Source organism: Halomonas sp. MCCC 1A11062, from assembly GCF_021404355.1.
In the GTDB taxonomy this organism is placed as follows: domain Bacteria; phylum Pseudomonadota; class Gammaproteobacteria; order Pseudomonadales; family Halomonadaceae; genus Halomonas; species Halomonas aerodenitrificans.
This window is the reverse complement of the sequence record NZ_JABFTW010000009.1, coordinates 1-219203: the sequence shown is the minus strand read 5'-3', so window position 1 is coordinate 219203 and position 219203 is coordinate 1. Positions and strand designations below refer to the sequence as shown.

General features: G+C 64.0%; 204 protein-coding genes and 2 tRNA genes. 120 read left to right on the top strand and 86 right to left on the bottom strand.

Translation table 11 applies throughout. The features are described 5' to 3' along the window. Window positions 1–168: 168 nt before the first annotated feature. The 8 genes from HOP58_RS12440 to HOP58_RS12405 all read left to right on the top strand — a co-directional run bounded on the left by HOP58_RS12440 (window position 169) and on the right by HOP58_RS12405 (window position 8896). On the top strand, window positions 169–1071 hold the full coding sequence (locus HOP58_RS12440) for a hypothetical protein (protein ID WP_234260441.1): 903 nt from the start codon (window positions 169–171) through the stop codon (window positions 1069–1071). 138 nt (window positions 1072–1209) lie between these two features. Continuing rightward, entirely contained in the window at window positions 1210–2409 is a 1200-nt protein-coding gene (locus HOP58_RS12435; RefSeq protein ID WP_234260440.1) for a hypothetical protein, read from the top strand. Between the two features lie 968 nt (window positions 2410–3377). Next, window positions 3378–3839, top strand: a complete 462-nt coding sequence (locus tag HOP58_RS12430; protein WP_234260439.1) for a hypothetical protein — start codon at window positions 3378–3380, stop codon at window positions 3837–3839. Between the two features lie 156 nt (window positions 3840–3995). Beyond that, window positions 3996–4274: a hypothetical protein gene (locus tag HOP58_RS12425; protein WP_234260438.1), complete on the top strand. Its 279-nt coding sequence runs from the start codon at window positions 3996–3998 to the stop codon at window positions 4272–4274. A gap of 945 nt (window positions 4275–5219) precedes the next feature. Beyond that, on the top strand, window positions 5220–6110 hold the full coding sequence (locus tag HOP58_RS12420) for a tetratricopeptide repeat protein (RefSeq protein WP_234260437.1): 891 nt from the start codon (window positions 5220–5222) through the stop codon (window positions 6108–6110). A 260-nt stretch (window positions 6111–6370) separates the two neighbouring features. Further along, the gene (locus tag HOP58_RS12415; RefSeq protein WP_234260436.1) at window positions 6371–7039 is read left to right on the top strand and encodes a hypothetical protein; all 669 of its coding nucleotides are present in this window, start codon (window positions 6371–6373) and stop codon (window positions 7037–7039) included. A gap of 491 nt (window positions 7040–7530) precedes the next feature. Further along, entirely contained in the window at window positions 7531–8214 is a 684-nt protein-coding gene (locus tag HOP58_RS12410; protein ID WP_234260435.1) for a hypothetical protein, read from the top strand. A 124-nt stretch (window positions 8215–8338) separates the two neighbouring features. Beyond that, complete coding sequence (locus HOP58_RS12405) at window positions 8339–8896, top strand: hypothetical protein (protein ID WP_234260434.1); 558 nt, start codon at window positions 8339–8341, stop codon at window positions 8894–8896. A gap of 81 nt (window positions 8897–8977) precedes the next feature. On the opposite strand, the gene HOP58_RS12400 is transcribed toward HOP58_RS12405, so the two are convergent. From HOP58_RS12400 to HOP58_RS12375, 6 genes are all read right to left on the bottom strand, one after another. Continuing rightward, the gene (locus HOP58_RS12400; RefSeq protein ID WP_234260433.1) at window positions 8978–9877 is read right to left on the bottom strand and encodes a hydroxymethylglutaryl-CoA lyase; all 900 of its coding nucleotides are present in this window, start codon (window positions 9875–9877) and stop codon (window positions 8978–8980) included. A 180-nt stretch (window positions 9878–10057) separates the two neighbouring features. Beyond that, window positions 10058–12109 (bottom strand): acetyl/propionyl/methylcrotonyl-CoA carboxylase subunit alpha, encoded by a 2052-nt coding sequence (locus HOP58_RS12395; RefSeq protein ID WP_234260432.1) that lies wholly within the window; start codon window positions 12107–12109, stop codon window positions 10058–10060. After that, entirely contained in the window at window positions 12106–12933 is an 828-nt protein-coding gene (locus tag HOP58_RS12390) for an enoyl-CoA hydratase/isomerase family protein (protein WP_234260431.1), read from the bottom strand. Before HOP58_RS12390 ends, HOP58_RS12395 begins: the two co-directional genes overlap by 4 nt. Before the next feature lie 7 nt (window positions 12934–12940). Next, the gene (locus HOP58_RS12385; protein ID WP_234260430.1) at window positions 12941–14548 is read right to left on the bottom strand and encodes a carboxyl transferase domain-containing protein; all 1608 of its coding nucleotides are present in this window, start codon (window positions 14546–14548) and stop codon (window positions 12941–12943) included. Window positions 14549–14605: 57 nt separating this feature from the next. Further along, window positions 14606–15775, bottom strand: a complete 1170-nt coding sequence (locus HOP58_RS12380; RefSeq protein WP_234260429.1) for an isovaleryl-CoA dehydrogenase — start codon at window positions 15773–15775, stop codon at window positions 14606–14608. Between the two features lie 273 nt (window positions 15776–16048). Next, on the bottom strand, window positions 16049–16990 hold the full coding sequence (locus HOP58_RS12375; protein ID WP_234260428.1) for a sodium-dependent bicarbonate transport family permease: 942 nt from the start codon (window positions 16988–16990) through the stop codon (window positions 16049–16051). A gap of 134 nt (window positions 16991–17124) precedes the next feature. On the opposite strand from HOP58_RS12375, the gene HOP58_RS12370 reads away from it, so the two are divergent. The 5 genes from HOP58_RS12370 (at window position 17125) to HOP58_RS12350 (ending at window position 22270) form a co-directional block, all read left to right on the top strand. After that, window positions 17125–18078 carry a LysR family transcriptional regulator gene (locus HOP58_RS12370; RefSeq protein WP_010628199.1) on the top strand — a complete coding sequence of 318 codons (954 nt, stop codon included), beginning with the start codon at window positions 17125–17127 and terminating at the stop codon, window positions 18076–18078. A 171-nt stretch (window positions 18079–18249) separates the two neighbouring features. Further along, window positions 18250–19218 (top strand): tripartite tricarboxylate transporter substrate binding protein, encoded by a 969-nt coding sequence (locus tag HOP58_RS12365; RefSeq protein WP_234254643.1) that lies wholly within the window; start codon window positions 18250–18252, stop codon window positions 19216–19218. A 58-nt stretch (window positions 19219–19276) separates the two neighbouring features. Continuing rightward, window positions 19277–19732 carry a tripartite tricarboxylate transporter TctB family protein gene (locus HOP58_RS12360; RefSeq protein WP_086510410.1) on the top strand — a complete coding sequence of 152 codons (456 nt, stop codon included), beginning with the start codon at window positions 19277–19279 and terminating at the stop codon, window positions 19730–19732. A gap of 12 nt (window positions 19733–19744) precedes the next feature. Continuing rightward, entirely contained in the window at window positions 19745–21253 is a 1509-nt protein-coding gene (locus tag HOP58_RS12355; RefSeq protein ID WP_234260427.1) for a tripartite tricarboxylate transporter permease, read from the top strand. Window positions 21254–21256: 3 nt separating this feature from the next. Further along, a complete protein-coding gene (locus HOP58_RS12350) occupies window positions 21257–22270 on the top strand; it encodes an AbrB family transcriptional regulator (protein ID WP_234260426.1) in 1014 nt (337 codons plus the stop codon). Here the strand turns inward: HOP58_RS12350 and HOP58_RS12345 are convergent. The 6 genes from HOP58_RS12345 to HOP58_RS12320 are packed head-to-tail and all read right to left on the bottom strand — an operon-like array spanning window position 22267 to window position 28137. Next, window positions 22267–23637 (bottom strand): sensor histidine kinase, encoded by a 1371-nt coding sequence (locus HOP58_RS12345; RefSeq protein ID WP_234260425.1) that lies wholly within the window; start codon window positions 23635–23637, stop codon window positions 22267–22269. The two genes, HOP58_RS12350 and HOP58_RS12345, sit on opposite strands and share 4 nt — an antisense overlap. Window position 23638: 1 nt before the next feature. After that, entirely contained in the window at window positions 23639–24307 is a 669-nt protein-coding gene (locus HOP58_RS12340) for a response regulator transcription factor (RefSeq protein ID WP_234260424.1), read from the bottom strand. A 42-nt stretch (window positions 24308–24349) separates the two neighbouring features. Then, complete coding sequence (locus HOP58_RS12335) at window positions 24350–25852, bottom strand: tripartite tricarboxylate transporter permease (protein WP_234260423.1); 1503 nt, start codon at window positions 25850–25852, stop codon at window positions 24350–24352. Between the two features lie 13 nt (window positions 25853–25865). Then, complete coding sequence (locus HOP58_RS12330; RefSeq protein ID WP_234260422.1) at window positions 25866–26336, bottom strand: tripartite tricarboxylate transporter TctB family protein; 471 nt, start codon at window positions 26334–26336, stop codon at window positions 25866–25868. A gap of 23 nt (window positions 26337–26359) precedes the next feature. Continuing rightward, entirely contained in the window at window positions 26360–27322 is a 963-nt protein-coding gene (locus tag HOP58_RS12325) for a tripartite tricarboxylate transporter substrate binding protein (RefSeq protein ID WP_234260421.1), read from the bottom strand. Window positions 27323–27378: 56 nt separating this feature from the next. Continuing rightward, window positions 27379–28137: a GntR family transcriptional regulator gene (locus tag HOP58_RS12320; RefSeq protein WP_010628209.1), complete on the bottom strand. Its 759-nt coding sequence runs from the start codon at window positions 28135–28137 to the stop codon at window positions 27379–27381. A 149-nt stretch (window positions 28138–28286) separates the two neighbouring features. Between HOP58_RS12320 and HOP58_RS12315 the strand changes: the two genes are divergently transcribed. Further along, entirely contained in the window at window positions 28287–29084 is a 798-nt protein-coding gene (locus tag HOP58_RS12315; RefSeq protein ID WP_010628210.1) for an amidohydrolase family protein, read from the top strand. 97 nt (window positions 29085–29181) lie between these two features. On the opposite strand, the gene HOP58_RS12310 is transcribed toward HOP58_RS12315, so the two are convergent. From HOP58_RS12310 to HOP58_RS12295, 4 genes are all read right to left on the bottom strand, one after another. Then, complete coding sequence (locus tag HOP58_RS12310) at window positions 29182–30441, bottom strand: NAD(P)/FAD-dependent oxidoreductase (RefSeq protein WP_234260420.1); 1260 nt, start codon at window positions 30439–30441, stop codon at window positions 29182–29184. After that, on the bottom strand, window positions 30438–30998 hold the full coding sequence (locus tag HOP58_RS12305; protein WP_234260419.1) for an OsmC family protein: 561 nt from the start codon (window positions 30996–30998) through the stop codon (window positions 30438–30440). Before HOP58_RS12305 ends, HOP58_RS12310 begins: the two co-directional genes overlap by 4 nt. 103 nt (window positions 30999–31101) lie before the next feature. Then, window positions 31102–31650: a DUF4242 domain-containing protein gene (locus tag HOP58_RS12300; protein WP_234260418.1), complete on the bottom strand. Its 549-nt coding sequence runs from the start codon at window positions 31648–31650 to the stop codon at window positions 31102–31104. Then, window positions 31647–33962 carry a hypothetical protein gene (locus HOP58_RS12295; RefSeq protein WP_234260417.1) on the bottom strand — a complete coding sequence of 772 codons (2316 nt, stop codon included), beginning with the start codon at window positions 33960–33962 and terminating at the stop codon, window positions 31647–31649. The genes HOP58_RS12300 and HOP58_RS12295 overlap by 4 nt, the downstream gene beginning before the upstream one ends. A 108-nt stretch (window positions 33963–34070) precedes the next feature. Here HOP58_RS12295 and cysK point away from each other — a divergent pair, with 108 nt between their 5' ends. Genes cysK through HOP58_RS12280 form a run of 3 tightly spaced genes read left to right on the top strand, consistent with a single transcriptional unit; the run spans window position 34071 to window position 36556 of the window. Further along, window positions 34071–35561: a cysteine synthase A gene (cysK, locus tag HOP58_RS12290; protein WP_234260416.1), complete on the top strand. Its 1491-nt coding sequence runs from the start codon at window positions 34071–34073 to the stop codon at window positions 35559–35561. A 14-nt stretch (window positions 35562–35575) separates the two neighbouring features. After that, a complete protein-coding gene (locus HOP58_RS12285; RefSeq protein WP_234260415.1) occupies window positions 35576–36160 on the top strand; it encodes a peroxidase in 585 nt (194 codons plus the stop codon). A gap of 51 nt (window positions 36161–36211) precedes the next feature. Beyond that, the gene (locus tag HOP58_RS12280; protein WP_234260414.1) at window positions 36212–36556 is read left to right on the top strand and encodes a TfoX/Sxy family protein; all 345 of its coding nucleotides are present in this window, start codon (window positions 36212–36214) and stop codon (window positions 36554–36556) included. Between the two features lie 17 nt (window positions 36557–36573). Here HOP58_RS12280 and HOP58_RS12275 read toward each other — a convergent pair whose 3' ends face one another. Together HOP58_RS12275 and HOP58_RS12270 are read right to left on the bottom strand one after the other, a co-directional pair. Then, window positions 36574–36981, bottom strand: coding sequence for a VOC family protein (locus HOP58_RS12275; protein WP_234254629.1), 408 nt, complete (start codon window positions 36979–36981; stop codon window positions 36574–36576). Between the two features lie 70 nt (window positions 36982–37051). Beyond that, complete coding sequence (locus HOP58_RS12270) at window positions 37052–38515, bottom strand: sodium/glutamate symporter (protein ID WP_234254628.1); 1464 nt, start codon at window positions 38513–38515, stop codon at window positions 37052–37054. Between the two features lie 170 nt (window positions 38516–38685). Here HOP58_RS12270 and corA point away from each other — a divergent pair, with 170 nt between their 5' ends. Genes corA through HOP58_RS12255 form a run of 3 tightly spaced genes read left to right on the top strand, consistent with a single transcriptional unit; the run spans window position 38686 to window position 41502 of the window. After that, window positions 38686–39771: a magnesium/cobalt transporter CorA gene (gene corA, locus HOP58_RS12265; protein ID WP_234254627.1), complete on the top strand. Its 1086-nt coding sequence runs from the start codon at window positions 38686–38688 to the stop codon at window positions 39769–39771. Window positions 39772–39790: 19 nt separating this feature from the next. Next, on the top strand, window positions 39791–40564 hold the full coding sequence (locus HOP58_RS12260) for an AraC family transcriptional regulator (protein WP_234260413.1): 774 nt from the start codon (window positions 39791–39793) through the stop codon (window positions 40562–40564). 41 nt (window positions 40565–40605) lie between these two features. Next, a complete protein-coding gene (locus HOP58_RS12255; RefSeq protein WP_234260412.1) occupies window positions 40606–41502 on the top strand; it encodes a DMT family transporter in 897 nt (298 codons plus the stop codon). A 57-nt stretch (window positions 41503–41559) separates the two neighbouring features. On the opposite strand, the gene HOP58_RS12250 is transcribed toward HOP58_RS12255, so the two are convergent. After that, complete coding sequence (locus HOP58_RS12250; protein ID WP_234260411.1) at window positions 41560–43005, bottom strand: GntP family permease; 1446 nt, start codon at window positions 43003–43005, stop codon at window positions 41560–41562. Continuing rightward, entirely contained in the window at window positions 43002–44231 is a 1230-nt protein-coding gene (locus HOP58_RS12245; RefSeq protein ID WP_346657458.1) for a patatin-like phospholipase family protein, read from the bottom strand. The genes HOP58_RS12250 and HOP58_RS12245 overlap by 4 nt, the downstream gene beginning before the upstream one ends. 173 nt (window positions 44232–44404) lie before the next feature. Between HOP58_RS12245 and HOP58_RS12240 the strand changes: the two genes are divergently transcribed. Then, complete coding sequence (locus HOP58_RS12240; protein WP_010628224.1) at window positions 44405–44590, top strand: hypothetical protein; 186 nt, start codon at window positions 44405–44407, stop codon at window positions 44588–44590. Between the two features lie 77 nt (window positions 44591–44667). On the opposite strand, the gene HOP58_RS12235 is transcribed toward HOP58_RS12240, so the two are convergent. From HOP58_RS12235 to HOP58_RS12215, 5 genes are all read right to left on the bottom strand, one after another. Continuing rightward, window positions 44668–45276, bottom strand: coding sequence for an NAD(P)H-dependent oxidoreductase (locus HOP58_RS12235; RefSeq protein WP_234260410.1), 609 nt, complete (start codon window positions 45274–45276; stop codon window positions 44668–44670). Between the two features lie 40 nt (window positions 45277–45316). Next, window positions 45317–46258, bottom strand: a complete 942-nt coding sequence (locus HOP58_RS12230; RefSeq protein WP_234260409.1) for a pirin family protein — start codon at window positions 46256–46258, stop codon at window positions 45317–45319. Window positions 46259–46357: 99 nt separating this feature from the next. Next, on the bottom strand, window positions 46358–46933 hold the full coding sequence (locus HOP58_RS12225; RefSeq protein ID WP_234260408.1) for an antibiotic biosynthesis monooxygenase: 576 nt from the start codon (window positions 46931–46933) through the stop codon (window positions 46358–46360). A 76-nt stretch (window positions 46934–47009) separates the two neighbouring features. Beyond that, window positions 47010–47630, bottom strand: coding sequence for an isochorismate family cysteine hydrolase YcaC (gene ycaC / locus HOP58_RS12220; RefSeq protein ID WP_234260407.1), 621 nt, complete (start codon window positions 47628–47630; stop codon window positions 47010–47012). A gap of 80 nt (window positions 47631–47710) precedes the next feature. Beyond that, a complete protein-coding gene (locus HOP58_RS12215; RefSeq protein ID WP_010628229.1) occupies window positions 47711–48580 on the bottom strand; it encodes a pirin family protein in 870 nt (289 codons plus the stop codon). Between the two features lie 126 nt (window positions 48581–48706). Between HOP58_RS12215 and HOP58_RS12210 the strand changes: the two genes are divergently transcribed. Next, window positions 48707–49654, top strand: a complete 948-nt coding sequence (locus HOP58_RS12210) for a LysR substrate-binding domain-containing protein (protein ID WP_234260406.1) — start codon at window positions 48707–48709, stop codon at window positions 49652–49654. 63 nt (window positions 49655–49717) lie between these two features. On the opposite strand, the gene HOP58_RS23045 is transcribed toward HOP58_RS12210, so the two are convergent. Next, a complete protein-coding gene (locus HOP58_RS23045; RefSeq protein ID WP_267963416.1) occupies window positions 49718–49843 on the bottom strand; it encodes a hypothetical protein in 126 nt (41 codons plus the stop codon). Next, entirely contained in the window at window positions 49840–51048 is a 1209-nt protein-coding gene (locus tag HOP58_RS12205; RefSeq protein ID WP_010628231.1) for an MFS transporter, read from the bottom strand. The genes HOP58_RS23045 and HOP58_RS12205 overlap by 4 nt, the downstream gene beginning before the upstream one ends. A 160-nt stretch (window positions 51049–51208) precedes the next feature. Here HOP58_RS12205 and HOP58_RS12200 point away from each other — a divergent pair, with 160 nt between their 5' ends. The 8 genes from HOP58_RS12200 (at window position 51209) to HOP58_RS12165 (ending at window position 57485) form a co-directional block, all read left to right on the top strand. Next, window positions 51209–51397 (top strand): hypothetical protein, encoded by a 189-nt coding sequence (locus HOP58_RS12200; RefSeq protein ID WP_010628232.1) that lies wholly within the window; start codon window positions 51209–51211, stop codon window positions 51395–51397. A 123-nt stretch (window positions 51398–51520) separates the two neighbouring features. After that, window positions 51521–51787, top strand: coding sequence for a hypothetical protein (locus HOP58_RS12195; RefSeq protein ID WP_234260405.1), 267 nt, complete (start codon window positions 51521–51523; stop codon window positions 51785–51787). A 79-nt stretch (window positions 51788–51866) separates the two neighbouring features. Beyond that, a complete protein-coding gene (locus HOP58_RS12190; protein WP_234260404.1) occupies window positions 51867–52901 on the top strand; it encodes a histone deacetylase family protein in 1035 nt (344 codons plus the stop codon). Between the two features lie 66 nt (window positions 52902–52967). Then, window positions 52968–53324, top strand: coding sequence for a RidA family protein (locus tag HOP58_RS12185; protein WP_086511986.1), 357 nt, complete (start codon window positions 52968–52970; stop codon window positions 53322–53324). A gap of 1 nt (window position 53325) precedes the next feature. Continuing rightward, on the top strand, window positions 53326–54267 hold the full coding sequence (locus HOP58_RS12180) for an ornithine cyclodeaminase family protein (RefSeq protein WP_234260403.1): 942 nt from the start codon (window positions 53326–53328) through the stop codon (window positions 54265–54267). Further along, the gene (locus tag HOP58_RS12175; protein ID WP_234260402.1) at window positions 54264–55391 is read left to right on the top strand and encodes a class II histone deacetylase; all 1128 of its coding nucleotides are present in this window, start codon (window positions 54264–54266) and stop codon (window positions 55389–55391) included. The genes HOP58_RS12180 and HOP58_RS12175 overlap by 4 nt, the downstream gene beginning before the upstream one ends. Further along, on the top strand, window positions 55388–56356 hold the full coding sequence (locus tag HOP58_RS12170; protein ID WP_234260401.1) for a branched-chain amino acid transaminase: 969 nt from the start codon (window positions 55388–55390) through the stop codon (window positions 56354–56356). Before HOP58_RS12175 ends, HOP58_RS12170 begins: the two co-directional genes overlap by 4 nt. Window positions 56357–56447: 91 nt before the next feature. Next, window positions 56448–57485 (top strand): DUF4105 domain-containing protein, encoded by a 1038-nt coding sequence (locus HOP58_RS12165; protein ID WP_234260400.1) that lies wholly within the window; start codon window positions 56448–56450, stop codon window positions 57483–57485. A 233-nt stretch (window positions 57486–57718) separates the two neighbouring features. Here the strand turns inward: HOP58_RS12165 and HOP58_RS12160 are convergent, their stop codons facing one another. The 4 genes from HOP58_RS12160 to HOP58_RS12145 form a co-directional block, all read right to left on the bottom strand. Beyond that, a complete protein-coding gene (locus HOP58_RS12160) occupies window positions 57719–58453 on the bottom strand; it encodes an RNA methyltransferase (RefSeq protein ID WP_234260399.1) in 735 nt (244 codons plus the stop codon). Between the two features lie 98 nt (window positions 58454–58551). Beyond that, the gene (gene groL, locus HOP58_RS12155) at window positions 58552–60195 is read right to left on the bottom strand and encodes a chaperonin GroEL (RefSeq protein WP_010628242.1); all 1644 of its coding nucleotides are present in this window, start codon (window positions 60193–60195) and stop codon (window positions 58552–58554) included. 60 nt (window positions 60196–60255) lie between these two features. Further along, on the bottom strand, window positions 60256–60549 hold the full coding sequence (locus HOP58_RS12150) for a co-chaperone GroES (RefSeq protein ID WP_010628243.1): 294 nt from the start codon (window positions 60547–60549) through the stop codon (window positions 60256–60258). 216 nt (window positions 60550–60765) lie between these two features. Then, the gene (locus HOP58_RS12145; RefSeq protein WP_010628244.1) at window positions 60766–61287 is read right to left on the bottom strand and encodes an FxsA family protein; all 522 of its coding nucleotides are present in this window, start codon (window positions 61285–61287) and stop codon (window positions 60766–60768) included. A 252-nt stretch (window positions 61288–61539) separates the two neighbouring features. Here HOP58_RS12145 and HOP58_RS12140 point away from each other — a divergent pair, with 252 nt between their 5' ends. Continuing rightward, entirely contained in the window at window positions 61540–62301 is a 762-nt protein-coding gene (locus tag HOP58_RS12140) for an SDR family oxidoreductase (protein WP_234254612.1), read from the top strand. Window positions 62302–62391: 90 nt separating this feature from the next. Here HOP58_RS12140 and HOP58_RS12135 read toward each other — a convergent pair whose 3' ends face one another. From HOP58_RS12135 to phhA, 3 genes are all read right to left on the bottom strand, one after another. After that, entirely contained in the window at window positions 62392–62658 is a 267-nt protein-coding gene (locus HOP58_RS12135; RefSeq protein ID WP_010628246.1) for a ComEA family DNA-binding protein, read from the bottom strand. A 194-nt stretch (window positions 62659–62852) separates the two neighbouring features. After that, on the bottom strand, window positions 62853–63197 hold the full coding sequence (locus HOP58_RS12130) for a 4a-hydroxytetrahydrobiopterin dehydratase (RefSeq protein ID WP_010628247.1): 345 nt from the start codon (window positions 63195–63197) through the stop codon (window positions 62853–62855). Window positions 63198–63250: 53 nt separating this feature from the next. Continuing rightward, on the bottom strand, window positions 63251–64081 hold the full coding sequence (gene phhA / locus HOP58_RS12125; RefSeq protein WP_010628248.1) for a phenylalanine 4-monooxygenase: 831 nt from the start codon (window positions 64079–64081) through the stop codon (window positions 63251–63253). A gap of 276 nt (window positions 64082–64357) precedes the next feature. Between phhA and HOP58_RS12120 the strand changes: the two genes are divergently transcribed. After that, entirely contained in the window at window positions 64358–65920 is a 1563-nt protein-coding gene (locus tag HOP58_RS12120) for a sigma-54-dependent transcriptional regulator (protein ID WP_234260398.1), read from the top strand. Here the strand turns inward: HOP58_RS12120 and HOP58_RS12115 are convergent. Further along, the gene (locus tag HOP58_RS12115; protein WP_234254610.1) at window positions 65893–67893 is read right to left on the bottom strand and encodes an ATP-dependent DNA helicase RecQ; all 2001 of its coding nucleotides are present in this window, start codon (window positions 67891–67893) and stop codon (window positions 65893–65895) included. The two genes, HOP58_RS12120 and HOP58_RS12115, sit on opposite strands and share 28 nt — an antisense overlap. 210 nt (window positions 67894–68103) lie before the next feature. Here HOP58_RS12115 and HOP58_RS12110 point away from each other — a divergent pair, with 210 nt between their 5' ends. The 6 genes from HOP58_RS12110 to HOP58_RS12085 all read left to right on the top strand — a co-directional run bounded on the left by HOP58_RS12110 (window position 68104) and on the right by HOP58_RS12085 (window position 77168). Continuing rightward, on the top strand, window positions 68104–69501 hold the full coding sequence (locus tag HOP58_RS12110) for a hypothetical protein (protein ID WP_234254609.1): 1398 nt from the start codon (window positions 68104–68106) through the stop codon (window positions 69499–69501). Beyond that, the gene (locus HOP58_RS12105) at window positions 69498–70334 is read left to right on the top strand and encodes a hypothetical protein (protein ID WP_234254608.1); all 837 of its coding nucleotides are present in this window, start codon (window positions 69498–69500) and stop codon (window positions 70332–70334) included. The genes HOP58_RS12110 and HOP58_RS12105 overlap by 4 nt, the downstream gene beginning before the upstream one ends. Continuing rightward, the gene (locus HOP58_RS12100; protein WP_234254607.1) at window positions 70331–75244 is read left to right on the top strand and encodes a hypothetical protein; all 4914 of its coding nucleotides are present in this window, start codon (window positions 70331–70333) and stop codon (window positions 75242–75244) included. Before HOP58_RS12105 ends, HOP58_RS12100 begins: the two co-directional genes overlap by 4 nt. Window positions 75245–75382: 138 nt before the next feature. Continuing rightward, on the top strand, window positions 75383–75931 hold the full coding sequence (locus tag HOP58_RS12095) for a L,D-transpeptidase family protein (RefSeq protein ID WP_234254606.1): 549 nt from the start codon (window positions 75383–75385) through the stop codon (window positions 75929–75931). Between the two features lie 61 nt (window positions 75932–75992). Beyond that, window positions 75993–76775, top strand: a complete 783-nt coding sequence (locus HOP58_RS12090) for a hypothetical protein (RefSeq protein ID WP_141638589.1) — start codon at window positions 75993–75995, stop codon at window positions 76773–76775. Window positions 76776–76862: 87 nt separating this feature from the next. After that, window positions 76863–77168 (top strand): MTH1187 family thiamine-binding protein, encoded by a 306-nt coding sequence (locus tag HOP58_RS12085; RefSeq protein WP_010628258.1) that lies wholly within the window; start codon window positions 76863–76865, stop codon window positions 77166–77168. A gap of 33 nt (window positions 77169–77201) precedes the next feature. Here the strand turns inward: HOP58_RS12085 and HOP58_RS12080 are convergent, their stop codons facing one another. Then, complete coding sequence (locus tag HOP58_RS12080) at window positions 77202–78137, bottom strand: LysR family transcriptional regulator ArgP (protein WP_010628259.1); 936 nt, start codon at window positions 78135–78137, stop codon at window positions 77202–77204. A gap of 94 nt (window positions 78138–78231) precedes the next feature. Between HOP58_RS12080 and HOP58_RS12075 the strand changes: the two genes are divergently transcribed. From HOP58_RS12075 to HOP58_RS11965, 23 genes are all read left to right on the top strand, one after another. Then, entirely contained in the window at window positions 78232–78840 is a 609-nt protein-coding gene (locus HOP58_RS12075) for a LysE family transporter (protein WP_010628260.1), read from the top strand. A gap of 266 nt (window positions 78841–79106) precedes the next feature. Further along, window positions 79107–80207 (top strand): 4-hydroxyphenylpyruvate dioxygenase, encoded by a 1101-nt coding sequence (hppD, locus tag HOP58_RS12070; RefSeq protein WP_010628261.1) that lies wholly within the window; start codon window positions 79107–79109, stop codon window positions 80205–80207. A gap of 164 nt (window positions 80208–80371) precedes the next feature. Next, window positions 80372–81832, top strand: coding sequence for a sodium-dependent transporter (locus HOP58_RS12065; RefSeq protein WP_234260397.1), 1461 nt, complete (start codon window positions 80372–80374; stop codon window positions 81830–81832). Window positions 81833–81904: 72 nt separating this feature from the next. After that, window positions 81905–82294: a septal ring lytic transglycosylase RlpA family protein gene (locus HOP58_RS12060; protein ID WP_234260396.1), complete on the top strand. Its 390-nt coding sequence runs from the start codon at window positions 81905–81907 to the stop codon at window positions 82292–82294. Window positions 82295–82369: 75 nt separating this feature from the next. Then, window positions 82370–84067, top strand: a complete 1698-nt coding sequence (locus tag HOP58_RS12055; protein WP_234260395.1) for a sensor histidine kinase — start codon at window positions 82370–82372, stop codon at window positions 84065–84067. Between the two features lie 23 nt (window positions 84068–84090). Further along, complete coding sequence (locus HOP58_RS12050) at window positions 84091–84837, top strand: response regulator (protein WP_234254600.1); 747 nt, start codon at window positions 84091–84093, stop codon at window positions 84835–84837. Between the two features lie 164 nt (window positions 84838–85001). Further along, on the top strand, window positions 85002–86003 hold the full coding sequence (locus HOP58_RS12045; RefSeq protein WP_234260394.1) for a tripartite tricarboxylate transporter substrate-binding protein: 1002 nt from the start codon (window positions 85002–85004) through the stop codon (window positions 86001–86003). 121 nt (window positions 86004–86124) lie between these two features. Further along, entirely contained in the window at window positions 86125–86607 is a 483-nt protein-coding gene (locus tag HOP58_RS12040; protein WP_234260393.1) for a tripartite tricarboxylate transporter TctB family protein, read from the top strand. A 19-nt stretch (window positions 86608–86626) separates the two neighbouring features. Beyond that, entirely contained in the window at window positions 86627–88117 is a 1491-nt protein-coding gene (locus tag HOP58_RS12035) for a tripartite tricarboxylate transporter permease (RefSeq protein WP_234260392.1), read from the top strand. 363 nt (window positions 88118–88480) lie between these two features. Next, on the top strand, window positions 88481–89806 hold the full coding sequence (gene urtA / locus HOP58_RS12030; protein WP_234260446.1) for an urea ABC transporter substrate-binding protein: 1326 nt from the start codon (window positions 88481–88483) through the stop codon (window positions 89804–89806). A gap of 74 nt (window positions 89807–89880) precedes the next feature. After that, window positions 89881–91584 carry an urea ABC transporter permease subunit UrtB gene (gene urtB / locus HOP58_RS12025; protein ID WP_234260391.1) on the top strand — a complete coding sequence of 568 codons (1704 nt, stop codon included), beginning with the start codon at window positions 89881–89883 and terminating at the stop codon, window positions 91582–91584. Between the two features lie 3 nt (window positions 91585–91587). After that, a complete protein-coding gene (gene urtC / locus HOP58_RS12020) occupies window positions 91588–92730 on the top strand; it encodes an urea ABC transporter permease subunit UrtC (RefSeq protein ID WP_010628271.1) in 1143 nt (380 codons plus the stop codon). Further along, window positions 92727–93566 carry an urea ABC transporter ATP-binding protein UrtD gene (gene urtD / locus HOP58_RS12015; RefSeq protein ID WP_010628272.1) on the top strand — a complete coding sequence of 280 codons (840 nt, stop codon included), beginning with the start codon at window positions 92727–92729 and terminating at the stop codon, window positions 93564–93566. Before urtC ends, urtD begins: the two co-directional genes overlap by 4 nt. After that, window positions 93566–94264 (top strand): urea ABC transporter ATP-binding subunit UrtE, encoded by a 699-nt coding sequence (gene urtE / locus HOP58_RS12010; protein WP_234254596.1) that lies wholly within the window; start codon window positions 93566–93568, stop codon window positions 94262–94264. Before urtD ends, urtE begins: the two co-directional genes overlap by 1 nt. A gap of 225 nt (window positions 94265–94489) precedes the next feature. Beyond that, complete coding sequence (locus HOP58_RS12005) at window positions 94490–95383, top strand: urease accessory protein UreD (protein ID WP_010628274.1); 894 nt, start codon at window positions 94490–94492, stop codon at window positions 95381–95383. A gap of 17 nt (window positions 95384–95400) precedes the next feature. Beyond that, the gene (locus tag HOP58_RS12000) at window positions 95401–95703 is read left to right on the top strand and encodes an urease subunit gamma (RefSeq protein ID WP_010628275.1); all 303 of its coding nucleotides are present in this window, start codon (window positions 95401–95403) and stop codon (window positions 95701–95703) included. A 10-nt stretch (window positions 95704–95713) separates the two neighbouring features. Continuing rightward, window positions 95714–96034, top strand: a complete 321-nt coding sequence (locus HOP58_RS11995; protein WP_234260390.1) for an urease subunit beta — start codon at window positions 95714–95716, stop codon at window positions 96032–96034. Next, window positions 96031–97752 carry an urease subunit alpha gene (ureC, locus tag HOP58_RS11990; RefSeq protein WP_234260389.1) on the top strand — a complete coding sequence of 574 codons (1722 nt, stop codon included), beginning with the start codon at window positions 96031–96033 and terminating at the stop codon, window positions 97750–97752. The genes HOP58_RS11995 and ureC overlap by 4 nt, the downstream gene beginning before the upstream one ends. A 249-nt stretch (window positions 97753–98001) precedes the next feature. Beyond that, window positions 98002–98556: an urease accessory protein UreE gene (gene ureE / locus HOP58_RS11985; RefSeq protein WP_234260388.1), complete on the top strand. Its 555-nt coding sequence runs from the start codon at window positions 98002–98004 to the stop codon at window positions 98554–98556. Further along, entirely contained in the window at window positions 98534–99268 is a 735-nt protein-coding gene (locus HOP58_RS11980) for an urease accessory UreF family protein (RefSeq protein ID WP_234260445.1), read from the top strand. The genes ureE and HOP58_RS11980 overlap by 23 nt, the downstream gene beginning before the upstream one ends. Before the next feature lie 298 nt (window positions 99269–99566). After that, the gene (gene ureG / locus HOP58_RS11975; protein WP_234260387.1) at window positions 99567–100205 is read left to right on the top strand and encodes an urease accessory protein UreG; all 639 of its coding nucleotides are present in this window, start codon (window positions 99567–99569) and stop codon (window positions 100203–100205) included. Window positions 100206–100242: 37 nt separating this feature from the next. Continuing rightward, window positions 100243–100845: a HupE/UreJ family protein gene (locus tag HOP58_RS11970; protein WP_234260386.1), complete on the top strand. Its 603-nt coding sequence runs from the start codon at window positions 100243–100245 to the stop codon at window positions 100843–100845. 122 nt (window positions 100846–100967) lie between these two features. After that, window positions 100968–101195 carry a lipopolysaccharide assembly protein LapA domain-containing protein gene (locus HOP58_RS11965; protein WP_086509581.1) on the top strand — a complete coding sequence of 76 codons (228 nt, stop codon included), beginning with the start codon at window positions 100968–100970 and terminating at the stop codon, window positions 101193–101195. An 8-nt stretch (window positions 101196–101203) separates the two neighbouring features. On the opposite strand, the gene HOP58_RS11960 is transcribed toward HOP58_RS11965, so the two are convergent. Continuing rightward, the gene (locus tag HOP58_RS11960; RefSeq protein WP_234260385.1) at window positions 101204–102127 is read right to left on the bottom strand and encodes a YihY/virulence factor BrkB family protein; all 924 of its coding nucleotides are present in this window, start codon (window positions 102125–102127) and stop codon (window positions 101204–101206) included. Between the two features lie 311 nt (window positions 102128–102438). Beyond that, window positions 102439–103497, bottom strand: a complete 1059-nt coding sequence (locus HOP58_RS11955; RefSeq protein WP_234260384.1) for a serine hydrolase — start codon at window positions 103495–103497, stop codon at window positions 102439–102441. Window positions 103498–103561: 64 nt separating this feature from the next. Between HOP58_RS11955 and HOP58_RS11950 the strand changes: the two genes are divergently transcribed. From HOP58_RS11950 to dcd, 4 genes are all read left to right on the top strand, one after another. After that, complete coding sequence (locus tag HOP58_RS11950) at window positions 103562–104203, top strand: hypothetical protein (protein WP_234260383.1); 642 nt, start codon at window positions 103562–103564, stop codon at window positions 104201–104203. Window positions 104204–104356: 153 nt separating this feature from the next. Beyond that, window positions 104357–105478: a hypothetical protein gene (locus tag HOP58_RS11945; RefSeq protein WP_234260382.1), complete on the top strand. Its 1122-nt coding sequence runs from the start codon at window positions 104357–104359 to the stop codon at window positions 105476–105478. A gap of 142 nt (window positions 105479–105620) precedes the next feature. Continuing rightward, window positions 105621–106451, top strand: coding sequence for an iron-sulfur cluster carrier protein ApbC (gene apbC / locus HOP58_RS11940; RefSeq protein ID WP_346657459.1), 831 nt, complete (start codon window positions 105621–105623; stop codon window positions 106449–106451). A 126-nt stretch (window positions 106452–106577) separates the two neighbouring features. Continuing rightward, window positions 106578–107144, top strand: coding sequence for a dCTP deaminase (gene dcd / locus HOP58_RS11935; RefSeq protein WP_010628292.1), 567 nt, complete (start codon window positions 106578–106580; stop codon window positions 107142–107144). Window positions 107145–107313: 169 nt separating this feature from the next. Here dcd and purN read toward each other — a convergent pair whose 3' ends face one another. Further along, a complete protein-coding gene (gene purN, locus HOP58_RS11930) occupies window positions 107314–108054 on the bottom strand; it encodes a phosphoribosylglycinamide formyltransferase (RefSeq protein WP_234260381.1) in 741 nt (246 codons plus the stop codon). Further along, window positions 108051–109127 (bottom strand): phosphoribosylformylglycinamidine cyclo-ligase, encoded by a 1077-nt coding sequence (gene purM / locus HOP58_RS11925; protein ID WP_234260380.1) that lies wholly within the window; start codon window positions 109125–109127, stop codon window positions 108051–108053. The genes purN and purM overlap by 4 nt, the downstream gene beginning before the upstream one ends. Window positions 109128–109286: 159 nt before the next feature. Between purM and HOP58_RS11920 the strand changes: the two genes are divergently transcribed. Together HOP58_RS11920 and hda are read left to right on the top strand one after the other, a co-directional pair. Next, on the top strand, window positions 109287–110363 hold the full coding sequence (locus HOP58_RS11920; RefSeq protein WP_234260379.1) for an AI-2E family transporter: 1077 nt from the start codon (window positions 109287–109289) through the stop codon (window positions 110361–110363). Then, a complete protein-coding gene (gene hda, locus HOP58_RS11915) occupies window positions 110360–111061 on the top strand; it encodes a DnaA regulatory inactivator Hda (protein ID WP_010628296.1) in 702 nt (233 codons plus the stop codon). The genes HOP58_RS11920 and hda overlap by 4 nt, the downstream gene beginning before the upstream one ends. Window positions 111062–111070: 9 nt before the next feature. On the opposite strand, the gene HOP58_RS11910 is transcribed toward hda, so the two are convergent. The 3 genes from HOP58_RS11910 to HOP58_RS11900 form a co-directional block, all read right to left on the bottom strand. After that, window positions 111071–111625: a carboxypeptidase-like regulatory domain-containing protein gene (locus HOP58_RS11910; protein WP_010628297.1), complete on the bottom strand. Its 555-nt coding sequence runs from the start codon at window positions 111623–111625 to the stop codon at window positions 111071–111073. 162 nt (window positions 111626–111787) lie between these two features. Continuing rightward, on the bottom strand, window positions 111788–112159 hold the full coding sequence (locus HOP58_RS11905) for a phasin family protein (protein ID WP_010628298.1): 372 nt from the start codon (window positions 112157–112159) through the stop codon (window positions 111788–111790). Window positions 112160–112279: 120 nt separating this feature from the next. Beyond that, the gene (locus HOP58_RS11900; RefSeq protein WP_010628299.1) at window positions 112280–113281 is read right to left on the bottom strand and encodes a sensor domain-containing diguanylate cyclase; all 1002 of its coding nucleotides are present in this window, start codon (window positions 113279–113281) and stop codon (window positions 112280–112282) included. A 230-nt stretch (window positions 113282–113511) separates the two neighbouring features. Here HOP58_RS11900 and HOP58_RS11895 point away from each other — a divergent pair, with 230 nt between their 5' ends. Next, window positions 113512–114264, top strand: coding sequence for a helix-turn-helix domain-containing protein (locus HOP58_RS11895; protein ID WP_234254582.1), 753 nt, complete (start codon window positions 113512–113514; stop codon window positions 114262–114264). Between the two features lie 11 nt (window positions 114265–114275). Here the strand turns inward: HOP58_RS11895 and HOP58_RS11890 are convergent, their stop codons facing one another. Next, window positions 114276–114767, bottom strand: coding sequence for a hypothetical protein (locus HOP58_RS11890; RefSeq protein ID WP_234260378.1), 492 nt, complete (start codon window positions 114765–114767; stop codon window positions 114276–114278). Between the two features lie 269 nt (window positions 114768–115036). Between HOP58_RS11890 and HOP58_RS11885 the strand changes: the two genes are divergently transcribed. Beyond that, window positions 115037–116416 carry a class II fumarate hydratase gene (locus tag HOP58_RS11885; RefSeq protein ID WP_234260377.1) on the top strand — a complete coding sequence of 460 codons (1380 nt, stop codon included), beginning with the start codon at window positions 115037–115039 and terminating at the stop codon, window positions 116414–116416. Window position 116417: 1 nt separating this feature from the next. On the opposite strand, the gene glpD is transcribed toward HOP58_RS11885, so the two are convergent. Both glpD and HOP58_RS11875 read right to left on the bottom strand, forming a co-directional pair. Continuing rightward, window positions 116418–117920: a glycerol-3-phosphate dehydrogenase gene (gene glpD, locus HOP58_RS11880; protein WP_234260376.1), complete on the bottom strand. Its 1503-nt coding sequence runs from the start codon at window positions 117918–117920 to the stop codon at window positions 116418–116420. Window positions 117921–118113: 193 nt separating this feature from the next. After that, window positions 118114–118872: a DeoR/GlpR family transcriptional regulator gene (locus tag HOP58_RS11875; protein ID WP_010628304.1), complete on the bottom strand. Its 759-nt coding sequence runs from the start codon at window positions 118870–118872 to the stop codon at window positions 118114–118116. 149 nt (window positions 118873–119021) lie between these two features. Between HOP58_RS11875 and glpK the strand changes: the two genes are divergently transcribed. The 3 genes from glpK (at window position 119022) to HOP58_RS11860 (ending at window position 120810) form a co-directional block, all read left to right on the top strand. Further along, entirely contained in the window at window positions 119022–120503 is a 1482-nt protein-coding gene (glpK, locus tag HOP58_RS11870) for a glycerol kinase GlpK (protein ID WP_234260375.1), read from the top strand. A gap of 111 nt (window positions 120504–120614) precedes the next feature. Then, window positions 120615–120691: transfer RNA gene (locus tag HOP58_RS11865), tRNA-Val, on the top strand. Window positions 120692–120733: 42 nt separating this feature from the next. Next, window positions 120734–120810, top strand: a tRNA-Val gene (locus tag HOP58_RS11860). Window positions 120811–120898: 88 nt separating this feature from the next. On the opposite strand, the gene HOP58_RS11855 is transcribed toward HOP58_RS11860, so the two are convergent. Continuing rightward, window positions 120899–121381 carry a GAF domain-containing protein gene (locus HOP58_RS11855; RefSeq protein WP_234260374.1) on the bottom strand — a complete coding sequence of 161 codons (483 nt, stop codon included), beginning with the start codon at window positions 121379–121381 and terminating at the stop codon, window positions 120899–120901. A 106-nt stretch (window positions 121382–121487) separates the two neighbouring features. Here HOP58_RS11855 and HOP58_RS11850 point away from each other — a divergent pair, with 106 nt between their 5' ends. Further along, window positions 121488–121787, top strand: coding sequence for an MTH1187 family thiamine-binding protein (locus HOP58_RS11850; protein WP_234260373.1), 300 nt, complete (start codon window positions 121488–121490; stop codon window positions 121785–121787). Window positions 121788–121862: 75 nt separating this feature from the next. Here the strand turns inward: HOP58_RS11850 and HOP58_RS11845 are convergent, their stop codons facing one another. Genes HOP58_RS11845 through HOP58_RS11835 form a run of 3 tightly spaced genes read right to left on the bottom strand, consistent with a single transcriptional unit; the run spans window position 121863 to window position 124429 of the window. Next, the gene (locus tag HOP58_RS11845) at window positions 121863–122678 is read right to left on the bottom strand and encodes a MetQ/NlpA family ABC transporter substrate-binding protein (protein WP_234260372.1); all 816 of its coding nucleotides are present in this window, start codon (window positions 122676–122678) and stop codon (window positions 121863–121865) included. Between the two features lie 25 nt (window positions 122679–122703). Further along, entirely contained in the window at window positions 122704–123357 is a 654-nt protein-coding gene (locus HOP58_RS11840) for a methionine ABC transporter permease (protein ID WP_086509601.1), read from the bottom strand. After that, a complete protein-coding gene (locus HOP58_RS11835) occupies window positions 123338–124429 on the bottom strand; it encodes a methionine ABC transporter ATP-binding protein (RefSeq protein WP_026038112.1) in 1092 nt (363 codons plus the stop codon). Before HOP58_RS11835 ends, HOP58_RS11840 begins: the two co-directional genes overlap by 20 nt. A gap of 446 nt (window positions 124430–124875) precedes the next feature. Here HOP58_RS11835 and HOP58_RS11830 point away from each other — a divergent pair, with 446 nt between their 5' ends. The 7 genes from HOP58_RS11830 (at window position 124876) to HOP58_RS11800 (ending at window position 130994) form a co-directional block, all read left to right on the top strand. Further along, entirely contained in the window at window positions 124876–125505 is a 630-nt protein-coding gene (locus HOP58_RS11830; protein ID WP_010628311.1) for a riboflavin synthase, read from the top strand. A gap of 202 nt (window positions 125506–125707) precedes the next feature. Then, entirely contained in the window at window positions 125708–127009 is a 1302-nt protein-coding gene (locus HOP58_RS11825; protein ID WP_010628312.1) for an NCS2 family permease, read from the top strand. Between the two features lie 22 nt (window positions 127010–127031). After that, window positions 127032–127577, top strand: coding sequence for an adenine phosphoribosyltransferase (locus HOP58_RS11820; RefSeq protein ID WP_086509607.1), 546 nt, complete (start codon window positions 127032–127034; stop codon window positions 127575–127577). A gap of 4 nt (window positions 127578–127581) precedes the next feature. Continuing rightward, complete coding sequence (gpt, locus tag HOP58_RS11815) at window positions 127582–128061, top strand: xanthine phosphoribosyltransferase (protein WP_234260371.1); 480 nt, start codon at window positions 127582–127584, stop codon at window positions 128059–128061. Between the two features lie 19 nt (window positions 128062–128080). Continuing rightward, entirely contained in the window at window positions 128081–128764 is a 684-nt protein-coding gene (ung, locus tag HOP58_RS11810) for a uracil-DNA glycosylase (RefSeq protein ID WP_234260370.1), read from the top strand. Between the two features lie 109 nt (window positions 128765–128873). Continuing rightward, complete coding sequence (gene upp, locus HOP58_RS11805) at window positions 128874–129503, top strand: uracil phosphoribosyltransferase (protein WP_010628316.1); 630 nt, start codon at window positions 128874–128876, stop codon at window positions 129501–129503. Window positions 129504–129752: 249 nt separating this feature from the next. Next, window positions 129753–130994: a uracil-xanthine permease family protein gene (locus HOP58_RS11800; protein ID WP_234260369.1), complete on the top strand. Its 1242-nt coding sequence runs from the start codon at window positions 129753–129755 to the stop codon at window positions 130992–130994. A 3-nt stretch (window positions 130995–130997) separates the two neighbouring features. Here the strand turns inward: HOP58_RS11800 and HOP58_RS11795 are convergent, their stop codons facing one another. Beyond that, window positions 130998–131579 (bottom strand): cupin domain-containing protein, encoded by a 582-nt coding sequence (locus HOP58_RS11795; RefSeq protein WP_010628318.1) that lies wholly within the window; start codon window positions 131577–131579, stop codon window positions 130998–131000. A 139-nt stretch (window positions 131580–131718) separates the two neighbouring features. On the opposite strand from HOP58_RS11795, the gene mobA reads away from it, so the two are divergent. The 6 genes from mobA to HOP58_RS11765 all read left to right on the top strand — a co-directional run bounded on the left by mobA (window position 131719) and on the right by HOP58_RS11765 (window position 135704). Continuing rightward, entirely contained in the window at window positions 131719–132342 is a 624-nt protein-coding gene (mobA, locus tag HOP58_RS11790) for a molybdenum cofactor guanylyltransferase MobA (RefSeq protein ID WP_234260368.1), read from the top strand. 5 nt (window positions 132343–132347) lie between these two features. After that, complete coding sequence (gene mobB / locus HOP58_RS11785; protein ID WP_010628320.1) at window positions 132348–132929, top strand: molybdopterin-guanine dinucleotide biosynthesis protein B; 582 nt, start codon at window positions 132348–132350, stop codon at window positions 132927–132929. A 52-nt stretch (window positions 132930–132981) separates the two neighbouring features. Continuing rightward, the gene (gene moaC / locus HOP58_RS11780) at window positions 132982–133791 is read left to right on the top strand and encodes a cyclic pyranopterin monophosphate synthase MoaC (RefSeq protein ID WP_234260367.1); all 810 of its coding nucleotides are present in this window, start codon (window positions 132982–132984) and stop codon (window positions 133789–133791) included. A 4-nt stretch (window positions 133792–133795) separates the two neighbouring features. Then, window positions 133796–134263 (top strand): molybdopterin synthase catalytic subunit MoaE, encoded by a 468-nt coding sequence (gene moaE, locus HOP58_RS11775; protein ID WP_010628322.1) that lies wholly within the window; start codon window positions 133796–133798, stop codon window positions 134261–134263. After that, window positions 134247–135260, top strand: a complete 1014-nt coding sequence (moaA, locus tag HOP58_RS11770; protein ID WP_234260366.1) for a GTP 3',8-cyclase MoaA — start codon at window positions 134247–134249, stop codon at window positions 135258–135260. The genes moaE and moaA overlap by 17 nt, the downstream gene beginning before the upstream one ends. 153 nt (window positions 135261–135413) lie before the next feature. Continuing rightward, complete coding sequence (locus HOP58_RS11765) at window positions 135414–135704, top strand: H-NS family nucleoid-associated regulatory protein (RefSeq protein WP_010628324.1); 291 nt, start codon at window positions 135414–135416, stop codon at window positions 135702–135704. 116 nt (window positions 135705–135820) lie between these two features. On the opposite strand, the gene HOP58_RS11760 is transcribed toward HOP58_RS11765, so the two are convergent. Beyond that, window positions 135821–137404, bottom strand: a complete 1584-nt coding sequence (locus tag HOP58_RS11760; protein ID WP_234260443.1) for a ribonuclease J — start codon at window positions 137402–137404, stop codon at window positions 135821–135823. A 242-nt stretch (window positions 137405–137646) separates the two neighbouring features. On the opposite strand from HOP58_RS11760, the gene purU reads away from it, so the two are divergent. Together purU and HOP58_RS11750 are read left to right on the top strand one after the other, a co-directional pair. Next, window positions 137647–138501, top strand: a complete 855-nt coding sequence (purU, locus tag HOP58_RS11755; RefSeq protein ID WP_026038114.1) for a formyltetrahydrofolate deformylase — start codon at window positions 137647–137649, stop codon at window positions 138499–138501. An 18-nt stretch (window positions 138502–138519) separates the two neighbouring features. Then, window positions 138520–139191, top strand: coding sequence for an energy-coupling factor ABC transporter permease (locus HOP58_RS11750; RefSeq protein ID WP_010628327.1), 672 nt, complete (start codon window positions 138520–138522; stop codon window positions 139189–139191). Window positions 139192–139227: 36 nt separating this feature from the next. On the opposite strand, the gene dinB is transcribed toward HOP58_RS11750, so the two are convergent. Both dinB and lexA read right to left on the bottom strand, forming a co-directional pair. Continuing rightward, the gene (gene dinB / locus HOP58_RS11745) at window positions 139228–140277 is read right to left on the bottom strand and encodes a DNA polymerase IV (RefSeq protein ID WP_010628328.1); all 1050 of its coding nucleotides are present in this window, start codon (window positions 140275–140277) and stop codon (window positions 139228–139230) included. A gap of 136 nt (window positions 140278–140413) precedes the next feature. Continuing rightward, entirely contained in the window at window positions 140414–141061 is a 648-nt protein-coding gene (lexA, locus tag HOP58_RS11740; protein WP_010628329.1) for a transcriptional repressor LexA, read from the bottom strand. A 197-nt stretch (window positions 141062–141258) separates the two neighbouring features. Between lexA and HOP58_RS11735 the strand changes: the two genes are divergently transcribed. The 5 genes from HOP58_RS11735 to HOP58_RS11715 all read left to right on the top strand — a co-directional run bounded on the left by HOP58_RS11735 (window position 141259) and on the right by HOP58_RS11715 (window position 145756). Beyond that, on the top strand, window positions 141259–141927 hold the full coding sequence (locus HOP58_RS11735; RefSeq protein ID WP_010628330.1) for a TetR/AcrR family transcriptional regulator: 669 nt from the start codon (window positions 141259–141261) through the stop codon (window positions 141925–141927). 1 nt (window position 141928) lies between these two features. Then, entirely contained in the window at window positions 141929–142447 is a 519-nt protein-coding gene (locus HOP58_RS11730) for a L,D-transpeptidase (protein ID WP_234260365.1), read from the top strand. A gap of 101 nt (window positions 142448–142548) precedes the next feature. Then, window positions 142549–143562 carry a beta-N-acetylhexosaminidase gene (gene nagZ, locus HOP58_RS11725; RefSeq protein ID WP_234260364.1) on the top strand — a complete coding sequence of 338 codons (1014 nt, stop codon included), beginning with the start codon at window positions 142549–142551 and terminating at the stop codon, window positions 143560–143562. Window positions 143563–143603: 41 nt separating this feature from the next. Then, window positions 143604–144182, top strand: a complete 579-nt coding sequence (locus HOP58_RS11720) for a hypoxanthine-guanine phosphoribosyltransferase (RefSeq protein ID WP_086509624.1) — start codon at window positions 143604–143606, stop codon at window positions 144180–144182. Between the two features lie 197 nt (window positions 144183–144379). Then, window positions 144380–145756, top strand: coding sequence for a VOC family protein (locus tag HOP58_RS11715; RefSeq protein WP_234260363.1), 1377 nt, complete (start codon window positions 144380–144382; stop codon window positions 145754–145756). 64 nt (window positions 145757–145820) lie between these two features. On the opposite strand, the gene HOP58_RS11710 is transcribed toward HOP58_RS11715, so the two are convergent. Next, the gene (locus HOP58_RS11710; RefSeq protein WP_234260362.1) at window positions 145821–147161 is read right to left on the bottom strand and encodes an aspartate aminotransferase family protein; all 1341 of its coding nucleotides are present in this window, start codon (window positions 147159–147161) and stop codon (window positions 145821–145823) included. Between the two features lie 172 nt (window positions 147162–147333). On the opposite strand from HOP58_RS11710, the gene HOP58_RS11705 reads away from it, so the two are divergent. Then, window positions 147334–148263 (top strand): LysR family transcriptional regulator, encoded by a 930-nt coding sequence (locus HOP58_RS11705; protein WP_234260361.1) that lies wholly within the window; start codon window positions 147334–147336, stop codon window positions 148261–148263. Window positions 148264–148356: 93 nt separating this feature from the next. On the opposite strand, the gene HOP58_RS11700 is transcribed toward HOP58_RS11705, so the two are convergent. After that, entirely contained in the window at window positions 148357–149637 is a 1281-nt protein-coding gene (locus HOP58_RS11700; RefSeq protein ID WP_234260360.1) for an FAD-binding oxidoreductase, read from the bottom strand. A 73-nt stretch (window positions 149638–149710) separates the two neighbouring features. Beyond that, window positions 149711–151204: an aldehyde dehydrogenase family protein gene (locus tag HOP58_RS11695; RefSeq protein ID WP_234260359.1), complete on the bottom strand. Its 1494-nt coding sequence runs from the start codon at window positions 151202–151204 to the stop codon at window positions 149711–149713. Between the two features lie 120 nt (window positions 151205–151324). Here HOP58_RS11695 and gcvA point away from each other — a divergent pair, with 120 nt between their 5' ends. Next, window positions 151325–152212, top strand: a complete 888-nt coding sequence (gene gcvA / locus HOP58_RS11690; RefSeq protein WP_234260358.1) for a transcriptional regulator GcvA — start codon at window positions 151325–151327, stop codon at window positions 152210–152212. Window positions 152213–152291: 79 nt separating this feature from the next. On the opposite strand, the gene HOP58_RS11685 is transcribed toward gcvA, so the two are convergent. Further along, on the bottom strand, window positions 152292–153995 hold the full coding sequence (locus HOP58_RS11685; protein ID WP_234254569.1) for an AMP-binding protein: 1704 nt from the start codon (window positions 153993–153995) through the stop codon (window positions 152292–152294). 112 nt (window positions 153996–154107) lie between these two features. After that, window positions 154108–154548 (bottom strand): MerR family DNA-binding transcriptional regulator, encoded by a 441-nt coding sequence (locus HOP58_RS11680; protein ID WP_267963412.1) that lies wholly within the window; start codon window positions 154546–154548, stop codon window positions 154108–154110. Window positions 154549–154768: 220 nt separating this feature from the next. Between HOP58_RS11680 and HOP58_RS11675 the strand changes: the two genes are divergently transcribed. The 6 genes from HOP58_RS11675 (at window position 154769) to HOP58_RS11650 (ending at window position 162065) form a co-directional block, all read left to right on the top strand. Beyond that, window positions 154769–155938 carry an acyl-CoA dehydrogenase family protein gene (locus HOP58_RS11675; protein ID WP_234260357.1) on the top strand — a complete coding sequence of 390 codons (1170 nt, stop codon included), beginning with the start codon at window positions 154769–154771 and terminating at the stop codon, window positions 155936–155938. Between the two features lie 16 nt (window positions 155939–155954). Beyond that, the gene (locus HOP58_RS11670) at window positions 155955–157109 is read left to right on the top strand and encodes an enoyl-CoA hydratase/isomerase family protein (RefSeq protein WP_234260356.1); all 1155 of its coding nucleotides are present in this window, start codon (window positions 155955–155957) and stop codon (window positions 157107–157109) included. Window positions 157110–157175: 66 nt separating this feature from the next. Further along, window positions 157176–158072: a 3-hydroxyisobutyrate dehydrogenase gene (mmsB, locus tag HOP58_RS11665; RefSeq protein WP_010628347.1), complete on the top strand. Its 897-nt coding sequence runs from the start codon at window positions 157176–157178 to the stop codon at window positions 158070–158072. Window positions 158073–158158: 86 nt separating this feature from the next. Continuing rightward, window positions 158159–159571, top strand: a complete 1413-nt coding sequence (locus HOP58_RS11660; RefSeq protein WP_234260355.1) for an MATE family efflux transporter — start codon at window positions 158159–158161, stop codon at window positions 159569–159571. 84 nt (window positions 159572–159655) lie between these two features. Further along, a complete protein-coding gene (locus HOP58_RS11655; RefSeq protein WP_010628349.1) occupies window positions 159656–160837 on the top strand; it encodes an acyl-CoA dehydrogenase in 1182 nt (393 codons plus the stop codon). A gap of 22 nt (window positions 160838–160859) precedes the next feature. After that, a complete protein-coding gene (locus HOP58_RS11650; protein WP_234260354.1) occupies window positions 160860–162065 on the top strand; it encodes a CaiB/BaiF CoA-transferase family protein in 1206 nt (401 codons plus the stop codon). A gap of 26 nt (window positions 162066–162091) precedes the next feature. Here HOP58_RS11650 and HOP58_RS11645 read toward each other — a convergent pair whose 3' ends face one another. Further along, window positions 162092–162874: a DUF3750 domain-containing protein gene (locus tag HOP58_RS11645; protein ID WP_234260353.1), complete on the bottom strand. Its 783-nt coding sequence runs from the start codon at window positions 162872–162874 to the stop codon at window positions 162092–162094. A gap of 13 nt (window positions 162875–162887) precedes the next feature. Next, window positions 162888–163721, bottom strand: a complete 834-nt coding sequence (locus HOP58_RS11640) for a pyruvate, water dikinase regulatory protein (RefSeq protein WP_010628352.1) — start codon at window positions 163719–163721, stop codon at window positions 162888–162890. Window positions 163722–163980: 259 nt separating this feature from the next. On the opposite strand from HOP58_RS11640, the gene ppsA reads away from it, so the two are divergent. Together ppsA and ggt are read left to right on the top strand one after the other, a co-directional pair. Beyond that, window positions 163981–166353 (top strand): phosphoenolpyruvate synthase, encoded by a 2373-nt coding sequence (gene ppsA / locus HOP58_RS11635; protein ID WP_234254568.1) that lies wholly within the window; start codon window positions 163981–163983, stop codon window positions 166351–166353. A gap of 105 nt (window positions 166354–166458) precedes the next feature. Next, on the top strand, window positions 166459–168288 hold the full coding sequence (ggt, locus tag HOP58_RS11630; RefSeq protein WP_234260352.1) for a gamma-glutamyltransferase: 1830 nt from the start codon (window positions 166459–166461) through the stop codon (window positions 168286–168288). A 44-nt stretch (window positions 168289–168332) separates the two neighbouring features. Here the strand turns inward: ggt and HOP58_RS11625 are convergent, their stop codons facing one another. From HOP58_RS11625 to acnB, 4 genes are all read right to left on the bottom strand, one after another. Continuing rightward, window positions 168333–170204: a glycerophosphodiester phosphodiesterase family protein gene (locus tag HOP58_RS11625; RefSeq protein ID WP_234260351.1), complete on the bottom strand. Its 1872-nt coding sequence runs from the start codon at window positions 170202–170204 to the stop codon at window positions 168333–168335. Window positions 170205–170292: 88 nt separating this feature from the next. Beyond that, window positions 170293–170781 carry a ribonuclease E activity regulator RraA gene (rraA, locus tag HOP58_RS11620; protein ID WP_010628356.1) on the bottom strand — a complete coding sequence of 163 codons (489 nt, stop codon included), beginning with the start codon at window positions 170779–170781 and terminating at the stop codon, window positions 170293–170295. 121 nt (window positions 170782–170902) lie between these two features. Next, window positions 170903–171514, bottom strand: coding sequence for a porin family protein (locus tag HOP58_RS11615; protein WP_010628357.1), 612 nt, complete (start codon window positions 171512–171514; stop codon window positions 170903–170905). Window positions 171515–171818: 304 nt separating this feature from the next. Beyond that, the gene (acnB, locus tag HOP58_RS11610; protein ID WP_010628358.1) at window positions 171819–174422 is read right to left on the bottom strand and encodes a bifunctional aconitate hydratase 2/2-methylisocitrate dehydratase; all 2604 of its coding nucleotides are present in this window, start codon (window positions 174420–174422) and stop codon (window positions 171819–171821) included. A 251-nt stretch (window positions 174423–174673) separates the two neighbouring features. Between acnB and HOP58_RS11605 the strand changes: the two genes are divergently transcribed. Genes HOP58_RS11605 through HOP58_RS11595 form a run of 3 tightly spaced genes read left to right on the top strand, consistent with a single transcriptional unit; the run spans window position 174674 to window position 179755 of the window. Further along, window positions 174674–175153 (top strand): DUF1289 domain-containing protein, encoded by a 480-nt coding sequence (locus tag HOP58_RS11605; RefSeq protein WP_234260350.1) that lies wholly within the window; start codon window positions 174674–174676, stop codon window positions 175151–175153. A gap of 3 nt (window positions 175154–175156) precedes the next feature. Next, complete coding sequence (locus HOP58_RS11600; RefSeq protein WP_010628360.1) at window positions 175157–175789, top strand: tRNA-(ms[2]io[6]A)-hydroxylase; 633 nt, start codon at window positions 175157–175159, stop codon at window positions 175787–175789. 30 nt (window positions 175790–175819) lie between these two features. Continuing rightward, on the top strand, window positions 175820–179755 hold the full coding sequence (locus HOP58_RS11595) for an AAA family ATPase (protein WP_234260349.1): 3936 nt from the start codon (window positions 175820–175822) through the stop codon (window positions 179753–179755). On the opposite strand, the gene HOP58_RS11590 is transcribed toward HOP58_RS11595, so the two are convergent. The 4 genes from HOP58_RS11590 to queC are packed head-to-tail and all read right to left on the bottom strand — an operon-like array spanning window position 179752 to window position 182241. Further along, window positions 179752–180045, bottom strand: coding sequence for a YkgJ family cysteine cluster protein (locus HOP58_RS11590; RefSeq protein ID WP_234260348.1), 294 nt, complete (start codon window positions 180043–180045; stop codon window positions 179752–179754). The genes HOP58_RS11595 and HOP58_RS11590 overlap by 4 nt on opposite strands. Then, on the bottom strand, window positions 180042–180887 hold the full coding sequence (locus HOP58_RS11585) for a 6-carboxytetrahydropterin synthase (protein WP_010628363.1): 846 nt from the start codon (window positions 180885–180887) through the stop codon (window positions 180042–180044). The genes HOP58_RS11590 and HOP58_RS11585 overlap by 4 nt, the downstream gene beginning before the upstream one ends. Beyond that, a complete protein-coding gene (gene queE, locus HOP58_RS11580; protein ID WP_234260347.1) occupies window positions 180887–181531 on the bottom strand; it encodes a 7-carboxy-7-deazaguanine synthase in 645 nt (214 codons plus the stop codon). Before queE ends, HOP58_RS11585 begins: the two co-directional genes overlap by 1 nt. Then, the gene (gene queC, locus HOP58_RS11575) at window positions 181531–182241 is read right to left on the bottom strand and encodes a 7-cyano-7-deazaguanine synthase QueC (protein ID WP_234260346.1); all 711 of its coding nucleotides are present in this window, start codon (window positions 182239–182241) and stop codon (window positions 181531–181533) included. Before queC ends, queE begins: the two co-directional genes overlap by 1 nt. 227 nt (window positions 182242–182468) lie before the next feature. Between queC and yegQ the strand changes: the two genes are divergently transcribed. After that, window positions 182469–183884 (top strand): tRNA 5-hydroxyuridine modification protein YegQ, encoded by a 1416-nt coding sequence (gene yegQ, locus HOP58_RS11570; RefSeq protein ID WP_010628366.1) that lies wholly within the window; start codon window positions 182469–182471, stop codon window positions 183882–183884. Window positions 183885–184000: 116 nt separating this feature from the next. On the opposite strand, the gene HOP58_RS11565 is transcribed toward yegQ, so the two are convergent. The 6 genes from HOP58_RS11565 to HOP58_RS11540 all read right to left on the bottom strand — a co-directional run bounded on the left by HOP58_RS11565 (window position 184001) and on the right by HOP58_RS11540 (window position 191462). After that, window positions 184001–185563, bottom strand: a complete 1563-nt coding sequence (locus HOP58_RS11565) for a GGDEF domain-containing protein (RefSeq protein ID WP_010628367.1) — start codon at window positions 185561–185563, stop codon at window positions 184001–184003. A gap of 79 nt (window positions 185564–185642) precedes the next feature. Continuing rightward, the gene (locus tag HOP58_RS11560; protein WP_010628368.1) at window positions 185643–185879 is read right to left on the bottom strand and encodes a DUF2789 domain-containing protein; all 237 of its coding nucleotides are present in this window, start codon (window positions 185877–185879) and stop codon (window positions 185643–185645) included. A 99-nt stretch (window positions 185880–185978) separates the two neighbouring features. Then, window positions 185979–187031 carry an asparaginase gene (locus tag HOP58_RS11555; protein WP_234260345.1) on the bottom strand — a complete coding sequence of 351 codons (1053 nt, stop codon included), beginning with the start codon at window positions 187029–187031 and terminating at the stop codon, window positions 185979–185981. A 79-nt stretch (window positions 187032–187110) separates the two neighbouring features. After that, window positions 187111–188304, bottom strand: coding sequence for an efflux RND transporter periplasmic adaptor subunit (locus HOP58_RS11550; RefSeq protein WP_234260344.1), 1194 nt, complete (start codon window positions 188302–188304; stop codon window positions 187111–187113). A gap of 30 nt (window positions 188305–188334) precedes the next feature. After that, window positions 188335–190698 carry an FtsX-like permease family protein gene (locus tag HOP58_RS11545; RefSeq protein ID WP_234260343.1) on the bottom strand — a complete coding sequence of 788 codons (2364 nt, stop codon included), beginning with the start codon at window positions 190696–190698 and terminating at the stop codon, window positions 188335–188337. Window positions 190699–190712: 14 nt separating this feature from the next. Further along, window positions 190713–191462 (bottom strand): ABC transporter ATP-binding protein, encoded by a 750-nt coding sequence (locus HOP58_RS11540; RefSeq protein ID WP_234254557.1) that lies wholly within the window; start codon window positions 191460–191462, stop codon window positions 190713–190715. A gap of 100 nt (window positions 191463–191562) precedes the next feature. Between HOP58_RS11540 and HOP58_RS11535 the strand changes: the two genes are divergently transcribed. Beyond that, window positions 191563–192453 carry a DMT family transporter gene (locus tag HOP58_RS11535; RefSeq protein ID WP_234260342.1) on the top strand — a complete coding sequence of 297 codons (891 nt, stop codon included), beginning with the start codon at window positions 191563–191565 and terminating at the stop codon, window positions 192451–192453. Between the two features lie 9 nt (window positions 192454–192462). Here the strand turns inward: HOP58_RS11535 and HOP58_RS11530 are convergent, their stop codons facing one another. The 7 genes from HOP58_RS11530 to HOP58_RS11500 all read right to left on the bottom strand — a co-directional run bounded on the left by HOP58_RS11530 (window position 192463) and on the right by HOP58_RS11500 (window position 200089). Then, a complete protein-coding gene (locus tag HOP58_RS11530) occupies window positions 192463–193677 on the bottom strand; it encodes an MFS transporter (protein ID WP_234260341.1) in 1215 nt (404 codons plus the stop codon). After that, window positions 193667–194215 carry a hypothetical protein gene (locus HOP58_RS11525; protein WP_234260340.1) on the bottom strand — a complete coding sequence of 183 codons (549 nt, stop codon included), beginning with the start codon at window positions 194213–194215 and terminating at the stop codon, window positions 193667–193669. The genes HOP58_RS11530 and HOP58_RS11525 overlap by 11 nt, the downstream gene beginning before the upstream one ends. Window positions 194216–194341: 126 nt before the next feature. Beyond that, the gene (locus HOP58_RS11520; RefSeq protein WP_234260339.1) at window positions 194342–195661 is read right to left on the bottom strand and encodes a DEAD/DEAH box helicase; all 1320 of its coding nucleotides are present in this window, start codon (window positions 195659–195661) and stop codon (window positions 194342–194344) included. 154 nt (window positions 195662–195815) lie between these two features. Then, on the bottom strand, window positions 195816–196343 hold the full coding sequence (locus HOP58_RS11515; RefSeq protein ID WP_010628377.1) for a helix-hairpin-helix domain-containing protein: 528 nt from the start codon (window positions 196341–196343) through the stop codon (window positions 195816–195818). Window positions 196344–196423: 80 nt separating this feature from the next. After that, complete coding sequence (locus HOP58_RS11510; protein WP_234260338.1) at window positions 196424–197011, bottom strand: ABC-type transport auxiliary lipoprotein family protein; 588 nt, start codon at window positions 197009–197011, stop codon at window positions 196424–196426. Between the two features lie 58 nt (window positions 197012–197069). After that, window positions 197070–198746: an intermembrane transport protein PqiB gene (gene pqiB / locus HOP58_RS11505; RefSeq protein WP_234260337.1), complete on the bottom strand. Its 1677-nt coding sequence runs from the start codon at window positions 198744–198746 to the stop codon at window positions 197070–197072. Beyond that, window positions 198743–200089, bottom strand: coding sequence for a paraquat-inducible protein A (locus HOP58_RS11500; protein ID WP_010628380.1), 1347 nt, complete (start codon window positions 200087–200089; stop codon window positions 198743–198745). Before HOP58_RS11500 ends, pqiB begins: the two co-directional genes overlap by 4 nt. Window positions 200090–200230: 141 nt before the next feature. On the opposite strand from HOP58_RS11500, the gene HOP58_RS11495 reads away from it, so the two are divergent. From HOP58_RS11495 to HOP58_RS11470, 6 genes are all read left to right on the top strand, one after another. After that, the gene (locus HOP58_RS11495; RefSeq protein ID WP_026038120.1) at window positions 200231–201211 is read left to right on the top strand and encodes a calcium/sodium antiporter; all 981 of its coding nucleotides are present in this window, start codon (window positions 200231–200233) and stop codon (window positions 201209–201211) included. A 294-nt stretch (window positions 201212–201505) separates the two neighbouring features. Further along, entirely contained in the window at window positions 201506–202918 is a 1413-nt protein-coding gene (locus HOP58_RS11490) for a cytochrome ubiquinol oxidase subunit I (RefSeq protein ID WP_234260336.1), read from the top strand. A gap of 3 nt (window positions 202919–202921) precedes the next feature. Next, on the top strand, window positions 202922–203932 hold the full coding sequence (gene cydB / locus HOP58_RS11485) for a cytochrome d ubiquinol oxidase subunit II (RefSeq protein ID WP_010628383.1): 1011 nt from the start codon (window positions 202922–202924) through the stop codon (window positions 203930–203932). Between the two features lie 4 nt (window positions 203933–203936). Further along, window positions 203937–205610, top strand: coding sequence for a thiol reductant ABC exporter subunit CydD (cydD, locus tag HOP58_RS11480; RefSeq protein ID WP_234260335.1), 1674 nt, complete (start codon window positions 203937–203939; stop codon window positions 205608–205610). 2 nt (window positions 205611–205612) lie between these two features. Further along, a complete protein-coding gene (gene cydC / locus HOP58_RS11475; RefSeq protein ID WP_234260334.1) occupies window positions 205613–207316 on the top strand; it encodes a thiol reductant ABC exporter subunit CydC in 1704 nt (567 codons plus the stop codon). A gap of 106 nt (window positions 207317–207422) precedes the next feature. Beyond that, a complete protein-coding gene (locus HOP58_RS11470; protein WP_234260333.1) occupies window positions 207423–208418 on the top strand; it encodes an adenosine deaminase in 996 nt (331 codons plus the stop codon). A 79-nt stretch (window positions 208419–208497) separates the two neighbouring features. On the opposite strand, the gene HOP58_RS11465 is transcribed toward HOP58_RS11470, so the two are convergent. Next, window positions 208498–209499: a cytochrome c peroxidase gene (locus tag HOP58_RS11465; RefSeq protein WP_234260332.1), complete on the bottom strand. Its 1002-nt coding sequence runs from the start codon at window positions 209497–209499 to the stop codon at window positions 208498–208500. A 219-nt stretch (window positions 209500–209718) separates the two neighbouring features. Between HOP58_RS11465 and msrP the strand changes: the two genes are divergently transcribed. Further along, complete coding sequence (gene msrP, locus HOP58_RS11460; RefSeq protein ID WP_234260331.1) at window positions 209719–210684, top strand: protein-methionine-sulfoxide reductase catalytic subunit MsrP; 966 nt, start codon at window positions 209719–209721, stop codon at window positions 210682–210684. Between the two features lie 33 nt (window positions 210685–210717). Further along, window positions 210718–211314 (top strand): ferric reductase-like transmembrane domain-containing protein, encoded by a 597-nt coding sequence (locus tag HOP58_RS11455; RefSeq protein ID WP_234260330.1) that lies wholly within the window; start codon window positions 210718–210720, stop codon window positions 211312–211314. Between the two features lie 31 nt (window positions 211315–211345). Here the strand turns inward: HOP58_RS11455 and HOP58_RS11450 are convergent, their stop codons facing one another. Then, window positions 211346–212725, bottom strand: a complete 1380-nt coding sequence (locus HOP58_RS11450) for an NCS2 family permease (RefSeq protein WP_234260329.1) — start codon at window positions 212723–212725, stop codon at window positions 211346–211348. 506 nt (window positions 212726–213231) lie between these two features. On the opposite strand from HOP58_RS11450, the gene HOP58_RS11445 reads away from it, so the two are divergent. The 3 genes from HOP58_RS11445 to HOP58_RS11435 all read left to right on the top strand — a co-directional run bounded on the left by HOP58_RS11445 (window position 213232) and on the right by HOP58_RS11435 (window position 214832). Beyond that, a complete protein-coding gene (locus HOP58_RS11445) occupies window positions 213232–213648 on the top strand; it encodes an Imm50 family immunity protein (protein ID WP_234254545.1) in 417 nt (138 codons plus the stop codon). 42 nt (window positions 213649–213690) lie between these two features. Further along, the gene (locus HOP58_RS11440; RefSeq protein WP_234254544.1) at window positions 213691–214122 is read left to right on the top strand and encodes a hypothetical protein; all 432 of its coding nucleotides are present in this window, start codon (window positions 213691–213693) and stop codon (window positions 214120–214122) included. Window positions 214123–214205: 83 nt separating this feature from the next. Then, on the top strand, window positions 214206–214832 hold the full coding sequence (locus HOP58_RS11435) for a LysE family translocator (protein ID WP_234254543.1): 627 nt from the start codon (window positions 214206–214208) through the stop codon (window positions 214830–214832). A gap of 55 nt (window positions 214833–214887) precedes the next feature. Here the strand turns inward: HOP58_RS11435 and HOP58_RS11430 are convergent, their stop codons facing one another. Next, window positions 214888–217035, bottom strand: a complete 2148-nt coding sequence (locus tag HOP58_RS11430; protein WP_234260328.1) for a GGDEF domain-containing phosphodiesterase — start codon at window positions 217033–217035, stop codon at window positions 214888–214890. Between the two features lie 8 nt (window positions 217036–217043). Beyond that, on the bottom strand, window positions 217044–217706 hold the full coding sequence (locus tag HOP58_RS11425) for a hypothetical protein (RefSeq protein ID WP_234260327.1): 663 nt from the start codon (window positions 217704–217706) through the stop codon (window positions 217044–217046). A 702-nt stretch (window positions 217707–218408) separates the two neighbouring features. Between HOP58_RS11425 and HOP58_RS11420 the strand changes: the two genes are divergently transcribed. Next, on the top strand, window positions 218409–219059 hold the full coding sequence (locus HOP58_RS11420; RefSeq protein WP_234260326.1) for a hypothetical protein: 651 nt from the start codon (window positions 218409–218411) through the stop codon (window positions 219057–219059). The last annotated feature ends 144 nt before the right edge of the window (window positions 219060–219203 follow it).

Here is a 219203-nt window from a genome sequence, read left to right as displayed (position 1 = left end):
AAGGACAAGCGCAAGGCCGGCACACCTTCAACAACCATGAAATAACCCAGCGGGCCTAGGGGGTCACTTTTATTTCGGCGTTCTACGCCCAAAGGGGGTCACTTTTCAGTCGGCGTTGACAACTATGCGGGTATCGACCCCTATCAGCAACTCTGTGAGGATGCTGAGTTGGTTCAGCATCTGGATTCTCAGGACAAAAAATTCTACGAAACGAATGACTGGTGGTGGGATCACCAAAGGATACGCTTCCTGAGAAGTCAGTTAGGGCTCTCTGTGCTGTTGTTGGCTGTGCCAGTGCTGTATTTTTTCTTCTTGTTGGCTTTTCCGTTTTATTTGTCGATTTTAGTGGTGGAGCCGATCTTCGATTATAATGAGTTTCTTGGTATGCTAGCCATACTGCTAGTTTCAGGTGGTGGGTTTGTAGGTGCGATGATAATAGGTGCATATACCTGCCAGTCGGTAATGAATGGGATTGTCCGGTTAGTTGCTTTCTTGCTGACGCCTTTTCATAAAATCATCGTTCGCCGCGCTGATCGCTATATGGAAAAGCGATGCAGCGAATTCAATCGCCAGACGGGTATGATCAGCTTTGTTATGAAGGAGCACCATCAGCCCTTGGTAGTTCCCTTCGTCGAGCTTGATGGCTATGTGGAGCGTGTGGTGCAGCGTGGCGGTATCTTCTATCGGTTGATGTTCGTGCACCGCTATACCGGCAAGCAGTTCAACCAGACCTCACTCAGCACCATCGTCGATCACAAGCATGAGGTGCACGCCCTATGGGACATGCTGCAACGCTACATGGACGTGAGCCAGCCCATGCCCGATTTACCTCGCCTGGAGCCCTTCCGTCATCTCGACCCCACCACTGCCGAGCATGACCGCCAAACCGGCCGAAATCCACGCTACTGGCGAGATCTGGATCTGGAGGCCTGGAAGGCAGGCGAGGGCGCAGATCACCTCAAGGCGCAAATCGACTACCCCTGGTCCCGCCAGCGCTGCCAGCTCACCCCGCAGCTTGGCAAGGTGGAGATGTCGACCTACAAGGAACAGCTGAAGGCCGCGGTGGCATGAGGGGAGCCAGCTCCTTCTGCTATGGCCCCGGTGCTTACCGGCTTGGGGCCGTGACTTCTATACAGCTGCAAAAATGCTTGGTGGACTTCATGACGCCCAGCGATAGGGTTCGTCAACCCTGCTACCAGGGGATGTGAAATGGCCCGGCGATGGGTTGTCATTTCGTTGTTGCTTCTTCTGGCTGTTGGCTATGTTGTTGGCGGCAGCGGAATGTGGGATAGGGTTAGCAATGACTTCATGAAGGAAGATAAGCCCTATGGACCGGGCGATTTTCGTATACGTGACGGTCAGGTGCTTTCCATGAAGCTGACCAACCCTGAAATCACATTTAAGCCACGAGAGGAGCGAAGCGACCCAAACCGGGCTGAACCAAGCGAGCCTTGGATGATGGATGTAGGCGAGTTTGTCAATCGACGCTCAGTGCGTATCTTGGGCGGCAACCTGGAGGGCGAAATCACTAGGCGCTTCGAGGAACCTGCTCAGCGGGCCGATTGGTGGTTGGCGCCGGATTGGAGCACTCTCTATCTGACCACAGGCTGGTCAGATCGGGCTGCGGAATTACCACCTGGCCAAAGCTACCGTCCTGAGCTCACTCAGCTTTTCAAGTCCACTGACCAAGGCCAGGAATGGGAAAAGCTCCGCTGGCCTGAGGACCAGAACATTACCTTCCTGCGCTTTATCGATGCTCAGTGCGGCTATCTGATCGGCTGGGGGCCCAGAGTATGGCGCACGAGAGATGGCGGTGATCATTGGGATGAGCTGCCGGTGCCCGAAGGCTCCCGCAATCCGGAGAACCCTCGCCAGCAGTTCGACTTGGTAGCGCTTGGCCAGGACCACGTGCTGCGCATGGCGTTCTATGATCACGCCGCCGATGTCAGCCGCATCCACGCGCTGCCTTGGGGAGAGGATATTTCCGAGCAAGTTTTCACTATCCCCGGTCACGTCGTAATGGATATCGCTGCCAATACGGAAGGCAATGTCTACGTGCTGGCTACTCAAGGTGCTCCATACTTCTCGCTTCCCTCAGATGAGCGAGGCGCGCCTCGACCAAGCGTCGTATGGAGCTGGAATGGCGACACCTTGGATAAGCTGCACGAGTTTCCGCCCGAACTGAAGGGCTATGCACTGTATCTCACCCCTAGTGGGGGGCTCTTGTTCGACGGCGTCAATGAATCCACTCTGCTGGGTAATGATGTTGTCGCAGTGAGTTACGACGGGGGAGGCAGCTGGAAAATTCAAGATGAGGGGCGCAGTGCCCAGGGGGGGTATTACGACGTCCAAACCGGCACCCGTTGGCGAGTGACAGGATACTCGCTCTACCAACGAGAGATTCCCTGAGCGTGTGATAGCTATCTCACGGGCGACTTCCTCATTCTTGGCGAGCTTTGCGTTATTTCCTTTGGCTCGGGAAGACACCTGTTGTCTTCCTTGGCGGTAGCGTGGACAAGCCAGCCACTACGGTGATCTGCTTGAGCTCGCCTGGCATGCCTACGGCAGCGGCCTCGCCCATAAGCTAATGGAGAGTAGCTTAGCCTTAGCTACGACGGCACCAACCGTCTGGTACGGCTGACCCGCACCTGTGCCATGGAGCGACCGAAGGAGCCCGCTATCGCTAGGGCGCCCTCGGCCGGCTCAGCTTTGCACGGGATAATCCTATTCGGGTTGATATACAAATCATAAGGCACTTGTTCCATAACAGATTGTATAATGATTTTTGAAGTTTTGGAGGATGAGGACGGCACGGTACTGTCTACTGTGGAAAATATAGTCGAATTAAAAAATAAAGGGCTGCTTTCAAAGGTTATGAGGTGGCAATGATTAAACCCCATCATAAAATGGGGTGGGAGCCATATGAGCCCGAAAAGCTATGATTGTAAATGGGGTGGCTTGTCCGATGAGCCCCGTTAGATTGAGATATGCACCCCACAGGATAGGTAAATGAGGTCAAGTAAAGAGTATTGGGAAAGTCACTGGGTCGAAGCTCTTGCGATGCTTCCCTCTTATCTGTTTCTTGCGATTCTCATTTCCAAGCTCAATCTTCTATTATGGATTGCGGTGATATTTTTTGCACAATATGTTCTTAGAGGAGCTTACAGGTATGTCGTTATAGAGCGAATTTTTCTAGAGGGGATGGCAACTCGAATGCAAAGATCAATAATTTTTTTCTGCTCTCAGTTGCTTGTGTTAGGTGTTGGAGTTTTTATAGTCGGTTTTAGGTTTTGAGCCTTGGAGTCACAGATGGACACAGCGCTAAAAAATAGCAGCAACGCCATCGACGACCCCCTATCAAGGGTAGGTGTGTACAGATGAGAAAAATGCTAAGAATCACGATGGTTGTTGTGGGGCTTGTTGCTGGCGCTATATTTATTTCAGGGTTTTTGGTCTTTCAGCATCTATTTGATTTTAGCGCGCGTATAGTTGGAGATGTATGCATTGATCAAGTTTTTATGAGGGATGAATACAATTTTATAGGTTGCGGTAATGATAGACTTCTTGTGCCGAATGTTTCTGAGTGGATAGTTGGAGATGCTCTTCTCTATGGTATTGCTATGGACGCCGACAGAAATCGATATTTTATAATAAGCGTCGAAGATAGCTCGGTGATACTGTTCGAGTCCCGCCTGGAGTTTAGTCGTCGACTGGATAAGTTAGAGTTGCCATCCTACAGTATAAGTGATTCTGAAAATATGGCTCATTTGCTCTATGGGGCTGGAAGAAACAGAATTTTCCCTACAGAAGAAGGTTGTTGCGTTCCTTGGCGTCGTTAGGAAGGTAATATGCAGGTAGCATTCACTTGGAGTCAACCGCATGACGTTTCCAATGGAACGCCTTGGATAGGTTTACAGCCCCGCGCTATTATACTTTCTACAGATTGGTGCATTGCGTGATTTTTTAAAGATATTTGAATATTGGGTGATGGGGATATGAAATTCGACAGTTATTTTGATCTTTTGCTATTGCATCGGGTTTTTCTAGAAATAAAATTCACTGAAAACCCGCATGATCGTGATGTCACTGTGAGCCCCCAGGTGGCAAAAATATCTAATCAGATAGTTGATGAGATCATTGAGCTTTTGGAGAAAAGTGAGAATAAAAAAGAAGCAAATGGTTGGAGAGTGTGGAGAAGTTCTTTAAAAGATCGTGCGCGAGAGAAAGAAGTTATAAATAATAATATTGAGGCCCTCAGGGAGAGCAATGTTTGATATTCTATTTCTGAGGTGGAGAAACGAGAAATAATTAAAGAGCTTGCGGCTCCATTTCAAATATCTGACGACGAGGTTGATGAATTTTTAGCATGTCAGAGTCCCGGCTGATCAATTGTCCCGGTAAAACTCCGGGTGATTTTCCTTCATTTTTTATCTCTTGCAAAATTTGTAAATAAGGCGTTTGTTCGGGTGTGGTCGTATATAAAGGGGGCGGGCGTGTCAGCGGGTGAAGAAAATTGAGCGGTGGTAGGTATTCGGCTATATTTATTATGGTGGCGATTGTATCAACTCCGATAAATATATATATTTTTAATCATTGGCTGGCTGTTTTTCTAGCTATTTTGATTTTTGTCCCTATGCTTGGGGGTAGGCCGGGGTTGGAAAAAAGTTTAATAAATGCTATGTTTTTTGGTTTTTATACATCGGCCTTCATATCGCTCATCATATCGCTGCAGTATTACCACCCCTAGTTCGGTGCTATGGTTCAATGCGCAACATTTAAATGTGAGAGGGAGTGCCGGATGTGGGTGAGCTAAAGAAATTGGGCTGGTTTTACAGACTGCTTTGTGGTCTGATTTCTTCTTTTTGTCTTATAGCTCTTCTGGGATTCTTGCATTTGGACGTGATGAAGGGGTTCATGCTCATGTGTTGATCTTTGTTGCGGTTGTAGGGCTGTTGTCGTATATATCACTAGTTATTTTTTTGAAAGGTTATCCGCCAAGTTTCTTGAGGTGGACGGCGGGGAGAAAGTGAACTGTGTTGTAGAGGAGCGTAGAGGCAGTGGGATGCCGTGTGGGTGTGATGGTAATAATGCTAAGGGGGACTTTACATATCTCGTGCTTTTTATATGTGAATTTGAATGGTCTCGCGAGGAAGAAGTTAAGCCCGGTTTGTTTTTGATCAATTGGGTGGCCTGATGAAAGATAGATGTGGGAGTGCTACGTGAAGGCAAAGGTGCTTATTTTGATAATATTTTCTTTCTCTGTTGGTTGTATTGTTTCTCCACAAGTCTTTTCTGAAACCTTGGAGGAGGGAAAGGCAGCATACGAAGATGAGAAGTTTTCTACTGCGTTTCAGATTTTCCTCACCCTCGCTGAGGAAGGGAACAGTGAGGCTCAGAGCTTGCTGGGGGGAATGTATTTAAGAGGGCAGGGAGTAACCCAAGACTTTTTACGGGCAGCAGAGTGGTTTAGACGCTCCGCTGAGCTTGGAAATCCAGTTGCTCAGAATAATCTGGCATGGATGTACGAGGTAGGCAGGGGAGTAGAGAAAGATTACCAAGAGGCTATGAGATGGTACCGCCTTGCTGCTGGAGAAGGAATGGCTGGAGCACAGCAAAATTTAGGGCTGATGTTATTTTACGGTAGAGGGGTTGATGTTAATTATTCAGAAGCGGCGCAATGGTTTAGTTTGTCAGCAGAGCAAGGGCTGGCTAAATCAAAAGAATATCTTGGTAATATGTACTATTACGGTGCAGGAGTTGCGGCTGACTATGAAGAATCAGCTAGATGGTTTAGGTTAGCTGCAGAGCAGGGGGAAGTAATCTCACAATATCAGCTAGGTGTGCTGCATACGAATGGAGAGGGGGTGCCACAAGATGATGTCATTGCTGCAGAATGGTTTTACAAAGCTGCTGAGCAAGGTGATTATCATGCCCAGTACAACCTGGGCGCAATGTATGAGAATGGCCGGGGGGTGAGCCAGAATTACGAGGAGGCAGTCAAGTGGTACGCTTTGGCTGCTCAACAAGGTCTAAAAGAGGCTCAGGAAGTCTTATTTGAACTAGCGGAGAATGATATTGAGGCAGCTATAGGTGTTGTCAGTGAGAAATGAAAGAAATGGAAGTAACCATCAAAACCAACCGACTTGGTCCCATAGGCAGCCGCTATGGAGATCTTCCTGAACTCGCTTGGCATGCCTACGATAGCGTCTACTTGTATTGCTTCATCGCCCTCGGCCTAGGCATTGAGCTCACCTTGTCAACGTCAGTGAAGGTTGTCCGCTTTTGATCAGTGTCTTTTAGCGGAATAGATCCAGCTTGATACGCGTCCGAGACCCCGGATGCCTGATATACTAACTTGCAGGTGTGAATGATGAAAGATCTTTACCATGATCCGGTTTTTTATTTGAGAACACACAGTTGGGATCGGGGTCTCAGGGATCTAGATGCGTTTGAGAAGATTAAATCGTACGCAATGTCTGGTGAGCCGGAATTTATAGTGCTGGAAAGTTGGTACAAAGCCCTAGGGAAGGGGTGTGAGAAAGATGCGAGTTCATCTGTCGAAATGCTGAAGAACCCAGACGTGCAAGAAAATGCAAGATCATTATGTGCGGCCGGCCTGGGTTTTTTACGCGGATATTATGGTGTGGTGAGTGAAGAAGAGGCCTTGCTGTTTTTTAATAGGGCGGCGAGAATATGTCCTCGGAAGGGTAATTATTTAAAAGGTGTTTTGTATTACGATAATTTTTTGAAAGATAGAAGTGATGTGGTGTCTTTTGATAAAGCGGGTGCGTTTTTTAAAAAGGCTGCAAAGAGTGGGCATGCGACAAGTTTGAAAATGTATTTGTTTTGCTCCTCAAGACATCGCTCACTTAGGCTTATAAAATATATTTTTGTTTTTTTTAGTTATATAGCAAGTCGGCGAGATTTGGGTGGTCCAGAAAGGTGGTGGTGTTATCGCGACTTGGAAAGGTTTAGGCCTTCCACCGTTGAGTTTGCTGAAAACTGCGGCCATGCATTGGGTTATTACTCAAAAAGATAAAATTTATTGGATGTGGTTATGGTGGCATGTTTTCGCGAATAAAGCGTTGGTGCTTCGTAAATTAACTGCTAACGAGTTTTTCGGAAGTTGCCGTTTCGAGTGTTTAATATGGAGACAATGCATGGATGGGGTGATTGAGGGGCTTGTAAAGGCCTTCGTGCGAGCGGCTGTTTATGTCGTAGGGCAAATAATGTTTGAGGTGGTTTTTTATTATGTTGGTTGGCCATTTGTTAAGATAATGTCCTTGGGACGATACCCGAAAGGCCATACTCGGAATGGTTGGAAAATCGAGAGTCATGAGGGAGTATGGACCAGCTGCGTGGGAATAATGGTAATAGCGATCGGGATCGTGCTTTTCCTGTCACTGTAAGTTAAATGTGCGGACCAGTGTGTCGCACGTATCTGAAAAACATAGATGTTAAGGAAATGATGTGTTTATAAGTTTTTTCTTTGGCTCGCTGTGTCTTATTGGGCAGCATAGGTACGCTCTGTTGAAAGGCGCTGCCATGCCGTCAATTATCTATCTGATCCTTGAGTCCGTGGATTATGCCCTATCCATCGCTGGACCCTCATTCAGGGATGTCAAAACGCTGTTATATGTCCCTTTCTTGCTTGCCGAAATTGCAATTGTGGCAGTTGTTTCCATAAGCGCAATACGAATTGTGTTGCTGGATGAAAGGCCTAGATTTTTTCGATTCTCCAAGCGAGAGCTCAAGTATATTCTCTACTATATAGGTTTCTTACTTGCTTGGATAATACCAGGTTTACTTATTGGGGTGTCAACATCCCTTGTTTTCCACAGTCTATGGTTGGCTCCGATTCCTTTGGCTTTTTTTCTGGTGGCAATATTTTTCACGTTAAGATTGTCGTTAGTGCTTGTGGGTGTGGCGATTGACAGAAAAATTTCTTTGAGAGATTCCTATGCCATGACTCTTGGGCCCCAGTGGGCGCTATTTATTTCGCTTGCAATGTTCGGTGTTTTGTTTGTTGCTTTTTATTTTTTCTGGGGGCTTGCTATCGGCATGTTAGAGTCTGAATACTTTAATTCAATATCGTTTTTCCTGTTGTGGCCTCTTGGAGATATATTTACCTATGTGCTTATATCTGTTGTTCTGGCTAGCTTGTACTCTGCGGCTTATCAGTCAGGCGAAGGTGAAGCACATGAATTGCTGTAACTACGGACTGGGTGATGTAAATTACAATGTATAATTGAAGAATTTTCTGTGCACCCTCTATGGTTATAGTTTCAGGTTTTAGTTGTTCTGACGAGTTTGAGAGAATATAACGGGAGGCGGCGTGATGGAACTTCCAAAGTTTGCTACTCACTACTATTTACCTGAAATCGGCCCGTTTCGAAGCCTCTCGGAGCTATCGGCTGGCTCCGAAGATCCTGTTTTCCTGGATCTTCTGACTCGTCATGAACGCGATCCCGGCTATCGTCGGCGCTATGGCAGAAACTACATTGCAGTACGGCGCGAGGTTGAAGCTCGGCTACGTGAGCTATTCATTGCGCGAGGGGGAAAGCCGCGACGACGCCATCCCTTTTATCTGGTATTGGGTGAGTCGCCGTGGTTTCGTGATCTGAACGCTGATCACAGGGAGCTGAGAATTTCTTTCTCAGAGCTTGATCCAGAAGTGACCTCATTAACCTTCCCGGATAGCTTTGTTGCGCTAACCCGAGACGACAAACCGTACTACAACCAAGTATTTCTTCTCAGCGAAATCGACGAGCTCGTTGCTCGGTTCGGAGTCCCTGAAAATGATCAGCTGGTCCCTTATGAACGATATTGGGAAACCGAATTTGAGCTCTATATTGAAGTGCAGCTTTGGGATGTACCACCCATGAACGACGTCTAATTGTATAGTTACGGCACTCACCTGACACAAAGCCCCTGAGCCACCCACTTGGCTCAGGGGCTTTTCGTTTCTATCACCTGATCACTTCGCCGCCAGCGCCACGCCCACCTTGGAGCGGTTCGGTCGGCCGATGGTCTGGGTGATCCAGGTGCCGGTTTCGGCGAGTTTGTCGAGGTCGATGCCGGTTTCGATACCTAGGCCGTTGAGCAGGTAGACCACGTCTTCACTGGCCACGTTGCCGGAGGCACCCTTGGCGTAGGGGCAGCCGCCGAGGCCGGCGACGGAGCTGTCCACCACACTGATGCCTTCTTCCAGTACGGCGTAGAGGTTGGCCAGCGCCTGGCCGTAGGTGTCGTGGAAGTGGGCGGCGAGCTTTTCCATGGGGATGTCGCGGCTCACGGCTTCGATCATGCGCTTGGCGGCGAGCGGGGTGCCGACGCCGATGGTGTCGCCGAGCGAGACTTCGTAGCAGCCCATATCGAACAGCGCCTTGCTCACCTCGGCCACCTTGGCCGGGGCGATCTCGCCTTCGTAGGGGCAACCGAGCACGCAGGAGACGTAGCCGCGCACGCGCACGTTGGCCTCTCTGGCTCGCTCCAGCACGGGGGCGAAGCGCTCCAGAGATTCGGCGACGGAGCAGTTGATGTTCTTCTGCGAGAAGGCTTCACTGGCTGCGCCGAATACCGCTACTTCTTCCACGCCACACTCAAGCGCTGCTTCTAGTCCCTTGAGGTTGGGGGTGAGGGCGGCGTAGGTCACGCCTTGGCGGCGCTTGAGGCCGGTCATCACTTCACGATGGTCGGCCATCTGCGGCACCCACTTGGGCGAGACGAAGCTGGCCGCTTCGATGTAGCCGATGCCGGCAGCGCCCAGGCGGTCGATCAGTTCCAGCTTGGTGGCCGTGTCGATCGGGTTGGGCTCGTTTTGCAGCCCATCGCGGGGGCCGACCTCGACCAGGCGCACGCGCTTGGGAAATGCCATTTGTAAACTCCTTCCTGTTCACGGCCATGGTCATGATCCGCGGCTGATCCGTGGACAGGGCTATGCGGAGGCGCTGTAAATCCTTCCCTGGACGCTACATTTGCCATCCATGGCAAATGACCTCCGCTTCGCCCTGTCCCCGGCGCCGCTTAGCTTGGCGCTTCCGATATCTTTCTTAGCTTACTCGACCGGGGCGAATTCCAGCAGCACGTCTCCCTGGCCCACCGTATCGCCGGCGTTGAAGTGGAAGCTCTCCACGTGGCCGTCGGCGGGGGCGGTCATGGTGTGTTCCATCTTCATGGCTTCCATCACCATCAGCGGCATGCCTTTCTCCACCTTCTGACCGGCTTCCACCAGCAGCGCGACCACGGTGCCGTGCATCGGCGCGGTGAGGGTCGATTCGGCTTCGTGGTGGCCGTGGTCGATGGCGTCGATGCGGCGCCAGAACAGGCGAGTTTCGCCGCGCGGGTCGACCATCACGACGACGTTACCGTCGCGCCGTGCCTGCAGGCGGCGGCGGTGCCCGTTGAGGGTGACGGCCACGGCGTCGCCTTCCAGGTGCTGCAGGCGGGCGGTAAGGGTCTCGCCGCCGATGGTCAGATCCCACGGGTCGGCGCCGCTGGCACGGGTGCCTTCCACGACAACAACGCTCTCTTCATCCTGCACGTGGGCAGGGTCGCACAGCGAGATACGGATAGTGTGCGGTGCGTTGAGACGGAAGCCGTCGTGGCGGTCCCAGGGGGAGTCGCTCTCGCACTCACGGGCCAGTTGGTTGAGGCCGATCAGCGCGGCGCCGGCGTACTCTTCGATGCTGTACTGCTTGGGGGCAAAGAGGGTAGCTTCGTTCTTCTCGATGAAGCGGGTATCCAGCTCCACGTTGCGAAACGCCGGGTGGGTGGCCAGGCGCTGCAGGAAGGCGCGGTTGGTCACTACGCCCTGTACGTCGAGCGCCGCCAGTGCGCGGTTGAGGGTGGATAGGGCCTGGTCGCGGTCGTCGCCGTGAACGATCAGCTTGGCCAGCATGGGATCGTAGTGCATGGAGACTACGTCGCCGGTTTCCACGCCGCTGTCCAGGCGCACCTGGCGCGGGTCGAGGCCGGCACCCTTGAGGTCCATGGCGAAGCGCTCGAGCTTGCCGGTGGCGGGCAGGAAGTCCTGCTCCGGGTCTTCGGCGTAGAGGCGCGCCTCGAAGCTGTGGCCGGTGATGGTCAGCTCGTCCTGCTGGAGCGGAAGGGCTTCGCCCATGGCCACGCGCAGCTGCCACTCGACCAGGTCCTGGCCGGTGATCATCTCGGTGACGGGGTGCTCCACCTGCAGGCGGGTGTTCATCTCCATGAAGTAGAACGAGCCGTCCTGACCTTGTGAAAAGTCGAGTAGGAACTCGACGGTGCCGGCGCCTACGTAGCCGATCTCCTTGGCGGCGCGCACGGCGGCTTCGCCCATCTCGCGGCGCAGCTCGGCGGTCATGCCGGGGGCAGGGGCTTCTTCGAGCACCTTCTGGTGGCGGCGCTGCACCGAGCAGTCGCGCTCGAACAGGTAGACGCCATTGCCGTGGCTATCGCAGAACACCTGCACTTCGACGTGACGCGGCTGGGTCAGGTACTTCTCGATCAGCATGCGGGTGTCGCCGAAGGCGGCCTGGGACTCACGCCGGCAGCCGTCCAGCGCGGCCTGGAACTGCTCAGGGGCTTCGACCACGCGCATCCCTTTGCCGCCACCGCCGGCGCTGGCCTTGAGCAGCACCGGGTAGCCGATCTTGTCGGCTTCGGACTTGAGCAGGGCGTCGTCCTGGTCGTCGCCGTGGTAGCCCGGTACCAGCGGCACGCCGGCGTTGGCCATGCGCGCCTTGGCGGCGGACTTGTCGCCCATGGCGGCGATCGCCGAGGCGGGCGGGCCGACGAAGGTGATGCCGGCGGCGTCCAGTGCTTGAACGAAGGCGCCGTTCTCGGAGAGGAAGCCGTAGCCGGGGTGAATGGCGCCGGCGCCGGTGAGCTTGGCGGCTTCGACGACCGCTTCCACCTTGAGGTAGCTCTCGCGGGCGGCGGCCGGGCCCAGGCGCACGGCCTCGTCGGCCTCGCGCACGTGGCGGGCGTTGGCGTCGGCGTCGGAGTACACCGCTACGGTGCGCAGGCCCATGGCGCGGGCGGTGCGCATCACGCGACAGGCAATCTCGCCGCGGTTGGCCACCAACAGGGTGTCGAAGGGCGTGGTGCGGGAATCGTTCTGGCTCATGAGCTGCGCTCCGAGGAATTCGTGTTGTCGTCGGCCCAGGCGGGGCGGCGCTTCTCGAAGAAGCTGGTCAGGCCTTCCTGACCTTCAGCGCTCACGCGCAGCTCACTGATCACGCGGCAGGTGTGCTCGCGGGTGGCCTTGCTGTCGGAGTCGCGGGCCACTTCGGCCAGCAGCGCCTTGGTGGCACGCTGGGCCTGGGGCGAGCCGGCCAGCAGGGTGGCGATCATCTCTTCGACAGCCTCGTCGATGTGGTCGTGGCCGACGATCTGGTGGGCCAGGCCCAGCTCCAGCGCCTGGTCGGCGTCGATCACCTCGGCGGTGAGGGCGTAGCGGCGCATCTGGCGCGAGCCCAGGGCGCGCTGCACGTAGGGGCTGATCACCGCCGGGGAGAGGCCGATCTTGACCTCGGAGAGGCAGAACTTGGCCTTCTCGCTGGCGATCACCACGTCGCAGCAGGCGGCCAGACCCACGGCACCACCGAAGGCGGCGCCCTGCACGCTGCATACGGTGGGGCAAGGGAGGGTATCCAGGCCGTGCATCAGCTGCGAGAGCTTGCGCGAATCGGCCAGGTTGCCCTCGAAGTCGTACTCCACCATGCGCTTCATCCAGTTCAGGTCAGCACCGGCGGAGAAGCTCTTACCCTCGGAGCCCAGCACCACCACGCGCACCTCGCCGTGGCGGGCGGCATCGTGGAGCTTGGCGAGGTGTTCGTTGAGCTCGGCGATCAGGCTGTCGTCGAAGGCGTTGTGCACCTCGGGGCGATTCAGCGTCAGCCGCGCGACGCCACGCTCGTCTATCTGCAGTTCGGTATAAGTCTGTGTCATGGCGACCTCACATCCGGAATACGCCGAACTTGGTGTCTTCCACCTCGGCGTTCATGGCCGCGGCAAGCGAGAGTCCCAGCACGTCGCGGGTCTGGGCCGGGTCGATCACGCCGTCGTCCCACAGCCGGGCGCTGGCGTAGTAGGGGTGGCCCTGGTGCTCGTACTGCTCGCGAGTAGGCTGCTTGAAGGCCTCTTCCTCCTCCTTGCTCCACTCGCGGCCTTCACGCTCGTACTGCTCGCGCTTGACCTGGGCCAGCACGCCGGCGGCCTGTTCGCCGCCCATCACCGAGATGCGCGCGTTGGGCCACATGAACAGCAGGTTGGGGTCATAGGCGCGGCCGCACATGCCGTAGTTGCCGGCGCCAAAGCTGCCGCCGATCAGCACGGTAAATTTGGGGACCTTGGCGCAGGCCACGGCGGTGACGAGCTTGGCGCCGTGCTTGGCGATGCCTTCGTGCTCATACTTGGAGCCGACCATGAAGCCGGTGATGTTCTGCAGGAACACCAGCGGAATCTTGCGCTGGGCGCACAGCTCGATGAAGTGGGCTCCCTTCACCGCGGATTCGGAGAACAGCACGCCGTTGTTGGCGACGATGCCCACCGGGTAGCCGTGAATATGGGCGAAGCCGGTGACCAGGGTGTCGCCGTAGTAGCGCTTGAACTCGTCGAAGTCAGAGTCGTCGACGATGCGGCCGATCACTTCGCGCACGTCGAACGGCTTCTTGAGATCGGTGCCGACGATGCCGTAGATCTCGCTGGGATCGAGCCGCGGGGGCCTCGGCTCCTGCATCTTGAGCTGGCCGCGCTTCTGCCAGTTCAGGCGCGACACGCAGGCGCGGGCGAGCTGCAGGGCATGGGCGTCGTTCTCGGCGTAGTGGTCGGCCACGCCGCTCTTCTTGGCGTGCACGTCGGCGCCGCCCAGGTCCTCGGCGCTGATGGTCTCGCCGGTGGCGGCCTTCACCAGCGGCGGGCCGCCGAGGAAGATGGTGCCCTGCTGCTTGACGATGATCGACTCGTCGGCCATGGCCGGCACGTAGGCGCCGCCGGCGGTGCAGGAGCCCATCACCACGGCGATCTGCGGGATGCCCTCGGCGGAGAGGGTGGCCTGATTGTAGAAGATGCGCCCGAAGTGCTCGCGGTCGGGGAACACTTCGTCCTGACGGGGCAGGAAGGCGCCGCCGGAGTCGACCAGGTAGATGCACGGAAGGCGATGCTTGCGGGCGATCTCCTGGGCGCGGATGTGCTTCTTCACCGTCAGCGGGTAGTAGGTGCCGCCCTTGACGGTGGCGTCGTTGGCGACGATCACGCACTCAACGCCACTCACGCGACCGATACCGGTGACCACGCCGGCGGCGGGCACCTCGCTCTCGTACACCTCATGGGCGGCCAGCGCTGAGAACTCGAGGAACGGCGAGCCTTCGTCGATCAGGTGGTCGATGCGGTCGCGCACGAACAGCTTGCCGCGGCTCTCGTGGCGGGTGCGGGCCTTCTCGCCGCCGCCCTGGCTGATCGCCGCGGTCAGCTCACGCAGCTTCATGACCTCGTGGCGCATGGCCTTGTCGTTGGCCTGGAAGCCGTCGCTGCGCGGATTGACTTGGGTGTTCAGGATGGCCATCTATCGGCTCCCTTGCTCAATGTGTGTTCACGAAGGTGCGAGCTAGCGCAGCCATTTTCATTTTGATTCGTTGAACAACTCACGGCCGATCAGCATACGACGGATCTCACTGGTTCCGGCGCCGATCTCGTAGAGCTTGGCGTCGCGCAGCAGGCGCCCGGTGGGGTACTCGTTGATGTAGCCGTTTCCGCCCAGCAGCTGAATGGCGTCCAGCGCCACCTGGGTGGCCTTCTCGGCACAGTAGAGGATCACGCCCGCGGCGTCCTTACGGGAAGTCTGGCCGCGGTCGCAGGCGGCCGCCACCGCATAGAGGTAGGCGCGACAGGCGTTCAGCGTGGTGTACATGTCGGCGATCTTGCCCTGCACCAGCTGGAACTCGCCGATCGACTGGTCGAACTGCTTACGCTCGTGGACGTAGGGCACCACGATGTCCATGGCCGCCTGCATGATGCCGATGGGGCCGGCGGCGAGCACGGTGCGCTCGTAGTCCAGGCCGCTCATCAGCACGCGCACACCCTTGCCTTCCTCGCCCAGGATATTCTCGGTAGGCACTTCACAGTCCTGGAACACCAGCTCGCAGGTGTTGGAGCCGCGCATGCCCAGCTTGTCGAGCTTCTGGGCGGTGGAGAAGCCGGGCATGCCTTTCTCGATGATGAAGGCGGTGATGCCCTTGGAGCCGGCGTCCGGGTCGGTCTTGGCGTAGACCACCAGCACGTCGGCGTCGGGGCCGTTGGTGATCCACATCTTGTTGCCGTTGAGGACGTACTTGTCACCCTCCTGGCGCGCGCGCAGCTTCATCGAGACCACATCGGAACCGGCGCCCGGCTCGGACATGGCCAGTGCGCCGATGTGCTCGCCGCTGATCAGCTTGGGCAGGTACTTGGCCTTCTGCTCGGCGTTGGCGTTGATCTTGAGCTGGTTCACACACAGGTTGGAGTGCGCGCCGTAGGAGAGACCCACCGAGGCGCTGGCGCGGGAGATCTCTTCCATGGCGATGCAGTGCGCCAGGTAGCCCATGCCGGTGCCGCCATCCTCTTCCGGCACGGTGATGCCGAGCAGGCCCATGTCGCCGAACTTCTGCCACAGGTCGTTGGGGAACTCGTTCTTCTCGTCGATCTCGGCGGCGCGCGGGGCGATCTCGTCACGGGCGAAGGCGTTCACCTGATCGCGCAGCATGTTGAGTTCGTCGTCGAGGCCGAAGTCGAGGGGCTTGTAGGCGGTCAGCATGGCGGAACTCCCTGATGGTTGTGTCGTAGCTGGTGTTTCTGTCGCTAGCGCAGCTGTGCGTCAGGTGCGAAGCTGTCGGGTTGTGCGAACCGCGCAGGCGCAGCTCGCATGGCTATTCACGAATGTTACTAGACTAGGCGAGGTTTACGTTAACGTAAAGTGCAGCTTTGGGGCGTTCTACGAATGTCGAAGAGGCGAGGACATGGAAGAAGAAGGTAGGGAGAACAGCGAACGCCACCGGGGCTGCCGGTGGCGTAGAGGCTGAGGGGTAACTCAGTTACCCAACCACATGGCCAACTGATAGTAGATGGGGATACCCACGATCACGTTGAGCGGGAAGGTGAAGCCGAGCGCCGCGAGCATGGCCAGGCCGATGTTGGCCTGGGGTATCGCCGTTCGCATGGCCGCCGGAGCGGCAATGTACGAGGCACTGGCGGCTAGCGCCGTGAGAATCATCAGCGAGCCCATGGGCAGGCCCAGCATCAGGCCGACGCCAAGGCCGGCCATGGCCAGAACGAACGGGGCCACCAGGGCGAAGGTGAGCAAACGCCAGTGGTACCAGGGAATGGGACGCAGGGTTTCCGCCGCGGTGAGGCCCATCTGCAGCAGGAACAGGGCGAGCACGGCGTGGAAGGCGCCCATGAACAGCTCGGTCACGGCCGCACCTTCCCGCGGACCGTACATGGCGCCGATTACCGCGCCGCCCGCCAGCAGAATGACGCCGCGGTTGGTCAGGGTCTCGTGCCAGATGCCCTGGAACGCCTCACCCGCTTCCTTGCCGGCATGGCGCCGGTAAAGCGCGATGGCCACCATGATCGCCGGCAGCTCCATCATCACCAGGTAGAGGGTGACTTCGGCGCCGATGGGCAGGGCGCGGCTTTCGGCAAAGGCTAGTGCCACGGCGAAGGTACCGGCACTCACCGAGCCGTAGTGAGCGGCGATACTGGCGCTGTCGGCGGGAGAGAGACGTACGAAGCGGCGCAGGATGGGCATCAGCGCCAGCGGAATCAGGGCGCCGAGGGCGGCGACCGAGAGCAGCTCGGGGATCAGCGACCAGCGCAGGTTGCCGTACAGTGCCATGCCGCCCTTGAGGCCGATGGTCAGCATCAGCAGCAGGCTCAGCGTGTCGTAGGCGGCCTTGGGAATGTTCAGGTCCGATTTGACCACCCCGGCGAGCAGGCCGAGCAGGAAGAACATGACGACGATGTCAGGCATATCTCTCTCTTCTTCTGTAACCGCAAATGGCAGAGTAGTCGCGGATTGTGCGCAGCGCCTGATATTGATTCCAATAGAATCTTGGTGAGATTACTATAGGTAATTATCTATAGGACGCGCTGCGGGGCCGCGCCATGAACGTTCGTCACCTTACCTTCCGCCTGCTTCAGGTTTATGTCGTGGTGGTGCGAAGCGGCTCGGTCAGCGAGGCGGCGCGTCAGCTCCACCTGACTCAGCCCACCGTTTCCCAGCAGCTCAAGCGCTTGAGCGAAGCGGTAGGGGAGCCGTTGCTGCATATGCGCCGCGGGCGCCTGTTGCCCACCGAGGCAGGGCGGGAGCTCTACCGCGCCAGTCGTGAGGTGCTCGGCCGCTTCGACGATTATCAGGACTACCTCGAGGCGCTGCGAGGCGGGGAGCGGGGCCGCTTCAGCATCGCCCTGGTCAACACCGCCCAGTACGTGCTGCCACGTTTGCTTGGCCCCTATAGCCAGGCATTTCCCGACGTCGACGTTACCCTGCACATCGGCAACCGCCGTCAGGTGCTCACACGCTTCGAGCGCCAGGACGACGATCTCTACGTGTTCAGCCACCCTCCTTCCCTGGTGCATGCCCTGGCCGGTCGCTTTCTGCGTAATCCGCTGGTGGTGGTGGCACCACAGGGGCACCCCCTGGCAAAGCGGGAGGCAATCGCCATGAACGAGCTGCTGGGAGAGCGCTTCCTGTTGCGCGAACCGGGCTCGGCCACGCGCATGATGTTCGAGAGCTGGCTGCAGGAGCACGGACTGTCGCTGGGGCCGACTTTGCAGATGGCCAGTAACGAGGCGATTCGTGTGGGAGTTGCCGCCGGCATGGGCCTGGCCGTGCTATCCGAGCACGTGCTGCCGCCGGAGCACCCGGACATCGCGATCCTGCCGGTCACCGATTTTCCCATCGAGAGCCACTGGCAGTTCATCGTACGCCGCGACCGCCGTCTGCCCCACGCTGCGCAGGGCTTTCTGCGCTTTGCCTCGGGACATCTCGGCGAGTGCGTGCAGCCGCGTTTCCTGGCCAATGAGCTGGCAAGGCTCCTGGCGGATCTCGAACAATAAGTGTTGGTGAAAAGGAGATTAGACATTGGTCGAGTCTGGTTGCCATGCAAGGTTGGTGACAGGTTGGCCCTCTAGAGTTGGCGATGCCGGGGCGAGGCTCCGCAATAAACCAACAATGAGGATGTACACGCCATGTTTGAAGGAATTTCACAGACCGGTCGGAAGGTGCTCATGACCGGCACTCTGGCAGCCGTGCTGGCTTCACTGACGATGACGGCCCCCGTCGCGGCGGACGATTACCCGGATCGCCCCCTCGATATGGTGGTGGGCTTCGGTACCGGCGGCAGCGCCGACCGCATGGCGCGCGCCATGTCCAACTTCCTGGCCGAGGAACTCGAGACGCCCGTGCGCGTGACCAACCGCCCGGGAGCGGGCACTCAGGTTTCCGCCAACTACATTCTGTCGCGGCCGGACGACGGCTACACCCTCTACGCTTCCACCTTTGCGCCGTACCTGACCAACACCATCCTGACCGGTGGGGCGTCCTACGCCATCGACGACTTCTCTTTCGTCAACTTCCAGTGGTTCGATCTCGACCTGATCGCCGCCAACAAGGACAGCGGCTTCGAGGACCTGCCTTCGCTGCTGGAGGAAATCCGCGATAACCCCGGCCAGGTGCGCGGCTCGGTGGTGCAGGGCTCGGCGGGCCATCTGATGGTTCGGCTGCTGCTCGATGAAGCGGGCATTCCCCAGGACAACCTCAATCTGGTCACCTACAACAGCGGTGGTGAGGCGCGTTCCGCGGTGGCCGGCGGCCAGGTGCATTTCACCTCCATCAGTGCCGAGGGTAGCGAGGGCATCCGTGAGTTCCTCACGCCGCTGGCCGTCGTCAACGACGAGCGCATCGACCAGTGGGACGCTCCGCCCATCAACGAGGCGCTCGAGCCGATGGGCCTCGAAGTGCCGGTGCTGCAGGGCTCGATGCGCGGCTTCGCCGTCAGCAGCGAAATGGAGCGCCAGTATCCCGAGCGCTTCGAGGCTCTCTCCGAGGCGATCCAGAACACCCTGGCGCGCAAGGATGTCCAGGATCATCTCTCCGCCAACGACATCGGCGGTGTCTGGGTCGGCCCCGAGCGCGCCAACGAGCTGATGCAGACCAACTACGAAGTCTTCGAGAAGTACGCTCATCTGCTGAAGTGATCCCTGCCGCATGACGCGGCCCCGGCCAACCATGGTCGGGGCCGCCTGGAGTCGTCTCATGACCACCCATAAACGCGACTATGGGGACCTGCTGGTCCTCATGGCTCTGGCCGGCTTTACCCTGTGGTACCTGATGGATGCCATTCGGGTCTCGTCGGCCATACAGAATCTCTTGCTGATCCTGCCCTTGTCTCTCGTGGTGCTGGCCATCGTGCTGCTGGAGGTCGCCATTCGCCTGAAGCAGGGCACCCTGCTCACCCGTCCGGATGACGGCGGGGAGCCGCTGCATCGCACGCTGCCGGTGGTGGGGCTGTTCGCCGCCTATGTCATTTCGCTGGAAACCCTGGGCTTCGATGTGGCCACGGTGCTGTTCGTTGCCCTGTTCCTGCTGCTCAAGGGCGAGCGCAACTGGCTGCTGCTGGGTGGCTACAGCCTGGCCTTCGGCTTCGGCACGGCGTTCTTCTTCGCCGAGATGCTGCCTTATCCCATGCACATGCTGGTCCTGCCGGACTGAGGGGGCGACACCATGATCGATTTAGCTGCGGTAGAGCAGGCGCTGGCGCTGCTCTTCACCAATTTCAGCCCCTGGATGGTGGTCGTTCCAGGCATCATCATCGGCCTGATCTTCGGGGCCACGCCGGGCCTGCAGATCTCCATGGCCATGGCGATCTTCCTGCCCATGACGCTGTACATGGATTTCGTGCAGGCCATGCTCTTCCTCACGGCCATCTTCACCGGTGGCTCCTTCGGCAGTGGCATTCCGGCCATTCTGATGAACATACCCGGGACCTCCTCGGCCATTGCCACCGCCTTCGACGGTTATCCCATGGCGCGCCAGGGCAAGCACAACCAGGCGCTGGGCGTGGCGCTGGCCTCGTCGGTCATCGGCGTGCTGATGGGCTACCTGATCCTGTTCCTGATGATCCAGCCCCTTTCCTTCATGGTGCTGAAGCTGGGGCCGGCGGAGATGTTCGCCGTCATCCTGTGGGGCATGACGCTGATCGCCACCCTGCGGGGCGAGCATATGCTGAAGGGGTTGATGGCCGGTTTCGTCGGCATGCTGGTGGGCACCATCGGCTTCAACGAGCTGGGCATGGCCAGGGGTACCATGGGGCAGACCTTCCTGCTCGACGGGGTGCCGGTCATCCCCGCGATGATGGGCATGTTCGCGGCCTCGGAGCTGTTCAAGCTCGCCAACAAGGGCTATATCGTCGAGTCGGAAGCCTCGCGCAAGGTCAAGATCTCGGAAATCTTCCAGGGCTTCAAGATGGCCGTGACGTACCCCTGGGTATTGATCCGGGGTGGCTTCATCGGCGTGTTCGTCGGCGCCGTGCCAGGGGTGGGGTCGTCGGTGTCCAACCTGCTCTCCTATGTGGAGACCCAGCGCCGCGACAAGGACCCGAGCTCGTTCGGCAAGGGCAATCCCAAGGGCGTGGTGGCCTCCGAGTCGGCCAACAGCACCTCCGAGGCGGGGTCCATGGCGACTCTGCTGGCGCTGGGCATTCCCGGCGGGGGCGCCACGGCGGTGATGCTGGCGGCCTTCGCCATGCACAACATCACCGGCGGGCCGCAGTTCATCCGCCAGCAGACGGATGTGGTCTACGCCATCATCTTCGCCAACTTCGCTCAGGTGTTCCTGCTGATGGTGATCGGGCTGATGTTCATCCCGCTGCTGGCCAACATCGTCAAGGTGCCGATGCGCTACCTGATTCCCTCGGTGCTGGTGCTGGCGGTGATGGGCTCCTTCGGTCTGACCGGCAACATGACCGGGCCCGCCACGGTACTGATCTTCGCGGTGGTCGGCTGGCTGCTGCGCCATTACGGCTATTCGGTGCCTGCCGCCGTGATCGGCATGCTGCTGGGGGCCATGGCCGAGAAGTCCCTGCTGCACTCCTACCAGATCAGCGGTGGCAACCTGGCCTACGTGCTGGAGAGGCCGGTGACACTGGTCATTCTGGCCTTGCTGCTCATCTCGCTGTTCGGTCAGCACCTGGTGAACTGGTTCCGGCGGCGCCGCCAGCCGCTCGGCGCCTGAGCGATGGTGCTGCGTACCGTTTCGACATTGTCGATCGGGGCTCTGGGTGGCGCTATCGCCACCCTGGTCTCGTTGCCCATGGCCTGGATGCTGGGGCCGCTGTTCGCGGTGCTGATCGCTTCATTGGCCGGCGTAAGGGCGGGCATCGACAAGCGGCTGCATCGCGGTTCCATCGCCATGCTGGGGCTGTTCATCGGTAACCGCATCGAGCTGGGCGAGCTGTCGCACCTGCTGGAGTGGTATCCCAGCGTGCTGGCCATGCTGGCGTACATGGGCTTGATGCTGGCCGGGGGGGCCTGGTTGTTCTCCACCAGCGGAATGAGCCGGCTGAGCGCGGTGTTCTGCTCCTTCCCGGGCAGCATGAATGCCACGGTGATCCTGGCCGAGCGGCTGGGCGTGGACATCCGCTGGATTGCCATCACCCACGCCATGCGCCTGGTCATCGTGGTGGCGTCGGCGGCCTTCATGGCCAGCTACCTGGCCGGTGGCATTGCACTGGGCGAGGGCAACGGCGTGAGTTGGGCGGGCGTCTCGCTGCTGTTGCTGGCACCCGCTTCCTGGTGGCTCGGCCGGCTGCTGCGCTTTCCGCTGCCGGAGTTCCTGGGGCCCATGGCCGTGGGGGTGGTGCTGGCGACGTTGGGACATGGGGTGGCGCTACCCGATGTGCTGCTGGTGGCGACCTTTCTGGTGCTGGGCAGCTCGGTGGGGGCGCGTTTCGCCGGCACGCCTTGGCAGCGGGTCGTCCAGGTCGGGCGCTACGGGCTGCTGTTCGGACTCTATGCCGTGCTGATGGCAGTGGCCACCGCCTGGCTGCTGGCGAGCTTCACGGCGCACTCCTTCACGGCGGCGCTGCTGGCGCTGTTGCCGGGCGGAGTCGGGGAGATGGCGGTGATCGCGGTGGCGCTGGACGTCGACCCGCTCTACGTGGTGTCGCACCACGTGCTGCGCCTGCTGCTGTTGATTCTGGCCACGCCGGCAATCATTTCGCTGGGCCGGCGGCTGTCCAACAAGGCCTAGGCTGAGGGAAAGGTCACCGTCACCGTTAACCCTTGCCCCGCTGGGCTGTCGAGTTCCAGCGTGGCGCCGTGGGCGCGGGCGATCTCGTCGACGATGGCGAGACCAAGCCCACTGCCTGGCGTTTCGGGGCTGGCACGGTAGAAGCGCTCGGTCAGTCTGGCCAGCTGCTCCGGACTCACGCCGACCCCATCGTCGCTGACTCGCAGCTGCACCGTTTCCTCGCTGCGGGAAACCCGTACATAGATGGTGCCGCGATAAGGCTGGGCGCCGCCGGCATGCTGGCTGGCGTTCTCGACCAGGTTCTGGATCAGCCAGCGCAGCATTACGCTGTCCGCCATGACCAGGCAGTCGCTCTCCCGTTCGCAGAACTCGAGCTCCTGACCGCGCTGGTAGATCCGTGAAATCGACTCGGCGCATGCTACCCGGCTCAGTTCGGCGAGGTCGGCAATGGCCATGGCGGAAGTGTCCACCAGTTCGTGGCGCGCCTTGGCCAGGGTGAGCAGCTGCTGAACCGTGTAGCCGGCGCTCTCGGCGATACGCCCGATCTCCTCCAGGCTGCTCCTGGCTCGTGGGTCGATGGACTGGCGGGAGGTGAGCTCCGCCAGGGCGCGAATCTCCGAAATGGGCGTGCGCAACTGGTGAGATACATCGGCATTGAACTGCTGGGTGTTGTGAATGCTCTGGCGCATTCGCATCATCAGGCCATTGATACTGGCGACGAGCGTCGAGACTTCCCTCGGCACTTCGGCTTCGATCGGCTCGAGGTCGTTCTGCGAACGGCGGCGCAGCGAGCGGCTGATCGAGCGCAGCGGGGCCAGGCCGCGATGAATGGCCAGCAGGGCGATGGTCACGGCCAGCAGGCCGCCGATGGCGATCAGTACCGAGAGCGTGAGCAGAAACTCGTTGATCATGTTCTGCCTGGCTTCGGTCGATTCGGCCACGATCACTTCGATCTGGCCGCTGTGGGTGGAGCGCACCACGGGGAAGGTAGTGGCCACGGCACGCAGCGTATTGCCGGCGTAGCGGGTGTCGTAGAACAGCGGCTCGTCGAGGTCGCCGGGCGGGTCTTCCAGACCGTCGAAGCCCGCCAACATGCGGCCCTCGGCATCGCGTATCCGATAGAAGATCTTGCCGTCGCCGCGGCTGCCCAGGGTGCTGATGCTGAAGTAATGCATGTTGATGCGCAGCTCGCCGTCCACCGAATAGATACGCCGCTCCAGACGCTCCGCGGCATTGAGCAGCATGTCGTCGAAGGTCTCGGTGATCTGGTGGGAGAGCACGTAATAGCTGGTGGCGATGGTCAGCAGGCCGACCAGGGTAAAGGGCAGGCCGATCCACAGCAGCAGGCGGGAGCGAATGGAAGTCATGTCAGTTGGACTTGGTGTCGAGCAGGTAGCCGAGGCCGCGCACGGTACGCAGTTGGATGCCGTCGCCCAGCTTCTTGCGCAGGCGCGAGATGTAGGTCTCGATGGCGCTGGGGGAGACGGCATCGTCCAGGTCCGATAGCCGGTCGATCAACTGCGCCTTGCTCACCAGGCGCCCCTGATTGATCAGCAGGTACTCGAGCACCTCACGCTCACGCCGGTGCAGCGTGACCGGCTGACCAGCGACCAGCACGGCCGGGCTGCCGGAAGGCAGCTCGATGTCGCCGCACTGCAGGCTGTTCTCGCCGAACTGCTTGGCCCGGCGCACCAGCGCCTTCGCCCGAGCCACGACTTCCACCAGCGAGAAGGGCTTGGCCAGGTAATCATCGGCGCCTTCTTCCAGACCGAGCACGCGTTGATCCAGGGCGTCCCGCGCCGAGATGATCAGCACGGGCGTATTGTCATGCCGGCTGCGCAGGCGGCGCAGTAGATGGATGCCGTCCAGCTCAGGTAGGCCCAGGTCCAGCAGGATCAAGTCGAAGGAGAGCGTCTGCAGCAGATGCTCGGCGCTGCGACCGTCGCCGCAGGTCTCCACCTGAAAGCCCGCCTCGCCGAGGAAGGTGGCGATGGAGGTGGCCAGGTTAGGGTTGTCTTCGATGACCAGGGCTTTCACATGGCATTCCGCTTCGGCTTGATGAACGTCAATGATAAGGCATCAATGCTGCTCTGATGGTCGTGCCCGCTGGCGTAGCGTTTTCCACAGTTGGGAAAGCAGGACGGCAGCCAGCAGCGCCACGATACCCAGCGAGATGGGGCGGGTGAACAGCACCGTCCAGTCGTTCTGGGCGATCAGCATGGTCAGGCGGAAGTTCTGCTCCGCCATCGGGCCCAACAGCACCCCCAGCACCACCGGTGCCAGCGGGAAGCCGAGCCGGTTGAGCAGGTAACCGAGCAGGCCGAAGCCCAGCATCACATAGAGATCCATGACGTTGCCGTTGACGGTGTAAACCCCCACCGCCATCAGTACCAGGGTGGTGGGAACCAGCAGGGCAGAGGGCATGCGCAGCACCTGTGCGAACAGGCGTGTGGCGACCATGCCGCCGAGCAGCAGCAACAGCATGGCGGTGAGCAGCATCTGCCACATGAAGCCGAACACCACGTCGGGAGCGCGGGTGAACAGCTGAGGGCCGGGCTGAAGGCCATGGATCATCAGCGCGCCCAGCACCAGCGCCGCGATCAGGTTGCCGGGTATGCCAAGCGTCAGCGAGGGAATCATGGCCGCGGCGTTGTCGGCGCTGTTGCCGGACTCTGCTGCGGCGATGCCGACCGGATTGCCGGTACCGAAGGACTCGGGCTCGGATGACTTGCGCTTGGCTTCGTTGTAGCTGAGCAGCGCGGCCAGATTGCCGCCAGCGCCGGGCAGGATACCCACGGCGACGCCGATCAATGACGAGCGGCTCCAGGTACGCCAGTGGCGGCGCAGCAAGCCGAGCGCGCCGCCACCGGGCGAGACGCGGAAGCTTTCGGCATTGAAGTAGGATTCGTTGCGCTTCTCGGCCATCTCCAGCACCGGGGGTACGGCGTAGAGCCCGATCAGCACGACGAGAAGTTCGAAGCCGCCCACCAGGTAGAGCGTATCGAAGGTGAAACGCTCTGCGCCACTGATGGTGTCGACGCCCACCAGACCGATGATGACACCGAGCAGGGCGCAGAGCATGCCCTTGCTGGCATCCTTGCCCACCAGCAAGGCAATGCTGACAAGGCCGAATACGGCCACCCAGAAGTACTCCGCAGGACCGAATGCCAGCGTCACCTTGGCCAGCATGGGCGCCAGGGTCATCAGGGCCAGCGCGCTGACGATACCGCCGATGGCGGACGACCAGCAGGCCGTCTTCAGGGCCAGGCCGCCCTCGCCCTTGCGCGTCATCGGGTAGCCGTCGAAGGTGGTGGCGATGGCGGCGGGCGTGCCCGGGATGTTGAGCAGAATGGCCGGAATGGAGCCGCCGTACATGGAGCCGTTGTAGATGCCGGCCACCAGCCCCAGGGCAATGATAGGGTCGAAGCCATAGGTCAGCGGCAGCATCAGGGCGATGGCCATGACCGGATTCAGGCCCGGCAGCGCACCGATCAGAATGCCGATCAGCGTGCCGACGAACAGGCTGATCAGCGATTCGAACTGCAGGGCTACCGGGAGCGCGTTCAGGAGAGATTCGAACATGAGGTAGAGCCCTCTAGGTGGCGAAGAAGAACTCGACGGGCAAGGGACGCTTGAGCACCACCGCGAATAGGGCATACAGCAGCGTGATGAAGCCCAGGGTGATGCCTGCTACCACGGCGGGCCGCCGCTCACCCAGCAGTACCGCCAGTAAACTGATGAACAGAGCGCTGGTGGTATAGAAGCCGACGATGGGCAAGGCCGCGTAATACACCAGGCAGCAGCCCAGCGTGGTGGCGAAGCGCGCCGGGTGATCGACCAGGGCCGGGACGGAATGGGCCTGGGTTCGATGGGCCTGGGTTCGATGGGCGCCGGTAGAGACGCTCCTCACGCCGCGCCAGATCAGGGGCAGGGAGAACGCCCCCATCAGGGCGCCAGCCCCGATGGGAACGTAAGCGGCATCGGCAAAGAAGTCCTTCCCCATCCAGACGGTGCTGGCGCCGATGATGAGGAAGGCAATGCCAGAGAAGAGGTCTCTGTAGTTCATGGTCTTATCGGTGCCTTTGCGCGTCACTGTTGCTTGAGGCCGAGGTTTTCCAGGGTCTCGCCGATGGCCTGGGTTTCCTGCCGCAGGCGTTCACGCAGTTCTTCGCCACGCACCAGGTTGAGGGTTTCGCCCTGGGCGGCGAGGAACGCCTGGAACTCCGGATGCTCCACGGCACGGGCCACGGCGTCGGCGACCGCTTCCGCACGTTCTTCCGCCATGCCTTCGGGGCCCAGCATCATGCGCCACAGCACGGTTTCCAGCTCGGGATGACCCAGAGCGGCGAGACCGGATGCCTGGGGCAGAGCCTCGTTGTCGTCGGCGGAGGTCACCAGCAGACACTTGGCCTGGCCTTCCTCTACATAGGGCAGTACGGGTGTGATAGAGCCGCCATAGATGTCCACGTGGCCACCGAGGAAGTTCTGCAGGGTTTCGCCGGCACCGCCGAAGGGGATCGGGCGAGCGGTGATGTCGAAGGCTTCGAAAATCCGCTCCGCCGCCAGGCGCATGGTGCCACCGACACCATCGTTGCCATAGGTGTACCTACCGGGGTTGGCTTGCAGCTCGGCAAGGAACTCCTCGCCGCTCTCGGCCGGGAAGTCGGGCGACACGCAGAGGGTGTAGGCGCTCTGTGAGGTGCTGGTGATGGGCGTCAGCGTCTCGTAGGAGTACTGCACGCGCTGCATGTGCGGCACCGTGGTGATGGGGCTGTTCCAGGTGGAGAGCAGGGTATAGCCATCAGAGCGCGCCCGGGAGAACTGGTTGACGCCGATGGCGCCGCCACCGCCTGCCACGTTGAGTACGGCTACGGGCTGGCCCAGTTCCGCCTCGAGATACTGGTTGAGCATGCGAGCGACGTTGTCGGTACCACCACCGGCCGGGGCCGGCACGATCAGCTCGATGGGGCGGTTGGGGTAATCGCTGGCCAGGGCCGGGGTGAGGGCGAGAGCTGACGCAGTGGCGGTGGTGAGGAGCAGCGTGAGTTTCATTGTTGGTACCTGTTGTTGGAATCGTAAGGACATGGGGGTGAGTTTCGAGACTCGCTTCAGGGGTGTTGCTCGCCGAGGTTGACGCGATAGCGGAAACGTTCGGGGCGACCATGCACGCGGCGATATTCGATGATGCGACCTACGGGGTTACGCGCGATGCGCTCGATGACGGCAACCGGCGAATTGGCAGGTAGCTCCAGATATCTGGCGCTTGCCTTGGTGGCGGTGCCGAACGAAAGCTCATCCGTCGCCGACGTGATGAGAATCCCGAACTCCTGCAGGAAGACGGGGTAGAGCAGGGGTCCCATGTCCTTGGGGTTGAGCGTCTGCAGACCTTCGAAATCGGGCAGGCGCAGATAGATCTCCTCGAACAGCATCGGTTCGCCGGACCACAGGCGAACGCGCTCGAGCTTGATGCAGTGCGTTGTGTCCGGCTCGCCGAAGGCCAACCGGACCTCGGCCGGCATCTTGACCACCTCACGACTGAGAATGCGGCTTTCGGGTATGACGGAGCCGTCGGGGTCATCGGCATCGTGAACGTGGAAGAAGCGGAACAGGTCGGCGCGAAACGCCGGCTGCTTGACGAAGGTGCCGGTGCCACGGCGACGCTCAAGCAAGCCTTCGTCCACGAGCTGCTTGAGTGCCATGCGCATGGTGGCTAGCGCCACGCCGTACTCCTCGGCCAGGCGATTCTCGGACGGGATCGTGTCGCCTGGCGACCATTCGCCATTGGCGATCCGCGAAGCCAACTGGTCGCGAAGCCTGGCGTATAGAGGGAGGCGTCCATCGGTCTTGGGCATGTGCAGTGCACACATGGGTGCATTCTCCTGGCGATTCCGCTGTCTTGTTGCTGTCACTAAAGACCAGTGTATACTTCTAGTCAACCAGTTCTCTAGAGAACTAGACTTAAGTATAAACTCAAGAGTCGGGACGCAAAGAGAAAGCCAAGAGTGAGGACGCCAGAGTGAAACAAGGATTCGACTGTCACGCCCACGTCTATGCGCAGGTGGAGGAGAACGAAGGCTCCAACTACCGGCCTTCACGGCCGGCGCCCCTGGATGAGTGGCAGCAGCACCTGATGACCTGCGAGCTTCGCGGTGGCGTGCTGGTGCAGCCAAGTTTCCTCGGCCATGACAATCGTGAGCTGCTGCGGATTCTCGGTCAGTTGGGCGAGGACTACCGCGGAGTGGTGCAGCTTCCCGCGGATACGAGCCTGACCGAGATGCGCCAGCTTGGCGCAGCCGGCATCGTCGGCGTGCGCTGGAATCTGATCGAGCGACGCCGTGAACTCCCCGACCTCAGCGATCCTCGATGGATCGATTTTCTCGACCGACTGAAGATTCTGGATTGGCACCTGGAGCTGCATCTCGAGGGAGACCGTCTGCCCGAACTCTTCCCAGCCTTGCACGAGCACGGCGTCAGCTTGGTGATCGATCACCTGGGTCTGCCCGTCGAGGCCGATCCCCGTGCCGATGCCGGGTTTCGTTTGCTGCTGGAAGCCGGGCGCTACGGGCGCACCTGGGTCAAGCTGTCGGCACCTTATCGTTCCCCCGTGCGAGACCTGCAGCCCCATGTGTGTGAGCTGCTGAACGAGCTGGGGCGTGAGCGCCTGGTATGGGGCAGCGACTGGCCCTGGACCCGCCATGAAGGCAAGCATGGCTACCGGGACACCCTCGACTGGCTGACCGACTGGGTCCGCGATGAGGACGACCGACGCGTTATCCTGAATGATTCTCCGCGCAGGCTGTTTCATCTCGACTGAGGATGGGTGGAGGGCGAAATCCAGAGCGAATGAAGACCCAGCCGCTCACACAGAGCGGCTGAGTCTTGGCGTTTTCAGGCCTAAACCAAGGGGAAGGTCAGGGCAATGCTGCCCTGGTGCGTTTTTTCGCCTTGGCCAACCAGGCGGCCAGGTGGGCGCTGAGTTCGGCGGCGTCGTCATCGGCGCCATGGATAGCGCCCGACTTGCGCCTTCGCATGAAGGGCAGGCCCATGGCGTAGAGGCCGGGGGCCACCACGCCGCCTTCGTGGCGCAGGCGTCCACGGGTATCGAACACCGGTACCTGGAGCCAGCGGAAGTCGGGACGAAAGCCGGTGGCCCAGAGCACCGTCTTGATCTCACCGGTAGCCAGGTCGAGGCCCAGGCAAGGCCGCGGTGGCACCCGGGTGGGCGCCGGGCGCTTCGGGGCGGGCAAAACGTCGTGCCAGCCATGGGCAATGGCCCAGGCGTCCAGGTTGTCGAGCAGCCGCGACAGCTTGAGATCCGCCGCGGTGCAGTGAACGGCCAGCGAGCCCGAGAACTGCAGCCGGGTGCCGACCAAGCCGGCCAGCCGCCCCACCAGGCGCACGCCACGCCCGCTCAGTGTATTGAGGTCCAAATCTTGAGGCGCGGCACTGCCCAGCAACTGCGGCGAGGGCTGACGCCGGGTGCGGGCGAGATCTTCCACCTCATCGAAGCGTTGGTTGAGCAAGCCGGCATGCTCCAGCCACCATTGAATGTCACGGTCGCGATAGCGTCGCGGCAGGCGCAGGTGCTGCCCCACGGCCAGCGTGACGGGTCGACCGCTGCGCTGAAGCTCGTCGGCCAGCTGTACGCCGGTGGCCGAGGCGCCTACCACCAGCACGCCGCCTTCTGGCAGCTGCCCCGGCTGACGATAGGCATGTGGCGTCAGGCTCACGATCCATGGCGGCAGGGCTGCCGCCATGGCAGGCACGACGGGAAGCTGGCAGGCACCAGTGGCGATTATCGCCGCGCGGCAGCGCCATTCGCCCCGGTTGGTGACGATCCGGTAGCCGCCCTCCACCTGGCGTAGAGCGAGCACTTCGGTCGCGGTATGCAGCGGGGCCGAAAGGCCCCGTGCATAGTCATCGAGAAAGGCGATCAGCTCCGGCATGCTCATGAAGCCTTCTGGCTCCGGCCCGGTGTAGGCCTGCCCGGGCAGGCGGCACTGCCAGTTGGGCGTGAGTAGGCGCAGCGACTCCCAGCGCTCGTGGCGCCAGGCATTGGCTACCTCGCCGCGTTCCAGAGTCACGTGATCGATGCCGCGCCGGGCCAGGTGATGGCTCATGGCGAGCCCGGCGTGCCCGGCGCCGATGACCACGGCGGTGACGCTTTTCATTTCAGCTCGACCTTCACGTAGGTGGGGTTGGTCAGCAGGTCGTACACGGCCGAACGCTTCTGCGATTGGGCAAGCAGCGCCTCGATATCCGCACGGCTGGCATCGGCGTCGATCTCGAACGTCACGCGGATGTCGTCGAAGCCGTTGCGCACCTCAGGGTCCATGCCGAGGATGCCCTGGATGTCCATGTCGCCCTCCACCATGGCCTTGACCGAGCGCAGCTGGATGCCACGATGCTGAGCCACTGCTGCGACACCGGCGGTGAGACAGGCGGCCAGCCCGACGAGTACGTATTCCACCGGAGTGGGGCCGTGGTCTTGGGCAGCGAACACTTCGGGGTGGTCCGCCTGGTAGGTGAAGCGTGAGCGATGCCGCTGTGTTTCGCCGAGACCGTGGAAATCCTCGACGGCGATCTGGCTATGAGTGCCGCGAATCCAGTCGCAGTGAGCGCGCCAGGTGAAGCGGGCGGCCTCCGGTGCCTGGGCCAGCGCTTCGCGGGCGCCCAGCAGAGCAGTGACGTTGACGCCGTTGTCGATCTGTTGAGTGGCAGTGTGCATGGAGCTCTCCTTCTTTATTTTCTCGTCAGGGATTGACCATCAGCGGTCAGCTGCGAGATTCGCTGGGGCACGTGAGACCCAGCGTGGGAGAGGGCGTGGTTTTTCAGAGCTGCGCCGTGGTATCGGCCGGTGCGATACGTTGAAAGGCCCAGATGCGGCTGACCGGCATGCCGGCCTGATGCTGGGCCAGGCGTACCGATTCGGCATCGGGCGCTTGGTAGAGGCAGTGCATGCGCTGCCGGTCGAGGGAGAAGTGGCTGCGCAGGAAACGCACGTGATGGTTGGACAGGCATGCGGCCCCGGCATTTTCCAGCGCCTGGATCGCCTCGAAGGTGACGGGGGCGGCGAAGTGGCGCTCGACCAGAACGTTGGCGGCCGCCAGGCCCGTGACTTTCAGGCCCGGCGCAGCATGTACGCTGCCGCCCCACAGTGAGCTGACGTCGGCACCTGCCTGGCGCAGGCCGATACGCGCCGATTCCACGTCGGGCGCCTGGAAATGACAGACCAGGCGTTGCCCATCTCGTGCCAGCAGGCTTTCCTGCCATTGGAGCCGATACAGATCGAAGCACGGCTGTCCTTCCAGAGTCAGGGCACGCACTACCTTCGGTCCGAGAGGGTGCGGGAGGCGGCGCTCCAGAAACACGTCGATCATGCTTCGTCCTCGGCAGCAGGTTGCTCCAGCAGCGTGTGACAGCGGCGCCTGACCCAGGCGGCAATGGGTTCCTGCAGCAGGGCTTCGGCGGTGCGGGCATGCTCGCGCCGATCATCCTCGTCACCCAGGCGACGGGCGCATTCGGCCAGCAGGGCGTGGGCCAGCAGCTGCTCGCTGAGACGTTCGAGCACACAGGCATGCTCCAGGGCCTCGCCAGCTCGCTGCCGGGCCGTTTCGGTTCGAGCGCGGGCGAGATCGAGCCGTGCCGCCTGCAGCAGCAGCGTGGCCAGGCGATGGCGGGCATCGGCGTGGCGCAGGGTGACGAGTGCGACGCCGAAAGGGGCGGAGTCATCCTCGAGAGCATACGTACACAGGGCCGCGGCGGCATCTGCGTATGGCGCCTCGCTGCCGTCGCGCAGCCGCTTGCCGAGTTCCTGCAGCTGGACGCAGCGCTCTTGGGCCTGCTGGTAATCGTCCCGCTCCAGGTCGATCAGCAGCAACGACTCCTGGGCCTGGAACTCGCCCAGTCGGTCGCCCATGGCCTTGCACAGGGTACGCGCCTCCCGAAAGTAGCCTGCCGCTTTGTCGAAGCGGTCCTCATGCAGGCTGAGCAGGCCTTGGGCCAGGGGAATGGCGGGATAACCGATGTGCTGCCGAGTGGCCAGTTCGCGTGCCTGCTCGAGCAGATCGGCCGCCTGGCCAAGGTCGCGCTCCAGCATGGCCAGACAGCGCGCGGTTTCCGCCATGGCGATGACCTGCTCGCGGTCGTCTCCGCAGCGGGTTGCGCGCTCCGCCTGGAGAGTCTGCTCATGGGCGTCGCTCCACTGGCCATGAGCCCAGCGGATATGGCTGGCCAGCTGATAGCCGAGCCGGGCGTGGGCGAGGGCGCCGTGTTCCAGCGCCTGCTCGGCAAGCGCCACCACCGCGCCGGCGCCGGCCTCCCAGTCTGCCAGGGGAGCGGCGCTGTAGAGGATGTCGTGCAGTTCGATGGCGAGGCAGACACGCCGGGTGCCGGTCATGCCATCGCTCAGTGCCAGGCCCTGCTGGGCAAAGCGCTGGGCTTCCTCGTTAGCGCAATTGCGCAGACAGAAGCGTCCGGCTTCGATCATGGCCCGGGTTGCCAGGTCGAGGTCGCCGCTGGCCTGGGCGTGATGTACCAGGCAATTGGCCTGTTGCATGTCGTTGAGGGGGCCAGCGGCCAGCCATTCGGCGATGCGTCGATGCATGGTCTGGCGGCGTACCGGGGAAATGGCATCGTACAGCTCGGCGGCCATGGCGCTGTGCGTGAAGCGCAGGCCTCGAGCATCGATGGAGAGCCACTGGTGGCGCTCGGCCACTTCCAGGGCGATACCGAGACGATTGGTATCGAGCCCCGAGACCTGGCTCAGGGTCGTGAAATCAGGGGTCGGCGCAAACAGTGCGGCCCAGCGCATCACTTCCAGGGTGTCGCCTGTCAGGTCCGGGTGGTTTCCCACCGCTAGCGGGGCGTGGGGAGTCGCGGTATCGACACTCTCGGACGTCGCAGTCGGCGAGGGCTTCGCCCGCCAGGCACGCAGCAACTGACCGTTGAGCGGCAGGCCCGCCTCGCGGATGAGCCGCACACCCAGTTGCAGCTGTTGTTCGGCCTCGCGCGGACGGTGCAGTGCCAGCAGCAGACGCACCAACTGCGCACGCGCCGTTTCATTGAAGGGAGCCAAGCGTACCCAGGCATGAGCATGAGGCAGGGCGTGCTGCGGAGAGTTGGCGAGACGCTCGACCAGGGTCGTCAGCAGGGTCGTCTGGGCGCGTATGGCAGCTTCGCGTTCGGCCAGGCACCAGCCGTGGAAGTCGTGAAAACGGTCCAGCTCCAGCCCTTCCAGAAAGGGGCCACGGTAGCGAGTGGCAGTATGCTCGAGCGCTTCGATATCGGCCTCTGCCAAGCCACCGTTGCATAGTGCATGCAGGCCGGCTACATCGATGTCGATGTCGGAGGTATCCAGGCACACGCCAAGCCGGTCGGCTCGCAGTCGTAGTCGACCCGGCGTGTCCACCAGACGGCGTAACTTCGACAGGCTCCATCGCAGCGAACCACGAGGATCGTCGGGAAGCTCCCACAGCAGGTCGCACAGGTGCTCACGGCTAAGGGGGCGGGGATGACGGGCCAGGTAGGCGAGCAGGGCACGGGTCTTGCGCGAGGGCGGCAGCGACAATACCTGCCCGTCCCGAATGACTTCGAGATCGCCAAGCAGGTTGAGGGTCAGCGCGTTCATGTCCGGACCCGGTGATGTCACGCTAGCAGTATAGTCGCCGATCGCGCTGGGCTGGCCTGTCATTTACAGGTTCGTCTTCAAGCACGTCGCCAGAAAAACCACGCTGGCTCACACGCCGGCTTCCTCGGCATGGGGCGAAGCTGTCGGCATGCCCACCCGAGGAGACTCACCATGACCCGCTACGCCAGCATTCTGGAAACCATCGGCCGCACCCCGCTGGTGCGACTCGCCCGGCTTGCGCCGCCGACGGTGAACGTGCACGTGAAGGTGGAGGCCTTCAATCCCATGGGCTCGGTCAAGGACCGCATGGCGCTGGCGGTGATCGAAGCGGCCGAGCGCAGCGGCGACCTGCGCCCGGGCCAGACGGTGATCGAGGCCACCAGCGGCAACACCGGCATCGGCCTGGCCATGGTCTGCGCCCGCAAGGGCTACCCGCTGGTGGTGACCATGGCGGAAAGCTTCAGCCTTGAGCGGCGCCGGCTGCTGCGTTTCCTCGGTGCCCGCGTGGTGCTCACGCCGGCAGCCGAGAAGGGCAGCGGCATGCTGGCCAAGGCAATCGAACTGGCAGAGAAGCACGGCTACTTCCTGTGCCGCCAGTTCGAGAACGAAGCCAACGCCGAGGTGCACAGCCGCACCACGGCAAGGGAGATTCTCGACGACATGCAGGGCGAGCCGATTCATGCCTGGGTCAGCGGCTTCGGCACCGGCGGCACGCTCAAGGGGGTGTCTCGGGTGCTCAAGGCAGCCGATCCGCGTATTCGCGTCGTCGTTGCCGAGCCCGACAACGCCCCGCTGCTGGGCAGCGGCGAGGCGCAGCCGGCTGGCGCCAGCCATCCTCGCTTCCGTCCTCACCTGATGCAGGGCTGGAGCCCCGATTTCATTTCGCCGCTGACCCAGCAGGCGGTGGCCGCCGGCATGGTGGACGAGGTCGTGCCGGTGGCCGGGGAGGAAGCGCTGAGGCTGGCCCGTGAGCTGGCCCGCAAGGAGGGCATCTTCGTCGGCATTTCCGCCGGCGCGACTCTGGCCGCGGCCCTTGAGGTGGCTCGGCGAGCGCCGGCCGGCAGCCATATCGTCTGCATGCTGCCCGACACCGGTGAGCGCTACCAGTCCACTCAGCTGTTCGAGGGCATCGAGGACGAGATGAACGAGGAGGAGCTGGCGCTGTCGCGCTCCACGCCCGGCTGTCGCTTCGATTTGCCCGCGCCACGTCCGGCCGCTGTTGCCGCACCCCGGGCCGTACAGCCGGTGGATACGGCGCGCGATGTCGAGGCCGAGCGATGCCTGGATGAGTGTCTGGCCCAGGCGCCGGTAGTGATGTTCTCTCTTGCCTGGTGCGAGTTCTGCTGGGCGGCGCGCAAGCTGTTGGCCAGGCTTGGGGTCGATTACCTGAGCGTGGACCTCGATTCGCCTGCCTATCAGGTCGGCGACATGGGGGTGCGCCTGCGCCCGGTGCTGGCGCGGCGTTGCGGAGGGCCGACCATCCCGCAGATCTTCATCGACGGTCAATCCATCGGTGGCTGCAGCGAACTGTTCGAGGCATGGCACGACGGCAGCCTGGGCCGTCACCTCGCCGCGTGCGGTGTCGCATATAACGCCGAGGCCATCATCGACACCCAACTGCTGCTGCCGGCCTGGCTGCATCCACGTTCCGTCACGGCCTGAGAGGAGACACGCACATGAGCTATATCGAGACGATTGCCCCCGAGCAGGCCGAAGGCGAGGTGCAGGCCATGTATCAGCGCCAGCGGGCACACTTCGGCTACCTGCCCAACTATGCCCGGCTGTTCTGTCATCGCCCCGAAGTGATGAAGGCCTGGGCGACGCTTATCGCCACCATCCGCCGCCCCATGGAGTCGCGCCGCTACGAGTTGGTGACCGTTGCCGCCGCCCGGGCCCTGGGCAATTCCTACTGCTCGTTGGCCCATGCCAAGTTCCTGGCGGAGCTGGTGGGTATGGAGGCCACCCAGGCCATGCTACTCGGTGAGGAAGGCTCGCCCGACCCGGTCGAGCGCGACATCATGGCCTTTGCCGCCAAGGTGGCCTGTCGCGCTCAGGAGGTCGGCGCCGAGGATATCGAAACACTGCGCGTCCATGGGCTTGCCGACGACGAAATATTCGACATCGTCGCCGTGGTCGCCGGGCGCGCTTTCTTCACGCGCATTCTCGACGGTCTGGGGGCCGAGCCGGATACCGCCTACCGCGAGCTGCCATCCAAGCTGGCCACGGCGCTCTGCGTGGGCAGGCCGATTGCTTTGAGCTGAGCTGGTCGTAAGCCAGAATGACGGAGAACCCATAGGCATGGAGGAGATGCCGTGAGCGAATATACGGATTCGCTGCGCGACGTGTTCGAGCTGTTCGGTCCCATCACCGCGCGGCGCATGTTCGGCGGGCACGGCATCTATCACGATGGCCTGATGTTCGCACTGGTGGCCGACGAGACGCTCTATCTCAAGGTCGATGCGCACAACCTTGACGACTTCGAGCGCGAGGGGCTCGAGCCGTTCGAGTACGACAAGGGTGGCAGGGTGGTGCAGATGTCCTATTACCAGGCGCCGGAGGAGTTGTTCGAGGACCGCGAGCTGGCCGCAGTCTGGGCACGCCGCTCCTTCGAGGCCTCCCTGCGCGCTCAGGCGGGTAAGCGCAAGACGAAACCCTGAGGCCCGGCTGTTGATGCTCAGATGGTGGGCGGCCCCTTGAGCTCGACGGTGTTGCCTTCAGGGTCTTCGAGGTAGAGCGAGGGGCCGGTGCCCTCAGCGCCATAACGCTGCTGAAGTTCGCCAGCCTCGATGCCGTGCGTGGTCAGGTGTCGGCGAATCGTCACCTCGTCGAAGGGCTCCAGGCGCAGGCAGAAGTGATCGAGATTGCGCCCCTCGCGGCCCGGGGCGACGCCACCACGCTGCCCAAGCGGGCCTGCCACGGGTACCAGGTCGATCAGGCTGCGTCCGGCGCGCAGTTGAATCAGGCCGATCTCTTCCTGACGCTTCTCCACCGTGCAGCCCAACACGTCGCAGTAGAAGGCGAGCATGGCGTCGGTGTCGCGGATGCGCAGCACCAGATGATCGATCCCTTGGATTGGCAGCATGCTTTTCCGCTTCTCATGAGGAGTCCATCGACACTATGGCTCAGGTGACTGACACGCTCCAGGTCTTCATTCATCCCCATCGTCCCCGCCCGCGCTCCGGTACCATGCGGCCGAAGTAGAGTAGGCCGAAGATCAGCCAGGCCACGGTGAGTATCAGCGTGAAGCCAAGCACGGTGGGCGCGCCGAACTGGGCAATGAGCGGCAGCGACGCCGCCGTGAACAGCCCGCCGCCGACCACCGGTTCGAACATCAGCTGCTTGTAGCCGAAGCTTTCGAACGCGCCGGAGCGGTTCTTGGGGTCGGCCATGCGCATCAGCAGCAGGCCGGTGACGGTCACGCCCATGGACTGGCCGAAGTCGCCGATGCCGCGCTCGAACCAGTTCTCGGGGATTACCCGCGGGGCGATCACGATCAGTACGAACAGCGACCAGCCGATGCCCGCCAGTGCCAGCAGCAGGAACGGGATGAAGTGCTCGCCCAGGGCGGTGAGCGACAGTGTGGCCAGTGCCGCGACGATGGTGAAGTCGAGGGCGGTGCCGGCGATGCGTGCCATGGTGCGGCTGGATACGTGGGGCTCGAGGCCGAAACGCGTAACGCACAGCTGCACGATCACGCCACCGATCATGGCGATGGGGAACAGCGGCACGTGGGCGAGAATCTCCAGGCCGTCGTTACGCGCCCAGGTCTGCTGTTCGATCCATTGCAGGGCGGAAAGGATCAGCCAGCCGATGGCGATGGCGATGCCGACCAGGCCGATATGCAGGCTCAGCGGATCGGCGGTTTCCTCTTCCTGGGCCAGGTCCTTCTTGAACTCGCTGTACTCCTCGGTGGGCGGCAGCTCGTTTTCCTCGCCCTGGGACATGGATTGGGCTTCGTCCAGCGCCTCCGAGGTCTTGCGCGTCTTCTCCAGGCTGATGACCCCGCGCCGGGCCGCGATGTTGATCATCAGCGTACCGATCAGCACGCCCGAGACGATGCCCACGGTGGCCAACCCCAATGCCAGGTCGGCGCCCTCCTCGAAGCCGAGCTCGGCGAAGGTGTCAGCCATGCCGGCAGCGGTGCCGTGGCCGCCTTCGAAGCCGATCTCGATCAGGGCGCCGGCCATGGGGTTCATGCCGAACACGGGCGCGAGAATGAGAATGGCCAGGGTCAGGCCGACCACGTACTGGCCCCAGGCCATGGTTTGGCCCACTACCACCTGCGGCCCGGCGCGCATCCAGATGGTGCGCAGCCCGGGGATCGGTCGGCCGATGAAGAGCGCGGCAAACACCACGTTGATCAGCAGGCCGGGCAGGGCGGCCCAGCTTTCGAAGACGTATTCGGGAAACAGGCCGGCGGCTTCCTCGAAGGGCGCCGTTACCGCGCGGCCCGCCACCTCCGGGCCGAGCAGCAGCAGGATCGCACCGCCGATCACCGAGCTAGGCAGAAACAGACGCCGTAGCCAGGGCGAAACGTTGCGAATGGCATTGCTGGCCAGCAGCACCAGCGAGATGAGCACCAGGGCAATGAAAAGCTCGCCCACCGTCATGGTCATGTCGTTCTCCTTCCTTGGGCTGGCTTCCTTTTACCTCACGCCACGTTACAGATTAGCTGAATTTCGTTGCTTCGCTGAACCGGCGGACGTGCCCATACCGTCCAGGATTCGTGGCGACGTCAAAGCGTGTCAATATGGGTAGGGCCGAATCGCCTAGGATCGATACCCACATGACCCGACTGTTCAAGAAGCACTACCACCCGGCCGGCACCGCCCCGGGCACGCTGCGCGAGCTGACCCTGGAGCAGGCGGCGCTGCTGGCGCCGGCCACCTATACGCTGGCCCGTCGTGAAGCGGGGCGCTGGGGCGAGCCCCTTGAGGTCTCGCCTGAGGCCACCCCCGGCGTCGATGCGCAAGAGCCGCTGTGCTGGTTGCACGTGCAGGGTGTGCCGACGGCAGAAGAACTGGAGCTGTTGGGCGACCGGGTGGGGCTGCATCCGCTGGCGCAGGAAGACATTCTCAACGGCGGGCAGCGGCCCAAGGTGGAGCGCTTTGATGAGTCGCTGGTAGTGTTTCTCGGCATTCCGGAACTGGACGATGAAGGCGACCTGCATCTCTACCAGTTGGCGCTGTTCATGGGTGGCAACGTCATCATCAGCTTCATGGGCGGGGCGCTGGATCCTTTCGTCGTCTTTCGGCGGCGGCTCAAGGAGCGTGGCGGCCGGGCGCTGGGCGAGGCGGATGACTTGCTCTATGGCCTGCTCGACGCCGCCGTCGACCACGCCTTTCCGGTGCTCGACAGCGTGGGCGAGCGCATCGAGGAGCTCGAGGTGGAGATTCTCGACCGCCCCGACAGCTCGACCCTGGAGCACCTGCATGGGCTGAAGCGCGAACTGATCATGCTGCGCCGCTATCTATGGCCCACCCGCGAAGTGATCAACCAGCTGCTGCGCGATCACGACGATCTCTTCACCCCCGATACGCGGCTCTGGATGCGTGACATCTATGACCATACCGTGCAGGTCATCGACCTGGTGGAGAGCTATCGCGACATGACGGCCAGCCTGCTCGACGTCTATCTCTCCAGCATGAGCAATCGGCTCAACGAGAGCATGCGTACCCTGACCATCATCGCCACCGTGTTCATGCCGCTGACCTTCATCGTCGGCGTGTACGGCATGAACTTCGAGAATCCCGACAGCCCCTTCGCCATGCCCGAGCTGGGCTGGTACTGGGGCTATCCTATGGTGTGGGGTGTGATGATTGCCGTCGGAATAGGAATGGTGGTGTGGTTCAAGCGCAAGCGCTGGTTCTAGGTGCCGGGATGGATATGTCATGGACAGCCCCCTCGTCGAAACTCGTAGCTATCCCGATCGTGAACTGAGCGACCGTCACGGCTTTCACCAGCTGCTGCTGGGGCTCGACGGTGCCCTGGAGCTCGAAGCGGCGGGGCGGCTCATTCACGTGACCCGCGGCGTGCTGGCTCCGGTGGCCAGCGGTGACCTGCATCATTATCTGGCGCCGGGAGACAACCGTGTGCTGGTGCTCGACCTGCCCGAGGCTTGGTGCGAGGCGCTGGTCCTGGATGGCCTGTTCGAGGGCCCGGCCCGGCGCCTGCCTGAGGCACTGATGGCACGGGGCGAGTGCCTGCGTAAAGCGAAGATGGGGGAGTCCGGCCAGGCCCTGGCCCTCTGGCTCGAGCTGGCGCTTGAAGCCGGCGGCCGTAGGCTGGTACCGCCGCGGCTCAAGCTGCTCGATCTGTTACCCGCCATGCGCGCCGACCTGGCACACACCTGGCGTGTGGCCGAGATGGCCCGCCGCTGCCACCTGGCCGAGGCCGTCTTCGCCCGCCAGTTTCGTGCGCTGACCGGCCTCTCGCCCCACGAATGGCTGGTACGACAGCGCCTGTCGCGTGCCTGTGAGCTGCTCCAGGTCGGTGGTGCCTCGCTCACCGAGGTGGCTCTGGCCTGTGGCTTTGCCGACAGCGCACACTTCTCGCGCAGCTTCCGCCGCCAGCACGATGTCTCGCCGAGTGAGTGGCGGCGCCTAGTGGCTTCGGGCGGCACCTCGAAAAGAGGTCAGGATTCGACAAGCCGCGTCTCGATCTGAAGCCCATGCTGTGGCCTCGACAACACTGACGAGGTCTCATCATGTCCGCTTTGACCCGACGACAGGCTACGGCCATCGGGGCCACCACCATTCTCAACTGGGCGTTGCTCGCCACCCTGACTCAGCTCTCGGGGCCGGTACCGCCGTTCCTGCTCACCGGGTTGGCCTTCGGCATCGCCTTTCTCTGTTTTCTCGCCTGGAGCCTGTGGCGACGTGAGTCGTTCACGGCACCGCTGCGTCAGGCGCCTTCGGTGTGGGTGCTAGGCGTGGGTGGGCTGTTCGGCTATCACGCGCTCTACTTCGTCGCCCAGCAGAATGCGCCGCCGGCCAATGCGGGGCTGATCAGCTATCTGTGGCCGCTGCTGATCGTGCTGCTCGTCGGCCTGCTGCCGGGAGAGCGCCTGCTGCCCAGGCACGTGGTGGGTGGGCTGATGGGCTTTGCCGGGGCGGCGCTGTTGATCGGCGGCGATCTGGGCGCCGGCGGCAGCGCGCTGGGCTATGGGGCGGCCTTCGCCTGTGCCCTGGTGTGGAGCGGCTATTCGGTGCTGTCGCGAGCCAAGAAGGCGGTGCCGACCAGCGCTGTGGGTGGTTTCTGCCTGGTCACGGCGCTGCTGGCCTTCGCCTGTCACGGCCTGTTCGAGGTAGCGCGCTGGCCCCAGGGCATCGAGTGGCTGGGTGTGGTCGGGCTAGGCCTGGGGCCGGTGGGCAGTGCCTTCTTCACCTGGGACATTGGCGTCAAACACGGCGACCTGCATCTGCTTGGGCTATTGGCCTACGCCACGCCGCTGCTCTCCACGCTGGTGCTGATCGTGGCCGGTTACGCCGAGGCCACGCCGCTGCTGGCACTGGCGGCAGGCGTGATCACCCTGGGCATGCTGGTGGGTAGCGGCGCGCTGGTACGTCGCAAGAGGCGGGAAACCCCCGTGCGCTCCGCCTGAGATGGGCGCACGGGGGCTGGAAAGGACCGTTCAGAACGGGCCGTTAAAACGAGTCGCTCAAAAAGAGCCAACCAACGAGCCCACCAGGATCAGCAGTATCAGCGAGATGATCGGCCCCACCACGGCCACCGCTGCGATGTCCAGATAGGCCTGGCGGTGCGTCAGGCCGCAGATCGAGAGCAGTGTGATCACCGCGCCGTTGTGCGGCAGGGCATCGAGCCCGCCGGTGGCCACGGCGGTGACCCGGTGCAGCAGATCGGGCGAGATGCCGGCCGCCTGGCCCATGGCCAGGTAGGTGTCGCCGAGAGTGGAGAGCGCGATGCTCATGCCACCGGAGGCGGAGCCGGTCATGCCGGCCAGCAGATTCACCGCAATGGCCAGCGAAATGAGCGGGTTGTCGCCGCCGGCGGTTGTCACCCAGGCGCTGATGGCATCGAAGGCCGCCAGCGAGGCGATCACCGAGCCGAAGCCGACCAGGCTCGCGGTGTTGAAGATCGGCAGCAGCGAGGCATTGGCGCCGCTGTCCAGCGAGGCGGTAAGTTGCTGTAGGCGCGACCAATTGAGCGCGATCAGTACCAGAATTGAGAACACCAGCGCGGCGATGACCGACCACACGCCACGTACCGATTCGATGCTGGTGGCGCCGTAGACCGGATCCGCCAGGTAGCCGGTGTCCATGGCCGGGATGACCACGGTGGTGAACAGCAGGTTCAGCGCTATCACCAGCACGATGGGCAGCAGTGCCAGAGGCAGGCTGGGCAGCCCGCTGCGAGGCTGAGGCTGGACCTCGGCCAGGTCGAAGCCTTCGCCGGCCGCACGCTCGCGCAGGTGATCGTGCGGGGTGGGCTCGCTGTCATGCTCGCCGTAGCCTTCGCCCGCTGCTCGTGCCTGCCCGGCGCGGTAGGTGAGCCAGGCCTGGCCCAGGCCCAGCATGATCAATCCGGTCATGATGCCGAGCCCCGGGGCGGCGAAGGGCGAGGTGCCGAAGAAGGGCATCGGGATGGCATTCTGGATCGCCGGTGTGCCGGGCAGCGCCGTCATGGTGAAGGTGAAGGCACCCAGGGCGATGGTGCCGGGGATCAGTCGCTTGGGCAGGTCGGCCTTGCGAAACAGTGCTGCGGCGATGGGGAATACGGCGAAAGCCACCACGAACAGCGACACGCCGCCGTAGGTCATCACCGCACAGGAAATCACCACGGCGAGAATGGCACGGCTCTCGCCCAGACGCTCGACGATGGCACCGGCCAGCACCTCAGCGCTGCCGGAGTCTTCCATCAACTTGCCGAAGATGGCCCCCAGCAGGAACAGCGGGAAGAAGCTGACGATGAAGTTGCCTGCCGAGCCCATGAACACCTGGGTATAGCTGGCCAACAGCGGCGTATCCACCGACACCAGCGCCACCAGGGCGGCCAGCGCCGGGGCCAGAATCAGCAGGCTCAGGCCGCGATAGGCCAGGTACATCAGCAGGGCCAGCGCAACGATGATGGCAAGGATGCCGCTCATGACTCGTCTCCTTTGCCAGTCTTCGTGCTGGAGTTATTGCGGCTGGGCGCCTTGCCGGTGGATGCCTTGCTGGTGGTGGCCTTGCCGGTGGGCTGTTTGTCGGCAGGCATCCTGGCGCTGGGCTCTTCGGCGCTGGGCTTGGCCTGTTCGGCCTCGGCGACGTCCTGGCTCGTGCCACTGGGGCGGGCGAGCGGCCGGAAGGTATCGCTGAACACGGCATTGAGATCGAAGGTGGAGCATTGCCCCAGCTTGTCGAAGTTCTCCTTCAGCCACAGATCGGCCCAGCCGCGCCCTTGGCGGTAAAGGCGGGAGACGAAGTCCCACTGGGCGTTGAGTTTGCTCGAAGCACTCAACTGCTCCACTTCCTTCTCGGCATGAATCAGGTGCAGGCGCATGGAGCGGTAGCGCTCCACCTCGAGCCCTTCGGCATCGATCAGCTGCTGCAGCAACTGAATACTGCGCAGCTCCTTGATCAGGCTGGTATTGAAGGTGATCTCGTTGATGCGGTTGATGATGTCCCGGGCGCTGTCGGGCAGGCGCTGCCTGACCAGCGGGTTTACCTGGATCACTACCAGGTCCTGGCAGTCCATGTCGTCCACCAGCGGGAACAGCGCCGGATTACCGCTGTAGCCGCCGTCCCAGTAGGCTTCGCCGTCGATTTCCACCGCCGGGAACATGAATGGCAGGCAAGCCGAGGCCATGACGGTGTCCACGGTGATCTCGGGCTGGCTGAAGACCTTGGCGCGCCCGGTACGAACGTTGGTGGCGGTGACGTACACCTTGGCCTTGCGGCAGGCATTCACCCGTTCGAAGTCGACCAGCTTGCACACCAGGTCGCGCAAGGGGTTGAACTTCATCGGGTTGAGCTTGGACGGGGCGATGAGCTGGGTGAGGCTCTCGAACATCAGGTAGCTGGGGGAGTTGTCCAGGCTGCTGTTGCCCATCAACTGGTCCCATGGTGTCGGCTGGATGGGCGAGAAGCGTGCCGCGTCGCTGACGCCGCTCCAGAAATCGTGCAGCGCCTGGCGCGCTCCCTCACGCCCGCCGCGGTGCAGCCCATCGGCCAGCACCACGGCATTCATCGCTCCTGCACTGGTACCGCTGACGCCGTCGATCTCCAGCCGCTCCTCCTCCAGCAGCCGGTCCAACACTCCCCAGGTCAGGGCGCCGTGTGAGCCGCCGCCCTGCAGGGCGAGGTCTATGTGCTTGCGTTCTTCCTTGGCCATAACAACTCCTGCGTCATTTATGTTGCATTGCAGTATAACGACTCCATTAGCGATTGGCATGCCGAGTGAAGTGAAATTTCGGCGGAATGTTGAACTAAAGTCTAATGATGTGGATAATGTGAAAAATACTTCCACAAACGATGCGGAGGCGGTTCCGAGAACCGTAATTCATCATGAATACACTACGTTTCCCCACCATCTGGGATTTGCCGCTGCCGAGCCGCCGTGACCGGGGCCTTGCCGAGAGCGAAACGGCCCCCGTCACCGAACGGTTCCTGACCATCTGGGACGTTCCGCTGCGCGCCACTAAAGCCAAGCGCAAGCGTGCTGCACGCAAGCTGCCCAAGTTTTATCTGTAAGGACAAGTGGCTGCCAAAAAGGCGTCCATGCCGACCGGCATGGGCGCCTTTTTCGTCTGTGGTTGAGTGCTTGCCTATCACTCCTCTCTGCTGGGGTCGGTCGCTTGCAGCTTGGCCAGTGTCGTCACCAGGCGCCGGCACAGGGCGTCGAGGCGCTGCCGCTGGCTCTCGTCCACCAGCTCGCCGGCTTCGTTGAAGGCCTGGCCGGCGCGGGGAATCGCCAGCGGATTGGGCAGCACGGTCACGCCGAGGTTGCCCAGCAGCTGGCGGAGCAGGGCGAGGCTGCGCATGCCGCCGAATGCCCCCGGCGAGGCGGAAACCACCGCCGCCACCCGCTCGGCGAACAGTGCCAGGCCGCTGTTCTCACCGTCCGAGCGAGACATCCAGTCGAGCGTGTTCTTCATCAGTGGCGTGATGAAGCCGTTGTACTCCGGTGAGGCGAGCAGCAGCCCCTGATGTTCGGCGAGCAGGGCCTGGAGGCTGCGGGCATTGGCGGGCAGGCCTTCGCGACTTTCCAGATCGCCGTCGTAGAGCGGCATCGGGTAGTCGCGCAGGTCGATGAAGGTGGCCAGGCCGCCGACGTGCTCGACTCGCTCAGCCGCCAGGCGGGCGAGGCGCTTGTTGAAGGAGTGTTCTCTGGCGCTGCCGGCGAAGACCAGTATGCGCGGTGGCGTATAGGTGGTCATGAGTGCCTCTCATCAGGTGGCGGGAGATCGGTTGCTGGTTTCAGGCCTGCCAGGGCAGCGGCGGCGGCTCCAGGCGCTTGCCGTCGAACTGGGGAATGCTGCCGAAGCGCTCGCTGCCGGCTTCCCAGTCGCGCTGGGCCTCGATGATCTCGGCCTTGCTGTGACCGACGAAGTTCCACCAGATCAGGATTTCCTCGCCCAGCGGCTCACCGCCCACCAGAATGGCTCGCCCACCTGCCGGCAGCTCGAGTGTGACCTGGCTGCGCCCACGGCCCAGATAAGCCAGCTCGTTGGCGGCAAAGCGCTCGCCTTCGATTTCGAGTTCGCCTTCCAGCGGCAGCAGGCCGTACTCGAAATCCTCGCGCAACGGCAGTACCAGAGAGCCGCCCGAAGCGGCCGCCAGATCCACACCCACCAGCGGCGAAAAGGCCAGCGTCGGCGCGCGGTGTCCGCCGAACTCCCCGGTCAGCAGGGTCATCTCGACGTCGCCTTCGCGCCACTGTGGCAGTGTCGGGTAGTGGTCGAAGCGCGGATCGGTGCGACGATGAGCTTCGGGCAGGGCGATCCAGAGCTGAGCGGCATGCAGGTGCGACTCGCCGGGCACCGACTCCTCGGTATGGCTGATGCCGCGACCCGCCGTCATCAGGTTGACCTGGCCGGGGCGAATCACCTGCTCGTTGCCCAGGTTGTCACGATGCAGTACTTCGCCCTCGATCATCCAGGTGAAGGTCTGCAGGCCGATGTGCGGGTGGGGGCCGACACGCAGGCCGCGTGAGTCGCCCTTGAACACCGCCGGGCCGGCATGATCGAGGAAGCACCAGGCGCCGATCAGGCGTCGATGACGCGAAGGCAGCACACGGTTGACGGGGATGCCGCCCACGTCGGCGGTACGCGGTGCGACATGCTGCACCTGGCGTTTGCCGTCGACGATTGGGCAATCGAGGGATGAGGAGAGGGCGGCTTCGTTGACGAGATTGCTCATTATCGTTTTCCCGGGAAGGATGAAGTGGGCAGGAGGGGCGGCGCTTGTTTCAGCATAGGCTTTGGCCGTTCGCCCTGCCTGAGAGAGGATGCTCATGACTCAACGGAACAGCCAGGGCGCCACCAGTTTCACCACTCGGGGCATGACGAGGTAGACCACCAGCGCGACGATGGTGGCGGCGACCAGGCCGTGACGAATGCCCCAGGTGCCGAGCAGCGGCAGCAGGCCGAAGAGCGGTTGCCACAGCAGCGGTACGATGATGGTCAGCGGCCAGATCACCGATGTGGTCACCAGCCACTGTTTCCAGCGCGTTGGCTGCCTGCTGGCGGGTGTGGGCGGGGTGAACCAGTAGTCGATGCCGCTCACGATCTCCACCCGCTCGGCCTGTTGCAGTTCTCTCTGAATGGTCGCCATGAGCTCACAGCGTTCGGCTGACTCCCGCCAGCGTCGGGCGTCGTCGTCGCTGGCGAAGCGCACGGCGATCTCGTAGTCGTGATGACCTTCGGGAGGGCGCAAAATGTGTACCCCCTGATGGCCGGGGAAACGCCCAGCGGCCTCGATGATCTGGCGCAGCCAGGTCTCGTAGCGATCCGCGGCACCGGGCCGCACGCGGTGGTGGATCTTAATGGTTGCCCCGTCGCAGTGGTCGACGGGGTGGAGTTCGTTGCTGGACATGACACCTCCTGGGCTGGCCGAAATGCGCGGTGAGTGAGGCTGGGCCCGGCAGGTGCCGGGCCCGCGCCCGCGCCCGTCAGCGCTTCTGGGCGGTGTAGCTCTGGATCAGGTTGGCGTAGGCGGGCAGGTGGCCGGCCAGCAGGCCGCCGAAGCCTTCGATGTCGTTGCGCCAATCGCGGTGCAGTTCGCAACCCACTCCGAACCAGGTCATCAGCTGGGCACCTGCCTGGGACATGCGATTCCAGGAGGCGTCCCGGGTGGTCTGGTTGAAGGTGCCGGAAGCGTCGGTGACGACGAATACCTCATAGCCCTCTTCCAGGGCCGAGAGTACCGGGAAGGCCACGCACACCTCGGTCACCACGCCAGCGATCAGCAGCTGCTTCTTGCCGGTGGCCTTGATCGCCGCGACGAACTCTTCGTTGTCCCAGGCGTTGATCTGCCCGGGGCGGGCGAAGTAGGGAGCGTCGGGGAACATCTCCTTCAGTTCCGGCACCATCGGCCCGTTGGGGCCGTCCTCGAAGCTGGTGGTGAGGATGGTGGGGATCTCGAAGAACTTGGCGATGTCGGCCAGGGCCAGCACGTTGTTCTTGAAATCGTCGGGGCTGAAATCGCGCACCAGCGAGAGCAGGCCGGACTGATGATCGACCATCAGCAGGGCCACATCGTCCTTGTCGAGTCGGTTGTAGGTAAAGGACATGGGTCTTTCCTCTTGGGTTGAGAGAGCTAAGAGAGTACGCCCGGCCAGGGAGCCGGGCGCGGTTGGGCGCGGCGGTGCCGCTAACCCTCCAGGCGACCGAACTTGCCGGCCTGGAAATCGGCGAAGGCCTGATGGATCTCGGCTTCGCTGTTCATCACGAAGGGGCCGTACCCCACCACCGATTCGCCCAAGGGGGCGCCGGCGAGCAGCAGTAGCTTGGCGTCGTTGTTGGCTTCGAGCCGTATCTCGTCGCCCTGGCGCTCGAAGCACACCAGACCAGCATCACGCACCACGGCGTCGCCGTTGACCTGTACCGTCCCTTCGAGCACCACCAGCAGGGTGGTGTGCCCCTCGGTAACTTGCAGGCTCGTTTCGCCGCCTGCCGCCAACCGCAGATCCCACACCTCGATCGGGGTGAAGGTATGGGCCGGCCCTTCATGGCCGCGGTACTTGCCGGCAATCACCCGCAGCTCGCCGGCGCGGCCAGGCAGCGCGACGCGTGGAATGTCGGCGTCGAGCAGCGTCTGGTAGGCCGCCGGGGCCGACTTGTGCTCGGCCGGCAGATTGACCCACAGCTGCACCATTTCCAGGGTGCCGCCCTGCGCGGTGAAGTCGCCGGAGTGAAACTCCTCGTGGACGATGCCGGCTCCGGCGGTCATCCACTGCACGTCACCCTCGCCGATACGACCGCCGCTGCCGGTGGAGTCGCGATGCTCCAGTTCGCCTTTGTAGACCAGGGTCACGGTCTCGAAGCCGCGGTGCGGGTGAGCGCCGACGCCGCGCGGCCGGCTTGCCGGCGGGAAGTCATGCGGGCCGGCGTGGTCGAGCAGCAGGAAGGGGCTCAGGTGATCGGCGCCGTGGCGGTCATAGCTGAACAGCGAACGCACGGGGAAGCCGTCGCCGACCCAGTGGCCGCGGGGGGCGCCATAGATGCCTTGGATCTTCTTCATGGTCTGGCTCCTGCATGGATTGGGCCTTTGCCCGATACAGGAAGCTTATGAGGAGAACGGAAGCGGCAGTAGAGGGTATAATTCACACTCTGCGTTCCATGAATAGGACAATAAGGGCGGAACGATATGCAGGACCTCAACGACCTCTATTTCTTCGTGCAGGTGGTGGACCATGGTGGGTTTGCCCCGGCCGGGCGCGCCCTCGGCATTCCCAAGTCGAAGCTGAGCCGGCGCATCGCGCAGCTCGAGGAGCGGCTCGGCGCCCGGCTGATTCAGCGCTCCACGCGCCATCTCTCGGTCACCGAGCTGGGCCAGGCTTACTACCGCCACTGCGCGGCGATGCTGGTGGAGGCGGAGGCTGCCGAGGAGCTGATTCAGCGCAACCTGGCATTACCGCGGGGCACGGTGCGGCTGAGCTGTCCGCCAAGCCTGCTGCATTATCTGATCACCCCGCTGCTGGTGCGCTTCATGGCTCAGTGCCCGGACGTGGAGGTACAGGTGGAGGCCACCAGCCGCCGGGTGGACGTCATCAGGGAAGGCTTCGACATGGCCATCCGGGTGCGTTTCCCGCCGCTCGAGGACAGCGACCTCTCGATGAAGGTGCTGTCGCGCAGCCCACAGCGACTGGTGGCCGCTCCCGCCCTGTTCGAAGCATGGCCGAGGCCGCAAGCGCCGGGCGACCTGGCCGGGTTGCCCAGCCTCGACTTCGATCAGGTGGGCAGACAGCACGACTGGGTACTGGATGGCCCCGAGGGAGCGACGGCGCAGATTCGTCATCACCCGCGGCTGGTCACCGACAACGCCGAGACGCTGCATCAGGCCGCGCTGGCAGGGCTGGGAGTGGTCAAGCTGGCCTTGCTTGTCGCCGGTAGCGACTTGAAGGCGGGACGTCTCGTCGATGTGATGCCCGGCTGGGAGCCGAGGGGTGGCGTGCTGCATGCCGTCTTCCCCTCGCGGCGGGGCGTGCTTCCTGCCGTGCGTGCGCTGCTCGACTTCCTGGCCGAGCACATCAACGAGATCGACTTCACCAGCGATACCGCCTGGGCGCTGTCTCAGGCAACGAGCGAAGCGTGAGTCACGCCGTAAGCTAGGCCGGGAACGGGGTGGGCCGGGCCGTGGAGAACGGCAGCGGCAGGCTCAGCACAGCCGTACGCCGAGCAGCAGCAACGCAGCATCGGCGGTTTGCCAGCCCCACCAGACCAGTGCCAGGGCACCGGCCAGGACGATCAGAGCGGCAAGTTTCACCAATGGGTAGCGCTTCATGCCTGAGCCTCGCGAGGAGCGTTGCGCTCGATGGGTGCCTCGCTGATGAACCAGTGCAGCAGAGCAGCGATCACCGAGAGCAGAATGGCAAGCTTCCATACCACATCATAGTCGCCGTGCAGGTCGTAGAGCATGCCGCCCAGCCACACGCCGGTGAACGAGCCGACCTGGTGAAACAGGAAGACGATGCCACCCAGCATGGAGAGGTGACGCACGCCGAACACCGAGGCCACGATGCCGTTGGTCAGCGGTACGGTGGAGAGCCACAGCAGGCCGATGGCGATGCCGAACAGGTAGGCGCTGGCGGGGCTCAGCGGCATGAAGACGAAGAGCGCAATCACCGCACCGCGGGTCAGGTAGAGCCAGCTGAGCAGGCGCGGCTTGGAGTAGATTCCGCCCAGCCAGCCGGCGGCGTAGGTACCGAAGATGTTGAACAGCCCCACCAGGGCTAGCACCGTGCTGCCGACGTGCAGCGCCAGGCCGTTGTCGAACAGATAGCCGGGCAGATGCACGCCGATGAACACCACCTGAAAGCCGCACACGAAGAAGCCCAGGCACAGCAGCCAGAAGCCGCGATGGCCGGCGGCTTCATCCAGCGCTCCGCGCAGTGAGAGGTCCGTGGCCAGGCGCGCGGAGGGGCGGTCCTTCAGCATGGCGCCGAGCGGCACCATCATCGCCGCCAGGGCGCCCATGGCCAGCAGCGCGGCCGACCAGCCCAGCCAACCGAGCAGGCCCAGAGTGCCGGGCAGCATGGCGAACTGACCGAACGAGCCCGCCGCGCTGACGATGCCCATGGCCATGCTGCGCTTCTCCGGAGCCACGGCACGGCCCACGGCGCCCAGGATCACCGAGAAAGTGGTGCCCGAGAGCCCCAGGCCGATCAGCAGCCCGGCGGAGAGCGACATGCCCAGCGCCGACTCGGAAATTCCCATGAACAGCAGACCCAGGGCGTAGAGCGCACCGCCGATGACCACCACCCGAGCGGCTCCGTAGCGATCTGCCAGCGCGCCGGTGAAGGGCTGAGCGAAGCCCCAGATCAGGTTCTGCAGCGCCAGGGCGAAGGCGAATACCTCACGCCCCCATCCCAGATCGCTGCTCATGGGCTCCAGAAACAGACCGAATCCATGGCGTAGCCCCATGGCCAGTGAGATGACCAGGCTGCCGAGTAGGATCAGCAGCAGCGAGTGGCGGCGGAGGGCGTCCATGGTTTGTCCCGTTTGCAGGCTAACGAGCATGCACTATCGCGCGTTATCGAAGGGCTGGCAATGTCGCCGTTCGGCGACTTGTTTGTAGCCGCTGCGCCACATGTGTAAAGGCGTTACGCTCCGCTATTATGAACACTGTTCGTCAACTTGGAGATACGCCATGTCACGGCGTCTGGCATTCCCCTTCGTGATCGTACTGGCCGCCATGCTGGTGGCCGGCTGCAGCTACCAACCGGCGCGTATCAGCCCGCAGCCATTGGTCGTCATCGACGATGGCCGTGGGCACCATGGTGGCCCGCCGGGAGGCCGTTTCTGCCCGCCTGGTCTGGCCAAGCAAGGGCGTTGTTGAGGCTGCTTTCAGTTTGGCCTTGCCCAGAGAGTCGCACCAAGAAGAGAGGCGCTAGCTGATGGAAAGCCGACGCCTCCTTGAGGGAATCGAAGGGCATCCAACTTTACCAATGAGGTAAAAGTCATGAAACTGCTCCCGCGTCTGCTCACCCTGGCCGTTCTGCCCCTGATGCTGGCGCTGGCCGGCTGTAGCTACTCACCGGCTCGTGTCACGCCAGAACCGCTGATCGTGGTGGATGGCTCCGACCGCTACTATCACGGAGAAAAGCACCGGCACCGCCACCGTGACCGCTATGTGGAGCGGCACTACTACTACCACGACGGTCGTCGCCACCGTGATCATCGCGGCGGCTTCTGCCCACCCGGGCTGCGCATGCAGGGACGCTGCTGAGGGAGCCGGGAGGTTTCACGATGCCGCCCGGCAGGGTAGGGTAGAAGAACTATCGACTCGCTTCGCTTGAGGAACCGAGATGAAGCTCTTCTACCACCCCGATCAGGAGCTGCACGCACCGGGCTCCTTCCTGCTGCGCGGCAAGATCACCGCGTCTCCTGAGGGCCCGGTGCGTGCCGAGCTGCTGGCCAGGGGTATCGAGGCCACCGGTCTGGCACTGCACGAGCCGGAGGACCTCGACAGCCCGCGGCTGCGCAGCCGTCTGGAGAAGATCCATACGCCGCGCTATTTGAGCTTCCTCGAAACCATTCATGCCCGCTGGCGTGAGCTGCCCGGTGCTTCCGAACTGGTGATGCCCAACATTCATCCCTGCGGCGGTGGGCATCACTATCCACGTCACCCGGTGGGGCAGGCGGGCTGGCATCTGCACGACATGGCGTGCCCCATCGGCGCCGACAGTTTCCGCGGCATACTGGCCAGCGCGGCCACGGCCCAGGCGGCTGCCGAGGCGCTGCTGGAAGGCCATGGCACTACCTACGCACTGTGTCGTCCTCCCGGCCACCACGCCGGCCCCGACCGGGCTGGTGGATTCTGCTTCCTCAACAACTCAGCACTGGCGGCCACGGTGCTGCGCGAGCACTTCTCGCGGGTGGCGATACTGGATGTCGACCTGCATCACGGCAACGGCACCCAGGACATCTTCTACTACCGGGGCGATGTCTGGACAGGCTCGCTGCACGTGGATCCGAGCGATTTCTACCCTTTCTTCTGGGGCGGCGCCAACGAGGAGGGCATGGGCGAAGGACTGGGTGCCAACGTCAACCTGCCGCTGCCGTTGGGCAGCGACGGGGCGGCCTTCCTCGAGGCGCTGGAAACCCTGATCGCCAGGCTGGAAGCCTTCCGCCCCGAAGCCGTGGTCGTGGCTCTGGGGCTCGATGCGCACCGCGACGATCCGCTGGCCGGCATGACGCTCGAGACGCATGATTTCACTGCCGTGGGGCGTCGCCTGAGCCGAATGAAACTGCCTGTCGTCTTGGTTCAGGAGGGCGGCTACCCGACCGAGCACCTGGGCAATAACCTTGCCGCCTTCATGGATGGCTTCATGGGTGGCTGACGTCACCCCGTAGGCATGCCATGATCGGCTGCTTCATTCCCATCACCTTTTGCAAGAGAGAACGACATGTCCGTGCAATACCATGAAAGCAACGCCCGCATGAGCCAGATCGCCGTGCACAACGGTACCGTCTATCTGGCCGGCCAGGTGCCGAGCGATGCCACTGCCGACATGCGCGGCCAGACCGAACAGGTATTGGCGCGCATCGACGAGCTGCTGGCTCAGGCCGGCAGCTCCAAGGAGCATCTCATCTCGGCCCAGGTGTGGGTCACCGACATGGCCGAGTTCGACCAGATGAACGCCGCCTGGGAAGCCTGGGTGGTGCCGGGGCGTCCGCCGGTTCGCGCCGCGCTGGAGGCCAAGCTGGCCAAGCCCGAGTGGAAAGTCGAGATCATGGTGATCGCGGCTCTGCCGGAGGCCTGACATGCGCGTCGTCACCGCCGATGAGGTAGCCGCCGCGCTGCCCTGGGACGCGCTGATCGAGCGACTGGCGCTGACCTTCCGTGAAGGGGTCGAGGCGCCGCCGCGTCATCATCACGCCATGCATCGGCCGGATGGCGAAGCCACCATGCTGTTGATGCCGGCCTGGGAACGGGCCGGCTACATTGGCGTGAAGATGGTCAACGTTTTCCCGCAGAATGCCGAGCATGGCCTGCCGGCCATCGCCGGCGTCTATTTTCTCAGCGAGGGGGCCCATGGCCGCCCGCTGGCCTGCCTCGAGGGCAGTGAGCTGACCCGGCGGCGCACGGCGGCAGCCTCTGCGCTGGCGGCCCGCGAGCTGGCTCGGGAGGACGCCCAGTCGCTGCTGGTGGTGGGCACCGGCAAGCTGGCCCCCATGGTGATCGAGGCACACGCCGCGGTGCGCCCCATTCGGCGCGTGCGCGTGTGGGGGCGCAACCTGGAGAAGGCACGCCAGGTGGCGGCGGAGTACGCCGAGCGCTTCGACTGCGAGGCGGTGGAGGATCTTGCCGCCGCTGCTCGCGAGGCCGATGTGATCAGCTGCGTGACGCTCTCCACCGAGCCGTTGATACGCGGTGAGTGGCTCACTCCCGGTACGCACCTCGATCTGATCGGCGCCTTTCGCCCCAGCATGCGTGAGACCGACGCCGAGTGTCTGCGCCGTTCCCAGGTGTTCGTCGACACCTACGCCGGGGCCCGGGGCGAGGCAGGTGATCTGCACCAGGCCATCGCGGAAGGTGCGTTCTCCTTCGATGACATCGCCGCCGATCTGGCGGAGCTGCTCAAAGGGGAGAAGCCGGGGCGTACAAGTCCCGATGCGATCACGCTGTTCAAGTCGGTGGGCGCTTCTCTCGAGGATCTGGCAGCTGCCATCGAGGTCTGGGAGCAACTGGAGAAGCGGCCATGAGCGAAGGGCGCAGAACCGGCTTCTTCTGGCACGAGCGCTGTTTCTGGCATGACCCCGGTGCCATCGGCGTGTTCTCGGCGCCGGGGGAGTTCCTGCAGCCGCAGCCCGCTTCCGAGAGCCCCGAGAGCAAGCGCCGGCTGAAGAACCTGCTCGAAGTCTCGGGGCTGATCGACGAGCTCGAGGTGCGCAAGGCGCCGCCAGCCAGCCGCGAGGACCTGGCGCGATTCCACACCGGGCGCTATCTGGACGAACTCGAAGAGGGCGACAGGACTTACGGCGGTGATGCCGGTGAATGTGCCCCGTACACGCCGGGCAGCCTGGCGGCGGCCCGCCAGTCGGCCGGTCTGGCGATCGCGGCGGTGGAGGCGGTGGCCGGCGGTGAGTTGCCCAATGCCTATGCCCTGTGTCGCCCGCCGGGACATCACGCCGAGGCCGACCGCGGTCGCGGCTTCTGCCTGCTCGGCAACATTCCCGTGGCGGTGATGCACGCCAGGGCGCTGGGCCTGGTTCGGCGCGTGGCGATTCTCGACTGGGACGTTCATCACGGCAACGGCCAGCAGGCGGCGTTCTACGACGACCCCGACGTGCTGACGGTGTCGATTCACCAGGCCGGCAACTATCCGCTCGACACCGGCGACTTCGATGAGCTGGGCGAGGGCGCGGGCCTTGGTGCCAACCTCAACCTGCCGATGCCGCCCGGCAGTGGCATCGGTGCCTACCGCTATGCCATGCAGGAGCTGGTGTTGCCTGCCATCGGCGACTTCGCTCCCGATCTGATCGTGGTGGCCTGCGGCTACGACGCCTGCGGCAAGGATCCACTCGGCAAGATGATGCTCAACAGCTCTGCCTTCGCTGCCATGACGCAGCAACTTAAGGCCCTGGCCGAGCGTATCAGTGGCGGCAAGCTGGTGATGATTCATGAGGGCGGCTATTCCGAAGGCTACGTGCCGCTGTGCGGTCATGCGGTGCTGCAAGCCCTGTCGGGTAGCCGTATTGCGGTGCCCGATCCGCAGGACGACGAGATCGCCGCCTGGGCTTACCAGGCGCTGCAACCCCATCAGCGCGCGCTGATCGACAGCTGGCGAGAGGGGTGGCGGCGCGTTGGAACGACGAGGACGACATGACCCCGCTATACGATCGTGACGGCTGGATCTGGCTGGATGGCAAGTGGCTGCCCTGGCGCGACGCCAAGACGCACCTGCTCACCCACACCCTGCACTACGGCATGGGCTGCTTCGAGGGTGTGCGGGCTTATGCGGGAGCCCACGGAACCCACCTGTTTCGGGTCGCCGAGCATACCCGCCGGCTGCTCGACAGTGCCCACGCCCTGGACATCCCCGTGGCCTTCGACGAAGAAACGCTGATCGAGGCCCAGCGCCAGTGCCTGGTGCGCAACGAATTGCGCAATGCCTATCTCAAGCCGACCGTGTTCTTCGGCGCCGAAGGGCTGGGGCTGCGCGCCAAGGGGCTTTCGGTACACGTCATGATCGCCGCCTGGGATCTGGGCGATTACATTTCGGCCGAAGCCGCCACCCTGGGGCTGCGGGCGTTGACCTCCTCCTGGGCTCGGCATCACGTCAACATCAGCCTCTGCCGGGCCAAGACCAACGGCCATTATGTCAACTCCATGCTGGCGCTCAACACCGCCGTCAAGGCCGGTTTCGACGAGGCGATCATGCTCGACCCCGAGGGCTACGTGGCCGAGGCATCCGCCGCCAACGTCTTCCTGCTGCGCGACGGGGCGCTGCATACGCCGGAAGTGACTTCCTGCCTGCAGGGCATCACCCGCGACAGCGTGATTCGCCTGGCTCGCAACGTGCTCGGGCTCGAGGTGCGCGAGCGCCGCATTACCCGCGACGAGCTGTATACCGCTGACGAGGCCTTCGTCACCGGCACGGCGGCGGAGATCCTGCCGCTGCGTGAGCTCGACGGACGGCATATCGGCGCCCGAGCCGGCGCACCATTGCCCGAGCAGCCCATCGACCTCAACTCCGTGACGGCGCAGTTGCAGCGGCTCTATCGACAGGTCACCCGCGGCGAGTTGGAAGGCCGCCTGACGGACTATGCCGCCTGGCTGACGCCAGCCTGATTTCGACGTTCGTCACCTCATACCACTGCGAGACGGGCATGGCCTTCTACAGGCTGCTAATATGGCCGCATCTCGGAAGAAGTGGAATGAAATGGCTCAGCTGATAGTAGGTATTGTCGCCCATACCGTACTGGCGTTGGCGGCTATGTGGGGCGCAGCTGCGCTGTGGTTCCGACTGCCCGGTACGCCGAACCTGCGGCGCCTGGCGGTCACGGGATGGAGCCTGGTCGCCCTGGTGCTGGTCATGCTCGGCGCCCAGGGGATCTGGCCGGCAAGCGTTGTCTTGCTGCTGCTGTTGGCGGCGCTGCTTATCTGGTGGTTCCGTCTGCAGCCCACCCATGATCGTCCCTGGTCGGCGGACGTAGTCCATCTGGCCACGGGTGAGGTGCGCGGCGATCGCCTGACGCTGCATCACGTGCGTGACTTCGACTGGCACACCCGAGACGAGGCGGACGAGCACTGGGAAGAGCGCAGCTACGACCTCGAACGGCTCGACTCGGTGGACATGATCGTCTCCAGTTGGGGGCGCCCCGGTGTCGCTCACGTGATGATCTCGTTCGGCTTCGAAGGTGAGCGCTTCGTGCTTTTCTCCGTGGAGGTACGGCGCCTGAAGGGCGAGCGCTTCTCCGAGATCGGTGGTTTCTTCCGCCAGTACGAGCTTGCCATCGTTGCCGCCGACGAGCGCGATGCAGTGGGGCTGCGCACCAAGGTGCGCGGCGAGCGGGTCTCGATCTATCGCCTGCACATGTCGCGCAGGGCGATGCGTTCGCTGCTGCTGGCCTACGTCGACGAAGCCAATGCGCTGGTCGAATCACCGCGTTTCTACAACACCATCACGGCCAATTGCACTTCGCTGATCTTCGACATGGCGCGCGGCATCGGCGCACGCCTGCCGTTCGATTACCGGCTGCTGGTCACCGACCGGTTGCCGGGCTATGCCTTCAAGGTGGGCGGGCTGTGGCCCGGCCATTCGCTACCCGAGCTGGAAGCCGGCGGCCGGATCGACGAGCGGGCACGGCAGGTTCACCGCGCGCCCGATTTCTCGCAGCGAATCCGTGAGGGAGTGCCGGGCTGGGAGTCGCTGCACGTCGGCGAGTCGGAAGTCGTGGAAGAGCGTCGGGGGTCATAACAGCGCGTCAGGGCATGAAAGAAAGAGCGCCACGGGCAAGTAGCCTCGTGGCGCATGTCTCCCTGGGCATATTCGATGCCGCATCCCGTTCCGCTTCCTTGCTCGCGTCCGTGTCGTACCTTCGACAGTGTCCATTGCCCGATCCCCTCATGGGATCACGCCCTTTTTCTCACGGCGGCGATGACAGTGCCGTAACGATCAAAAGAAGGTTCCGTGACAGGGCATTTCGAAGCCTAGTCGCCCGTGGCGGATTCTTCCAGCGAGCGAAGCAGACCTCGCAGCAGCGACAGCTCCTTGCGGCTGGGCTGAGCCCGGGCGAACAGGGCTTGCAACTGGGCCTCGGTGCGGGCATGGGGCTGGGTCAGAAAGCCACTCACCTGCATCACCCGGCTCAAGTGCTCATGGAAGTGCGCCATCTGCTCGCGGGTCGGCTGACGCTCCTCGGCAGGGCGCGCATGGCGATAGCCGTTCTCTGGCCGCAGGCGCCAAGCCTTGAATACCTCGTAGGCGAGCACCTGTACCGCCTGGGAGAGATTGAGGATGCCGTAGTCCGGGTTGGCGGGGATGCTGACCTGATGGCTGCACAGCCGGATCTCGTCGTTGGTCAAACCGAAGCGCTCGCGGCCGAACACCAGGGCCACCGGATCGCCCGCGGCGTTTTCCACCAGCTCCCGGGCCATCGCCTCGGGCTCGTCGAAATGTGGCAGGGGCAGGCTGCGCAGCCGGGCGCTGGCGCCTACCACCTGGACGCAGTCGGCCACCGCCTCTGCCAGCGTGGCCACCACTCGGGCGCCGTCGACCACGTCCTCGGCGCCAGCTGCCAGCCGTGACGCCTCGCTATCGGGAAAACAGCGGGGGGTGACCAGCACCAGATTCGTCAGGCCCATGGTCTTCATGGCTCGCGCCGAGGCGCCGATGTTGCCGGGGTGATAAGTCTGGACGAGGACGATACGGATATTGGCGAGCATGGGGTCGGCTTGCTTGTTGGGAAAAGCGTGATGGTAGCCCAAAAAGCACAAGCCCCGCACGATGGCGGGGCTTGTAAAGGGCTTGGGAGTTGGCCGGCTTACATCATGCCGCCCATGCCACCCATTCCACCCATGCCGCCCATGTCCGGGCCGCCTTCTTTCTCTTCCGGATCGTCGGCGATCATGCACTCGGTGGTGATCATGAGGCCTGCCACGGAGCCGGCGGACTGCAGCGCGGTACGGGTCACCTTGGCCGGGTCCAGCACGCCCATTTCGAACAGGTCGCCGAACTCGCCGGTCTGGGCGTTGTAGCCGAAGTTGCCCTGGCCAGCCTTCACCTCGTTGAGGATCACGGAAGCTTCCTGACCGGCGTTGGTGACGATCTGACGCAGCGGAGACTCCATGGCGCGCAGCGCGATGGCGATACCGTGGGTCTGGTCCTCGTTCTCACCCTTGAGGTCCTTGATCTTGGTCAGCACGCGAACCAGAGCGGTACCACCGCCAGGCACTACGCCTTCCTCGACCGCAGCGCGAGTGGAGTGCAGGGCGTCTTCGACGCGGGCCTTCTTCTCCTTCATCTCGACTTCGGTGGCAGCACCGACGCGGATGACGGCAACACCGCCGGCCAGCTTGGCGACGCGCTCCTGCAGCTTCTCGCGGTCGTAGTCGGAAGAGGTGTCTTCGATCTGCGCGCGGATCTGGTTGACGCGGGCTTCGATGTCGCCCTCGTTACCGGCGCCGTCGATGATGGTGGTGTTCTCCTTGGACATGGTGATGCGCTTGGCGCTGCCCAGGTGATCCAGGTTGGCCTGCTCCAGAGTCAGACCCACTTCCTCGGAGATCACGGTGCCGTTGGTCAGGATGGCGATATCCTGCAGCATGGCCTTGCGACGGTCGCCGAAGCCGGGCGCCTTGGCAGCCGCAACCTTGACGATGCCGCGCATGTTGTTGACCACCAGGGTGGCCAGGGCCTCGCCTTCGATGTCCTCGGCGATGATCGCCAGCGGCTTGCCGGACTTGGCGACGGCTTCCAGCACCGGCAGCAGTTCGCGGATGTTGGAGATCTTCTTGTCGACCAGCAGCAGGTAGGGGTCTTCCAGCTCGACCGCCATGGTGTCCTGGTTGGTCACGAAGTAGGGCGACAGGTAGCCGCGGTCGAACTGCATGCCTTCGACCACTTCCAGCTCGTCCTCGAAGCCGCGACCTTCGTCGACGGTGATGACGCCTTCCTTGCCGACCTTCTCCATCGCTTCGGCGATGATCTCACCGATACGCTTGTCGCCGTTGGCGGAGATGGTGCCGACCTGAGCGATGGCCTTGGAATCGGTGCAGGGCACGGCCAGGGCTTCGATTTCCTTGACGGCGGCAATGACGGCCTGGTCGATGCCGCGCTTCAGGTCCATCGGGTTCATGCCGGCGGTCACGCCCTTCATGCCCTCGGTGACGATGGATTGAGCCAGCACGGTGGCGGTGGTGGTGCCGTCACCGGCGACGTCGGAGGTCTTGGAAGCGACTTCCTTGACCATCTGCGCGCCCATGTTCTCGAACTTGTCTTTCAGCTCGATTTCCTTGGCCACGGAGACGCCGTCCTTGGTCACGGTCGGTGCGCCGAAGGACTTCTCCAGCACCACGTTACGGCCCTTCGGACCCAGGGTGGCCTTGACGGCGTTGGCCAGAACGTCAACGCCACGGGCCATGCGCTTGCGTGCATCATCGGAGAATTTGACTTGTTTCGCTGCCATTTTTCGTTACTTCCTGTGAGTTCGTGAACGTCTTATGGGAACGGAGTAGGGTTCGTCGGCTCAGCCTTCGACCACGGCGAGAATGTCGGACTCGCTCATGATCAGGACTTCCTCGCCATCGATCTTCTGCTTCTCGACGCCAAAGCCATCCTTGAAAATCACGGTATCGCCGACTTTGACGTCCAGCGGGCGAACATCGCCGTTGTCGAGAATCCGGCCGTTACCGACGGCGAGCACTTCGCCACGAGTCGGCTTTTCCTGGGCGTTGCCCGGAAGCACGATGCCGCCAGCGGTTTTTTGCTCTTCTTCAACGCGACGGATGACGACGCGATCGTGCAAGGGACGGATGTTCATTGCTCACGTTCTCCTGATGGTCTGTGATGCCATGCCTGGACATGGCGGTTCGTCATTCACTTCCAGAGGGTCTGGAAGGGGAGGCGAGGACGCCTTCCTTGTCAAAGGCACCGAGCTCCGCTCGGCGCCGTAGCCTTGTGCTGACCGAGAAATGGGGCCGGGCAAATGCCTTTCAAGGGTCAGCAGTAAAAAAATTTCACGCTTCGCCGAATCCTCTCAACCCCGACGCCGTGGCTCGTCGCGGCTGATGAAGTCGCCTTCCAGCGGCGGCCCCTGCTCGTCGCTGCGCTGCCGTTCGGCTTCATGCCCGTGCTGCTGCCACCCGGCATCGTGTCGTGCTTCATCTTGTTGCGCTGCGCTCGAGTTCTGACGGGTGACCGTGGCAAGCCAGCGCAGATTGAGCAGCGCCAGCAGTCGGGCAAGCAGGCGCCGTGCGCCGGGCATCACACAGAGCAGACCGAGCGCATCGGACAGGAAGCCCGGAGCGAGCATCAGCGCGCCACCGAATATGAGAGCGGCGCCGGTAAGCAATTCGCTGGAGGGCAGCTCGCCCTGAGCCATGCGCTCGCGGGCGCGTAGCAGCGTGGCGGTACCCTGCTGCCGGATCAGGTAGAGACCGGTGAAGCCGGTGGCCAGTACCAGAAGCAGAGTGGGCAGCAGACCGATCTGGCTGCCGACGGAGAACAGGACGACGAAGTCGAGTAGGGTGAACAGCGAGAAGAAGAGCAGTAGCGGCATGTCGGCTCCGAGGGTGTCGTTCAGTGCTAAATGGGGATGCTCGACCGGAATTCAAGCGCATGCGTACGGCCCGCTTGGCATTCACGGTCCTCATCCTTTATGCTGCAATGCACAAAAGATCCTTTCAGCCTCAAGTCGGCGCCCTGAAGTGCCGAATAGAGGAGTAAGGCAAGAAGAATGGCTCGCTCGTCAGGCTCGGCCGCCTGGCAGGGCAATGAGCCCAAGACTCATACCTCTGACAAGGGACAACGAATGAAACTGGACAAGAGCGTAATTGCCATCACGGGCGGCGCCCGTGGCCTTGGTTTTGCCATGGCACAGCGTCTCGGACGTCAGGGCGCCCAACTGGCGTTGCTGGACATGGACACGGATGCCTTGGACAAGGCCGTCTCCGTGTTGCATGCAGAAGGCATCGAGGCGGGAGCGTTTCAGGTCAACGTGGCTGACGAAGCATCGGTGAAGCGCGCCTTCGGTGACGTGGCGGCTCGCCTGGGGCCGGTCAGCGGTCTCGTCAACAATGCCGGCATTCTGCGCGATGCGCTGCTGGTCAAGGCGAAGGACGGCAAGGTCGAGAAGACCATGTCGCTGGAGCAGTGGCAGTCGGTCATCGACGTCAATCTCACCGGTGTGTTCCTGTGCGGTCGCGAAGCCGCGGCGCAGATGGTCGAGGCGGGGCACGACGGGGTGATCGTCAACATTTCCAGCATCTCCCGGGCGGGCAACATGGGGCAGAGCAACTACGCCGCGGCCAAGGCCGCCGTGGTGGCGCTGACCACCACCTGGGCCAAGGAGCTGGCGCGCTATGGCATTCGTGTGGGCGCGGTGGCGCCGGGCTTCATCGAGACCGACATGACCGCCTCGATGCGCGAGGACATGCTGGAGAAGCTGACCGCAGGCGTGCCGCTCAAGCGTCTCGGCAACCCGGACCACATCGCCCAGAGCGTGGCGTTCATCATCGAGAACGACTACTTCACCGGGCGCGTGATCGAATGCGATGGCGGCCTGCGCTTGTAGTACGCCAGAACGTTACTCTGCGCCATACGACAGCGAGGCCGGCATCTGCCGGCCTCGCTGTGTATGGCCAATGCCTAGCGCAAGCTCGCCTCAGAACGTGACCTGATCGCGGAACTTGTCCACTGTGGCTTGGCCGATACCGCTGACCTGCGTGAGGTCGTCGGCACTCTCGAAGTTGCCGTTGGCTTCGCGATACTCGACGATCGCCTGGGCCCGGCTCGGGCCGACCCCCGGCAGTTCGGTGAGTAGCTCGGCATCGGCGGTGTTGACGTTGATCGGAGCGACGTCCTCAGCCGCAGCGAGCGAGGCGAAGCTCAGCAGGAGTGCCAGCAGTGCACCTTGAAGGATCCTTTTCATATTCTTCTCTCGTATGGTTTACGTAACGGCACCGTAACGGTGCCGCTTTTCAACCTAATCGAGATCGGGGCGGTAGCGAGAGAGGCATATCGCCATTTGCTACGTAAGACAATGCCGATAAATTTTGGGAGACATCGACCCAAAACGTTGTGAGCCGGGCAGCCAGGACGGCTGCGCCAGCCCGCATGAGCCGCTCAGTGCTGCTCGGCGACCTTGTCGGTGCGTGCCGCCAGGATGAAGTCGTTCTTGTGCAGCCCTTTCATTTCATGGGACCACCAGGTCACGGTGACCTTGCCCCATTCGGTGAGCAGGGCGGGGTGGTGGCCGGCTTCCTCGGCAATCTCGCCGACTCGGTTGGTGAAGGCCAGCGCCTGCTTGAAGTTGCGGAACTTGAAGACGCGTTCGAGCTGCTTGATGCCGTCGCGCTCCTCTACGCTCCACTCGGGAATGTCGCGCTTGAGCGTATCGAGCTCGTCGTCGGTGACATGGGGGGCGTCCCAGCTGCACGCTTCGCACTGCTGTTCGGAAAGTTGGCTCATGGTCACTCCTCGTCAGGGTTTGTTGGTATTGGTGTCGTCGCTGGCGTTCGGCTTTATGCCTTGGCTGCCTTCGGGGCCGGCTCGAAGCGCGGTTCGTGCAGGCCCAGCTCCATGGCCCGGTGCACCATGGCCATGATGTCCTGCTGGGAAAGGTCGTGCAGGGTCGTGAGATCGTCCAGTACGTAATAGAGCGGCTGCAGGATGTCGATGCGGTACGGGGTGCGCAGCGCCTCGATGGGATCGAACGGCAGATGCTCGGGAGTATCCGACAGTGCGTGCAGGGTCTCCTTGGGCGAGGAGATGATGCCGCCACCGTAGATGCGCCGGCCCGCCGGGGTGTCCACCAGACCGAACTCCACCGTCATCCAGTACAGGCGCGCCAGATAGACTCTCTGCTTAGGTTCGGCTTCAAGGCCCAGGCGGCCGTAGGTGGCGGTGAACTCGGCGAAGGCCGGATTGGTGAGCATCGGGCAGTGACCGAAGATCTCGTGGAAGATGTCCGGCTCCTTGAGGTAGTCGAGCTCTTCCGGGGTACGGATGAAGGTGGCCACCGGGAAGCGCCGGTTGGCCAGCAGCTTGAAGAAGGTGTCGAACGGGATCAGCGCCGGTACCTGGGCGGTTTGCCAGCCGGTGGCCGCTTGCAGCACGCGGTCGATGTCGGCGAGCTGGGGGATGCGGTCCTCGGGCAGGGCGAGGCGCTCCAGGCCGTCGAGATACTCCTGGCAGACGCGCCCTTCGAGCATGCCGAGCTGGCGCTGCATCAGGGTCTGCCAGGTGGCGTTGTCCTGTTCCGGCCAGTCGATGTAGCCATTCTCGTCGGGCAGACGGGCGCGGTAGCCGGTCTTGCTGGCGACATCGCTCAAATGCGGGTTGGATGACGTCATGGGGCACTCCGGTCGGCTGAAATCTTGTGTTTGTGTGGCGAACCTTTGACTCGAGTCTAGGGCCGGTGTGCGCGTTGTCTGTCAGTCTTCGGATGGCTTTTTCGAAGGGAAGTGAGGTTTGGGCGTAAAGAAATCGTGACGGCTGATGTCGGATCGTCTTTCCATATCGTCAACTTCAGCAGCGTCGAGGTTTGTACCGCTAGAGGTGTCACGTTATCTTTACAGGCGAGTCACGTCGGCTTGACGTACTTTTTCGCGCCCGGAGGCACCAGCGCCATGAGATTGAGGTTTCGCTGCCAGAACCGTATCGGCATCCTGCGCGATATCGTGTCGCACTTCGTCGACTACGGCCTCAACGTGGCGCGGGGCGAAGTGGGCGGTGAGCATGGCAACGCCATCTATCTGCACATTCCCAACCTGCTCAATGCGCAACTGGCCACGCTGAAACCGGTGCTCGAGGCGATACCGGGAGTGTTCGGCGTGCGCCGGGTCAGCCTGATGCCCAGCGAGCGGCGCCATCTCGAGCTCGATGCGCTGCTGTCGTCGCTCTCCGATCCGGTGATGTCGATCGACATGGAGGGGCACGTGGTGGCCGCCAACCGCGCGGCCGGGCAGCTGCTCGGGGTGCGCATCGACGAGGTGCCGGGGCTATCGCTCAACCGCTACCTGCCCGACGTGGATCTGCCGGCGCTGGTTCGGCGCAACAATGCGCGGGTCAACGGCCTGCGCATCAAGCTGCGCGATGCGACCTTCCTCGCCGACATCGCACCACTGCATCGTGAGCACCACGACGACGTGGCTTCCCTGGCCGGAGCCGTGGTGACCCTGCACAGCGCTGACCGGATCGGCGAGCGCATCTACCAGGTACAGCGCCAAGAGCTGCGTGGTTTCGATGCGCTGTTCCAGGCGAGTCCCCGACTTGCTGCGCTGATTCGCGAGGCGCGGCGCATGGCGCCGCTGGACGCGCCGCTGCTGATCCACGGTGAAACCGGTACCGGTAAAGAGCTGCTGGCGCGGGCCTGCCACCTGGCCAGCGCCCGTGGGCAGTCGCCGTTCATGGCGCTCAACTGCGCCGGCCTGCCGGAATCGATGGCCGAGACGGAGCTGTTCGGCTATGCGCCGGGTGCTTTCGAGGGGGCGCGCCCGGAGGGCAAGCTCGGCCTGCTGGAGATGACCGCGGGCGGCACCATCTTCCTCGACGAAGTGGGTGAGATGAGCCCGCGGCTGCAGGTCAAGCTGCTGCGCTTCCTGCAGGACGGGGGCTTTCGTCGGGTGGGCAGCGACGAGGAGACCTATCTCGACGTGCGGGTGATCTGTGCCACCCAGCAGGATCTGCCCCGGCTCTGCGCCGAAGGCCATTTCCGCCAGGATCTCTATCATCGGCTCAACGTGTTGTCGCTGGCGGTGCCGCCGTTGCGCGACTGTCTCGACGGTATCGAGGCCATGGCGCTGCACTTCATCGATCGCGCCGCGCGTCAGATCGGCTGCCGTATGCCGTCGCTGTCACCGGCGGCGCTGGCCAGGCTCTCCACCTACCACTGGCCCGGCAACGTGCGCCAGTTCGAGAACGTGCTGTTCCAGGCGGTGTCGCTGTGCGAGGGCGACGCCATCGAGCCCGCCCACCTGCGCTTGCCGGACGTGGGCGAGACGCCGGGGCTCTCGGGCATCGACCTCGACGGCTCGCTCGCCGACATCATGGGCGACGTGGAGCGCCGCATCCTGGCCTTGCTCTATCCGCAGTATCCCTCCAGCCGCCAGTTGGCCAAGCGGCTCGGGGTCTCGCATACCACCATTGCCAACAAGCTGCGCCATTACGGCATCGGTGCCGCCGACGCCTGACCATCGATCGATGTCGTGCGGGCGGCCAGCTCCCTGACCTCGGCGTAACGGTACGCTTCCAGCGCGCCGAAGCCCGCCAGGCGGCGCGCCTTGAGCCGGGTGAGCAGGGGAGACGTCAGGCCGCACAGGAAGCGGGCCAGTAGATCGGGGGTGACGGGATGAGGCTCGTCGCTGGCGGCCAGCTGTTGCACCAGCTCTCCCGTGAGGCGTGCGACGGCCTCGCTCGACAGCGGCTCGAGCGGCTCGGGCTCCGGCAGACGAGCGACGGCGCCGCGACACGCCGAGCAGTGGCCGCAGCGCTCCGGCGCCCGGGTGTCACCGAACCATTCGGCCAGTCGGCGGCTCAGGCACGCCTCGCTCTCGAACAACGCCAGCATGGCGTGCAGACGTTCGACCTCGGCCCGCTCTTTGTCGTGGAAATAGGCGTGCAGCTCTTCGCTCAGGGCCGCGGCGTCGATGTCGCCGCGCAGCACCTCATAGACCTCGGTCATCTGCTTGCTTTCGAGCACCATCCAGCCCTGGGCGACGAAATAGTCTAGCGCGGTGAGCACGCGGGCGCGCTCGACGTTGAGGCCGCGCTCCTCGCCTAGCCGTTCGAGGGCCGCGAAGTCGAGGTTGAACCAGGTGCGGGCACGCTGCGAGGCGTCGACAATCGCCTGAACGAAGGCGCTGCGTTCGCCCTGGAAGCGCGATACCAGCACTTCGGGCTCGTCGTGCAGGCGGAAGCGGTACTCGGCGAAGTAGCTGTAGCGCGGCGCGATATAGCCACGCAGTTCGAGTTGCACCAGCAGTGTCTTGAGCGGCAGCGGGCGAATGTTGCTGTGCTGGGAGAGCGAGTTGAGCACCAGCTCCCATTGGCGTGAGGTCCCGGCCGCCTCGATCAGCTCGTCGATCACCTTGCGGATGCCGTGGGGCTCCGGGGTGTCGCCGTAGACGAAGTTCTCCAGCACGTTGACGTGATCGCGCCCGGCCAGCATCAAGCAATCGGAGGGCTGGCCATCGCGGCCGGCACGGCCGATCTCCTGGCTGTAGTTCTCCACCGACTTGGGCAGGTCGAAGTGCACCACGTTACGGATGTCGGCCTTGTCGATGCCCATGCCGAAGGCGATGGTGGCGACGATGCAGGGCGTATGGCCTTCCATGAAGTTGCGCTGGATGCGCTCGCGGGTCTCGGCGTCGAGCCCGGCGTGGTAGGCGGTGGCAACGAAACCCGCCTTGCTCAGGTAGGCGGCCAAACGCTCGGCGGTCTGCTGCAGGGTGACGTAGACGATGGTGGGCTGGGGCGGCTCGCCGCCGAGACGGGGCCTGAGCCACTCGACCAGGCGACGCGGGCGCGTCTCGGCCGGCACCGGCGCCACTTCCAGGTTGAGATTGGGGCGGTAGAAGCCGGTGGCGGTGACGTCGGCCTCGGCGATGCCGAAGCGCTCGCGCATGTCGGCGATCACCCGCGGCGTGGCCGTGGCGGTCAGCAGCAGCACTTGGGGAATGCCGAACTCATGGCGGTAGTGGGGCAGCTTGAGGTAATCGGGGCGGAAGTTGTGACCCCACTCAGAGATGCAGTGGGCCTCGTCGACCACCAATAGCGATATCGGCACGCGGCGGATGAAAGCGCGAAAGCGCTCGTTCTTGAGTCGTTCCACCGAGACCATGAGGATGCGGATCTCGCCGCGCTTGACGCCTTCCATCACCGCCGCCGTTTCCTCGCGGCTCTGACCCGAGTCGATGCTGGCGGCGGCGATGCCGTGGCGGGCCAGGAACGACAGCTGATCCTGCATCAGCGCCAGCAGCGGCGAGATGACCAGCGTCAGGTGGGGCAGGTGCAGGGCGGGTAGCTGATAGCACAGCGACTTGCCGGAGCCGGTGGGAAAGATCGCCGCCGCCGAACGGCCGCTGGTTATCGCCTCGATGACCGGGCGCTGTCCGGAGCGGAAGTCGTCATAGCCGAAGACCTGCTTTAACGTCTGATCGATCACTTGGGCACTCCCTGCGCTGCTGTGGACTCCGAGGCGAGAAGGTGACGATCTCGCCAGACAGCGAGCATTCTCGCATATCGGCAAACCGGCCGTTTCCACGTGGCTGCGTGTAAAAGCAGAGACCGTGTGAAAATGGAGCCATCCGCGCCATGACCCGAGGTGCCGAGCTTGGCATAATGCTCCTTTTTCTTCGCCCGCAGGGAAGACCCCATGACCGCCTGGAGCAAGCTGCTGATCGCCACGACGCGGCTGATCGACCTGCACGACAGCGCCCACGAGCCCGGCTCGCCCTTCGTCCAGGTGAGCCAGGAGCAGCGTCGCGGGCTGCGCGACGGCTACTGGCTCGACCTCGGCTGCCTGCTGCTCGACTATCTGCTCGACGAGGACTTCGCCACCAACAGCGCCTTCGTCTCGCAGAGCCGCTGCCTCAATCACCTGCGCGAGAGCTACCCCGGACTGCCCCACGACGATCTGAGCTTCGTCATCAATCTGCTCTCCACCCCCAGCGAGATCCATTTTCGTCAGCCATCGCCATCGCCGACGACGAGCGACGACGCGACGGCAGAGGAGCGCAGCCGGCGCAGCACCAAGCGCACCGCGCTGATCGAGAAGCAGGGCCAGACCGGCCAGGTGCGCCTCACCCCGAGCGGCCGCCAGGCGGTGACCCTGGCCAGCCAGGTCGAGGACCTTCTCTACTCCGAATACGACGCGGCCAAGGTACTGGCGGCGCTGGCGCGGGGCGACTTCTCCCGCATTCCCGACATCACCAACCAGATCCTGCTGGCGATCCGTGCCCTGACCCAGGAACTGCGACGGGTGCGCGAGAATCCCACCCGCGAGGGCAAGCTCTCCGCTCTGCTCGACAACGAGCGCCACTACCATAACGCCCTGACCAACATTCAGCAGACGCTGCTCGACGCCCGTGCCCAGCTCGCCACGCCGCGCCTGATGGAGCGCTTCGAGAGCTGGCGCGAAGCGCAGTCCGACGACTGGGACCTGCGCGTGCTCTCCAGCGCCATCGGCCGTGTGCTCACCGCCATCGAGAACCTCTCGCGCCGGCTTTCCGAGCTGCTGGCCGATATCGCCGAGGGGCGCATCCAGGCCATGGGCGTGATCGACTTCCAGGACATGGCGCGCCAGCTATTGGAGGCGCCGCCCGCAGGCGCGCTGCGCGACGCCGTGGTGGCGCGCATGATGCCTCTGCACGTGCAGGCCACCTTCCCGCGCCTGGCGCCGCTGGTGCCGCTGCTCGAGAGTCGCCGCGCCGACGCCAGCCCGGTGGCGCTGGTGTTCGACGAGGCGCGTGACGCGGCGCCGGAGGACCCGCTGCTGGCACGCTTCCTCGAAGCGCGGGGGCCGGCACTTCGCCAGCGTCTCCGCCGTGCGCCGCTGTCGCTGCCCGAAGCGCTGACCGAGGGCTGGCACCGCTTCGAAGAGGGCGACTGCCTGGCCCAACTGCTCAACACCTTCGTTGATACCGAATTGCTGGCTCCGGGGCTGACGGTGGGTATCGACGCGACGCCGTTCGAGCTCGAACTCGACGACGGCCGCCGCATTGAGGGGGCCGTGACGCCCTCTCTCGGCTTCTTTCAGGAACAGCACGTATGAACATGACCGAGATGGGCGAAGTGGTCGCCTACCTGCTGCGCTACCGCAGCGCCGAACGCACCCCGGGCGGCGGCCGCAAGCGCCGTGCCGCCCGCGAGGGCCAGCTCTCCGAGCGCGACGTCTGCGCGCTGATCGACGACGCCAGCGAGGCCGAGCGCGAGGCGCTGCGGGACTTCCTCGCCGGCCAGGGCCTGCGGCTCAAAGCCTTTGAATCCGGCGACTACCCCGGCATCGCACCCGGCTCGCGCTACTACGCGCTGCTGCCCGACCCGGAGCTGGAACAGCCGCCGCTCTACACCCGCGAGCCGGTGTTCGAGGCGCTCAAGCTGCGCCAGGAGAGCCGCGCCGAGCTGGCCCAGTGGTACCTGCAGCTGTGGCTGCTGATGCATACGCTGCTCTACACCCGCTACAACCGCGCGCTCTCCGACGTCAGCCGCTATCAGGAGGCCACCTTCGCCGGGGCCGAGCTGGTCGAGTTGATGCGCGACCAGTTGGAGACGCTGCGCAGCCTGGGCGAAGAGGCCCCCGAGACCAGCCGCGTGTTGCTGGAGGAGCGCGGCGAGGACATCAGCCGCCGGGTTCGTGCCTTCATCGATCTGCAGGTGCGCGCCGGGCTGCTCGAAAGCCTGCGCGACGCCGAAGCGAGTGCCGGCACCGAGGAGAGCGTCGGCGAGGTGTGGCAGCAGACCCTGCTTGGAGCGCTGGAGAGCGAGCAGATCGGCATTCATCAGCTCGGCCATCTGCAAGCGCTGGCTCAGGGCCGCGCCCAGGGCCGCTATCGGGACGAAGAGTACGAGGCCGTCATCGACGAGCACGAGGAGACCCAGGCATGAGCGTGATCAACCGCATCGAGGTCGCCAACCTGCTCAACAAGCACGGCGACGTGGCCTCGCCCTGGGACGCCAAGATGCGTCACGTGCTGCTCGATCTGCGCGGCCAGTCGAGCGCCATCAGCATGGAGAACGGCTTCGGCAAGACCACGCTCTCCGAGGCGCTGATCGGCCTGCTGTCGCGGGACCGCACGCTGCTCTCGCGCACCCGGCGCAAGTGCTCGCCCTCGTCGGTGGGCGGCACGGCACGTAGCTGGAGCCACCTGCGCGTCGAGTTCCGTTCGCGCAGCGGGCTCGAGCGCCAGGACGACATGCTGGCCGCCGTCGGCGAGGAGGTGGCCGGCGAGACCTTCGTGTTCGGCTTCTACGGCTACAGCGACGGCAGCGGGCTCTCCTTCTACCACTATGCCGGGCGCCTCGAAGACGTGCCGGTGCACCACCAGACCCTCGACGGCAAGCTGGCGCTCTACGCCAACCGCGACGTCAAGGCGGCCATGGCCGAGCGCAACGTGCGCCTGACCCACAACCGCGAGGAGTGGCTGGAGGCGGTGGGGGCTCACGTCTCCCGTCGCGAGCTGGCCCAGCTCGCCGCCTTCCAGAAGGAGGGCGGCGCCGACAAGAGCCAGATCTTCAACGCCATCAAGCCCCGCGCCGGCGAGAAGGCCGACCAGGCGTTCTTCTTCGAGGTGCTGGCTCCCGAGATCCTCTCCGGCGCCACCCGCGGCGAGACCGACGAGAGCGAGGAGCTGATCGAGGAGGTGATCCTCAACTCCGGCACCAACATCACCGAGCTGCGCCATCGCCTGGAGGAAGCCGAGAGCGACCAGCGCCGCGCCAGCGACAAGGTGGTGCGCCTGGCCGAGCTGCGCGAGCAGGGCGAGTCGCTGCGAGACGCCCGCGCCCGCCTGATGGAGCTCGACCAGGACTTGGCGGCCAGCGAAGCCTTGCTGGGCGGCCAGGCGCTGCTGGGCCTGCCCGGCCTGCCGCGTGCCGCTTCTGAAGAGGGCACTGAGGACGCCGCCGACGAGCGCGGGGCCGCTCCGCTGGATGGCTTCGCCTGGATCGCCGGCGATACCTCGCGGCCGCGGGTCTCCACCTCGCTGCTGGCAACGCTCTCTGGTCTTTCCGAGCGGGCCGTGCGTCAGGCGCTCTCCGAGCGCGGCGCCCGGGTCGACGTGCACCGGCGGCTGATTCATCTGCCCCAGGCCGAGTGGCCGCTCAACCGCGACGTCGGCCACGTCAGCTTCAAGGCTGCCCGCGAGTGGCTGGCCGAAAGCCACGCCCTGGCCGACGACACGGCCCGCGACCGTGCCCTGAGTGCGCTGGACGAGGGCGCCGATGCCTTCGAGGCCGCCGATGGCAACCGCTTCCGCGAGGAAGTGATCGGCGACGGGGTCTATCTCGAGGAGCTGACCCGCGAGCTGGCCGAACTCGACGAGCGTCGCGACGACCTGGAGCACGAGCGCGAGCGGCTGGAGTCCCAACAGCGCGACTTCGTCGACAACCAGAGCTTCTACACCCAGGCGCTGGCCGAGGGGCTGTTCAGCGAGGCCGAGCTGGAAACCCCCGAAGCCAGCGCCGAAGCGGCCAAGGCCCAGGCCTCGAACGCTCGCCGTGCCCTCAACGCGCACCTGGGCCGTGTCGGCGAGCTCAAGCAGGTCGCCGCCTGGCACGATGCCTACCGCCGCGAGTGTCCCGATCTGGCACCGGCCGAGCGGCTCGAGGAGAAACAGGAGCGCGAGGCCGAGCTGGCCGAGTCCCTCGACGAGCTGACCCGGCGTCGCGATGAGGCGCTCGGAGCTTTCGAGATCGCCCGCGGCGAGCGTGAGCGGCTCAACGGCGAGCGTGAACGTCTGACCGGCGAGCAGGGCCTGCTGGCCCGCGGCCAGGCGCCCTGGCGCGCCTTCGTCGAGGGCTGGCCGGGCGAAGCGGTGAGCGGCTTCTGGACGCGGCGCAAGACGGCGCTGGCCGAGCTGGAGTCGAACTTCCGCGAGGCCGAGCAGCGCCGCCAGGAGGCCGAGCGCACCCTGGCCCGGCTGGCACCGCTGGCCGAGGCCGCCCGCCGTTACGGCGAGCTGCACGGCGACGACGAGCCGGTGCACCTGCGCGCGCGCCTGCGTGAACGCGAGCGAGAGCTGGGCGACGAGCGCAAGCGGCTGCTCGATGAAGAGACCCACCTGCGCACGCTGCACCGGGCGCGGCTCGACTTTGCCGAGCGCAGCGAGTTGGCCCCGGAGAAGTGGCTGGCCGACGCCCGCCGCCGCTATCCGCGGCTGCTGCGCGAAGCGGAGACGCTGGAAGCCGACATCGCCGCCCGCGAGCGCTACCTGGAGAGCCTCTCCGGCGATCCGCTGGAGCGGCGTGTGGTGGAGGCCGAGGCCCACCGCCAACTGGACGCCGCCGGCATCGCCTGGCAGCCGCTGCATGCGGTACTCAACGTCGAGACCCATACCCCCGAGCAGCGCCGCGAGTGGCTGGTGCAGGCCGCCGGGGTGCTGTTCGCCCCGGTGGTGGCCGGGCGCGAGGCGGCCGAGACGGCCGCCGCCGAGCTGATCGAGGCGGGCCTGGCGGTGCCGGTGTTCGAAGCCGAGGCGCTGACCGGCCTGCTGGGCCGGGGCGAGCCGCCCTTGGGCGCGGTGGCCGGCGTCGAGACCCTGGCGGTGAAGGCCGCACTGGACCCGAGCTACCTGGAAGCTCTGCGCGAGGCCACCGAGAAGCGGCTGGCCGCCGACCGCGAGCGGCAGAAGGCGCTGGCCGTGGAATGCGAACGGCTCGATCCCCACGGCGAGACCTTCGCCCTGGCGCTGCGTGCCCGCGAGGCCGATGAGTCCCAGGTCGAGGTGGCCCTGGAGGCCCTGGCCGAGCGGCAGACGGCCCTGGCCGAACGCGAGGCGGCGCTGGCGCCGCGGCTGACCGATGTCGCGCTCGCCTGTATCGACGACTACCAGCGCTACCTGCAGGAGGGCGGCGAGTTCGCCCAGCAGGAGGCCGCCGAGGCGCGGCTCGAAGCCGAGACGGCGCTGGCCGAGCTCGCACCGCGTCGCGAAGCGGCGGCCCGCGAGCTGGAGGCCCACGGCCAGACCTGGCTCGCCGCCGAGCAGTTCAGCGACGCCGGCGGCGTCGAGCGGCTGCAGGCGCTGGAGGCGCGCCTCGCCGAACTCGAGCGGCACCTGAGCGAGGCGAGTGAGCGACTGGCCGCCGCCGAGGAGCAGCGCGAGACGCTCAAGCGTCAGGTCGAAGAGAGCGAGGCCCAACTGCGCGGCATCTTCAGCGACGGCGAGCGCGACCGCCTGCGCGCCCTGGCGCGTTTCGAAGCCGAGGGCGGCGTCGATTTCATGGCCACTGCCGCCGAGATGCAGGAGGAACTGGAGGCCGCTCAGGCTCGGGCGACCCGCCGTGCCGACTTCGACTTCACCCGCATTCGCGCCTATCTGGAGGTGCGCGATGCCGCCGGCGGCAGCCAGAAGCTCGAGCGCGAGATCGCCCGGGTGCGGCGCGAGCTGGGTGAGCTGCGCGAGACGCGCAAGGCCCGTGGGGAAGAGCGCGACGCCCTGGAAGCACGCCTGGCCGAGCAGCGCCGGGCGCTGGCCTGCATCGATCAGCTGGCGGTGGAGTGGCTGCGGGTGCTGCGCGACCTGCCCGAGGGCTGGCCGCGGCGTCTGGCGGCACTGGTCGATCTCGCCGAAGCCAGCCGCTGGCCCGGAGAGGCGGACGAGCACGCGGCGCGCAATGCCGCCCTCGATGCCTGGCACGACATGGTCGCAAGCGAAAGGCAGGGCGAGCTCGACATCGAAGCGCTGGAAGCCTGTCAGCAGACCCTGGTCGATGCCTTGGGCGAACTCAACCTGGGCGAGCAGGCGCGCAACCGCGAACGCCAGGCGCGCCAGGTCGAGGGCGGCGAGCGCAAGCTGGCCGAGGCCCTGGCCGAAGCAGCACACAGCCGCATGTTCAGCGACACCGAGCGCGCCCGCCTGGCCGGGCTGACGCATGCCAACGCCGAGGCGCTGGACGATCTCTCGCGCCTGCACGACCAGCTTGCCGGTCAGCTCGACGACCACAAGATACGGGTCGAACGGTTGCATGCCTCTCGCGAGCAGATCGAAGGCACCCTGGTGGAGCGTCTCAGCTCGATCATCTCGGATGCCGCCGGCAACCTCGACATCCTCAAACGCGTGGCCAAGAGCAGCGGCGAGGGCGGCGCCTTCTTCGAGGTCAAGGCCTCGCTGATCGGCCCCGACCAGCTGCGCGAGCTGATCGCCACGCTGCTGGCCGACATCGACGAGCACCAGGCCGCCATGCGCCGCCGCGCCGAGCGCGACGGTGGCATGGTCGACGGTGAGGCACGCCGCCGCGACGACGACCTGCTGCGCCAGATCCGCCGGCGCATCTACCGCGGGTTGTTCCACGACGTGGCGATCCGCCTCAAGCACGACGCCATCCGTCCTCACGGGCGGCTGTTCTCGCTCAACGAGGAGATGTCGGAGGGCCAGCGTGAAGCGGTGTCGCTGATGTGGCTGGTCAAGCTCTCCGAGTTTGCCATCGAGCGCGAGCTGCGCGAACTGCCGGGGCACCACCGCCGCCGCGCCCGCACCAGCCGCGAAAGCGTGATCCTGCTCGACGGCCTGTTCTCCAAGCTCTCGCACCGCCGCCTGATCCAGGACTCGCTGGAGTCGCTGCGCAACACCCGTGGGCGTTTCCAGATGATCGGCCTGATCCACAACCCCAACTACGAGAACGACCCCGACATCTTCCCCACCTACCTGGTGGGCAGCGTGATCGGCGGCGCTCAGGGGCAGGGCGGCCACGTGATGGTGCGCGATGGCCGTATCGCCGCGCCGGAATCGCTGGGCCGCAGCGTCGGCGAGGCCAGCCTGTTCGGCATCCACGTCAGCGAGCCGGCGACCCAGGAGTAAAGCGAACCGGCTCTCTGCTGAACGAGCCAGGCCAGGAAAGCCCTGGCCTGGCTCGAACGGGAGCGACTAAGAACGACGCGAGTGGTGGTGAGGGAATGGTTCAGGCGAACTCCCTGGCCAATAAAAAAGGGGCATGTCATGTTGCGCACCTTGCTGTATATGGGCGGCTTGCTGGTCGTCCTGTTCTTAGGTTTCAGCCTCTACGGCAAGGCGGCGCCGCGATTTTTCCCGCCAACCGTGCCTGACATGGCGCCGCCCAGCCAGCGTGCGGACGCCGTCCAGGTCATCAAGTCCGAGCGTGTCATGCGGCTGCTGCGGGAAGGAGAGGTCATTGCGGAATACCGCATTGCGCTTGGTGCCAGCCCGGAAGGACACAAGCAACAAGAGGGCGATCAACGTACGCCCGAAGGTGAATACATCATCGACTGGCGTAACCCACGCTCGATTGCCCATCTCTCACTGCATGTCTCCTATCCCAACGAACATGATCAAGCGGTAGCGCATGAGCTCGGTGTCTCCCCGGGTGGCAACATCATGATCCACGGCATACTGAATGGTTGGGGCTGGCTTGGAAGGCTGCACCGCTACTGGGACTGGACGGATGGCTGCATAGCGGTTACCAATCGGGAGATGCGGGAAATATGGTCACTCGTCCCCAATGGTACTCCGATAAGCATAAATAAATAATACTATGAGGTGCAGTGCTGGGGGTGGGAATGCAGGCGTATGGAGAAGGGGAGGCTGGTGAGTGAATAATGCATATACTGCATTGCTCGATATGTTGAAGTGCCCACCGACGAAGGATAGCTACCGGTTTGAGCCTTCACAGTTTTCTGCGAGTTTGGCTAACCAAGTTGACTTCGATGGGCTTCTTCTCGATCCGTTTCGTCAACGCTCCCTTGGTTTCGCCGGTGCGGCTGGGGAAGATGATGAGTCGCCATTCGAGATTTTGCTGAATTACCCCTCGGTGGAGTGGTATGGGCTGCCGGAAAGCTGGCAGAAAATGGGGTTGTGGCTGCTGCATCTGCTCTTCAGTGGCAGGGAGTGGGCGGGGTTGAATTTGACCCACCCTCGAAATTCTCTAAAACAGTTATACGTGATATGCGACCGCATGGTTCATCATCGCCATTACTTTCTCAAGACTGAAGCTCCACCTCGCTATATCTCCTTCAAATACAGCCCCAAGGAGGTCGATCGCCACCCGTTGAGTCATGATTCGCGAGCACTGGAGGAAATCGACTTTCCCGGCTTCTATTTCGGTTGGTCGGACCAAGAGGCACGCCATCGGCGCAGGCGTGCCGAAGCCGATCAGCTCATCGTAGCGACAACGCCTGAGGGGTTATGTGAACTTGCCTCGTTGCTTCTTGATTTCGGACGCGAGGACCAAAGTCAGGGAGAAATCAATCTTGAGGCTCCTGTGCTAGCCCATGGCAGCGTGGAAGCTCGCTTCTGGCGGCCGGGAAGTTTTGCTTTCCCTGAGGAAAGCCTCGATCACGTTTACATCCGCCCACCAGATGACAAGACTGTATGACAGAGTGCCAGTGATGTCCTGTCGTGCTCATTGATGTGCCGGTTACGAATATCTTGATTTGGTGAATTGTAGAAGGAGCGTCTTGCCATGCACGTCATCATCGATCTCTGCGTCGTCCCGCTGGGAGTGGGCGTGTCGGTCTCGCCGCAGATCGCCGCCTGTCAGCGGGTGATCGAGGCCTCGGGCCTGGAACACAACATGCACGCCTACGGCACCAACATCGAGGGGCCGTGGGATGAGGTGATGGCGGTGGTCAAGCGCTGCCACGAGGTGGTGCACGAGATGGGTGCGCCGCGTATCACCACCACCATCAAGCTGGGTACCCGCACCGACCGCGAGCAGTCCATGGCCGACAAGGTTTCGAGTGTCGAGACCAAGCTGCGTAACGGTTGAGCGCTTCGTTCCTCGCCGTGCAGACCGTGGCGCTTATATCTTGGAGAGCGGCGTAAGCCAGGCATCGCCGAGGCGCAGCAGGTGGTCGGTGAGGGTGTCGAGCACCTTGCCGCCCTGGCGCCAGTGGTGCCAGTAGAGCGGCACGTCGATCACCTGGCCCGGCGAGAGATCGATCAGCCGGCCCTCGGCCAGGTGTGGTCCCGCGTCGATCTCCTGCAGCCGGCCCTCGCTCAGTTCGCGCTGGGCCTGACGCTCCGGCACCATGCCGTAGCCGAGTCCGGCCAGGGCCAGGCCGACGAAACCCTCCGAAGAAGGGCAGAGGTGATGGGGGAAGGGCGGCTCCACACCGTGCATGGCCAGGTAGCGATGTTGCAGGCGGTCGTCGGGGCCGAACACGATGGCCGGCGCCCGGCGCAGCGCCTCCGGGGTTACGCCATCGCCGAAATGGCGTGCCACGAAGCTGGGGCTGGCCAGGGCGCGATAGCGCATGCTGCCGAGTGGGTGGCTGCGTGCGCCTTGCACTGGCGTGGGCGAGTCGCAGATGCAGCCGGCCACGTCACCGTCGCGCATGCGCTTTAACGCCACCTCCTGATCCTCCACTACCAGATCGAACAGCACGGGATGACGCTCGCAGAAGCGTCCGATGGCCTCCGGCCACCAGGTGGCCAGGCTGTCGGCGTTGATCGCCAGGCGCAGGCGCTGCTCGCCGCTGCCGAGCGCCGGCACCTCGCCGAGCAGGTCGCCTTCCAGCAGCAGTACCTGCTGGGCATGGTTGAGCAGCTTCCGCCCCAGCGGGGTGGGCGCGAGGCGTGGGCTGCGCACCAGCACCGGCTGGCCCAGGCGCGCCTCGAGCAGCTTGATACGCTGCGACACCGCTGATTGCGTGAGCCCCAGATATCGCGCGCCGCGTTCGAAACCGCCTTGATCGATCACCGCCACCAGCGCCTCGAGCAGTTTGTAGTCGAGCATCAGTAATGCTTATTCCCTAGTTGTTTTATTCATTTCTCTAATTATGGCAGAGAGCTTAGCCTTGGCGGCATCGACTTGCCAGGGAGAAAAAACGATGTGGTTGTCATGGCTCAACGGGTTGCTGATCTGCGCCGGGCTGATCGTCGCCATCGGTGCCCAGAATGCCTTCGTGCTGCAGCAGAGCCTGCGCCGGCAGCATGCCTGGCTGGTGGCCGGGGTCTGTGCACTGTGCGACTGGCTGCTGGTCGGTGTCGGCGTGCTGGGCCTGGGCATATTGATCGCCCAGCAGGAGACGCTGATGGAAGTGGCGCGTTGGGCCGGTGCCGCCTTCCTGGCCTGGCAGGCATCGCTAGCGTTTCGTCGGGTCTTCATCGGCCAGGCGCTGGTAGCGGGTGGCGGCGGCATCCAGTCGTGGCAGGCCGCTCTGGCGGCAACGCTGGCGGTGACCCTGCTCAATCCGCAGGTCTATCTCGAAACGGTGGTACTGCTCGGCGCCATCGGCGCGGTGCAGCCGAGTCCGCTGGGTTTCTTCATCGGTGCGGCGATGGCTTCATTCGGCTGGTTCTTCGGTCTGGCCGCGGCAGCGGGTTGGCTGGCGCCACGGCTGGCCAGTCCGCGAGTGTGGCGCGCCATCGACCTGGTGATCGGGCTCATTCTGGCCTGGGTGGCGTGGAGGTTGGCGAGTGGCTCCATGATGCCTTAGTGGCTCCGGTGTAAAGAGGGCTTTACGCCCTGTCACGATATCGCACCGCCCGAAGTGCGCTGTCGCCGCACCTGGATCGGCTGTAAGGGTTCTTTTACATGGCGCAGGCGAGTTATCCCCAGCGGGCGCTGCCAAAGGCGCTCGCCGGGCGTTTCTCGGGGAGAGGGCGCGCACTAGTCTGGAGTCACCAGTCGGCACCTCGAGGGGTGCCGAACCCGACGCAGACACTGCGCTTGCACAACAATGTCCACCCCCTGGAGGAAACAATGAACGCACCCGCCAAGACCGTTTCACCGATTTCACAAGACAATCCGATCGGTACCAACGGCTTCGAGTTCGTCGAGTACAGCGCCCCCAGCGCCGAAGGTATCGAGGAACTGCGTGCGCTGTTCAATCGCATGGGCTTCACCGAGACGCGCAAGCACCGCTCCAAGCAGGTGTTCCTGTTCCAGCAGGAGAACGTCAACTTCGTGCTCAACGCCGAGCCCGACAGCCATGCTGCCGAGTTTGCCAAGGTGCACGGCCCCTGTGCCTGCGCCATGGCTTGGAAGGTGGCCGATGCCAAGCAGGCCTTCGAATACGCCCTGGCCCACGGTGCCGAGGCGGTGGAGAACCCGATCGGCCCCGGTGAGGTGGGCATTCCCGCGGTGCGCGGCATCGGTGGCTCGCTGCTCTACTTCGTCGACAACAAGGTCGACAGCGAAGGGCGCACCATCTACGACATCGACTTCGAGCCGATTCCCGGCCGTTCGCCCAACGACAACAGCGTGGGCCTGAAGGTGCTCGATCACCTAACCCACAACGTCGACCGCGGCCAGATGGACGTGTGGGCCGATTTCTACACCGAGATCGCCAACTTCCGCGAGAACCGCTACTTCGACATCAAGGGCAAGAAGACTGGCCTGCACTCCCGTGCCATGACCGCGCCCTGCGGCAAGATGCATATTCCGATCAACGAGTCCGCCGACGACACCTCGCAGATCGCCGAATTCCTGCGCGAGTACAACGGCGAGGGCATCCAGCACCTGGCCATGGCCACCGACGACATCTATGCCACGGTGCGCGGCCTGCGCGCCAACGGCGTGACCTTCCTCACCACCCCAGACACCTACTATGAGAAGGTCGATTCTCGCGTGCCCAACCACGAAGAGAACGTCGAGGACCTGCGCGAGCTGAGCCTGCTGATCGACGGCGGTCCGGACGAAGGCGTACTGCTGCAGATCTTCACCGAGACCGTGATCGGTCCGATCTTCTTCGAGATCATCCAGCGCAAGGGCAATGACGGTTTCGGCGAGGGCAACTTCAAAGCCCTGTTCGAATCCATCGAAGAGGATCAGATCCGGCGCGGCGTTCTCAAGGCCGACTGATCCACGCCACGGCTCCCGCCCCATCGGACGGGAGCCGTTTTTTTATCTGTCCTCAGGCAGATGTCATGGAATTACAATGCTAGACAATAAATGACGTTGCAAACCTGACAATATGGCGGGCATATTGCTGCGTCCGCGCGATAACAACTCCCCCTGGTGACACGATGACGACTACCCAACAACCTCGCGCTCAGTGGCTGGGCCGCTGGGGCTTCGTGCTGGCGGCGACCGGCTCTGCCGTCGGCCTGGGCAATATCTGGAAGTTTCCCTATATCACCGGCGAGCACGGCGGCGGCGCTTTCGTGCTGGTCTATCTGGCCTGCATCCTGGCGGTGGGTGTGCCGGTTATGATGACCGAAATCGCTTTCGGTCGGCGCGGCCGCGGCAGCCCCATCGATGCGGTACGCCGCGTGGTGACGGAGTCGGGGCGTTCGCCGCTGTGGTCGCTGCTGGGTTGGATGGCGATGCTGGCCGGCTTCATGATCCTCTCCTTCTACGTGGTGGTGGCCGGTTGGTCGTTCTCCTATCTGTGGAAGATGCTTACCGGCCAGCTCGCCGGTAGCGGCGTGGACGACATGGTGGCGATCTTCGTCGGCAACAACGAGAACCCCTTCAATCTTGGGTTCTGGAGCACCCTGGTAACGCTGCTGACCATGCTGATCGTGGGCAAGGGGGTGCAGGCGGGCATCGAGCGCAGCGTCAGTTGGATGATGCCCGGCATGGTCATCATGCTTCTGATACTGATCGGTTACGGCGTGTTCTCCGGCGGCTTCGGCGAGGCCTGGCGTTTCCTGTTCTCGTTCAACGCCGGTAGCCTGACCAGCGACGGCATGCTGGCCGCCCTGGGCCATGCGTTCTTCACCCTGTCGCTGGCCTCGGGTGCCATCCTCACTTATGGCAGCTACCTGCCGTCGCGTACCTCCATCGCGCGCACCACCTTCAGTGTGGCGATTGCCGATACCCTGGTGGCGCTGATGGCGGGGCTGGCGATCTTCCCCATCATCTTCGCCAACGGCATGAACCCCGGCGAGGGGCCGGGCCTGATCTTCATGAGCCTGCCGCTGGCGTTCCAGGCCATGCCGCTGGGCACGCTGTTCGGCATCCTGTTCTTCGTCATGCTCTCCATGGCGGCGCTGACCTCGTCGATCTCCATGGTCGAGGCCACCGTCTCCTGGCTGGTGGACAACAAGGGCATCAGCCGGCGTACGGCGGCCTGGGGCACCGGGCTCGTGCTGTGGCTGGTGAGCACCCTGGCGATGCTGTCGTTCAATCTGGGGGCGGACTGGGCCCTGGCCGGCCGCCACTTCTTCGACTGGCTGGACTACCTCACCTCGCGCTGGATGATGCCGCTGGGCGGCCTGGGCATGGCGCTGCTGGCCGGCTTCGTGCTGAAGAGCGAGAGCTTCCGCGAGGAACTGGGCCTCTCGGCCCACTGGCATGCACTGTGGCTGTTCATGGTGCGCTACGTCAGCCCGCTGGGCATTCTGGTGATCTTCGTCGATGCGTTGGGTATCGCGCGTCTGGAGTTCGGCATGCACTGGCCCTGGCTGCTGGGCGTGCTGGCGCTGGTCACCCTGCTCGGTGAGCTGGTGAGCCCAAGGCTGCGGCGCACCCTGGCCGGCTGAGTGCTTGCCTGTCGTCGAGCTTGGAGCTAATGTCGGGCCGGTTCGTTGGGAACGTCCTGCGAGGTGAGAGAGATGATGAGAGTCGCGCTCGTGTTGTTCATGTCCGTGCTGATCGCCGGCTGCGCCGGACGCGGTAGCGGGCACGCCGAGCGCGTCTCGGCACCATCCGGCTGGAACGGGGAGCAGGGCAAGGCATCGTTCTATGCCGACCGCTATCACGGCCGCAAGACCGCCAGCGGTGAACGTCACGACCGCAACGCACTGACGGCGGCCCACCGTAGCCTGCCGTTCGGCACCCACGTGCGCGTCACGCGACTGGACAACGGTCGTGAGACGGTGGTGCGCATCAACGACCGCGGTCCCTTCGTACGCGGCAGGGTCATCGACGTCTCGCGCCGTGCGGCGGAGGAGCTCGACATGATCGGCCCCGGTGTGGTGAACGTACGCCTGACCCCCGAATGAGCGAGGCCGGTTGGCGGGTGCCTCGGCCGGCCAGCCATGCGACAATGAAGCTTTCGTTCACGTCGAGCTTCGCTGATGTCCTCCCCGCGCAGTGAATCCATTGCCGAGCTTCAAAGTCTCCGCCGCGGGCGTGCGCGGCGCAACTGGCTGACGCGCAGCTTTCGCCTGCAGGTGATGCTGCTGGTAGGTGTGCTGCTCGCCGCCATGCTGCTGGCCCAGGGCGCCTATCTCAATCATCGCAAGGGCGAGATCATCAGCCACCAGATGGGCGAGCGCGCGTTGGCCGTGGCGCTCAGCGTGGCCAGCATCCCCGAATTGATCGCCGCTTTCGACGACCCCGATCCCAGCGCCACCATCCAGCCCATCGCCGAACGCATCCGCCGCGAAACCGGGGCCCGCTACGTGGTGGTGGGCAATACGGAGAGCCTACGCTACTCCCATCCCTTGCCGGAGCGCCTGGGCGAGTCCATGGTCGGCGGCGACAATGATCGGGCGCTGCTCCACGGCGAGTCTTACGTCTCCGAGGCGGTCGGCTCGCTGGGCAAGGCGATGCGCGGCAAGACCCCGGTGTTCGATGCCGAGGGCAACATCATCGGCATCGTCTCGGTAGGCTTCATGCTCGATCGCGTGGCCATGGACGTGGTCGAGCACACCAGCCTGGGCTGGTGGCTGGTGGCGCTGATGATCGTGTTCGGCTTCGCCGGTGCCTACCTGCTCTCGCGTCATCTGAAGAAGGTTATCCTCGGCCTGGAGCCCTACGAGATCGCGCGGCTGGCGATGGAGAAGGAGGCGATCCTGCAGTCGATTCACGAGGGGATCCTGGCGGTGAACCGCGAAGGGCAGATCACCCTGGTGAATCAGCAGGGCCGGCGCTTCCTCGGTCTGCCACCTGAGGAAGAGGTGCTGGGGCGGCCGATCCAGGAGCTGGTGCCCAACTCGCGTCTCTCCGAGGTGCTGGAGCGGGGCGAGCGGCAGTTCGATCAGGAGATGTGGCTGGGCGATCATCCCGTGGTGGTCAACCGGGTACCGATCGTCGACGCCGGCGAAGTGGAAGGGGCGGTGGCGACGTTCCGCAGTCGCCGCGAGATCGTCGAGCTCTCCGATGCGCTGAGCGCTGCCAGTCGCGACGTGGACATGCTGCGCGCTCAGGCCCATGAGTATTCCAACAAGCTCTACACCATCTCGGGCATGCTGCAGCTTGATCGAGTCGAAGACGCCCTCGCGCTGATTCACCAGGAGAGCGAGCGTCAGCAGGCCCAGATGACCTTCCTGATGAAACACGTGGCCGACCCGGTGGTCAGCGGCACGCTGCTGGGCAAGCTGACCCGGGCGCGGGAGCTCGACGTACATCTCGAGATCGACGAGCAGAGTTCGCTCTCCACCGCGCTGACCCTCACCGGCCAGGAAGTCGTCATGACGGTGATCGGCAACCTGATCGACAACGCCTTCCATGCGGTGCGTCAGGGTGGGGCAAAGGGGCAGGTGCGGCTGTTCTTCACCGATCTCGGTGAACAGGTGCTGATCGAAGTGGAGGACAACGGCCCCGGCGTGCCGCCCGAACACGTCGAGGCGATCTTCAAGGAAGGTTTTTCCACCAAGCCCGGCAAGCACCGCGGCATCGGTCTGGCGCTGGTCAATCGTCTGTGTCGCGAACATGGTGGAGCGATCACGCTGGAGGAAAGCGAACTGGGCGGTGCCTGTTTCACGGTGGTGCTCTCTCGCTCTCTGTGTCGCACCGTGCAGCCGGTGCAAGCCGACCACCCATTATCATAATGCCAATATTTATGGGGGAGAGAATGTACGAGGCAGGCTCGACGCCTGAAGAATACGGCATCCTGATCATCGAAGACGATTTCCGCATCGCCGAGATACATCGCGCCTTCATCGAGCAGAGCCAGGGCTTCCGAGTCGTGGGGATGGCTCGCAGTGGCGCCGAAGCGCGTGAGCTGATGGCGCAACACGCAGTAGAGGTCCATCTGGTGCTGCTGGATGCCTACCTGCCCGATGTGGAAGGGCTGGAACTGCTGTGGGCGCTGCGCCGGGATCATGTGCACGTGGATATCGTCATGATCACCGCGGCGAGGGAGGTCGATACCATTTCCGAGGCGCTGCGCGGGGGAATCTTCGACTACCTGATCAAGCCGGTCGAGGCGGCGCGCATGGCGCAGATGCTGGCTCGCTTTCGTCGTGAGCGCGAAGCCTTGGCGGCACGTCACGAGCTCAATCAAGAGGAACTCGACCGGGTACTGGCCAGGCTGCGACCGGAGGGGACGTCGGGCAGTGCCGCGCGTAGCCTGCCCAAGGGCATCGATCGTCTGACGTTGCGTGCCGTGGTGGCGGCGCTGGACAGCGCCGGCAAGCCTCTGGCGGCCATGGACGTGGCGCGTGCCATGGGGGCGAGCCGTTCCACTGCACGACGCTATCTGGAATTTCTGGTGTCGGTGCAGGTAGTTGGCGCAGATCTGGGCTACGGTGATGTAGGGAGACCTGAAAGACGCTACCGCCTGGTAGGTGATGCGGCGGCCTGGTGCGAAGAGGGCTGAGGGTGGTAAGGCGCCCCGTGAGCAAAATGAACAAAATGCTCACAACGAACAATTTATCGTTTATGCCCATAAACTTGCCGCTTCGTATCTGGTTCTTCTAACGTTCAACCTGTACGTGGGCATCAGACCCGCTGTCACAACAAGATCCTATCCAGGAGAACGCCATGACTGCCAAGCAACACCTCACCCGTTTCAGTGCCATCGTGCTGCCGCTCGCTGCGGTGGTGGGCATGAGCAGTGCGGCTCAGGCCGACGAGTGGACCCCGACCCGCAATATCGAGTTCATCGCCCCGGCCAACCCCGGCGGCGGCTGGGACACCCTGGTGCGCACCACCACCCGCGTCATCCAGGAAGAGGGGCTGGCCGAGCGCAGCTTCGGTGCCATCAACGTACCGGGCGGCGGCGGTGCGGTGGCCTGGGCCCAGATCGCCCGTGACAGCGGCAACCCGCACAAGCTGTTCGCCACCAGTCCGCCGATGATTCTGGTGCCGCTGGCCGGTGCGTCCCGCTACGACCACACCAACTTCACGCCTATTGCCAGGCTGATCACCGATTACTCCATCGTGCTGGTGCGCAACGACTCTCCCTACGAGGATCTGCCGTCGCTGATCGAAGCCATGGAACAGAATCCCCAGCTCAGCGTCGGTGGCGGCAGCGCCCCGGGCTCCATGGACCACATCTCCATGGCCGGTCTGGCGGCGGCGGCGGGTTTGAACGCTTCCGACGTCAACTACATCCCGTTCTCCGGCGGTGGCGAAGCCATGACCAGCCTGATGGGCGGCCACGTGCAAGCGGTGATCACCGGTGCCGGCGAAGCCTCCGGTCAGCTCGGCGAGAACAGCCAGATCCGCGCGCTGGGCGTATCCGCCCCCGAGCGTCTGAGTGGTGCTCTGGCGGAGGTGCCGACCTACCAGGAGCAGGATATCGATTACACCTTCGATATCTGGCGCGGCGTGATGGGCACCCCGGACATGCCGGCCGAGGCGGTCGCCTACTACGAAGATCTGTTCGCTCAGATGCTCGAGACTGACGGCTGGCAGCAGGCTCGCGACCAGTTGGGCTGGATCGATGCCTATCAGGACAGCGAAGAGTTCGGCACTTTCCTCGATGAGCAGAAAGAGCAGTTCAGCACCATTCTGGGCGACCTCGGCCTGCTGGGCGAATAACCCACCAACGCTTCGCGATTTTCGCTTCCCGGGTCCGGGCCTCGCCTAGCGAGGTCCGGGCATTCTCGAACGCCAAGAACTTGGGCGCTGCTCACGCGGTGGTAGCCCGGGACCGACTCCCATGACACGACTCAACTCCAACCAGGTCATTGCTCTCTTGCTGGCGCTGCTGTCGGTAGGTTATCTGGCCATGGCCTGGCAGATTCCCTCCTTTCCGCTGCCGCGCCCGATCGATTCCGACCTCTTCCCCAAGGTGCTTGGCTTCACGTTGCTGGGGCTTTCGGTGCTGCTGTTTCTCGAGAAACCCAAGGCCAAGGACGTGCCGGAAGCGCTGGATCCCAATGAACTTCAGCAGCCATTGCTGCTACGGCCCTGGGCGCGTGTGGTGGTCACGGCCATCGTTTTGGCGCTCTACGCATTGCTGCTGGTGCCGGTGGGCTTCGTGGTAACTTCCGTCGCCCTGGTCTTCGGGCTGGCGGCTTACTACGGCTACCGTCGCCACTGGGTCAATCTGGCCACGTCGCTGGGCGTGGTGCTGGGGCTCTATCTGACCATGACGCGCATCATGGGCGTTTATCTACCCACCGGCGTGCTGCCGATCTGACTGGCCGGAGAGTGAGCCCATGGAAGCCTTCAACAATCTGATGTACGGCTTCAGCATCGCGCTGGAGCCAGTCAATATCCTCTACGTCTTTGCCGGCGTCTTTGCCGGTACCATCATCGGCATGCTACCGGGTCTGGGGCCGATCAGCGCCCTGGCCCTGATGATTCCGCTGACCTTTGGCATGGAGCCGTCCTCGGGCCTGATCCTGATGGCGGGGGTTTACTACGGTGCGATCTTCGGCGGCTCGACCTCGTCGATCCTGCTCAATGCCCCTGGCGTGGCAGGTACGGTGGCGACCTCCTTCGACGGCTATCCCATGGCCAAGCAGGGCATGGCGGGCAAGGCGCTGGCCATTGCCGCCTACGCGTCGTTCATTGGCGGCACCGTTTCCATCATCTTCCTGATGCTGGTGGCGCCGTTGCTGGGTCGGGTAGCGGTAAGCTTCGGCCCCGCCGAATACTTCTCGTTGATGGTGCTGGGCCTTACCGCGGTGGTGTCGCTGTCCGACAAGTCGCTGATCAAGGGACTGATCGCTGCCGTGGTCGGGGTGATGATCTCGATCATGGGTATCGACCTGCAGACCGGTACCGAGCGTTTCACCTTCGGCACCGTGCATTTGCTGGATGGCATCGACTTCCTGGTCGTGGCGCTGGGTATATTCGCCCTGACCGAGGTATTCTTCATGCTGCTCAGAGGCGGTGGCGGCAAGGAGCAGCCGCGCAATGCCATCGGCTCGCTCAAGCTGTCGAAGTCGGAAGTGAAGGAGATTGCGGCACCGATCGGCCGCAGCTCGATCCTGGGTTTCTTCACCGGTGTGCTGCCGGGGGCTGGCGCCACCATCGGCTCCTTCCTGGGCTATAGCATGGAGAAGCGTCTGGCCAAGGATGGAGACACCTTCGGCAAGGGCAACATCAAGGGCGTGGCGGCACCCGAGTCGGCCAACAACGCGGCTTGTACCGGCTCCTTCGTGCCGCTGCTGACGCTGGGCGTGCCCGGCTCCGGCTCTACCGCGGTGCTGCTGGGTGCGCTGCTGGTGATGGGCGTGTCTCCCGGTCCGGCCATGCTGGTGGATCGTCCCGACGTCTTCTGGGGCGTGGTGGCGAGCATGTACCTGGGTAACATTTTCCTGTTGGTGCTCAACCTGCCGCTGATACCGCTGATCGCCAAGATCCTCGACATGCCTCGACCGTTGCTGCTGTCGCTGATCCTTATCTTCTGCATGCTTGGTGTCTACGGCATGAGCTTCAGCGTCTTCGATCTGCTGCTCCTGCTCGGCTTCGGCCTGTTGGGGCTGGGCATGCGCCTGTTCGGCTTCCCGGCCGCTCCGCTGATCTTGGCGCTGATTCTCGGCGACATCATGGAGGAGTCCATGCGCCGGGCGCTGCAGATCTCCGGCGGTGACTGGTCGATCTTCATCGACAAGCCGATTTCCATGTGGCTGCTGATCATTGCCGCGCTGTCGCTGACTCTGCCGCTGATCAAGCGCATGATGGCACGCCGCAGCGTCTGACAACCCGAACCTTCCTGCCTTTGAAACGGGGGTGCCGAGCGATCGGCGCCCCCGCTTTCGTTTCCGCTTCTTCCCACTGCACCGCCATGGTGCTTCGTGGTGGTGCAGTCGCTACGTCGTGGCGCGTTCATGGCGCCCAAAGCTGCACGTCTGAGGTGCGTAGGTGACGCATTTTTACTTGGCAGCTTTGTGCAACTAAATGTCACGCAAAGAATTTTTAGAGCTTGCCGCATCATGGCGCACGCTTTGCAACGACAGGATGCCTAGCGCTGTGTAGCCAATGCCGGCTGCACATGATCCCTCACAACAAGTCCCTCCCTCAGAGGGCGCAAGGAGGTTCGCTTGAACGCTTCTCGACGCATCATGCCTTTCCCGCTTCGTTCCACCACCCTGGCTCTGATGGCAGCGGTTTCCCTCGCGTCCGCCAGTCAGGCCCTGGCCGAGGAAGGCCCCATCAAGGTGGGCATCCTGCACTCGCTATCCGGCACCATGGCCATCAGCGAATCGACCCTGAAAGACACCGTGGAGATGCTGATCGCGCAGCAGAACGAGCAGGGCGGTCTGCTGGGACGTCAGCTCGAAGCTGTGGTGGTGGATCCGGCCTCGAACTGGCCGCTGTTCGCCGAGCGGGCGCGTGAGCTGCTCGAACAGCACCAAGTGGACGTGGTCTTCGGCAACTGGACCTCGGTATCGCGCAAGGCGGTGCTGCCGGTGTTCGAGGAGCTCAACGGTCTGCTGTTCTACCCCGTGCAGTACGAGGGTGAGGAGTCTTCCGAGAACGTCTTCTACACCGGGGCGGCCCCCAACCAGCAGGCCATTCCGGCCGTGGACTACCTGATCAACGAGATGGGAATCGAGCGCTTCGCGCTGCTCGGCACCGACTACGTCTATCCGCGTACCACCAACCGCATCCTCGAGGCCTACCTCAAGGAAGAGCACGGCGTGGCGGATGACGACATCATGATCAACTACACCCCCTTCGGGCACAGCGACTGGCAGAACATCGTCGCCGAGGTGCGTCGCTTCGGCAGCGAGGGCAAGCCCACCGCGGTGGTCTCCACCATCAACGGCGACGCCAACGTGCCGTTTTACCGTGAGCTGGGCAACCAGGGCGTGGACGCCGGCGACATCCCCGTCATCGCCTTCTCGGTGGGTGAGCAGGAACTGACCGGTGTCGACACTGCACCGCTGGTCGGCCATCTGGCCGCCTGGAACTACTTCATGAGCGTGGACACCGATGCCAACTACGACTTCATCGACGCCTGGATCGAGTGGACCGGCGACGAAGAGGCGGTGACCAACGATCCGATGGAGGCCCATTACATCGGCTTCAACATGTGGGCCGAGGCGGTACGCAAGGCAGGCACCACCGATCCCGATGCCATCAAGGACGCCATCATTGGCGTGGTGGTACCCAATCTCTCCGGCAGCTATGCGGCGATGATGCCCAACCACCACATCACCAAACCGGTGCTGATCGGTGAGATCCAGGACAACGGCCAGTTCGACATCGTATGGCAGACGCCCTCCACGGTTGCCGGCGATGCCTGGTCCGATTACCTGCCGGGCTCCCGCGATCTGATGGCCGATTGGCAGGCGCCGATGCGCTGCGGCAACTTCAATGTCGCTACCGGTCGCTGTGGTGGCAGCACGGCTGCCGAAGAGGCCGAAGCGGCGCTCGCCGAGTAAGCAGTACCCCGCCCCCCGCTGCCCAAGTGCAGCGGGGGAGCACGCCTTCTCCATCGTTTCCGAGGAACGCTCCGATGAGATACCCCCCCATGCTTGGGCCAGCGACGGCCGGGGCGAGGGCCGGCACCGATGCCGCCGAGGATGAACGTACCTCCCAGAGCCGGGGCTCATGGCTGCTGGCTCTCGCTCTGAGCCTCGTGCTGGTGCTCGGCCTCTCCATCACGACCCCCGCTGCGGCCCAGGAAGCCGCGCCGAACGACGATGCCGCCGCCATGACGCTGCTCGAGTCGCTGGATGTCGATTCGTTTCCCGCCAAGGGCGAGGCCATCGATGCCATCGTTCACAGCGACGATCCCCGCGCCCGCGACTGGCTGCAGGCACTGCTCGACGGCCGCCTGCAGCGCGCCGGTGACGGCCGCTTCGTGGTGGTGCTGGACAATACCGGACGTGACTGGCCGGTACAGGATGCGCTGAGCGGTGAGCCGCTGGGCCAGATGTCTCGCCGCGAGCTGGACCGCATCGGCATCAACAACGCGCTGCGTAACCAGCTGCGCAGTGCCATTGCCGTGGTCGATCTCTACGCCGCCGACGTCGGGCTGCGCCGCGCTTCCGCCGAACGTCTGCTGGGTGAAGTCGATGGCGATCTGGCCGGTCCGCTGGCCGAGGTAATTGAAGAGGAGCCTGATGCGCGGGTGCGCGGACGCCTGGTTCAGGCACTGGCAATTTACCGTCTCGAACAGGGTGAGCTCGCGGCCATAGACGACCTGCAGGGCAGCCTGCACTCCCGGGTACGTGTGGCCCTCAACCGTGCCGCCAACGGCGACGATCCGATCGTGGCCGACGCCGCCCGTGAGGCATTGAACGGCATCGAACAGATGCTCAAGGTCAACCGTGCCGCAGAGACGCTCTACTTCGGTCTTTCGCTCGGCTCGGTGCTGGTGCTCGCCGCCATCGGCCTGGCCATCACCTTCGGGGTGATGGGGGTGATCAACATGGCTCATGGCGAGCTGATCATGCTGGGCGCCTATACCACCTGGGCCATGCAGCAACTGCTACCCGGTCAGCCGGGGCTGGCCCTGATACTGGCGATTCCCGCCGGGTTCATGGTCGCGGCGCTGGCGGGTATCGCCATCGAGCGCGGCGTCATTCAGTTCTTGAAAGGGCGGCCGCTGGAAACGCTCCTGGCCACCTTCGGTATCAGTCTGATCCTGCAGCAACTGGTGCGCACCGGTATTTCACCGCTCAACCGTACCGTGATCACACCGGAGTGGATGAGCGGCTCCATCGCCGTCAACGATGCGCTCTCTCTGACGCTCAACCGTATGTATGTGCTCGGCTTCGCCCTGGTGGTGTTCGCTGCACTGATGCTGATCATGCGCCGTACCCGCCTGGGGCTCGAGGTGCGGGCGGTGACCCAGAACCGCGCCATGGCGCGCTCCATGGGCATCCGCGCCACCCGAGTCGACATTCTCACCTTTGCCCTGGGTTCCGGAGTGGCGGGGCTGGCCGGCGTTGCGCTCAGCCAGCTCACCAACGTGGGGCCCAACCTGGGCCAGAACTACATCATCGACTCCTTCATGGTGGTGGTGTTCGGCGGCGTCGGCAATCTGTGGGGCACCCTGGTGGCGGGCCTCTCGCTGGGCGTGATCAATCAGGTTCTCGAACCCTGGGCCGGGGCCGTGATGGCCAAGATCATCGTGCTGGTGTTCATCATCCTGTTCATTCAAAAGCGCCCCCGCGGACTCTTCCCGCAGAAGGGCCGGGCGGCGGAGGGCTGATCCATGGATTCTTCTCGACTCTGGTTGCTACGGCCGTTCGGTGAGCGCTCGACGCTGATCTTTCTCGGCGTGCTGCTGGCCGCCATGACGCTGGTGACGTTGCTGCATGTGGCGCTGCCACCGGGGCATCCCCTCTATGTCAATGCTTATACCGTTAACTTGTTCGGCAAGTATCTGAGCTATGCGCTGCTGGCGGTGGCGGTGGATCTGGTATGGGGCTATCTCGGTATCTTGAGCCTCGGGCACGGCGCCTTCTTCGCTCTGGGCGGCTACGCCATGGGCATGTACCTGATGCGTCAGATCGGCGACCGCGGCGTCTATGGCCACCCGGTGCTGCCCGATTTCATGGTGTTCCTCAACTGGGACAGTCTGCCGTGGTACTGGCTGGGCTTCGACATGGCCTGGTTCGCCTTTTTGATGGTGCTGCTGGTGCCGGGAGCGTTGGCGCTGGTGTTCGGATTCCTGGCATTCCGTTCGCGGGTCACCGGGGTCTACCTGTCGATCATCACCCAGGCGCTCACCTTCGCCCTGATGCTAGCCTTCTTCCGCAACGAGATGGGCTTCGGCGGTAGCGACGGTTTGACCGACTTCCGTGAGTTATTGGGCTTCAACCTGCGCAGCAGCGAGACCCGGCTGGGCCTGTTTCTGGCCTCAGGCGTGGCGCTGGCGCTGGGCTACGTGCTGTGTCGGGCCATCGTCACCAGCAAGCTGGGTCGGGTGTGTGTGGCGACCCGTGATGCCGAGGCTCGCACGCGCTTCCTCGGCTATCGGGTCGAGCGCTTCCAGCTGTTCGTGTTCGTGGTTTCGGCCATGCTGGCGGGGCTTGCCGGGGCGCTCTACGTGCCTCAGGTCGGCATCATCAACCCCAGCGAGTTCTCGCCGCTGTTCTCCATCGAGATCGTGCTGTGGGTGGCCCTCGGCGGACGGGCGACGCTCTACGGGGCAGTGATCGGGGCGATACTGGTCAACTACGCCAAGACGGTATTCACCGGGGCGATGCCGGACGCCTGGCTGTTCGCCCTGGGCGGACTCTTCGTGCTGGTCACGGTGTTCCTGCCCAAGGGCGTGGCAGGGCTGCTGGCGCTCAGGCTACGCCGCCGTCGCGACGCTGACGGTTCGTTTTCCGGCAAGGAGGCATCGGCATGAGCATTCTGCGTTCCCTGGCCAGCCGTGATCGGGTATTCGATTTTCTGGTGCCCGCGGAGTCGCCGGTAGACGTGCGGCACGGGCCGATCCTCTACCTGGAGGATGTGACGGTCAGCTTCGACGGCTTCAAGGCGATCAACGATCTCAACCTGACCATCGACGACGGCGAGCTACGCTGCATCATCGGACCCAACGGCGCCGGCAAGACCACCATGATGGACATCATCACCGGCAAGACCCGGCCCGACAGCGGCCAGGTGTGGTTCGGCAGCCGTCACGACCTGCTGAGCATGAACGAGCCGGATATCGCCAGTCTCGGCATCGGCCGCAAGTTCCAGAAACCGACGGTGTTCGAGGTGCTCACGGTGTTCGAGAACCTGGAGCTGGCGATGGCCGCCGACAAGCGCATCCTGCCCACGCTCACTGCGCGCATGAACGGTGAGATACGTGATCACATCGACGAGGTGCTGGAGATCATCGGCCTGAAGGCGCTGCACGCCCGCCCGGCGGGCATTCTTTCCCACGGCCAGAAGCAGTGGCTGGAGATCGGCATGCTGCTGATGCAACGACCGCGTCTGCTGCTGGTGGACGAACCGGTGGCCGGCATGACCGAGCAGGAGATGGAGCGTACCGCCGAACTGCTCACCGGGTTGGCGGGAAAACAATCTGTTGTCGTGGTCGAGCACGATATGGGTTTCGTGCGCTCCATCGCGCGCAAGGTGACGGTGCTGCATCAGGGCAGCGTACTGGCGGAGGGCAGCATGGATCAGGTCTCCAGTGACCCACGGGTGATCGAAGTCTACCTCGGTGCCGAAGTCGAGGAGGAGACGCTCTGATGCTGGCGATCGACAAGCTCAACCAGTTCTATGGCGAGAGCCACACCCTGTGGGATCTCGACCTGGCCGTGCCTGCGGGGCAGTGCACCTGCGTGATGGGCCGCAACGGGGTGGGCAAGACTACCCTGATGAAGGCCATCATGGGCGAGGTGAAGGTCTCCTCTGGCAGCATTCGCTATGCCGATGATGTGGAGCTGACCAAGCGTCGGGTGGAGGATCGCTCGCGTCTCGGGATCGGCTACGTGCCCCAAGGGCGGCAGATATTTCCCTTGCTGACCGTGGAGGAGAACCTGCGCACCGGTCTGGCGGCTCGCGGAGATGGTCGACGCACCATTCCGGAGCGCATCTATGAGCTCTTCCCGGTGCTCAAGGAGATGGAGCACCGCCGGGGCGGGGATCTCTCCGGCGGCCAGCAGCAGCAGTTGGCCATCGGTCGTGCCCTGGTGATCGAACCCCGCTTGTTGATCCTCGACGAACCGGGCGAGGGCATTCAGCCCAATATCGTCACCCTGATCGGCGAGGTGATTCGCAAGCTGATCGAGGAGGACGGTCTCACCGTGCTGCTGGTGGAGCAGAAGCTGCCCTTCGCCCGGAAGTACGCCGACCGTTTCGTGATCATGGATCGCGGCAGGCCGGTGGCCAAGGGTGAGATCGCTGAGCTCTCCGATGCGTTGATCAAGGAGCACCTGACGGTATAGGGCGGCAGTGGCGATGCCCGCACCAGAAGGGTGCTGCGGACGATATTGGTGCGTGAGGTTGGTGCAAAAGCGCTGATCTGGCGCACCAAAAGGAGTCGGCGGGTCGCGTTTGCGGCCCGCTGATTTTTTATAAGCTGTTGTTTATAAAGGCGAGTTGAAGCGATTCACCAAGCTGGTACGGCCCTTGCTGAAGGGTTGGTCAGATATGTATGACACGAGCCGCCAATGACCGCTTTCGCCACCTCCGCTTTCGCCAAGCCAGCGACGCACTCCGGCCATCGCTTCGATGCCGAGCGTCACTGGGCGGCGTCGCTGGCGCTCGGCTTTGACTGCCGCGATGGGCGCACGCGTATGGTCGAGGCGTGCCACCGCGGCCCGCTGCGGGTGCAGCGGCCTTTCTATCCGGAAGGGCGAGATGGCGCCTGCCACGTTTACCTGCTGCACCCGCCCGGCGGGTTGGTCAGCGGTGATGCCTTGAGCATCGCCGCGCGGGTCGAGGCGCAAGCCCATGCGCTGCTGACCACGCCGGCCGCCAACAAGCTCTACCGGGCCGACAGCCACGGCGTGGCGTGGGAACAGCGCACCAGCCTGAAGGTATCGCCGCACGGCATTCTCGAATGGCTGCCCCAGGAGACCATCGCCTTCGATGGCTCGCGGGGCATGCAGGAGACGCTCATCGAACTCGACGCGGGCGCACGCTGCCTGGGCTGGGAAGTGCTGGCGCTGGGCCGGCCGGCGAGCCGGCTGCCCTATGTATCGGGACGCATCGATCAGCGCTTCCGGCTGTTTCGCGATGGCAAGCCACTGTGGTTGGAGCGCCAACCGCTTGACCCGGCACATCCGCGCTTCGCCGGTCGCTGGGGCCAGGGGGGCGCCAGCGTGCAGGCCACCCTGTGGGCCGTGGGTCTCGCCGACGAACCCGCAGCCATCGAGGCGCTGCGCGATGCGATAACGGCGAGCCCGCGCTGGGCGGTGACCGTGCGCCACGGCGTGCTGTTGTTGCGTTACCTGGGTCATGAACGCAACGAAGCCTGGGAGATCTGCCGGCAAGCCTGGGCCTGCCTGAGGCCACTGCTGATCGGTGTGCCCGCTCATCCGCCCCGTATCTGGTTCACCTGACTCACCAGGAGAGACGCATGGAACTGACCCCGAGAGACAAGGACAAGCTGCTGCTGTTCTCCGCCGCCCAGTTGGCCGAACGACGCCGGGCACGCGGCCTCAAGCTCAACTATCCCGAGGCCGTGGCGCTGATCAGCTTCGAGATCATGGAAGGCGCGCGCGATGGGCGCAGCGTGGCCGAGCTGATGAGCTACGGACGCGAGATCCTCGGCCGTGACGATGTCATGGACGGGGTGGCCGAGATGGTGCACGAGGTGCAGGTCGAAGCCACGTTTCCTGACGGAACGAAACTTGTGACGGTGCATACACCGATTGTCTAAGGAGCCATCCATGATCCCCGGTGAGTATCAATTGAAGGACGGCGAGATCGAGCTCTGCGCCGGGCGCGAGCGGATCACGCTGGAGGTGGCCAATACCGGCGACCGGCCGATCCAGGTCGGCTCCCACTATCATTTCGCCGAGACCAACCCGGCACTGGTCTTCGACCGTGCCAGGGCGCGCGGTTTTCGCCTGGACGTGGCGGCGGGCACGGCGATTCGCTTCGAGCCGGGCCAGACCCGTGAAGTCACGCTGATCCCCTTTGCCGGCAGCCGCCACATCTACGGCTTCCGCGGCGACGTGATGGGTAAGCTGGATGGAGGTGGCGCATGAGCTCTCATTCCCCCAATCGCATCAGCCGGCAGGCCTATGCCGACATGTACGGCCCCACCGTAGGCGATCGCGTGCGCCTGGGCGACACCGAGCTGTGGATCGAGGTGGAGCGCGACGCCACCCACTATGGCGAAGAGGTTAAGTTCGGCGGCGGCAAGGTGATTCGCGACGGCATGGGCCAGAGCCAGCGCGCCGACGCCACGGTGATGGATACCGTGATCACCAACGCCCTGATCCTCGACTGGTGGGGCATCGTCAAGGCCGATGTGGGCATCCAGGCGGGCCGTATCGCGGCCATCGGCAAAGCGGGCAACCCCGACACCCAGCCCGATGTGGAGATCGTCATCGGCCCCGGCACCGAGGTGATCGCCGGTGAGGGCAAGATCCTCACTGCCGGCGGCATCGACGCGCACATCCATTTCATCTGCCCGCAGCAGGTGGAAGAGGCGTTGATGAGCGGCATCACTACCATGCTCGGCGGCGGCACCGGACCTGCCACCGGCAGCAATGCCACCACCTGTACGCCGGGCGCCTGGCACATCGGTAGGATGCTGCAGGCTGTGGACGAGCTGCCGATGAACGTCGGCCTGCTTGGCAAGGGCAATGCCAGCTTGCCTGAGGCACTCGAGGCGCAGATCGAGGCCGGGGTGATCGGCCTCAAGCTGCACGAGGACTGGGGCACCACCCCGGCTTCCATCGATACCTGCCTGGGTGTGGCCGAAAGGTACGACGTGCAGATTGCCATTCATACCGACACCCTCAACGAGTCGGGCTTCGTCGAGGATACCCTGGCCGCCTTCAAGGAGCGCGGCATCCACACCTATCACACCGAGGGCGCCGGTGGCGGCCATGCGCCGGACATCCTGATTGCCTGTTCCAAGCCCTACGTGCTGCCGTCGTCGACCAACCCGACGCGGCCCTACACGATCAACACCATCGACGAGCATCTCGACATGCTGATGGTGTGCCACCACCTCGACCCGAACATTCCCGAGGACGTGGCCTTCGCCGACTCGCGCATCCGTCGCGAGACCATTGCCGCCGAGGACATCCTGCAGGACATGGGGGTGATCTCGATGATCGCCTCGGACTCCCAGGCCATGGGGCGGGTGGGGGAGGTGGTGTGTCGTACCTGGCAGACCGCGCACAAGATGAAGGTGCAGCGCGGGCTGCTGCCGGAGGACGAGGCGCTCGGCGCCGATAACTTCCGCGCCCGGCGCTACATCGCCAAGTACACCATCAATCCGGCGATCACCCACGGCATCGCCCATGAGGTGGGCTCCATCGAGGTGGGTAAGCTGGCCGATCTGGTGCTGTGGAGCCCGGCCTTCTTCGGCGTCAAGCCGGCGCTGATCCTCAAGGCGGGCATGATCGCGGCGGCGCCGATGGGCGATCCCAATGCCTCGATCCCCACGCCGCAGCCGGTGCACTACCGCCCCATGTTCGGCGCCTTCGGCCGGGCGGCGAGCCAGAGCCGCGTGAGTTTCGTCAGCCAGGCGGCACTGGACGCCGGCATCGGGGAGAAGCTGGGGTTGCAGAGCCCGCTGGTGGCTTGCAAGAACGTGCGCGGGGTGCGCAAGAGCGACATGAAGCTCAACGACGCCTGCCCCGAGCTCAGCGTCGATCCGCAGACCTACGAGGTGCGCTGTGACGGCGAGCTACTGACCTGTGAGCCGGCCACCGAGTTGCCATTGGCGCAGCGCTACCACCTGTTCTGAAGCATTCGAGGATGACGCCATGCTCGCAACCCCGCGCTCACCACGCCACGCGCCCGAAACCCTGGCATCCCGGCCGGACTCCTGCGGTCGGAAAGACGGCACATCCCTGTGCCGGCTTTCCTCGATCTTCATCCATGAAGATCGCCCGCATCGTCTCGCCCGGACTGCCAGCGGTCGCGCGAGGTGGTTCGGCGGGGTGCGGCCTGGCGCCAGGCTGGCCCAGGACCTGAACTCAACGAGGCAATAGCAATGCTGAAACTGATCGAACGCCTGGGACCCGTCGAGGGGCGCCAGGCCAGCGACACCCTCACGCTGCCCTATGAGCTGCGCATTCGCGGTCGGCTCAAGGCGGTGAGCGACTCCGGTCGCGAACTTGGGCTGTTTCTCGACCGTGGCCCGGTACTGCGCCATGGCGAGGGGCTGCGCGCCGAGAGCGGCGAGATCGTGCGGGTCAGGGCTGCCGACGAGCCGGTGGTGACCGCCCGGGTCGAAGCGGGCTTGCCTCTGGCGCGGCTCGCCTACCACCTTGGCAATCGCCACGTGCAACTGGCGCTGGGCGAGGACTGGCGAGGTGGTTACGTGCGCTTCCCACCGGATCACGTGCTGGAAGAGCTGGCCGAGTTGCTGGGAGCGAGTCTGGAGCGGCACGAGGCGTCTTTCGATCCCGAGCCAGGCGCCTACAACCAACTCGGCCATTCACACGCTCATGGTCACGACCACGACGACCCCAGTCATGGCCATGACCACGACCATGACCACGACCATAGCCATAACCACGGCCATGGGCATCACCATGCCCTGTGAGGCGACGCCCGTGAATGTCACGGCCCAGAGCGACGACCTGGCGCTGCTGGGACTGCTGCAATTGGTCAGCCCGGCGCTGCCGATCGGGGCCTTTGCCTTCTCCCAGGGGCTCGAGAGCGCTTTCGAGCTGGGCTGGGTAGATGACGAAGAGAGCCTCGGTGACTGGCTGGAAGGCGTGCTCGATGATGGCCTGACCCGCTGCGAGCTGCCGGTACTGGCGCGCCTGCAGCACGCCTGGGGAGAGCAGGATGTCGAGGCGATAGCGCAGTGGGATTGTTGGCTTGCCGCCAACCGCGAAACTGCCGAGTTGGCCGCCGAGGACTCGCGCCTGGGTGCTTCGCTGGCGCGGCTGCTGGGCAGCCTGGAGCTGCTGCCCGCTGAGTTGCCGAATGGGACTCCCGCGCTGCCGGCAGGGGCAGGCTACGTGACCGTTTTTGCCTGGGCCGCCCGGGTGCGTGGGGTGGCGCCACGCCAGGCCATGCTCGGCTTCGCCTGGGCCTGGCTGGAGAACCAACTGGCGGTGGCCTGCAAGGCGTTGCCGCTGGGGCATACCGCTGCCCAGCGCCTGATCGAGCGGCTGCGCCCGGCGCTGGTGGCTGCGGTGGATGAAGCCCTCGCGCTCGGTGACGACGAACTTGGCCCGGTGCTGCCTGGGCTGGCCCTGGCCAGCGCGTTGCACGAAACGCAGTACTCGAGGCTGTTTCGGAGTTGATTGTGATGAGTACGTGGCGTCAGGTGAATTGGTACATGACGCACCGGGGGCATGGGGAGCGCTGGCGAATCCACCTCACGCGGCCGCTGGCATGACGGCCGAAGCGAAGCGGTCGATCTTCAGGGAAGAAGATCGAGGAAAGCCGGCACAGGGATGTGCCGTCTTTCCGACCGCTGAGACCGGCCGTCGGGCCAGGGTTTCGGTCGCGTGGTGTGGTGAGTCGGCGTGTTCCCATGTCCAGGCACGCTGCATTCAAGAATGAACACGTTGCGTTCAAGAATGAACGAGGAGTAACGACATGACACATTGCCTACGCGTCGGCGTCGGTGGCCCGGTGGGCTCCGGCAAGACGGCCCTGCTCAAGCAGCTGTGCCTGGCGCTGCGCGACCACTACGACATTGCCGTGGTGACCAACGACATCTACACCCGTGAGGATGCCGACTTCCTGCTGCGCCACGAGGCGCTGCCGGCCGACCGCATCCTCGGCGTGGAGACCGGAGGTTGCCCGCACACGGCGATCCGCGAGGATGCCTCGATGAACCTCGCCGCCATCGACGAACTGCAGGAGCGGCATTCAGGCCTGGAGCTGGTGCTGGTGGAGTCCGGTGGCGACAACCTCTCGGCCACCTTCAGCCCCGAGCTTTCCGACCTGACCCTCTACGTGATCGACGTCTCCGCCGGCGACAAGATCCCGCGCAAGGGCGGCCCCGGTATCACCAAGTCGGATCTGCTGATCATCAACAAGATCGACATCGCCGAGCAGGTTCACGCCTCGCTCGAGGTGATGGAGCGCGATTCGAAGAAGATGCGCGGCGAGCGCCCGTTCGTCTTCACCAATCTCTACGATGGCGTCGGCCTCGAGGAGATCATCCGTTTCATTCTTGACCGCGGCATGCTGCCGGAGCGCCGGCCCCAGGCTCAGCCGGCCAGTGCCTGACGACCATTCGACTACCTTCGGCTAGGAGATCGCCATCATGAAAACGACCTGTTCATCATCCACACAGCTGGCTCTGCTCGCGGCACCGATGCTTCTCCTCCTCGCCGGTCTGGCCGTGGCCCACCCGGGGCACGACCATGCCCACGGCGGTGGTTTTGCCGCCGGCCTGGCCCACCCGCTGCTGGGGCTCGACCACCTGCTGGCGATGCTGGCGGTGGGGCTGTGGAGCCTGCGTCAGAGCCGGGCCTTCAGCCTTGCTGCGCCGGCTCTGGCAGCGGGCGGCATGTTGTTGGGAGCGGGGCTGGCCTGGGCCGGCGTGGTATTGCCGGGCGTGGAGTTCGGCATCGCCATGTCGGTATTGCTGGCAGGGGTGCTGATCGCGGCGCTGGTCAAGGTGCCCACGCTGGTGGGGGCGGGTGTGGTCGTGCTGTTCATGCTCTTCCACGGCCATGCCCATGGCAGCGAGATGCCCCACGGTGCCTCCATGCTGACCTATCTGGCAGGCTTCACCCTGGCGACCCTTGCCATCACCTACGCAGGGCGTGCCGCGGGGGCGTTCCTGATGGCGCGTGAGAACCGTATCCTGCGGGCGCTGGGCGTTGCGATCGCCGCCGCGGGGGCGCTGTTCGCCCTGGGCTGATCCCCACTCGCAATCCTGGTTTTGTCGCGCCCGGCTTCGGCCGGGCGCGCCGTATTAGCAAAAGTTGACAGAAAACGCGCCGCCACCCAGCTTTAAGGGGATGCTTGGGGAAAGGAGAGCGCATGGATACGCTACTGCTGGCGATCAAGATCGTCGTGACTCTGCTGGTCGCGATTCTCTTCGTGCAGAACATCACCCTGGTCGAGGTGCGCTTCCTGACTTGGGGAATGCGGATGCCGTTGGCGCTACTGCTGCTGGTGATCTATGTGCTGGGCATGGTCAGTGGCAAGTCGCTGTTTCATCTGCTGAATCGGTTGCGTAGCCAGCGCAGCCGTGGCCCACGCCATTGAGCACTGCTTTAGTCCACGTGAGTGACTGGTTCGCGGCGAGGGTCCACGTACCACGGCAGGCCGCGGCGGGCGTTGTACTCGAGTTCGGCGATCACCTGAGCGCCGAGCAGCAGGATCATGGCACCCACTTCCAAGGTGAGCAGCACCACGACGATGGTGGCAAGCGAGCCATAGACCACATTGACCAGCGAGATGTTGAGAAAGTAGAACATCAATAGGAAACGTACTCCCTCCCACAGCAACGCCGCGACGAAGCCGCCCACCAAGGCTCGTTTCAGAGCGATTTTTACCACCGGTAGAACCTTGTAGATGGCACTGAAGAGCAAGAAGACGCCGAAAAAACTGAACAGGTTGAGCAGGGGGTTGGAGAGTCCGGCCAGTGGCATCTCGCGACCGGCGACCAGACGCCATAGGGTGCCGATCGCCTCGGCCAGAGCCACCATCAGAGTGAGTGCCAGCAATCCGGCACCCAGCACCAGCATGAACAGATAGGGCAGTAGTACCGAGACCCAGACGCTGCGCTTCGGGTGGGCTTCCGGCGTATGGAAGATGATCGCCAAGGCATCCTCCAGCATACGAAAGGCAAAGGAGCTGAAGACCAGCAGTACCAGGATGCCGAACAGCCCGATCATGTCACGCGATGCCAGCAGAGTGCGTACGGCTTCCATCAGGCCCTCGGCGTGGGCGGGGGCAAGATGAACCACTTGAACACTAAGCACCTCGAGCATCACGGCTTCATCGACGATCTGGGTCAGCAGCACGGCGAGCAGGGCAAAGAGGGGAACGATGGAGAGCAGGATGTTGTAACCGACGCCGCCGGCAAGCAGGATGCCGCGGTTGCGCAGGAAGTTCGTCAGCACGCGCCAGAGAAAGGCGCCCGTACGTGGCAACAGCACGAACATGACACGCTGCGACTTGCGTACCTGGGACATGGCGAGCGTCGCTCCTTGTGCCGTTATGCGGGATCCTGCCTCGTAAGGTATTCGCCTCGGTAGGCGACCACAAGTCGGTTGCTTCGCTGGCTGGATTTCATTGGTCCGCTACACTGGGGCTGACGGTGGCCTGGTTGTCACCACGTCGACTACTTTGAACCCGACGGCAAGGAGAGCTGTATGCGAAATATCATCTATATCATTGGCCTGATCGTGGTGGTGCTTTTCATCCTGTCGATGCTGGGGCTGCGCTAGGCTTGGCGTCATGACCGAGCGGGGCGGTCATGACGGGCGGGGTATGGAAGGCTGCCTCAGGCTTCTCTGAGCAGCCTTTCGATCAGCCCATGCAGGAGTTCCTGCCGAAACCGGGAGCCATCGGAGCTGGGTGCGGGGTCGGCCGTAATGGCGATAGTAAGAGCCCGCGAGGGAATTACGTACAGGCCTTGCCCACCGAAACCACGCCCGTAATAGACTTGCTCACCCGCCAGGGTGGTGATGAACCAACCGTATCCGTAACCGTCATTCGTCCAGCGCGACGTACCGCGCGACTGCCAAGAAGCTTCCACCCAGTCTTGCGGCAGCACGCGGGTACCGTCGATCTCGCCTTGCAGGCGATAGAGTTCGCCAATCCGAATCAGCGCCCTGGGCGAGAGCGACATGTCGTTGCCGCCGAAATAGATGCCCTGAGGGTCCTGGGGCCAGGCAGGGATCGCGATGTCCAGCGGTTCGCCAAGCAGACGGCGGGCGAGTGCCAGGGTGCTCTCGCCGGTCGCTTCGGTCAGTGCTGCCGAAAGCAGGTGAGAGCTGCCGGTAGAGTAGAGCATGGCACCGCCGGGACGGTCGGCGAACGGGCGGTTCAGCGCATCGGCCACCCAGTCGCGGCTGGCCACCCAGGCACCGTAGTTGTTGCCGGAAGTACGCTCGAGCCCCGCCTGCAGTGTCAGCAGATGTTCCACGGTGATCTCGCTGACGCGGGGATCGACCCCGGCGGGAACCCTGGGTCCCAGCAGCTCGACGATGGGCTGGTCGACGCTCTCGATCAGGCCCGCTTCGATGGCGGCACCCACCAAGGCGGCCAGAACGGTCTTGGACAACGACTTGATGTTGACCGGCTGATCGGTGTCGGGTCCTTGCAGGCGATGGTCGAGGACGATATCGCCATGCTCGGCAACGACCACGGCATGCAGGCGTGGGATCTCGCCTGCTTCGGCAGCGAGGCGGCTCAGCGCTCGTTCGCTCGTCGCCGTGTTCGCCTTTGCCATGCCTGGCTGCGTGAGTGGCCCGAGCAACAGGCAAAGCAGCGCCAGCAGCATGGCGGGAAGCCAGCGAGGACGAGCATGCCAGGCCAGAGAAGGTAGGGGCTTCGACATGCTTGCTCTCCGGTCGTGTGCCTGTTTCCCTATTCTAGACAGCATACCGTTGGAGGCCGTGAACATGTTTGGCTCGTTGGCAACCCCATCCTCCGGAAGACGGCATCAGGCGCGTTTCGAGCGGCTGCTACGCTGGCTGGGTATCGCACTGGCCGTGCTGCTGTTGACCGGCTGTGCCGGCCGCGTCGTGCCGCCCGAACCGCGCTTGCTCGAACAACCCGTCGATATCTATCTGCTGGATCATGGCCGGCACGCCAGCCTGGTACTACCACGTGAATCGGGGGGCGTGGTGCGCTACAGCTATGGCGACTGGCGCTGGTACGTCGAGGGGCGTCAGCACGCACTGAGCGGTGCCGCGGCCATGTTGTGGCCCACCGATGCGGGCATTGGCCGAGCCGTGCACCCCGACATCGACGCTCCCGAACAGTTTCACCGGCTGGCCCCGGAGGGCCTGACCGACGTCTATCCCCTGGAAGCCGACATGGGACGTGTGCAGGCCTTGAAACGGCGGCTCGATGCGCACTTCGAGCGGGCCGATGTGGAACCGGTGCCGAGCGAGCAGTACGGCCTGGAGTTCGTGCCCTATCCACGCGGTTATTCCGCCGCTCATCAATCGAATCTGGTGGTTGCCCAATGGCTGCGCGAACTCGACTTCGAGGTCCGCGGTTCGCCCTGGCTGTCGAATTGGCGGGTCACTCCGCGCTGACGGCACGCGATTTTTCATACGCTAAGCTTGACGAACGGTTTGCTGGCGGCTTCCTTTCGCTGCCTTGGCTGCCTATGTATGCTGAGGAAGGAACCTACGCGAGCGTCACGCCAAGCGTGACGATCAACATGGACCATCTGGAGGGTCTTGCCCATGTCGGAAACACCCGAAAGTCCACTCTACAAGGACAGACGCGTCATGGCCCTGGTGGCCATCGCCGTGCTGGCCATCCTCTGGGCGATTCTTGCTCATAACAGCGCCGGCAACCAGCGTGAACGCAGCGCCGCGCTCGAGGAGCAGCTGGCTGCGCTGGAAGGTGAGCACCAGGAGTTGGTCAGGGAACTCAATGAGCGCAATGAGGCCGGGGAGAACATCGAGGCGCTGGAGCGGCGGCTGGCCGAACTCGAGGAGGAGCGGCAGTCGGCGGAAGCCGCCCTGCACGATGAGCAGGAGGCCGCTCGCGGCGAGATCGAGCGTCTCGAAGCCGAGGCGGTAGAGGCTTCTGCCCGTGTCGACGAGTTGCAGGAGGAGCGCGAGGCGCTGGAGGGCGACCTCGAGGCACGCCGTGGCGAGCAGGCCGAAATGGAGGAGAGCCTGACGGCGCTGCGCGATGACTTCCAGGCGGTAGACGAAGCTCGTGCCGATGCCGATGAAGCCCGTCAGGATGCGGAAAGCGCACGCCAGGAAGCCGAGGCCGCGCGCCAGACCGCCGAAGAGGAGCGCCAGGAGGCAGAAGCAGCGCGCCGCCAGGCTGAAGAGGAACTCGAGCAGATATCCAGTGAGCTGGAGCGCATGCGAGAGGAGGCCGCAGCTGGCCAGGAGCAGCTCGATACGCTGAATCAGGCCATCGAGGAGCGCCAGCAGGCAGTCGAAGCGCTGGAGAACGACATCGAGGCGCTGGAGGCCTGGCGTAGCGAGGTCGAGGGCGAAGTGGGCGAAATCCGCGACGAGCGCGAGGCGGCCACGTCAGAACTCGAGGCGATTCGCCAGGAGCGCGATGAAACCAACGAAGAGATCGAATCGGCCCGTGGTGAACTCGAGGAGCTGGAGGCCCAGGTTCAGCGTCGTCAGCAGCAGCTCGAGCAGGTCGAGGAGCAGCTTGCCCAGTGGCGCGATGCGCTGGGGGATCTCGAGCTGCGCACTCAACAAGGGCAGCAGCAAGATCAACAGCAGGGCCAGCAACAGGGCCAGCAACAGGGCCAGCCTCAAGGCCAGCAGGCCACTCAGCAGACGCCGCAAGAAGAGGAAGAGGCCGAAGAGGCCGAGAGCAACTGAGCGCCGTGAGGGCGAAACGATGCGGCGGGCCTTGGCCCGCCGCATGTCTTTATGGAGACTTCGATGTCGCTCGGTCGCGCTCGTATCGGGAGCTGGCGCGTTATACTGAGCGTGTCAGACAATTGCCATTCGCAGGACACTCATCTGCAGGAATAAGGAGTCAGTCGTGATCGAAGGGGTCAAGCATATCGTGGCCGTGGCATCCGGCAAGGGTGGGGTGGGCAAATCCACCGTTACCGTCAATCTGGCGCTGGCCATGGTTGCCGAAGGGTATCGTGTCGGCATTCTCGATGCCGACATCCACGGCCCCAGTCAGGCGCAGATGCTGGGTGTTCCAGAAGGCGTGCGGCCCCAGCAGGCCGGCGAGAACAAGTTCCGGCCGTTGGAGACCCATGGCGTACAGGCCATGTCGATGGCTTTCATGGTCGACACCCGGGAGCCCATGGTGTGGCGCGGCCCGATGGTGGCGGGAGCCTTTCAGCAGCTGTTGACCCAAACGGCCTGGGACGACCTCGATGTACTGTTCATCGACATGCCGCCGGGCACCGGCGATATCCAGCTGACGCTGGCGCAGAAGGTTCCGGTGGATGGAGCGGTCATCGTGACCACGCCCCAGGACATCGCGTTGCTCGATGCCCGCAAGGGTATCGAGATGTTCCGCAAGGTCAACGTGCCGGTGCTGGGCGTGGTGGAGAACATGAGCCTCCACGTGTGTTCCCAGTGCGGTCATGCCGAACCGATCTTCGGCGAAGGCGGCGGTGAGCGTATCGCCGGTGAGTACGAGACCAAGGTGCTGGGCAGGCTGCCGCTTGCGCTGTCGATTCGCGAACAGGCGGACGGGGGCCGACCCACCGTTGTTGCCGAGCCGGAAGGCGAGGTGACGGCGACCTTCCGTGACATGGCACGGCAGATCGCCGCTGAGCTGGGCGGCCAGTCGCCGAGCGAAGGGCCGAGCATCTCGTTCAGTGATTGACAGTGTTCAGCCCGTTGGCGACGGGCCGTGACGAGTGCACCTAGGGCCGCTATGATAGCGGCCCTAGACGACTTTTCAGCCAAAGCCTACTTCTTCATTCTCGGCACAACTCATTCAGGACGTCCCATGAGCATCAAGCCCGACAGTTGGATCCGCCGCATGGCCGAGCGGGAAGGCATGATCGAACCCTTCGAAGCCGATCAGGTGCGTTACGTCAACGATCAGCGGGTGATCTCCTACGGTACCTCCAGCTATGGCTACGATGTCCGCTGTGCCGATGAATTCAAGGTGTTCACCAATATCCACTCGGCGGTGGTCGACCCCAAGAATTTCGATGAGAAGAGCTTCGTCGACATCAAGGGCGACGTCTGCATCATCCCACCCAACTCCTTCGCCCTGGCGCGCACCGTGGAATATTTCCGCATTCCGCGCAGCGTGCTGACCATCTGTCTGGGCAAGTCGACCTACGCTCGCTGCGGCATCATCGTCAACGTGACGCCGTTGGAGCCGGAGTGGGAAGGGCACGTGACCCTGGAGTTCTCAAACACCACCAACCTGCCGGCCAAGATCTACGCCAACGAGGGTGTGGCGCAGATGCTGTTCCTCGAGTCGGACGAGGTGTGCGCGACCTCCTACAAGGATCGCGGCGGCAAGTATATGGGGCAGAGGGGGGTCACTCTGCCCCGCACCTGAGAAAGCGTCGATTTATTGCTGCGCTCGACCTTCTGACCGCCGGCGGTGCTCAAAATCCTCATGTAGCAGGCTACACTCCGGTTTTTGCGCTCCGGCGGCGATCAGCATGTCATCGCTCGCGACATAAATCGCTGGCTTTCTGTACAAGCTCCTTATTGAGCTTCACCTATCATGTGTCGCCGAGGTCTTCGTCAAGTTCTTCGGCGGCGTCGGCGTGGGAGAGGCGTAGCCCCTGGGGCGGCAGCGGGGTGCCGTCGAGCAGGGCGCTCTCGCCTTCGAGGCGCAGGCGCCCCTCGAGGAACCACTTCACCGCGATGGGGTAGATCAGGTGCTCGCGGGCGTGCACCTTCTCCTTAAGGCTGGCTTCGGTCTCGCCCTCGTTAACCGCTACCACGGCCTGGATGGCGACCGGGCCGCCGTCCAGCTCCTCGGTGACGAAGTGCACGCTGCAGCCGTGTTCGGCCACGCCGTCGGCGAGTGCCTTGGCATGGGTGTTGAGGCCACGGTAAGCGGGCAAAAGGGAGGGGTGGATGTTGAGCATGCGGCCGTGGAAGCGCTGCACGAAGCGTGAGCTTAGAATGCGCATGAAGCCGGCCAGTACCACCAGATCGGGTTCGTGGCGCTCGATCACCTTGATCAGGGCACCATCGTAGGCTTCGCGATTCTCGTACTCGCCGTGGGGTAGCACTACGGCATCGATGCCGGCATCACGGGCACGCTGCAGGCCGTAGGCGTCGGCAACGTTGGAGATCACCGCCACGATCTCGCCGCCCAGGCGGTCGTGGGTCTGCTCGTCGATCAGCGCCTGCAGGTTGCTGCCGTTACCCGAGATCAGCACCACCACCCGGCGTGTGCCGGTGGGCTCGGGGGTGAAGTCCGTCATGGTGTCGCCGTCGTACGCTTCGCTCATGCTTCGAGGTTCTCCAGCAGAACCGCTTCTTCGCCTTCGCCGCGGGCGATGATCTCGCCGATGCGATAGACCGCCTCGCCCTGGGCCTGCAGGTGGGCGCGGGCCTGATCGGCCTTCTCGGCGGGTACGACCACGACCATGCCGATACCGCAGTTGAGCACGCGGTACATTTCGTGTTCCGCCACGTTGCCCTGCTGCTGCAACCAGTCGAACAGCGCCGGACGCGTCCAGCTCTTCACGTCGATGCGTGCCGCCAGGGAGTCGGGCAGTACCCTAGGAATGTTCTCCAGCAGCCCGCCGCCGGTGATGTGCGACAGGGCATGAACGGCGATACCGCTCTCCTTGATCAGCGACAGCAGCGGCTTGACGTAAATCCGTGTGGGAGCGAGCAGAGCGTCGCCCAGTGGCCGGCCGTCGATGGCGGTATCCAGCGATGCGCCGCTCACTTCGAGGATCTTGCGGATCAGCGAATAGCCGTTGGAGTGAGCGCCGCTGGAGGCGATGCCCAACAGTACGTCGCCTTCGCCGACCTTGCTGCCGTCGAGGATCTCGGATTTCTCCACCACGCCGACACAGAAGCCGGCCAGGTCGTAGTCGCTGCCTTCGTACATGCCGGGCATTTCGGCGGTTTCACCGCCTACCAGGGCGCAGCCGGCCTGTTCGCAACCCTCGCCGATGCCGGCGACGACGTCAGCGGCGATGTCCACATCCAGTTTGCCCGTGGCATAGTAGTCGAGGAAGAACAGCGGTTCGGCGCCGGCCACCACCAGGTCGTTGACGCACATGGCGACCAGATCGATACCGATGGAGTCGTGTCGACCCAGGTCCATGGCCAGACGCAGCTTGGTGCCTACGCCGTCGGTGCCCGAGACCAGCACCGGTTCGCGATAGCCGGAAGGCAACTGGCACAGGGCGCCGAAGCCGCCCAGTCCGCCCATCACCTCGGGGCGCATGGTGCGCTTGGCGACGCCCTTGATGCGGTCGACCAGGGCGTTGCCGGCATCGATGTCGACGCCGGCGTCCTTGTAGCTCAGGGATGCCTTGGCATTGTCGGGAGAGGTGGAATCGGTCATGGCCTGTCCTGTACGAAGTAGCGCGGTTATGTGGCCCGGCGCAAGGCGACGCAACGCCTGATGGCCGAAGCAGTGGGCAAGATCGGGCCGGAATTGTAGCATCACGACGCACGGCTCGCATCGCCGTGGATGGAGAACGCAGGGAGGTGTGGAGCTGTGATGCGTAAAGAATGGTGGGTGCTGATTGGCGCGGTCGCCTTGGTGTGGCTGCTGTTCCAACTGGAAACGATGCTGATGCCGTTCATCGCCGGGATGATCCTGGCGTACCTGAGCGATCCGCTGGCCAATCGATTGCAGCGCCTGGGGCTTTCGCGCGCCTTGGCGGTGTGCGGCGTGTTCTTCATCCTGACCTTGGTGCTGGGGGTAGCACTGCTGGTGCTGATCCCGCTGGCCGTGCAGCAGGTGCGCCAGTTCGGGCTGATGATTCCGGGAATCTTCGAGTGGGTGGAAACGGTGCTGGCGCCGCAGATCCGCGGTTGGACGGGACTGGACGTGGCGGCGGATCTCGATAACGTGCAGGAGACGCTGGCCGAACACTGGCAGGACGCCGGCGGTTACCTGGCCCAGTTCCTGGGACAGATCGGGCGCTCGGGGGCGGCGTTCCTGGCCTGGGTGACCTATTTCGCGCTGATTCCGGTGGTCACGTTCTATCTCCTGCTGGACTGGAACCGCCTGATCGTCAATCTGCGCAATCTCATCCCGCGGCGCCTGGAGCCGGATGCGGTGCGTCTCAGCCTGCGCTGCGACGAAGTGCTTTCGGCTTTCCTGCGTGGCCAACTGCTGGTCATGCTGACTTTGGGGGCCATCTACGCCATTGGGCTGACCGTCATGGGGCTTCGCTTCGGGCTGCTGATCGGTATGCTGGCGGGGCTGGCCAGCATCGTGCCGTTTCTCGGCTTCATCGTCGGTATCAGCGTGGCGCTGATCGTGGCGTTCTTCCAGTTCGGCAGTTGGGTGGCGCTGCTTGGCGTGGTCATCGTGTTCAGCATCGGTCAGATCATCGAAAGCGTGGTGCTGCAGCCCAAGCTGCTGGGAGACCGCATCGGTCTGCATCCGGTGGCGGTGATCTTCGCCGTACTGGCGGGCGGCAACCTGTTCGGTTTCACCGGGGTGCTGCTAGCGCTGCCGGCTGCGGCGGTGATCATGGTACTCTTGCGGGAACTCAACGAACGCTACAAGCGCAGCAGCCTTTACGACGCCGATAAAAAAGAGCGTAGCAGCGAGGATTCATCATGAGTCGAGCGCCTGCGCAGCTGCCTCTGGGGGTGGGGCTGCGTGACGATGCCACTTTCGAGAGTTTTCTACCGGCCGCCAATGCCACCTTGCTGGATCGCCTTTCGCGCCAGCTCGATGCCGACGGCGAGCCGTTCCTCTTCCTGTGGGGGGCGTCCGGCAGCGGTCGCAGTCATCTGTTGCAGGCGGCCTGCCATGCGGCTTCCGACCGGGACCTTCGCGCGCTCTATCTACCGCTGCACGACCTGGGGCACTTCCCGCCCTTGATGCTTGAGGACGTGGAGCGCCTCGACCTGGTGGCCATCGACGACGTGGACGTCGTCATCGGGCGACGTCGCTGGGAGGAGGGCTTGTTTCATGCCTTCAATCGCTTGCGCGATGCCGGCAAGCGTCTGGTGATGTCGGCGTCGGCTGCGCCCCGCCAGCTGCCCGTCGCACTGCCCGATCTGGCCTCGCGTCTTACCTGGGGCGTCACCTTTCAACTGCAGCGGCTGGATGACGGCGAAAGGTTGCAGGCTCTGCAGCTGCGTGCGCGCATACGTGGCATGCAGCTTTCCGAGGAGGTGGCCCGCTATATTCTTCATCGCGGACCGCGACGTCTGGACGAACTGTTCGACGAGCTGGCCGTGCTCGACCGTGCTTCGCTGTCGGCCCAGCGCAAGCTGACGATTCCCTTCGTCAAGCAGGCGCTGGGTTGGTAGCGCGTTGTGTCAGCGACTCAGATTGACCTCGAGGCGCTGGCCGTTGCGCAGTGACACCTGGCGCAGTATCACCTGGCGCTGGCCGTTGCTGGGGTTGACCACGCTTCCCGAGACATAGAACTCACCGGGGGGCAGGCCCTGCAGGGAAAAGTTGCCGTTGCCATCGGTGCGCGCGGTGTGGGTGTATTCACGCGCCCGCGGGTCGGCCGGCTCGACCGCACGTCCTGCCAGGGCATGCTCGGCGGCTTCGGCCGAATAGGTGGTGACCGGCGCCACGGAGATGGTCTCCCCGGTGCCGGGAGTGCCGTTCAGACTGAGCCTGCCTGAAATGGCGGCGGTGCCGCTCTTCGGCAGCGCCGCATATTCGCTCGCCGGAAAAGCCACCTGACGAGCGATTCTCCCTGGGGTGGGGGCAGGGCGCTCGGCGTCGGGGCGTTCGACGTCGGGGCGTTGCGGGTCGCCGATATCGATCACCTCGATACGCTCGGGTGGTGGCCCCGGCTCCATCATCTGGCAGCCGACAAGAGTGAGACTCACCAAGGCTACGGGTAACCAGGCTTTCATTCGATTGCTTCCTCATTGCGACATGCCCGTGCAGGACGAGCATAAACGATGGGAGCCGGCTGGCGACAGATGGAAAGATGAAACTGGCGAGAAAACTGGAGAGAAAAAACGAAGGCCCGCCGAACGTGGTTCGGCGGGCCTTGCGTTAGGACGGGTAGAGCATCAGGCCTTGGCGGTCTGGCTCTGGGCGACCTTTTGTGCTTCCTGCAGGCTGCTTTCAGCCAGTTTCTGGCTCTGCTGGAAGAAGTCCTGATGCAGGGTAACGGCCTTCTCGGCATCGCCCTTGAGACGCTCGGTCACGTCCTTGGCGAACTGCTGCTGACCTTCCAGGTAGCTACGCAGACCGTCGGCATCGCGGACTTCGAGCAGCTTGCGGGCTTGCGCCAGGCTGGTGTCGGTATAGGCCTTGACGGCCTCTAGCTGGGCGCCGACCAGCTTTTCGGAATAGTCGATGCTCAGGGCGGCATAGGCACGCGCCGGGCCCAGCAGCATGGTTTCGAAAGGCTTGGTGTCGAAGCTGAATGATTTCATCATGAGTAAGGTATCTCCGGATGTGTTGTGTAATTTCGAACGGATGTCCGCTCTATTGCAATGCAGCATAGCAAAGGTTCTTGCTGCATTGCAATATGTGCTTGATGAATTGGTGCTTGGCGATCAGGCCGCACATTCGATGCGATTTCGCCCGTTGCGCTTGGCCTGGAGCAACAGTGCGTCGGCACGATCGATCAGGTCGATCACGACGTCGTCGCCCGGCGCCCGGCTGGCGATCCCGATACTCAGCGTGAGACGGCTCGTCTGGGTGAGGGTGTTGCGCAGACGCTCGGCCAACTCCTGCGCGCCACTGGCCGTGGTCTCCGGCATCAGGATCAGGAATTCGTCCCCGCCGTATCGGCCCACCAGATCGCACTCGCGTACGGTCGCCAGTATCGTGCGTGCCACGCAGCGCAGGGCTTCGTCGCCCACTAGATGGCCGCGCGCGTCGTTGAGCGTCTTGAAATGATCGATATCGAGCATCAGCAGGCAAAGCGGCAGCTCGTAGCGGATGGCGCGCCTCAGCTCCTGTTCGGCCAGCTCCATCAGATAGCGCCGGTTGTAGGTGCCGGTCAGATGATCGTGAGTCGCCAGGTAGGCCAATTTCTCGTTGGCCGCGATCAGTTCGGCCGTGCGTTCGCAGACTCGGCGCTCCAGCTCGCCCGTGATCCCTGGGGTGAGCATGTGATGCTCGCGGGAGAAGGCCCGATCATGGGATATCCCGAACAGATGGGTCACAGTGCCCTCGGTGTTGGTGATGGGAACCAGCAGCGTCTGCCGATGGATATGCTGATAAATACCATCCCTGTCGAGATAGTCGCCATTCTCTTCATATCGCACCGGTGCCCCGGACTCTACGCAGCGACCCAGGTTGGCCAGCACACCGTGACAAAGCGGGGCGGGTAGCGACTGTTCGATACGCTTGCCGATGACGGCGTTCGTCTCTGCGCTCGTCGTCTCGTGAGTGGAGTTCATGGCCTCGATCACGAAATTGCCCGGTCCCTCGACGCGAACGATGAACATGTGTTCCGGGCAGTATTCCCACAGGCTGCGCACCAATAGCAGGCATGTATTGGCATTGAGCTGACTGAGGATGTCCGTCGTCAACCAGGATTTCTGTTGCATGTTTCTGCTCCCTTGGTGGTGTCCTCCCTGTACCGAGTGGTACACCGATCCTGTGCGATGCAGCATTAACACTAGGCGGCTGTAATTTTTCGTGCAGCATGGTTTTCGTCATGACAACGTGGGGTGGGTTATCACATTTCTCTGCCCAGGGTATGAAGTAAGTCAGACTACGGTGCGGCCCGGCAAACCTATAATTGCTAAGTGTGTGCCAAGGCAAGGAGAGTCGCATCATGACGAGCCGTGGCAAGTACGTATATGGCGGGCTTGAGAGCGGTACCGGTTGTCTCTCGTGTTATCTCAATGCGCTGTGCATTGCCGAGGAGCTGTTGCCCGAGGAGACATTGCTACTCAGCGAAATGGTCGTTCCTCCCATCCGTCTCGAAAAGCGGCAGGTGTTGTATCGCCAGGAGGCACCTTTCACCAGCCTGTATGTCGTGCGTACCGGCTGCCTCAAGCAGGAGACTGTCGTCGAAAGCGAACAGCTGCTGACGGCGATCTGGCTGCCCGGCAGCATCATCGGCTGTGATGCCATCGGCCTGGAGCGCTATCCTTCTACTGTCAGCGCTCTCGACACCGCGACCTTGTGCGAGTTGCCTTTCGAGCGGCTCGAGGCGGTGATGCAGAGATTGCCGAAATTGCGTCGACGCCTGCAGAGAACGATCAGCCGCAGCATGCAGCAGGAGCGCATGAGCCTGCATCGACTGTTGAGCCGTACTGCGGAGGCGCGTATGGCCAGTTTTCTGCTGGCTGTGTCGGATTGTTTTCATCGCCGTGGCTATTCTCCTACTCACTTTCGCTTGCCCGTATCGCGCAACGACATCGGCAGCTATCTGGGGCTGACCCAGGAGACGGTCGGTAGAACCCTGGCCACTTATCAGGCGCAGCGGCTGCTGCGTGTCACGGGACGTGACTATCAGCTGCTCGATCTTGCAAGACTCGAGCGCTTGGCCTCTTCCACCGGCAGGCGGCAGAAGAGGCCATGAAGGGTCGAGGGTCAGGCTCGCTGAGCCACCGCAGGCGGTCTGTGCTGTTCCCAGTACTCGAGCAGGACTCGACATTCGCCCTCCTTTTCGCTGACGAAATTGAGCAACGGCCGATGAAGTTCCGCCGTGGCGTTGGTATTCAACATCCAGTCGAAGAAGTGCTTCGATTCCATGGCCGCCCGGATGGCGTGCTCGATCATCTGTTCGCCCATGACCTCGTCGACGATGAAGAAGTGAGGTTCCGGAATCGGGAAGGGTGCAACGTTGCCTGGCGCTCTAACGATGCAGGCTTCGAGTTCCAGGCAGACGGCCACCTGATGAAGCTGGCCGAGGCGCTTCTCGCACTGCAGGCCCAGCGTTGCCATTAACCTGCTCGTCTGCGGAGCCCTGGGTAGAAACCGAAGGGTCAGGCGGCGGTAGCGCTGGAGCTCGGCGGCTTCGTGCTCGTAAGCGAGAGTGAGCTGTTCGTGCGGCAACAAGAGCAAGGTATGGGTCATGTCCATGAGTCGGTTCTTCCAGATTGTGCTGTTGTGATCGAGGCTTTTTTAGGTGCCCTGAGTGGTGGGCTAAGCGATCTTAGGGAAAGGCCTTTTGGCGTCGCAACGACAGTTATCATGTTGGCGTCCGATAACGAGCGAATAGGAAAGAAACCTGACAGTTGTCAATCCGCTCATTGGCAGCGCTATCTGGTGCCTCTCACGGTCTGAATGGCTTGCAAGCCTCGATTCCCGGCACCATGGTGAAGGGAGCGATCGTCTAGCGAGGGAGTGACATGAGCGATCATCGTATCGAACGAGACAGCATGGGTGAGCTGCGGGTGCCGGTCTCGGCGCTCTATGGCGCCCAGACCCAGCGTGCGGTGGAGAATTTTCCGGTGTCGGGCCAGCCGATGCCGGCTGGCTTCATCCATGCCATCGCCCGCATCAAACTGGCCGCTGCCAAGGTCAGCCGTGAACTGGGCCTGCTCGACGGCGAGCGAGCCGAAGCCATCGTCGCGGCGGCTCAGGAGATCGTCGACGGCAAGCACGACGACCAGTTCCCGGTGGACGTGTTCCAGACCGGTTCGGGCACCTCGAGCAACATGAACGTCAACGAGGTGATAGCCCACTTGGCCAGCCGCGAAGGGCTGAAGGTGGGGCCCAACGACCATGTCAACATGGGTCAGTCGAGCAACGACGTCATACCTACCGCCATCCATCTTTCCGCGGCGCTGGAGGTGACCGCGCAGCTGCGTCCCGCGCTGGTGGCATTGCGTGCCACCATCGACGAACGGGCGCTGGAACTGGATCGCGTGGTGAAGACCGGCCGTACCCATCTGATGGATGCCATGCCACTGCGCCTGGGGCAGGAGCTCGGCGGTTGGTCGAGCCAGGTCGGCCAGGCCATCGAGCGTATCGACAGCGCCATGGTGCGGCTGTCACGGCTGGCTCAGGGCGGTACAGCGGTAGGCACCGGGATCAACGCTCATCCCGAGTTCGCCGAGCGCATGGCACGTCAACTGAGTGAGCAGACAGGGCTCGCTCTGGCGCCCAACGACAGCTTTTTCGCCAGCCTCGGCTCGCAGGATGCGGCGGTGGAGCTTTCGGGGCAGCTCAAGGGGCTGGCCTGCGTGGTGATGAAGATCGCCAACGACCTGCGCTGGATGAACTCGGGGCCGTTGGCCGGCTTGGGCGAGATCGAGCTCGAGGCGCTGCAGCCGGGGAGTTCGATCATGCCGGGCAAGGTCAATCCGGTGATTCCTGAATCGGCGGCGCAGGCTGCTGCCCAGGTGATCGGTCTGGATGCGGCGATAACCGTGGCGGGGCAGAGCGGCAACTTTCAGCTCAACGTGATGCTGCCGCTGATCGGTTACAACCTGCTGACCTCGATTCGGCTGATGAGCAATACGGCGCGCCTGCTGGGCGAGCGCGCCATTGCCACTTTCCGGGTGCGCGAGGATCGGCTGGCGGAGCCGCTGGCGCGCAACCCGATCCTGGTCACGGCCCTGAACGGGGTCATTGGCTACGACGCCGCGGCAGCCATCGCCAAGCAGGCCTATCAGGCGGGGCGGCCGATCATCGACGTGGCCGAAGAGCAGACCGACCTTGATCGTGAGGAGCTCGAGCGGCTGCTCGATCCGGCCAGCCTGACCTACGGTGGTATTCCCGAATAGCTCAGGCGGCCAGGGCCTGTCGGTGGGCTTCCACGTGTGCCTGTAGTCGCTCAACTTGGCGCGGCGTCAGCCGCAGGCCCAGCTTGGTGCGCCGCCACAGGATGTCCTCGACGGTGGTGGCCCATTCATGGTCGACCAGATAGTCGGCTTCGGCGACGGTGAGGCCGGCGCCGAAATGTTCGCCCAGGTCCTCTTCGCATTGGGTGCCTGCGAGGAAGCGCAGGCACAGGCTGCCGTAACTACGCGCGAAGCGCCGTGTCCGCGCTTCCCCGAGCCAGGGGTAGTCGTGCCGCAGCCGCGCCATGAAATTCTCCTGATTGCCGATCTCGCCGCCGGGCAGGGCGGCTTCGGCGGTCCAGCTCGGCCCCATGGCTGGCAGAACAGGCTTGAGCTGCTTCAAGGCGGCTTCCGCCAGCTTGCGATAGGTGGTGATCTTGCCGCCGAATACGGAGAGCAGCGGGGCACCTTGATCGTCGAACGCCAGGGTGTAGTCCCGGGTCATGGCCGAAGGCTCGGCCGATTCGTCGTCGCACAGGGGGCGTACGCCGGAGAAGCTCGAGATGACGTCGCTGCGCTGGAGCTGACGGCGGAAGTGAGCATTGACCACGCCAAGCAGGTAATCGACTTCCTCTTCACTGATGGCAGCCTGGGCCGGGTCGCCCTGATAGCGGCGGTCCGTGGTGCCGATCAGGCTGAAGTCGTCCTCGTAAGGGAGGACGAACACGATGCGTCGGTCGCTGTTCTGCAGAATGTAGGCACGGTCGTCGCCGTTCAGCCGCGGCACGATCAGGTGGCTGCCCTGAATCATGCGGATGCTGTAGCGGGAGTTACGTGCCGCCTGCTCGCGGACCACCCGCTCGACCCATGGGCCGGCGGCATTGACCAGGGTGCGCGCCTGGCGCTCGAAGCGCTCGCCGCTGCGGACGTCCTCCAGCTCGATGCGCCAGATGCCGTTCTCCTCCTTCGCCCCGATGCAGCGGGTGCGCACCAGAATCTCCGCGCCACCTTCGCGTGCCTGTAGCGCGTTGAGCACCACCAGGCGAGCATCATCGACCCAACAATCGGAATATTCGAATCCGCGCTTGATGCCTTCCTGCAGGGGCGAATCCGCAGCGAAACGAACGCTGCGTGAACCGGGCAGCATCTTGCGCTTGCCCAGATGGTCGTAGAGGAACAGGCCGGCCCGAATCATCCAGGCGGGGCGCAGGTGAGAGCGGTGCGGGAGAATGAAACGCAGCGGCCAGATGATGTGCGGCGCCTTGTGCAGCAGCACTTCGCGCTCACGTAGCGCCTCCCCCACGAGGCGGAACTCATGATGTTCGAGATAGCGCAATCCACCATGGATCAACTTGCTGCTGGCCGAGGACGTGGCGCCGGCCAGGTCCCCTTGCTCGCACAGGCTGACCGACAGGCCGCGCCCGGCAGCATCGTTGGCAATGCCCGTGCCGTTGATGCCGCCGCCGATGATGAAAAGGTCGAGTAGGTGGTGCGACGTGTGCGCCATGGACTGAAAGGCTCCGATCTCGCGTCAGCAATAAGCTGGCTTTCAAACAGTGTATGTTTGAAAGCGAACATAGATCAATCGAAATCGAACATCAAGACACGGAGGAAAATGCGCCGACGTTTCGGTCGGCGCGGTTCAGGTCGCAAGGAAAGTCGAAAAGGAGAGATCGAAAGGGCGAGGTCGAAGGAGCAGCTCAGGCGATATGCAGGGCGACGTCATTGACCTGCATCAGGTGAACGATGCGCTCGGGGGGCTGGCGGTCGGTGAACAGCGCATCCAGCTGGGCGATGTTGCCCTGCCGCACGACGGGGTTGCGGTGGAACTTCGAATGGTCCGCGGTCAGGTAGACCTGACGGGAATTGCGGATGATGGCCTGGGCCACGCGAGCTTCCTGATAATCGAACTCGAGCAGGGAGCCATCCTCATCGATACCGCTGATACCGATGATGCCGAAGTCCACCTTGAACTGATTGATGAAATCGATGGTGGCCTCGCCGATGATGCCTCCATCGCGTGAACGTACCTGGCCGCCGGCGATGATGACGTTGAAATCTTCCTTGTGCTGCAGAATTGCCGCCACATTGAGGTTGTTGGTGATCACCTCGAGCCCCTGGTGGTCGAGCAGCGCCTCGGCGACCACCTCGTTGCTGGTGCCGATATTGATGAACAGCGAGGCGTGATCGGGAATGTGGCTTGCCACCAGAGCGGCGATGCGTCGCTTGGCCTCGAGATTGAGGTTCTTGCGCGTGCTGTAGGCGGTGTTGACGGTGCTCGATTCGAGCCCGGCGCCGCCGTGCACGCGTCGGATCATGCCCTCTTCCGCCAGAGCGTTGAGATCGCGGCGTATGGTCTGTGGCGTGACCGAAAAATGCTCGGTCAGCTGTTCGATACTGGCGTAGCCCTGGCGGCGTACCAGTTCAACGATGGCATCTTGTCGCTGTTGCTGGTTCATGACGGCTCCCTATCGATCACGCGAGTGTAAGCGATTCGGTACGCTTGCGCAGGTATTCGAGGGATGGTTATACGAAAGTCGTAAAGCATTGCGAACATACTCGGGTACTCTTGGTGATCATAAACGAACATACAATGACAGGATGACTCATGGCCGACTATCTGCTTGCCATCGATCAGGGCACCACCAGTTCGCGCGCCATCCTCTTCGACCGTGGCGGCCATGTGATCCGAGCTGCGCAGCGCGAGTTTCCGCAGCACTTTCCCCACGATGGCTGGGTCGAGCACGACCCTGAAGACATCTGGGACACGGTGCTTGCGACCTGCCGGGAGGCGGTCGAGGGCTCTGGCGTTGAGCTGGACGAGATCGCCGGCGTCGGTATCACCAACCAGCGTGAAACCACGCTGCTGTGGGATCGTGCGACCGGCAAGCCGCTCTACAATGCCATCGTGTGGCAGGACCGACGCACCGCCGATTTCTGCCGCGAGCTGCAGAAAAAAGGACATGCCGAGCTGGTGCAATCGCACACGGGACTGCTGATCGATCCCTACTTCTCGGCAACCAAGCTGGCCTGGCTGCTGGATAACGTGGAAGGGGCGCGTGAGCGTGCCGAGCGGGGCGAGCTGGCCTTCGGCACGGTGGACACCTTCCTGCTGTGGCGTCTTACCGGAGGGCGGGTCCACGCCACGGATGCCACCAACGCCTCGCGCACCATGCTGTTCGATATCCATGCCCAGCAGTGGGACGACGAGCTGCTCGAGCTGTTCAGGATCCCCCATGGCTTGCTTCCCGAAGTGCGCGACAGCAGCGCCGACTTCGGCACCGTCGAGGCCCGCTGGCTGGGAGCGGAGCTTCCCATCGGCGGGGTGGTGGGCGACCAGCAGGCGGCGCTGGTCGGGCAGGCATGCTTCGAGCCCGGCATGGGCAAGAGCACCTACGGCACCGGTTGCTTCATGATCGTCAACACCGGCGACAGGCCGGCCAGATCGCGCAACCGCCTGCTCTCTACCGTGGCCTATCGCCTGAACGGCAAGACCACCTATGCCATGGAGGGCAGCATCTTCGTCGCCGGTGCTGCGGTGCAGTGGCTGCGCGACGGCTTGAAGCTGTTCAAGGATGCCGCCGAGACGGAGGCGCTGGCCAAGCAGACCCGCGCCGGACACAGCGTCTATCTGGTGCCGGCCTTCACCGGGCTGGGAGCGCCCCACTGGGACCCCAAGGCGAGAGGGGCGATCTTCGGCCTGACTCGCGACACCGGAATTGCCGAAATCGTGGCTGCCGGCCTGCAGGCGGTCTGCTATCAGACCCGCGACCTGCAAGCCTGCATGAGCGACGACATGGGCGTGCCACCGGGTACGCTGCGTGTCGACGGCGGCATGGTGGCCAACTCCTGGCTGGTTCAGTTCCTCGCCGACATGCTGGGGGTGCAGGTCGACCGGCCGACGGTGCTCGAGACGACCGCGTTGGGAGCCGCCTACATGGCCGGGCTGCGCTTCGGTTGGTACCGCGACTTGGAAGAGATCGCCGAGCTGTGGCGCTGCGAGCGCAGCTTCATGCCCAGCATGCCGGAAACCGAAAGGGAGCGACTCTATCGCGGCTGGCTCGAGGCGGTGGAGCGGGTAAAAAGCTAGTGCGAGGCTTGCAAAATCCAGCGATATCGGTAAGATATGCATCCGTTGCCGCAGCTGAATTGGCGGGCAACGGGTAAACGAGAAAGAACGAAAGACGAGAAAGCCGAACACAGGACCATAGCTCAGTTGGTTAGAGCGCCACGTTGACATCGTGGAGGTCGGCGGTTCAAATCCGCCTGGTCCTACCAGCTTTCTCTATCGGCTTTTTCGATACGGTTTCACATAGTTTCAGGACCATAGCTCAGTTGGTTAGAGCGCCACGTTGACATCGTGGAGGTCAGCGGTTCAAATCCGCTTGGTCCTACCAGCATTCCGAAACGCCCCCTGGCATCTGCCAGGGGGCGTTCCACTTTCCGGCACCTGCGTTTTCCCCCCCCCAGGCCGACGGCTTTTCCTTACCAGGCGAGTGAGAAGTCGGGCAGGTCGCTGCGTCTGACGAATACCTCGACCAAGGCTTCCAGGCCTTCTTGATCGGCGGCGCTGAAGCGCCCGCGTCGTGGGCTGTCGAGATCCAGCACGCCCCACAGCGTTTCGCCGCACAGAATCGGCACCACCAGCTCCGCGTTCGACGCCGCATCGCAGGCGATGTGATCGGCGATGGCATGCACGTCGTCGATACGCTGGGTCTCACGGCTCCTGGCGGCGGCGCCGCACACGCCCTTGCTGAAGGGGATGGGGTTGCAGGCCGGCTTGCCCTGGAAGGGGCCGAGGGTGAGCAGCTCGGGCTGGCGCTGCAGGTAGAAACCGACCCAGTTGAGGTCCGGCACCTGCTGCATGATGAAGGCGCAGGTCTGGGCGCTGTTGGTCAGCCAGTCGCGGGCGTCCAGCAGGGCCTCGAGTTGACGGGTCAGCAGCGGGTAGGGCGTGTCCGGTGCCATGGGTGCTCCTGTTCTATCTGCTCGCAGATTAGAGGTTTGAACAATGGGCTGAGCGACACTAGCTTTCGGGTGAGGGAAAGCCGTAGGTCAATCAGGAGGATTGAGTATGCATGTGGTTGCCGATGTCAACGTGACCCCGATCGGGGCGGGAGCTTCGCTGTCGTCTCATATCGCCGCCTGCGAAGAGGTGATAGAGGAGGCTGGGCTCAAGTATCGCCTGCACGCCCACGGGACCAATATCGAAGGTTCCTGGGAAGAGGTGATGAAGGTGATCCAGCGCTGTCACGACGTGCTGCACGAGCGCGGTGCGCCACGGGTGGACAGCGCGATTCGTATCGCCACGGCTACCGATAAGGATCAGAGCCTAGAGGAGCGGATCGGCAAGGTCGAGCGCAAGATCGGCTGAGTCCGGCACCTGCCAAACGAACGGGCCGACGCATGGCGTCGGCCCGTTGTCACTCGTCAGAAGCGCAGCGCGGCATCACTGCCAGCCGGGCACGGCGCCACCATCGAACAGTTCCTGTGCCTTGGCGGCCACCTCTTCGCTCTGGTAGGCAGAGACCAGCTGCTGGATCTCTTCACGCTCCTCGTCGCCGGCACGTACCGCGATCAGGTTGACGTAGGGAGACTCGGCGCCTTCCTGAATCAGCGCATCGTCCAGGCGCAGCCCGGCGGGCTGGGCGAAGGTATTGTTGATGAAGGCGAGGTCCACGTCGGTCAGCACGCGCGGCAGCTGAGCGGCCTCGATCTCGCGGAAGCGCAGGCCGAGCGGGTTCTCGACCACGTTGATCGGGGTGGCCTCGAGGTTCTCGGGGTCGTCCAGCTCGATCAGGCCGGCGTTGTGCATCAGGATCATCGCGCGGCCGCCGTTGGTGGGGTCATTGGGCAGGGCGACGATGGCGCGCTCGGGCAGCTCTTCGATGCTGTCGTGGCGCTCGGAGTAGGCGCCGATCGGATAGACGAAGGTGTAGCCGGCAACGGCCAAGTCGTAGCCGCGATCTTCGATCATGCTGCGCAGATAGGGCTCGTGCTGGAAGGCGTTGGCATCCAGGCTGCCGTCGGCCAGTGCGGCGTTGGGCGAGACGTAGTCGGTGAACTCGATGACCTCGACTTCGAGGTCGTAGCGCTCGCGGGCGATCTGGACGGCCACTTCCATCACCTCCGACTCGGGGCCGGACATGGTGCCTACCTTGATCGAGCGCGTTTCGGTCGCGCCGTCGTCGTTGCCGCAGCCGGCAACCAGAATGGCGCTGGCCAGAGTGGCGGCGCCGAACAGGCGGGTCAGGGTCACTTGCATGGGGTCGTTCTCCTTGGGTGTGGCGTCACTTGCGATCCGATTTGCGTACCAGATAATCCCCGAGGCTCTGGAAGCCCTGCACCATGACCACCAGAATGGCCACGGTGATCAGCATGACGGTGGGGTTGAAGCGGTTGTAGCCATAACGAATGCCCAGATCGCCCAGGCCGCCGCCACCCACGGCGCCGGCCATGGCCGAGTAGCTCACCAGGGTGACGACGGTGATCGTCAGCCCGGTGATGATGCCGCCGCGGGCCTCCGGCAGCAGCACCTTGGTGATCACCTGATGCGGCGTGGCGCCCATCGACTGGGCGGCTTCCACCAGACCGGGCGGGATCTCGTTGAGCGCACCTTCCACCAGTCGGGCGACGAAGGGAATGGCGGCGATGGTCAGCGGCACGATGGCGGCATTGGTGCCGATAGAGGTGCCCACGATCATTCGGGTGAAGGGGATGATCGCCACCATCAGGATGATGAAGGGGATCGAGCGACCGATGTTGGTCACCATGCCCAGCACCTGGTTGAGCACCGGGCGGGCCAGGATCTGGCGCGGGCGGGTGACGTACAGCAGCACGCCCAGCGGCACGCCGAGCAGCGCCGAGATGATGCCCGACACTGCGACCATGTAGAGCGTATCCAGGGTCGCCTGGAGGATCAGATCAATCATCGCGCTGGACATGGCCGAGCACCTCCACATGCAGGTCGTGGTCTTCGAGATAGTCGATGGCGCGGCGGGTCTGCTCGGGAGGGCCGAGCAGCTCGGCGATCATCAGCCCCAGCGTGCGCTCCTGAATCGACTCCACCTTGGCCTGAAGGATGCTGACGTCGACCCCGCATTCGCGCGCCAGGCGCGAGATCAGCGGCGTGGAAACCGTATCGCCGGAGAACGCCAGGCGCACCACCGGGTGGGTATGCTCGCCGGGGGCGTCTTCGAGGCGTTCGATCAGCGCCTTGGGCGGCTCCAGTTGGAGGAAGTCGTTGAGGAACTCGCGGCCCAGACGGGTGCGCGGGGCGGTGAAGAAGTCGCCGACCTCGGCCTCTTCCACCAGCTCGCCGTCGGAGATCAGGCTGACCCGATGGCAGATCGACTTGACCACTTCCATCTCGTGGGTAATCAGCAGGATGGTCAGACCCAGCTTCTGGTTGATGTCGCGCAGCAGGGTCAGGATCGAGCCCGTGGTCTGCGGGTCCAGCGCCGAGGTCGCCTCGTCGCACAGCAGTACGCGGGGCTCGCTGGCCAGCGCCCGGGCGATGGCCACGCGCTGCTTCTGGCCGCCGGAGAGCTGGGCCGGATACTGGCGTGCCTTGTCGGTCAGGCCGGTGAGCTCGAGCAGCGGCAGCACGCGCTCGCGGATGGCCGCGCGCTTCATGCCCATCAGCTCCAGAGGCAGGGCGACGTTGGCAAAGACGTTGCGCGTCGTCAGCAGGTTGAAGTGCTGAAAGATCATGCCGATGCGATGGCGCGCCTGGTTGAGCTGGCTGTTGGAGAGGGTGGTCATCTCCTGGCCGTCGACGACGACGCTGCCGCTGGAAGGGCGCTCGAGCAGGTTGACGCAGCGAATCAGGGTCGACTTGCCGGCGCCGGAGAGGCCGATGACACCATGGATGCTGCCCGCCGGAACGTGAAGGTCGACGTTCTTCAGCGCCTCGATGGTGCGGGCCGAGGTGTCGCGTCGGCGGGCAGCGAACGGCAGCCGGCCTCTGGGGCCGGTGAGATGATAGGTCTTGGAAACGTTGCTTAGCGTGATCATCTGGCTTCCTGAGAGGCCGTGCCGGTGGGGCGGGCGCAGCGAGAGCCAGAATGGATAGCCGTAACGAAAAAAAAGGCCACCCTGGCGGGTGGCCATCAACGCTGGACACACCCTTTTAGCTGCACTTCACGCGGCAGACGAAAGCCGTCTGCATCGTGGGCGCCCGCAAGCCGGGTACAAATCGGCGCCTGAAATGTGAGGCGGCATAGTAAGACCAAAGACGTAACATGTCAACGGGAGCGAAAGATGCTTCGGTTCGTCAGGCGAACATGTGGTGAAAAACACTAAAAAGTGCTCTTCAGACGTGGATTCCTATTGGAATGCTCTGCTGGATGACACGCCTTTGGGGAAGCGCCCGTTGACGGATGGACGTCTGTGGCGCGAATTCTTACACTGCGAGCCCCATCCACTTCTCTCCCTCGACCGGGAGGCGCGCAGGAGACGTCATGTTCACAGGCATCGTTCAAGGCACGGCCGAGATCGTCGCCATCAAGGAAGCCGAGGCATTCCGCACTCATGTCGTGAGCTTGCCGCAATCTCTGCGCGAGGGGCTGGAGCTCGGCGCTTCGGTGGCCCACAACGGCGTCTGCCTTACGGTGACGGCCATCGACGGCGACCGGGTCAGCTTCGACCTGATGCGCGAGACGCTGCGGGTGACCAACCTTGGTGCACTGGGCGAGGGCGATCGCGTCAATATCGAGCGGGCGGCACGCTTCGGCGACGAGATCGGCGGCCACGCCATGTCCGGTCATGTCATGGCCATGGCCGAGCTGGTCGAGCTGGATCAGGCGCCGAACAACCGGCGGCTGTGGTTCGAGGTGCCCCATGCGCTGGGCCGCTTCCTGTTCGACAAGGGCTACATCGGCGTCGATGGCATCAGCCTGACGATCGGCGCCACGAGGCCCGCCACGGCTGCTCACGGGCCGCGCTTCTGCGTCGACCTGATACCCGAGACCCTGGAGCGCACCATTCTGGTGGACCGCGTGCCTGGCGATAGGGTCAACATCGAGATCGACCCCCAGACCCAGGCCATCGTGGAAACCGTGGAAAGGGTATTGGCCGCACGCGGCGTGTGAGAACACCATTCAAATGACCGTTTCGTCAAGATTGCGTTGGTAGCCGTGCTGGCGAATGGCGCAGAGTTTGCTTATACAGAGCGAATCGTGCCGCACAAGGTAAGCAATCTCGGCCTCGCATCTAAAGGGGGCTTTGGGTACCATGTGCGGCTTTTCTCGCCCCCTGGTCGCTAACCAGCACTCGTGCGCAGGAATGCCAAAAATGAAGAACATCCTCGAAAGACACTTCAAGCTGACGGAACACAACACCAGCGTGAAGACAGAGGTCATTGCCGGGATCACCACCTTCCTGACCATGGCCTACATCATCTTCGTCAACCCCAGCATTCTTTCCGAAACCGGCATGGACTATGGCGCGGTGTTCGTCGCCACCTGTTTGGCGGCCGCCGTCGGCTGTCTGGTCATGGGGCTGTGGGCCAACTATCCCATCGCTCAGGCGCCGGGCATGGGGCTCAACGCCTTCTTCACCTACGGTGTCGTGCTGGGCATGGGCTACAGCTGGGAAGCGGCGCTGGGGGCCGTGTTCCTGTCCGGCTTCTGTTTCCTGCTGCTCAGCATCTTCAAGGTGCGCGAGTGGATCATCCACTCCATTCCGCTCTCCCTGCGCCTCGGCATTGCCGCCGGTATCGGCCTGTTCCTGGCCATGATCGCGCTTAAAAATGCCGGCATCGTGGTGTCCAATCCGGCCACCTACGTGGCGCTCGGCGATCTTTCCCAGCCGGCTGCCATCTACGCGCTGCTGGGTTTCTTCGCCATCACCGCCATGGCCTATCTGAAAATCACCGGGGCCGTGATGATCGGCATTCTCGGAGTGACGGTGCTGGCCATGATTCTGGGCCACAACCAGTACGGCGGCCTGATGTCGATGCCGCCCTCCATTGCACCGACCTTCATGGCCATGGACCTCATGGGTGCACTCGACGTGGCCATGCTCAGCGTCATCTTCGCTTTCCTGTTCGTCGATCTGTTCGACACCTCCGGCACCCTGGTGGGGGTGGCGCACAAGGGTGGTCTGCTCGACAAGGACGGCAAGCTGCCGCGCCTGAACCGTGCCATGATCTCCGACAGTAGCGCCTCCATGGCCGGTGCGGTGCTGGGTACCTCGACCACGACCAGCTATATCGAGTCCACCGCCGGTATCGCCGCAGGTGGGCGCACCGGCCTGACCGCGGTCGTCGTGGCCGGTCTGTTCCTGATCAGCCTGTTCTTCGCGCCGCTGGCGGGTTCCATTCCAGCCTACGCCACCGCCGGCGCGCTGCTCTATGTGGCGGTGCTGATGGCCGGCAGTCTTGCCCATGCCAATTGGGACGACCCGACCGACGCCGCGCCGGTGTTGATCGCCGCACTGGCCATGCCGCTGACCTTCTCCATCGCCGAAGGCATCGCGCTTGGCTTCATCAGCTACGCTGCTATCAAGACCCTTTCCGGACGCTTCCGCGACCTCAATCCGGCGGTGGTCGTGCTGGCGATCCTGTTCGTATTGAAGTTCCTGTTCCTAGACTGACATTCCCTCACCGAGACCCGCGATGAGCATTTACGGCGACTACATCAAGTCCGTGATCCGAACCGTCCCCGACTGGCCGCAGCAGGGGGTCAACTTCCGCGATATCACTCCGCTGCTGCAGAACAGCTCTGCCTTTCGCAAGCTGATCGACAGCTTCGTGCATCGCTATCAGGAGATGGAGCTCGATGCCATCGCGGCCATCGACGCGCGCGGCTTCATCATCGGGGCGCCCGTCGCCTATGAGCTCGGCTGCAGCTTCGTGCCGGTACGCAAGAAGGGCAAGCTGCCGTTCCGCACCATCAGCGAGACCTATACGCTGGAGTACGGTCAGGCCGAGGTGGAGCTGCACTCCGATGCTTTCCGTCAGGGGGATCGGATCCTGATCATGGACGATCTGATCGCCACCGGCGGCACCATGCTTGCTGCCGCCAAGCTCATCACCCGTTCGGGCGGCCAGGTGGTGGAAACCGCCACCATCATCGACCTGCCCGAGATCGGCGGGTCGGCAAGGATCCGTGAGGCAGGCTTCGGCGTCTTTGCGGTCTGTTCCTTCAATGAGGATGAGTGACGTCATGAGCCATGCCCGCTATCACCAGCACTTCACCGTTTCCTGGGATCAACTCCACCGTGACGTGCGCGAACTGTGCCATCGTCTGGTCGAGCGCGATTTCAAGGGCATCGTGGCGATCACCCGCGGCGGGCTGATTCCGGCGGCGCTGATTGCCCGCGAGCTCAACGTGCGGCTGATCGATACCGTCTGCATCAGCAGCTACGAGCACATGGAGCAGGGTGGCCTGGACGTGATGAAGGGCGTCGATCATGACGGCGACGGCTGGCTGCTGGTCGACGACCTGGTCGATACCGGCAAGACGGCGCGCAAGGTACGCGAAATGCTGCCCAAGGCGCACTTCGTCACCGTCTATGCCAAGCCCGAAGGGCGCCCGCTGGTGGATCAGTATCTGACCGAAGTGGCCCAGGACTGCTGGATTCAGTTTCCTTGGGACATGGGGGTGGCCTACGTCGAGCCGCTGGTCGACCAAGTCAAGCGTTAGGCGACATAGAGTCGAGAACATGAGCTGTCCATTACCCGAGAGTTGGGAGCGCTGGCTGGGAGACGAGTTCCAGGCTCCCTACATGCACACGCTGCGTGACTTCCTGGCGGCGGAGAAGGCCGCCAGGAAGGTGATCTACCCGCACTCCTCGAACTGGTTCCGCGCCTTCGAGCTGACGCCGCTGGAGCGGGTCAAGGTGGTGATCCTGGGGCAGGACCCCTACCACGGACCCAATCAGGCGCATGGCTTGTGTTTCTCGGTTCGCCCAGGGGTCCCGGCGCCGCCCTCGCTGGTCAACATCTACAAGGAGCTGGTCGCCGATGTCGGCTTCCAGCCGGTAGATCACGGTAACCTCGAGCACTGGGCGCGACAGGGCGTGCTGCTGCTCAACACCTCGCTGACGGTGGAGCAGGGCAACGCCGGCTCGCATCGGGGCAGGGGCTGGGAGCACTTCACCGATCGCGCCATCGAGACGGTCAACGCCCACGCCGAACCCTCGGTGTTCCTGCTGTGGGGCAGTCACGCCCGCCAGAAGAAGGCGCTGGTCGACACCACGCGGCATCTGGTGCTGGAGTCGCCGCACCCGTCGCCGCTCTCGGCGCACCGGGGGTTCTTCGGTAATCGGCACTTTTCCCGCGCCAATGCCTTCCTGCAAGCGAACGGCCGTGAACCGATCGATTGGCAGCTACCTGCAGAGCCCTGAAGCCGGCTGGCCGGCTCTGCCTTAAACTCTCGGCAGGATGAGAGTAAAATGCGCGCGACTCGTCCATGCGACGCAGGTCGCCACTTCCACCCACGCCAAGAGGTCCGTCATGAGCGTCCATGCCATTCAACATCCGCTGGTCCAGCACAAGCTGGGTCTGATGCGCGAAGCCGGCATCAGCACCAAGAGCTTTCGCGAGCTGGCCGGCGAGCTGGCCAAGCTGCTGACCTATGAGGCGACCCAGGATCTCGAGCTGGAAGAGCAGGACATCGACGGCTGGAGCGGCAAGCCGATTCCGGTGAAGCTGCTGAAGGGCAAGAAGGTCACCATCGTGCCGATTCTGCGCGCCGGGCTGGGCATGCTGGATGGCGTGACCGACCTGATCCCCAGCGCCCGGATCAGCGTGGTGGGGCTCTATCGCGATGAAGAGACGCTGGAGCCGGTACCGTACTTCGCCAAGTTTGCCAATGACCTCGACGAGCGCATGGCCATCGTCATCGACCCCATGCTGGCGACCGGCGGCACCATGGTGGCCACCCTGGACATGCTGCGTGACCGCGGCTGCCAGCAAATGAAGGTCATCGTGCTGGTGGCGGCTCCAGAAGGCATCAAGCGGGTGCAGGACGCCTATCCCGACATCGAGATCTACACCGCCGCGGTGGACGATCACCTCGACGAGAACGGCTATATCGTGCCGGGCCTCGGCGATGCGGGTGACAAGATCTTCGGCACCCGCTAGGGAAACACTGCACAAATGCCTGCGCGAGCGAATCGCTGCGTTGCGCGGTGCGCGGAATCCTCACATATACCCCATATGCTCCGGTTCCTGTGCTCCGTGCGCCTTGCGCTTCATCTCGCTCGTCGATTTGTTCAGCGCTTCCCTAGGTCGAAGAAATGGAGTACACGCCCCTGAGATCGCGATCCAGGGGCGTTTTTCTGGGCAGGACGCCTTCGAGCCAACGACACGACAAAAGAAGGAAAACACCCCATGAACGAACACGTGGCGGCTGCGCAGGCGCCTGCCGAATCCCTGCCCAGGGTGCTGCTGACCGGGGCGCAAATGCTCTTCGTCGCTTTCGGCGCGCTGGTGCTGGTGCCGCTCTTGACCGGACTCGACCCCAGCGTGGCGCTGTTCACCGCCGGGGTGGGTACCCTGGTGTTCCACGGCGTGACCAAGGTGACCGTGCCGGTCTTCCTGGCTTCGTCGTTCGCCTTCATCGCCCCGATCCAGGGCTCGGTGGTCAATTTCGGCGTGCCGGCCACCATGGGCGGGCTGATGGCGGCGGGGCTGGTCTACGTGGCGATCTCACAGGCGGTACGCCTGAAGGGCACGGCCTGGCTGCATCGCCTGCTGCCACCCGTGGTGGTGGGGCCGGTGATCATGGTGATCGGTCTGGCCCTGGCGCCGGTGGCGGTGAGCATGGCCACCGGCGAGACCAGCGACAATATCGGCTATGGGCCGGCGATCTTTCTCTCCATGGTGAGTCTGCTGGTGACTCTGGTGCTGGCCGTGTTCGGTCGCGGCTTGCTGCGGCTGGTGCCGATCATGGGCGGCATCGTCACCGGCTACGTCCTGGCCTTGCTGATGGGCGTGGTCGACTTCACGCCGGTGCGGGACGCGGCCTGGCTGGCCATGCCTGCGTTCACGGCGCCAAGCTTCCACTGGGCGGCGATTCTGTTCATGATCCCCGTGGCCATCGCGCCTGCGGTCGAGCATATCGGCGACATGATTGCCATCGGCTCGGTCACGCGCAAGAACTACCTGGAAAAGCCCGGCCTGCACCGTACCCTGCTGGGTGACGGTCTGGCGACCACCACTGCGGCGCTGTTCGGCGGTCCGCCCAACACCACCTATTCCGAAGTGACCGGTGCGGTGACCCTGACCCGTGCCTTCAACCCCAGGATCATGGTGGTAGCCGCCTGCATCGCCATCGCGCTGGCTTTCGTGGCCAAGCTGGGCGCACTGCTGCAGACCATCCCCGGCCCGGTGATGGGCGGTATCATGACCCTGCTGTTCGGCTCCATTGCCGTGGTCGGCATGAACACCCTGGTGCGCGCCGGGCACTCTCTTACCGCGCCGCGCAACCTGGTGGTGGTATCGCTGATCCTGGTGTTCGGCATCGGCGGCATGCAGTTCGGTGGTGGCCAGTTCACCCTGCAGGGCGTGAGCCTCGCCGCGCTGGTGGGCATCGTGTTGAACTGGGTGCTGCCCACCGCCGACGAGGAGTGATCCTCACGTATGGTGCAACTCCTTGCCGCCTTCGGAAAAGGTGGGCGGGGAGTTGGCGCTGACGATCACGCACTCCGCATCGCCCACATTGCGGAAGCGGTGGGGCAGGCGTGAATCGAAGTAGTAGGCGTCGCCGGCGCGCAGCAGGCGAGTTTCGCCGGCTACGGTGAGCTCGATCTCGCCGGCGACGATCACGCCGCCCTCCTCGCCATCGTGCTCAAGCATGTCCCCGCCGGTATCCGCTCCAGGAGGGTAGCGCTCATGAATGATCGACATGCTGCGATCCGGGCGGCGTGCCGCCACCAGCCGCCATGAGAGATGGCCGTCGCCGATCTCGGTGAGCTCCTCGGCGGGATAGAAAGCGCGCGGCGGTGAGGGCTCGTCGCCGGCAAAGAACGCGCTGATCGATACCGGCAGGGCATCGAGAATCTTTTTCAGCGAGCTCACCGAGGGGCTGACGCTGTTCTGCTCGATCAGCGAAATGGTGCTGTTGGTAACCCCGGCTCGCTTGGCCAGTTCACGCTGGGACAGCTTGCGTGTCTTGCGCAATTCGCGCAGACGTGTCCCTACATCAAATCCTTCCATTGTCAGGTCCAGAACGTTCGATTTGTTTGACACATGATACCCGTTAGCTGCGCCTTGGATAAGATGACCTTGATCATGGCAATGCCCATGTTCGGTACGGCGCCGTGGAAGCGGCGCGCGGGCTGAGGCATGATGGGGTATGACCGATCGATCAGAAAACGCGATACCCAACCCTCTTACCGACGTGACCGGCCTGATCCTGGCCGGCGGTGAGGGTCGACGGATGGGCGGGCGAGACAAGGGGCTCGAGCCGCTTCGTGGCGTCGCGCTGGTAAGTCACGTGCAGGCGCGATTCGCCGGCAGGGTAGCCGAGGTGCTGATCAGTGCCAATCGGCACCTCGACGACTATCGCCGGCTGGCCGGGCGGGTGGTGCCCGATGCCTTGGGGGGCTTCCAGGGGCCGCTGATGGGTATCTACAGCGGCCTGCTCGCTGCCGGTACGCCCTGGGTGCTGGTGGTACCCTGCGACACGCCGGCGCTGCCGGACGATCTGGTGGCGAGAATGGTCGCCGGCATCGGCGAGCATCGCATCGCCGTGGCCCATGACGGTGAACGCCTGCACCCCGTGGTCATGCTGCTCGAGCGCTCGCTGGCCGACGACCTGCATGCCGCCCTGCAGGCAGGAGAGCGCAAGGTCGGTCGCTGGGTCGAGCGCCATGCCTGGATCGCCATTGATTTCAGTGACTGTCCGGACGCCTTCATCAACCTGAACAGCGAAGATGACAAGCGGCGCCTGGAGATGCGCCCGAACGAGGAGAGTTGACCCTGATGTCTCGAACGCAGCCAGCCGCGCTTGGCTTCGACGATGCACTGCCGCTGCTGGGGATTGCCGCCTGGAGCGGTACCGGCAAGACTACGCTGCTGGAAGCGTTGCTGCCGCGCCTTGCCGCGCGTGGCCTGCGTACGGCCGTGATCAAGCATGCGCATCATGAATTCGATGTCGACCAGCCGGGCAAGGACAGTCATCGCCTGCGGCAGGCGGGAGCGGCCCCGATGCTGGTTGCGTCACGGGCCAGGTGGGCCATGATGATGGAAACGCCCGAGAGTGAGGAGGCCGATCTTGCGCAGCTGATCGACGTCGTGCGCAGCCAGCGGCCCGACCTGGTGCTGGTAGAGGGCTTCAAGGCCTGGCCCCTGCCGAAGCTGGAACTCTACCGTGAGGCCGTCGGCAAGACGCTGCGAGTGGCCGAGGATCCGTGGATCAAGGCCGTGGCGAGCCAGCCCCGGGTGGCGCTACCGCCGGGGGTCGAATGGCTCGACCTCGACGACCTGAACGCCATTGCCGCCTGGGTGGCGGCCTGGCCGGCACGCTGGCCGGCCGAGTGCGCGCCTCGCGATGCCATCCGCTGACGCGCTTCATCTTGAACCGACAACTGCCCAACCGATCCCGAGGCTGCACCCCATGAGTCTGACCCATCTCAATACGCGCGGCGAAGCCCATATGGTCGATGTCGCTGACAAGCCGGAAAGCCGCCGCGAGGCGACCGCTTCAGGCCATATCCAGATGAAGCCCGAGACCCTGGCGCTGCTGAGCGAGGGTGGGCTGCCCAAGGGGGATGTGCTGGCCACCGCGCGTATCGCCGGCATTCAGGCGGCCAAGCGCACCCACGAGCTGATTCCGCTCTGCCACGCCTTGGCGCTCTCCAAGGTGACGGTGGATTTCCACTTGGATGAGCAGAATAGCCGCGTCGAGGTCGTCGCCACGTGTCGCCTCAATGGGCGTACCGGTGTGGAGATGGAGGCGCTGACGGCCGTCTCGGTGGCCTGTCTGACGCTCTATGACATGTGCAAAGCGGTCGACAAGGACATGGAGATCGGCGCCATCCACCTGGATGCCAAACAGGGCGGCAAGTCGGGAGATTATCGGCGCCAGGTGGAGTCGACAACGGCCCCCATCGTGACGGGCGAGGGTGCGGCCGGGCAGGTCTCGGTGGGCAGCCGCTGCGACATCGACTCGGCCTGCGTACGGGTGAAGTTCCTGGCCGAATTGCGTGAGCGCCTGGGTGTCAGCGATCTCACTCTGCCGTTGGACAGCCTGCCGAGTACCGATGTCGGCGGCTTGAAGAGTGAGCTGGTGAAGCGCGATCCCCGCTTTGCCCATCTCAGCGAGGGTCGGGTGCTGTGTGCGGTCAATCAGGTCATGGCGTTGGATGCGACTCCCATCACCAACGACGATGAAGTGGCGTTCTTTCCGCCGGTGACGGGAGGTTGAGGCGATGATTCGGGTTCAGGAAGCGCCTTTCGATGCCGGCGTTGAACAGCAGCGGCTGCTTGCCGACCGTTCCGACATCGGCGCCGTGGTGAGCTTCACCGGATTGGTGCGCGACTTCAACGAACGGCCAGATGTCACGGCCCTGACCCTCGAGCATTATCCGGGCATGACCGAGGCGGCGCTGGGTGAGATCGTCAATCAAGCCGAGGCTCGCTGGTCGCTGCAGGGGGTGCGGGTCATTCATCGGGTTGGACGACTGACCCCGGGTGACCCTATCGTACTGGTGGTGGTGGCCAGTGCGCATCGGCGCGCCGCTTTCGAAGCCTGTGACTTCATCATGGACTATCTGAAGACCCGAGCCCCTTTCTGGAAAAAGGAACACAGCATCACGGGTGACTACTGGGTTGCCGAGCGTGAGTCGGATTACCGTGATGCCAGCCGCTGGGAGAGCGAGAATGACAAAATTCCCTGAGTCATTGCCTTCCGAGTTGATCGACGACTTCGGCAGGCGTGTCCGCTACGTGCGGATCTCCGTGACGGATCGCTGCGATTTCCGCTGCGTCTACTGCATGAGCGAGGAGATGACCTTCCTTCCTCGGGCGCAGATATTGACGCTGGAAGAGTTGACTCTGGTGGCGCGAGCGTTCGTCGAGATGGGGGTCGAGAAGATCCGGCTGACCGGTGGAGAACCCCTGGTGCGGCGCGGCATCGATCAGCTCATCGAGGCAACGAGTGCGCTGCCGGGACTGCGCGATCTGGCCATGACCACCAATGGGGCAGGGCTGGTCAAGCATGCACGTCGCTTGCGTGAAGCTGGGCTGGGAAGGCTCAACATCAGCCTGGATACCCTGGATCCCGAGCGCTTTCGTAAGCTGACCCGTACCGGCGATTTGTCTCGTGTGCTGGAGGGCTTGCGTGCCGCACGCGAAGCCGGCTTCGAGCGCATCAAGCTCAATGCCGTGATCCTCAAGGGTCGCAACGACGATGAAGTGCTCGATCTGGTCGAGTTCGCCCGCTCCGAGCGAGTCGATCTCAGCTTCATCGAGGAGATGCCCCTCGGCGATGTCTCCGATCATTCGCGGGCCGAGACCTTTTGCTCCAGCGACGAGGTGAAGGCGGCAATCGAGCGGCGTCACGAACTGATTCCGACTACCGAATCGACGCTGGGGCCCTCGCGCTACTACCGCATGAGCGACAGCGACAGCCGTATCGGCTTCATTTCCCCTCATAGCCACAACTTCTGCTCCAGCTGCAATCGGGTCCGTGTGACGGCGGAAGGGCGGCTTCTGCTCTGCCTTGGCAATGAGCATTCGGTCGATCTGCGTGCCGTACTGCGCCAGCACCCGGGGGATCTCGATGCCCTCAAGCATGCCATCGTCAAGGCACTTCCTCTGAAGCCCGAGCGCCACCATTTCACCACCGATGGCGATGTTCAGATCGTTCGCTTCATGAACATGACGGGTGGATAAGAGAGGGAAGATGCCGACATAAGTCGGAACTCTTTGACGCTATTCCGTGCATCGTTGGTGGGCCCTTTTCTTGCCAAAATGGCAAATCGGCATATACTTTCGACGAGTGGGCCTTTGTGGCTGACTCGTCGTTTTCTTGCATGGAGGAGGCCAATGTCCAGCGAAACCCTGGAGCGCATCGCCCGTAACAAGAACGTGGCTCGGGCCGCAGCTCGCCAGTTGAGCATGGAGCAGCTGCACAAGCTCTCCGATGTTATCGGCGAGGTCATCGAACAGAAAAATGAGGAAGAGAAGCTCCGCAAACAGGAAGAAGCGGACAAGGAAAGAAAACTGGCTGAGATCCGTGAGGCCATGAGCGATGCTGGTCTCTCCGTGGAAGATCTCGTGGGTGAGCAACCTCGCCGTCGGCGCGGTCGGCCACCCAAGAATGCCAGCGGTTCGTGACCCGGCAGGGAACGAGTCGTCTGCTAGTAGTGCCACAGAAGGGAGTAAGGCGGGGGCCTTGCTCCCTTCTGCCGTTCATGTCAGGAGCGGTTCACTTGTGTCGCCATGAGAAGAATTCAGCGAAAGGCCGGTGTTTCCACGGCAAAGAGCTGCAGATGAATGTCGGGCAACTGGCGCAGATGTTGGCCGAGCCAGTAGGTGATTTGAGGCTGCAGGGCTGAGCGTAGTTCGGCCAGCGTCGACACATCGATCTCTTCCAACCTTTCATCCAGCCATTCGGTGAAACTGTCTTCGTCCATGGCGCTGACGCGGTGGGCGTCCATCATCAGCCTGCCAATGCGGGTCCAGCCCGTGCCCGTGTAGGCCACCGAAAGGGCCAGATAGAGAATGCCGTGACGCGATGAGCCCTGTTCCGCTGCAAGGCCGGGCAGGGGAGCGACGGCGTTCTGGCTGACGATGCAGGGGCGCTGCGGATGGCGAGATTCGACGTTCAGGCCTTCCGCATCCAGCCGGATCAGATCGCCATTGACCGGTAAGAGGGGCGACTGGATGCCCATCGAGTGCGCCAGCTCCTGATGGGCCTGCTGGTGGCGTGGTTCGCCATGCACCGGCAGCAGATGATGCGGTCGTACCCAGCCGTAGAAGGTGCGTAGCTCCTCTTGGGCAGGATGCCCCGAGGCGTGCAGCTCTGGATGGTTGAATTCATCCCAGATCGTAACGTCGAGGCGTTGGAGTGCCTGTTTGAGGCGCTCGATCTGATACTCGTTGCCGGGAATCGCCTTGGCCGAGAACAGCACGGTGTCGCCTGCCACCAGCTCGAAGCTGTGGTGTCGGCCGTGGGCGAGGCGGCTCAATGCCGCCCGAGGTTCGCCCTGGCTGCCCGTGGCGATCACCAGCACCTCTTCCGGAGGCAGATAACCCAGGTCGCTGACCGGGACAAGCGCCGGCATGTCCTCCAGGTAACCCAGCCCCCGGGCCACGGCTACCATGCGTTCCATGGCGCGACCCATCAGACTTACCCGGCGTCCGCAGCGCTCGGCGGCTCTGGCCACGGCCAGCACCCGGGCCAGGTTACTGGCAAAGCAGGTCACCACGACCCGGCCCGTGCACTGGGCAAGGCGCTGCTCCAGGGCCCTGGCGACTTCGCCTTCGCTGCGCGAGTGGCCCGGCATGGGAGCATTGGTGGAGTCTCCCACCAGCAGGTCGAGCGGTGCCAGGGCGCGAAAGGTCGCGCCTTTCACTGGCGGGCCGATGAGCGGTTCCGGGTCGAGTTTCCAGTCGCCGGTATGCAGCACCCGGTAATCGCCGACGACGATCAGCAGCGCGCAGCTCTCCGGTATCGAGTGGGTCAACGGCAGATAGCGCAGGGTGAAGGGGCCGCTTTCCAGGGCTTCGCCCGGCTCGATTACCTGAATGGCATCGATGGCCAGGCCGCGCTCGTGGAATTTGGCGCGCAGCAGGCCGGCCGCCAACGGGGTGGCATAGATCGGGCATTGCCACTTGGGCCACAGCCAGGCGGCGGCACCGATGTGGTCTTCATGACCGTGGGTGATGAGCAGCGCCTGGGGGCGAATGCCGAGGGCCTCGGGTGTTTCCAGGCTGGGAACCTGCAGCGGTGAGTCGGGCAGATCCTGACGGATCATCATGCCGCAATCGACCGCGATCCATGTCTCTTCGTACCCATAAAGCGTCATGTTCATGCCGATCTCACCACAGCCCCCCAGCGGCAGGAAGTGAAGCGGGCGGCGGCGGCGGGGGCGAATGGTGACGCGAGTAGAAGACATCGGCAAGACAGGGACCAGGCAATGGAGTCTTCACTATACGGGATCGTCGCGACCCTTCACAATGCAATGCCCGCGGGCGGCTGCGGTTGGGCGTGTCGTGGGTATGTCGATTTCGCTACAATGCCGGCTTCCTGATTCCGTTCAGCAGCGGGTTTTTCATGTCTCACTACTATCGACTCGTCGTCTCCTGTCCCGATCGTCGCGGCATCGTGGCTCGCGTTTCCGGGTTCATTGCGGGCCATGAGGGCTCCATCACCGAAGCGAGCCAGCACTCCGATCTGGAGGCCGGACGCTTCTTCATGCGCTACGAAATTCTCGCCGACTCCATCGGCATGAGCGCAAGCGAGTTGACCGAGGCCTTCGATCCCGTGGCCCGTGAATTCGACATGGAGTGGGCTCTGCGCGATACCCGCCGTCGTCCCAAGGTGGTGATCATGGTCTCCCGCGAGTCCCACTGTCTGGTGGATCTGCTTTACCGCTGGACGGCAGGGGAGCTCGATTGCGAGATCGTCGGTGTCATCTCCAATCACGACGACATGCGCGGCCTGGTGGAGTGGCACGACCTGCCGTATTTCCATGTTCCCGTGCAGGCCGACGACAAGGAGGCAGCCTTTGCCGAAGTGGAGCGCCAAGTCGAGGCCCTGGAGGCCGACGTCGTGGTACTGGCCCGCTACATGCAGATCCTGCCGCCGCGACTGTGCCAGCGCTATGCTGGTCGGGTGATCAACATCCATCACAGCTTCCTGCCCTCCTTTGCCGGTGCGCGTCCCTATCATCAGGCTCACTCCCGGGGCGTGAAGCTGATCGGCGCCACCTGTCACTACGTCACCGAGGAACTGGACGCCGGGCCGATCATCGAACAGGACATACACCGGGTGAGTCACTGCCATACGCCGCAGGACCTGGTGCGTTTCGGCCGCGACGTGGAGAAGGCGGTATTGGCCCGCGGGTTGCGCTGGCATCTGGAAGATCGGGTGCTGATCCACGGCAACAAGACGGTCGTCTTTGCCTGAACCCGAAGGGAGTTCGGCATGACCATATCCGAGCTGATACTACCGACATGGATACTGCTCGCCTGCGCAGCGGTATCGTTGTCGGTGCTGGGGCTGTCGGTGGTGCATCACTCCTGGCAGGTGCTGCTGAGCGACCGGGCTCTGCAGCACCGCTGGCTGGCGGCAAGCGTGGCGGTCGTGCTGATGTGGCAGCTCAGGGCGCAGTCGGTGGACTGGCTGAGCCTGCACTTGATGCTCACGGCATTGCTGACGCTGATCTTCAAGGCGCCATTGGCGCTCATGACCAATCTGATCGCCAATCTCTCCCTGGTGCTGCTGGGCAAGGTCGGCTGGCCCTTGCTGGGCGTCAACGTGCTGGTCAACGGGGTGATTCCCATGATGATCACGGTGTCGATCTGGCGCATCGTGGACCGCTATCTGCCCGACAACCTGTTCGTGCTCATATTCGTATGCGGCTTCTTCGGTGCGGCGCTGGCAGCGCTGGGAGCTGGGGGCGCTGGGCTGGGGCTGGTCATGCTGGCGGCCGGCGATCCGGAGGCGGTGTACCTGGCCAGGGAGTATGCACTGTTCCTGCCACTGCTGATGCCGCCCGAAGCCTTCATCACCGGGATGCTGCTCAGCATTCTAATGGTCTACCACCCCCACTGGGTCGCCACCTTCGACAGCCACCGCTATATCGATACCAAGTGATCGGGAGGCGGTAGTTGAGTGGCAGGCGGCGAGGAATCAGAAGGGCAGGCTGAGCTGGCGTCTGGCATCGTCCGACACCAGCCTCACGCCCACGCCGAGCAGGCGCACCGGGCGTCCTTGCCTGGCCCAGGCCTGCTCCATCAGCGAGGCGAAGGTCTCGGCGCTGGGCGAAGCGCCTCGGGAGTCCAGCGTGGTCAGCGAAAAGTCGTCGAAGCGTACCTTCACGAAGGCCCCCGACACGGGCGGGTGGCCGTGGCGAGCCAGACGCGCCTCCAGGCGTTCGCAGAGCGGGTTCAACTGTTCGTAGCACTGGGCCAGGTCGGGCAGGTCGCTGGCAAAGGTGGTCTCCACGCTCACCGACTTGCGCTCGCGCTCGATGCGCACCGGCCGCTCGTCGATGCCCCGCGACAGTTCGAACAGGCGGCGGCCGAACTTGCCGAATTCCTGCAGCAGGCGTTCCAGAGGAACCTGCTGCAGATCTTCGCAGGTGGCAATTTCGAGCGTCTCGAGACGCTTGGCCGTGGCCGGGCCGACGCCGTGCAGCTTGGTTACGGGCAACTGGCGCAGGAACGCATCGACCTGGTCCGGGGCGATGACGGTGAGGCCGTCCGGCTTCTCCCAGTCGCTGGCGATCTTGGCCAGGAATTTCGCCGGGGCCGCGCCTACCGAGACGGTGATTCCGACGCGTTTGAAGCACTCCTCCTTCAACCAGCGCGCCATCCAGGTGGCGCTGCCCGAAAAGCGCGTGACGTCGGTGACGTCGAGGAAGGCCTCATCCAGCGAGAGCGGCTCCACCAGCGGCGTCAGCTCGTGAAAGATGGCCAGCAGCTGCTGCGAGGCTTCGCGATAGCGGTCGAAGTCACCCTTGAGCAGGGTGAGGTGGGGGCACAGGCGCAGAGCCCTGGCGGTCGGCATGGCGGAGCGGATGCCGTAGGCCCGCGCCGGATAGTTGCAGGTAGCGATCACCCCGCGGCCCTCGGCGCTGCCGCCGATGGCCAGCGGCACCTCGCGCAGCGCCGGGTTGTCGCGCATCTCCACCGCGGCATAGAAACAGTCGCAGTCGGCATGCAGAATCTTGCGACTCATGGTGTTTCACCAAGGCATCGGAGCTGAGCGAGCGAAGGCCAGACAAGGCAAAAATTGGCGAAAAAGCGGAGTTTGCTTTTGCAAATGAGCATTTTAAGCCAATTTTTAACGCCGTATGGCCGAGCGCAGCCAGCTCTTACCCTAAAGCTTGGCCGTTGCCGCCACGAATTACCCCCACCCCAATCCCTTCGATCTCGAGTTCCTGATGGCGCAGATCGACCTCGATGGGAGCGAACTCCGCATTCTCCGCTTCCAGCACGACCCGATGGCCCTGGCGGTGGAAGCGTTTGACCGTCACCTCGTCTTCGAGACGCGCCACCACGATCTGGCCGTCGCGCACACGCTCGGTGCGATGCACCGCCAGCAGGTCGCCTTCGAGGATGCCGATATCCTTCATCGACAGGCCGCGAACCTTGAGCAGGTAGTCGGCGCGGGGCGTGAAGTAGTCCGGCGGCAGTGGGCAGTAGCGATCGATATGCTCGGCGGCGAGGATCGGGCTACCGGCGGCGACCTCACCGATCACCGGCAACCCCTCGCTGTTGGGCTCCAGGGCGCTGGTATCGTTGTCCTGTGCCGGCAGGCGTATGCCGCGCGAAGTGCCGCGTATCACCCGGATCACGCCCTTGCGCTCCAGCGCACGCAGGTGCTCCTCGGCGGCGTTCGGCGAGCGGAAACCCAGGGCCCGGGCGATCTCGGCCCGAGTGGGAGGATAGCCGAGCTCGTGCATGGTCTTGACGATGAAGTCGTACACGTTCTGCTGGCGCGAGGTGAGGGGGCGGCTCATGGCGAACTCCGATGGCTGTCTTGCTCTATTGTGCAAGTATACAGCATGGAAGTCTATCCAGTAAAAGTGAAGTTCAGCCGAGCTGTATTCCGCGGTGTCGTTTAAAACGCTGATGCAACGCTATACGTTGTGAGAAGGCAGCGAATGACGTAGACTTTTGTAATGTTTAAAACAGGCGTTTCCAGCGGGAATTGATCATGGCCCAGACCGATACCGTCACGCGCATTCTCGATACCGCCGAGGTGCTTTTTGCCGAACGCGGTTTTGCCGAGACCTCACTGCGCACCATTACCAGCAAGGCGCGCGTCAATCTAGCGGCAGTGAACTATCACTTCGGCTCCAAGAAGGCGCTGATCCAGGCGGTATTCTCACGCTACCTTGACCCTTTCACGGTGCGTTTCCATCATGCCCTCGATGAACTCGAGGCGCAGCATGCCGGTGGCGTCATTCCGTTGGAAGAGCTGCTCGAGACCATGGCGCGCACCGTGCTCGAGGTGCCGGCGGAGAAGCACAGCCTCAAGGTGTTCATGAAGCTGCTGGGGTTGGCCTACAGCCAGGCCCAGGGGCATCTGCGGCGGCACATCCAGGAGGAGTACGGCAGCGTCTTCACCCGCTTCACCGACCTGGTGCGTCGCGCCACCCCCGAGCTGCCGGATGCCGAACGCTTCTGGCGTCTGCACTTCGTGCTGGGCACGGTGATCTTCACGCTGTCCGGTCTCGATGCGCTACGAGACATCGCCGAGAAGGACTATCACGAGCACGTGTCGGTGCGTGACCTGATACGCCGTCTGCGGCCGGTCGTGGTCGCCGCCATGAATGCGCCGCTGCCGCCGCCGCCCGCCGTGCAGCCGGCCAAGGCGAGCTGAGATGCAAACGCCGAGGCTCGATGCGTTGCCTCCCAGTGAAGGGGTATGGCTCGAGGTCGACATCGGCCGCCAGTGCCTCGTGCACTGGCAGGGCGAGCAGCGGCAGGAAGAGTGGTCCGTTTCCACCGGGCTTGCCGGTACCGGCCAACGTGAAGACAGCGGCCGTACACCGCTCGGCTGGCATTACGTGCGGGCCGCCATTGGCGATGGCTTGCCCCCCGGTAGCGTGTTTCGCGGTCGGCGTCATACCGGTGAGACGTTCAGCCAATCGCTGGCCGAGGCCCATCCGGAACGCGATTGGATACTGACGCGCATCCTCTGGCTGTGCGGGCTCGAGCGGGGGTTCAACCGCGGGGGCGCCGTCGACTCCCAAAGACGCTACATTTACCTGCATGGTACGCCGCCCGATCAGCCGATGGGGGTGCCGCGTTCGCATGGCTGCATTCGCATGCGCGATGCGGATCTGCTCGCGGTCTTCGCGCTGGCGCCGCCCGGAACGCCGGTCTGGCTCCACGAATAGAGCGCGGATTCAGTCGCACCGGATCGTGCTAGGGGGTGGCTGTCGCCTGGCACGGCTTTCGTCTAGAATCAGCTCCCTTTCATGGCCAAAGGACTCCGCTCATGACCCAGACCCTAGGTCCGGTGATGCTCGACCTGGAAGGGACCGAGTTGCGTAGCGAAGAGCGCGAACTGCTCATGCGCCAGGAGGTCGGGGGTGTCATCCTGTTCGCGCGCAACGTCGAGCATGCGCGACAAGTGCGCGAGCTGTGCAATGCCATTCGCAGCGTTCGCCCTGGGCTGCTGCTGGCCATCGATCAGGAAGGGGGGCGCGTCCAGCGCCTGCGTGACGGCGTGACGCGTCTGCCCGCCATGGGCAGGATCGGTCGTGACTACGAAGCGAATCCCGAGGTTACGCTGCGCCTGTGCCTAGATGCCGGCTGGCTGCTGGGCATGGAAATGGCCGCCTGCGGACTCGACCTCAGCTTCGCCCCGGTGCTCGATGTCGATACCGGCATTTCCAGTGTCATCGGCGATCGCAGTTTCTCTTCCGATCCCCATGCCGTGGCGGCCATGGCGGGGGCCTTCATCGGCGGCCTGCACGAAGCCGGCATGGCGGCGGTGGGCAAGCACTTCCCTGGGCACGGCAGCGTGGCGGCCGATTCCCACCTGGAGCTGCCCGTCGACGACCGTCCGCTGGAGCAGCTGCGCCAACATGATTTGATTCCTTTCGCCGAGCTGAGCTCGCGGCTGGATGGCGTCATGCCGGCACATGTCGTCTACTCCGCCTTCGATGCGCGTCCGGCCGGTTTCTCGGCGAGCTGGCTGGGTCTGCTGCGCGAGTCGCTGGGGTTCAAGGGCACCATCTTCTCTGACGACCTCGGCATGGCAGGTGCCGGTTACGCCGGTTCGCCGGGCGAACGCGCCTTGGCCGCGCTGGATGCCGGCTGCGACATGGTGCTGGTCTGCAACGACCGCGCCGCCGCGCTCGAAGCGCTGGATGCCTGCCAGGGCCGAAGCGTACGGCTGGGCTCGCGCCTGCGCTACGGTCGTGCACGTCCCGACATCGATTCATTGGCAGCGTTGGGTCGCTGGCGCCGGGTGCATGCCCGTCTCGAAGCCATGGCCTCGCTGTAACTCTTTCTCTTCCCGTTTACCTTCGTTGAAACGAGTCATACATGCCCAAACTCGAAGCCGACTTTCATCAATCCCTGGCCACCATGCGCGACGTGATGGACAACGCCGACTGCCTGATCAGTCATGAGGAGGTCGAGCGCGCGCTGGATCGCATGGCCGAGCAGATCACGGCCGATCTGGGCGACAAGCTACCGGTCTTCTACTGCGTGATGAACGGCGGCCTGATCACCACGGGACACCTGCTCACCCGGCTCGGTTTCCCTCTGGAAGTCGACTACCTGCATGCCACCCGCTACCGCGGCGGCATCCGCGGCGGCGAGCTGTTCTGGCGTGTGTCGCCGGAGATCCCCATGGCCGGCCGCCATGTGGTGATCGTCGACGACATCCTCGACGAAGGCGCGACGCTTGCCGCCATTCTCGACTATTGCCAGGAGGCCGGCGCGGCGAGCATCTCCACCGCCGTGCTGGTGGACAAGCGTCATGACCGCAAGGCGGTGCCGGGTCTCAAGGCCGACTACTGCAGCCTTGAAGTGGTCGACCGCTATGTGTTCGGCTTCGGTATGGATTACAAGGGCTACTGGCGCAATGCGCCGGGGATCTTCGCGCCCAAAGGTCTGTAGCTCGGAACGCCTCATTCGCGATAGATTTCGGAATGTCAGTGCAAGTCCTGCATGCAGATAATTGAAAGTAAGGTATTAAAAATATAAGACGCCTTGATTCATGACTTTATGGAATGAATTGGCGTCTTTTTTTCGCTTGAGATCAGCCCCGGTAATCTGCTCTCATCGAGCCTCACTCAATACCGAGGAGGCTGGAATTGTCTGCCCACTATCTTTCTACCGATGAGATTCGCGATCGCTTTTCGCGGGCCATGTCGGCGATGTATCAGGCTGAAGTACCGCAGTACGGGGCACTGCTCGATCTGGTCCAGCGCGTGAACCGGCAAGTCCTGGAGGTCGATCCCGCCTTGGCCGGGCGCCTTGCCAGCCATGGCGAACTGGAGCGCCTCGATGCCGAGCGCCATGGCGCCATCCGTGTGGGCACAGCCCAGGAGCTGGCCATGCTGCGTCGCCTGTTCGCCGTCATGGGCATGCATCCGGTGGGCTACTACGACCTCTCCGAAGCCGGTGTGCCGGTACACTCCACGGCCTTCCGCCCAGTGGATGACGCGGCCCTGGCGCGCAACCCTTTTCGCATCTTCACCTCATTGCTGCGCCTCGAGCTGATCGAGAACCCGGCGCTGCGGGAGCGGGCGGGAGCCATTCTGGCCGGCCGCGATATCTTCACCCAGGGCTGTCGCCAGCTGATCGAGCTCCATGAAGCGCAGGGCGGGCTCGATGAAGAGCAGGTCGAGCGCTTCATCGGCGAGGCCCTGGAGACGTTCCGCTGGCATCGCGACGCCACGGTGGATCTGGAGACCTACCAGGCGCTGCATGCCGAGCACCGGCTGATCGCCGACGTGGTCTGCTTCCGCGGCCCGCACATCAATCACCTCACGCCGCGCACGTTGGACATCGACGAAGTACAGCGGCGCATGCCTAGTGCCGGCATGCAGCCCAAGGCGGTGATCGAGGGGCCGCCCCGTCGCGCGTGCCCCATCCTGCTGCGCCAGACCAGCTTCAAGGCGCTGGAGGAGGGCATCCACTTTGCCGGTGAGCGGCAGGGGACCCATACCGCCCGCTTCGGTGAAATCGAGCAGCGCGGCATGGCGCTGACCGCCAGGGGGCGTGAGCGTTACGACAGCTTGCTTGGCGAAGCGCGGCGCCGCACCGCCGGGCTCGACAACGAAGCGCATCAGCGCGTGGAAGCGCATCAGCGCGTGCTCGTAGAGGTCTTTGCCGACTTTCCCGATGACCAGACCGTGCTGCGCCGCGAGGGGTTGGCATTTTTCCGCTATCGTCTTACCGAAGCTGGCAAGGCAGCAGGCCGAGTGGAGGGCGCCGGCCTGGAGACGCTGATCGACCAGGGCTTGGTGGAAGCTCTGCCGCTTACCTACGAAGATTTTCTGCCGGTCAGTGCGGCAGGGATCTTCCAGTCGAACCTGGGAGGCGGGCAGAACGGGGCCTATGCCGGCAACGCCAATCGCGAGGCCTTCGAGCAGGCCTTGGGGGCGCCTGTCAGCGATGAACTCGCGCTCTATGCCGAGCGCGAGCGGGCCTCCCGCGAGGCGGTGCTGAAGGCAGTGAGCCACTGATCCCGCTGTCGTGGTGGGGCAAGCTGTCGTGAGGGGGCGCGGCCGGCGACGTGCCCCCAGCCGTTCAGTCCAGTTCGCCGATGGCCTCGCCCAGCGCGTTGACCAGGCGGTCGATCTCGTCGCGCTCGACGATGAAGGGCAGGCCGAGCTGGATGGTGTCGCCGCCGTAGCGCACGTAGAAACCCTTGTTCCAGCACTTCATGGCGATCTCATAGGGTCGGCGGGCCGGCTCGCCGGGGTAGGGCTCGATCTGCAGCGCCCCGGCAAGGCCGTAGTTGCGGATGTCGCTGATGTAGCGGGTACCCTTGAGCCCATGCAGGGCCTCCTCGAAGACCGGGCTCATCTCGCGCACGCGTTGGATCAGGCGGTCGTTCTCGAGCACGTCGAGTGCCGCCAGCGCCGCGGCGCAGGCCACCGGATGCCCGGAGTAGGTGTAGCCGTGGGGCAGTTCGAGCATGTAGTCGGGGCCGCCCTGTTCCATGAAGGTGTGATAGATCTCGCCCTGCACGATCACAGCACCCATGGGTACCGCACCGTTGGTCAGCTGCTTGGCCACGTTGAGGATGTCCGGCACCACGCCGAACTCTTCGGCGCCGGTCATGGCGCCCATGCGGCCGAAACCAGTGATGACCTCGTCGAAGATCAGCAAGATGTCGTGCTGATCGCAGATCTCGCGTAGCCGCTGCAGGTAACCCTTGGGCGGCGGAATCACCCCGGCCGAGCCGGCCAGCGGCTCGACGATCACCGCGGCGATGTTGGAGGCATCGTGCAGCGCGATCAGCTCCAGCAGTTCCTCGGCCTTCTCGGCACCGCGCTCGGGCATGCCGCGGGTGAAGGCGTTCTCGGCGAGCAGGGTGTGGGGCAGGTGGTCGGCGTCGATACCCTGGCCGAACAGCACGCGGTTGGCGCCGATGCCGCCCAGGCTGATGCCGCCGAAGTTGACCCCGTGATAGCCCTTGGCGCGACCGATCAGCTTGGTCTTGGTCGGCTTGCCCTTCTTACGCCAGTAGGCGCGGGCGATCTTCAGGGCGGTGTCGGCACTCTCCGAGCCGGAGCCGGTGAAGAACACGTGATCGAGCCCCTGGGGCATCAGTCCGCGAATCCGGTGGGCTAGCTCGAAGGCCTTGGGGTGGCCGAACTGGAATGCCGGTGAATAGTCCAGCTGCTGGAGCTGGCGCGTCACGGCCTCGGTGATCTCCGGCCGACAGTGGCCGGCGCCACAGGTCCACAGCCCCGAGAGGCCGTCGAAAATTCGCCGGCCGTCGGCGTCGGTGAAGTAGCTGCCCTCGCCACCCACGATGATGCGTGGGTCGCGTTTGAACTGGCGATTGCCGGTATAGGGCATCCAGTAGGCGTCCAGTTGCTCCTGGCTCAGGCCACCGTGCAGCGATTGATGAACCGACATCTCAGCACCCTCTGTTGGCATGGCCGTGGTCGACGGCCCTTAAATAGCAGGCTAGGTCGAGATGAAAATAAATTAAATCCAGATATTTTTAAGTTCACGTAAGCCAATGCTTAACTTTGTGCATGAGCGGGCATATCCTCGTAGCCGAGAGTCTTGAACGAGGGATCAGGCCATGTCGCGCCGTAAGGAAGCTCTTTCGGCCCAGCCCGGCGATGCCGATCTGCGCCTGCTGAAGATCTATCGCAAGGTGGTCGAGTGCGGCGGCTTCTCCGCCGCCGAGGTGGAGCTGAACATCAGCCGTGCCGCCATCAGCATGGCGATGAACGATCTCGAGACGCGCCTCGGCCTGCGCCTGTGTCAACGCGGTCGTAGCGGCTTCGCGCTGACCGACGACGGTGCGGAAGTCTACCAGGCGACCCTGCAGCTGCTGGCCGCCGTGGAAGGGTTCCGCACCCGGGTCAACGGCCTGCATGCCTGGCTCAAGGGCGAGCTGAACATTGGCATTACCGACAACCTGGTGACCATGCCGCAGATGCATATCACCAACTCTCTCAGCGCACTCAAGGAGCGTGGGCCGGAAGTGCGCATCAACATTCGCATGATTCCGCCCAACGAGATCGAGCTGGCGGTGCTCGACGGTCGCCTGCATACCGGTGTGATACCGGCGCTGAAGACCCTTCCCGGCTTGCACTACCGCCCACTCTATGCGGAAGCCTCGCAGCTGTACTGCGCCTCGGGCCATCCTCTGTTCGAGGTGGATGCGGTGACCGAGCAGCATCTCGGGGAGTGCGACGCGGTGGTGCCGGCCTACGCCCAGACGCCGGAGGTCAAGGCGCTGCATGAGCCGCTCAGGGCGTCGGCCTCGGCAACCGATCGGGAAGGCATTGCCTTTCTGATTCTCTCCGACCGCTATATCGGCTACCTGCCGACCCACTACGCCGAGCGTTGGGTGGCTGGCGGCCGGATGCGCGCGCTGAATCCCGAGCGCTGGCACTACCTCACCCACTACAGCGCCATCACCCGCAAGGGAGCTCCGCCCAACCCGGTGCTGGAGACCTATCTCGAAGAGCTGGATCGAAGAGCAGCAGCGCATGATCGGTGAATGATCGCCACCCAGCAGGCCAAGCCTGCTGGGTGGTACCCTCATTGCCGGCGTGGGCGATCGAGCCCATTCCTGCTTTCAGTCGTCAGCGTTTCAGCTCAGCACTCTCAGGCATTGCCCTGTGTGGTAGAGCGTGAAGCCGCTTTCGTAGCCGGAGCTGCGCAGTGCTCTGGCCCGTATCGGCCGGGGTGTGCGAATCGGCAGGGGCAGGGCGTCCTCTTCACCGCTGATCAGGTATCGAGCAAAGCCCTTGCCCACCACGGTGCCGGTGGTGATGCCGCGACCGTTGTAACCGGAGACGCCCAGCACGCCCGGGACGAGTTCGAAGAGGCGCAGTGTGTGATCGGGCGTGAAGCCGATGCGCCCCGTCCAGTTGCATTCCCACTCCACGCTGCCCAACTGGGGAAAGTAGTGACGTTGGATGCGGTTGGCCCAGCAGCGCAGGAAGGCGACGGGCTTCCCTTCCCCCTTGCCGAGACTGCCGAGAATCAGCCGGCCTTCGGCATCGCGGCGGATGCTGCTCAGCACCATGCGGGTATCCCAGGCGCCCTGACGCCCCGGCAGGATCTCCTCGGCAGCCTCGCCGGACAGCGGCCGGGAGGCGACCTGGTAGAAGTGGCCGACGAAGAAATGGCGGCGGACCTCGTTCCAGCGATCCTCGGTATAGGCATTGGTGGCAAGCACCAGGCGCTGGGCCTGGACGCTACCGTGAGCGGTGGTGACCCACCAGCCGTCTCCCGCCCGTGTGACGCCGGTGGCGGCGCTGTGGGTATGCAGGCGTGCGCCGGCCGTCTGTGTGGCACGTGCCAGACCGCGGGTATAGGCGCTGGGGTTCAGGGTTCCGGCACGGTGGTCGAGCAGGGCGCGGTGGATGCGCCGGGTACCCACGTGCTCCTGGCAGGCCGCTGCCTCGAGCAGTTCCACGGGGGCCCCGCGTCGTTGCAACTGCTCCGCTCGTCGCTCCAGTTCCTGCTCGCCTTTACCGTTGTGTGCCAGGTGCAGGGTGCCGGTACGGGTCGCCTGGCACGCGATGCCGTGCCGCTCGATCAGCGAGAAGACGACTGCAGGGGCGCCGCCGAGAATCGTGTTGGCGCGCTCGCCGATCTCCTCGCCAAGTACCTCACGGATGTCATCCGGCGGAATCCACAGTCCCGCATTGACGAGCCCGACGTTGCGTCCCGAAGCGCCGCTGGGAACGTCGCCCGCTTCGATCAGGGTCACGTCGACGCCAGCCTCGGCCAGGTGCAGGGCGGTGCTGAGACCGGTGATCCCACCACCGATCACCAGCACATCGGTGCGGTGATCGCCCTGCAGCGTGGCTAGTTGCAGGGGCGGCTCCGGAGAGGTGTCGTGCCAGAGACAGCGTTCCTTCATTGTGCCTCCCGTACATGGAGGGTGGGGAAGGCCTCGGCGAACCGATGCGCCGAGGCCGAGGATGCCCTGCCGGTCAGTCGAACTTGATGCCCTGGGCGAGTGGCAGCTCCCTGGAGTAATTCACGGTGTTGGTCTGGCGACGCATGTAGCTCTTCCATACGTCGGAACCCGACTCGCGACCGCCGCCGGTCTCCTTCTCGCCGCCGAAGGCACCGCCGATCTCGGCGCCGCTGGGCCCGATGTTGACATTGGCGATGCCGCAGTCGCTGCCCACCGCGGAGACGAAAGTTTCCGCCTCGCGCACGTCGGTGGTGAAGATGCAGGAGGAGAGGCCCTGGGGTACGTCGTTGTTGAGCGCGATGGCCTCGTCGAGGGTTTCGTAGCCGATCACGTAGAGGATCGGGGCGAAGGTTTCGTGGCGTACCAGGTCGTTCTGACCTGCGACCTCGACGATGGCCGGCGCCACGTAGTAACCCTCGGGATACTGCTCGGCAAGCTGGCGCTGGCCGCCGTATACCTCGGCACCCTGTTCGCGCGCCTCGGTCAGCACCGCCTGCATGGTGTCGAAGGCCTGACGATCGATCAGCGGGCCGATCAGGTTGCCGGCGAGCGGGTCGCCGATACTGATGCCGGCATAGGCCTGCTTGAGCCGGGCGACGACCTCTGCCTTGATGGAGCGATGCACGATCAGGCGGCGCAGCGTGGTGCAGCGCTGGCCGGCGGTGCCCACCGCCGAGAACAGGATGGCGCGCACGGCCATGTCCAGATCTGCGCTGGGCGTCAGGATCATGGCATTGTTGCCGCCCAGTTCGAGGATGCTGCGACCGAAGCGGGCGGCCACGCGCGGCCCCACTTCACGGCCCATGCGCGTGCTGCCGGTGGCGCTGATCAGGGGAACCCTGGGGGCGTCGGTCAGCTGCTCGCCGGCGGCACGCTCGCCGATGATCACCTGGCTGAGGTGCTGAGGCGCGTCATCGCCGAACTCGGCCATGGCGCGTTCGAGCAGCGCCTGGCAGGCCAGGGCGGTGAGAGGGGTCTTCTCGGAGGGCTTCCACAGCAGGCTGTCGCCGCACACCAGGGCCAGCGCCGCATTCCAGGCCCAGGGGGCGACCGGAAAGTTGAAGGCGGTGATCAACCCGACCGGGCCGAGCGGGTGCCAGCTCTCGCGCATGTGGTGACCGGGGCGCTCGGAGGCGATGGTCAGGCCATAGAGCTGGCGGGATTGCCCAACGGCGAGATCGCAGATGTCGATCATCTCCTGCACTTCACCGAGCCCTTCCTGGAGGATCTTGCCGCACTCCCAGGTGACCAGTGCGCCCAGGTCCTCCTTGTGGCGGCGCAGTTGATCGCCGAACAGGCGCACCAGTTCGCCGCGACGCGGGGCGGGTACCTGGCGCCAGGCTTCGAAAGCGCGCTGCGCGTTGGCGATGGCCGTGTCGATCTCCGCCGGGGTGGCCGTTCGCACACGGCCGATCTCGCTACCGTCGATGGGGGTGGCGACCGCGATATCGCCGTTCCGATACTGCTCGGGCGCCACGCCGAGGCGCTGCATCAGGGAGTCGATCATTCTTTCTCCTATCGTTATCATTAGAGAATGTCGTGGCATCCAGTATCGCTACCGCTGTCGAGCGGCAACAAGCGACGATTACGACACACGTCATTCCTTAATTTCATGCAGGCGGGCTGAATGAGTCGTCGACACCTTCCCTCTCTGGCCGGGCTGCAATGCTTCGAGGCAGCGGCCCGCCACCTGAGTTTCACCCGTGCGGCGGACGAGCTGAGCCTGACCCAGAGTGCTGTGAGCAAGCAGGTCGCTCAACTGGAGTCGATCCTGGAGCACCCGCTGTTCCGGCGCATTCGCCGGCGCCTGCACCTGACCCCCGAGGGGGCGATCTACCTCGGCGAGGCGCGCAAGATCCTGGCCCAACTGGAGATGTCGACGCGCTACATGCAGTCCTACGGTGGCGAGGCGGACGTGCTCAACGTGGCGACTCTGCCCACCTTCGGGGCGCGTTGGCTGATCCCGCGGCTCAACGGTTTCCGCTTTCGCCATCCCAGCATCAATCTCAACATCAGCAATCGTGTCGAGCCGTTCGACATGCAGCAGGAGCGGGTAGAGGTGGCCTTCTTCTTCGGTCACGGGGCCTGGCCCAAGGCCGAGTGCATCAAGTTGCTCAAGGAGGAGATGGTGCCGGTCTGCTCGCCCCAGGCACTGGCGGGCATGAAAGTAGAGGAGCCGCTGGCGCTGACCCGACTCGTGCTGCTGCAGAGCGCCACCCGACCCGAGGCGTGGCACGACTGGTTCGATGCCCAGGGCCAGTACACCGAGCACAGCTACCATGGGCCGCGTTTCGACACCTTCTATATGGCGCTGCGTGCGGCGCAGGCCGGCTGCGGTGTGGCCCTGGTGCCGCGCTTCCTGGTCGACGAGGAGATCGACGAGGGCAAGCTGGTGGTGCCCTGGCCGTTCAGCCTGAAGAGCCGGGATGCCTATTACATGGCCTACCCGGAGCACATGGCCGAGCTCTACAAGGTGCGCGCCTTCATCGACTGGATACGCGAGCGCATCGACTGAGCCGGAAGCGTCGGCACCAACGCAAGCACCCCTGCCGGGGCAGGGGTGCTGTGGTCGTCACGCTGAAGTCGACGAAGGATCAGGCCAGACCCAGCTCGTGAGTGGCTTCCTCGCGCATCTTGAACTTCTGGATCTTGCCAGTGACGGTCATTGGGAACTCGTCGACGAACTTCACGTAACGCGGGATCTTGTAGTGGGCAATCTTGCCCTTGCAGAACTCCTTGAGCTCGTCGGCGTTGAGCTTCTGGCCTTCACCGAGCTTGACCCAGGCCATCACCTCCTCGCCGTACTTCTCGTCGGGCACGCCGATCACCTGCACGTCGGAGATGGCCGGGTGGGTGTAGAGGAAGTCCTCGATCTCCCGCGGGTAGATGTTCTCACCGCCGCGAATGATCATGTCCTTGATGCGGCCGACGATGGCGATGTAGCCCTCCTCGTCCATGGTCGCCAGGTCGCCGGTGTGCATCCAGCCGGCGCTGTCGATGGACTTGGCAGTAGCTTCCTCGTTGTTCCAGTAACCCAGCATCACGCTGTAGCCGCGGGTGCACAGCTCGCCGGTCTCGCCGCGCGGCACCACTGCGCCGGTTTCGGGGCTGACCAGCTTGACCTCCAGATGGGGATGGATGGTGCCCACCGTGGTCACGCGCTTCTCCAGCGGGGCGTCGGTCTTGGTCTGGGTGCTGACCGGGCTGGTTTCGGTCATGCCATAGCAGATGGTGACGTCCTCCATGTGCATCTTGTCGATGACCTTGCGCATCACTTCGATGGGGCAGATCGAACCGGCCATGATGCCGGTGCGCAGGGTGGAGAGGTCGTACTGGGCGAAGTTGGGGTGCTCCAGCTCGGCTATGAACATGGTCGGCACACCGTAGAGCGCCGTGGCCTTTTCGTCGGACACCGCCTTGAGCGTGGCTTCCGGGTCGAAGCCGTCGCCCGGGTAGATCATGGTGGCGCCGTGGGTCACGCAGCCCAGGTTGCCCATCACCATGCCGAAGCAGTGGTAGAGCGGTACCGGGATCACCAGGCGGTCCTTCTCGGAAAAGCCCATGGAGCGGGCAACGAAGAAGCCGTTGTTGAGGATGTTGTGGTGAGAGAGGGTGGCGCCCTTGGGTGCTCCGGTGGTACCCGAGGTGTACTGGATGTTGATCGGCTCGTCGAACTGCAGCGTGGCCTGGATCTCGGCCAGGTGCTCGTCCGAAACCTCGTCGGCATGGGCCAGCATGCTCTGCCAGCTGAACATGCCGGTCAGGGCGCGGTCGGCGTCGAGGCACACCACACGCTTGAGTTCGGGCAGCTTGGCGGCCGAGAAGGTTGACGGGGCGCCTTCTCGCAGCTCGGGCGCCAGCTCTGCCAGCGTGGCCACGTAGTCGGAGGTCTTGAACTTGCCCTGCAGGATCAGCGTCGAGGCGCCGGACTGCTTGAGCGCGTATTCCAGCTCATGGGTGCGATAGCTGGGGTTGATGTTGACCAGAATGGCGCCGATCTTGGCCGTGGCGAACTGGGTAATGGTCCACTCGGCGCAGTTGGGGGACCAGATGCCGACCCGGTCGCCTTTCTTCACGCCCAGCGCGAGCATGGCCCGCGCGGCCTGATTCACCGCCTGTTGCAGCTCCTTCCAGGTGTAGCGCAGGCCCTGATGCAGGCTCAGCAGGGCCTCGCCGTCGGGGAAGCGTGCCACCGTTGCGTCGAAGCAGTCGCCAATGGTCTCGCCTTTCAGCGGAGTATCGCTGATGCCGCTGACGTAGCTGTTCGGGGCGCGTTGTTGAAGTGCTTGGCGTGTCATCGTGTTACCCGTCTTGTTGTGGCAGTTGGAGTCGGTTGACGATGGGCGGACACTGATGCTCAGTCCGCCCTGAATTCGACGTGGCTTGGGTGCAAGAGGGCAGAGGGTCGAACTAGTTCTGGTCGAGACGCTCCAGCACTTCGCGTGCCCGCATCTCGACGTCGTCGAGTTCGCGCTGCATCAGGCGAATGTCCTCGAGCTGGCGCTCCATGTTGCTGCGCTTGTCGGCCAGGATCTCCAGCAGACGCTTGAGCTGCCTGGCGTTACCGTCGGGCATGGCGTCGTACATCTCGATGACTTCGCGAATCTCGGCCAGCGAGAAGCCCAGACGCTTGCCGCGCAGGGTCAGCTTGAGACGCACGCGGTCCTTCTCGTGATAGATACGGGTCTGGCCGCGACGCTCCGGCGCCAGCAGCCCTTCCTGCTCATAGAAACGGATGGTACGCGGCGTCACCTCGAACATCCGGGCCAGCTCGCCGATGGAATAGGTACGACGCTGTCGCGTCAGGCTGCCGTTGACCGAGGGGCTGACTTCCGCTTTGGATATGTTCATCGTTGTTTTCCTATGAGTTGGGCGGGCCGTCTTGCAGTGTCCCTCCACATAACCGCAACACTAGACGACGTTGACGTTAACGTAAAGTGGTTGTCGACCAAGGGATGTATGCGATAAAACCTAGCAAGTGCTAGGTTGGTTTGCATGAGCTCGGCCTTGAAAGCCATGCCAGCCAGCTGCTGCTGGAAGTACGCTACGCCAAATATCTCGAGGAATCGCAATGGAATTCTCCCTAACCGACGATCAGAGGGCGCTCGTTCAGGCCGCCGCCGATTTTTCGCAGGCAGAGCTGGCCGACCACGCCGCCGAATGGGACGCCACCTCGCATTTTCCGGTGGATGTCATCCGCCGGGCCGGCGAGGCGGGTTTTCTCGGCATCTACATTCCCGAAGAGCGCGGCGGCCTGGGGCTGTCACGCCTGGATGCCTCGCTGATCTTCGAGCAGCTCTCCCAGGGCTGCATCGCGACGACTGCCTATCTTACCATCCACAACATGGTGGCCTGGATGGTCGCCAGTTGGGGCAGCGAAGCCGTGCGTGAAACCTGGGTCGAGCGCCTGATCAGCGGCGAGTGTCTGGGCTGCTACTGCCTGACCGAGCCGGGCTCCGGTTCGGATGCCGCGAGCCTGCGTACCAAGGCCGTGCGCGAGGGTGACGAATACGTCATCAGCGGCTCCAAGATGTTCATTTCCGGCGCCGGCGCCAACGACATGCTGGTGGTCATGGCGCGCACGGGCGCTGCCGACAGCGGTGCCGGCGGCGTTTCGGCGATTCTGGTGCCGGCGGACGCCGTGGGTATCGAATACGGCAAGAACGAAGAGAAGATGGGCTGGAAGAGTCAACCCACCCGACTGATCAGCTTCGATGGCGTGCGCGTGCCGGTGGGCAACCTGCTGGGCCAGGAAGGCGAGGGCTTCAAGCTGGCCATGAAGGGGCTTGACGGCGGTCGGCTGAATATTGCCAGCTGTTCGCTGGGGGCCGCTCAGCACGCCTTGACCCTGGCGCGTAACTACCTGCAGGAGCGCAAGCAGTTCGGCCGCGAGCTGGCTCACTTCCAGGCGCTGCAGTTCAAGCTGGCCGACATGGCTACCGAGCTCACTGCGGCCCGGTTGATGGTGCGGCATGCCGCCTGGCGGCTCGATCAGGGCGATCCGGAGGCCACCGCTTACTGCGCCATGGCCAAGCGCTTTGCCACCGACATGGGCTTCAACGTCTGCAACGAAGCGCTGCAGCTGCATGGCGGATATGGTTACCTGAGAGAGTTCCCCCTGGAGCGCATGGTGCGCGACACCCGCGTGCATCAGATCCTCGAGGGCACCAACGAGATCATGCGTGTCATCGTGGCCCGTCGTCTGCTGGCGGACGGCACGATCGAAGCGCTTCAGCAATGACAAGGAGAAAACAGGCATGACGGACCTTGCGGTCATCTTCGATGAGCTGCCGACCCGGGACGGCGGGAGAGTCGGCATCGCTACCCTCAATGCACCGAAATCGCTCAATGCCCTGTCGCTGGATATGGCCCGCCAGCTGGATGCCAAGCTGCAGGCCTGGGCGGTGGATCGCAGCATCGTGGCGGTATGGCTGGAGGGCAGCGGCGAGAAGGCGTTCTGTGCCGGGGGCGACGTAGTGGCGCTCTACCGCTCGATGACCGAAGAGGGGGAAAATCGCGGTGCCGGCCGCGATAGCCTCTTTGCCGAAACCTACTTCACCACCGAGTATCGCCTCGACTATCGCATCCATCGTTACCCCAAGCCGATCCTGGTGTGGGGCGACGGCATCGTGATGGGCGGCGGCCTGGGCCTCATGGCCGGCGCATCTCGTCGTCTGGTGACGGAGACCACGCTGATCGCCATGCCCGAGATCACCATCGGCCTCTACCCGGACATCGGCGCAAGCTGGTTTCTCAACCGCATGCCGCCGGGCGTGGGGGCCTATCTCGGCATCACCGGCGCTCAGCTCAATGCCCGCGATGCCCTCGACCTGGGGCTGGCCGATCACTTCGTGTCGCGGGAGCGCCGCGCCGAACTGCTCGAGGCGCTGGGCGCGGCCGACTACGGCACGCGCAGTCAGCATGACCTGCAGGCCGGCGTGCAGGGTGTGCTCGACCAGTTCGAGGCGCGCCAGCAGGCGCCTGAGGCTCAAGTGTGGCCGCTGCTCGATCATCTTCAGGCCTTGACGGCACAGGTCGATGCGCCGACGGCCGTCCACCGTATCCTCGAGGATCGTCGCGAGGACGCCTGGCTTGCGGCCAACCGCAAGCGACTGGAAGCGGGCAGTCCGCTGAGCGCTCATCTGGTGTGGCGCATGCTGGAACGCCACCGGCATACCAGCCTGGCCGACGCCTTCCGTGACGAGTTGAACCTCTCGGTGCAGTGCTGTCGCCGTGGAGACGTCGCCGAAGGCGTTCGCGCGCTGCTGATCGACAAGGACAGGAACCCCAAGTGGCAGCACGCCAACGTCGACGACGTTCCCGAAGCGGACCTTCTGGCGCTGCTCGAGCCGCTGTGGAGCATAGAGGAGCATCCGCTGCGCGATCTCGACAGCGGCGAGCGGGTACGCTGACCGATACCCGTACTCTCACCACGACATGACGCAATTACGCCATAACGACAATCAGGAGCAGCTCGCATGAAAATCGCCTTCATCGGCCTGGGCAACATGGGTGCCCCGATGGCCCACAACCTGGTCAAGGCCGGCCATGAGGTCAGTGTCTTCGACCTCGTCGATGTCGCCATGAAGCATCTGGAGAGTGCCGGGGCGCGTGCCTGCGCCAGCGCACAGAGCGCGGCCAGCGGGGCCGAGGTCGTGATCTCCATGCTGCCAGCCGGCCAGCACGTGCGTCGTCTCTATCTCGGCCGTGACGACTCTCCGGGCCTGTTCGATGCCCTGGAGGGCAAGCCACTGATCATCGACGCCTCCACCATCTCGCCGGAAGATGCCCGTGCGGTGGGCGCGGGTGCCGAACAGCGTGGCCTGACCTACCTCGATGCGCCGGTTTCCGGCGGTGTGGGCGGCGCTCAGGCCGGCACTCTGACCTTCATCGTCGGTGGCAGCCAGGCCGGCTTCGAGCAGGCCAGGCCGGTGCTGGAAGCGATGGGCAAGAACATCTTCCATGCCGGTGAAGTGGGTGCCGGCCAGGTCGCCAAGATCTGCAACAACATGCTGCTCGGCATTCTCATGAGCGGTACCGCCGAAGCGCTGGCGCTGGGGGTCAAGAACGGCCTCGACCCGGCCGTGCTCTCCGAGATCATGAAGCAGAGCAGCGGCGGCAACTGGGCGCTCAACGTCTACAATCCGTGGCCCGGCGTGATGCAAGGCTCCGCCGCCTCGCGCGACTACCAGGGCGGCTTCCTCACCGATCTGATGGCCAAGGATCTCGGGCTGGCGTGGGAGCTGGCACTGGGCTGCAAGGCCACGGTGCCAATGGGCTCCCAGGCGCGCAACCTGTTCGCGCTGCATGCGGCCCAAGGCAACGGCGGTCTCGACTTTTCCAGTATTCAGAAGCTTTACCGCGCGGGCGAATAGGGTCTGGCGAATAGCTTCTACTTCGCTTTGGCACCGACCCTGGAAGCGGGCACAATCTTGTGCCCGCTTCTGGTTTCCGAGGCTTCATGACATCCACTTCCCCACGTTCCGGCTCCGGCGAACGCCGCCCCATGCGCCGTGAGCTGCTCGAAGGTCCCATTGCCCTGACCCTGCTGCGCAAGTGTCTGCCGGTGGTGGGCGGCATGCTTGCTATGATGAGCTTCAACCTGGTGGACACCTGGTTCATCGCACGGCTGGGAGCGGAGCCGCTGGCGGCGGTGTCGTTCACCTTCCCGGTGGTGTTCGCGGTGATCAGTCTCGCCATCGGCTTGGGTATCGGCACCTCGGCAGTGGTGGCGGGACTGCTGGGGCGGGGCGCTCACGACACGGTGCGACGCAGGGCCACCGATGCCGCGCTGCTGGCACTGGCGGTCGGTGTGCTGCTGAGCGTGCTGGGGCTGGCCACCCTCGAGCCGCTATTCCGCTTGCTTGGCGCCGACGCCGCACTCATGCCGCATATCCATGACTACATGGGCATCTGGTACCTGGGCGCAGCGGCGCTGATCGTGCCGCGGGTGCTCAACAGCGTGCTGCGTGCTCAGGGCAACACTCTGATACCCGGGCTGATGATGGCCTTGGCGGCACTGCTCAACGGCTTGCTCGACTGGCTGCTGATCTTCGGCGTGGGGCCGCTGCCGGCGCTCGGTGTGCAGGGCGCGGCCCTGGCCACGGTGCTGAGCTGGTGCGCCATGACCGCAGCGCTGTTCTGGCAGCGCGAGCTGCGCGAGTGTCTCGACCTGCGCCATCTCACGCCGAGCGGGCTGATGGAATCGTGGCGCGAGCTGGGCCGCATTGCCGTGCCGGCGGCGATCACCAGCGTGTTTACGCCGCTGGCCCTGGCGCTGGTGACGCGCATCGTCGCCGGTCATGGCCACCATGCGGTAGCGGGCTACGGCGTGGGCACACGTATCGAGGCCATCGCCCAGATCGGCGTGCTGGCGCTTTCGATGACGCTGCCACCGCTGGTCAGCCAGAATGCCGGGGCAGGGCAGCACGAGCGCGTACGGCGGGCCATCTTCGGCTGCTTCGTCTTCGTCCTGGTGTGGCAGTTGGGCATCTGGCTGTTGCTGCAGCTGCTGGCGCCCTGGCTCGTCGCCAGCTATTCCCCGGGCGGCGAGATGAGCGAGGTGCTGAGAAGCTTTCTGTGGTGGGTGCCGCTGGGCCTGGGCGCCCAAGGCGTCGTGATCCTGGCGGTGTCGTCGTTCAATGCGCTGCACGAGCCGGCCCGGGCCATGCGACTCTCAGTGGTTCGGCTGTTCCTGCTGACGGTGCCGCTGGCGTGGCTGGGCGGCGTGCTGGGCGGTGTCGAGGGCATCTTCATCGGGTTATTCCTGGCCAACGTGGCGGTGGGGCTGGTGGCTTGGGGTGCGCTGCGTCGACGTCTCGCCGGCTTGCCCATGGAGGCAAACGAGGCCGGTTCGGTGCGACCAAAAGTGTAAGAAATAGAGCGAAAGGGACTTGGCTTTCCGGATGCTTTGCTCTACATTCGATGAAAATGTAGATATTTCGTCAGGAGAGCCGCCATGAGCAAGATCACCCCCGTGACCTGGGAAGACCCCTTCCGCCTGATCGACCAGCTCGATGAAGACGAGCGCATGGTCCACCAGACCGCCCACGACTACTGCCAGGACAAGCTGATGCCGCGGGTGCTCGAGGCCAACCGCCACGAGCGCTTCGATCGCGAGATCATGAACGAGATGGGCGAGCTGGGCCTGCTCGGCGCCACCATCGACGGCTACGGCTGTGCCGGCATGAACTACGTCAGCTACGGCCTGATTGCCCGTGAAGTGGAGCGTGTCGACTCCGGCTACCGCAGCGCCATGAGCGTGCAGTCGAGCCTGGTGATGTACCCCATTCACGCCTTCGGCAGTGAAGCCCAGCGCGATAAGTACCTGCCCAAGCTGGCCACCGGCGAGTGGGTGGGATGCTTCGGTCTCACCGAGCCGGATCACGGCTCCGACCCGGGCGGCATGTCCACCCGTGCCACCCGCACCGAGAACGGCTGGCGGCTCAATGGCACCAAGAGCTGGATCACCAACTCGCCCATCGCCGACGTGTTCGTGGTGTGGGCCAAGGATGACGAGGGCGTGATCAACGGCTTCATCCTCGAGAAGGGCATGCAGGGGCTCTCGGCACCCAAGATCGAGGGCAAGTTCAGCCTGCGTGCCTCAATCACCGGCCAGATCGCCATGCAGGATGTCGAGGTGTCGGACGACCAGCGCCTGCCGGGCGTGACCGGCCTCAAGGGCCCGTTCTCGTGTTTGAACCGCGCCCGCTTCGGCATCGCTTGGGGCAGCATGGGAGCCGCCGAGGCGTGCTGGCACGCCGCTCGTCAGTACACATTGGATCGCAAGCAGTTCGGTCGCCCGCTGGCCGCCAACCAGTTGATCCAGAAGAAGCTCGCCGACATGCAGACCGAGATCGCCCTGGGCCTGCAGGCGGCGCTGCGCGTCGGCCGCATGATCGACGCGGGCCAGCTGGTGCCGGAGGCGATCTCGCTGATCAAGCGCAACAACTGTGGCAAGGCGCTGGACATCGCCCGGGTGGCGCGTGACATGCACGGTGGCAACGGCATCGCCGACGAGTACCACGTGATTCGCCACATGATGAACCTCGAGGCGGTGAACACCTACGAGGGCACTCACGACGTTCACGCGCTGATTCTCGGCCGTGCACAGACCGGCATCCAAGCCTTCGTAAATTGAGCTGGTGTCAAGGAGTGCAAGCATGAGTCGACCGCTGGAAGGCATCACGGTGCTTGACATGTCGCGGGTGCTGGCCGGCCCCTGGGCCGGTCAGTTGCTCGCCGACCTCGGGGCTCGGGTGATCAAGATCGAGCATCCCGAGCGCGGCGACGACACCCGCGGCTGGGGGCCGCCGTGGCTGGCCGAGGATGACGAGACCGAGCGGGTGGCGGCCTATTTCCTGTGCGCCAACCGCGGCAAGCAGTCGCTGGCGGTGGACGTCGCCAGTGAGCGGGGCCAGGCGCTGATCCGCCAGCTCGCCGCCGGCGCCGACGTCATGCTGGAGAACTTCAAGGTTGGCGGCCTGGCCAAATACGGCCTCGACTACGCCAGCCTGAAGGCGCTCAATCCGCGCCTGATCGGCTGCTCCATCACCGGCTTCGGCCAGGATGGCCCTTATGCGCACCGCGCCGGCTACGACTTCATGATTCAGGCCATGGGCGGATTGATGAGCATCGGCGGCGAGCCGGACGGCATGCCGATGAAAACCGGCGTGGCCATCACCGACGTGATGACCGGGCTCTACGCTACCATCGGCGTGCTTTCCGCACTGCACGAGCGCGAGCGCACCGGGCAGGGGCGGCACGTGGACGTGGCGCTGCTCGACGTGCAGGTGGCGGCGCTCGCCAACCAGGCGCTCAATGCCCTGGTCAGCGGGGTATCGCCCGAGCGTCATGGCAACGCCCACCCCAACATCGTGCCTTACCAGGCCTTCGCCTGTGCCGATGGGCATCTGGTGCTCACCGTGGGTAACGACGCCCAGTTCTCACGCCTGGCCGAGCTGCTGGGCCATCCCGAGTGGGCCAATGACCCGCATTACGCCACCAATGCCGCGCGGGTGGGCAACCGCGCAGTGCTGGTACCGCTGATTCAGGCGATCTTCCTCACTCGCGGGCGCGACGAATGGCTGGCCGAGCTGGAGGCGCGGGGCATACCCGCCGGGCCGATCAATACCATTGCCGAAGTATTCGACGACCCCCAGGTGAAGCACCGTGGCATGCAGCGCACGCTCGAGCGCGGCGATCTCGAGGTGCCTCAAGTCGCCTGTCCGCTGCGCTTCGACAGCGAGCCCGCGCTGAGCGAGGTCGCGCCGCCTAGGCTTGGCCAGGACAGCGACGCGATACTCGCTGAGATGGGCCTGACCGTCGAGGACATCGCCCGCCTGCGGCGCGAAGGCATCGTGCGCTGAGCGGCGGTATCAGGAGATCGGCAGTATCAGGATCGGTCGGCCGGCAGCGGGGCGCAGTCGCCTCGCGACCGGCCGCCATCGCGCAATCCCAGGGTGCCGACGCCGGGCAGCTTGACCCCGAGCGCTGCCGGATCGATGCCTAGCACCAGTCCGCCGATGTTGAGCTCCAATCCTTCTCTCAGCCCCGCCGCGGCACCGAGCACGCCGGCCAGCGACAGCTGCACGCCGGTACCGCTGGGGGTCGCTGCCAGTACGCTCCCGCCCAGGTAGTCCTTGCCGATGGCGCTGGAGGGCAGCGCCACGTCTAGCTCCGGTACTTCGCGAATCAGCCAGGCCACGAAGGTGTTGCTGTTGGGGCCCGGCCAGGCGCGATAGTGCTCACGATAGGGATACTCGGGCAGCAACGCTTCGATTCGCGCGATGGCGCTTTCGGCCTCGCTGCCGCACAGAGTGGCGTGCAGAGTCGGCTGGCTGCCAAACCAGGCGCGGTCGGGCGTGCCGGCGCGCGAGGCGAGGGCGGGGCGGCCCCAGCCGGTCACTTGGTGCAGGGTGTAGCTGTCGGCGTTCTCCGGTTTGGTGGCCACCCAGGCGTGTACGGCGAAGATGCCGCGCCAGTTGAAGGCGCGGGCCGAATAGACCTGCACCACGGCAGCGGGGGTCTCGCTTGGTACTGGGGCCAGTCCTGCGATGGTGCGGTCGGCGCTGCGCCAGTCACCGCGGGTATCGATGCCACCGAACTGCCACATGTAGAGTGGCCCACCGATCAGCAGCAACATCAGGAGCAGCAGCCCCAGAGACAGCTTGCGCATGGTGCGTCGGGTCTCAGCGCGGCGAGAAGCGCCGAGTGAGTCCCGTCTCGGCGATCATGCGGGTGGAAATCTCCTCTACCGAGAAGCGTGTGGTGTCGATGAAGGGAATGTGCATCTGACGGTAGAGTCCTTCCGCCTGCTCCACTTCCTGTACGCACTGGTCAAGCGAGCTGTAGCGGCTGTTGGGCCGCCGCTCATGGCGAATGGCGGCCAGCCGGCGCGGGTCGATGGTCAGCCCGAACAGCTTGTGGCGGTGCTTGGCGAGGGCGGGAGGCAGCTTGAGGTTGCCGTCCTCGTCCTGGTCGTCCTCCGTGAGGGGGTAGTTGGCGGCACGAATGCCGAACTGCAGCGCCAGGTAGAGCGATGTAGGCGTCTTGCCGCAGCGCGACACGCCGACCAGGATCACGTCGGCCTGATCGTACTGGTGGGTGCGGGCACCGTCGTCGTTGTCCAGGGCGAAGTGAACCGAGTGGATGCGGTCCATGTAGACCTCGTCCTTGCCGATGGAGTGGGTGCGCCCCACGGTGTAGCTCGAGTGGGTGCCGAGTTCCTGCTCAAGCGGTTTGAGGAAGGTCGAGAAGATATCCACCTTGAAGCCCGGGGCGCGGCGAATCACCTCGCGGATAGACTCGTCGACGATGGTGTCGATGATGATCGGCTCCTCACCGTCGCGTACCGCCGTGGCCTCGATGATATCGACCAGGGTGCGGGCCTTGTCGAGGGAGTCGATATAGGGCTTGGTCAGCATGCGCAGCTCGACGTTCTCGAACTGTGCCAGCAGGCTACGGCCCAGGCTCTCGGCGGTGATGCCGGTGCCGTCGGAAATGAAGAAGGCGGTGCGAGGCATGTCGTCGGCGCTATTCGTTGTGTAGGAAGCTCCATTGTCCGGGCTACCGAGCGTGGCGGCAAGGTGTCGCTTAGCGGCTCAGGGTGCAACTTGACTACAGGAATCGGCCAAATCGAGCCGTTGTTGTAAAAAACCTCCAGTGACTTCGATGTTAGACCAATGGCGAATATGGCCGCTTGCGTTTAAGGTGGGCAGCATTGCGCTTTTCGCCTGAACAGCGGGTGCGAAAGCCTTGGCAACGAAGATTCAAGGGGGTTACGTGGAAGATTACATCCTGTGGTTCGATCAGCTCGGCATGGACGACGTCGAACGTGTGGGCGGCAAGAACGCCTCGTTGGGCGAGATGATCTCGAACCTGTCGGGGGCCGGTGTCACTGTCCCGGGAGGCTTTGCCACCACTGCACATGCTTACCGCGAATTCCTGGCCCACGAAGGGCTCAATGAGCGTATCAACCAGGCCCTGGCGCGGCTCGACGTCGACGACGTCAACGAGCTGGCCCGGGTCGGCGCCGAGATCCGTCAGTGGGTGATCGACACCCCGCTGCCGCCCACCTTCGAGACGCATCTGCGTACGGCCTACGACAAGCTGGCCAGTCAGCATCCCAACCTCAAGGTGGCGGTGCGCAGCTCGGCTACCGCCGAGGACCTGCCCGATGCCTCCTTCGCCGGTCAGCAGGAAACCTTCCTCAACATCGAAGGCTTCGACAACGTCAAGCGCGCCGTGCACGAGGTGTTCGCCTCACTGTTCAACGATCGCGCCATCTCCTACCGCGTGCATCGCGGCTATGCCCACGAGAACGTGGCGCTGTCGGCCGGTATCCAGAAGATGGTGCGCTCCGAGACCGGCGCTTCCGGCGTCATGTTCACCCTCGATACCGAGTCGGGCTATCGCGATGCGGTGTTCGTCACCGCCTCCTGGGGGCTGGGCGAGACGGTGGTACAGGGCTCGGTCAACCCCGACGAATTCTACGTGCACAAGTCCACTCTGGCGGCCGGCCGGCCGGCGGTGCTGCGTCGCAATCTCGGCTCCAAGCTGATCAAGATGGTATACGGTGAGGACGCCAGCGCCGGCAAATCGGTCTCCACCGTGGACGTGCCGCTCAAGGATCGTGCCCGCTTCTGTATCAGTGACGACCAGGTGATGGCCCTGGCGCGTCAGGCGGTCACCATCGAGGAGCATTACCAGCGTCCGATGGACATCGAGTGGGCGCTGGACGGCGACGACGGCGAGCTCTACATCGTCCAGGCGCGTCCGGAGACCGTGGTCTCCCAGCAGGAGGGCGGCAAGCTCGAGCGCTTCCACCTCAAGGAGAAGGGGCGCACCCTGGTCGACGGTCGTGCCATCGGCCAGCGCATCGGCCGTGGCACGGTCAAGATCGTGTTTACCCCGGAGGAGATGGACAAGGTCAACGCCGGCGACGTGTTGGTCACCGACATGACCGATCCCGACTGGGAGCCGATCATGAAGCGCGCCTCGGCCATCGTCACCAACCGCGGCGGCCGTACCTGCCACGCGGCGATCATCGCCCGTGAGCTCGGCATCCCCGCCGTCGTCGGCTGTGGCGATGCCACCGAAGTGCTGGCAGACGGCCGCGACGTCACGGTCTCCTGCGCCGAGGGCGATACCGGCCACGTCTACGAAGGCCTGCTGGACTACGACCGCCGCGTCACCAGCGTCGACGCGATGCCCGAGATCCCGTTCAAGATCATGATGAACGTGGGTAATCCGGACCGCGCCTTCAGCTTCGCCAGCCTGCCCCATGCCGGCGTCGGCCTGGCGCGCCTGGAGTTCATCATCAATCGCATGATCGGCGTGCACCCCAAGGCGCTGCTCGAATACGACACACTGCCGCTGGATCTGCAGCAGACCATCAACCTGCGCACCGCCGGCTATGCCAGCCCCGTGGACTTCTACGTCGACAAGCTGGTCGAAGGCATCTCGACCCTGGCGGCGGCGTTCCATCCGCAGCGGGTGATCGTGCGTCTTTCCGACTTCAAGTCGAACGAATACGAGAACCTGATCGGCGGCAAGCTCTATGAGCCGGGCGAAGAGAATCCCATGCTCGGGTTCCGCGGCGCCTCGCGCTACGTTTCCGATGCCTTCCGTCCGTGCTTCGAGCTCGAGTGCAAAGCCCTCAAGTACGTGCGTGACGAGATGGGGCTCGACAACATCGAGATCATGGTGCCCTTCGTGCGTACCACCGAAGAGGCCCGTGAGGTCGTCGAGCTGATGGCCGCCAACGGGCTCAAGCGCGGCGACAATGGGCTCAAGGTGATCATGATGTGCGAGCTGCCGGCCAACGCGCTGCTGGCGGAGGAGTTCCTCGAGCACTTCGATGGCTTCTCGATCGGTTCCAACGACCTGACTCAGCTCACCCTCGGTCTGGATCGCGACTCGGGCATCGTGGCTCATCTGTTCGACGAGCGAAACCCGGCGGTCAAGCGACTGCTGGCCATGGCCATCCAGGCCTGCAAGGCCCAGGGCAAGTACGTCGGCATCTGCGGTCAGGGCCCCTCCGATCACCCCGATCTGGCCAAATGGCTGATGGAACAGGGCATCGATTCGGTGTCCCTGAACCCCGATGCGGTGCTGGAAACCTGGTTCATGCTGGCGGGGGAAACGCTGGCCTAAGCAAAGCGTACTTAGGTTACAAACTGACCCGATTGAGCTCTCTCAATCGGGTCTTTTTTCGCCTATGCTTACACCTCTTACATGGAGTTACCGAGGGGCTTTCTCATGGATATGCGCTCTGTCTTCTTCCCCCGACGCTGGTTGGCCTGCGTCGTTTCATCGTGCGCGCTGGGCCTGCCGTTGCTGGCATCCGCCGAGACGGCGTTTCAGTACGAGGCACCCGCCATCGCGCCGGAGTCGGCGTCCGGCTACAGCGAGAAGCCCGGCTGGGCCACCGAACGTTTTGCCGTGGCGGCAGCCAACCCTCTGGCCACCGACGCCGGCTATCAGGTCCTCAGGGCGGGTGGCTCGGCAGTGGATGCCGCCATCGCCGTGCAGATGGTGCTGACCCTGGTTGAGCCGCAGTCGAGCGGCATCGGCGGCGGAGCCTTCCTGATGCACTACGATGGCAGCGAGGTAAAGGCCTACGACGGTCGCGAGACAGCCCCGCGGGCGGCCAGCGAGTCGCTGTTCCTGAATGGCGAAGGCGAGCCGCTCGAGTTTATGGAGGCGGCAGCCAGTGGGCTCTCGGTCGGCGTGCCGGGCACCGTGCGCATGCTGGAGAAGGCGCATGAACGCCATGGCAAGCTGCCTTGGGCGGAGCTGTTCGGCCCGGCCATCACCCTGGCAGAGGAAGGTTTCGAGGTCAGCCCCCGACTGCATACCAGCCTGGCCGCGGAAGAGCGGCTGCGCGACGATCCCCTCGGCGCCGCCTTCTACTATACGGAAGAGGGCGAGCCCTTGCCTCAGGGGCATCGCCTGCAGAACCCCGCCTTGGCGGAGATCCTGCGCAAGATAGCCGAAGAGGGCAGCAAGGCACTGCATACCGGCCCGATTGCCGAAGACCTCGTTTCCCGGGTTCAGGGGCATCCTGGCCGCCCCGGGGCGATCAGCTTGGAGGATATGGCGACCTACGTGGCCAAGGAGCGCGAGCCGCTGTGTACCGATTGGCAGGCCTACCGGGTGTGCGGCTTTCCGCCGCCTTCCTCCGGCCACCTGACCATCATGCAGATCCTGGGCGTCATGGAGCAGCTGCCTGACATCGAGGAGCCGATGGAGGAGGATCGTCCCAGTACGGAGTGGCTGCATCGCTTCCTCGAGGCCTCGCGGCTGGCCTTTGCCGATCGCGGCAAGTTCATTGGCGATCCGGATTTCGTCAACGCCCCCGGCGGCGACTGGAACAGCATGCTCGACGCCGAGTACCTGGCCAAACGCGCCGAACTGATCGGCGAGCGCAGCGTGGGCCCCGACGGCGCCGAAGCCGGCAACCCGGGCGAGGTGGAAATGGCCTGGTCCATGCAGCTCCCTCAGCCGGAGTACGGCACCAGCCACATCAGCATCGTCGATGAAGAGGGTAATGCCCTGGCCATGACCACCACCATCGAGGCCGCCTTCGGCTCGCGTATTTTGGCGGACGGCGGCACCGGCCTGGCGGGTGGCTACCTGCTCAACAACGAACTGACCGACTTTTCGTTTCGTCCGCTGGGGGCCGATGGCACGCCCATCGCCAACCGGGTCGAGCCCGGCAAGCGGCCGCGCTCCAGCATGAGTCCCACGCTGGTGTTCGACCGCGAAACCGACGAGCTGGTGGCGAGCCTGGGCTCGCCCGGCGGTGCTGCGATCATTCACTACACGGCCAAGGCGCTGGTGGCCATGCTCGAGTGGGGGCTCGATGCCCAGGAGGCGCTCAACCTGCCCCACGCCATCACCCTGGGCGGGCCGGCCTACCTCGAAGAGGGGCGCTTCCCCGCCGAGGTGCTCGAAGCGCTCAATGAGCTCGGCCATGAGGCCGGCGAGCGCGAGCTGGTCAGCGGTTTGCAGGCCATTCAGCGTACCGAGGACGGTTACTTCGGCGGGGCCGACCCGCGCCGTGAAGGCGTGGTGATGGGCGACTGAGGCGACTGAGGCCACTGAGGGGGCGTCCGTGCGGGCGCCTTCCCTCAGCGCCGCAGCCAGTTGCGCAGCTTGACCAGCAGGATCGCACCGTCGCCGAGCTCACGACGGTCGTCCATCAGCTCCACGAGTCGGTCCGGGTAATCGGTGATGATGGCATCGACGCCTAGATCGATCATCTGCGACATCCTGGCCCGGTCGTTGACCGTCCAGGCATGCACTTCGTAGCCGAGTTCTCGCGCCAGGCGGATCTCGTTGGGTGTGATCCTGTTGTGGCGCAGGCCCAAGGCATCGAAGCTGCGCCGGTCCAGCGTTCCCGGCATCACCAATTGAGCCAGCAGCGTCACACGTAGCTCCGGCTCTCTCTCCTTGACCATCTCCAGTACGCCGCTCGACATCACCGCCAGACGCGTCTCCTCTGCGGTATTCGGAGTGCCGCAGCGGGCGGCGTCGGCCTCGCTCGCTCGGGCCAGGCACTCACGTCGGGCCTCGTTCTCCCGATGCAGCGAGGCGATCACGGCCTCCACCAGCGCTTCTTCCAGCCCCGGATCGGGCTTCATGTCGATCATCAGGGCGCTGCGACCGCGCACCGCGGCGAAGGCCTCGTCCAGGGTGGGGATGCGCTCGCCGACGAAGGCGTCGCCGAACCAACTGCCGACATCGAACTGGCTCAGCTCTTCGAGGGTGAGGTCACGCACGTTGCGTGGGTCGCCGGTGAGGCGCTGCAGGCTGCGATCGTGGTAGAGCACTACCTCGCCGTCGGCGCTGAGTCTCACGTCGATCTCCACGTAATGGGAGCGATCCTCTACGGCGCGTTCGATGGCGGCCAGCGTGTTTTCCGGAGCCGCCATGGAGCTGCCGCGATGGGCGATGACGGTGACGTCGTCACGCAGCTCGAAGCTGTTGACGATCCACCAGGCCTGGAACAGGGCGAACACCAGCACGGCCGCTTCCACACCCCAGGCCAAGCGGCCGGGATGGGCGTCGGGCGGCGGCGGGGCGGGGCGCGGCTCGCGATGCGCGAGGCGCAGGTAGAGGCAGGCCGATAGCAGTGCATTGGCGGCGATACCGAGAAAGGTGATCGCCAGCGTCACCAGCACGTAGCCGGTCACGTAGGTCAGCATGGCGGGGATGAGCACTGCGTTGCGCTCGGGCAACCACCACAGCGTCGGGGTGAAGACCCGGTCGAAGAGGGCTGTGGCGACGAAGGGCAGGGCAACGATGATGAGCAGAACGGATATGACGACGAAGGCGACCTCGGCACGGTGGCCCCGGGTCAGATCGCGGCTACGCCTGAGTGCTGCTAGTGGCGAGAGACCTTCCAGCATGACGACCGGCAACGCGAGTATCCAGCGCACGTAGAGCGATGCGGCGATCAGTGCCCAACCGACGCCTAATGGAACCGCTACGCTGAGGTATGTCCAGTAGGCTGGGGGCCGCATGCGCAGCACGTAATAGGGGTCGAGCCCCCCTATGATGGCGTCGTAGAGCCAGCCCAGTAGCAGAACCACGGGCAGGATAAGCAGCAGGTGAGCGCCCACCTGAAGCACCACCAGACCGGCGAGGGTGGGCAGGCGGCGTAGCGTCTGCCATAGCGCGATGAAAGCGAGCCGGAAGTGATTGTCGCGGCGCTTTACCGCCACCAGGATCATGCCGGCCTGCTGCAGGTAGAGGATCAGGAAGGTCAGGCCGATGGCGGCCAGCAGCCACAGCATGCCGGCCGGGCTGAGCAACAGGTCCAGCAGCCCGGCGTTGGTGATCACCGGTCGGTCGAAGCGGCCGAGCAGGCTCGTCAGTGTCCATGCCACCGTGGGCAGCAGCAAGCTGGAGGCCAGCAGGGTGAAGAAGAGATGATACGCCACCAGCGGTCGCAGGTGCTCTCGCAGGCTGCGCAGCACATCCACGCCGAGTGACTTCATCCGCTCTCCTGCTCCCGCTCAATACTCATGCCTATAGCGTGGCATCGAGACTGCCGGCAGGGCAAGCCCGTGTGCCACGACGTGAGGCTCAGCTCTCCAGTGGCAGCCGCTCCTCGGCGACTACGATGCCGTTGTTGTCGGCGTACAGCCACTGTCCGGGGCGCAGGGTGACGCCGGCAAAGGTGACCGTAATGTCGCGGCTGCCCTCGCCGCGTTTCTCGCTCCTGCGCGGATGGGCGCCCAGCGCATGCACGCCCAGGTCCGTCTCGGCCAGCACGTCGACATCGCGCACGCAGCCGTACATCACGACACCGGACCAGCCGTTGTCCACGGCCAGTTCGGCCAGCATGTCGCCCAGCATGGCGCAGCGGTGCGAGCCGCCGGCATCGACTACCAGCACGGCACCTTCGCCGGGCTCGCTCACCGCCTGCTTGATCAGCGTGTTGTCTTCGAAGCATTTGACCGTACGAATCGGACCGCAGAATGCCTCGCGGCCACCGTAGCTGACGAAGATGGGGTCGAGTACCTGAACTTCCGGATGGGCATCGCAGATATCGGGCGTGATGATGGCGGTCATCGAGGGCTCCTTGCCTAAGTGATGTGTCACGGGATGATGCCATAACGCCTGTTGCCCGGCCTTCATCGATTCGTCGCAAGACGACCGACGCCGGGCGAACCCGGCGTCGAAGCCCAGAACCCTAGAAGCGCCACCCCACCGAAGCGGTGAAGGTGTCGATGGTGTAGTCGCTGTCGAGGTCGTAGCGCTCGTACTCGGCGCGGATAAGAATGGGGTTGAAGTTGAACTGGGCGCCAAGTCCGTAGACCGGGTCGAAGCCGTCGTTGTCCTGCAGGTTCAGCTCGGTATCGCCCAGGTTGCCTCGCACCTCGGTTTCCCAACTGGCCGCACCGATCTTGGCGAAGGGGGTGAACCAGTCGGTGATGGGGAGCTGGCCCACCACGCTGGCGCCATAGGCGGTGGATTCCAGGTCGGTGCTTGCGCCGTCGGTACCGCGCAAGCGCACGCGCCCCAGGTCGGCGTAGAAGGCCTCGACCGCCAGGTAGCGGTTGAATTGGTAGCCGGCGAAGACTTTCCACACGTTGTCATCGTCGTCGATGCTGAAGTTGCGGCCCCCGCTTTCGATGAAGTTGTCGACTTCGTCGCGATCGTTTTCCAGCGAGCTGAAACCGGTGCCCAGCCCCAGGTAGGCATACTGCTGGTGCGGCTCGTAGTGAGCCTGTGCCTGAGCCCCGTTGGCGACGATCAGCGTTGCAGTCGTTAATGTTATGCAGAGGAGTGTTCTATTCGACATGTTCTACTCCTTGAATGTCCCTTGTGGTTTCCATCCCTCATTCTTTCTATCCCTCGTCTTCATGTGCGAGCCGGCTTCCTGGCCGACAGATCTGCACACAGACCTATTAAAGTTAGACACGCCCATGGCATCGCTCAAGGCAGCGAGGGTAAAGAAACGTAGCGAGGCGCAGCCCAGAAAGACGGCAATAAAAAAGCGCCCTCGTGAGAGGGCGCTTCGTTCATCGGCTCCGGCATCAGCTTTCTGATGCCATCGATGTTGCGAGCATCGGAGTCGAACCTGATTCTATCAGAACCGGATGGTATCAGGCTTCCTGGGCGACCGGAATCACGTTGGAAGCGGCGTTCTGATACTCCTCGATCTCATGGAAGTTCATGTAACGATAGATCTCGCCGGCCATGGCGTCGAATTCACCCATGTAACGCTGGTACTCTTCGACGCTCGGCAGGCGACCTTCCACCGCGGCCACCGCCGCCAGTTCTGCCGATGCCAGGTAGACGTTGGCGCCGTCGCCCAGACGGTTGGGGAAGTTGCGGGTAGAGGTCGAGACCACGGTGCTCTTGGCGGCGACACGTGCCTGGTTGCCCATGCACAGCGAGCAGCCCGGCATTTCCATGCGCGCACCGGCACGGCCGTAGATGCCGTAGTAGCCCTCTTCGGTGAGCTGGTGCTGATCCATCTTGGTCGGCGGTGCCAGCCACAGGCGGGTCTTCAGGCTGCCGGCCGGCTGCTTCTCGAGCAGTTTGCCCGCGGCGCGGAAGTGGCCGATGTTGGTCATGCACGAGCCGATGAAGACCTCGTCGATCTTCTCGCCGGCCACTTCGGAGAGCAGACGGGCATCGTCCGGATCGTTCGGCGCGCAGAGTACCGGCTCCTTGAGCTCGGCCAGGTCGATCTCGATGACCTCGGCGTACTCGGCGTCCTTGTCGGCGCGCATCAGGCTCGGGTTGGCCAGCCACTCTTCCATGGCCAGGATGCGGCGCTCGATGGTGCGCTTGTCGCCATAGCCGTTGGCGATCATCCACTTGAGCAGGGTGATGTTGGACTTCAGGTACTCGGTGACGCTCGCTTCACCCAGGGTGATGGTACAGCCTGCGGCGCTGCGCTCGGCGGAGGCGTCGGAGAGCTCGAAGGCCTGCTCGACGGTAAGGTCCTCGAGGCCTTCGATCTCCAGCACGCGGCCGGAGAAGGCGTTCTTCTTGCCCGCCTTGGCCACGGTCAGCAGACCCTGCTTGATGGCGTAGTAGGGGATGGCGTGGACCAGGTCACGCAGAGTGACGCCCGGCTGCCGCTTGCCCTTGAAGCGCACCAGCACCGATTCCGGCATGTCCAGCGGCATCACGCCGGTGGCGGCGGCGAAGGCCACGAGGCCCGAGCCGGCCGGGAACGAGATGCCCAGCGGGAAACGGGTGTGGGAGTCGCCGCCGGTGCCCACGGTGTCGGGCAGCAGCATGCGGTTGAGCCAGCTGTGGATGATGCCGTCGCCCGGACGCAGCGAAACGCCGCCGCGGTTCATGATGAAGTCGGGCAGGGTGTGGTGGGTTTCCACGTCGACCGGCTTCGGATAGGCCGCGGTGTGGCAGAACGACTGCATGACCAGGTCGGCCTGGAAGCCGAGGCAGGCGAGATCCTTGAGCTCGTCGCGGGTCATCGGGCCGGTGGTATCCTGGGAGCCCACGGTGGTCATCTTCGGCTCGCAGTACATGCCCGGGCGCACGCCCTCCATGCCGCAGGCCTTGCCGACCATCTTCTGGGCCAGGGTGAAGCCCTTGCCGGTGTCCTTGGGCTGCTCGGGCAGGCGGAAGACGTCGGACTGGGGCAGGCCCAGCGACTCGCGCGCCTTGCCGGTCAGGCCGCGACCGATGATCAGCGGAATGCGGCCGCCGGCGCGCACCTCGTCGAGGATCACCTGGGTCTTGAGCTCGAAGGTCGAAACCACTTCGTCGGTGCCGTGCTTGCACACCTTGCCTTCATAGGGGTAGACGTCGATCACGTCGCCCATCTCGAGCTTGGAGACGTCCATCTCGACCGGCAGGGCACCGGCGTCTTCCATGGTGTTGAAGAAGATCGGGGCGATCTTGCCGCCGAAGCAGAAACCGCCGGCGCGCTTGTTGGGCACGTTGGGGATGTCGTCGCCGAAGAACCACAGCACCGAGTTGGTGGCGGACTTGCGCGAGGATCCGGTGCCGACCACGTCGCCCACATAGGCGACCGGGAAGCCCTTGGCCTTCACCTCTTCGATTTGCTTGAGCGGGCCGGTGGTGCCGGGCACTTCAGGCACGATGCCTTCACGCTCGTTCTTGAGCATGGCGTTGGCGTGCAGCGGGATGTCGGGGCGCGACCAGGCGTCCGGCGCGGGGGAGAGGTCGTCGGTGTTGGTTTCGCCCGGCACCTTGAACACGGTGAGGGTGATCTTCTCGGCCAGGGCCGGCTTGGACAGGAACCACTCGGCCTCGGCCCAGGACTGCATGACGTCCTTGGCCACTGCATTGCCGGCCTTGGCGCGCTCTTCCACATCGTGGAAGGCATCGAACATCAGCAGGGTGTGCTTGAGCTGTTCACCGGCTTCCTTGGCCAGCTCGGCGTCGTCCAGCAGCTCGACCAGGGTGGCGATGTTGTAGCCACCCTGCATGGTGCCCAGCAGCTTGACGGCGTGAACCTTGTCGACCAGCGGAGACTGCGCCTCGCCCTTGGTGATGGCGGTCAGGAAACCGGCCTTGACATAGGCAGCCTCGTCGACGCCCGGCGGAATGCGGTTGGTCAGCAGGTCGAGGACGAACTCCTCTTCGCCAGCAGGCGGGTTCTTCAGCAGCTCGACCAGCGCGGCAGCCTGTTCGGCATTCAGGGGCTTCGGCGGGACGCCCTCGGCGGCGCGTTCTTCGACATGTTGGCGATAGGCTTCAAGCACGTTGGGGCCCTCATCTGGTGTGTTGCCCAAGGCAGGCCGATACGTCGATGATCCTCGACGCAATGCCTGCCTTGGCGGGGAAACAACCGTAGTCACTGGGTGCCGCGATTCTACGGGAAACTGTCGACAATGTTAAGTTGGCCCGCTGAGCCGGGCGCTAGACTTTGGTCGCCGCGATGTTGTCGAACTACAACGTGCCACTCGCGGCGGGGCGCGTTACCATGGGGCCGATAAATGAAGGGAGAGCGGTGATGTGCGCGCGTATCGCCTCACCTTGTGTGGGGCTCTGCTCGACGACGCTGGGCGACCCGATATGTCGAGGCTGTCAGCGAACGGATAGCGAGATCGGCGAATGGATGGCCCTAACGGCCGAGCAGCGCAGCCTGCGCATGGCGCAACTGGATACTCTGCGCGAGCGAGTGGCCGGGCGCTTTCTGCAGGTCATCGACGAGGCCATGCTGGAGGCGCAGCTGCGCCGCTACCGCATTCGCTTTCGCCCGGAGCAGCCGTCCTTGTCGCGGGCGGTGGAACTGCTGCGGGTCGGGCGCGATCGTATTCGCGATCTGTCGCGCTATGGCCTGAAGCCTCTGGAGGGGGTCGCCGAACTCAGTGCGGCGGAGCTGTATGTCCGCCTGGGCGAGCATCTGCTCGAGGCCGCTGGCGAGCGTCAGGCCTCGAGCAAGTACCCGCCGCTTCCCCATGATTCGCACGACCAGGAATACCGAGCCTGAACCATGTCCGAGACTCTCGAAGCGCCCCATGACGTCGAGCTGCCGCCGAGCCTGCTCGCCTTTCTCGCCTGCCCCACGCCCGATGCGTGGGTCGAGTGGGCGCTGAAGAACCCCGATCTGCTGCTCATCGACCACGCCCAGTGCGAGAAGAAGGCCGCTTCCACGGCGATGAGCCTGCTTTACCGCTATGTCGACCAACCCCTGCTGCTGACCAAGATGTCGCAGCTCGCCCGCGAGGAGCTGTTGCACTTCGAGCAGGTGGTAAAGCTGATGGAGGCGCGCGGCATCGAATACCGCCATCTGAGTGCGTCACGCTATGCCGAAGCGCTACGTAGCCACGTTCGCCCTCAAGAACCGGAGCGACTTGTCGATATCCTTATCATCGGGGCATTCATCGAGGCGCGAAGCTGCGAACGTTTCGCCAGGCTGATACCCCACCTCGACACCGAACTGGCCCGATTCTATCGCTCGCTGGTCAAGTCAGAGGGCCGGCATTTCGAGGATTATCTGATGCTGGCCCGGCATCTTGCGAAAGATCCCATTGACAAGCGGGTGGATTTCTTTGCCGAATGCGAAGCACAACTAATAGTCACGCCGGACACGGCGTTTCGTTTCCATAGTGGCGTGCCGGCCTGACGCCGCCACTTCGCCATGCAGGGTTCCGTCATGCAGGACGCTTCAGATATCGTGCAGAACAGTGAGTGTGATCACCTGGCGTTGTTCGGCCAGTTCTCGCTGGCACTGGGTGATGACGTACTGACCCAGTTCAGCTACGACAAGGTCAAGGCGCTGCTGGTCTATCTTCTGCTCCATCATCAGCCGGTCAACCGGGCCAGCCTGGCCGAGCTGCTGTGGCCCGACCAGGGGCTCTCTTCCGGTCGTACCAACCTGCGTCACGCGCTCCACTGCTTGAGGCAATCCCTGGGCGAGGAAGCGGAGCGCGTGCTGGTCGTGTCACGCCAGACCATCGCCTTCCGGCGGCCGGACAGCTGGCGCTTCGACCTGCGCGAGCTGCAACAACTGCTGGAAGGCGAACAGGACGTGGAGACGCTCCAATGCCTGCTGCGGCGCTACCGGGGCGATCTGGTGGAGGAGCTGCAACTGCCGGCCTGTACCGAGTTCCAGCGCTGGCTGGTCCAGCTGCGCAACGAGTGGCGCCAGCGCGTGATCCGTTTCGCCGAAGGCGTGCTCGAGCGCCACGATGAAGTGCCCGACCCTCTGTTGCAGACCCTCGTCAGCCGTTTCTCCGGCTATGGGCCCTTCCATGAGCGGCTGGTGCGCCAGCTTGCCGAGCAGGGCCAACTGGCCGCCGCCCACGAACAGTACAACGCCTACCTGCAACTGTTGGCGCTCTCCGGCCAGCAGCCTGAGCCCAACTTTCTTCAATTGGCACGCTACTGGTCGGACGGAACTCCCGATCTGAAGAGCCTGTCGCCCCAGGGGGCCTTCTCGCGCACCCTGGCCCACGGAAGTTCTCCGCTGCGTGAAGACGAGATCGAACAGCGCCAGCTGTCGGTGATGGCCATTCGGCTGCGGGTCAAAGGCGAGTTTTCCGCCCGTGACGAGACCCGCGCCTGCCTGGCGCTGCAGATCGAGCTCATGCGTTGGCTGGAGCAGCAGTGTCATCACCTGGGCGGTTTTTGGCTGCCCGGGGCTACAGGTGGGCTGGGTCTGGCCTGTTTCGGCACCCATGGCCCGGCCCATCAGCTTGCCGAGCTGGTGGCGCTCTACGAACACTGCCGCCGCGTGCTGCCCGACGAGGTGAGCCGGCACTGGAGCGGTGAGGACGAGCCGCCGCGCATCGAGCTTGCCGCCGGCCTGAACAGCGGTCGTGTGGTCTATCTGCCCGAGCGCCAGCTGGTCGATCCTCTGGGGCAGGTGACCCAGGGCTCGCTGGAACTGATGAGCGCTGCCGAGGGTAGCGAACTGGTGATCTCTCAGGAGGCGAGTCAGCACATGCCGCCTGCGCTGGACCTGCAGCCGCGGCTGTCGTCGCGGCTGGTGGCGAGCGACGGTCGGGTGCGCCTGCGGGCGCTGGTGCTGGGCCATAACGAGGGCGGACGTGATGCCATGCCACCAAGTCTGGTGGGGCGCGAGTCGTCGCTGCGGGTGCTGCGCGATGCCCTGGCCCGGGCCGGCATCGGCCTGCGCCAGAGCGTGCTGGTCCGCGGCGCCTCCGGCATGGGCAAGTCGGCCCTGATGGTCGGCTTCCGCCAGCTCGAACTCAGCCGCGATGCTGCCATCTGCTGGCAGCCCACCACGCGGCTTTCCGTGCTGGAGCCCTACGGCGTGGCGCGTACGCTGCTGCGCTGGCATCTGGAAGGCAAGCTCGACCAGCCGTCACTCGAGGCGCTGGTCGCTCAGGTCGATCTGTCGCTGAGTGCGGAACAGTTGGGTCTGCTCGAAGAGGCGCTGGGCGTACGCGAGTCGCCTGAGGTGGCGCAACTGGCCAAGAGCGGTGAGGCGGCCGATCTGGTAGTGGCCTTGCTCTGCCGCGTCATCGAGCGTCAGGCCATCGAGCGCACCCAGGTGCTGATGGTCGACGACCTGCAGTGGCTCGATGAGCCCTCCTTCCGAGTGCTGGCAGGGTTGCAGGCACGCTTGCCGATCAACTGCGCCTTCCTACTGGTGGCCAGCCATCATGGCCGCGAGGCGCTGCCGACCCGCCTGCACTGGGACCAGCAGATCACCCTGGGACATCTCGATGCCATGCAGTCGTCGCGGCTGCTGTCGCAGCTGGCCAGACGTTACCGGCTGCATCTCAGCCCACGGCTGCGCGGGCAGATCATCGAGCGCTGCGACGGCGTGCCGCTCTACATGCAGGAAATCTGCCGGCGCCTGGAAATGGATCGTCGCGAGGGGCGGATGGTGCATCTCGATGAGCTCCCCCGAGGTCTGCTGGGGCTGCTCGCCGGGCGCATCGACCAGCTCGACGGCGACCGCGAAGTGGCTCATGTGGCTGCGGTGCTGGGGCGTCGCTTCCGGCTCGATTTCCTCGCTGAATGCAGCGGCTGGGACATGACCCAGCTCAATCGTGCGCTGGAGCAGATGCGCCGGCTGGAGATCATCGAACCGGCGGGCGGCGAGGGCGGCGGCCGCGAATACCAGTTTAGCCATCAGTTGCTGCAGGAGGCCGCCTACCTCTCCTGCCCCCGTGACGTGCGGGTGCGCATCCACCGCCAGGTGGTCAGCCTCATCGAGGAGCGTTTCCCGATGTGGATCGGCCGTCACCCAGGCGATTTTGCCACCCACCTGCGACGCAGCGGCCACTACGCGCGCGGTGCTCGCTACTTCGAACTGGCGGCGCGGGAAGCGCTCAAGGTCAGCGCCAACCGCACCGCGCTGAAGATGGCCGATTTCGGTCTGGCCAGTCTGCGTCACGTGGAGAACCAGGCCGAGCGCGAGATTAGCCTGTTGACCGTGCGCGGTCAGGCCGCCTTTGCCCTCGAAGGGCATGGCTCGCCGACCGCCCACGAGAGCTTCGTCCGTGCCCGTGAGCTGCTGGTGCAGCACGAGGGCTGTCACGCTGAGGACGCGGAGGATCTGGAGCAGGCCTTCCTGGTCAAGTGGGGGCTGTGGGTGGGATGCAGCCAGCGTCATGCCCATGCCGACGCCTTCTCGCTCGCCGCCAGCCTGGCAACGATCGCCGGTAAGCTCGAAGACCCTCGCTATCAGCGTCTGGCCGATTATGCCCGGGCCAACTGCGAGTACTGGGCCGGACGTATCCGTCAGGCCTTCGAACATCTCGACGAAATCGCACCACTCGAGCAGCCGATGATGATCGAGTGGCTGCCGTTCTCCGAACACCCCCAGGTGGCTGCCGCCTGTTTCCAGGGTTGGGCCATCTGCCTGCGCGGCGACTACCGGCGGGCCGAGCAGCAGGTCGAGTCGGCGATTCGCCTGGCCGAGCGCATCGGGCATCCCGGCTCACTGGCCATGGCGCTGCTGTTCGCCGCCGCCCTCTACCGGCAGCTTGGTCACGTGCATCTGGCGGCTCGCCGTGCCGAGCAGGCCGTCGCACTGACCGAGACGCCCGATCTGCACCTGTGGCAGGTGTCGGCCCAGGGAATCCTCGGCTGGCGCCGAGCGCTGTCGGGCGATCGCGACGGTCTGACCATGATGGAGTTGGCGCAGGAGGAGCTGGGCGAAATCACCGGGCGCGACCGCTATCATCGCCCCAATCTGTGGTACAGCGATGCCTGCCTGGCTCTCGACGAGCTCAGCCGCGCCGAGGATTACCTCGATCAGTGCCTGATGATTGCCCGCGAGCGCAGCACGTTGTTCGTATCCGAACTGGCGGTTCAGCTGGCTCATGTACGCGACCGGCTGGGTCGGCCCAAGGAAGAGGTGAGGCTGCTGGTCGAACAGGCGCTGGAGTGCGCCCGCCAGCATGAGAATCGCCATCAGGAGCTGTGTGCGCTGGAGGCATGGCTGTCGTTCATCGACTGCCGTGACGAGGCTGTGCGCGAGCAGTTCCGCATCCTGCTGGATAGCGTGAGCCACAGCGATGCGCCGGTACTGATTCGCTGGCGTACCTTGCTCGACCGCCCACTGCCTCAAGTGAGTGGAGTCAAGGACCGGGTGGTCGCAGGTAACGGTTAGGCGGTGGTGCCGCACTCGAGCAGGGCGATGCGCTGCAGCGCCTGAGTGCGGCTCTCACCGCAGAGCTCGCGGTCGAAGGCGAAGCTCTCGCACACCTTGGGGCGGCGAGGGTCGCCGAACAGGCGACACAGGTTGCCCTCGTCGAGCTGGATGCAGCGTACCTGGGCCGGCTTGCCGTGGGGCATGCCGGGTATCGGCGAGCTGATCGAAGGCGCGATGCAGCATGCGCCGCAACCAGGGCGGCAACCCGCCTCCCGAATTGCCGTTGAGGCTTCGCTCCTTGGGCTCACGGCTTGGCCTCGGCTATCGCACCCTTGTCGATTCCCTCGAAAGCCTGCACCCGAGTGGTGGTTCCCGTTTCGGCGGCGATCTGCCGAGCCAGCCAGACGGCGATGTGCTCGATGGTGGTCGGGGTGTCGAGCACGAGGCAGCGCTCCAGCGGCAGGCGCAACTGGAAGCGGCCTTGTTCGGCGCGGTAGCGGCTGGTCAGGCTGCGGCGGAGTTCCGGCTCGGGTCGATTGACGATGTCGGCCTTGTCCACCAGGTAGCGGTCGTTCAGATGCTCTGCCCAGTGGGCCTCCAGCGCCGGACAGCGCTGGCCGCGCTGCCAGATGTGCAAGCGTGAGCGATGGCCGTGGGCGATGCGCTGGCAGTTGCCGCCATGGTGCCTGAGGCCATGACTGTAGGTATAGGCGGCGCCTTCGATCACCTCCGGGCGCAGGCGCAGGCGGATGGCGCTGACACGCGGCGGCGGACGCTTCATCAGCTCACGGGCAAGGTGATCGGCAAGCCGTTCGGGCTCGATCTGCTGCCATGGCAGCAGGGTGAAGGCCTGGCGCGGTGCACGAACCTCCATGGCATAGGGCAGCGAGGCGCGTACGCAGATACCTTCGCTGCACTCGCTGATCTCGACGCCAGGGGCGCGGATCGGCACCAGCAGCGTATGGTCGGCACTGGCATCCAGGCGCGACTTGATCCACGGCTTGACGTGGCCGAAGTCGAACAGCATGCCGTCTTCGCCGAGTTCACCGTCGAGCTCTGCGTCGACGAACCAGCTGACGCCGATCAGACCCCGCTGCGGGCACCACAGCGAGGAGTCGAGTTGAGTCAGGCGGTTGACGAACAGCGTCATCAGTCGATCCCCGTGATCTTGTGTGTCTGTAGCGATAGTCGCCACAGAGGGTGGGCCAGGCAGTAGGCCACGGTGGCGCTCATATGCTCGTCGTTGGCGGACAACGCCGTGGTGTCCATGGGCTGCAGGAAGTGGTATAGGAAAGCGAGTTCGGCGAAGCGTTCAGGCGGCGCCGCCTGCTGGGGGTAGACCAGCTTGAGTTCATCACCCGACGTGAGCGCCAGGGGCGTGGCACCCTTGGGGCTCACGCATAGCCAGTCGATGCCCGCCGGAGCGGGCAGGGTGCCGTTGGTCTCGACCGCGACCTCGAAGCCGCGGGCATGCATGGCGGCGATCAAGGCCGCATCGAGCTGCAGCAGCGGCTCGCCGCCGGTAAAGACCACATAGGGGGTCGCCACACCGCCTGCCTCGGGCCACAGTGCCGTCAGGTGGTTGGCCAGAGCTTCGGCGCTGGCGAAGCGTCCGCCGTTCTGGCCATCGGTGCCGACGAAGTCGGTATCGCAGAAACTGCACGCCGCGCTCGACCGGTCCTGCTCGCGCCCCGACCACAGATTGCAGCCGCTGAAGCGGCAGAACACGCTGGCGCGTCCGGCCCGTGCACCTTCTCCCTGCAGCGAGTAGAACGCCTCCTTGACGTGATACATTAGACGCCTCCCTTGGCAAGGTCGAGTCGTGGCGCATCGACAGCATACTCGAGCGGGTCCGTCTGGCCATTGGCCGCAAAGGCCGCCAGGCGTTCGCGGCAGCTGCCGCAGCGCCCGCAGGCCAGGGCTTCGCCACGGTAGCAGGTCCAGGTCTTGGCGTAATCGAGGCCCATGGCCAGGCCCTCGGCCAGGATCTCCGCCTTGCTCGCACGCAGGTAGGGCGCATGAATCTCGACCGGCGAGAAATTGGCGATACCGGCCACCGCGTTCATGGCCTCGACGAACTCGGGCCGGCAGTCGGGATAGAGCACGTGATCGCCACCGTGGGCGCCGTAGTCGACACGCTCGGCGCCGACATTGACCGCCTTGGCGATGGCCAGCGAGAGCAGGATCATGTTGCGGTTGGGTACCACCGTCGCGGAGAGGTTCTCCTCGCCGTAGTCGCCCTCGGGCATCTCGCGGTTGGCATCGGTCAACGCCGAGTTGTCGATCAGGCCGTGAATGGCGCGAATGTCGACCACCTGATGCGGCACGCCAAGCTCTTCACAGACGCGCGCTGCAATCTCGAGTTCGCGGGCGTGGCGCTGGCCATAGTCGAAGGAGAGGGCCGTGACGTTCAGGCCTTCACGCAGGGCACGGTGGAGTACGGTATAGGAGTCCATGCCGCCGGAGTAGATCACGACGGTGGAGCGTGGGGTCGCTTGGGTCATGGTAAGGCTCTGTATCGGAGAATTTTTCGCTCCCCGCCTGCGGCAGGGCACCGGGATCCGGTCCGGCGCGGCCCAGTCTACCGGTTGGAGCGAACGCTGGCCAGAGCCCCACCCACTTGCTAGACTTCCTGCCCCTCTATCTCAGCCCTGCGTTTCGCCGACAGCAAAGCGTTTTGTCGACAGCGGAAATGGCGCAGTGCTGCATCGTCCTGAAAACGGTGACTCCAATGAAAGCTCCCGAACTGCTCTCCCCGGCGGGGACGTTCAAGAACATGCGCTACGCCTTCGCCTATGGCGCCGATGCCGTCTATGCCGGCCAGCCGCGCTATTCGCTGCGCGTGCGTAACAACGATTTCAAGGTCGAGAACCTGCACAAGGGCATCGCCTACGCCCACGATCGGGGCAAGCAGTTCTACGTGGCCTCCAACATCGCGCCGCACAACAGCAAGCTCAAGACCTATCTGCGCGACATGGAGCCGGTGATCGAAGCCGGCCCCGATGCTCTGATCATGTCCGACCCGGGCCTGATCATGATGATCCGCGAGCGCTGGCCGGAGCAGGTGATCCACCTTTCGGTGCAGTCCAACGTGGTCAACTGGGCGGCGGCCAAGTTCTGGTACAAGCAGGGCATCAGCCGTATCATCCTGTCGCGCGAACTCTCGCTGGAAGAGATCGCCGAGATCCGCGCCGAGTGCCCGGAGCTGGAGATCGAGACCTTCGTCCACGGTGCGCTGTGCATCGCCTACTCGGGGCGCTGCCTGCTCTCCGGCTATTTCAATCACCGCGACCCCAACCAGGGCACCTGCACCAACGCCTGCCGCTGGAAGTACAACACCGTGGCGGCGGCCCAGGACGAGACCGGCGATCTGGTACCGGCCAACTCCGCCGCGGCCCATGCCGCAAGCGGCGTGTGGACGCCCGGCCAGAACGGATTGATCGCTTCGGGCAGCGGTAGCACGAACTACAGCACGGCGACGGCCGGCGGTGTGGAAGGCCAGGACGAGCTTTCCGCTCTGATCGAGGACGCCACTCGCCCCGGTGAGCTGATGCCGATCTTCGAAGACGAGCACGGCACCTACATCATGAACTCCAAAGACCTGCGCGCCGTCCAGCACGTGCCTAGGCTCACCGAGATGGGTGTCACCTCGCTCAAGATCGAAGGCCGCACCAAGTCGCACTACTACGTGGCACGCACCGCTCAGGTCTATCGTCGTGCCATCGACGACGCCGTGGCCGGCCGACCCTTCGACATGCGCCTGATGGACGAACTCGACAATCTGGCCAACCGCGGTTACACCGAAGGCTTCTATCGTCGCCATGTCCACGACGAGTACCAGAACTACGAGCGCGGCAATTCGGTCGGGGTGCATCAGCAGTTCGTCGGCGAGGTGACCGGCTACGATCCGGATCGCGGCATGCTGGAGGTCGAGGTCAAGAACCGCTTCGAGGTGGGCGACGGCATGGAGCTGATGCTGCCAGGGGGCAACCGTCGCTTCGCTCTCGAGCACATCGAGAACAAGCATGGAGAATCGGTCCAGGCGGCACCGGGCTCGGGCCATGTGGTGCGCATCCCGGTGCCGGGCGAGGCCATCGCGCCGGAGCGCATCGAATTCGCGCTGCTGATGCGTGACCTGAAAGGGTAGGCGCTGCGGGATTTCATCCCGTAGACGGAAGAGGGCGGCCCGATGGCCGCCCTTTTCGTAGGCGTGTCGTATCGTGTATCGCACGAATCGAGACGTGCCAGGCGAGTGCCGGCCACTCAGGCGTTGGGCTCTGACTCCTCATAGTGCCCCACGCCGTCACGGCCGTCGTGCTTGACTCCGTACATGGCCTGGTCGGCGGCATCGACGAGGGCGGCGGCGCTTTCGAACTCCCCGTCTTCCATATCGACGATGCCGATCGAGGCGGTGACGTGCAGCGGCTCGCCTTCGGCCTGGGTCAGCGGCTGGCTGGCCAGGTATTCGCGAATGCGCTCGGCCAGTATCCCGGCCTGCTCACGGCGTGTATTGGGCATGATCACCAGGAACTCCTCACCGCCGTAACGCCCCGCGATATCGCTTTCGCGCACCATGTTGCTCAGCGCCGCGGCGAAATGGATCAGCACTTCGTCGCCGAAGCGATGCCCGAAGCGATCGTTGATGCGTTTGAAGTGGTCCAGATCGATGAACATCACCGAGAGCGTCTGATGAGCATGCTTGGCCAGCTCGAAATGTTGCGCGAGGCGCTTCTCCAGCCACGGGCGATTGGCCAGCTGGGTGAGGTGATCGGTACGGTGCTGCTCGTCCAGCACGACGTGGCTGGCATGCAGCGCCTCCAGCTCCCGCTGCTGCTCGGCCAGGCGAAGGGTCATGCGCAGGTTCTGCTCGAACAGCAGCTCCTTGGCTTCGGCGAGCAGGTGCGTGCTGTCGATGGCGGGGGGGCAGGTGATCTCGAACAATCGAGCCAGAGAAGGCAGGCGGTGCTGAAGCTCCTGCATTACCGTCATCAGCATGACGATGTCCAGCGAGGCCAGTGAAGCGAGCTGGCGCAGCAGGGCGCTGAAGGCAGAGGCGGAATCGGCAGCGAGCCAACAGTCGGCAATACGGCAGGAGAGCCGCAGGCAGAGCTTGCGTGCATCGCCGTCGACCAGCGGGCCGTGGCTGTCGATGATGCCTTTGGCAATCGTTCCCGGCACTCCCCAACTGGCGGCGAGCCAGGCGCCGACCAGGGCGTGGTCGCAGCCGTAACACTCGAGCTCTACCTCGCTCAGGCGCTGGTGTTGGCGTATGTCAGGAATGCTGGCGATGTAGAGGTCGCCATCGACGGCGGCAAAGGTGAGGATGCCGATGTCCTGAAGCAGTGCCGTGGTGAACAGTTGAGGTGCCTCGTGGGGGCACAGGTGTTCGGCCAGCTCCTGGGCGGCAGTGGCCGCAATGATGGCACGCTGACAAAGGTATTCGTGATCCAGCCCGCTGTCGCTTCTGTGCTTGGGCAGGCCGAAACTCAGGGCAACCGACAGGGTGGCGTCCAGACCGATGCGCGAAACGGCATCGAGACAGTTGGATACCGGGTTGCCGCCTCGCGCGTAGAAGGCACTGTTGGCCATGGACAACAGCCGCAGGGTAAGTGCCGGGTCCTGTTCGATGATCCGGGCGTAATCGGCGAGTCGAGGCTCCGGGGAGCGTGCAATGGTAATGACGCGGGCCGCTGCGGCCGGCAGGCTGGGCAGTATGCGGCAGTCGGCCAGGCGTGAAAGCAGGGCTTCCGGTATAGGGGGGATATCAAGATCGACGGGTTTGGTAATGCCAGAGGCTTCCGCAGTCGATATCCTATCGATCGGCATACTGTTCCCCGCCTGAGAGTGTTCTGATTGTTATCGCGCCAAGATTAGCAGAATGCCCTTGGGACGAGCGTTTGAGTCGTTAATCCTTCCTCAACGATGCGTCGAGGTGATCGACCACTTCGGCCCAGTCGGCATCCTCTTCGAGTGCTGCATGAAGAAAGGCTGCCTGGGCCTGATTCCAGAAGGGCGCTTCATAAAGCGCCAGCGTTGGTGGCAGCGGCGAATGTCGCTCGATGAAAGCCTGGATCGAGGCCTCGTCGGAGGGTAGGCCGAGCTGCTCGAATAGCTCGGTGAAGGGATGTACGGGATGTTCCATGATGACTCCTCGGACGCTTTCGCTTCGTTACACTCAACTTAGCCCGGTGGCGGTGGAACGCCAGCCTAGGGCGGCGCGACGCTCACCGCCCCCCGAGACTCAGCGCTCACCCACCAGAGGGGTGAGAAACAACCGGCGACGCTCGGCGGTATCCAGCGGCAGTGCCAACAGGTGCACGAGTTTGGCGATGGCGGCCTCGGGCGTCATGTCGTCGCCCGAGAGCACCCCGGCCTCGATGAGGCCCTGGCCGGCGGCATAACGACCGGGTGCGATGCTGCCCCAGCGGCACTGGCTGATCGCGGCGAGCAGCTTGCCCTCACCGCTGGCCTTGGCCAGCACGCCAATCAACTCGGGGTCTGGTGGGATGTTGCCACCACCCCACACTTCGAGCAGAGCGCCCTGGACCCTGTCGTCGCCCAGCCAGGCTTCCAACTGCCATGCCTGAATGCCTGGCCACAGGGCGATACGTGCCACTCCCCCCTCGGCCAGCGGTGAATAGTCCGGCAATTCGAAGCGCGGCGCACCGCGCTGCTGGGTTTCCAGGCAGCGCGCGGGATAGAGCACGACATCTTCGCCGACTTGCTCACCCAGCAGCGGATAGTTGGGGCTGGCGAAGGCGTCGTCGTTCTCACTGTGGGTCTTGCTCGAACGTACGCCACGCAGCAGGTGTCCAGCGAAGGCCACGGCGACTTCCTGCAGCTCTGGCCGGGCGGCAAAGCGCAGCGCCAGTTCGATGTTGGCCAGTGCGTCGCTACCCTCGGCTTCGAGTGGATGCATGGCACCGGTGACCACCACCGGCCGGTCCAGGCCCTGCAACTGGAAGGCAAGGCTCGAGGCGGTCCAGGTGAGGGTGTCGGTGCCATGCAGTACGACGATGCCGGCATGGTGGCCTATGCGATCGGCAATGGTTGCCGCCAGTCGCTGCCAGTCGAGGGGTGTGGCGGCACTGGAATCGATGGGAGCGGCCACCGAATGGATCACGAATTCGGGCAGTTGACTCCGGCGGCTCGGTGGCAGGCCGTCGAGAGCGTGTCGCAGTCGGGTTTCGATGTCGCCAGCCGGTACCAGACCCTCGGCGCTGGGCATCATTCCCAGAGTACCACCGGTGTAGAGCACCAGTACGGGGCGGTCGGCAAAAGGGGGGGCGATCATGGCAGCTCCTGGAGATGGCGTTCGTCACGGGCATGGCAAGGCGCCCTGATAACGATCATACCCAGTGTTGCGTTCGATCTCACTCATCTGGTGCAACGCGGATGCCTTCGCTCACCCGCTCGCCGGGGTGCGTGATCACGACCTCGCCTTCCGTCAGACCGGCAACGATCTGTGAAACCAGGCCCTGACGGCGACCCGTCTCCACGCTGCGCAGCGAGGCGCGCCCCTCTTCGATGACGAAGACCGCCCACTCGCCCCGGTGGCGAAACAGTGCACTGGTGGGAATCTGCATCACCTCCTCGGCTTCCCAGATCACGAACTCGACGTCGACCCGGTAGCCACTGCCGATGCCCAGTTCGCCGCGGTCGAGTTCGCCGGCGAAGTCCACGATCACCGGTACACGTTGCTCGTCCACGCCCAATGCCGAGGTGCGCGTGAACCCGGCGGGCGCAATGCGCCTGACGCTGCCGGCCAGCGGCTCACCGCCCCAGCCGGTGATCACGACGTCGAGCCCCGGGTGTAGCCTCACGGCATCCATCGAGAGCAGGTCGACCTGAATCTCCAGGTCGGCGAGGCGGCCGAGTTCGAGGATCGGTTCGCCGGCGCTCACACTGCCCTCGCAGCAGCGATAGCGAGTCAGCACCAGGCCGGAAACCGGAGCGTGCACCTGCAGCACCGGCTGATCCGCCTCGCTGCGCTGGCCGATGGCCACGGCCAGCAGGGCCCGGGCGCTCTCCACCTCGACGCCGGAAGCCGCGGAATTTTCCAGCGCACGCAGCCGGTCGCGCTGATTCTGGCGCTGCTCCAGTTCGGCGGTGGAGATCAGGTTGCGCTGGTGCAGCTGCCGGTAGCGCTGATACTCGGCCTCGGCAAAACGGCGGTCGGCGCGGGCCGTTTCCAGGTTGGCTTGAGCAGCCTGGAGACGGGCCTGAGCGGCTTGCAGATTGTCCTCGGCCTGCTGCCGTGTGCGCACGTCCAGTGCCGGTGCGGGGCTGGGTTCGAGCTGGAACAGCACGGCGCCTTCCTCGACGCTGTCGCCCACCTCCAGGTCGACGCGCTGCAGATAGCCGGCGATGGGAACCGAGACGTTCCAGGTCTCACGCAGCTGGGTGCGTCCCTCTTCGACCACCGAGTCGACGAAAGGACCAACTCTGACGTGAGCCGTGTTGACCGGTACGGGCGAGGGGAGCAGTGCCCATGCCAGCATGCCGAGCAAGCCGGTCCCCAGCAGGATCCAGAGCAGGTAGCGGATCCAGGTGCGGCGTCTATTCATTCCATCCCCCATGAATGCATTGTGCGACCGTTACTCGACGGCCTTGAGCACGCGAATCTTGTCCAGGCGACCCAGCCGACGGAAGACGAGCGCAGCGACCAGCAGGGAAGCGACCAGGACACCCGCCGCGGCGAAGCCGAAGGTGTGCGGTGTGAAGACCAGCGGTATGCGGAACAGATCGTGACTGAAGGCCCGATGCAGCAGGTGACTGAAAAAGACACCGATGGCCCAGCCCAGAGGAATCGCTGCCAGGGTGAGCAGGGCGATCTCGCCGAGCAGTATCCTCGCCACCTCCGCACGCGTATAGCCTAGTACCTGCAGGGTGGCGAGCTCCCGCGCGCGTTCGGCGAAGGCGATGCGGGCATTGTTGTAGACCACGCCGAAGGCGATGGAGGAGGCGATACCGACGAAGATCACCGCCACCATCAGCAGAGTCTCGTCCATGTACTCGCGAACGCCTTGCTCGGCTTCGGTCAGCAGGCCGATGGAGGCCACTCTCGGCAGCTCCCACAGGGCGGCATGCAGGTCGGCCGTATGCTCGGCATCCACCAGCAGCCACGCACCGCTGATGGCGGGGCCTTCATGCATCAGGGCATTGAGCGCGCTCAGCTCCAGGTAGGCGCCGACGCCCAGCGGTTCATCCACCAGCGCCGTCAACGGCAGCGACAAGCGCTGCCGACGCCCCTCCATGACCGCTACCTCCAGGGTGTCGCCGACCTGCGCGTCGAGCAGCTCCGCAAGATGGCGCGTCAGCATCACGCCGGTTTCCGGCAAACGCTGCGGGCGGCCTTGTCCATCGAGTACCTGGCGCATGCCCGGCTCCCGCGCCATGCCCAGCAGGCTGGTGCGATACTGACGATGAGCGTGGATCAAGGTCACCGGCACCCGCCGCCAGGTCTCCACCGCCAGCACGCCGGGCAGGTGGCGCAGCTCGCCGGCGGCGCGGGCCGGTGTCGGCTCGTTGAAGGTGAGCTCCATGTCCATCTGCAGCACCTGGCGGTATTGCTGGTCGATCATCGTGTCGACCGCAGCCAGCTGATAGGCACCGATCACCAGCAGCCCCGCCGAGAGAGCGATCCCTACCACCGAGAAGGCGGCCTTGAGCGGATGGCGGGCGAGATTGCGCAGCACGATGCGTCCTTCGTTGCCCAGCAGTGGCGCCGGAATCAGGCGTTCCAGCCAGCTGCGGCGAAAACGGTGCGGTGCCGGCGGACGCATCGCTTCGGCCGGTGGGCGACCGACGGCTCGCCATACGGCGTGCCAGGTTCCGGCCAGGGCGGCGAGCAGGGTCACCAGCAGCGACAGCGCCAGTGCCCAGAGCGGCACGCCGAAATGCATCTCGGGAAAGCGGAAGTACTCGCGATAGATGCCCGCCAGACCGCTGGCCGCCCAGCTTCCCAGGGCAACCCCCACGACCCAGCCGAGCAGGACGATGGCCGCTGCCAACAGGCCGTAGTGGCGGGCCAGCTCGCTGTCGCGATAGCCGAAGGCCTTGAGTACGGCCAGCTGCTCGCGCTGGGTCTGGATGATGCGCCCCATCACCACGTTGAGCAGAAAGGCCGATACCGTCAGGAAGATCGCCGGCAGCACCGTGGCGGTAATGCGCTGTTGGTTCAGCTCCTCCTCGATGAAGCGATGTGACTGCTGGTCATGGCGGGTCTGGGCGCCGATGGCACCGTAGCGGGCCAGCACCAGATCCAGGGCATCGACCACCTCGGCTTCGCTGGCGCCGGCTTGCAGCGTCAGGGTCAGGCTGTTGAAGGCGCCCTCCATGCCGTAGGCCTGGGCCAGGGCGCGCTGGTTCATCCATAGTACGGCATAGCGATGATAGTCCGGCATCAGGTCCGTGGGGGCTACCTGGTAGAGAAACTCAGGGCTCAGGCCGATGCCGGATATCGTCAGTTGGGTGTGGCGTCCGTTGACGATCGCTTCCAGTCGATCCCCCGGCGCTAGACCATGTGCCTCGGCGAAGGCGTCCGAGACCACCACCTGATCGTCGCGGCCGGCTTCCGGCAGGCTACCCGCCTTCAGATACAGATGATTGAGCAGTGGCTGGCGTCCGTCGGGCAATGACAGCAACTGACCGCGCACGGGATCGCCATAGCCTGGCACCGCCAGGCGCACCGCGGCGCGTACCCGGGGTTCGATCAGGTTGACCCCTTCGAGCTGTTGCAGCTGTGCCTGCAGGCCGAGCGGGGCGCGTTTCAGCTCGACGAAGAGTTCGGCAAAGTGATGACTGGCGTAGAAGCGGTCGCGGGCGCCCGTCAGCGACTCCAGAGTGGTCACGGCCAGAATGAGGGTCATGACGCCGCTGGCGATGACCAGCGCGATGGCCAGCGCCTGGCCCTTGAGGCGCCACAGGTCGCGATAGAGTTTGCGGTCGAGTGTCTTCATGGCACAGGCCGCGGCTACCAGCGCAGCTCTTGCGGCCGGCGCCGCTGCGCATTGGCCTGCCAGTCATCGACCCTGCCGTCGCGCAGGCGAATGATGCGATCGGCCATGTCTCCAATGACCTCGTTATGGGTGATGATCGCCACCGTGGTGCCGGTTTCCCGATTGATGCGTTCGAGTACCTCGAGCACGCGGATGCCGGTCTGGAAATCGAGAGCGCCGGTGGGTTCGTCACACAGCAGCACTTCGGGCTGTTTGGCCACGGCGCGGGCGATGGCCACTCGCTGCTGTTCGCCACCCGAGAGCTGGGAAGGGAAGTGGTCGAGCCGGTGCTCCAGCCCCACCAGCGCCAGAGCCTCTTCCGGGGGCAGAGGAGTGCGGCTGATCTCGGTGACGACGGCGACATTCTCCCGCGCCGTGAGGCTCGAGATCAGGTTGTAGAACTGAAACACGAAGCCCACGTGGTGGCGGCGAAAATTCGTCAGCTCGCGTTGGCTGGCCGTGGCCAGGTTCAGGCTCGGGGGTTCATGTGAGCCCTCGCTGCGGCGGGGGTGATAAGAGAGCGTGCCTTCGCTGGGGCTGTCGAGTCCGCCAAGGATGTTGAGCAGCGTCGACTTGCCCGAGCCGGAAGCGCCGAGCATGACCACCAGTTCGCCGGCATGCAGTTCGAGGTCGATGCCGCGCAGCGCCTGGATGGTCATTTCGCCCATCTGATAGAAGCGCTTCAAGCCACGTGCGTGAAACACCACCTCGGCCGTCTCGTCCATTGTTTCCCTGCGTGAGAGAATGTATCGGTGAAGAAAGGCTAGCACGGCTTGGTAAGGTGGAGTGTTTGACCGGGATCAATGAATCAAAGGGGGAGAGGGCATGGCGCGGCCTGCATCGCACTGGCTGTTGCTGGTGGCGCTGGCAATCGTATGGGGCAGCTCGTTCGCGCTGACGAGAATCGCCGTGGCGGAGATGACGCCGGCGATGCTGGTGGCTGGGCGCAACGCCATCGCCGCCGCCGGGCTGCTGCTGCTGGTTTGGGGGCTGCGCCGCGCTTGGCCGCGCGGGCCGCGAGTCTGGGGCTTCATGCTGGCCATCGCCGTAGTCGGCAACATGATGCCGTTCCTGCTGATCAGCTGGGGGCAGCAGCGTATCGACAGCGGGCTGGCGGGCATTCTCATGGCCGTGATGCCCTTGCTGACCCTGGTGCTGGCGCATTTCCTGGTGAGCGGGGAGCGCATGGTGCCGCGGCGCCTGGTGGGCTTTCTGATCGGTTTCGCGGGGGTGCTGCTGCTGATCGGCCCCACCGCGCTGCGGGAGCTGGGCGGCCGCGGCGAGACGCTGCTGGCCCAGTTGGCCGTGCTGGGCGGGGCGGTGTGCTATGCGGTTAACGCAATCGTTTCTCGCCACAAGCCGGCCAGCGACCCCTGGTCGACCTCGGCGCTGGTGCTGGCCATGGCCTGGCTGCTGACGCTGCCGCTGGCCGTCATCACCTGGCCCATCGACACGCCCGCCATGCCGGTGCTGTCTCCCGCAGCGCTATGGGCCGTTGCCGTGCTGGGGCTGATCTGCACCGCGCTGGGCAGCGTCATCTACTTCACTCTGGTGGCCGCCGCCGGACCCACCTTCCTGTCGATGATCAACTACCTGATCCCGCTCTGGGCGGTGTTGATCGGGGCGCTGTTCCTGGGCGAGCGCCCTGAGTGGAACCATCTCATCGCCATGGGCTTGATCCTGGGTGGGGTGGCCTGGTCGCAACGCAGGGTATGAGCCCGCGAGTCAGCGAGTGACCAGACGCCCCTCGGCATCCACGTCGAGACGCCGATTGCGACCGGCCAGCAGGGCGAAGCCGGCGGCCACGGCGACGATGGAGAGCAGTACGCCGGTCATGGTCGACATGCCGACTTCGAGCTGCAGCAGGACCCCCACTGCCAGCGGCCCCATGGCGGCCAGGGTGTAGCCGCCGCCTTGCGCCAGGCCGGAGAGCTTGCCGGCCAGACGGGAGTTGGCCGTACGCAGTACGATCAGGCTGAGGGCAAGGCTGAAGCTGCCGCCCTGACCCAGCCCCAGCAGCACAACACCGGGCCAGCGCCAGTTCTCGCCGGCCTGGAGCAGCAGCCACAGCCCCGCCGCGATGCAGCCCAGTACCAGCAGCAGTGCCGGTCGCTGGTCGCGGCTCAGGCGTGCCAGCCAGGGTGCACCCAGCGCCGAAATCAGCTGCACCATCACCGAGGCGCCCATCATCCAGCCGGCCTCTGCCTCGCTGTACCCACGCGCCTGGAGCAGTGTGGGCAGCCAGCCGAAAACGATGTAGGCCAATGAGGACTGGCTTCCCATCAGGATCATCACCTGCCAGGCCAGCGGCTGTCCGAGCAGCTCGCGCATGCTGCCGCCGGTAGCGGTGGCAACCTGGGAGTGAGGAGCACGTGGCATCAGCGTCAGCCACGCGACCAGTGCCAGCAGCGCCAGCAGCCCCCAGCTCATCAGGCTAAAGCGCCAGCCGCCCAGCAGATCGGCCAGCGGAATGCTCAGGCCGGCGCCAAGGGCGCCACCCAGGCACAGCGCCATGGTGTAGACGCCGGTCATCAGGTCCGCGCCGCCGGGAAGCTCGCGCTTGACCAGGGCCGGTAACAGCGTGCCGGCGATACCGATGGCGGCCCCGGCCAACAGGGTGCCGAGAAACAGCAGCGGCAGGGTGGGTAGGCCACGCAGCAGTAGCCCGGCGATCAATATACCGAGCGCCAGGGCCAGGGTGTTCTCGGGACCTGCCCGCTTGGCCAGCCAAGGCGCCAGGGGCGCGAAGATCCCCAGGCACAGCACCGGCAGCGTGGTCAGCGCGCCAATTGCCAGCGGCGTCAGGCCGGTATCGGCCTGGACACGCACCAACAGGGGGGCGAGCGACGACAGGGCCGGCCTCAGGTTGAGACCGACCAGTACCATGAGAAAGAGAAACAGGGCGATGCGTCGCGAGTCGAGTCTGGCCTCAGTCGTCATGACCTCGCCACTTGTCGGAGCGGATGCTGGAGCGGTGTGGTGCAGACGGTTCGTCTTCATCGCGTCGGGCGATCAGAGGGTGCTCGTTGACCCCGGCAGGGTCGAAGTTGACCTGGCCGGGGTCGGTGGCGCCTTGTACTTGGCGGCGAATGTCGGAGACGTCTTCCACGCTGACCAACTGCTCCTGGTCGTTGAATACCTGCCGCTGAGGGGTGAGTCGGCCTTCGAAAGTCCAGCAGCGCTGCGGTGCCTGTGCCACGTACCAGCGGCGCCCCTGCCAGTGGGCATGGCCCTGCTCGTCCAACTGCAGGGCTTCCAGCGGAACCAGGGCGGCAAACAGCCTGGCGTTGAGCACCAGGCCGCCGCCCGCCATGTTGACTGCACCCTGGTAGCGGCCGGCATGGAGATCTTCGATGACACTGCTGCGCTTGGCTTGTGGCTCGATGCTGCCCTGGCCGCACAGGTGCAGCAGATTGTCATCGATCTGCTTGATGACCCAGACCGGAATGGGTTGCTTTCCGGTCAGCCATTTGAGCATGCGCGCGTCTCCTAGTTACGCCATTACGCCAGACAGTGTTACTCCAGGTCGTGTTACGCCAGACCGCCGACTGTTCAGTTGGGCGTATACGATCCCACAATCGCCGCTTTCGACCAAGCCTGGCCGTCAGGCGCGACGCGTGCGCTGGCCGCGGCTGCGCCGGCGACGCGGCGCCTGAGCGTCGCCGTTGGCGGAATTTCCGCTGCTGTTGCGCTGGCTTGTCTGGCCGCTGCCGGCACCCTGGCGTGGCTGTCCCGAGCGTCCGCCGCGGCGATTGCGACCGTTCTCGATCGGCTCCGGCTTGGCATTGGGATCGGGCTCGAAGCCGGGCTCGATGCGCTTCTCCAGATCGCGCTTGATCAGACGCTCGATGCCCTTGAGCAGGCCGTGTTCGTCGACGCAGACCAGCGAGATGGCCTGACCTTCGCTGCCGGCACGGCCGGTACGGCCGATACGGTGGACGTAATCCTCGGCCACGTTGGGCAGCTCGAAGTTGACCACGTGAGGCAGCTCGCTGATGTCCAGGCCGCGGGCGGCGATATCGGTGGCCACCAACACCTGCAGATCGCCGCTCTTGAACGAGGAGAGCGCACGGGTGCGGGCCGACTGGCTCTTGTTGCCATGGATGGCCATGGCCGGGATGTCCTGCTTGGAGAGCTGCTCGGCCAGGCGGTTGGCGCCGTGCTTGGTACGGGTGAAGACCAGTACCTGATGCCAGCCGTGCTGGCTGATCAGATGCGCCAGCAGCTCGCGCTTCTTCTCGCGGTCGACACGATAGATCGCCTGATCGACTGTTTCCGCGGTGGTGTTGCGGCGAGCCACTTCGATGCGCGCCGGATTGTCGAGCAGCTTGTCGGCCAGGGCCTGGATCTCGTCGGAGAAGGTCGCCGAGAACAGCAGGTTCTGGCGCTTCCCGGGCAGCAGGCGCAGCACTTTCTTGATGTCGTGGATGAAGCCCATGTCGAGCATGCGGTCGGCTTCGTCCAGCACCAGGATCTCGACACGGGAGAGATCCACGTGCTTCTGCTGCTGCAGGTCGAGCAGGCGGCCGGGGGTGGCCACCAGCACGTCGAGGCCGGGGCGGATGGCATCCACCTGGGGCTGCTGGCCGACACCGCCGAAGATGACATGGCTGGTAAGGGTAAGGTGGCGGCCGTAGTCGGACACGCTCTCGCCCACCTGAGCAGCCAGCTCGCGGGTGGGCGTCAGTACCAGTGCGCGCACCTGGCGCTTGCCGGGGCGCGGGCCGTCGGCCAGCCGCTGCAGCATCGGCAGGGTGAAGCCGGCGGTCTTGCCGGTGCCGGTCTGAGCGCTGGCCAGCAGGTCGCCGCCCTTGAGCACGGCGGGAATGGCCTGGAGCTGGATCGGGGTCGGGGTGGTGTAACCCTGGGCCTCGACGGCACTCAGCAGTTCGGCACGCAGGCCGAGTTCGGAAAAGAGGGTCATGCGGTCTCCGCAGATACGTCTTCGCCGCGCCATGTGCGATCTGCACATGGCCAGTCCCGGGCCAAGACGTGAGAAATTCGGTTCAGGGGCGCGGCAGGAGGGACCACGAGTCGCCGCGTGCCGGCATTATGCCAGCTTATGGTTCGCACTGCAGCTATTCTGCCCGGGTTTTCCTCATGGCTTCGAGTTCGCGCTTGAGTCGGGCGAGAACGGCTGCGTTCAGCCCTTCGATGTCATCGAGTGCATCGGGTTCCCATTGACAGAGCCGCTCGGGATCGCTGATGCCGTGCAGGAAAAGCACTTCGGCGCTTGCCGGGCCGATGCCGTCGAACTGGGTGAGCCCTTTTGCATGACGAGCGAGCAGCGTACGTCGCTGCGCCTCGTCCAGATGCTGCCAGCCGCCACGCCGGTACAGGTCGCAGGCCAGTCGATCCAAGCCGAGTCGCAGGCGTTGCACGAGCGGGCCGGTCACCTGGGAATCGAACTCTGCCAGGGCCGTATCGAGCTCATCGAGACATTCGACGCTGGTCAGTAGGCTCTCGACGGCTTGCTGCGGGGAGTCCGCGTCGAGGGCAGCCAGCAGGTCATGCTCCAGCCGCCTGACGAGGCTGAGCAGCGTCTCGGCAGTTTCGTGCTCGATGGCGGAGTCCGTGGGCGTCGAGGTATCTGTCTTGGCCGACATGGTTCGTCCTTGCAAGCGTTTCGGTTCCAGTACCGGGTCCGGCTCTATGAGACTAGGCGATAACTACCGCTCCTACACGCCTAACGATAGCGCACGACGCCATCGGCGATCTCGCTGGCCACCCGGTCCCAACTGCGCCCCAGGGCGCGGACCAGGGCAGGGTAGCCGTCGTCTTCGAGCTGCGTCTCGACATGGAAGCGCTCCATGGCCAGCAGGCGGCCGTCCGCTGCCAGCAGCTGCCACTGTCCACTGGCGATGGCCAGGCCGTCATGACGTCCCTGGAAGCGATCCACCTCGAGGCGCAGGCGCAGGGCCTCGCTGCGCCCGAGGCTGGCCTCGTCGCGCATGATGCGGGTATCGGGCAGATGCTCCGCCAGGCGTGCCCTCAGGCTGCGCTCCAACTGGCGGCCCAGCGGCTCGGCCCACAGGTGCTGTCGGGCGGCGTTGAGCGAAATGTCGTCGAGCTGCAGCACGATGCCGTCGACGTCCAGGTAATGGGCCAGCCGCGGCGGCTGCACGATCAGCAGGTGACCCGCCGCAGGGCTGCCGCCCGACGGCGCCGCGGCACTGTCGGGCAGCATGTAGCGGTTGGCCGGGGTGGTGGAGGTGGCGCAGCCGACGAGCACGAGCAGGCTCGTCAGCAGCGCGAACCGGGACATCCACTTCATGCAGCTCTCCGTTTCAATGGGTTGCGTTCAACATCGTTCACTGGCGTCTGCCTCTCGTTCAGTTGCCTCGCGGCGCTCTCGGCACCGGATCCTCGGTGTCCAGGCTGTCGAACAGCAAGGCGCGAGGATTCTCGTTGAGCGTGCGCGTCACCGGCTGCAGGTCGCGCATCAGGCGCTCCAGGCGCTCGGCGGTGGCGGTCAGCTCGCGATAGGCGCTGGAGTCGGGCGAGAGGCCTTCCAGCGTCTCGCGCAGCGCTTCCAGCGAGGCATTGAGGTTGCCCGGCAGGCTGCGCGTGCCCGGGTCGTCGAGCATACCCTGCAGCGAACTCGTCAGGCCGCGCACTTCGTCCAGCATCGCCTCGGAGGCGCTCAGGTTGCGCTCGAGACCGGCCAGCAGCGGCTCGACTTCCAGTGCGTTGAGCTTGTCCAGCAGCGCGGTGATCTGAGATTCGATCTGGGCGAAGCCGGCCGAGGTGGTGGGGAAGACCGTACGCTCGCTGAAGGTCTCCGCCACGTATTGCGCCGCCTCGTCGCGGTAGAAGTTGATGTCGACGAACATGGCGCCGGTGAGCAGATTGCCCGACTTGAGCGAGGCGCGCAGGCCGGTACCGAAGAGACGCTTGAAGCGTTCGTCCCACTCTTCGAGATCGAGCTGCTGATTCTCGATGCCGAGTCGCTGCGGTTCGATGCGAATCAGCACCGGAATGGCGAAGCCGTTGCGCGTGCCCGGTTGCTCGGCAGTGAACTGCCAGGGTACGGCGGCCACGGTGCCGACGCGTACGCCGCGGAATTCCACCGGCGCACCTCGGGAGAGCCCACGCACGCTGTCCTCGACCAGCAGCACGTACTCAAGGTAACGGTTGAAGGTGCCCTGGCGGGCACTCTCCTCGTCGGCATAGAGGTTGAAGGTGGCATCGTTCTCCACCGGCCTGCCGCGCGGCAGGTCTTCCGGCTCGCCGAAAGTGACGCCGCCGCCGAGCAGGGCTTCGAGCGACTCCACGTTGACGCGGATGCCGTCGGCATCGAGACGCAGGTCGATACCGCTGGCCGACCAGAAGCGGGTGCTGTCTGTCACCAGGCGGTCGTAGGGGGTCTCGATAAAGACACGCTGATGCATGCGCCGCGCATCGGCATCGAAATCGACTTCCTCCACGCGGCCCACGGTGTAGCCCTGATAGGTCACCGGATCCCCCGGGCGCAGCGAGTTGCCGAGCTGACTGATCAGGTTGATGCGCAGTCCTGGCGCATCGGCGGAGGCCACGGGCGGCTGGTCGCTGACCTGAAACTCGCGCTGGCCGGGCTCGCCGCTGCCGGGCTGGAGCTGAATGAAGGCACCGGAGAGCACCGTGCCCAGGCCGCTGATGCCCTCGCGTCCGATGCGTGGTTTCACCACCCAGAAGCGGCTGCCTTCGGTGAGCATGGCGTCGGTATTGGGCGCCATGCGTGCCGTGATCACGGTATGAGAAAGATCCTCGGAGAGCTGCACGCGCTCGACCCGGCCCACCTCGACGTTACGGGTCTTGATCAGCGTGCTGCCGGCCTCGATGCCCTCGGCATTGCTCATGGTGAGGGTGATCAGCGGGCCCCGGCTGCGGTAGTTGTCATAGACCAGCCACAGCCCGATCAGGATCGCCACGATAGGCACGATCCAGATCGGCGACAGGCGTCGCTGCGGGGTGGCTCTGGCACGGTGCATGTCGCGGGTGGCCCCGTCGTCACGAGGGGTATCGCTCATCCAGAGGTTCCTTGCGTAGTGTCCGGGTCATGCGCCGGGGGCGTGTCCCAGATCAGTCTTGGGTCGAAGGTCATGGCGGCCAGCATGGTCAGTATCACCACTGCACCGAAGGCCAGCGCCGCGGGGCCGGGGGTGACCGACATCAGCGAACCGGCACGAATCAGGGCCACCAGGATGGCGACCACGAAGACGTCGATCATCGACCAGCGACCGATGAACTCGGTGACGCGATAGAGCCAGGTGCGGCTGGCGGCATTGAGCTCGCCGCTGCGCTTGACCACCAGACACAGCCAGGAGAGCGCCACCAGCTTGCCCACGGGAACGATCACGCTAGCCACGAAGATCACCGCAGCGACCGGCCAGGAGCCCATCTGGATCAGCTCCACCACGCCGCCGATGATGGTCGAAGGGCTACTGTGGCCCAGGCTGGTGGTGGTCATGATGGGGTAGACGTTGGCCGGTATGTACATCAGAGCGGCAGTGGCCAGCAGAGCCCAGGTGCGTTGCAGGCTGTGCGGCAGGCGGGCGCGCAGCCGTTCGCCGCAGCGACTGCAGTGGCCACGCCCGTTGGCATCTAGCCGGTTGACCAGGCCGCAGGTGGGGCAGCCAGTCAGACCCTGTGCGGCGGCGGTGGTTCCGGTACGGGCGCCCTCAGGCGCCTGGGGCTCGCCGGCCAGCGAAAACCACATCCAGTCCGAATCGATCGACTGGGTGGTGAACAGCAGCAGCAACGCGAAGGCGCAGAAAGCCCAGAACGAGAGTCCCAGTTCGATCTGGGCCAGGCCCGCCACCTTGATCAGGCTGACCAGCGCCCCGATGATGAAGACGTCGGCCATCATCCAGGGGTTCAGATGGGCCAGAGAGCGGGCAATGGCACGGCTGGCAGGAAGCGGCTGGCCCTGCAGCAGGCCCAACTGCAGCCAGATCACGCCGAGCAGGTAGAGCCCAGGCAGCACGGCGATGGTCAGGATCACTGCAATGGCGACCAGCGGCTGGTGAAAGCCGATCAGGGTGGTGGCCGTTTGCGTCAATTCGATGCGGTTGCCGATACCCCCTGCGTTGAAGCTGACGAAGGGGAAGGAGATCGCCAGCAGCAGGGCAACCATGGCCGCCAGCGCCAACGCCATGCTGCGCTGAGCCGGACGATGGTGACGCGTAGCCAACGTGTGGCCACAGCGAGGACAGTCCGCCTTCTGGCCAGGCCGCAGCGGCGGCAGGGCCACCAGCCAATCGCACTCGTGGCAGGCGCGCAGGCGTCGACGCGAAGTACGTACCTCGGGCGGTGCCTGGTCGACCTGAGGTTCACCGGGAACGGGCAGAAAGCGGAGGGGCTGATTGAGCACTTGAGCGACGACTCGATGACTGAGATAAGCGAGGGGCACGCTGTCATTCAAATGATGCAGGCCATACGGAAGTGTGACACGTTGACGTCGTGCCTACCATATACAAACATTCGACCCTGAATGTTCCCCGAGGAGATGAAATTGTTGCTTCCCCTGGTTGCCGTGGCAGCAGGCTTGGTGCTGTTGGTGTGGAGCGCGGAGCGCTTCGTGGATGGGGCGGCAGCGACATCGCGACGGTTGGGGGTGTCGCCGCTGCTGGTGGGTATGCTGGTAATCGGTTTCGGTACCTCGGCGCCGGAGCTGATGGTGTCGGCGCTGGCCGCGGGGCAGGGCAACCCGGGGCTGGCGCTGGGCAACGGTTATGGCTCCAACATCGCCAATATCGGCATGATCCTGGGGCTCATGGCGGTCATCACGCCACTGGCGGTGCACTCCAGCGTGATTCGCCGCGAGCTGCCGCTGCTGGTCGGCGTCACGCTGCTCTCGGCGCTGCTGATGTGGGGTGGCATGATCGGGCGGCTCGAAGGCAGCCTGCTGCTGACGCTGCTGGCCGCCATGATCGGCTTCAGCATCTGGCAGGCTCGGCGTGACGGCAGCGATGCGTTGGCGACCGACACCGAGGAGAGTCTGGAGGCGCATCCCATGTCGCTGCGTGCCGGACTGATCTGGACCTTCGTCGGCCTGGCCCTGCTGGTGCTGAGCTCGCGCGTGCTGGTGTGGGGCGCGGTTGAGATCGCCCTGGGCTTCGGTGTCAGCGACTTGATCATCGGCTTGACCATCGTGGCTGTCGGCACTTCGCTGCCGGAACTGGCTTCCTCCATCAGTGCGTTGCGACGCGGCGAGCACGATCTGGTGGTGGGCAACGTGGTGGGTTCCAACCTGTTCAACACCCTGGGTGTGGTAGGCCTTGCCGCGGTGATACGCCCCATCGAGGTGGGCGGGGAAGTGCTGCTGCGCGACTGGAGCCTGATGACGGTGATGACGGTACTGATGACGGTATTCGCCATCGGCTGGAAGGGGCGTCCGGGGCGCATCAACCGGCTCGAGGGGGCCATGCTGCTGGCGATGTTCGTCGGCTATACCGCGTTCATGGTGCGGTTGGTCGTGCAGGGCGGTGGATAGCCCCGCGGTCGGCTGCGACAACCCGACACAGATGAAGGTGCATCTGCATCGAGTAATCTTTACCGCACAAGCACAAGACGTAGCGGAATGCATTGACCTGGAACAGCATTGTGTCGTGTAGGCTTTTGTAAGCGAGTAAGCCTCACCGCACTCCCTGTTCTAGGCTCTAGCTGTGTGTCGAGGTGGAATGCGTCACGCCATGTCCAGGAGGGACATGGCCGAAGCCCAACAACGCACTCCCCGTGCCTTCGCATGCCTCGAGACGTCGACTCTTCTGCAGCCAAGAGGTACGTCATGGAGCTTGATCCCGTACTGCTGTCGCGAATTCAGTTTGCCTTTGTCGTCTCGTTTCACGCCATCTTCCCGGTCTTCACCATCGGTTTGGCGTCCTACATCACCTTGCTGCATGCGCTGTTCTACAAGACGCGCAATCCGGCATGGGACCGTCTGGCCTATCTGTGGACCAAGGTGTTCGCCGTCGCCTTCGGTATGGGGGTGGTGTCGGGCATCGTGATGTCCTTCCAGTTCGGCACCAACTGGAGCAACTTCTCCCAGGCCAGCGCCAACTTCATCGGGCCGTTGCTGAGCTACGAGGTGGTCACCGCCTTCTTCCTCGAAGCCGCCTTCCTCGGCGTGTTGCTGTTCGGCCGGGGGAGGGTGCCACCGGGGGTGCACCTGTTCGCCGCTGCCATGGTAGCGCTGGGCACCTTCATCTCGACCTTCTGGATCCTGGCGGCCAACAGCTGGATGCATACACCGGCGGGGGTCGAGTTCACCGACGGCGTGTTCCGTGTCACCTCGTGGTTCGAGGCGATCTTCAACCCCTCGTTCCCGTATCGTTTCGCCCACATGGCCATGGCCTCGTTCATCACCGGCGGCTTCGTCGTAGCCGGGGTCAGCGCCTGGTACCTGCTGATCGGGCGCGACGTGGAGGCCAACCGCAAGGCGCTGTCGATGTGCATGTGGCTGCTGCTGGTGCTGACGCCGACCCAGGCCTTCGTCGGTGATCTGCACGGCCTCAACACCCTGGAGTACCAGCCGACCAAGCTGGCGGCCATGGAGGGCAACTGGGAAACCAAAGAGGGCGCTCCCTTCCTGCTCTTCGCCTGGCCCGACCAGGCGGCCCAGCAGAACCGCTTCGAGATCGGCATTCCCTACGCGGCCAGCCTGATCCTGACCCACGAGCTGTATGGTGAGGTGCCCGGAATACTCGAGGCGCCACCCGAGGAGCAGCCGCCCGTCGCCCTGGTGTTCTGGTCGTTCCGGGTGATGGTCGGCATCGGTTTCCTGATGATCGCCGTCTCGCTGGTGGGGCTCTGGCTGCGCCGCGGCGGCAGGCTCTACCATTCGCGCCGCTACCTGCAGACCCTGCGGCTGATGTCGGTGACGCCCTTCATTGCCGTGCTGGCCGGCTGGATCACCACCGAGTCGGGCCGGGCACCGTGGCTGGTCTATGAGTTCATGACCCATGCAGAGGGGGTGACGCCTTCGCTCACCGGTGGCATGGCACTGTTCACGCTGATCGGCTACGTCACCGTCTACGGCATCATCTTCTACGCCGGCACCTACTACCTGACGCGAGTGATTCGCTACGGCATGGAGCCGAAGGAAGAGGAGAAGATGGTCGACGACTTCGAGACGCCCAAGCGGCCCTGGTCGGCCACCCACACGCCCTTCGACGACAATCCCGCCAAAGGGGAGAGCTGAGCCATGGAAATGTTCGATCTGTCCTTGATCTGGGCGCTCATCATCGGTTTCGGCATCATGATGTACGTGCTGATGGATGGCTTCGACCTGGGGCTCGGTATCCTGTTTCCGTTCGCCCCGGACGAGGACGCCCGCGACGTGATGATGAACACGGTGGCACCGGTGTGGGACGGCAACGAGACCTGGCTGGTGCTGGGCGGGGCCGGTTTCCTGGCCGCCTTCCCGCTGGTCTATACGGTGTTCCTGCCGGCGCTCTATATCGGCGTGTTCCTGATGGTGGCCGGCCTGGTGTTCCGCGGGGTGGCCTTCGAGCTGCGCTTCAAGTCGCGCCGCGAGCGGCGCGGGCGGCGGCTGTGGAACCTGGCCTTCAGCGGCGGCTCGGCGGTGGCGGCTTTCGCCCAGGGCGCCGTGGTGGGTACCTACATTCAGGGCTTCGAGACCCAGAACGGGGTCTTCGTCGGCGGCGCCTTCGACTGGCTGACGCCGTTCACGGTGCTCACCGGCATCGGCATCATGGTCGGCTATGCGCTGCTGGGCACCACCTGGCTGATCCTCAAGTCGGAGGGCTACATCCAGGCCTGGGCCTACAAGCTCACGCCGCCGCTGCTGCTGGCGGTGCTGGTGATCTTCGGCATCATCAGTATCTGGACCCCGCTGGTCAACGAGGTGGTGTGGGACCGCTGGTTCGGCCACCTGCAGGTGATCTGGATCCTGCCGGCGCTGACGCTGCTGTGCATGTACGGCGTCTATTGGGCGGTAAAGCGCCAGCGTGAGCTGCTGCCGTTCATGGCCACGCTGGGCATGTTCTTCTTCACCTACCTGGGGTTGATCGTGAGCAAGTGGCCCTGGCTGGTGCCGCCCAACTACACCATCTGGGACGCCGCCTCGGCGCCCGAGTCGCAGCTGTTCCTGTTGCTCGGCGTGCTGTTCGTGCTGCCCTTCGTGCTGGGCTATACCTTCTGGTCCTACTGGGTGTTCCGCGGCAAGGTGCGTGCGGGCGAGGGTTACCACTGAGCCCATGAGCCACGACTCCCTGGTGTCGCCGCGCCGCTGGCTGGCGGCGCATGCCGCTCGTCAGCGCGGCTGGCTGGGGTTGGCCGCCCTGACGGGTATCGCTGCCGGTGCGCTGACCGTCGCCCAGATGGCCTTGCTGGCGTGGATCGTCAGTCGCCTGCTGGTGGATGGCGCGCCACTGGCATCGCTCACCTCGGCCTTCCTAATGCTGGTGGCGGTGCTGGCGACCCGAGCCCTGTGCCAGTGGGGGCAGGAGCTGAGCGGTCAGCTGGCCAGCCTGCGCATTCGCCACGCGGTGCGCGCCGAGCTGCTCGACCACCTCGCCGCGATGGGGCCGGTTCGCGCCGGCGCCCGCCATTCCGCGGGGCTGGCCAACCAGCTGGTCGAGCAGGTCGAGGCGCTGGACGGCTACTTCGCACGCTTTCTGCCCCAGCTGCGACTGTGCGTGGCCATTCCGCTGCTGATTCTGCTCGTCGTGCTGTGGCTCGACTGGCTGGCGGCACTGTTCCTGCTGCTGGCTGCACCGCTGATCCCGCTGTTCATGGCCCTGGTGGGGATGGGGGCGGAGCGACTCAATCGCGACCAGTTCGTCGCCGTGAGTCGCCTTTCGGGGCACTTTCTCGACCGCGTGCGGGGCATCGCCACGCTGCAACTCTTCGGCCGCACCCGTGAGGCGGCCACGGAGGTGCACGCGGCGGCGGACAACTATCGCCGGCTCAGCATGCGCACCCTGCGGGTGGCCTTTCTCTCCTCGGCGGTGCTCGAGTTCTTCGCTTCGGTGGCCATCGCCGTGGTGGCCATCTACGTGGGCTTCGGCCTGCTGGGCTACATCGAGTTCGGCCCGGCCGAGGAGCTGACCCTGTTCAGCGGGCTGCTGGTGCTGCTGCTGGCACCGGAGTTCTTCCAGCCGCTGCGCACCCTGGCCCAGCACTATCACGACCGGGCCGCGGCACTGGGTGCTGCCGATGGCATGCTGGCCCTGCTGAGCGAGCCGGTACGGCCCGCGCATGAGTCGGCAGGTGCGCCGCCGGTAACGGGGCGCTATGTGGCGCTGGAGGCGGTAACGCTCACTCATCCGGGCAGGGGGCAGGTATTGGGGCCGCTGGATGTGGTCGTCGAGAAGGGCGACATTCTGGTCGTCACCGGGCCGTCGGGGGCCGGCAAGTCGGCGCTGCTGCAGCTGCTGGCGGGCTTCGTGGCGCCGGCTTCGGGGCAACGCCACGCCGCGGCCGATCTGAGGATCGCCTGGATGGACCAGCGTCCGCTGCTGATCCACGGCAGCCTGGCCGAGAACCTGCGCCTGGCGGCCCCGCAAGCCAGCGACGCCGAGCTAGAGCGCGCCCTTGAGCACGCAGGGCTAGCCGAGCTGGTGGCGGCGTTGCCACAGGGCATCCATACGCCGCTGGGCGAGCGGGGCTCGGGGCTTTCCGGGGGCCAGGCGCAGCGCCTGGCGCTGGCGCGGGTGTTCCTCTCCGATGCCGAGCTGGTGCTGCTCGACGAGCCCACCGCCAGCCTCGACGAGGAGACCGAAGCTCGCGTCATCGAATCGCTGCGCCGCCTTGGCAAGGAAGGCAGAGCGCTGGTCATCGCCACTCATCACCCCGCGCTGATGGCCATGGCCAGCCGCCGGCTGGCCCTGCACGAAGGGCGGGCACAGGCCGTGGAAGCGGGAGGTTGAGCATGTCGGATAGCTCGTTGCGCACTACTTTCGCCCCCTGGCTGCGGCTGCTGGCCAAACGACGCGGACGGCTCGCCATCGGCATGCTGCTGCTGATCGTCACGGTGTTCTCGGCGGTGGGGCTGCTGACCCTCTCGGGCTGGTTCATCGCCGCCAGTGCACTGGCCGGCATGGCGATGGCCTTGGGCATGGTCGTGGCGTTCGACGTCTACGTGCCGGGCGGCGGTATACGTTTCTTCGCCGTGAGCCGCACCGTGGCCCGCTACGGCGAACGGCTCTACAACCACGACACCGTGCTGCGCCTGCTCGCCGACCTGCGCCATCGCCTGTTCGTGGCCATGGCCCGGCTCGACGACCGCAGCCTGGCGCGTCAGCGTGCCAGCGACTGGCTCAACCGCCTGACCGCCGATATCGATACCCTCGACGGCCTCTATCTGCGCCTGCTGGCGCCACCGGCGGTGGCACTGGCCGCCATCGTACTGCTGGCCGCCTTCCTGGCGCTGTGGGTTCCCATGGTCGGGCTGGCCGTGGCGGCGCTATTGGTGCCCACCTGGGCATGGCTGACGGCCGGGCAGGCGTGGCTGGGCATGGCGTCGAGCCGGCGTCAGGTGGCGCATCTTCAGCGCCTGCGCAGCCAGGCCATCGAGCATCTCACCGGCCTGGCGGAGCTCGAGGCCTACCGCAGCCGTGACTGGCATCGGCAGGGCTTTTTTCAGCGCGAGGAGAGGCTGTCCCTGGATCAGCAGCGCACGGCCGGCGTGGCGGGATTCGGTGTCGCCCTTGTCAACCTGATGGTTGGGCTGGGCATGGTGGCGGCCCTGTGGCTGGCGGCGGCGGCCTGGCAGCAGGGCATGATTTCAGGCGCCGTGATGGTGATGATGCCGATTGCAGTGCTGGCCCTCGGCGAGGTGCTGGCGCTGCTGCCGACCGCCTTCACCCAGTTGGGGGCGAGCCGCGGCGCGGCCGAGCGCCTCAACGAGGTGGAAGAGGCGGGGCAGGCGGGACAGACGGGACAGGCCAAGGTCAGCGCTGGCCATGCTCAGCTTCCCACAGGGGCCTTCAGCGTACGGCTACGTGGGGTAGGCCTGCACTACTCGGGGGCTCTCGTGCCGGCGCTGCAGGATCTCGATCTTGTACTGGCTCCCGGGGAGCGTCTGGCCCTGACCGGTGCCTCGGGAGCGGGCAAGAGCAGCGTGGCGGCGCTGCTGACACGGCGGCTGCCGCCCAGCCAGGGGGAAATCCTGCTGGGCGATATACCCATTGGCGAGGTCGACGAGGCATCGCTGCGCGAGCGGGTGGCCATTCTCGGCCAGCGCATCGATCTGTTCCAGGACAGCCTGGCGAGCAACCTGCGGCTGGCGGCGCCGGAGGCCACCGACGCGCAGCTGTGGCAGGCGCTGGCGTGGGTCGAGCTGGCCGACTGGGCCGAAGCGCTGCCGCATGGCCTGGCCACCCCGGTGGGCGAGGGTGGGCGAGCGCTCTCCGGCGGTCAGGCGCGGCGCCTGGCCCTGGCGCGGCTGCGGCTGCGCGACCCCGGCCTGGTGATTCTCGACGAGCCCTTCGCCGGCCTGGATGCCGCTACCATCGCGCGACTCTCGCCGCGACTCGATGCGTGGCTTACCGGGCGCAGCGTGCTCTACCTGGTGCACCAGCTCGATGGCGGCGCCTTCGATCCCCCCGGCATCACTCGTGAGCAGCGCCTTTAGGCCAGGCTGGTCGAGCGCAACCAGTTTTCGGACAGAGCTTGATTGACCGTTTGCGCAAAGAAGGTGTATCCATCAGGATGATGAAATAAAGGCGACGAGGTGCATCATGCGCGACTTCCTCAAGCGGCTGCCCAAGGCCGAGCTCCATCTGCATATCGAAGGCTCGCTGGAGCCCGAACTGATGTTCGCCCTGGCCCGGCGCAACGGGGTCGAGCTGCCCTACGACTCGGTGGAAGCGGTACGCGCGGCCTACGACTTCCAGGATCTCTCCTCGTTCCTCGAGCTCTACTACCAGGGCATGAGCGTGCTCAAGCGCAGCGAGGACTTCCACGACTTGGCCATGGACTATTTCCGCCGTGCCCATGCCGAAGGGGTGGTCCACGTGGAGATGCACTTCGATCCTCAAGCCCACCTGGCCCGTGGCATCGAGCTCGAGGTGGTGATGGAAGGCTTGAGCCTTGCCCAGCGTGAAGCAGAACGCGAGCTCGGCATGTCCACCGCACTGATCATGGCGTTTCTGCGTGACCGGCCCGCCGACGAGGCGATGCGGGTGCTGGAGAGCGCCGCCCCTTACTGGGAGATGCTCGACGCGGTGGGCCTCGACAGCGCCGAGCGGGGCCACCCGCCCTCCAAGTTCGTCGAAGTATTCCAGCGTGCCAAGATGCTCGGCATCCCGCGTGTCGCCCACGCCGGTGAGGAGGGGCCGCCGGAATACATTCGCGAGGCCCTCGATCTGCTCGACGTGTGTCGCATCGATCACGGGGTACGCTGCCTGGAGGATCCGGCGCTGGTAACCCGGCTGCGTGACGAGGGTGTGGTGCTCACCGTGTGCCCGCTCTCCAACGTACGGCTCAAGGTGGTGGAGCACATCGAGGATCACCCCTTGCCCCAGCTACTCGACGCCGGCCTGCGCATCACTCTGAACTCGGACGACCCGGCCTACTTCGGCGGCGGCATGCTGGACAACTTCATGGCCTGCCACGACGCCTTCGGCTGGTCGAAGGAGACCTTCGTGCAACTGGCCGGCACCGCCATCGAATCCGCCTTCATGAGCGACAGGCGTCGCCTGGAACTGCATCGGCAGCTGGCCGAGAGCGTCTGACGAACGAAAACCCCCGGCCTGGGCCGGGGGCTGCATAACGTTATTGTCGTTCCCTTGCGAATCCCTGCGATTGGGCCGCTTACGGCAGCGCCGGGACCTCGAACTCAGGCATCTTGCCGGTCAGCGTGTGCAGGAAGGCGGTGATGTCTGCGATCATCTCGTCCTCGAACTCGCGGTTCAGCATCTCGCGACCCATGATGGCCACGGCTTCCTCGAGGGTTTCGGTGGCGCCGTTGTTCATGTACGGGTAGGTCACGCCGACGTTGCGCAGTGTCGGGGTGCGGAACTTGTACATGTCGGCTTCGTCGCCGGTCACGTCGAAACGACCCACGTCGGTGGAGCCGGGCACCTGAATCGCCCAGAAGTTGCTGTCGGTCAGTGCCGGGCCGCTGTGACAGGCGATACAGCCGGTGTCGACGAAGGCCTGCATGCCGCGCTTCTCCTGATCGTCGAGCGCGTTCATGTCGCCGCGCAGGTAACGGTCGAAGGGCGAGTTCGGCGTGTTCAGGGTGCGCTGGAAGCTCGCCAGTGCCTGGGCCAGGTTTTCCTTGTTGATCGGAGCGGCGTCACCGGGGAAGGCCTCGGCGAACTTCTCCTGATACAGCTCGAACTCTTCCAGGCGCTCCAGGGCCGCGTCGAGGTCCATGGCCATTTCGATATCGGCCTGGATCGGCCCCAGTGCCTGGCCTTCCAGGTCGGGCTCACGGCCATCCCAGAACTGGGCGCCGAGGAAGCCGGAGTTGAGCACCGTGGGCGTGTTGCGGTCGCCGATCTGGCCGTCGTGGCCGGTGGCGCGCGGAATGCGGTCCGCCCAGCCCAGGGCCGGGTTGTGGCAGGTGGCGCAGCTGATCACGCCGCTGGACGAAATGCGCGGCTCGAAGAACAGCATGTTGCCCAGTTCCACCTTCTCTTCGGTCAGAGAGTTGTGGGCCGGAATCGGCGGCAGGTGAGGCAGCGGTTCGAAGCGGTCGCGGTAGTCGCCGAGGCCGTCGTCGGCGGCCACGCCGGTTGCCGCCAACGCGGCGCTCAGCGACACTGCGGCGGCGATGAGTGCCGGCCTGGCGAGAGCATTATGAATCATGGCGAATCCCCTTGGTTGCAAGCTAGAGACGGTTGTAGCCTGAAGTGCAACATCAGGTTACGGTTGGCTCTTGAGTGGTATCAACCAAGCAAAATGGTCGGAATGGACCCCTCATTGAGGTGGGTCAAGTTTTCTTCATTCCCGTGTTCCGGTAGGTGACAAACGCTTGTTTCACAGGCGAAGCTGTGGTCTCTTCGGTCGCCTTCGGGAGGATCCAAGATGACCCGTTACCGCTACCCGCCGATACCGGAATCCCAAGTCACGCCCCGCGAGCTGTTCGAGTCGCGGCGACGCTTTCTCAACGCCGGCCTCGCGCTGGGTGCCGCTGCCGTCGCCCCCGGCCTGCTCTGGCCGCGCTCCAGCCACGCCTGGCAGGGCGCCCTCGAAGCTCGCATCGACGCGCAGCTGCCCAGCCACGATCTGGCGGGCGGAGAAGCGCCGACCTCGCTGCGGGACATCACCACCTACAACAACTTCTACGAGCTGGGCACCGGCAAGCGCGACCCGGAGATCTACGGCCACCAGCTCGTCACCGATCCCTGGTCGCTGACCATCGATGGGGAAGTGGACAAGGCGGGCACCTTCGCCCTCGAGGACGTGCTAAAGCATCAGGAGCTGGAGGAGCGCATCTACCGCCTGCGCTGCGTCGAGGCGTGGTCGAAGGTGGTGCCCTGGATCGGCTTTCCGCTGGCGAACCTGCTCAAGCGCCACGAGCCGACGTCGCGCGCCCGCTATGTGGTGTTCGAATCGATTCACGACCCCGACAACCTGCGCGGCCAGCGCCGTAGCGTGCTCGACTGGCCCTACCGCGAAGTACTGCGCATCGACGAGGCCATGCATCCACTGACCCTGCTGGCGGTGGGGCTGTACGGCGAGATACTGCCCAACCAGAGCGGCGCGCCCATTCGCCTGGTGGTGCCGTGGAAATACGGCTTCAAGAGTATCAAGTCGATCGTGCGCATCTCGCTGGTCGAGGAGCGCCCGCTGAGCTCCTGGGAGGAGCGCAACCCTGAGGAGTACGGCTTCTATGCCAACGTGAATCCCGAGGTGGATCACCCGCGCTGGTCCCAGGCGCGGGAGCGCAGGATCGGCGAGGGCGGCAGGCGTGAGACGCTGATGTTCAACGGCTACGCCGACGAGGTGGCGCACCTTTACACCGGCATGGACATGCAGCGTCACTATTGAGCAAGCTCCAGCCACTCAAGGAGTCATGTCAGCGTGGATCAACGCACCGCTATCAACCTGTTTCGCCTGCTGGTGCTGGTGGGCTGCAGTGCGCCCGCCCTGTGGCTTGGCTGGCAGTGGTTCTTCGGCGACCTGGGCGCCGTGCCCGGCGAGGCCGTGGTGCACTTCACCGGCAAGACGGGGCTGATCCTGCTGCTGGTGACCATCGCATTCAGCCCGGCGTTTCGCTTCACCGGCTGGGTTGGGCTCATGGCCGCCCGGCGTCAGATCGGCCTCTGGGCGTTCTTCTGGCTGGTGGCCCACATGCTGGCCTGGATGGGGCTGGATCAATACTGGGACTGGCCGTGGATTCGCCGCGAAATGGTCGAACTACCCTACATTCGCTACGGCGTGGCCGCGCTGCTGCTGCTGGTACCGCTGGCTGTCACTTCCTTCGCACGTGTGCGTCAGGCCATGGGCTGGACGGCCTGGCACTGGCTGCACCGCCTGATCTACGTGGCCGCGGCGCTGGGGGTGACGCACCTGTGGATCCTGACCCGCGCTGACTACTTGCTGCCGATGCTATTCGCCTCTGTGCTGGCGGCACTGACCCTCTTCCGGCTCATCGACGCCGCCATCCATCGTCAATGAAGCGGGCCGGCTTTCGCCGGCCCGCTCCTTCTCAATGTGTCGTCACCAGCATCACAACACTAAGCGCGGCCGAGACCCACATCGCCGGCTTGATGTCGTAGAGCTTGCCGGTGGCCAGCTTGATCAACACGAAGCTCAGGAAACCGAAGGCGATGCCCAGGGTGATCGAGTAGGTCAGCGGCATCAGGATGATCGCCAGGAACGCCGGAAAGGCCTGTTCGAATTGCGTCCAATCGATCTTGCTCACCGGTGCCAGCATGAACAGCCCGACCAGCACCAATGCCGGCGCCGTGGCGATACCGGGCACCAGCGACAGCAGCGGCGAGAGGAACAGGAAGGGCAGGAACAGGAAGGCGATGGTGACCGCCACCAGGCCGGTACGGCCGCCCTGAGCCACGCCAGCGCCGGACTCGATGAAGGTCTGCGCCGCGCTGGTGCCCAGCGGTGCAGCGATCATCGAGGCGAAGGCGTCCACGGTCATGGAGCGCTTGAGGTTACGCGGATTGCCGTCCTTGTCCTTGAGATCGGCGGACTCGGAGAGCGCCATGAAACACGAGAGCGCATCGAAGAAGTTGGTGAACAGCATGACGAAGATGAACGGCAGGTAGGCGACCTTGAGCGCGCCCCAGATATCCACCTGCATCACCGCGCTGAAGTCCGGCCAGGCGGCGATACCGCTCCACTCCACCACCACGTCGCCACCCCACAGGCGGCCCATGGGCGTGGCCAGCAGGGTGGTCAGCGCAATACCCAGGATCAGCGCGCCGTTGAAGCGCATGATCACCAGGATGGCGGTGGCCATCATGCCGATGAAGAAGGTGATCAGCGAGGCGTCCATGCTGCCCAGGGTGACCAGGGTCGCATCGCTGCCGACGATGAAACCGGCGTTCTTGAAGCCGATGAAGGTGATGAACAAGCCGATGCCGCAGGTGATGGCATAGCGCAGCGAAGGCGGAATCGCATTGATGATCGCCTCACGCACGTTGAACATCGCCAGGGTGGCGAACAGCACGCCGGACCAGAACACACAGCCCAGCGCCACCTCCCAGGAAAGCCCGGCGCCCTGCACCAGGGTGTAGGTGAACAGCGCGTTCATGCCCATGCCCGGCGCCACCAGGATCGGGTTGCGGGCATACAGGCCCATGGCCAGGCTGCTCATGAAACTGATCAGCACGGTGGCGGAGAGCGCGGCGGAGAAGGGGATACCGGCATGGGAGAGAATCGCCGGGTTGACCACGATGATGTACATCGAAGCCAGGAAGGTGGCGATGCCCGCCAGAATCTCGGTGCGCACGCTGGAGCCACGACGGCTTGCGCCGAAATAGCTGTCCAGCCAGCTGCTTCCTTGCCCCGTGGCTCGCGCGGAGGGGCGTCCATCTGCCTTGTCGGCTAGGGAGGAGGTCGGTTCCATATCTGTGTCCGTTGTTGTTGGATTGGCGTTGTCGAATCAGCGTTGTTGGGTGCCGCAGCGACAGGCTTGACCGTTTGGTCAGGCTTGTTCGGCTACAGCCTAGAAGATATTTGACCGATTGGACAGGTGGCTTGCGACTAACGTCGTAGAGGCGTGCGCAAGGAGGTCGGGGATAGGGGATGAGACGAGAGAGGAGAGGGCCAAGGCTCGCCTAGGCGTTGCCCTCAACGTTTCGCTTGGTTACGGTAAGGAAAAAAGCTGCAGAAGATGACTTACATGATCAAGAAGTACACAGGGATGCCGCATTAGGGATGATGGGAATCGTCATCCATTCTGCCAGCAGGGCGGTAGCGTCCCTGAAATTTGCGGTTCTGCTGTACACCATATCCCCTTGACGGCTTCTGGCTGAACGCAGCCTTGGGCTGTGTTGCTTTTTTATTATGGTTTCGCCTCCATTGCAAAGCCGCGTATGTTGGCGGCGCTAGCTGTTAAGGAGTAAATACGACGTGGGTTGGCCTCATTACCTGATGAATCCAGAAGCATTGTCTAGGCTGTTCAATTCCATCGAAGAATTGGATTCGCTCAATGTTTTCGAGGTCAGCCTCAAGAGAGATGGGCCGGTCGTTGCACTTCGAGCAGACCTTCCTCGCTTCCCTGAGCATCCATCGCGGCGCTGGCCGCCCGGGGCGAACCGGGTTCAGGTGTGGATCGAGTTCATTGGAGTCGAGGCACTTTCGCTGACTGGTTTCGACAAGGATAATTCGGCTAATTTAGAGGTTGCGCCTATGCAGGCTGGCTATTCCTTCATGTTGCGTGGTCCCGCTATAGTCCTCAGCGGACAGTGCGAATGCATACGCATTGCTGGCGTAAGTGCCTATATCGACGAGGAAGCAGTTAACAACGGCATGGAGAGGACACGCTGATGCGCGCCCCTCAGCTTTGACTTTAGCTTTCTGGAGAGTCTAGTGGAGCCAATCAAGAGAGGACAGCTTCAAGAGGAAATCGACGAAGCCATTGTTGAGTTTCTCGACACTGGGGAAGAGCTCAAGCTTGAGACAAAAAGCGATAGTGCGTGCCACTTCTTCCAAAAATTTACCGTAGGTGATGATGAAGTTCAACTGCGAGTTGATTGGTCAGATATAAATGACGATGGTCACCCCGTGCTAGATGCTGACTTTTTCTGCTCGAAAACGAGAAAGAAAAGATCCCTTAAGGGCAGTAGGCGGGAGTCTCACCACACACATACAATTCCAGAGAAAGGGCGGCAATACGTTTGGTCATATAAAAATTACAAAAGACCATTTAAGGTAAAAGTCAGGTGGCTGGCGCGTGCTGAAATGAAAGTTACTGTTGTAGCAGCAGCGGAAGCTACCGTTATTAGAAGTAAAAAAAGCTAACAAGCGCATGTGTCGGACTGGTTTCCACCGCGCTCCAAACCACTAAAAATGCCGGCCTTAGACGCTAAAAGGGGAGAACCACCATGTCCATCGAGTTATGGCTTGCCTTCGTTGCCGCATCTGCGGTGCTTCTCATCATTCCTGGCCCGACGATCCTTACGGTCATAAGCTACTCCATGACGCATGGTCGGCGGGCGAACGTGCCGCTCGTCGCTGCCGTTGCTCTCGGCGACTCAACGGCCTTGGTGGTGTCGCTTCTCGGCTTGGGGGCACTCCTGGCAACCTCGGCTTTCTGGTTTACAGTCGTCAAATGGGCCGGCGGGCTGTACTTGCTTTACCTCGGTATCAAACTCCTTCGCGCTGGCATTTCTACCGCCGAGCTGTCTGCGCCAGCCGCGCCGGGATCTCGTTGGAAGCTATTCGCGAACACTTACCTGGTCACCGCGCTCAATCCGAAGGGCATCGTCTTCTTCGTTGCCTTTCTGCCGCAGTTCATCAATCCAAGCTTGGCCGTCACCCAACAGCTTTGGGTTCTTGCCGTCACGTTCGTCGCCATGGCCGCGCTCAACGCAACGCTGTATGCAGTATTTGCTGGCACGGCGCGAAAGCTGCTGGCATCGCCACGGGCGCAACGGCGCTTCAACCTGGCAGGTGGTTCGCTGCTGTCAGCAGCGGGTGTGTGGGCTCTCCTCGCAAAGCGTCCTGCTTGAAGGCGGCTTACCCACCTATTGGCGGACGCCTGTGGAACGAGGCGGAATTTCCGGTTCAGCTCACCGGGATTGAGGTGAATGGCAGCTCGATTTGGTCGATAGGAAGCGGCTTGCAGAAGTAATAGCCCTGGAACACATGACAGCCAGCCTCGACGAGCCAGCCGAGCTGGTGGGCGGTTTCCACGCCTTCAGCCACTACCTCGAGCTGCAGGGATACTCCCATGGCGATGATGGTCCGCACGATGGCCATGTCATCGCCGCTCAGCAGCAGATCATTGACGAAGCTCTGGTCGATCTTGATCTGATCCAGCGGCAGCCGTTTGAGGTACTGCAGCGAAGAGTAGCCGGTGCCGAAGTCGTCCAGGGCGAACCGGATGCCGAGACGCTTCAAGCGCCGCATCTTGTCGATCCCGGCCTCGACGTCGTCCAGCAGGCTGCTCTCAGTCAGCTCCAGCTTCAAGCGGTGGGGATCGGCTCCACTGGTGGTGAGCACCCGTTCAATACGCTCGACGAAATCCGGCTCCTTGAATTGCCGGGCGCTGACGTTCACGGCCAGGGTCAGATGCGCTGTGGCAACTTGCTGCTGCCAGGCCACCAGTTGCCGGCACGCTTGTTCGAGAACCCAATCGCCGAGGGGCACGATCAGACCACTCTCCTCGGCAAGAGGGATGAACTCGGCCGGCGACACCATGCCGCGAGACGGGTGCTGCCAGCGGATCAGCGCCTCGGCCCCCAGTGGCCGATGGTCGGCGTCGTACTGAAGCTGATAGACGAGGCGGAACTCGCCACGCTGTAGGGCTAAGCGCAGATCGCGCCTGGTTTCGTTACGCGCTTCCATGAGGGCCTGGGTGGCATCGTCATGGAAGCAAATGGTGTCGCGACCGGCCAGCTTGGCATGATGACAGGCGGCATCTGCCAGCTTGAACAGGGTTTCGGCGTCGCTCGAGCCGTCGAACATCGCCACGCCCTGGCTTGCCGAGAGGAAGTGCTGAATCCCATCGATGGAGTAGGGCTCGGCCACGACGATCCTGATTCGGTCGGCCAGCTCTTCAGCCAGATTGGCCGCCTTGTCCGGCTGCTTGGGCAGGGAGTCGATGACGAGGAGAAACTCATCGCCACCCAGCCGCCCCGCAATACACCCCTCCTGCTGGAAGGTGCGCAGTCGCTGGGCGACCTCGCGCAACAAGCGATCGCCGGTACGATGCCCGTAGCTGTCGTTGATCTGCTGGAAGAGATCGAGATCCAGGTAGATCAGCGCCCCATGCTGGCCGTTGCGCTGACATAGCACCAATGAATGCGCCAGATGCTCGCTCATCATGCGCCAGTTGGGCAGTTCCGTCAGGCCATCGAAGTGGGCCAACTGGTGCGCCTTGCGTTCGGCCACCAGTCGACGTGCCTCGCTTTCACGCAGCCGCAGCACCGCCAGGGCAAGCTGCTGTAACTGGCCCCGCCCCAGTTCGGCAAGACGCTGGACTCGCGGCAGCTCGGGAACCACCCGGTGGGGATGGGAAAGCGCGAGCAGCCCTTCGGCGATGATCAGCAGGTGACGATTCAGGATCCGGGCGGAGTAAAAGGCGGCGACCAGCATCAGTGCCAGGATCGCCCCGCCAAACAGCAGCAGTGTGTTGAAGTGCCCAAGAGTGTCCTGATAGGCATCGCTGGTGCGCTCGCCGCTGCGCTGCGCCAGCTTGGACGAAAGGTGCCCCGTGAGCGTGGAGAAGCGCAGGAATTCATGCTGTGCCTCGTCCAGGTAATGTCGGGCCCGGGTGGCATCCACGGTGGCGATGTCGCCGGCCATGATGATGAAGCGCCGATAGCCCTCGAAGGCCTCGCGCAAATGTTGGGCACTGCCGTGGTTCAAATCGATCATCAGCGGCGTTTCGGTCAACGTCTGTATCTGCCCAGCCAAGATGGCAAGCTCATTGACGAAGCTCGAATGCAGCCGATAGCTGGCAAGCGCCGACAGCTCGCCCCTGTCGGCCTGCTGCAGCATGTCCACTACGTCCTGATGTAGCTCGCCCAGGCTCTGGGCGTAGTCGGCGGCCTGCAGCAGAGCGGCCATGTCCGCCGACTGAGTGGCGTGGTTCTGAGTCATCCTTTCCTTGAGCACCTGCACCGCGGCAAGTCCGAACAGCAGGGCAGGGATCAGCACCACCAGAGTGGGCAGAAGAAAGATCCAGATGAGCGGTCGGTTCGACTTCATGGGCAACCTTACGGTGCTTGGAAGGCCAGCGATGGCCACAGCTCCGGTGGAATGCTGGCACGGTAGAGATAACCCGCCTCACCCAGCGGCGAGAAGATCACCAGAGTGCCTTCGGCTGGGAAGTAATCCATCAAGTCGGCCAGGTTGGGCCCGTGGGCCACGATCATGCGGTTGGCGCTGCCCTCGACCGGCAGTGAGAGAGTCTTGTCGGTATGCTTGATGACCGGCCACTTCTCGTCGTCCGTCATCGCGGCGGTATAGCGCAGCAGCTCATCGATCTGCTGGGGCTTGTTCGGAAACAGGATCCGAGCCGTCTCCTGCGTTCGGCAGAAGGGCGTGACGAGAACGGGATCCTCGATAGGCCAGGCGTGCCGCGCCATGTGCTCGGCGATAGTCGCCATGAGTTCACGGCCCTCGTCGCTCAGGGGCCGCTGGGTGGCGCAGTCGTCGAAGTCGACCGGTACCCGGTCAGGAAGGCTCGTATCCGTCGGCCCGTGGCGCATGTAGAACACATAGCCGCCCTGGTGGAGGGAAGCCAACAGCTCGGCGCTGGGCTCGACCGCTACATGCTCATCCGCCCAGGTGAGCAGGCTGGCAAGACACAGCAGACCCGCCAACGGCAGGCGGCAATAGAGCAACGGCTGTCGAAGCAAAGTGGGCAGAGGGAGCACGGACGACCCTGGTTATCGTTTGTAATGATGCAATATGCATGAGAAATCTAATGCTCACTAGCCGGCCAAGGCGTAGGCAACGAGATTTTTGATCTAGGTCAAGTGGTGTGCATATGCGATTGCGCCAAAGGTACTGCCTTGGTGTCGAGCATACTTCGGCGTTGCCCTCAACGTTTCTCTCGGTTACGTTGAGTAAAAAGTCGCAGAAGATGGCTTGCGTAACCAAGACGTACTCAGGGATGCCGCATTAGGGATGATGGGAAACGTCATCCATTTTGCCAGCAGGGCGGTAGCGTGCCTGGAGTTCACGGCTCAGTATCCGCACCCCGGCAAAGCCTCTGCACAGCACATGCGTAACGTCGCAGCTCTTCTCGGTTCGGGCGAAGTAGCACTTCATGCCAAGTACTTTCCCCCTGGGCCTGGCGGCAAATGAGTGAATTCTATACTTGAACTCTTTAGATAAGAAAATTTGCATACAGTATATTGGTTCCGACAAATCGAGCTCACACGCGAATCCTGCACAGGTGGCCGAGCTATACTTTGGCTCAAGAAAAATCAATGAGTTGAAAGAAATGAAGCGCGTCAGATAATTTTACTGAACGCGCAGGGGTGTTCATCCAATATCAGGACGCGCGGTCCAATCACTGTTATGTGTTATATATAAATTCGTTTCAATATTATCATCAGCGCCGGGAAAATATGATGTCAAGCAAGAAGGAAACCCTCGGGAGGTTATATTTATGGCAAGTAGCTCTTGGTAGAATTAACGACCTTTTGGAACTAAGGCTACGAGTTGATCGTTTCTGTAGCACGGGAAGACCGCAGAGCATTACTGAGTTATACGATAAAGAGCGAGAAAGGTTAAAAACAGGTCTGCGACTTGAAGGAGAAGCATTAGACAACTTTGAAAATGAACATGGCTCTTTGTTTCCAGATATTCATGATGTTCACCTGATTGATGAGCTTATTACCGAAGAAATAATCATCAAATTCTGCACTATTTTTAACGGAGGTTATGGGAAGGCAGGTGTAATTTCTAAAAATCATAAATCGTTCTGGGAGCCCATCCTTGATGAGCTGATTGCAGATGCATTTTCTGGTGAAATTAAAGAACATTTTGATGAGTTTGTAGAAAAAGCCAAAGCATATAGAGATCAGCAGGGCGCTCATTTTGACCAGGTGAGCTTTAATATGACGCATAGCGATAAACTTCCCAATGAAGATGGGCTTGTATATAGCGTAGGATGGAATAGTGCGTTGATTAGCTTTAATTGGGATTTTGTGGCTGAAAATATTCCAAAATTTAATAAGTCTTTAAATGACTATGTTAAAAAACTTCAACAAGAATCTTAAAGGTGTAAATTAGAAGGTGGCTCCGGAGTCTGTCAACATAGTTGGCACATGAAATAGTTCTCGCTCTTTAAAATCCGGCTGCCTGTGGCACTGGGTCCCGCTCGGGGTTTAGGTGCACGATCTCTGGCAGGCTAAGTTTCCGGA

Bases quoted from the DNA above. Each gene is read 5' to 3' on its own strand.
- HOP58_RS12435 (WP_234260440.1), top strand. From the start codon at position 1,210: ATGGCCCGGCGATGGGTTGTCATTTCGTTGTTGCTTCTTCTGGCTGTT.
- HOP58_RS12430 (WP_234260439.1), top strand. From the start codon at position 3,378: ATGAGAAAAATGCTAAGAATCACGATGGTTGTTGTGGGGCTTGTTGCT.
- HOP58_RS12425 (WP_234260438.1), top strand. From the start codon at position 3,996: ATGAAATTCGACAGTTATTTTGATCTTTTGCTATTGCATCGGGTTTTT.
- HOP58_RS12415 (WP_234260436.1), top strand. From the start codon at position 6,371: ATGAAAGATCTTTACCATGATCCGGTTTTTTATTTGAGAACACACAGT.
- HOP58_RS12405 (WP_234260434.1), top strand. From the start codon at position 8,339: ATGGAACTTCCAAAGTTTGCTACTCACTACTATTTACCTGAAATCGGC.
- HOP58_RS12400 (WP_234260433.1), bottom strand. From the start codon at position 9,877: ATGGCATTTCCCAAGCGCGTGCGCCTGGTCGAGGTCGGCCCCCGCGAT.
- HOP58_RS12395 (WP_234260432.1), bottom strand. From the start codon at position 12,109: ATGAGCCAGAACGATTCCCGCACCACGCCCTTCGACACCCTGTTGGTG.
- HOP58_RS12390 (WP_234260431.1), bottom strand. From the start codon at position 12,933: ATGACACAGACTTATACCGAACTGCAGATAGACGAGCGTGGCGTCGCG.
- HOP58_RS12385 (WP_234260430.1), bottom strand. From the start codon at position 14,548: ATGGCCATCCTGAACACCCAAGTCAATCCGCGCAGCGACGGCTTCCAG.
- HOP58_RS12380 (WP_234260429.1), bottom strand. From the start codon at position 15,775: ATGCTGACCGCCTACAAGCCCCTCGACTTCGGCCTCGACGACGAACTC.
- HOP58_RS12375 (WP_234260428.1), bottom strand. From the start codon at position 16,990: ATGCCTGACATCGTCGTCATGTTCTTCCTGCTCGGCCTGCTCGCCGGG.
- HOP58_RS12370 (WP_010628199.1), top strand. From the start codon at position 17,125: ATGAACGTTCGTCACCTTACCTTCCGCCTGCTTCAGGTTTATGTCGTG.
- HOP58_RS12365 (WP_234254643.1), top strand. From the start codon at position 18,250: ATGACCGGCACTCTGGCAGCCGTGCTGGCTTCACTGACGATGACGGCC.
- HOP58_RS12360 (WP_086510410.1), top strand. From the start codon at position 19,277: ATGACCACCCATAAACGCGACTATGGGGACCTGCTGGTCCTCATGGCT.
- HOP58_RS12355 (WP_234260427.1), top strand. From the start codon at position 19,745: ATGATCGATTTAGCTGCGGTAGAGCAGGCGCTGGCGCTGCTCTTCACC.
- HOP58_RS12350 (WP_234260426.1), top strand. From the start codon at position 21,257: ATGGTGCTGCGTACCGTTTCGACATTGTCGATCGGGGCTCTGGGTGGC.
- HOP58_RS12345 (WP_234260425.1), bottom strand. From the start codon at position 23,637: ATGACTTCCATTCGCTCCCGCCTGCTGCTGTGGATCGGCCTGCCCTTT.
- HOP58_RS12335 (WP_234260423.1), bottom strand. From the start codon at position 25,852: ATGTTCGAATCTCTCCTGAACGCGCTCCCGGTAGCCCTGCAGTTCGAA.
- HOP58_RS12330 (WP_234260422.1), bottom strand. From the start codon at position 26,336: ATGAACTACAGAGACCTCTTCTCTGGCATTGCCTTCCTCATCATCGGC.
- HOP58_RS12325 (WP_234260421.1), bottom strand. From the start codon at position 27,322: ATGAAACTCACGCTGCTCCTCACCACCGCCACTGCGTCAGCTCTCGCC.
- HOP58_RS12320 (WP_010628209.1), bottom strand. From the start codon at position 28,137: ATGTGTGCACTGCACATGCCCAAGACCGATGGACGCCTCCCTCTATAC.
- HOP58_RS12310 (WP_234260420.1), bottom strand. From the start codon at position 30,441: ATGAAAAGCGTCACCGCCGTGGTCATCGGCGCCGGGCACGCCGGGCTC.
- HOP58_RS12305 (WP_234260419.1), bottom strand. From the start codon at position 30,998: ATGCACACTGCCACTCAACAGATCGACAACGGCGTCAACGTCACTGCT.
- HOP58_RS12300 (WP_234260418.1), bottom strand. From the start codon at position 31,650: ATGATCGACGTGTTTCTGGAGCGCCGCCTCCCGCACCCTCTCGGACCG.
- HOP58_RS12295 (WP_234260417.1), bottom strand. From the start codon at position 33,962: ATGACAGGCCAGCCCAGCGCGATCGGCGACTATACTGCTAGCGTGACA.
- cysK (WP_234260416.1), top strand. From the start codon at position 34,071: ATGACCCGCTACGCCAGCATTCTGGAAACCATCGGCCGCACCCCGCTG.
- HOP58_RS12285 (WP_234260415.1), top strand. From the start codon at position 35,576: ATGAGCTATATCGAGACGATTGCCCCCGAGCAGGCCGAAGGCGAGGTG.
- HOP58_RS12275 (WP_234254629.1), bottom strand. From the start codon at position 36,981: ATGCTGCCAATCCAAGGGATCGATCATCTGGTGCTGCGCATCCGCGAC.
- HOP58_RS12270 (WP_234254628.1), bottom strand. From the start codon at position 38,515: ATGACCATGACGGTGGGCGAGCTTTTCATTGCCCTGGTGCTCATCTCG.
- corA (WP_234254627.1), top strand. From the start codon at position 38,686: ATGACCCGACTGTTCAAGAAGCACTACCACCCGGCCGGCACCGCCCCG.
- HOP58_RS12260 (WP_234260413.1), top strand. From the start codon at position 39,791: ATGGACAGCCCCCTCGTCGAAACTCGTAGCTATCCCGATCGTGAACTG.
- HOP58_RS12255 (WP_234260412.1), top strand. From the start codon at position 40,606: ATGTCCGCTTTGACCCGACGACAGGCTACGGCCATCGGGGCCACCACC.
- HOP58_RS12250 (WP_234260411.1), bottom strand. From the start codon at position 43,005: ATGAGCGGCATCCTTGCCATCATCGTTGCGCTGGCCCTGCTGATGTAC.
- HOP58_RS12245 (WP_346657458.1), bottom strand. From the start codon at position 44,231: ATGGCCAAGGAAGAACGCAAGCACATAGACCTCGCCCTGCAGGGCGGC.
- HOP58_RS12240 (WP_010628224.1), top strand. From the start codon at position 44,405: ATGAATACACTACGTTTCCCCACCATCTGGGATTTGCCGCTGCCGAGC.
- HOP58_RS12235 (WP_234260410.1), bottom strand. From the start codon at position 45,276: ATGACCACCTATACGCCACCGCGCATACTGGTCTTCGCCGGCAGCGCC.
- HOP58_RS12230 (WP_234260409.1), bottom strand. From the start codon at position 46,258: ATGAGCAATCTCGTCAACGAAGCCGCCCTCTCCTCATCCCTCGATTGC.
- HOP58_RS12225 (WP_234260408.1), bottom strand. From the start codon at position 46,933: ATGTCCAGCAACGAACTCCACCCCGTCGACCACTGCGACGGGGCAACC.
- ycaC (WP_234260407.1), bottom strand. From the start codon at position 47,630: ATGTCCTTTACCTACAACCGACTCGACAAGGACGATGTGGCCCTGCTG.
- HOP58_RS12215 (WP_010628229.1), bottom strand. From the start codon at position 48,580: ATGAAGAAGATCCAAGGCATCTATGGCGCCCCCCGCGGCCACTGGGTC.
- HOP58_RS12210 (WP_234260406.1), top strand. From the start codon at position 48,707: ATGCAGGACCTCAACGACCTCTATTTCTTCGTGCAGGTGGTGGACCAT.
- HOP58_RS23045 (WP_267963416.1), bottom strand. From the start codon at position 49,843: ATGAAGCGCTACCCATTGGTGAAACTTGCCGCTCTGATCGTCCTGGCC.
- HOP58_RS12205 (WP_010628231.1), bottom strand. From the start codon at position 51,048: ATGGACGCCCTCCGCCGCCACTCGCTGCTGCTGATCCTACTCGGCAGC.
- HOP58_RS12200 (WP_010628232.1), top strand. From the start codon at position 51,209: ATGTCACGGCGTCTGGCATTCCCCTTCGTGATCGTACTGGCCGCCATG.
- HOP58_RS12195 (WP_234260405.1), top strand. From the start codon at position 51,521: ATGAAACTGCTCCCGCGTCTGCTCACCCTGGCCGTTCTGCCCCTGATG.
- HOP58_RS12190 (WP_234260404.1), top strand. From the start codon at position 51,867: ATGAAGCTCTTCTACCACCCCGATCAGGAGCTGCACGCACCGGGCTCC.
- HOP58_RS12185 (WP_086511986.1), top strand. From the start codon at position 52,968: ATGTCCGTGCAATACCATGAAAGCAACGCCCGCATGAGCCAGATCGCC.
- HOP58_RS12180 (WP_234260403.1), top strand. From the start codon at position 53,326: ATGCGCGTCGTCACCGCCGATGAGGTAGCCGCCGCGCTGCCCTGGGAC.
- HOP58_RS12175 (WP_234260402.1), top strand. From the start codon at position 54,264: ATGAGCGAAGGGCGCAGAACCGGCTTCTTCTGGCACGAGCGCTGTTTC.
- HOP58_RS12170 (WP_234260401.1), top strand. From the start codon at position 55,388: ATGACCCCGCTATACGATCGTGACGGCTGGATCTGGCTGGATGGCAAG.
- HOP58_RS12165 (WP_234260400.1), top strand. From the start codon at position 56,448: ATGGCTCAGCTGATAGTAGGTATTGTCGCCCATACCGTACTGGCGTTG.
- HOP58_RS12160 (WP_234260399.1), bottom strand. From the start codon at position 58,453: ATGCTCGCCAATATCCGTATCGTCCTCGTCCAGACTTATCACCCCGGC.
- groL (WP_010628242.1), bottom strand. From the start codon at position 60,195: ATGGCAGCGAAACAAGTCAAATTCTCCGATGATGCACGCAAGCGCATG.
- HOP58_RS12150 (WP_010628243.1), bottom strand. From the start codon at position 60,549: ATGAACATCCGTCCCTTGCACGATCGCGTCGTCATCCGTCGCGTTGAA.
- HOP58_RS12145 (WP_010628244.1), bottom strand. From the start codon at position 61,287: ATGCCGCTACTGCTCTTCTTCTCGCTGTTCACCCTACTCGACTTCGTC.
- HOP58_RS12140 (WP_234254612.1), top strand. From the start codon at position 61,540: ATGAAACTGGACAAGAGCGTAATTGCCATCACGGGCGGCGCCCGTGGC.
- HOP58_RS12135 (WP_010628246.1), bottom strand. From the start codon at position 62,658: ATGAAAAGGATCCTTCAAGGTGCACTGCTGGCACTCCTGCTGAGCTTC.
- HOP58_RS12130 (WP_010628247.1), bottom strand. From the start codon at position 63,197: ATGAGCCAACTTTCCGAACAGCAGTGCGAAGCGTGCAGCTGGGACGCC.
- phhA (WP_010628248.1), bottom strand. From the start codon at position 64,081: ATGACGTCATCCAACCCGCATTTGAGCGATGTCGCCAGCAAGACCGGC.
- HOP58_RS12120 (WP_234260398.1), top strand. From the start codon at position 64,358: ATGAGATTGAGGTTTCGCTGCCAGAACCGTATCGGCATCCTGCGCGAT.
- HOP58_RS12110 (WP_234254609.1), top strand. From the start codon at position 68,104: ATGACCGCCTGGAGCAAGCTGCTGATCGCCACGACGCGGCTGATCGAC.
- HOP58_RS12105 (WP_234254608.1), top strand. From the start codon at position 69,498: ATGAACATGACCGAGATGGGCGAAGTGGTCGCCTACCTGCTGCGCTAC.
- HOP58_RS12100 (WP_234254607.1), top strand. From the start codon at position 70,331: ATGAGCGTGATCAACCGCATCGAGGTCGCCAACCTGCTCAACAAGCAC.
- HOP58_RS12095 (WP_234254606.1), top strand. From the start codon at position 75,383: ATGTTGCGCACCTTGCTGTATATGGGCGGCTTGCTGGTCGTCCTGTTC.
- HOP58_RS12085 (WP_010628258.1), top strand. From the start codon at position 76,863: ATGCACGTCATCATCGATCTCTGCGTCGTCCCGCTGGGAGTGGGCGTG.
- HOP58_RS12080 (WP_010628259.1), bottom strand. From the start codon at position 78,137: ATGCTCGACTACAAACTGCTCGAGGCGCTGGTGGCGGTGATCGATCAA.
- HOP58_RS12075 (WP_010628260.1), top strand. From the start codon at position 78,232: ATGTGGTTGTCATGGCTCAACGGGTTGCTGATCTGCGCCGGGCTGATC.
- hppD (WP_010628261.1), top strand. From the start codon at position 79,107: ATGAACGCACCCGCCAAGACCGTTTCACCGATTTCACAAGACAATCCG.
- HOP58_RS12065 (WP_234260397.1), top strand. From the start codon at position 80,372: ATGACGACTACCCAACAACCTCGCGCTCAGTGGCTGGGCCGCTGGGGC.
- HOP58_RS12060 (WP_234260396.1), top strand. From the start codon at position 81,905: ATGATGAGAGTCGCGCTCGTGTTGTTCATGTCCGTGCTGATCGCCGGC.
- HOP58_RS12055 (WP_234260395.1), top strand. From the start codon at position 82,370: ATGTCCTCCCCGCGCAGTGAATCCATTGCCGAGCTTCAAAGTCTCCGC.
- HOP58_RS12050 (WP_234254600.1), top strand. From the start codon at position 84,091: ATGTACGAGGCAGGCTCGACGCCTGAAGAATACGGCATCCTGATCATC.
- HOP58_RS12045 (WP_234260394.1), top strand. From the start codon at position 85,002: ATGACTGCCAAGCAACACCTCACCCGTTTCAGTGCCATCGTGCTGCCG.
- HOP58_RS12040 (WP_234260393.1), top strand. From the start codon at position 86,125: ATGACACGACTCAACTCCAACCAGGTCATTGCTCTCTTGCTGGCGCTG.
- HOP58_RS12035 (WP_234260392.1), top strand. From the start codon at position 86,627: ATGGAAGCCTTCAACAATCTGATGTACGGCTTCAGCATCGCGCTGGAG.
- urtA (WP_234260446.1), top strand. From the start codon at position 88,481: ATGCCTTTCCCGCTTCGTTCCACCACCCTGGCTCTGATGGCAGCGGTT.
- urtB (WP_234260391.1), top strand. From the start codon at position 89,881: ATGAGATACCCCCCCATGCTTGGGCCAGCGACGGCCGGGGCGAGGGCC.
- urtC (WP_010628271.1), top strand. From the start codon at position 91,588: ATGGATTCTTCTCGACTCTGGTTGCTACGGCCGTTCGGTGAGCGCTCG.
- urtD (WP_010628272.1), top strand. From the start codon at position 92,727: ATGAGCATTCTGCGTTCCCTGGCCAGCCGTGATCGGGTATTCGATTTT.
- urtE (WP_234254596.1), top strand. From the start codon at position 93,566: ATGCTGGCGATCGACAAGCTCAACCAGTTCTATGGCGAGAGCCACACC.
- HOP58_RS12005 (WP_010628274.1), top strand. From the start codon at position 94,490: ATGACCGCTTTCGCCACCTCCGCTTTCGCCAAGCCAGCGACGCACTCC.
- HOP58_RS12000 (WP_010628275.1), top strand. From the start codon at position 95,401: ATGGAACTGACCCCGAGAGACAAGGACAAGCTGCTGCTGTTCTCCGCC.
- HOP58_RS11995 (WP_234260390.1), top strand. From the start codon at position 95,714: ATGATCCCCGGTGAGTATCAATTGAAGGACGGCGAGATCGAGCTCTGC.
- ureC (WP_234260389.1), top strand. From the start codon at position 96,031: ATGAGCTCTCATTCCCCCAATCGCATCAGCCGGCAGGCCTATGCCGAC.
- ureE (WP_234260388.1), top strand. From the start codon at position 98,002: ATGCTGAAACTGATCGAACGCCTGGGACCCGTCGAGGGGCGCCAGGCC.
- HOP58_RS11980 (WP_234260445.1), top strand. From the start codon at position 98,534: ATGGGCATCACCATGCCCTGTGAGGCGACGCCCGTGAATGTCACGGCC.
- ureG (WP_234260387.1), top strand. From the start codon at position 99,567: ATGACACATTGCCTACGCGTCGGCGTCGGTGGCCCGGTGGGCTCCGGC.
- HOP58_RS11970 (WP_234260386.1), top strand. From the start codon at position 100,243: ATGAAAACGACCTGTTCATCATCCACACAGCTGGCTCTGCTCGCGGCA.
- HOP58_RS11965 (WP_086509581.1), top strand. From the start codon at position 100,968: ATGGATACGCTACTGCTGGCGATCAAGATCGTCGTGACTCTGCTGGTC.
- HOP58_RS11960 (WP_234260385.1), bottom strand. From the start codon at position 102,127: ATGTCCCAGGTACGCAAGTCGCAGCGTGTCATGTTCGTGCTGTTGCCA.
- HOP58_RS11955 (WP_234260384.1), bottom strand. From the start codon at position 103,497: ATGTCGAAGCCCCTACCTTCTCTGGCCTGGCATGCTCGTCCTCGCTGG.
- HOP58_RS11950 (WP_234260383.1), top strand. From the start codon at position 103,562: ATGTTTGGCTCGTTGGCAACCCCATCCTCCGGAAGACGGCATCAGGCG.
- HOP58_RS11945 (WP_234260382.1), top strand. From the start codon at position 104,357: ATGTCGGAAACACCCGAAAGTCCACTCTACAAGGACAGACGCGTCATG.
- dcd (WP_010628292.1), top strand. From the start codon at position 106,578: ATGAGCATCAAGCCCGACAGTTGGATCCGCCGCATGGCCGAGCGGGAA.
- purN (WP_234260381.1), bottom strand. From the start codon at position 108,054: ATGAGCGAAGCGTACGACGGCGACACCATGACGGACTTCACCCCCGAG.
- purM (WP_234260380.1), bottom strand. From the start codon at position 109,127: ATGACCGATTCCACCTCTCCCGACAATGCCAAGGCATCCCTGAGCTAC.
- HOP58_RS11920 (WP_234260379.1), top strand. From the start codon at position 109,287: ATGCGTAAAGAATGGTGGGTGCTGATTGGCGCGGTCGCCTTGGTGTGG.
- hda (WP_010628296.1), top strand. From the start codon at position 110,360: ATGAGTCGAGCGCCTGCGCAGCTGCCTCTGGGGGTGGGGCTGCGTGAC.
- HOP58_RS11910 (WP_010628297.1), bottom strand. From the start codon at position 111,625: ATGAAAGCCTGGTTACCCGTAGCCTTGGTGAGTCTCACTCTTGTCGGC.
- HOP58_RS11905 (WP_010628298.1), bottom strand. From the start codon at position 112,159: ATGATGAAATCATTCAGCTTCGACACCAAGCCTTTCGAAACCATGCTG.
- HOP58_RS11900 (WP_010628299.1), bottom strand. From the start codon at position 113,281: ATGCAACAGAAATCCTGGTTGACGACGGACATCCTCAGTCAGCTCAAT.
- HOP58_RS11895 (WP_234254582.1), top strand. From the start codon at position 113,512: ATGACGAGCCGTGGCAAGTACGTATATGGCGGGCTTGAGAGCGGTACC.
- HOP58_RS11890 (WP_234260378.1), bottom strand. From the start codon at position 114,767: ATGGACATGACCCATACCTTGCTCTTGTTGCCGCACGAACAGCTCACT.
- HOP58_RS11885 (WP_234260377.1), top strand. From the start codon at position 115,037: ATGAGCGATCATCGTATCGAACGAGACAGCATGGGTGAGCTGCGGGTG.
- glpD (WP_234260376.1), bottom strand. From the start codon at position 117,920: ATGGCGCACACGTCGCACCACCTACTCGACCTTTTCATCATCGGCGGC.
- HOP58_RS11875 (WP_010628304.1), bottom strand. From the start codon at position 118,872: ATGAACCAGCAACAGCGACAAGATGCCATCGTTGAACTGGTACGCCGC.
- glpK (WP_234260375.1), top strand. From the start codon at position 119,022: ATGGCCGACTATCTGCTTGCCATCGATCAGGGCACCACCAGTTCGCGC.
- HOP58_RS11855 (WP_234260374.1), bottom strand. From the start codon at position 121,381: ATGGCACCGGACACGCCCTACCCGCTGCTGACCCGTCAACTCGAGGCC.
- HOP58_RS11850 (WP_234260373.1), top strand. From the start codon at position 121,488: ATGCATGTGGTTGCCGATGTCAACGTGACCCCGATCGGGGCGGGAGCT.
- HOP58_RS11845 (WP_234260372.1), bottom strand. From the start codon at position 122,678: ATGCAAGTGACCCTGACCCGCCTGTTCGGCGCCGCCACTCTGGCCAGC.
- HOP58_RS11840 (WP_086509601.1), bottom strand. From the start codon at position 123,357: ATGTCCAGCGCGATGATTGATCTGATCCTCCAGGCGACCCTGGATACG.
- HOP58_RS11835 (WP_026038112.1), bottom strand. From the start codon at position 124,429: ATGATCACGCTAAGCAACGTTTCCAAGACCTATCATCTCACCGGCCCC.
- HOP58_RS11830 (WP_010628311.1), top strand. From the start codon at position 124,876: ATGTTCACAGGCATCGTTCAAGGCACGGCCGAGATCGTCGCCATCAAG.
- HOP58_RS11825 (WP_010628312.1), top strand. From the start codon at position 125,708: ATGAAGAACATCCTCGAAAGACACTTCAAGCTGACGGAACACAACACC.
- HOP58_RS11820 (WP_086509607.1), top strand. From the start codon at position 127,032: ATGAGCATTTACGGCGACTACATCAAGTCCGTGATCCGAACCGTCCCC.
- gpt (WP_234260371.1), top strand. From the start codon at position 127,582: ATGAGCCATGCCCGCTATCACCAGCACTTCACCGTTTCCTGGGATCAA.
- ung (WP_234260370.1), top strand. From the start codon at position 128,081: ATGAGCTGTCCATTACCCGAGAGTTGGGAGCGCTGGCTGGGAGACGAG.
- upp (WP_010628316.1), top strand. From the start codon at position 128,874: ATGAGCGTCCATGCCATTCAACATCCGCTGGTCCAGCACAAGCTGGGT.
- HOP58_RS11800 (WP_234260369.1), top strand. From the start codon at position 129,753: ATGAACGAACACGTGGCGGCTGCGCAGGCGCCTGCCGAATCCCTGCCC.
- HOP58_RS11795 (WP_010628318.1), bottom strand. From the start codon at position 131,579: ATGGAAGGATTTGATGTAGGGACACGTCTGCGCGAATTGCGCAAGACA.
- mobA (WP_234260368.1), top strand. From the start codon at position 131,719: ATGACCGATCGATCAGAAAACGCGATACCCAACCCTCTTACCGACGTG.
- mobB (WP_010628320.1), top strand. From the start codon at position 132,348: ATGTCTCGAACGCAGCCAGCCGCGCTTGGCTTCGACGATGCACTGCCG.
- moaC (WP_234260367.1), top strand. From the start codon at position 132,982: ATGAGTCTGACCCATCTCAATACGCGCGGCGAAGCCCATATGGTCGAT.
- moaE (WP_010628322.1), top strand. From the start codon at position 133,796: ATGATTCGGGTTCAGGAAGCGCCTTTCGATGCCGGCGTTGAACAGCAG.
- moaA (WP_234260366.1), top strand. From the start codon at position 134,247: ATGACAAAATTCCCTGAGTCATTGCCTTCCGAGTTGATCGACGACTTC.
- HOP58_RS11765 (WP_010628324.1), top strand. From the start codon at position 135,414: ATGTCCAGCGAAACCCTGGAGCGCATCGCCCGTAACAAGAACGTGGCT.
- HOP58_RS11760 (WP_234260443.1), bottom strand. From the start codon at position 137,404: ATGAACATGACGCTTTATGGGTACGAAGAGACATGGATCGCGGTCGAT.
- purU (WP_026038114.1), top strand. From the start codon at position 137,647: ATGTCTCACTACTATCGACTCGTCGTCTCCTGTCCCGATCGTCGCGGC.
- HOP58_RS11750 (WP_010628327.1), top strand. From the start codon at position 138,520: ATGACCATATCCGAGCTGATACTACCGACATGGATACTGCTCGCCTGC.
- dinB (WP_010628328.1), bottom strand. From the start codon at position 140,277: ATGAGTCGCAAGATTCTGCATGCCGACTGCGACTGTTTCTATGCCGCG.
- lexA (WP_010628329.1), bottom strand. From the start codon at position 141,061: ATGAGCCGCCCCCTCACCTCGCGCCAGCAGAACGTGTACGACTTCATC.
- HOP58_RS11735 (WP_010628330.1), top strand. From the start codon at position 141,259: ATGGCCCAGACCGATACCGTCACGCGCATTCTCGATACCGCCGAGGTG.
- HOP58_RS11730 (WP_234260365.1), top strand. From the start codon at position 141,929: ATGCAAACGCCGAGGCTCGATGCGTTGCCTCCCAGTGAAGGGGTATGG.
- nagZ (WP_234260364.1), top strand. From the start codon at position 142,549: ATGACCCAGACCCTAGGTCCGGTGATGCTCGACCTGGAAGGGACCGAG.
- HOP58_RS11720 (WP_086509624.1), top strand. From the start codon at position 143,604: ATGCCCAAACTCGAAGCCGACTTTCATCAATCCCTGGCCACCATGCGC.
- HOP58_RS11710 (WP_234260362.1), bottom strand. From the start codon at position 147,161: ATGTCGGTTCATCAATCGCTGCACGGTGGCCTGAGCCAGGAGCAACTG.
- HOP58_RS11705 (WP_234260361.1), top strand. From the start codon at position 147,334: ATGTCGCGCCGTAAGGAAGCTCTTTCGGCCCAGCCCGGCGATGCCGAT.
- HOP58_RS11700 (WP_234260360.1), bottom strand. From the start codon at position 149,637: ATGAAGGAACGCTGTCTCTGGCACGACACCTCTCCGGAGCCGCCCCTG.
- HOP58_RS11695 (WP_234260359.1), bottom strand. From the start codon at position 151,204: ATGATCGACTCCCTGATGCAGCGCCTCGGCGTGGCGCCCGAGCAGTAT.
- gcvA (WP_234260358.1), top strand. From the start codon at position 151,325: ATGAGTCGTCGACACCTTCCCTCTCTGGCCGGGCTGCAATGCTTCGAG.
- HOP58_RS11685 (WP_234254569.1), bottom strand. From the start codon at position 153,995: ATGACACGCCAAGCACTTCAACAACGCGCCCCGAACAGCTACGTCAGC.
- HOP58_RS11680 (WP_267963412.1), bottom strand. From the start codon at position 154,548: ATGAACATATCCAAAGCGGAAGTCAGCCCCTCGGTCAACGGCAGCCTG.
- HOP58_RS11675 (WP_234260357.1), top strand. From the start codon at position 154,769: ATGGAATTCTCCCTAACCGACGATCAGAGGGCGCTCGTTCAGGCCGCC.
- HOP58_RS11670 (WP_234260356.1), top strand. From the start codon at position 155,955: ATGACGGACCTTGCGGTCATCTTCGATGAGCTGCCGACCCGGGACGGC.
- mmsB (WP_010628347.1), top strand. From the start codon at position 157,176: ATGAAAATCGCCTTCATCGGCCTGGGCAACATGGGTGCCCCGATGGCC.
- HOP58_RS11660 (WP_234260355.1), top strand. From the start codon at position 158,159: ATGACATCCACTTCCCCACGTTCCGGCTCCGGCGAACGCCGCCCCATG.
- HOP58_RS11655 (WP_010628349.1), top strand. From the start codon at position 159,656: ATGAGCAAGATCACCCCCGTGACCTGGGAAGACCCCTTCCGCCTGATC.
- HOP58_RS11650 (WP_234260354.1), top strand. From the start codon at position 160,860: ATGAGTCGACCGCTGGAAGGCATCACGGTGCTTGACATGTCGCGGGTG.
- HOP58_RS11645 (WP_234260353.1), bottom strand. From the start codon at position 162,874: ATGCGCAAGCTGTCTCTGGGGCTGCTGCTCCTGATGTTGCTGCTGATC.
- HOP58_RS11640 (WP_010628352.1), bottom strand. From the start codon at position 163,721: ATGCCTCGCACCGCCTTCTTCATTTCCGACGGCACCGGCATCACCGCC.
- ggt (WP_234260352.1), top strand. From the start codon at position 166,459: ATGGATATGCGCTCTGTCTTCTTCCCCCGACGCTGGTTGGCCTGCGTC.
- HOP58_RS11625 (WP_234260351.1), bottom strand. From the start codon at position 170,204: ATGAAGTCACTCGGCGTGGATGTGCTGCGCAGCCTGCGAGAGCACCTG.
- rraA (WP_010628356.1), bottom strand. From the start codon at position 170,781: ATGACCGCCATCATCACGCCCGATATCTGCGATGCCCATCCGGAAGTT.
- HOP58_RS11615 (WP_010628357.1), bottom strand. From the start codon at position 171,514: ATGTCGAATAGAACACTCCTCTGCATAACATTAACGACTGCAACGCTG.
- HOP58_RS11605 (WP_234260350.1), top strand. From the start codon at position 174,674: ATGTGCGCGCGTATCGCCTCACCTTGTGTGGGGCTCTGCTCGACGACG.
- HOP58_RS11600 (WP_010628360.1), top strand. From the start codon at position 175,157: ATGTCCGAGACTCTCGAAGCGCCCCATGACGTCGAGCTGCCGCCGAGC.
- HOP58_RS11595 (WP_234260349.1), top strand. From the start codon at position 175,820: ATGCAGGACGCTTCAGATATCGTGCAGAACAGTGAGTGTGATCACCTG.
- HOP58_RS11585 (WP_010628363.1), bottom strand. From the start codon at position 180,887: ATGACGCTGTTCGTCAACCGCCTGACTCAACTCGACTCCTCGCTGTGG.
- queE (WP_234260347.1), bottom strand. From the start codon at position 181,531: ATGTATCACGTCAAGGAGGCGTTCTACTCGCTGCAGGGAGAAGGTGCA.
- queC (WP_234260346.1), bottom strand. From the start codon at position 182,241: ATGACCCAAGCGACCCCACGCTCCACCGTCGTGATCTACTCCGGCGGC.
- yegQ (WP_010628366.1), top strand. From the start codon at position 182,469: ATGAAAGCTCCCGAACTGCTCTCCCCGGCGGGGACGTTCAAGAACATG.
- HOP58_RS11565 (WP_010628367.1), bottom strand. From the start codon at position 185,563: ATGCCGATCGATAGGATATCGACTGCGGAAGCCTCTGGCATTACCAAA.
- HOP58_RS11560 (WP_010628368.1), bottom strand. From the start codon at position 185,879: ATGGAACATCCCGTACATCCCTTCACCGAGCTATTCGAGCAGCTCGGC.
- HOP58_RS11555 (WP_234260345.1), bottom strand. From the start codon at position 187,031: ATGATCGCCCCCCCTTTTGCCGACCGCCCCGTACTGGTGCTCTACACC.
- HOP58_RS11550 (WP_234260344.1), bottom strand. From the start codon at position 188,304: ATGAATAGACGCCGCACCTGGATCCGCTACCTGCTCTGGATCCTGCTG.
- HOP58_RS11545 (WP_234260343.1), bottom strand. From the start codon at position 190,698: ATGAAGACACTCGACCGCAAACTCTATCGCGACCTGTGGCGCCTCAAG.
- HOP58_RS11540 (WP_234254557.1), bottom strand. From the start codon at position 191,462: ATGGACGAGACGGCCGAGGTGGTGTTTCACGCACGTGGCTTGAAGCGC.
- HOP58_RS11535 (WP_234260342.1), top strand. From the start codon at position 191,563: ATGGCGCGGCCTGCATCGCACTGGCTGTTGCTGGTGGCGCTGGCAATC.
- HOP58_RS11530 (WP_234260341.1), bottom strand. From the start codon at position 193,677: ATGACGACTGAGGCCAGACTCGACTCGCGACGCATCGCCCTGTTTCTC.
- HOP58_RS11525 (WP_234260340.1), bottom strand. From the start codon at position 194,215: ATGCTCAAATGGCTGACCGGAAAGCAACCCATTCCGGTCTGGGTCATC.
- HOP58_RS11520 (WP_234260339.1), bottom strand. From the start codon at position 195,661: ATGACCCTCTTTTCCGAACTCGGCCTGCGTGCCGAACTGCTGAGTGCC.
- HOP58_RS11515 (WP_010628377.1), bottom strand. From the start codon at position 196,343: ATGTCGGCCAAGACAGATACCTCGACGCCCACGGACTCCGCCATCGAG.
- HOP58_RS11510 (WP_234260338.1), bottom strand. From the start codon at position 197,011: ATGAAGTGGATGTCCCGGTTCGCGCTGCTGACGAGCCTGCTCGTGCTC.
- pqiB (WP_234260337.1), bottom strand. From the start codon at position 198,746: ATGAGCGATACCCCTCGTGACGACGGGGCCACCCGCGACATGCACCGT.
- HOP58_RS11490 (WP_234260336.1), top strand. From the start codon at position 201,506: ATGGAGCTTGATCCCGTACTGCTGTCGCGAATTCAGTTTGCCTTTGTC.
- cydB (WP_010628383.1), top strand. From the start codon at position 202,922: ATGGAAATGTTCGATCTGTCCTTGATCTGGGCGCTCATCATCGGTTTC.
- cydD (WP_234260335.1), top strand. From the start codon at position 203,937: ATGAGCCACGACTCCCTGGTGTCGCCGCGCCGCTGGCTGGCGGCGCAT.
- cydC (WP_234260334.1), top strand. From the start codon at position 205,613: ATGTCGGATAGCTCGTTGCGCACTACTTTCGCCCCCTGGCTGCGGCTG.
- HOP58_RS11470 (WP_234260333.1), top strand. From the start codon at position 207,423: ATGCGCGACTTCCTCAAGCGGCTGCCCAAGGCCGAGCTCCATCTGCAT.
- HOP58_RS11465 (WP_234260332.1), bottom strand. From the start codon at position 209,499: ATGATTCATAATGCTCTCGCCAGGCCGGCACTCATCGCCGCCGCAGTG.
- msrP (WP_234260331.1), top strand. From the start codon at position 209,719: ATGACCCGTTACCGCTACCCGCCGATACCGGAATCCCAAGTCACGCCC.
- HOP58_RS11450 (WP_234260329.1), bottom strand. From the start codon at position 212,725: ATGGAACCGACCTCCTCCCTAGCCGACAAGGCAGATGGACGCCCCTCC.
- HOP58_RS11435 (WP_234254543.1), top strand. From the start codon at position 214,206: ATGTCCATCGAGTTATGGCTTGCCTTCGTTGCCGCATCTGCGGTGCTT.
- HOP58_RS11430 (WP_234260328.1), bottom strand. From the start codon at position 217,035: ATGAAGTCGAACCGACCGCTCATCTGGATCTTTCTTCTGCCCACTCTG.
- HOP58_RS11420 (WP_234260326.1), top strand. From the start codon at position 218,409: ATGTCAAGCAAGAAGGAAACCCTCGGGAGGTTATATTTATGGCAAGTA.